Source organism: Streptomyces sp. NPDC048442, assembly GCF_040651475.1.
GTDB lineage: Bacteria > Actinomycetota > Actinomycetes > Streptomycetales > Streptomycetaceae > Streptomyces.
Window position 1 is genome coordinate 173,014 of record NZ_JBEZKB010000003.1, and the last position, 227,360, is coordinate 400,373.

At 70.8% G+C, this 227,360-nt stretch carries 186 protein-coding genes and 3 pseudogenes (2 of these 189 only partly in view); 82 read left to right on the forward strand and 107 right to left on the reverse strand.

The window, feature by feature from the left end; translation table 11 throughout:
* The 3 genes from AB0D18_RS06715 to AB0D18_RS06725 form a co-directional block, all read right to left on the reverse strand.
* Positions 1–974: the 5' portion of a ribonuclease D gene (locus AB0D18_RS06715; protein WP_362413653.1), read on the reverse strand. Its footprint begins 310 nt before the window's first position; only the first 974 of its 1,284 coding nucleotides appear in the window; it begins with the start codon at positions 972–974; the stop codon falls past the left edge of the window.
* Positions 975–1,280: 306 nt separating this feature from the next.
* Positions 1,281–1,946, reverse strand: coding sequence for a response regulator transcription factor (locus AB0D18_RS06720; protein WP_362413655.1), 666 nt, complete (start codon positions 1,944–1,946; stop codon positions 1,281–1,283).
* Between the two features lie 408 nt (positions 1,947–2,354).
* Positions 2,355–3,050: a DUF3000 domain-containing protein gene (locus tag AB0D18_RS06725; RefSeq protein WP_362413657.1), complete on the reverse strand. Its 696-nt coding sequence runs from the start codon at positions 3,048–3,050 to the stop codon at positions 2,355–2,357.
* A gap of 91 nt (positions 3,051–3,141) precedes the next feature.
* On the opposite strand from AB0D18_RS06725, the gene hemE reads away from it, so the two are divergent.
* Entirely contained in the window at positions 3,142–4,209 is a 1,068-nt protein-coding gene (gene hemE, locus AB0D18_RS06730; protein WP_362413659.1) for a uroporphyrinogen decarboxylase, read from the forward strand.
* A gap of 161 nt (positions 4,210–4,370) precedes the next feature.
* Here the strand turns inward: hemE and AB0D18_RS06735 are convergent, their stop codons facing one another.
* Positions 4,371–5,756: an FAD-dependent oxidoreductase gene (locus AB0D18_RS06735; RefSeq protein ID WP_362413661.1), complete on the reverse strand. Its 1,386-nt coding sequence runs from the start codon at positions 5,754–5,756 to the stop codon at positions 4,371–4,373.
* Positions 5,757–5,989: 233 nt separating this feature from the next.
* The gene (locus AB0D18_RS06740; RefSeq protein WP_362413663.1) at positions 5,990–7,063 is read right to left on the reverse strand and encodes a DUF4349 domain-containing protein; all 1,074 of its coding nucleotides are present in this window, start codon (positions 7,061–7,063) and stop codon (positions 5,990–5,992) included.
* A 190-nt stretch (positions 7,064–7,253) separates the two neighbouring features.
* Between AB0D18_RS06740 and hemG the strand changes: the two genes are divergently transcribed.
* Both hemG and hemQ read left to right on the forward strand, forming a co-directional pair.
* On the forward strand, positions 7,254–8,699 hold the full coding sequence (gene hemG / locus AB0D18_RS06745; RefSeq protein WP_362413665.1) for a protoporphyrinogen oxidase: 1,446 nt from the start codon (positions 7,254–7,256) through the stop codon (positions 8,697–8,699).
* A gap of 4 nt (positions 8,700–8,703) precedes the next feature.
* Positions 8,704–9,450: a hydrogen peroxide-dependent heme synthase gene (gene hemQ / locus AB0D18_RS06750; RefSeq protein ID WP_362413667.1), complete on the forward strand. Its 747-nt coding sequence runs from the start codon at positions 8,704–8,706 to the stop codon at positions 9,448–9,450.
* Positions 9,451–9,542: 92 nt separating this feature from the next.
* Here hemQ and AB0D18_RS06755 read toward each other — a convergent pair whose 3' ends face one another.
* The 6 genes from AB0D18_RS06755 to AB0D18_RS06780 all read right to left on the reverse strand — a co-directional run bounded on the left by AB0D18_RS06755 (position 9,543) and on the right by AB0D18_RS06780 (position 16,613).
* Positions 9,543–11,192, reverse strand: coding sequence for an alpha/beta hydrolase (locus AB0D18_RS06755; RefSeq protein WP_362413669.1), 1,650 nt, complete (start codon positions 11,190–11,192; stop codon positions 9,543–9,545).
* 110 nt (positions 11,193–11,302) lie between these two features.
* The gene (locus tag AB0D18_RS06760) at positions 11,303–12,100 is read right to left on the reverse strand and encodes a TIGR04222 domain-containing membrane protein (protein ID WP_362413671.1); all 798 of its coding nucleotides are present in this window, start codon (positions 12,098–12,100) and stop codon (positions 11,303–11,305) included.
* 118 nt (positions 12,101–12,218) lie between these two features.
* Positions 12,219–13,250, reverse strand: coding sequence for a TIGR04222 domain-containing membrane protein (locus tag AB0D18_RS06765; RefSeq protein ID WP_362413673.1), 1,032 nt, complete (start codon positions 13,248–13,250; stop codon positions 12,219–12,221).
* A 5-nt stretch (positions 13,251–13,255) separates the two neighbouring features.
* Positions 13,256–14,635 (reverse strand): DUF692 domain-containing protein, encoded by a 1,380-nt coding sequence (locus AB0D18_RS06770; RefSeq protein WP_362413675.1) that lies wholly within the window; start codon positions 14,633–14,635, stop codon positions 13,256–13,258.
* A 137-nt stretch (positions 14,636–14,772) separates the two neighbouring features.
* Positions 14,773–15,537, reverse strand: a complete 765-nt coding sequence (locus AB0D18_RS06775) for a DUF4142 domain-containing protein (RefSeq protein ID WP_362414064.1) — start codon at positions 15,535–15,537, stop codon at positions 14,773–14,775.
* A gap of 299 nt (positions 15,538–15,836) precedes the next feature.
* Positions 15,837–16,613 carry a peptidyl-tRNA hydrolase gene (locus AB0D18_RS06780; RefSeq protein WP_362413677.1) on the reverse strand — a complete coding sequence of 259 codons (777 nt, stop codon included), beginning with the start codon at positions 16,611–16,613 and terminating at the stop codon, positions 15,837–15,839.
* Positions 16,614–16,684: 71 nt separating this feature from the next.
* On the opposite strand from AB0D18_RS06780, the gene AB0D18_RS06785 reads away from it, so the two are divergent.
* From AB0D18_RS06785 to AB0D18_RS06795, 3 genes are read left to right on the forward strand one after another with little or no spacing between them, the layout of a single operon-like run.
* Complete coding sequence (locus AB0D18_RS06785) at positions 16,685–17,362, forward strand: AIM24 family protein (RefSeq protein ID WP_362413679.1); 678 nt, start codon at positions 16,685–16,687, stop codon at positions 17,360–17,362.
* A gap of 11 nt (positions 17,363–17,373) precedes the next feature.
* Complete coding sequence (locus AB0D18_RS06790) at positions 17,374–18,288, forward strand: ATP-binding cassette domain-containing protein (protein ID WP_362413681.1); 915 nt, start codon at positions 17,374–17,376, stop codon at positions 18,286–18,288.
* A complete protein-coding gene (locus AB0D18_RS06795; protein WP_362413683.1) occupies positions 18,285–18,953 on the forward strand; it encodes an ABC transporter in 669 nt (222 codons plus the stop codon). Before AB0D18_RS06790 ends, AB0D18_RS06795 begins: the two co-directional genes overlap by 4 nt.
* Positions 18,954–19,064: 111 nt before the next feature.
* Here AB0D18_RS06795 and AB0D18_RS06800 read toward each other — a convergent pair whose 3' ends face one another.
* Positions 19,065–19,970, reverse strand: coding sequence for a polysaccharide deacetylase family protein (locus AB0D18_RS06800; protein WP_362414066.1), 906 nt, complete (start codon positions 19,968–19,970; stop codon positions 19,065–19,067).
* A 96-nt stretch (positions 19,971–20,066) separates the two neighbouring features.
* Here AB0D18_RS06800 and AB0D18_RS06805 point away from each other — a divergent pair, with 96 nt between their 5' ends.
* Positions 20,067–20,534, forward strand: coding sequence for a GNAT family N-acetyltransferase (locus AB0D18_RS06805; RefSeq protein WP_362413685.1), 468 nt, complete (start codon positions 20,067–20,069; stop codon positions 20,532–20,534).
* Between the two features lie 9 nt (positions 20,535–20,543).
* Here the strand turns inward: AB0D18_RS06805 and AB0D18_RS06810 are convergent, their stop codons facing one another.
* The 4 genes from AB0D18_RS06810 to zapE all read right to left on the reverse strand — a co-directional run bounded on the left by AB0D18_RS06810 (position 20,544) and on the right by zapE (position 24,750).
* The gene (locus AB0D18_RS06810; RefSeq protein WP_362413687.1) at positions 20,544–21,416 is read right to left on the reverse strand and encodes a PPK2 family polyphosphate kinase; all 873 of its coding nucleotides are present in this window, start codon (positions 21,414–21,416) and stop codon (positions 20,544–20,546) included.
* Between the two features lie 207 nt (positions 21,417–21,623).
* Complete coding sequence (locus AB0D18_RS06815) at positions 21,624–23,030, reverse strand: alkaline phosphatase PhoX (RefSeq protein ID WP_362413689.1); 1,407 nt, start codon at positions 23,028–23,030, stop codon at positions 21,624–21,626.
* Between the two features lie 101 nt (positions 23,031–23,131).
* The gene (locus AB0D18_RS06820) at positions 23,132–23,557 is read right to left on the reverse strand and encodes an OsmC family protein (protein WP_362413691.1); all 426 of its coding nucleotides are present in this window, start codon (positions 23,555–23,557) and stop codon (positions 23,132–23,134) included.
* A 41-nt stretch (positions 23,558–23,598) separates the two neighbouring features.
* Positions 23,599–24,750: a cell division protein ZapE gene (gene zapE, locus AB0D18_RS06825; protein ID WP_362413693.1), complete on the reverse strand. Its 1,152-nt coding sequence runs from the start codon at positions 24,748–24,750 to the stop codon at positions 23,599–23,601.
* A 103-nt stretch (positions 24,751–24,853) separates the two neighbouring features.
* Here zapE and AB0D18_RS06830 point away from each other — a divergent pair, with 103 nt between their 5' ends.
* The 4 genes from AB0D18_RS06830 (at position 24,854) to msrB (ending at position 28,249) form a co-directional block, all read left to right on the forward strand.
* A complete protein-coding gene (locus AB0D18_RS06830; RefSeq protein WP_362413695.1) occupies positions 24,854–25,681 on the forward strand; it encodes a pyrimidine reductase family protein in 828 nt (275 codons plus the stop codon).
* A 171-nt stretch (positions 25,682–25,852) separates the two neighbouring features.
* Positions 25,853–26,323, forward strand: coding sequence for an indole-3-glycerol phosphate synthase (locus tag AB0D18_RS06835; RefSeq protein WP_362413697.1), 471 nt, complete (start codon positions 25,853–25,855; stop codon positions 26,321–26,323).
* A 51-nt stretch (positions 26,324–26,374) separates the two neighbouring features.
* A complete protein-coding gene (gene murC, locus AB0D18_RS06840; protein ID WP_362413699.1) occupies positions 26,375–27,784 on the forward strand; it encodes a UDP-N-acetylmuramate--L-alanine ligase in 1,410 nt (469 codons plus the stop codon).
* A 51-nt stretch (positions 27,785–27,835) separates the two neighbouring features.
* Positions 27,836–28,249: a peptide-methionine (R)-S-oxide reductase MsrB gene (gene msrB / locus AB0D18_RS06845; RefSeq protein WP_362413701.1), complete on the forward strand. Its 414-nt coding sequence runs from the start codon at positions 27,836–27,838 to the stop codon at positions 28,247–28,249.
* A 15-nt stretch (positions 28,250–28,264) separates the two neighbouring features.
* Here the strand turns inward: msrB and AB0D18_RS06850 are convergent, their stop codons facing one another.
* The 7 genes from AB0D18_RS06850 to AB0D18_RS06880 form a co-directional block, all read right to left on the reverse strand.
* A complete protein-coding gene (locus AB0D18_RS06850; protein WP_362413703.1) occupies positions 28,265–29,842 on the reverse strand; it encodes a serine/threonine-protein kinase in 1,578 nt (525 codons plus the stop codon).
* Positions 29,843–30,014: 172 nt separating this feature from the next.
* Positions 30,015–31,997 carry a PE-PGRS family protein gene (locus tag AB0D18_RS06855; protein ID WP_362413705.1) on the reverse strand — a complete coding sequence of 661 codons (1,983 nt, stop codon included), beginning with the start codon at positions 31,995–31,997 and terminating at the stop codon, positions 30,015–30,017.
* Positions 31,998–32,200: 203 nt separating this feature from the next.
* Positions 32,201–33,328, reverse strand: a complete 1,128-nt coding sequence (locus AB0D18_RS06860; RefSeq protein ID WP_362413706.1) for an endonuclease/exonuclease/phosphatase family protein — start codon at positions 33,326–33,328, stop codon at positions 32,201–32,203.
* A gap of 71 nt (positions 33,329–33,399) precedes the next feature.
* The gene (locus AB0D18_RS06865; protein ID WP_362413708.1) at positions 33,400–34,425 is read right to left on the reverse strand and encodes a DUF2891 domain-containing protein; all 1,026 of its coding nucleotides are present in this window, start codon (positions 34,423–34,425) and stop codon (positions 33,400–33,402) included.
* On the reverse strand, positions 34,422–35,093 hold the full coding sequence (gene pcp / locus AB0D18_RS06870; RefSeq protein WP_362413710.1) for a pyroglutamyl-peptidase I: 672 nt from the start codon (positions 35,091–35,093) through the stop codon (positions 34,422–34,424). The genes AB0D18_RS06865 and pcp overlap by 4 nt, the downstream gene beginning before the upstream one ends.
* Positions 35,094–35,117: 24 nt before the next feature.
* Entirely contained in the window at positions 35,118–36,086 is a 969-nt protein-coding gene (locus tag AB0D18_RS06875) for a DUF979 domain-containing protein (protein ID WP_362413712.1), read from the reverse strand.
* Positions 36,083–36,799 (reverse strand): DUF969 domain-containing protein, encoded by a 717-nt coding sequence (locus tag AB0D18_RS06880; protein ID WP_362413713.1) that lies wholly within the window; start codon positions 36,797–36,799, stop codon positions 36,083–36,085. Before AB0D18_RS06880 ends, AB0D18_RS06875 begins: the two co-directional genes overlap by 4 nt.
* Positions 36,800–37,183: 384 nt before the next feature.
* On the opposite strand from AB0D18_RS06880, the gene AB0D18_RS06885 reads away from it, so the two are divergent.
* The 4 genes from AB0D18_RS06885 (at position 37,184) to AB0D18_RS06900 (ending at position 40,449) form a co-directional block, all read left to right on the forward strand.
* Positions 37,184–37,831, forward strand: coding sequence for a GntR family transcriptional regulator (locus AB0D18_RS06885; protein ID WP_362413715.1), 648 nt, complete (start codon positions 37,184–37,186; stop codon positions 37,829–37,831).
* On the forward strand, positions 37,828–38,631 hold the full coding sequence (locus AB0D18_RS06890) for a 5-oxoprolinase subunit PxpA (RefSeq protein ID WP_362413717.1): 804 nt from the start codon (positions 37,828–37,830) through the stop codon (positions 38,629–38,631). Before AB0D18_RS06885 ends, AB0D18_RS06890 begins: the two co-directional genes overlap by 4 nt.
* A 298-nt stretch (positions 38,632–38,929) precedes the next feature.
* Positions 38,930–39,535, forward strand: coding sequence for an allophanate hydrolase subunit 1 (locus AB0D18_RS06895; protein WP_362414068.1), 606 nt, complete (start codon positions 38,930–38,932; stop codon positions 39,533–39,535).
* A 5-nt stretch (positions 39,536–39,540) separates the two neighbouring features.
* The gene (locus tag AB0D18_RS06900; RefSeq protein WP_362414070.1) at positions 39,541–40,449 is read left to right on the forward strand and encodes a biotin-dependent carboxyltransferase family protein; all 909 of its coding nucleotides are present in this window, start codon (positions 39,541–39,543) and stop codon (positions 40,447–40,449) included.
* A 46-nt stretch (positions 40,450–40,495) separates the two neighbouring features.
* Here AB0D18_RS06900 and AB0D18_RS06905 read toward each other — a convergent pair whose 3' ends face one another.
* From AB0D18_RS06905 to AB0D18_RS06955, 11 genes are all read right to left on the reverse strand, one after another.
* A complete protein-coding gene (locus tag AB0D18_RS06905) occupies positions 40,496–40,918 on the reverse strand; it encodes a hypothetical protein (protein ID WP_362413719.1) in 423 nt (140 codons plus the stop codon).
* Between the two features lie 526 nt (positions 40,919–41,444).
* Positions 41,445–41,822 (reverse strand): hypothetical protein, encoded by a 378-nt coding sequence (locus AB0D18_RS06910; RefSeq protein WP_362413720.1) that lies wholly within the window; start codon positions 41,820–41,822, stop codon positions 41,445–41,447.
* Between the two features lie 65 nt (positions 41,823–41,887).
* Positions 41,888–42,598, reverse strand: coding sequence for a vWA domain-containing protein (locus AB0D18_RS06915; RefSeq protein ID WP_362413722.1), 711 nt, complete (start codon positions 42,596–42,598; stop codon positions 41,888–41,890).
* A 55-nt stretch (positions 42,599–42,653) separates the two neighbouring features.
* On the reverse strand, positions 42,654–43,772 hold the full coding sequence (locus tag AB0D18_RS06920) for a protein kinase (RefSeq protein WP_362413724.1): 1,119 nt from the start codon (positions 43,770–43,772) through the stop codon (positions 42,654–42,656).
* Positions 43,769–44,734: a protein phosphatase 2C domain-containing protein gene (locus AB0D18_RS06925; protein WP_362413726.1), complete on the reverse strand. Its 966-nt coding sequence runs from the start codon at positions 44,732–44,734 to the stop codon at positions 43,769–43,771. Before AB0D18_RS06925 ends, AB0D18_RS06920 begins: the two co-directional genes overlap by 4 nt.
* Positions 44,735–44,931: 197 nt before the next feature.
* Positions 44,932–46,182, reverse strand: coding sequence for a hypothetical protein (locus tag AB0D18_RS06930; RefSeq protein WP_362413728.1), 1,251 nt, complete (start codon positions 46,180–46,182; stop codon positions 44,932–44,934).
* Positions 46,183–46,267: 85 nt separating this feature from the next.
* Positions 46,268–48,526 (reverse strand): hypothetical protein, encoded by a 2,259-nt coding sequence (locus tag AB0D18_RS06935; protein ID WP_362413730.1) that lies wholly within the window; start codon positions 48,524–48,526, stop codon positions 46,268–46,270.
* Between the two features lie 49 nt (positions 48,527–48,575).
* Complete coding sequence (locus AB0D18_RS06940) at positions 48,576–48,974, reverse strand: hypothetical protein (RefSeq protein WP_362413732.1); 399 nt, start codon at positions 48,972–48,974, stop codon at positions 48,576–48,578.
* Between the two features lie 149 nt (positions 48,975–49,123).
* Positions 49,124–51,283 carry a helicase-associated domain-containing protein gene (locus AB0D18_RS06945; RefSeq protein ID WP_362413733.1) on the reverse strand — a complete coding sequence of 720 codons (2,160 nt, stop codon included), beginning with the start codon at positions 51,281–51,283 and terminating at the stop codon, positions 49,124–49,126.
* Between the two features lie 297 nt (positions 51,284–51,580).
* On the reverse strand, positions 51,581–51,826 hold the full coding sequence (locus AB0D18_RS06950) for a DUF397 domain-containing protein (protein ID WP_362413735.1): 246 nt from the start codon (positions 51,824–51,826) through the stop codon (positions 51,581–51,583).
* Positions 51,823–52,674: a helix-turn-helix transcriptional regulator gene (locus AB0D18_RS06955; protein ID WP_362413737.1), complete on the reverse strand. Its 852-nt coding sequence runs from the start codon at positions 52,672–52,674 to the stop codon at positions 51,823–51,825. The genes AB0D18_RS06950 and AB0D18_RS06955 overlap by 4 nt, the downstream gene beginning before the upstream one ends.
* 157 nt (positions 52,675–52,831) lie before the next feature.
* Here AB0D18_RS06955 and AB0D18_RS06960 point away from each other — a divergent pair, with 157 nt between their 5' ends.
* Both AB0D18_RS06960 and AB0D18_RS06965 read left to right on the forward strand, forming a co-directional pair.
* Complete coding sequence (locus AB0D18_RS06960) at positions 52,832–53,302, forward strand: ATP-binding protein (RefSeq protein WP_362413739.1); 471 nt, start codon at positions 52,832–52,834, stop codon at positions 53,300–53,302.
* Positions 53,303–53,370: 68 nt separating this feature from the next.
* Positions 53,371–53,874, forward strand: a complete 504-nt coding sequence (locus tag AB0D18_RS06965; protein WP_362413741.1) for a lamin tail domain-containing protein — start codon at positions 53,371–53,373, stop codon at positions 53,872–53,874.
* Between the two features lie 83 nt (positions 53,875–53,957).
* Here AB0D18_RS06965 and AB0D18_RS06970 read toward each other — a convergent pair whose 3' ends face one another.
* Both AB0D18_RS06970 and AB0D18_RS06975 read right to left on the reverse strand, forming a co-directional pair.
* On the reverse strand, positions 53,958–54,335 hold the full coding sequence (locus AB0D18_RS06970) for a darcynin family protein (protein ID WP_362414072.1): 378 nt from the start codon (positions 54,333–54,335) through the stop codon (positions 53,958–53,960).
* A 56-nt stretch (positions 54,336–54,391) separates the two neighbouring features.
* Entirely contained in the window at positions 54,392–55,279 is an 888-nt protein-coding gene (locus tag AB0D18_RS06975) for an NAD(P)H-binding protein (protein ID WP_362413742.1), read from the reverse strand.
* 204 nt (positions 55,280–55,483) lie between these two features.
* Between AB0D18_RS06975 and AB0D18_RS06980 the strand changes: the two genes are divergently transcribed.
* A complete protein-coding gene (locus AB0D18_RS06980) occupies positions 55,484–56,431 on the forward strand; it encodes a LysR family transcriptional regulator (RefSeq protein WP_362413744.1) in 948 nt (315 codons plus the stop codon).
* Positions 56,432–56,492: 61 nt separating this feature from the next.
* On the opposite strand, the gene AB0D18_RS06985 is transcribed toward AB0D18_RS06980, so the two are convergent.
* On the reverse strand, positions 56,493–62,444 hold the full coding sequence (locus tag AB0D18_RS06985) for a DUF5979 domain-containing protein (protein ID WP_362413746.1): 5,952 nt from the start codon (positions 62,442–62,444) through the stop codon (positions 56,493–56,495).
* 178 nt (positions 62,445–62,622) lie between these two features.
* Positions 62,623–65,004, reverse strand: coding sequence for a GTPase-associated protein 1-related protein (locus AB0D18_RS06990; protein WP_362413748.1), 2,382 nt, complete (start codon positions 65,002–65,004; stop codon positions 62,623–62,625).
* 233 nt (positions 65,005–65,237) lie between these two features.
* Here AB0D18_RS06990 and AB0D18_RS06995 point away from each other — a divergent pair, with 233 nt between their 5' ends.
* Positions 65,238–65,975, forward strand: coding sequence for a 2-phosphosulfolactate phosphatase (locus AB0D18_RS06995; RefSeq protein WP_362413750.1), 738 nt, complete (start codon positions 65,238–65,240; stop codon positions 65,973–65,975).
* Positions 65,976–66,094: 119 nt separating this feature from the next.
* Here AB0D18_RS06995 and AB0D18_RS07000 read toward each other — a convergent pair whose 3' ends face one another.
* From AB0D18_RS07000 to AB0D18_RS07015, 4 genes are all read right to left on the reverse strand, one after another.
* Positions 66,095–67,396, reverse strand: a complete 1,302-nt coding sequence (locus tag AB0D18_RS07000; RefSeq protein WP_362413752.1) for an MFS transporter — start codon at positions 67,394–67,396, stop codon at positions 66,095–66,097.
* 96 nt (positions 67,397–67,492) lie between these two features.
* Positions 67,493–68,239: an arylmalonate decarboxylase gene (locus AB0D18_RS07005; RefSeq protein WP_362413754.1), complete on the reverse strand. Its 747-nt coding sequence runs from the start codon at positions 68,237–68,239 to the stop codon at positions 67,493–67,495.
* 201 nt (positions 68,240–68,440) lie between these two features.
* Complete coding sequence (locus tag AB0D18_RS07010; RefSeq protein ID WP_362413756.1) at positions 68,441–68,674, reverse strand: tautomerase family protein; 234 nt, start codon at positions 68,672–68,674, stop codon at positions 68,441–68,443.
* Positions 68,675–68,703: 29 nt separating this feature from the next.
* Complete coding sequence (locus tag AB0D18_RS07015) at positions 68,704–72,624, reverse strand: amino acid adenylation domain-containing protein (RefSeq protein ID WP_362414074.1); 3,921 nt, start codon at positions 72,622–72,624, stop codon at positions 68,704–68,706.
* 276 nt (positions 72,625–72,900) lie between these two features.
* Here AB0D18_RS07015 and AB0D18_RS07020 point away from each other — a divergent pair, with 276 nt between their 5' ends.
* Entirely contained in the window at positions 72,901–73,485 is a 585-nt protein-coding gene (locus tag AB0D18_RS07020) for a TetR/AcrR family transcriptional regulator (protein ID WP_362413757.1), read from the forward strand.
* On the opposite strand, the gene AB0D18_RS07025 is transcribed toward AB0D18_RS07020, so the two are convergent.
* Entirely contained in the window at positions 73,482–73,799 is a 318-nt protein-coding gene (locus AB0D18_RS07025; RefSeq protein ID WP_362413759.1) for a helix-turn-helix transcriptional regulator, read from the reverse strand. The genes AB0D18_RS07020 and AB0D18_RS07025 overlap by 4 nt on opposite strands.
* Positions 73,800–73,920: 121 nt before the next feature.
* Here AB0D18_RS07025 and AB0D18_RS07030 point away from each other — a divergent pair, with 121 nt between their 5' ends.
* From AB0D18_RS07030 to cpt, 3 genes are all read left to right on the forward strand, one after another.
* Positions 73,921–74,808 carry an NAD(P)-dependent oxidoreductase gene (locus AB0D18_RS07030; protein ID WP_362413761.1) on the forward strand — a complete coding sequence of 296 codons (888 nt, stop codon included), beginning with the start codon at positions 73,921–73,923 and terminating at the stop codon, positions 74,806–74,808.
* Between the two features lie 31 nt (positions 74,809–74,839).
* Complete coding sequence (locus AB0D18_RS07035) at positions 74,840–76,372, forward strand: FAD-dependent monooxygenase (RefSeq protein WP_362413763.1); 1,533 nt, start codon at positions 74,840–74,842, stop codon at positions 76,370–76,372.
* Positions 76,373–76,450: 78 nt separating this feature from the next.
* Complete coding sequence (gene cpt, locus AB0D18_RS07040; RefSeq protein WP_362414076.1) at positions 76,451–76,975, forward strand: chloramphenicol phosphotransferase CPT; 525 nt, start codon at positions 76,451–76,453, stop codon at positions 76,973–76,975.
* A gap of 15 nt (positions 76,976–76,990) precedes the next feature.
* On the opposite strand, the gene AB0D18_RS07045 is transcribed toward cpt, so the two are convergent.
* Positions 76,991–77,848 (reverse strand): PhzF family phenazine biosynthesis protein, encoded by an 858-nt coding sequence (locus AB0D18_RS07045; RefSeq protein WP_362413764.1) that lies wholly within the window; start codon positions 77,846–77,848, stop codon positions 76,991–76,993.
* A gap of 283 nt (positions 77,849–78,131) precedes the next feature.
* On the opposite strand from AB0D18_RS07045, the pseudogene AB0D18_RS07050 reads away from it, so the two are divergent.
* A pseudogene (locus AB0D18_RS07050) lies at positions 78,132–78,416 on the forward strand (LLM class flavin-dependent oxidoreductase); the annotation flags it as partial.
* A 104-nt stretch (positions 78,417–78,520) separates the two neighbouring features.
* Here AB0D18_RS07050 and dnaE read toward each other — a convergent pair.
* Positions 78,521–82,060 (reverse strand): DNA polymerase III subunit alpha, encoded by a 3,540-nt coding sequence (gene dnaE / locus AB0D18_RS07055; protein WP_362413766.1) that lies wholly within the window; start codon positions 82,058–82,060, stop codon positions 78,521–78,523.
* A gap of 264 nt (positions 82,061–82,324) precedes the next feature.
* Here dnaE and AB0D18_RS07060 point away from each other — a divergent pair, with 264 nt between their 5' ends.
* On the forward strand, positions 82,325–83,353 hold the full coding sequence (locus tag AB0D18_RS07060; RefSeq protein ID WP_362413768.1) for a membrane dipeptidase: 1,029 nt from the start codon (positions 82,325–82,327) through the stop codon (positions 83,351–83,353).
* A gap of 126 nt (positions 83,354–83,479) precedes the next feature.
* On the opposite strand, the gene AB0D18_RS07065 is transcribed toward AB0D18_RS07060, so the two are convergent.
* From AB0D18_RS07065 to AB0D18_RS07090, 6 genes are all read right to left on the reverse strand, one after another.
* Entirely contained in the window at positions 83,480–86,512 is a 3,033-nt protein-coding gene (locus AB0D18_RS07065; RefSeq protein ID WP_362413770.1) for a glycoside hydrolase family 38 C-terminal domain-containing protein, read from the reverse strand.
* A gap of 26 nt (positions 86,513–86,538) precedes the next feature.
* Positions 86,539–88,626 carry an endo-beta-N-acetylglucosaminidase gene (locus AB0D18_RS07070; RefSeq protein WP_362413772.1) on the reverse strand — a complete coding sequence of 696 codons (2,088 nt, stop codon included), beginning with the start codon at positions 88,624–88,626 and terminating at the stop codon, positions 86,539–86,541.
* A gap of 254 nt (positions 88,627–88,880) precedes the next feature.
* Positions 88,881–90,152: a glycosyl hydrolase gene (locus tag AB0D18_RS07075; protein WP_362413774.1), complete on the reverse strand. Its 1,272-nt coding sequence runs from the start codon at positions 90,150–90,152 to the stop codon at positions 88,881–88,883.
* Between the two features lie 15 nt (positions 90,153–90,167).
* Positions 90,168–91,037: a carbohydrate ABC transporter permease gene (locus AB0D18_RS07080; RefSeq protein WP_362413776.1), complete on the reverse strand. Its 870-nt coding sequence runs from the start codon at positions 91,035–91,037 to the stop codon at positions 90,168–90,170.
* Entirely contained in the window at positions 91,034–91,927 is an 894-nt protein-coding gene (locus tag AB0D18_RS07085) for a sugar ABC transporter permease (protein WP_362414078.1), read from the reverse strand. Before AB0D18_RS07085 ends, AB0D18_RS07080 begins: the two co-directional genes overlap by 4 nt.
* A 163-nt stretch (positions 91,928–92,090) precedes the next feature.
* On the reverse strand, positions 92,091–93,437 hold the full coding sequence (locus AB0D18_RS07090) for a sugar ABC transporter substrate-binding protein (protein WP_362413777.1): 1,347 nt from the start codon (positions 93,435–93,437) through the stop codon (positions 92,091–92,093).
* Positions 93,438–94,258: 821 nt separating this feature from the next.
* On the opposite strand from AB0D18_RS07090, the gene AB0D18_RS07095 reads away from it, so the two are divergent.
* Positions 94,259–95,353 (forward strand): LacI family DNA-binding transcriptional regulator, encoded by a 1,095-nt coding sequence (locus AB0D18_RS07095; RefSeq protein ID WP_362413779.1) that lies wholly within the window; start codon positions 94,259–94,261, stop codon positions 95,351–95,353.
* A gap of 86 nt (positions 95,354–95,439) precedes the next feature.
* Here the strand turns inward: AB0D18_RS07095 and treZ are convergent, their stop codons facing one another.
* Positions 95,440–97,203: a malto-oligosyltrehalose trehalohydrolase gene (treZ, locus tag AB0D18_RS07100; protein WP_362413781.1), complete on the reverse strand. Its 1,764-nt coding sequence runs from the start codon at positions 97,201–97,203 to the stop codon at positions 95,440–95,442.
* Positions 97,204–97,439: 236 nt separating this feature from the next.
* Between treZ and AB0D18_RS07105 the strand changes: the two genes are divergently transcribed.
* The 3 genes from AB0D18_RS07105 to AB0D18_RS07115 all read left to right on the forward strand — a co-directional run bounded on the left by AB0D18_RS07105 (position 97,440) and on the right by AB0D18_RS07115 (position 100,913).
* The gene (locus AB0D18_RS07105) at positions 97,440–97,988 is read left to right on the forward strand and encodes a DUF1707 and FHA domain-containing protein (protein WP_362413783.1); all 549 of its coding nucleotides are present in this window, start codon (positions 97,440–97,442) and stop codon (positions 97,986–97,988) included.
* Between the two features lie 118 nt (positions 97,989–98,106).
* Complete coding sequence (locus tag AB0D18_RS07110; protein ID WP_362413785.1) at positions 98,107–98,526, forward strand: SSI family serine proteinase inhibitor; 420 nt, start codon at positions 98,107–98,109, stop codon at positions 98,524–98,526.
* 173 nt (positions 98,527–98,699) lie between these two features.
* Positions 98,700–100,913: an MMPL family transporter gene (locus tag AB0D18_RS07115; protein ID WP_362413787.1), complete on the forward strand. Its 2,214-nt coding sequence runs from the start codon at positions 98,700–98,702 to the stop codon at positions 100,911–100,913.
* 148 nt (positions 100,914–101,061) lie between these two features.
* Here AB0D18_RS07115 and lpdA read toward each other — a convergent pair whose 3' ends face one another.
* Entirely contained in the window at positions 101,062–102,477 is a 1,416-nt protein-coding gene (lpdA, locus tag AB0D18_RS07120; protein WP_362413789.1) for a dihydrolipoyl dehydrogenase, read from the reverse strand.
* Between the two features lie 89 nt (positions 102,478–102,566).
* Here lpdA and AB0D18_RS07125 point away from each other — a divergent pair, with 89 nt between their 5' ends.
* Positions 102,567–103,574 (forward strand): LysR family transcriptional regulator, encoded by a 1,008-nt coding sequence (locus AB0D18_RS07125; RefSeq protein WP_362413791.1) that lies wholly within the window; start codon positions 102,567–102,569, stop codon positions 103,572–103,574.
* On the opposite strand, the gene treY is transcribed toward AB0D18_RS07125, so the two are convergent.
* Positions 103,469–105,889 carry a malto-oligosyltrehalose synthase gene (treY, locus tag AB0D18_RS07130; protein ID WP_362413793.1) on the reverse strand — a complete coding sequence of 807 codons (2,421 nt, stop codon included), beginning with the start codon at positions 105,887–105,889 and terminating at the stop codon, positions 103,469–103,471. The genes AB0D18_RS07125 and treY overlap by 106 nt on opposite strands.
* An 81-nt stretch (positions 105,890–105,970) precedes the next feature.
* Between treY and AB0D18_RS07135 the strand changes: the two genes are divergently transcribed.
* On the forward strand, positions 105,971–107,314 hold the full coding sequence (locus tag AB0D18_RS07135; protein WP_362413795.1) for an MFS transporter: 1,344 nt from the start codon (positions 105,971–105,973) through the stop codon (positions 107,312–107,314).
* Positions 107,315–107,348: 34 nt separating this feature from the next.
* Here AB0D18_RS07135 and glgX read toward each other — a convergent pair whose 3' ends face one another.
* Entirely contained in the window at positions 107,349–109,496 is a 2,148-nt protein-coding gene (gene glgX / locus AB0D18_RS07140) for a glycogen debranching protein GlgX (protein ID WP_362413796.1), read from the reverse strand.
* Positions 109,497–109,696: 200 nt separating this feature from the next.
* Between glgX and AB0D18_RS07145 the strand changes: the two genes are divergently transcribed.
* Positions 109,697–110,941, forward strand: a complete 1,245-nt coding sequence (locus AB0D18_RS07145) for an SAV2148 family HEPN domain-containing protein (protein WP_362413798.1) — start codon at positions 109,697–109,699, stop codon at positions 110,939–110,941.
* Between the two features lie 90 nt (positions 110,942–111,031).
* Positions 111,032–111,772 (forward strand): 3'-5' exonuclease, encoded by a 741-nt coding sequence (locus tag AB0D18_RS07150; protein WP_362413800.1) that lies wholly within the window; start codon positions 111,032–111,034, stop codon positions 111,770–111,772.
* Positions 111,773–111,865: 93 nt separating this feature from the next.
* Here the strand turns inward: AB0D18_RS07150 and AB0D18_RS07155 are convergent, their stop codons facing one another.
* The gene (locus AB0D18_RS07155; protein ID WP_362413802.1) at positions 111,866–112,744 is read right to left on the reverse strand and encodes an aminoglycoside phosphotransferase family protein; all 879 of its coding nucleotides are present in this window, start codon (positions 112,742–112,744) and stop codon (positions 111,866–111,868) included.
* Positions 112,745–112,916: 172 nt separating this feature from the next.
* Between AB0D18_RS07155 and AB0D18_RS07160 the strand changes: the two genes are divergently transcribed.
* The 6 genes from AB0D18_RS07160 to AB0D18_RS07185 all read left to right on the forward strand — a co-directional run bounded on the left by AB0D18_RS07160 (position 112,917) and on the right by AB0D18_RS07185 (position 119,692).
* Positions 112,917–113,870: a sugar ABC transporter permease gene (locus tag AB0D18_RS07160; protein WP_362413804.1), complete on the forward strand. Its 954-nt coding sequence runs from the start codon at positions 112,917–112,919 to the stop codon at positions 113,868–113,870.
* A 74-nt stretch (positions 113,871–113,944) separates the two neighbouring features.
* Positions 113,945–114,778, forward strand: coding sequence for a carbohydrate ABC transporter permease (locus tag AB0D18_RS07165; protein ID WP_362414080.1), 834 nt, complete (start codon positions 113,945–113,947; stop codon positions 114,776–114,778).
* Between the two features lie 41 nt (positions 114,779–114,819).
* Positions 114,820–116,118, forward strand: a complete 1,299-nt coding sequence (locus AB0D18_RS07170) for a sugar ABC transporter substrate-binding protein (RefSeq protein ID WP_362413806.1) — start codon at positions 114,820–114,822, stop codon at positions 116,116–116,118.
* Between the two features lie 73 nt (positions 116,119–116,191).
* Entirely contained in the window at positions 116,192–117,448 is a 1,257-nt protein-coding gene (mgt, locus tag AB0D18_RS07175; RefSeq protein ID WP_362413808.1) for a macrolide-inactivating glycosyltransferase, read from the forward strand.
* A gap of 327 nt (positions 117,449–117,775) precedes the next feature.
* Positions 117,776–118,960 carry a S8 family peptidase gene (locus AB0D18_RS07180; protein ID WP_362413810.1) on the forward strand — a complete coding sequence of 395 codons (1,185 nt, stop codon included), beginning with the start codon at positions 117,776–117,778 and terminating at the stop codon, positions 118,958–118,960.
* Positions 118,961–119,131: 171 nt separating this feature from the next.
* Positions 119,132–119,692, forward strand: coding sequence for a DUF1697 domain-containing protein (locus AB0D18_RS07185; RefSeq protein WP_362413812.1), 561 nt, complete (start codon positions 119,132–119,134; stop codon positions 119,690–119,692).
* A gap of 1 nt (position 119,693) precedes the next feature.
* On the opposite strand, the gene AB0D18_RS07190 is transcribed toward AB0D18_RS07185, so the two are convergent.
* Positions 119,694–120,566 carry a GyrI-like domain-containing protein gene (locus tag AB0D18_RS07190; RefSeq protein ID WP_362413814.1) on the reverse strand — a complete coding sequence of 291 codons (873 nt, stop codon included), beginning with the start codon at positions 120,564–120,566 and terminating at the stop codon, positions 119,694–119,696.
* A 154-nt stretch (positions 120,567–120,720) separates the two neighbouring features.
* Here AB0D18_RS07190 and AB0D18_RS07195 point away from each other — a divergent pair, with 154 nt between their 5' ends.
* Together AB0D18_RS07195 and AB0D18_RS07200 are read left to right on the forward strand one after the other, a co-directional pair.
* Positions 120,721–121,740, forward strand: a complete 1,020-nt coding sequence (locus tag AB0D18_RS07195) for a 2-dehydropantoate 2-reductase N-terminal domain-containing protein (protein WP_362413816.1) — start codon at positions 120,721–120,723, stop codon at positions 121,738–121,740.
* Positions 121,741–121,795: 55 nt separating this feature from the next.
* On the forward strand, positions 121,796–122,461 hold the full coding sequence (locus AB0D18_RS07200) for a DsbA family protein (RefSeq protein WP_362413818.1): 666 nt from the start codon (positions 121,796–121,798) through the stop codon (positions 122,459–122,461).
* 95 nt (positions 122,462–122,556) lie between these two features.
* On the opposite strand, the gene AB0D18_RS07205 is transcribed toward AB0D18_RS07200, so the two are convergent.
* The 14 genes from AB0D18_RS07205 to AB0D18_RS07270 form a co-directional block, all read right to left on the reverse strand.
* Positions 122,557–123,345: a sirohydrochlorin chelatase gene (locus AB0D18_RS07205; RefSeq protein WP_362413820.1), complete on the reverse strand. Its 789-nt coding sequence runs from the start codon at positions 123,343–123,345 to the stop codon at positions 122,557–122,559.
* Positions 123,346–123,350: 5 nt separating this feature from the next.
* Entirely contained in the window at positions 123,351–124,388 is a 1,038-nt protein-coding gene (locus AB0D18_RS07210) for an ABC transporter permease (RefSeq protein WP_362413822.1), read from the reverse strand.
* Entirely contained in the window at positions 124,375–125,184 is an 810-nt protein-coding gene (locus AB0D18_RS07215) for an ABC transporter ATP-binding protein (protein ID WP_362413824.1), read from the reverse strand. The genes AB0D18_RS07210 and AB0D18_RS07215 overlap by 14 nt, the downstream gene beginning before the upstream one ends.
* A 66-nt stretch (positions 125,185–125,250) precedes the next feature.
* Complete coding sequence (locus AB0D18_RS07220; protein WP_362413826.1) at positions 125,251–126,363, reverse strand: aliphatic sulfonate ABC transporter substrate-binding protein; 1,113 nt, start codon at positions 126,361–126,363, stop codon at positions 125,251–125,253.
* A gap of 64 nt (positions 126,364–126,427) precedes the next feature.
* The gene (locus AB0D18_RS07225) at positions 126,428–126,577 is read right to left on the reverse strand and encodes a hypothetical protein (protein WP_362414098.1); all 150 of its coding nucleotides are present in this window, start codon (positions 126,575–126,577) and stop codon (positions 126,428–126,430) included.
* Positions 126,577–127,926 (reverse strand): GTP-binding protein, encoded by a 1,350-nt coding sequence (locus AB0D18_RS07230; RefSeq protein ID WP_362413828.1) that lies wholly within the window; start codon positions 127,924–127,926, stop codon positions 126,577–126,579. Before AB0D18_RS07230 ends, AB0D18_RS07225 begins: the two co-directional genes overlap by 1 nt.
* 2 nt (positions 127,927–127,928) lie before the next feature.
* Entirely contained in the window at positions 127,929–128,864 is a 936-nt protein-coding gene (gene cysD, locus AB0D18_RS07235) for a sulfate adenylyltransferase subunit CysD (RefSeq protein WP_362413830.1), read from the reverse strand.
* Entirely contained in the window at positions 128,861–129,427 is a 567-nt protein-coding gene (cysC, locus tag AB0D18_RS07240) for an adenylyl-sulfate kinase (protein ID WP_362413832.1), read from the reverse strand. Before cysC ends, cysD begins: the two co-directional genes overlap by 4 nt.
* A complete protein-coding gene (locus tag AB0D18_RS07245) occupies positions 129,424–130,119 on the reverse strand; it encodes a phosphoadenylyl-sulfate reductase (RefSeq protein ID WP_362413834.1) in 696 nt (231 codons plus the stop codon). Before AB0D18_RS07245 ends, cysC begins: the two co-directional genes overlap by 4 nt.
* Positions 130,116–130,298: a hypothetical protein gene (locus AB0D18_RS07250; RefSeq protein ID WP_362413836.1), complete on the reverse strand. Its 183-nt coding sequence runs from the start codon at positions 130,296–130,298 to the stop codon at positions 130,116–130,118. The genes AB0D18_RS07245 and AB0D18_RS07250 overlap by 4 nt, the downstream gene beginning before the upstream one ends.
* Positions 130,295–132,001, reverse strand: coding sequence for a nitrite/sulfite reductase (locus AB0D18_RS07255; RefSeq protein WP_362413838.1), 1,707 nt, complete (start codon positions 131,999–132,001; stop codon positions 130,295–130,297). Before AB0D18_RS07255 ends, AB0D18_RS07250 begins: the two co-directional genes overlap by 4 nt.
* A 156-nt stretch (positions 132,002–132,157) precedes the next feature.
* The gene (locus AB0D18_RS07260) at positions 132,158–132,241 is read right to left on the reverse strand and encodes a putative leader peptide (protein WP_318299652.1); all 84 of its coding nucleotides are present in this window, start codon (positions 132,239–132,241) and stop codon (positions 132,158–132,160) included.
* Between the two features lie 122 nt (positions 132,242–132,363).
* Positions 132,364–132,939, reverse strand: a complete 576-nt coding sequence (locus AB0D18_RS07265; RefSeq protein WP_362413839.1) for a GNAT family N-acetyltransferase — start codon at positions 132,937–132,939, stop codon at positions 132,364–132,366.
* Positions 132,940–133,020: 81 nt separating this feature from the next.
* On the reverse strand, positions 133,021–134,661 hold the full coding sequence (locus AB0D18_RS07270; RefSeq protein WP_362413841.1) for an acyl-CoA dehydrogenase family protein: 1,641 nt from the start codon (positions 134,659–134,661) through the stop codon (positions 133,021–133,023).
* Positions 134,662–134,792: 131 nt separating this feature from the next.
* Between AB0D18_RS07270 and AB0D18_RS07275 the strand changes: the two genes are divergently transcribed.
* Positions 134,793–135,896 (forward strand): YihY/virulence factor BrkB family protein, encoded by a 1,104-nt coding sequence (locus tag AB0D18_RS07275; RefSeq protein WP_362414082.1) that lies wholly within the window; start codon positions 134,793–134,795, stop codon positions 135,894–135,896.
* A 180-nt stretch (positions 135,897–136,076) separates the two neighbouring features.
* Entirely contained in the window at positions 136,077–136,757 is a 681-nt protein-coding gene (locus tag AB0D18_RS07280) for a helix-turn-helix domain-containing protein (RefSeq protein WP_362413843.1), read from the forward strand.
* Here AB0D18_RS07280 and AB0D18_RS07285 read toward each other — a convergent pair.
* Entirely contained in the window at positions 136,694–137,113 is a 420-nt protein-coding gene (locus tag AB0D18_RS07285; protein WP_362413845.1) for a VOC family protein, read from the reverse strand. The two genes, AB0D18_RS07280 and AB0D18_RS07285, sit on opposite strands and share 64 nt — an antisense overlap.
* A 178-nt stretch (positions 137,114–137,291) precedes the next feature.
* On the opposite strand from AB0D18_RS07285, the gene AB0D18_RS07290 reads away from it, so the two are divergent.
* On the forward strand, positions 137,292–138,284 hold the full coding sequence (locus tag AB0D18_RS07290; protein ID WP_362413847.1) for an NAD-dependent epimerase/dehydratase family protein: 993 nt from the start codon (positions 137,292–137,294) through the stop codon (positions 138,282–138,284).
* Positions 138,285–138,328: 44 nt separating this feature from the next.
* Here AB0D18_RS07290 and AB0D18_RS07295 read toward each other — a convergent pair whose 3' ends face one another.
* Entirely contained in the window at positions 138,329–138,973 is a 645-nt protein-coding gene (locus AB0D18_RS07295; RefSeq protein ID WP_362413849.1) for a phosphotransferase, read from the reverse strand.
* 114 nt (positions 138,974–139,087) lie between these two features.
* Positions 139,088–139,789, reverse strand: a complete 702-nt coding sequence (locus tag AB0D18_RS07300; protein ID WP_362413851.1) for a class I SAM-dependent methyltransferase — start codon at positions 139,787–139,789, stop codon at positions 139,088–139,090.
* 169 nt (positions 139,790–139,958) lie between these two features.
* Between AB0D18_RS07300 and AB0D18_RS07305 the strand changes: the two genes are divergently transcribed.
* From AB0D18_RS07305 to AB0D18_RS07330, 6 genes are all read left to right on the forward strand, one after another.
* Positions 139,959–140,804: a 2,3-dihydro-2,3-dihydroxybenzoate dehydrogenase gene (locus AB0D18_RS07305; protein ID WP_362413853.1), complete on the forward strand. Its 846-nt coding sequence runs from the start codon at positions 139,959–139,961 to the stop codon at positions 140,802–140,804.
* 73 nt (positions 140,805–140,877) lie between these two features.
* Positions 140,878–142,110: an isochorismate synthase DhbC gene (gene dhbC / locus AB0D18_RS07310; RefSeq protein ID WP_362414084.1), complete on the forward strand. Its 1,233-nt coding sequence runs from the start codon at positions 140,878–140,880 to the stop codon at positions 142,108–142,110.
* Positions 142,111–142,303: 193 nt separating this feature from the next.
* Positions 142,304–143,050, forward strand: coding sequence for a hypothetical protein (locus AB0D18_RS07315; RefSeq protein WP_362413855.1), 747 nt, complete (start codon positions 142,304–142,306; stop codon positions 143,048–143,050).
* A 63-nt stretch (positions 143,051–143,113) separates the two neighbouring features.
* Entirely contained in the window at positions 143,114–143,560 is a 447-nt protein-coding gene (locus tag AB0D18_RS07320) for a hypothetical protein (protein ID WP_362413857.1), read from the forward strand.
* Positions 143,561–143,806: 246 nt separating this feature from the next.
* On the forward strand, positions 143,807–144,958 hold the full coding sequence (gene rsgA / locus AB0D18_RS07325; RefSeq protein WP_362413859.1) for a ribosome small subunit-dependent GTPase A: 1,152 nt from the start codon (positions 143,807–143,809) through the stop codon (positions 144,956–144,958).
* Between the two features lie 114 nt (positions 144,959–145,072).
* Positions 145,073–145,708 carry a TIGR03086 family metal-binding protein gene (locus tag AB0D18_RS07330; protein ID WP_362413861.1) on the forward strand — a complete coding sequence of 212 codons (636 nt, stop codon included), beginning with the start codon at positions 145,073–145,075 and terminating at the stop codon, positions 145,706–145,708.
* 7 nt (positions 145,709–145,715) lie between these two features.
* Here the strand turns inward: AB0D18_RS07330 and AB0D18_RS07335 are convergent, their stop codons facing one another.
* Positions 145,716–146,264, reverse strand: a complete 549-nt coding sequence (locus AB0D18_RS07335) for a cupin domain-containing protein (protein WP_362413863.1) — start codon at positions 146,262–146,264, stop codon at positions 145,716–145,718.
* A 61-nt stretch (positions 146,265–146,325) separates the two neighbouring features.
* On the opposite strand from AB0D18_RS07335, the gene AB0D18_RS07340 reads away from it, so the two are divergent.
* Positions 146,326–147,321, forward strand: a complete 996-nt coding sequence (locus AB0D18_RS07340; protein WP_362413865.1) for a LysR family transcriptional regulator — start codon at positions 146,326–146,328, stop codon at positions 147,319–147,321.
* A complete protein-coding gene (locus AB0D18_RS07345; RefSeq protein ID WP_362413867.1) occupies positions 147,318–148,796 on the forward strand; it encodes an AlkA N-terminal domain-containing protein in 1,479 nt (492 codons plus the stop codon). The genes AB0D18_RS07340 and AB0D18_RS07345 overlap by 4 nt, the downstream gene beginning before the upstream one ends.
* 49 nt (positions 148,797–148,845) lie before the next feature.
* Here the strand turns inward: AB0D18_RS07345 and AB0D18_RS07350 are convergent, their stop codons facing one another.
* Positions 148,846–149,838, reverse strand: a complete 993-nt coding sequence (locus tag AB0D18_RS07350; protein WP_362414086.1) for a helix-turn-helix domain-containing protein — start codon at positions 149,836–149,838, stop codon at positions 148,846–148,848.
* A gap of 218 nt (positions 149,839–150,056) precedes the next feature.
* Here AB0D18_RS07350 and AB0D18_RS07355 point away from each other — a divergent pair, with 218 nt between their 5' ends.
* The 4 genes from AB0D18_RS07355 to AB0D18_RS07370 all read left to right on the forward strand — a co-directional run bounded on the left by AB0D18_RS07355 (position 150,057) and on the right by AB0D18_RS07370 (position 158,701).
* Positions 150,057–153,842 carry a S8 family serine peptidase gene (locus AB0D18_RS07355; RefSeq protein ID WP_362413869.1) on the forward strand — a complete coding sequence of 1,262 codons (3,786 nt, stop codon included), beginning with the start codon at positions 150,057–150,059 and terminating at the stop codon, positions 153,840–153,842.
* Between the two features lie 132 nt (positions 153,843–153,974).
* Positions 153,975–156,116, forward strand: coding sequence for a protein phosphatase 2C domain-containing protein (locus AB0D18_RS07360; RefSeq protein WP_362413871.1), 2,142 nt, complete (start codon positions 153,975–153,977; stop codon positions 156,114–156,116).
* 89 nt (positions 156,117–156,205) lie between these two features.
* Entirely contained in the window at positions 156,206–157,948 is a 1,743-nt protein-coding gene (locus AB0D18_RS07365; protein ID WP_362413873.1) for a pyruvate dehydrogenase, read from the forward strand.
* Positions 157,949–158,311: 363 nt separating this feature from the next.
* Entirely contained in the window at positions 158,312–158,701 is a 390-nt protein-coding gene (locus tag AB0D18_RS07370; protein WP_362414088.1) for an ATP-binding protein, read from the forward strand.
* 58 nt (positions 158,702–158,759) lie between these two features.
* On the opposite strand, the gene AB0D18_RS07375 is transcribed toward AB0D18_RS07370, so the two are convergent.
* Together AB0D18_RS07375 and AB0D18_RS07380 are read right to left on the reverse strand one after the other, a co-directional pair.
* Positions 158,760–159,836, reverse strand: coding sequence for a DUF2637 domain-containing protein (locus tag AB0D18_RS07375; RefSeq protein ID WP_362413875.1), 1,077 nt, complete (start codon positions 159,834–159,836; stop codon positions 158,760–158,762).
* Positions 159,837–160,079: 243 nt separating this feature from the next.
* Positions 160,080–160,958: a (2Fe-2S)-binding protein gene (locus AB0D18_RS07380; protein ID WP_362413876.1), complete on the reverse strand. Its 879-nt coding sequence runs from the start codon at positions 160,956–160,958 to the stop codon at positions 160,080–160,082.
* 166 nt (positions 160,959–161,124) lie between these two features.
* On the opposite strand from AB0D18_RS07380, the gene AB0D18_RS07385 reads away from it, so the two are divergent.
* The gene (locus tag AB0D18_RS07385) at positions 161,125–161,790 is read left to right on the forward strand and encodes a GntR family transcriptional regulator (RefSeq protein WP_362413878.1); all 666 of its coding nucleotides are present in this window, start codon (positions 161,125–161,127) and stop codon (positions 161,788–161,790) included.
* 89 nt (positions 161,791–161,879) lie between these two features.
* On the opposite strand, the gene AB0D18_RS07390 is transcribed toward AB0D18_RS07385, so the two are convergent.
* Positions 161,880–162,683 carry a hypothetical protein gene (locus AB0D18_RS07390; protein ID WP_362414090.1) on the reverse strand — a complete coding sequence of 268 codons (804 nt, stop codon included), beginning with the start codon at positions 162,681–162,683 and terminating at the stop codon, positions 161,880–161,882.
* Positions 162,684–162,870: 187 nt separating this feature from the next.
* Entirely contained in the window at positions 162,871–164,577 is a 1,707-nt protein-coding gene (locus AB0D18_RS07395; RefSeq protein WP_362413880.1) for a PucR family transcriptional regulator ligand-binding domain-containing protein, read from the reverse strand.
* Positions 164,578–164,882: 305 nt separating this feature from the next.
* On the opposite strand from AB0D18_RS07395, the gene AB0D18_RS07400 reads away from it, so the two are divergent.
* The 5 genes from AB0D18_RS07400 to AB0D18_RS07420 all read left to right on the forward strand — a co-directional run bounded on the left by AB0D18_RS07400 (position 164,883) and on the right by AB0D18_RS07420 (position 171,307).
* A complete protein-coding gene (locus tag AB0D18_RS07400) occupies positions 164,883–165,776 on the forward strand; it encodes a xanthine dehydrogenase family protein subunit M (RefSeq protein ID WP_362413881.1) in 894 nt (297 codons plus the stop codon).
* A 2-nt stretch (positions 165,777–165,778) separates the two neighbouring features.
* Positions 165,779–166,411 (forward strand): (2Fe-2S)-binding protein, encoded by a 633-nt coding sequence (locus tag AB0D18_RS07405; protein WP_362413882.1) that lies wholly within the window; start codon positions 165,779–165,781, stop codon positions 166,409–166,411.
* Between the two features lie 361 nt (positions 166,412–166,772).
* On the forward strand, positions 166,773–168,230 hold the full coding sequence (locus AB0D18_RS07410; RefSeq protein ID WP_362413883.1) for an NCS2 family permease: 1,458 nt from the start codon (positions 166,773–166,775) through the stop codon (positions 168,228–168,230).
* A gap of 68 nt (positions 168,231–168,298) precedes the next feature.
* Complete coding sequence (locus AB0D18_RS07415; protein ID WP_362413885.1) at positions 168,299–169,465, forward strand: XdhC/CoxI family protein; 1,167 nt, start codon at positions 168,299–168,301, stop codon at positions 169,463–169,465.
* Positions 169,466–169,966: 501 nt separating this feature from the next.
* Positions 169,967–171,307, forward strand: coding sequence for a glycoside hydrolase family 6 protein (locus AB0D18_RS07420; protein WP_362413887.1), 1,341 nt, complete (start codon positions 169,967–169,969; stop codon positions 171,305–171,307).
* A gap of 30 nt (positions 171,308–171,337) precedes the next feature.
* On the opposite strand, the gene AB0D18_RS07425 is transcribed toward AB0D18_RS07420, so the two are convergent.
* Positions 171,338–173,695 carry a SpoIIE family protein phosphatase gene (locus AB0D18_RS07425; protein WP_362414092.1) on the reverse strand — a complete coding sequence of 786 codons (2,358 nt, stop codon included), beginning with the start codon at positions 173,693–173,695 and terminating at the stop codon, positions 171,338–171,340.
* 56 nt (positions 173,696–173,751) lie between these two features.
* Positions 173,752–178,119 (reverse strand): HAMP domain-containing protein, encoded by a 4,368-nt coding sequence (locus tag AB0D18_RS07430; RefSeq protein WP_362413889.1) that lies wholly within the window; start codon positions 178,117–178,119, stop codon positions 173,752–173,754.
* Between the two features lie 269 nt (positions 178,120–178,388).
* On the opposite strand from AB0D18_RS07430, the gene AB0D18_RS07435 reads away from it, so the two are divergent.
* Positions 178,389–178,982 carry a DUF6328 family protein gene (locus tag AB0D18_RS07435; protein ID WP_362413891.1) on the forward strand — a complete coding sequence of 198 codons (594 nt, stop codon included), beginning with the start codon at positions 178,389–178,391 and terminating at the stop codon, positions 178,980–178,982.
* A gap of 151 nt (positions 178,983–179,133) precedes the next feature.
* A complete protein-coding gene (locus AB0D18_RS07440; protein ID WP_362413892.1) occupies positions 179,134–180,156 on the forward strand; it encodes a L,D-transpeptidase family protein in 1,023 nt (340 codons plus the stop codon).
* A gap of 230 nt (positions 180,157–180,386) precedes the next feature.
* Here the strand turns inward: AB0D18_RS07440 and AB0D18_RS07445 are convergent, their stop codons facing one another.
* Positions 180,387–180,812, reverse strand: a complete 426-nt coding sequence (locus AB0D18_RS07445) for a hypothetical protein (protein ID WP_362413894.1) — start codon at positions 180,810–180,812, stop codon at positions 180,387–180,389.
* 583 nt (positions 180,813–181,395) lie between these two features.
* Positions 181,396–182,520: a magnesium and cobalt transport protein CorA gene (locus AB0D18_RS07450; protein ID WP_362413896.1), complete on the reverse strand. Its 1,125-nt coding sequence runs from the start codon at positions 182,518–182,520 to the stop codon at positions 181,396–181,398.
* 590 nt (positions 182,521–183,110) lie between these two features.
* Here AB0D18_RS07450 and AB0D18_RS07455 point away from each other — a divergent pair.
* Positions 183,111–184,172 carry a winged helix DNA-binding domain-containing protein gene (locus tag AB0D18_RS07455; RefSeq protein WP_362413898.1) on the forward strand — a complete coding sequence of 354 codons (1,062 nt, stop codon included), beginning with the start codon at positions 183,111–183,113 and terminating at the stop codon, positions 184,170–184,172.
* Positions 184,173–184,223: 51 nt separating this feature from the next.
* Here AB0D18_RS07455 and lysA read toward each other — a convergent pair whose 3' ends face one another.
* From lysA to AB0D18_RS07470, 3 genes are all read right to left on the reverse strand, one after another.
* A complete protein-coding gene (gene lysA, locus AB0D18_RS07460) occupies positions 184,224–185,564 on the reverse strand; it encodes a diaminopimelate decarboxylase (protein ID WP_362413900.1) in 1,341 nt (446 codons plus the stop codon).
* On the reverse strand, positions 185,554–185,934 hold the full coding sequence (locus AB0D18_RS07465) for an SAV_915 family protein (protein WP_362413902.1): 381 nt from the start codon (positions 185,932–185,934) through the stop codon (positions 185,554–185,556). The genes lysA and AB0D18_RS07465 overlap by 11 nt, the downstream gene beginning before the upstream one ends.
* 219 nt (positions 185,935–186,153) lie before the next feature.
* A complete protein-coding gene (locus tag AB0D18_RS07470; protein ID WP_362413903.1) occupies positions 186,154–186,963 on the reverse strand; it encodes a LuxR C-terminal-related transcriptional regulator in 810 nt (269 codons plus the stop codon).
* A 181-nt stretch (positions 186,964–187,144) separates the two neighbouring features.
* On the opposite strand from AB0D18_RS07470, the gene AB0D18_RS07475 reads away from it, so the two are divergent.
* Positions 187,145–188,686: an AMP-binding protein gene (locus tag AB0D18_RS07475; RefSeq protein WP_362413905.1), complete on the forward strand. Its 1,542-nt coding sequence runs from the start codon at positions 187,145–187,147 to the stop codon at positions 188,684–188,686.
* Positions 188,687–188,759: 73 nt separating this feature from the next.
* Complete coding sequence (locus tag AB0D18_RS07480) at positions 188,760–190,394, forward strand: AMP-binding protein (RefSeq protein ID WP_362413907.1); 1,635 nt, start codon at positions 188,760–188,762, stop codon at positions 190,392–190,394.
* Here the strand turns inward: AB0D18_RS07480 and AB0D18_RS07485 are convergent.
* Together AB0D18_RS07485 and AB0D18_RS07490 are read right to left on the reverse strand one after the other, a co-directional pair.
* Positions 190,345–190,893 (reverse strand): GNAT family N-acetyltransferase, encoded by a 549-nt coding sequence (locus AB0D18_RS07485; RefSeq protein WP_362413909.1) that lies wholly within the window; start codon positions 190,891–190,893, stop codon positions 190,345–190,347. The genes AB0D18_RS07480 and AB0D18_RS07485 overlap by 50 nt on opposite strands.
* 91 nt (positions 190,894–190,984) lie before the next feature.
* Entirely contained in the window at positions 190,985–191,905 is a 921-nt protein-coding gene (locus AB0D18_RS07490; RefSeq protein ID WP_362413911.1) for a hypothetical protein, read from the reverse strand.
* Between the two features lie 293 nt (positions 191,906–192,198).
* On the opposite strand from AB0D18_RS07490, the gene gcl reads away from it, so the two are divergent.
* The 3 genes and pseudogenes from gcl to AB0D18_RS07505 all read left to right on the forward strand — a co-directional run.
* Positions 192,199–193,983, forward strand: a complete 1,785-nt coding sequence (gcl, locus tag AB0D18_RS07495) for a glyoxylate carboligase (RefSeq protein ID WP_362413912.1) — start codon at positions 192,199–192,201, stop codon at positions 193,981–193,983.
* 264 nt (positions 193,984–194,247) lie between these two features.
* Positions 194,248–195,270 (forward strand): alpha/beta hydrolase, encoded by a 1,023-nt coding sequence (locus AB0D18_RS07500; RefSeq protein WP_362413914.1) that lies wholly within the window; start codon positions 194,248–194,250, stop codon positions 195,268–195,270.
* A 21-nt stretch (positions 195,271–195,291) separates the two neighbouring features.
* Positions 195,292–195,471: pseudogene (locus AB0D18_RS07505) on the forward strand (acyltransferase); the annotation flags it as partial.
* 440 nt (positions 195,472–195,911) lie between these two features.
* Here the strand turns inward: AB0D18_RS07505 and AB0D18_RS07510 are convergent.
* From AB0D18_RS07510 to AB0D18_RS07520, 3 genes are all read right to left on the reverse strand, one after another.
* Positions 195,912–197,372 carry a catalase gene (locus AB0D18_RS07510; protein ID WP_362413916.1) on the reverse strand — a complete coding sequence of 487 codons (1,461 nt, stop codon included), beginning with the start codon at positions 197,370–197,372 and terminating at the stop codon, positions 195,912–195,914.
* Between the two features lie 246 nt (positions 197,373–197,618).
* Positions 197,619–198,509 carry a 2-hydroxy-3-oxopropionate reductase gene (locus AB0D18_RS07515; protein WP_362413918.1) on the reverse strand — a complete coding sequence of 297 codons (891 nt, stop codon included), beginning with the start codon at positions 198,507–198,509 and terminating at the stop codon, positions 197,619–197,621.
* A 39-nt stretch (positions 198,510–198,548) separates the two neighbouring features.
* Positions 198,549–199,388 (reverse strand): TIM barrel protein, encoded by an 840-nt coding sequence (locus AB0D18_RS07520; protein WP_362413920.1) that lies wholly within the window; start codon positions 199,386–199,388, stop codon positions 198,549–198,551.
* A 125-nt stretch (positions 199,389–199,513) separates the two neighbouring features.
* On the opposite strand from AB0D18_RS07520, the gene AB0D18_RS07525 reads away from it, so the two are divergent.
* The 8 genes from AB0D18_RS07525 (at position 199,514) to AB0D18_RS07560 (ending at position 207,228) form a co-directional block, all read left to right on the forward strand.
* Positions 199,514–199,765: a hypothetical protein gene (locus AB0D18_RS07525; RefSeq protein WP_362413922.1), complete on the forward strand. Its 252-nt coding sequence runs from the start codon at positions 199,514–199,516 to the stop codon at positions 199,763–199,765.
* The gene (locus AB0D18_RS07530; RefSeq protein WP_362413924.1) at positions 199,762–200,160 is read left to right on the forward strand and encodes a helix-turn-helix domain-containing protein; all 399 of its coding nucleotides are present in this window, start codon (positions 199,762–199,764) and stop codon (positions 200,158–200,160) included. Before AB0D18_RS07525 ends, AB0D18_RS07530 begins: the two co-directional genes overlap by 4 nt.
* Positions 200,161–200,582: 422 nt before the next feature.
* On the forward strand, positions 200,583–201,110 hold the full coding sequence (gene uraD / locus AB0D18_RS07535) for a 2-oxo-4-hydroxy-4-carboxy-5-ureidoimidazoline decarboxylase (protein WP_362413925.1): 528 nt from the start codon (positions 200,583–200,585) through the stop codon (positions 201,108–201,110).
* 1 nt (position 201,111) lies between these two features.
* Positions 201,112–201,528, forward strand: coding sequence for a hydroxyisourate hydrolase (uraH, locus tag AB0D18_RS07540; RefSeq protein ID WP_362413927.1), 417 nt, complete (start codon positions 201,112–201,114; stop codon positions 201,526–201,528).
* 5 nt (positions 201,529–201,533) lie between these two features.
* On the forward strand, positions 201,534–202,457 hold the full coding sequence (gene pucL / locus AB0D18_RS07545; RefSeq protein ID WP_362413929.1) for a factor-independent urate hydroxylase: 924 nt from the start codon (positions 201,534–201,536) through the stop codon (positions 202,455–202,457).
* Between the two features lie 71 nt (positions 202,458–202,528).
* Positions 202,529–203,986 (forward strand): nucleobase:cation symporter-2 family protein, encoded by a 1,458-nt coding sequence (locus AB0D18_RS07550; RefSeq protein ID WP_362413931.1) that lies wholly within the window; start codon positions 202,529–202,531, stop codon positions 203,984–203,986.
* Between the two features lie 45 nt (positions 203,987–204,031).
* Positions 204,032–205,441 (forward strand): 8-oxoguanine deaminase, encoded by a 1,410-nt coding sequence (locus tag AB0D18_RS07555; RefSeq protein ID WP_362413933.1) that lies wholly within the window; start codon positions 204,032–204,034, stop codon positions 205,439–205,441.
* A 428-nt stretch (positions 205,442–205,869) separates the two neighbouring features.
* Positions 205,870–207,228 carry a nucleobase:cation symporter-2 family protein gene (locus tag AB0D18_RS07560; RefSeq protein ID WP_362414094.1) on the forward strand — a complete coding sequence of 453 codons (1,359 nt, stop codon included), beginning with the start codon at positions 205,870–205,872 and terminating at the stop codon, positions 207,226–207,228.
* 110 nt (positions 207,229–207,338) lie between these two features.
* Here the strand turns inward: AB0D18_RS07560 and AB0D18_RS07565 are convergent, their stop codons facing one another.
* Together AB0D18_RS07565 and AB0D18_RS07570 are read right to left on the reverse strand one after the other, a co-directional pair.
* A complete protein-coding gene (locus AB0D18_RS07565) occupies positions 207,339–208,166 on the reverse strand; it encodes a chitosanase (protein ID WP_362413935.1) in 828 nt (275 codons plus the stop codon).
* A gap of 140 nt (positions 208,167–208,306) precedes the next feature.
* A pseudogene (locus tag AB0D18_RS07570) lies at positions 208,307–209,020 on the reverse strand (chitosanase); the annotation flags it as partial.
* Between the two features lie 259 nt (positions 209,021–209,279).
* On the opposite strand from AB0D18_RS07570, the gene AB0D18_RS07575 reads away from it, so the two are divergent.
* Positions 209,280–209,960, forward strand: coding sequence for an alpha/beta hydrolase (locus tag AB0D18_RS07575; RefSeq protein WP_362413937.1), 681 nt, complete (start codon positions 209,280–209,282; stop codon positions 209,958–209,960).
* Positions 209,961–209,997: 37 nt separating this feature from the next.
* Here AB0D18_RS07575 and AB0D18_RS07580 read toward each other — a convergent pair whose 3' ends face one another.
* Together AB0D18_RS07580 and AB0D18_RS07585 are read right to left on the reverse strand one after the other, a co-directional pair.
* A complete protein-coding gene (locus AB0D18_RS07580; RefSeq protein ID WP_362413939.1) occupies positions 209,998–210,198 on the reverse strand; it encodes a DUF5708 family protein in 201 nt (66 codons plus the stop codon).
* 177 nt (positions 210,199–210,375) lie between these two features.
* Positions 210,376–211,089 carry a MerR family transcriptional regulator gene (locus tag AB0D18_RS07585; RefSeq protein ID WP_362413941.1) on the reverse strand — a complete coding sequence of 238 codons (714 nt, stop codon included), beginning with the start codon at positions 211,087–211,089 and terminating at the stop codon, positions 210,376–210,378.
* A gap of 41 nt (positions 211,090–211,130) precedes the next feature.
* Here AB0D18_RS07585 and AB0D18_RS07590 point away from each other — a divergent pair, with 41 nt between their 5' ends.
* On the forward strand, positions 211,131–211,607 hold the full coding sequence (locus AB0D18_RS07590; RefSeq protein WP_362413943.1) for a DUF6194 family protein: 477 nt from the start codon (positions 211,131–211,133) through the stop codon (positions 211,605–211,607).
* On the opposite strand, the gene AB0D18_RS07595 is transcribed toward AB0D18_RS07590, so the two are convergent.
* Complete coding sequence (locus AB0D18_RS07595; RefSeq protein ID WP_362413945.1) at positions 211,604–211,975, reverse strand: VOC family protein; 372 nt, start codon at positions 211,973–211,975, stop codon at positions 211,604–211,606. The two genes, AB0D18_RS07590 and AB0D18_RS07595, sit on opposite strands and share 4 nt — an antisense overlap.
* A 158-nt stretch (positions 211,976–212,133) precedes the next feature.
* On the opposite strand from AB0D18_RS07595, the gene AB0D18_RS07600 reads away from it, so the two are divergent.
* The gene (locus AB0D18_RS07600) at positions 212,134–213,654 is read left to right on the forward strand and encodes a YfcC family protein (RefSeq protein WP_362413947.1); all 1,521 of its coding nucleotides are present in this window, start codon (positions 212,134–212,136) and stop codon (positions 213,652–213,654) included.
* 126 nt (positions 213,655–213,780) lie between these two features.
* A complete protein-coding gene (locus AB0D18_RS07605; RefSeq protein WP_362413949.1) occupies positions 213,781–214,779 on the forward strand; it encodes a fibronectin type III domain-containing protein in 999 nt (332 codons plus the stop codon).
* A gap of 71 nt (positions 214,780–214,850) precedes the next feature.
* Here AB0D18_RS07605 and AB0D18_RS07610 read toward each other — a convergent pair whose 3' ends face one another.
* The 10 genes from AB0D18_RS07610 to AB0D18_RS07655 form a co-directional block, all read right to left on the reverse strand.
* Positions 214,851–215,429 (reverse strand): hypothetical protein, encoded by a 579-nt coding sequence (locus tag AB0D18_RS07610; protein WP_362413951.1) that lies wholly within the window; start codon positions 215,427–215,429, stop codon positions 214,851–214,853.
* 175 nt (positions 215,430–215,604) lie between these two features.
* Positions 215,605–216,792 carry an FAD-dependent monooxygenase gene (locus AB0D18_RS07615; RefSeq protein WP_362413953.1) on the reverse strand — a complete coding sequence of 396 codons (1,188 nt, stop codon included), beginning with the start codon at positions 216,790–216,792 and terminating at the stop codon, positions 215,605–215,607.
* A gap of 34 nt (positions 216,793–216,826) precedes the next feature.
* Positions 216,827–217,027 carry a Trm112 family protein gene (locus AB0D18_RS07620; protein ID WP_362413955.1) on the reverse strand — a complete coding sequence of 67 codons (201 nt, stop codon included), beginning with the start codon at positions 217,025–217,027 and terminating at the stop codon, positions 216,827–216,829.
* A complete protein-coding gene (locus tag AB0D18_RS07625; protein ID WP_362414096.1) occupies positions 217,014–218,012 on the reverse strand; it encodes a hypothetical protein in 999 nt (332 codons plus the stop codon). Before AB0D18_RS07625 ends, AB0D18_RS07620 begins: the two co-directional genes overlap by 14 nt.
* Before the next feature lie 2 nt (positions 218,013–218,014).
* A complete protein-coding gene (locus tag AB0D18_RS07630; RefSeq protein WP_362413957.1) occupies positions 218,015–218,827 on the reverse strand; it encodes a class I SAM-dependent methyltransferase in 813 nt (270 codons plus the stop codon).
* A complete protein-coding gene (locus AB0D18_RS07635) occupies positions 218,824–220,107 on the reverse strand; it encodes a condensation protein (RefSeq protein ID WP_362413959.1) in 1,284 nt (427 codons plus the stop codon). Before AB0D18_RS07635 ends, AB0D18_RS07630 begins: the two co-directional genes overlap by 4 nt.
* Positions 220,108–220,287: 180 nt before the next feature.
* Positions 220,288–224,469, reverse strand: coding sequence for an alpha-(1->3)-arabinofuranosyltransferase family protein (locus tag AB0D18_RS07640; protein ID WP_362413961.1), 4,182 nt, complete (start codon positions 224,467–224,469; stop codon positions 220,288–220,290).
* Positions 224,466–225,215 carry a class I SAM-dependent methyltransferase gene (locus tag AB0D18_RS07645; protein ID WP_362413963.1) on the reverse strand — a complete coding sequence of 250 codons (750 nt, stop codon included), beginning with the start codon at positions 225,213–225,215 and terminating at the stop codon, positions 224,466–224,468. Before AB0D18_RS07645 ends, AB0D18_RS07640 begins: the two co-directional genes overlap by 4 nt.
* Positions 225,212–226,450, reverse strand: coding sequence for a glycosyltransferase family 4 protein (locus AB0D18_RS07650; protein ID WP_362413965.1), 1,239 nt, complete (start codon positions 226,448–226,450; stop codon positions 225,212–225,214). The genes AB0D18_RS07645 and AB0D18_RS07650 overlap by 4 nt, the downstream gene beginning before the upstream one ends.
* Before the next feature lie 205 nt (positions 226,451–226,655).
* On the reverse strand, positions 226,656–227,360 hold the 3' portion of the coding sequence (locus tag AB0D18_RS07655; RefSeq protein WP_362413967.1) for a DUF3068 domain-containing protein. It continues 285 nt past the right edge of the window; only the last 705 of its 990 coding nucleotides appear in the window; its start codon lies off the right edge, out of view; its stop codon occupies positions 226,656–226,658.

The window sequence follows — 227,360 nt, forward strand, 5'->3', positions numbered from 1 at the left end:
AGCTCGATGTCCGGCAGGGCCTTGGCGCGGTCGACCGCCGCCTGCCACTGCTCCAGCTGACGGCGCCCCACCCGGTGCCCGAAGCCGGGCAGCGCGGCCAGCGCGGTCACGTTCAGCGGCACGGCGAGGGAGGCCTCGACGATGGCGGCATCGCTCAGGACCTTGCCGGGGGACACGTCGCGGCGCTGCGCGATGGCGTCCCTGGCGGTCCACAGTTCCCGTACGACCGCGAGCTTGCGACGGCCGCGCACCTTGTGCATCCCGGACGTACGCCGCCACGGGTCCTTGCGCGGCGGCGCGGGCGGGGCCTCGGCGATCGCGCGGAACTCCTGCAGCGCCCATTCGAGCTTGCCCTGCCGGTCCAGCTCCTTCTCCAGTGCGTCCCGCAGGTCCACGAGCAGCTCGACGTCGAGCGCCGCGTACCGCAGCCAGGGCTCGGGGAGCGGGCGGGTCGACCAGTCGACGGCGGAGTGCCCCTTCTCCAGGGCGTACCCGAGAAGGTTCTCGACGATGGCGCCGAGGCCGACGCGCGGGATGCCCGCGAGGCGTCCGGCCAGCTCCGTGTCGAAGATGCGGGTGGGGATCATGCCTATTTCACGCAGGCAGGGGAGGTCCTGGGTTGCCGCGTGCAGCACCCACTCCGCGTCCGCGATCGCGTCGCCCAGGCCGGAGAGGTCGGGACAGCCGACCGGGTCGATCAGCGCACTGCCGGCGCCCTCACGGCGCAGTTGTACGAGATAGGCCTTCTGTCCGTACCGGTAGCCGGACGCGCGCTCGGCGTCGACGGCCACGGGGCCGGTTCCGGCGGCGAATGCCGCGATCACTTCATCGAGGGCCTCCTGCGTCGCCACGACGGGCGGAATGCCCTCGCGTGGCTCCAACAGCGGGATCGGCGCCGGTTCGACGTCGTCCGGGGGGCCGCCCCCGGTGGTTCGCAGGTCTGCGTCTGCTGCGGTCTCTTGGGCGTCGGTCACGTGTCAAGGGTATCTGTGTATGACAGGGGCCCGACGACGGAGCGCGATACCGGGCCAGGGAAGAGGGCGGGGGACGGGCCCGGGGAGGCCGGCCGGGCCGTGGGGCGCACACAGGTGGGGCACACACAGGACTGCGGTCCGACAGCGGAACCTTCCGCTGTCGGACCGCAGTCCTGTGCCGGGTGCTGGAGGACACCCGGCGCGTGGCCGGGCGCCTGGAGGTTCACCCGGCCCGTGGCCCGCCTGGGATGTTCAGTGGATTCAGCGGCCTCAGAGGGTTCAGAGGGTTCAGCGGCCTCTGTCGACTCAGTGGATGATGCCGGTGCGCAGCGCGACCGCCACCATGCCGGCCCGGTCGCCCGTGCCGAGCTTGCGGGCGATGCGCGCCAGGTGGCTCTTGACGGTCAGGGCCGAGAGGCCCATCGAGACGCCGATGGCCTTGTTGGACTGGCCCTCCGCGACGAGCCGGAGAACTTCGACCTCACGGCCGGAGAGCTCGCGGTAGCCGCCCGGGTGGCTCGGGGAACCCGGGGGGCGGCGGTGCATGCGGGCGGCGGCTGCCCCGATGGGGGCCATGCCGGGGCGGCCGGGGTGCTGGCCGATGTTGTTGCGCGTACCGGTGACGACGTACCCCTTCACACCGCCCGCGAGGGCGTTGCGTACGGCACCGATGTCGTCGGCGGCGGACAGGGCCAGACCGTTGGGCCAGCCCGCCGCGCGGGTCTCGGAGAGGAGGGTCAGCCCGGAACCGTCGGGCAGGTGGACATCGGCGACGCAGATGTCGCGGGGGCTGCCGACCCGGGGCCGGGCCTCGGCGATGGAGGACGCCTCGATGACATCACGTACTCCGAGGGCCCACAGGTGGCGGGTGACGGTGGAGCGGACGCGCGGATCGGCCACGACGACCATGGCGGTCGGCTTGTTCGGCCGGTAGGCGCCCAGGCTTGCGGGCTGCTCGAGGAGAACGGACACCAGGCCTCCGAGGGAGTGACGGGAAGGCTCCGACTGATGGGGGTCAAGCCGGGGCGAACCGTGCTGGAAGGGTCAATGTCCTCTTCGGCAGCAACCCCGCCCGCCTTTAGAGAAAGATCACGAATTGATGAGTAACAATTCGGGCAATTCGGATAGACGATCGATGAAGTCCCTGATCAGAGCACCAGCTCGATTGTCCGTCAGGGAGCGTTCACGGAGCTTCCCACGGGCTTCCAGTGGACTTCCCACGGCTGTCCAGCGGGATTCCAGCGGGCTTCCCACGGCTCTCCAGCGGGGTTCCAGCGAGCTTCCCACGGCTCTCCAGCGGGATTCCAGGGAGCCCTCGGCGGGCATTCCGAGAGCCCTCGGCGGGCTTTCCGAGAGCGCCGAGAGCTCCCTGAAGATCCGTCAGAGGGGCTGCGGGCCGCGCCGCTGCGGCAGTGACACCACGCCCGACAGTCCCTGGAGTCCCGCCTCGGGTCCGCTCGCCGGAGCCGGGGGCAGCCCGGCGACCTGACACAGCAGGTCGCACCAGGCCGCCAGGTAGGACGCCGTGTCGGGGACACCGCCGAGTCCCTCGCGGGGGGTCCAGGACGCCCGGATCTCGATCTGGGTGGCGGGCCGCCGGTTGGAGAGCCCGCCGAAGTAGTGCGAACCGGCCCGGGTGACGGTGCCGCTCGCCTCCCCGTACGACAGTCCGCGTGCCTCCATCGCGCCGGTCAGCCACGACCAGCAGACCTCCGGCAGGAGCGGGTCGGCGGCCATCTCCGGCTCCAGTTCCGCCCGTACGAGCGTCACCAGGCGGAAGGTGCCCTGCCAGGCGTCGTGGCCCGCCGGGTCGTGGAGCAGTACGAGCCGGCCGTCGGCCAGGTCCTCGTCGCCGTCGACGGCCGCCGCCTCCAGCGCGTAGGCGAACGGCGCGAGCCGCTTGGGCGGCTTTGTCGGGTCGACCTCCACCTCGGGACGCAGCCGGGCGGCCCGCAGCGCGTCCACCGCCTGCCGGAAGGGGAGCGGGGCAGTGTTCTCCTCCGTACCGTCCCTGCCGTCCCTGCCATGTGGGTGACCGTGCGCGTCATCTGAAAATCGTCCCTGAGCCGGAGCCATGCGGGGAAGGGTAGGCGGAAGGGGGCCCGCACGGCGGGAGAGACACCCTGCCCGGGGCGAGTGCTTCCCCGCGCGTGCGAAGATTCTGGGCGTGAGTGCCAACGAAAGCCCGAAGGGCCGCCCGCAGAGCAAGACGTACGACTCCGCCTTCCTGAAGGCGTGCAGGCGTGAGGCGGTGCCGCACACGCCGGTGTGGTTCATGCGGCAGGCGGGGCGCTCGCTGCCGGAGTACCTGAAGGTGCGCGAAGGCATTCCGATGCTGGAGTCGTGCATGCGGCCCGAGTTGGTCAAGGAGATCACCCTCCAGCCGGTGCGCCGTCACAAGGTCGACGCGGCGATCTACTTCAGCGACATCGTCGTCCCGCTGAAGGCCATCGGCATCGACCTCGACATCAAGCCGGGCGTCGGCCCGGTCGTCGCCGACCCGATCCGCACCCGCGCCGACCTGGACCGTCTCCGCGACCTGACCCCCGAGGACGTCTGGTACGTCACCGAGGCGATGGGGATGCTGGTGGAGGAGCTCGGCGAGACCCCGCTCATCGGATTCGCGGGTGCGCCCTTCACTCTTGCGAGCTACCTCGTCGAGGGCGGTCCGTCCCGCAACCACGAGAACACCAAGGCCATGATGTACGGCGACCCGCAGCTGTGGGCCGACCTCGTGGACCGGCTCGCCTCCATCACCGGCGACTTCCTCAAGGTGCAGATCGAGGCCGGTGCCTCCGCCGTCCAGCTCTTCGACTCGTGGGTGGGCGCACTGGCCCCCGCCGACTACATCAGCTCCGTGCTGCCCGCGTCGTCGAAGGTCTTCGACGCGGTCGCCCCGTACGGCGTCCCGACCATCCACTTCGGTGTGGGTACGGGCGAACTGCTCGGGCTCATGGGCGAGGCCGGTGCCGACGTCGTCGGCGTCGACTGGCGGGTCCCGCTGGACGAGGCCGCCCGCCGGGTCGGCCCCGGCAAGGCGCTCCAGGGCAACCTCGACCCCGCCGTCCTCTTCGCGGGCCCGGAGGCCGTGATGGCGAAGACCGACGAGGTGCTGCAGGCCGCCAAGGGCCTGGAGGGGCACGTCTTCAACCTCGGGCACGGCGTACTGCCGTCGATGGACCCGGACGCGCTGTCGCGCCTGGTGGAGTACGTCCACACGCAGACCGCGAAGTAGCGGCTCTCAGCGGCACCTGGCCCGGCCGTCGTGCCGGACCGGGCACCGCTGTGCAGTAGTCACCGCGACACCCTGGCGTCCGACCCGTACCAGCTCGTCCCGCCACTGGTCACCGCCCCGCTACGGGCGTTGACCGGCCACCGGGTCGGCGGCACGGTGGGTCACGCCCCCGCCTTCCGGACCGCCGTCGCCGCCTTGCGGGCCGCGACCAGGACCGGGTCCCAGACCGGCGAGAACGGCGGGGCGTAACCCAGGTCCAGGGCGGTCATCGACTCGACCGTCATCTTCGCGGTGAGGGCGACCGCCGCGATGTCGACGCGCTTGGCGGCGCCCTCGCGGCCGACGATCTGGACGCCGAGGAGGCGGCCGGTGCGGCGTTCGGCGGTCATCTTGACCGTCATGAGGGAGGCGCCGGGGTAGTAGCCCGCGCGGCTCGTCGACTCGATGCGTACGGTGACGAACTGGAGCCCTTCGGCCTTGGCGTCCTTTTCGAGCAGGCCCGTGCGGGCGATCTCCAGGTCGCAGACCTTGCTGACGGCGGTGCCGACGACGCCGGGGAAGGTGGCGTAGTCGCCGCCGACGTTGGCGCCGATGATCTGGCCGTGCTTGTTGGCGTGCGTACCGAGGGCGATGTGGCGCGGGCGTCCCGAGACCAGGTCGAGGACCTCGACGCAGTCGCCGCCCGCCCAGATGTCGTCGTGGCCCCTGACCCGCATGGACAGGTCGGTGACCAGGCCGCCGGAAGCGCCGAGGGGGAGGCCCGCGGCCTTCGCGAGGGTGGTTTCCGGAGTGACGCCGATACCGAGGATCACGACGTCGGCGGGGTAGCTGGACTCTTCCGTGGCGACGCCGCTGACCCGGCCGTCCGAGTCCGTGAGGATCTTGGTGACCTCGGCGCCCGAGACGGTGGTGATGCCCATGCCGTTCATCGCCTCGTGGACGAGGGCGCCCATGTCCGGGTCGAGGGTGGCCATCGGCTGCTCGCCGCGGTTGAGGACGGTGACCTCGTAACCGCGCTTGATCATTGCCTCGGCCATCTCCACGCCGATGTAGCCCGCGCCGACGACGACCGCGCGGCGGCCCTTGGTCTCCTTGAGGGTGTCGAGGAGGGCCTGCCCGTCGTCGAGGTTCTGCACGCCGTGCACGCCCGGGGCGTCGATGCCGGGGATCCGCGGGCGGACCGGGCGGGCGCCGGTGGCGATGACGAGCTTGTCGTAGTGGGTCCAGACGTCGTTGCCGGTCTTGAGGTTGCGGGACTTCACCCGGCGGCCCTCGACGTCGATCTCGGTGACCTCGGTCCGCATGCGCAGGTCGATCTCGCGGGCGCGGTGCTCGTCGGGGGTGCGGGCGATGAGGTCGTCCGGGGACTTCACGTCGCCGCCGACCCAGTACGGGATTCCGCAGGCGGAGTACGAGGTGAAGTGGCCGCGCTCGAACGCGATGATCTTGAGCTCTTCGGGGCCCTTGAGCCTGCGGGCCTGCGAGGCGGCGGACATGCCGGCGGCGTCGCCGCCGATGACGATGAGGGTCTCGGGGGTGGTGGTCATGGGCACACGGTATGGGGTGGGGGGCGGCTGTCGCGTGGCGCGGGCCGAGGGTTGGTGGGCGTCGTGCGGGTGCGTTGTGGCTGGTCGCGCAGTTCCCCGCGCCCCTAACTGCTTGCCTCTTAGCCCCTAGCCCCTTTAAGCCCGCCAGCCCTCTTGGGCAGCGGGGCCGCCTCCCGGGGGCGGCCCTACGCGGAGCTCGCCCCCCGGCCGCAAGTTCCCCGCCCCCGCTGGGGCTACTCCGATGCAGGCCCCGGCTTCGGAGCGGGCTCTGGCTCCGGAGCCCGCTCCGGCTCTCGTGTCGGTGACTGTGTCTGCGGCTCCTCCGGCCTCCACGGCACCCGCCCGCCCGGTGCCGACGGGTACGACGGGAACACCGGGCCCGAGGCAGCACCCCGGGGGCGCCTCGGGGTGCGGCGTTCCCAGAGCGGGGCCAGTACCCGGCGCCACAGCAGATACAGCAGCACCAGCGTCACCGCGAACGGTGCCACCGCCCCCACCACCATCGCGATCCACCGCACCGTCGTGAGGAACGCCTGCCAGCCGCCGTCCAGCGCGTCGACGAATCCCGGTTCGTCGTCCGCCGGTGCCAACGGCTTCTTCTTCGGCGGGATTTCGGAGATGACCAGGGTGATCGTCGCCATGCCAGTGCTGTCCTTGAGGGAGGCCTGCTGGGCGATCAGGGACTCCAACTCGGCCTGGCGGGTGGAGAGTTCGGCCTCCAGTGAGACCACGTCCGAAAGTTTCGTCGCACGGTCCATGAACTGCTGGACCCTCGCCACGCTCACCCGCTGCGACTTGATCCGGCTGGTGATGTCCACCACCTGGTCGGTGACGTCCTTCGCCTCCGCCTTGCGGGCCAGCAGCTTGCCGCCGCTGTTCTCCAGCGCGGTCAGCGTCGCGGAGTACTCGTTCTGCGGGACGCGGAGCGAGATGCGCGAGGAGACGTGGCCCGAGGAGTCGCGTTCGGTCGATTCGTTGCCGACCAGGCCGCCCGCCGACTCGGCCGTCGTACGGGCCTTGGCCAGTGCCGCCGTCGCACTGGGCACCTGGATGTGGAGTTCGGCGGTACGGATGACGTGCGTCTGGGCGGCCGAAGGGGCCTTCGGCTGCCCGGCTCCGACGGCGGGCGAGCCGGGCTTCGCCTGGTCTTTGGCCGCGGAGCCCGCGCCCGTGCCCCGCTCCGCGGGCTTCTGATTCTGCGGTGCCGCCGCCGCGTCCGCCTTCTGGTTGCCCGCGTCGCTGCCGCCGCCCCCGCAGCCTCCGGCCGCGAGTGTTGCCGCGACCACCGCCGCTCCCACCCAGGACATGCGCCTTCGATGTCCTGCCGCACGAGCTGTCGTACGTACTGCTGCACGCATTCCGGTCCCCCCGAAGATGGTGATGGGTGTTGCCGGTTCGACGTACGGGACGGGGGCGGGGGTTGCCCATTTCCGGTTCCGAAGCGGCTCCGAACCGGTCACGGACGGGACTCGGCAGGGGGTTTGAGAGAGTGGGGGCATGAACGGTACGGATGGGCTCAAGGCACACGTGGTCGTCGTCGGCGGTGGTATCTCCGGGCTCGCCGCCGCCCACCGGCTGGTTGGTTCCGGCGCGCGGGTGACCGTGCTGGAGGCCACGGACCGGCTCGGCGGCAAGCTGGAGGCAGGGGAGATCGCGGGCGCCCCCGTCGACTTCGGCGCCGAATCGATGCTGGCCAGACGGCCCGAGGCCGTCGCACTCGCCCGTGCCGTCGGGCTCGGCGACCGGCTCCAGCCGCCGTCCACCGCCACCGCCTCCCTCTGGAACCGGGGTGTGCTGACCCCGATGCCCAAGGGGCATGTGATGGGCGTGCCGGGGGATCCGGCCGTGCTCACCGAGGTGCTGTCCGGCGAGGGGCTCGCGCGGATGGAGCAGGACCGCGACCTGCCCCGTACCGAGGTCGGCGACGACATGGCGATCGGCGAGTACGTCGCCGCCCGGCTCGGCCGCGAGGTCGTCGACCGGCTCGTCGAGCCGCTGCTCGGCGGCGTGTACGCCGGGGACGTCTACCGGACGTCGATGAGGGCCGCCGTACCGACGCTGTACGACGCGGCCACGTCGTACGACTCCCTGATGGAGGGCGTACGGGAGCTGCAGCGGCGTGCCGCGGCCAACCAGCAGACCGGGCCCGTCTTCATGGGGATCGACGGCGGCATCGGCACGCTTCCCGGCGCTGTCGCCGAAGCGGTACGGGCCGGGGGTGGCCGGATCCTCACCGAGACGCCCGTACTGGCGCTGACCCGCACGCAATCCCACTGGCTCGTCCGTACCGACAGCGGGACCATCGAGGCCGACGGCGTCGTCCTCGCCGCCCCCGCCTGGTCCGCCTCCGCGCTCCTCGCCGACGAGTCCCCGGCCGCGGCGGTCGAACTGTCGGCCGTCGAGTACGCGTCGATGGCGCTCGTCACCATGGCGTTCTCGCGCAAGGACGTCGACGCCGTGCTGCCCGCGGGGTCGGGGTTCCTGGTGCCGCCCGTCGACGGGCACACCATCAAGGCCTCCACCTTCTCCTCCCGCAAGTGGGGATGGGTGAGCGAGCACGCCCCCGACCTGTTCGTACTGCGGACCTCGGTGGGCCGGTACGGCGAGGAGGAACACCTGCACCGCGACGACTGCGACCTCGTCGACGTGTCGCTGAGCGACCTGGGCGCCGCCACCGGGCTCGCCGCGAAGCCCGTCGAGACCCGGGTCACCCGGTGGATCGGCGGCCTGCCCCAGTACCCCGTCGGCCATCTCTCCCGCGTCGCCCGCATCCGCGAGGCCGTCGCGAAGCTGCCCGGACTGCGGGTCTGCGGGGCCGCTTACGACGGCGTGGGAATCCCCGCGTGCGTGGGCAGCGGGCAGCGGGCGGCCGACGAGATCGCGGAAGAGATCTTGGCCACGCCCACCCTGGTGGAGGGCACGGCAGACGGCGCGGGACAATAGCCACATGACTGCTCAGGAGAACGCTGCGAACGAGGCCCCCGCCGCCACCGGCAAGGCCCCGAACGCCGGCAAGAAGGCCAAGGACCTCAACGAGGTCATCCGCTACACCCTGTGGTCCGTCTTCAAGCTGCGCGACGTGCTGCCGGAGGACCGCACCGGCTACGCCGACGAGGTCCAGGCGCTCTTCGACAAGCTCGCCGCCGAGGACGTCACCGTGCGCGGCACGTACGACGTCTCCGGGCTGCGCGCGGACGCCGACGTCATGATCTGGTGGCACGCGGAGACCTCCGACGAGCTCCAGAGCGCGTACAACCTCTTCCGCCGTACGAAGCTGGGCCGCGCCCTTGAGCCGGTGTGGTCGAACATGGCGCTGCACCGCCCCGCCGAGTTCAACAAGTCGCACGTGCCGGCCTTCATCGCGGACGAGACGGCGCGCGACTACGTCTCGGTCTACCCCTTCGTGCGGTCCTACGACTGGTACCTGCTGCCCGACGAGGACCGCCGCCGGATGCTCGCGGACCACGGCAAGATGGCCCGCGGCTTCCCCGACGTGCGTGCCAACACGGTCGCCTCGTTCTCGCTCGGCGACTACGAGTGGATCCTGGCCTTCGAGGCCGACGAGCTGCACCGCATCGTCGACCTGATGCGCCATCTGCGGGCCTCCGAGGCGCGCATGCACGTCCGCGAGGAGGTGCCCTTCTACACCGGGCGCCGCAAGGATGTCGCGGACCTGGTGGCAGGCCTCGCCTGACCCACTACGTACGGACAAGTCCCGTACGTGCATCATGACTTGGTGACGTTCCTGGCGCGTATTCGCCAGGAACGCCACCCCAGCCCGGAAGATCAGACGGCCGCCGGAATCCTCTTGGGGAGGGCGTGCCTGTCCAGCGACACCGGGTTCGGCTCCTGGTGCGGCGCGCATGCAGCGCGCCGCACCGGCGTCTTTCCGGTCAGCAGGTACGCCTCCATGTGCCTGTTGACGCAGGCGTTCGCGCCGCCGCCGATGCCGTGCGTACCGGCGTCCTTCTCGGTGACCAGCGCCGCGCCCGGCAGCCGCTTCTGCAGCTCCTGGGCGCCCTTGTACGGCGTCGCCGCGTCACGCTCGGCCGCCAGGATCAGCGTCGGCGGCAGCGCGCCCCTCGCGGCCCGTACGTCCACCGGCTGCTGCCGGGGCGCCGACCAGTACGCGCACGGCAGGTTCATCCACGCGTTGTCCCAGGTCTCGAACGGGGCGCGCTCCGCGAGCCGCGAGTTGTCGCGGTCCCAGGTCTCGAAGTCGGTCGGCCACGGTGCGTCGTTGCACTCGACGGCCGTGTAGACGGCATTGCCGTTCTCCTCGTCCTTCGCCGCCTCGGGGCGGGGTGCGGCCTGCTCGATCAGCGGCTTCGGATTGCCCTTCAGATACTGCGAGAGGGCCGTGGCGCGCATCGCCCACACGTCGTCGTAGTAGCCCGCCTGCAGATAGGCCCCCTGGAGCTGGCCGGGGCCGACCTTGCCGCCCGCGGGCTTGTGGGACAGCTCGGCGCGCACCTTCGCGTAGCTGTGCTGCACCGCCTCCGCGGTGTCGCCGAGGCCGTAGGTCTTGTGGTGCTTGGCGACCCAGGTGCGGAAGTCCTCCCAGCGGCTCTCGAAGGCGGCCGACTGGTCGAGGTTGTTGCGGTACCAGATCTGGCCAGGGTCGGGGTTGACCGCCGAGTCGAAGACCATCCGGCGTACGTGCGAGGGAAAGAGCGTCGCGTACACCGCGCCGAAGTAGGTGCCGTACGAGGCGCCCATGAAGTTGAGCTTCCGCTCGCCGAGGGCGGCGCGCAGCACGTCCAGGTCGCGGACGTTGTTGAGGGAGTGGTAGTGGCGGAGTGCGGCGCCCGCCTTGCGGGCACAGCCCTGCGCGTAGGTCTTCGCGCGGGCGATCCGCTCCTTCTTGTACGAGTCGGAGGGGTGGATTGGCGACTGGGTGGGCGCCGCGGTGAAGTCCTTGGGGTCCATGCAGGAGAGCGGGGCGGAGCGGGCCACGCCGCGCGGCGAGTAGCCCACCAGGTCGTACGCCGACGCGATCTTCTTCCACTCGGGCATCCCGGAGACCAGCGGGAAGTACATGCTGGAGGCGCCGGGGCCGCCGGGGTTGTAGAGCAGGGCGCCCTGGCGGGCGACGGGCTTCTTGGTCTTCGGGTCCTTGCCCGAGGCCTTCAGGCGGCTGACGGTCAGTTCGATCTGCCTGCCGTGCGGCGCGGCGTAGTCGAGCGGGACCTTGACCGTCCCGCACTGGATCGGTGCCGGCAGCTCCTCGGACGCCGGGCACTTGCCGAACTTCACGCCGGCGGCCAGGGCGCGCCCGGCGGCCAGCTCCGTGCCGTGCGCCTCGGGAGCCCCCTGGAAGGAGGGGAACGCGGAGGCCGCGGGCGCGGCGGCGCCGCCCGCCGGGGCCGCGGTGAGGGCGGTCAGGACCAGGGAACCGAGGGTGGTGGCGGCTCCGTACAGCGCTAGTGCTCTCATCGCGATCCCTTGTTCTGCGCCGATCTGTCGTGGCGCCGATTGCCATGGTGGACAAAAGGGATACTTGGCAAGGTAGTTGACGATGTAAAGCACCTGTGTGCGTGTCGGTGTCATTGACCCCGATGCGCGGGGCGCGGATGCGGCGCGGCCAGTGCGGTGCGCAGCTCCGGGTCGGGTATCGCACGGGTGCCGGAGAGGGCGACGGAGACGAGGAGTGCGTGCTCGTCGTGGAGGGGGTCCGTGTCGCGCGGCAGCTCCCGCAGCCGGGCGCGGCCCGTGGCGGTGGCCCACTGGGTGTACGGGTGGACCTCGATGCGGGCGACGGCGAGAGTGCCGAGGGTGAGCAGCAGCGGCAGCGAGAACCACAGCGCGGCCCGCCCGCGCTCCGCCGGATCCTGAGGCAGTACGCCCACCGACACCACGGCCAGTGCAAGGATCAGGACGGTCGCGCCGCGCAGCGTCCGCACCCCGGCGGCCACCGCGTGCCGGGCGTGCGCCGGTACGGCGAGGCCCGACGCGACCAGCCGCGCGGAGAGTTCCCGCACGGCGCCGGCCGCGGCCACCGCGTCCCGTACCGCTGTCGTACGGGACTGCCCGCCGGGCCCGGCGGCGTCGATCGCCGCACGCTCCAGGGCGTTCCTCCCCTGCGGGTCGACGACGGTCGTCCAGCCGGTGTGGGCGAGCAGCAGCCGGCCGCCGCTGTGCAGGGAGACCAGGGTGAGATCGGCGACCCGGTCCGGGCCGCCGCTGAGGAAGGCCGCCTCGGGAAGCGTCAACCCGGCCTCCAGGGGCGGGACATCGGGCACCGCCTGGTCGACGGCCGCGACCGCGGTAGCGGCGAGGCAGAGCCGGGCGCAGGCGGCGATGGCCGCGAGCCAGGAGACGAGGAGGAACAGGACCCAGAACATGGCGGATTTCTATGCGAGGCAAGGGCCCTGCGCCATGGTGTGCCCGTCATGTGAGCGGGGTGTTGTGAATCCGTTACCGAGAGTGGGGGAAGTGTGACCGGGTGGGTGTTTTGCCAGGTCAGGAGCTGCTGCTGCAACTGCTGCCACTGCTGCTCCCGCCACAACTGCTACTGCTGCTACAACTGCTGCCGCTCGAGCCGGACGAGCAGCTCGATCCGCCGCCCCAGCCGCCGTCTCCACCGGAACAACTGCTTCCGCCGCCGCAGCCGCCGCTTCCCCCGCAGGACGCGCCGGGACCGCTGCCCGGGATCGTTCCGGCACACCAGACGAGCACCGCGGGGGTCGACGTGCTCCCCTGGGACGAGGCGGGGACGGGGTGGGGCCGGGTGCGGATCGCCGCGTGGAGCTGGGCGCGCAGGCCGGCGTCGGTGAGCGTACGGATGCCTCCCACGGCCATCTGCTGCGAAGGGGACCAGAGGTTCGCCTGGTCGGAGTGGTACGCGAGCAGCGCCTTGCGGCCCGCGACGGTCAGCCGTCGCTTGGCGAACGACGCCATGACGAACCCGAGCACCGTGCCGACGAGGAGCGCGGGCAGGACCAGGACGAAGAAGGGGACCGTATCGGTGAACGGGAGCCGGGAATCGAGCTCCGTCAGCGTGACGTAGACCGTGTACACGCCGGCGACCGGGAGTCCGAGCAGGCACACCACGCCCTGGATCAGCCCCCAGCGCCGCCAGGTGCGGGTCTCCTGCGGGGCCAGCAGCAGCCCGCGCGCGGCGAGTTCGTCACCGATCTCCTGCACCGCGGGGTGGCGCATCGTCGCGGTCCGCAGAGTGTGCAGTGCCCCGTGGGGTGCGGCGTCGTACTCCTGGACCAGCGCGCGTTCCACCGTGTCGTGGGCCGTCCTGCCGTGCAGGACGACGATGCCCGGTCCGCCGACGGACAGCCGTCCGTCCGTGTGCAGGGCGGTCAGCGCGGTGTCCACGGCCCGCCCCGGGCCGCCGATCAGGAACGCGGCCTCGCAGGTGTCGTGCACGGTGGCGTCCCCGCAGCCGGGCCGTCTCCGGGCTGCCGCCAGGGTGACGATCAGGAGGACCGTGGAGACGGCGACGGCGAGAGTGACGAGGCCTGCCAGGGCGCTGTCGAACATGGCGGTCACCTTCGGACGAGGGCTGCGGCGGACCGCGCGAGGCGGGCGAGGCGGGTCGGCGGCCGGGCGTCGGTCCGGTCCTGCCACCAGTGGGTGAGGGCGCGGCGCGCGGCCGGGTCCAGTGTGGCGTGCACGAGGGCGTGCTCCGCGAAGTCGAGCGCGTCGCGGCGGTAGCCGGCCCGGAGCGGGCGGGTTTTCGCGTACGAGAAGAAGGCGGGCCGGTAGCCGGCGCCGGGCGCGGCGGCGAGTATCTGCGGCAGCTCGGGGGCGACCTTGGCGACGATGTCGGCACGCTTGGCGGTCAGGGCACGGGCCTGCACGCGCAGCCGCTGCCCGTCGAAGCCTTCGGGCACGGGCCCGGCGCCGACGAGGGCGTCGAGGAGGGCGGTCTGGGACAGGGCGAGACGCTGCCGGGCGGCTTCGGGGGCGGGTGCAGGTACGGGCGTGGGCGCGGATGCGGGTGCGGGTGTGGGTGTGGGTGTGGGTGCGGATGTGGGTGTGGATGCGGGCGTGGGCGGGGGCGTCGTGGAGGGGGTCTCCGTCCGCCGCCCGGTGGAGATCCGCGCGCTCTCGCGGATCAGCTCCAGCTCGGCCGCCAGCTCCTGAGGAGCCGGGAAGTTCTCGTCCCGTTCCAGCAGCACGCCCGGCGGTGCGACCCGCGAGCGCAACGCGTCGAGGACCTTCAGAACAGGTTCGGTCACCGGGTGGGCGTGCGTGTCGTGCCAGACGCCGTCGCGTTCCATGCCGCCCGCCACATGGACGTACGCGATCGACTCCAGCGGCAGCTCCTCCAGCGCGCGGGCCGGGTCCTCGCCCCGGTTGACGTGGTTCGTGTGCAGGTTGGCCACGTCGATGAGCAGGCCCACCCCCGTGCGCTCCACCAGCTCGGCCAGGAACTGCCCCTCCGTCAACTCCTCGTCGGGCCAGGCGATCAGGGCCGCGATGTTCTCCAGCGCGAGCGGCACCGGCAGCTGGTCCTGCGCGATGCGTACGTTCTCGCACAGCACGCGCAGGGCGTCCCTGGTGCGCGGTACGGGGAGGAGGTGGCCCGCCTCCAGGACCGGCGAGGCGGTCTGCGGGCCGCCCGCCCGTACGAACGCGATGTGCTCCGTCACCAGCGGCGCCCCCAGCGCCTGGGCGCGCGCCGCCAGGTCCGCCAGCCGTCCGGCGTCCGGCCGGTCCGCGCCGCCGATGCCGAGCGAGACGCCGTGCGGGATCACCCGTGTGCCCCGGGCGCGCAGCCGCTGCAGGGAGTCGGGGAGATGGCCGGGGCAGATGTTCTCTGCCACCACCTCCACCCAGTCGATGCCGGGCAGCGCCTCGATCGTGTCCGCGATCTCCGGACGCCAGCCGATACCGACCCCGAGGTGTGTCCGCCGGTCCATGTGTCCCCCTGTGTTCCTCCGTGCCGCGCCCTGCGTGCTGCGTGAAGGGGTCATGGCCCCGGCACGCGGCGCCGAACCCCGAGGAGTGGACGTTCAGAGGTTGATTTGAGGTTCCGACCCTGGCGTCGCGGGCGGGACTACTGCCGTGCCGCCGGGCTGCCGATCTCGCCCACCGGCGGCCCGGACGGCATCGAAGTGAAGGTCTGCGTGCCCGTCGGCGCCGCCGGGGCCGGGACCGGGACCTGCCCGCCGGGGGCCGGCGGGGGTGGTCCCGTGGGGCTGGCGGTCGCACCGTCCGCCGCCTCGTTGGCGAGGGCGTCGAAGTCGACCAGACCGGTCGCCTCCAGCATGGTGATGTGGTCGAGGACGGTCTGGTTGGAGGCGTCCGCGAGTTGCCGGATCAGGGCGTTGCGGGTGCTGTTGCGGACCTGGGCGATCACCGCGAAGACCTTGCCGTGGGCGCGTCGGAGCAGGTTGGCGAAGAGGCGTTCGTACGTCGTCCCGGTCGAGGCGGTCAGCTCGCGCAGCCAGCCCTGCTGCTCCGGGGTCGGCTGGTTCGGCAGCTCCACGCCGAGCTGGGAGGCCACCGAACGGGCTCGTGCGTCCAGGTCGGTGTGCCCGACGACCAGATGGTCCCCCGCCGCCTTGACCGACTGGCTGGGCGCCCGCTCGATCGCCTGCTGCCCGGCCGGCAGCTCCCACAGCCCGGCCAGCCGGACCTTCACCAGCAGGTCCCGGTCGACGGCCGACAGCGGCCCCCACTTGGTGCTCACGGTCGACGCCGCCAGGTCGGCCTGGCCGGTGCCGGTGCGGTCGGCGTACGACCAGAGGGGGAAGGCGAGCGCGGCGAGTGTGGCGAGCAGGGCGGCGACGACGAGCGCCGTGCCGTTGATGCGGCGCAACAGGGCGAAAACGGGCGTGGACAGGGCGGTGGACCTGGACAAGGCTGCTCCCGGGCGCGGTACGTGGTGCTTCGGTACGCGGTGCGTCATGCGCGGTACGTGGTGCTTCGGTACGCGGTGCGTCATGCGTGGTGTGCGGTGCTTCGGTACGCCGTCGAATCAATCGCCAAGTACCTTGATCCTTCAGGGACTTGGCGGCATTCATGGGTACGTGTGATGCACGCGACGCGTTCACGCGTGACGCGGGTGGCCCGGGAGGCGGGCGGGTCAGCTGTGGCGGGTGGGGTGCGGAAGACCGGTCACGGCCGGGGTGTGCGGCGGAGAAGGTCGAAGCGGCCGTTTCCGTCGGCGACCACGGTCGGCCCGGGGGCGATCTCCGTGAAGCCCGCGTCGCGCACCACCGGCAGGCCGGAGGTGGTCAGTTCCCGCCACCGTGCCTCCGATGCCGTACGCACGGACAGCGGGAAGCCCGCGTCGCGCCAGGCGGCCCGGTCCGCTCCGTCCAGGTCCCACCAGGCGAGCTGCGCACCGTGCCCGGCCTGCGCCATCGACTTGCCCGCCGACATGTCGAGATGCGGATTCATCCACAGCACCGGCACCCCGGGGTCCGGCTCGCCGGGCTCCTGGGGGTCGTCCAGATCGGTCCCCGACACCTGGAGCTTGGCCAGCTCCTTCGGCCAGCCGTCCAGCGGTACGGGCGGGAAGACCCGTACCTCGGCGGCCTTGCCATTGACCGTGATCCCCGGCAGCGCCGACGCCTTGCGCCACTCGGCGCCGCGCGCCCGCCGCACCACCTTGCGGATCCGGGCGTCCTGCCAGTCCCGCATCGCTCGGGCCCACTCGCCCGCGTCCTCGCCGTCCCCCTGTGACCGCTCGTCGGACAGGATCACCAGCACGGCTCGCGCCGCCGTCTCCAACGCGTCGGTGCGGGCCGGGGGATCGGCCTTCTCGATGTGCACGACGAGGGGGAGCACGTACTGGGGCGCATCGTCGCGCGGATCGGGAGTGGCGTGCGGATCGGGAGTGGCGCCGGGATCGGTGGAGGGGCGCGGATCAGGGGTGTCGTTGCTGGTCATTCGGCCAAGTTTGCCAGGGCATGACGCCGTGCTCCTTGTGGGACCAAAACCGGGCGCGCGAGGATGTGCCCATGAAGAGCGATCTTTTTGCGTCAGAGAACATGGCCCAGCCGGCGACCGTCGCCGGCATGACCCTGCAGAACGCCAAGTCGGTGAAGTACGTCGTCAACGGCGAGATGCACGCCCGGCAGGGCGCGATGATCGCCTACCGAGGCAACCTCCAGTTCGAGCGCAAGGGCCAGGGCATCGGCGGCATGCTCAAGCGGGCCGTCACGGGCGAGGGCCTGCCGCTGATGGCCGTGCGCGGCCAGGGCGAGGCGTGGTTCGCGCACGAGGCGCAGAACTGCTTCATCGTCGACATGGAGCAGGGCGACGCCCTCACCGTCAACGGCCGCAACGTGCTGTGCTTCGACGCCTCGCTCTCGTACGAGATCAAGATGGTGAAGGGTGCCGGCATGACCGGCGGCGGTCTCTTCAACAGCCTCTTCACCGGCTACGGCAAGCTCGCCGTCGTCTGCGACGGCAACCCGCTGGTCATCCCGGTCACCGGGCACCTGCCCGTGTACGTCGACACGGACGCGGTGGTCGGCTGGAGCGCCCAGCTCAACACCTCGCTGCACCGTTCGCAGTCGGTCGGTTCGATGATCCGCGGCGGCTCGGGCGAGGCGGTGCAACTCATGCTGCAGGGCGAGGGGTTCGTGATCGTACGTCCCAGTGAGCTCACCCAGCCGAAGGCGACGGCGAACTGAAGCACACAGGCGTGAAACTCCTCGACGCGGGGCGTCGCTACGGACTGGGCGGGGCATGGGTGCTCCGCGGGGTCCAACTGGAGCTGGCGCCCGGCACCCTGGTGCGTATCCAGGGTGCCAACGGCACAGGAAAGTCAACGCTGTTGAGGATGCTGGCCGGGATCGACGCACCCACCGAGGGCCGGGTCGAAGGCCGCCCCCGCACGGTCGGATACGTCCCTGAGCGTTTTCCCGCCGGCCTGCCCTTCACCGCGCTCGGCTACCTGGTCCACCTCGGCCGCATCCACGGACTTGGCCGGGCCGAGGCCGGAGACCGGGCGGGGGAGTGGCTGGAGAGATTCGGCGCGGCGGGCCACGCCCGTACCCCGGTTTCCGAACTCTCCAAGGGCACCGCCCAGAAGGTCGCCGTTGCCCAAGCCCTGCTTGCCGCACCGGAGTTGCTGGTGCTCGACGAGGCGTGGACCGGTCTGGACGAGACGGCGAGGGGAGAGCTGGACCGGGCGGTGGCGGAGCGCGTCGCGGCCGGGGCGACGGTCGCGTTCGTCGACCACGACCCGCGGCGGCTCGCGGGAGTCGTGGACGCGGCCTACCAGGTGGAGGGGCTGGGGCTGGCCCCGGTCAACTCCCTTGCTGCTGACGTCACTTCGGGGTCGTGGGTACGAATCCTGGCCGTCGGGCCGCAGGGATCCGCCGTGCCGGCGGGGCTGCCCGGTACGCCGTCGGCGACGCCGCGGCCCGACGGAAGTACGGCGCTGACCGTGGCGGCGGTGCACTCCGACGGGGTGCTGCGGGCGCTCCTCGGTGCCCGGCCGCCCTGGCACGTACAGGAGGTCGTGGCGCTGGACGACGCACCTGTGCGCAGTGCGTACCCGGACGACGTACCCGCGCACAGTGAGCACCACGAACCGGAACGGGAACAGGCGTGAACGCACTGCTGCGGTACCAACTGGCCCTGCTCGCAAGGTCACAGCGGTGGATCGCCCCCGTCCTCCTCTACGCGGCCTTCCTCGCCATCGGCGTCCAGGGCGGCCAGCCCGTCCTCGACTCGCTCGGCTACGGCGCCGCCGTCCTGCTGCCCGTCGCCGCCTGGCTCGTCCGGGTCTGCGTCACCAATGAACCCCCGGCCGCCCGGCACTGCGCCGCCGCGGCCACCACCCCGGCCCGCGTGCACCTCGCCTCGCTGCTCGCTGCCGCCGGCTGCACGGCGGTGCTCGGTGCGCTGGGCACCGTGTTCGTGGTGCTGATCAGCAAGTGGGCGGACACCGACGGCGGTGTCCGCGTCTCCCCGCTGACCGCCGCCGCGGCCGGACTGCTCGCCGCGTTCACCTGCGTGCTGCTCGGCACGGCAGTCGGCGCGCTGTGCAACTGGCCGCTGCTGCGCGGCACCGGCTGGAGCATCGCGCTCACCGCGCTCGGTGCGCTGCTGGTACTGGTCACCACCGGTTCGCCCGCCCGTGCGGCGGTGACCGGCCTGGTCAGCGGGTCGCACACCGCGACGGTGACGCTTCCACTGCTGCCGTTCGCCGTGGCGACACTGCTCGCGGCGGCGGCGGGAACGGTGGCCTGCCGCCTCTCCTCCCGACGCACCTAGTGTTGAGGGGCGCGGGGCTGTACTGGATCTGCGGCTCCGCCGCGTGGGCGCGACCAGCCACGACGGCGCCGCAGGTCAGCAACGACATCTCGCGGCAAATCCAGCTAAGCGCTACTGCTGCCCGATCAGAGAAGACACCTTCACGAACCGGTACCCCCTCTTCCGCAACTCCGGCACGACCCGCCGCAGTGCCTTCTCCGTCACCGGCGCCGCGCTGCGCGTGCAGTGCATCACCACCAGCGATCCCGGCTTCACCCCGGCCAGCACCTGCTCCGCCACCGCGTCCGCGTCCGTCGCGAACGCGTCACCGCTGACCACGTCCCACTGCACCGCCGTCACCTTGGCCGGCCCGAGAATGCGCAGCGCCCGGTCGTCGTAACACCCGCCCGGGAAGCGGAAGTACGGCACCACATTGCGCGCCCCCGCCTTCCGGAACGCCGCGAACGCCCGGTCCACGTCCGCCTTCATCGCGTCAGGGGCCACGGTCGGCAGCCCGTAGCAGGGCGACTTGAAGGCGTGGTGGCTGTACGAGTGGTTGGCGATCTCGAAGAGCGGGTCGGTGCCGATCGAGCGCGCCTGGGCCGGGTACTCCTCGGCCCACCGGCCCGTCATGAACACCGTCGACGGCACCTTCCACCGGCGCAGCGAGGCGATCAGCTCCGGATTGTCGAAGTGCTCGCCGCGCGCCGCGCGCGGGCCCTGATCCGCGGTCATGTCCGCGTCGAAGGTGAGCGCGACGACCTTTTCCTGACCGACGGCCTTGTTGCGGTGGTTGCGGGCCCGTTCGAAGACGGGCGTGAGACCGCCGGGCCCGGCGGCGACGGTGGGCGGCGCGGTCGGGGCAGGCGACGCAGGGGACGGAGACACGGGCGGAGATACGGGCGGAGATACGGGCGGAGATACGGACGCGGAGGGCGACCGGTGCGCCTCCGGTGCGCTGCTGCCGTCACCGGTCCCGTCGGACCCGTCAGTCCCGCACCCCGTGAGGACCGCACCCAGAACCGCCGCTGCGAGCATTCTTCGTACAAAAGTGGTCACTCACGGAAAGTAGCCGATCATTTCCCGCGTATACGGCTGCGGCACGGCGTGCCCCGCGCAGGTAATACTCTCGGAGTGACCTCAGACGTTACGTCGAACGACGCCATCCGCATCCGCCGGGCCACCGCCCGCGACGCCAAGCGCCTCACCCGCCTCGTCCGCACCTCCCGTGCCTACGAGGGCCCGTACGAGTCGATGATCGCGGGTTACCGGGTCGGCCCCGACTACATCGAGCACCACGAGGTGTACGCGGCCGAGTCCGGGGAGGGGCAGGTGCTGGGCTTCTACTCGCTGGTCCTCGACCCGCCCGAGCTGGACCTGATGTTCGTCGCCGACGCGGCCCAGGGCCTGGGCATCGGCCGCCGGCTGTTCGCCCACCTCACCGAGCGCGCCCGCGAGGCGGGTCTGACGGAGGTGCGGATCGTCTCGCACCCGCCGTCGGAGGGCTTCTACCGCAGCGTCGGCGCCGAACCGGTCGGCACTCTTGCGGCGAACCCGCCCGCCGTGCTCTGGGACCGCCCCGAGCTCGTCATCCGTTTCTGAACCCCCGGCTCACCCCACTTCGAGCAGTCGGTGACGGCACTGCGCCACGTCGAAGGCGGCCGTCGGGTACTGCGGATCCAGCGCCTCCAGGTGTTCCAGGAGCAGGTTGCTGATCGCCCAGTTCCGGTACCACTTGCGGTCGGAGGGGACCAGGTACCAGGGGGCCGCGTCCGTCGAGCACCGCCGGAGCGCGATCTCGTACGCCTGCTGGTAGGCGGGCCACAGGGCGCGCTCGTCGATGTCGCCCGGATTGAACTTCCAGTACTTCTCCGGATTGTCGAGCCGTTCGAGCAGCCGGCGCTTCTGCTGCTCGTAACTGATGTGCAGGAAGACCTTGACGAGGGTGATGCCACTGTCGGTCAGGGACTTCTCGAAGTTGTTGATCTGGTCGTAGCGGCGCTCGATCTCCTCGGGCGGGGCGAGCTCGCGGACCCGGCCGATCAGTACGTCCTCGTAGTGCGAGCGGTCGAAGATGCCGATCTCGCCCGCCGCGGGGAGCGCCTTGGCGACGCGCCAGAGGAAGGAGTGCGCGCGCTCCTCCTCGGTCGGCGCCTTGAACGCGCGGATCCGGCAGCCCGACGGGTTGAACTGGCCGATGACGTGCTTGACCGTGCCGCCCTTGCCGCTGGTGTCCATGCCCTGGAGTACCAGCAGGACCCGCCGGGGGTCCCCGGCGGTGCTCGACGCGTACAGACGCTCCTGGAGCACGCCGAGGCGTTCGCCCAGGAGAGCGGCGGCGGCCACCCCCGCAGCCTTGTCCTGCGGGCCGACCGGGGTGGCGTCCGCCGCGCGCACCGCGAGGGAGACGTGCGAGGCCGGAGGAATGCGCAGGGCGTCACGTACGGGACCGAGCTGGGCGCGCTGCTTGTGCTTCTTGGGCATGAGGGCAGTCCTCCGGCGTGGTCGTCGAGGCGGACCACTCGATCGTGCGCCGAATCGGGACCGTGCGCGAGTCGCTGGGCGCGTGAGGGGCGTCCCTTTGGGGGCGCGGGGCTGTGCCGGATCTGCGGCTCCGCCGCGCGGGCGCGACGAGCCACAGACGCGCCCGCACATGTCCCCCGCCCCCCGGGAGGCCCACTCACCAGGGCATCAGTCGTCCCAAGGCCCCGTCACCGCGAACGTCGTCCCCGGCGTGTAGCAGTTGACGTACATCGTCGACTCGTCCGGCGAGAACGTGACTCCCGCGAACTCGCCCCACTCCGGCTTCTCCGGCGTGCCGATGTTCTGCCGACCGCGGGCCATCGCGTACACCTGGCCCTTCCTGCTCAGCCCGTACACGTGCTGCGCCCCGTCCCCGTCCTCGCACACCATCAGCCCGCCGCTCGGCGCCAGACAGATGTTGTCGGGAGACTCGCCCGGCAGCTGGATGTCCGTCGAAGGGCCGAAGACCACGACCAGCGTGAGGCGGCGGCGCTTCGGCTCGTACTTCCAGATCTGGCCGAAGTGGTCGCGGGCCGAGCCCTCCTTCGTACGGGCGAAGCTGGAGACGAAGTAGACGACGCCGTCGCCCCAGTAGCAGCCCTCCAGCTTCTGGGCGTGCGTGATGCCCTTGGCGCCGAAGTCCTGGAAGCGGATGGGGGTCTCCTTGGCGAGCGGGTCGGGGACCGGCACCCACTCCACCCCGCCGAAGCTCTTCCCCGTCTCGTGGACGGCGGACAGGTCGGGGACGCCCGGGACTCGCATCGCCTCCAGGGTGCCGCCGGCCCGCAGCGAACCCACCCCGCCGCACGGCTTCTCGGGGAGGAAGCGGTAGAAGAGGCCGAAGGGGCGCTGGAAGGCGTCCTCGGTCTCGTACACGATGCCGGACTTCGGGTCGACGGCGATCGCCTCGTGCTGGAAGCGGCCCATCGCGGTCAGCGGGACCGCGCCGGTGCGGTGCGGGTCGGCCGGGTCGACCTCGAAGATGAAGCCGTGGTCCTTGGTGTAGCCGTTGGTGCCGGCCTTGTCCTCGGTCTCCTCGCAGGTGAGCCAGGTGCCCCAAGGGGTGTGCCCGCCCGCGCAGTTCACGGCCGTGCCGGCGATGCCGACGCGCTCGTCGAGGACGTTGTTCCGGCCGTCGAGGGTGAGGACCGTACAGCCGCCCTTGCCCATCGGGTCGTACGTCAGGCCCTCGACCGTGGGGACGGGGATCTTGGCGATGACCCGGTTCTCGTGGTTGCGCACCAGGTGGACCCGGCCGCGGTGGCCCCTGAAGGCCGACATGCCGTCGTGGTTGCTCGGCACCCGGCCCTCGCCCGAGCGGAGCGGATCGTCCTCGCGGGAGAGGACCTTGTAGCGGAAGCCCCGGGGAAGGTCGAGCAGGCCCTTCGGGTCGGGCACCAGCGGCCCGTACCCGGCGCGGCCGTGGCCCCCGCCGCGCGGTCCGGCCAGGGCCGTACCCGCGAAGACTTCGGAGAGTGCGCCGGTGAAGGCGATCCCGGCGCCCAACGCCCCTGTGCGGGCGAGGACCTGGCGTCTTGAAGAGCTGTTGACGAGTGATTCTGATGTTTCGGCCATGAGGCAACTCCCGCTGGCGGACAGGAATGTGACCCGCACGTGTGTACCACGCAACCGGTGGCACGTGAACAGTGCGGGACACAACGGCCTCAGTGGTTACGTCAGACGAGCGAAGCGCTCAGTGTGATCTTCGTACCCGAAAGCGCCTGGCTGACCGGGCAGTTGGCCTTCGCGTCCTCGGCGGCCTTCACGAAACCGGCCTCGTCCAGACCCGGCACCTCGCCCTCCACGGTGAGGTGGATGCCGGTGATGCCCTCGCCCGGCTGGAAGGTCACCGCGGCAGCGGTGTTGAGGCGGGTCGGGGTGTGACCCGCACCGGAGAGACCGTGTGAGAGGGCCATCGAGAAGCAGGAGGAGTGCGCGGCGGCGATGAGCTCCTCGGGGCTGGTCTTGCCGTTCGCCTCCTCGGCGCGCGACGGCCAGGACACGGCGTAGCTGCCAACCTTGGAGGAGTCGAGCGAGACGGTGCCCTCGCCCTCCATGAGGCTGCCGGTCCAGACGGTGTGCGCGTTACGGGTGGTGGCCATGGTGAATCCCTTCGGAAGCGGAAAAGGTGACGCCCCCGAACCTACTGCGCCACCAGTCCCTTTGCGTCCCGGGCCAGTGCCGTCAGCCGGGAGATCGCCCGGAAGTACTTCTTCCGGTAGCCGCCGTTCAGCATCTCGTCACTGAAGAGCCGGTCGAACGGCAGCCCGGAGGCGAGCACCGGCACCTCGCGGTCGTACAGCCGGTCCGCGAGGACCACGAGCCGCAGCGCCGTCGACTGGTCGGGCACCGGTGCGACCCCGGTCAGGCAGACCGCGCCGAGATCGTCCGTCAGCGCCCCGTACCGGCTCGGGTGCACCTTCGCGAGGTGGTCGAGCAGCGCGGGGAAGGCGTCCAGGCTGGCGCCCGGGGTCGCGTACGCCGCCTTGGTGACCTGCTCGTCGCTGTACGGAGCCGGCGCTTGTGGAAGTCCTCGGTGCCGGTAGTCCTCACCGTCGATGCGCAGCGGCCGGAAGTGCGCCGAGAGGCCCTGGATCTCGCGCAGGAAGTCGGCGGCCGCGAACCGGCCCTCGCCGAGCTTGCCGGGCAGCGTGTTGGAGGTCGCGGCCAGTGCCACGCCGGCCTCGACCAGCCTCCTGAGCAGCGAGGACACCAGCACCGTGTCGCCCGGGTCGTCCAGTTCGAACTCGTCGATGCAGAGCAGCCGGTGCCCGCTCAGGGTCGCCACGGTCTGCTGGAAGCCGAGCGCGCCGACCAGATTGGTCAGCTCCACGAACGTGCCGAAGGCCTTCAGCGACGGCTCGGCGGGCGTCGCGTGCCAGAGGGAGGCCAGCAGGTGCGTCTTGCCGACGCCGTACCCGCCGTCGAGGTACACCCCGCGCGGCCCGGCCGGCTTCGCCGCGGGCTTCTTCGCGAACCAGCGCCGCTTCCCGCTCTCCGGCGCCGCCCCGAGCCCCGCCGCGAAACCGCTCAGCACGGTGACCGCCTCGGTCTGGCTGGGCTGCTTCGGGTCGGGTACGTACGTGTCGAAACGCACGGAGTCGAACCGCGGCGGCGGCACCATCTCGGCCACGAGCCGGTCGGCGGGGACGCGGGGCTCGCGGGCGCACAGGGAGAGGGGGGCCGCGTCGGCTATGGGGCTGGAGCCCGGGGACGCGGACGACGACTTCGGCGGAGAGGACTGTGAGGACGACACAACGGCCCACTCTAAGCGCCGTGCCAGACTGCCCCCCATGCGACGCCTGTTCCCTGTGACCGACGAAACACCGCACGCAGTGACCGACGGATCACTGCACGTAGCACCGCACGCGGCACCGCGCCCAGCACCGCACGCGGCCATGCATGCGACACCGCACGAAGCTCCGGACGCGCCCGCGCGCGCCCCCGGCACGGAGCTCGGCGCAGAGCGCGGCCCGGAGCCCGGCGGGGAGGGGAACGGGGAGTGGAGCCTGGACGCGCTGGCCGACGCCTACGCGTACCCCCCGGACCGGGAGGTGTGGCTGCGCGCCAACATGGTCTCCTCGCTGGACGGCGCGGCCCAGCACGACGGCCGCTCCCATCCGATCTCCTCCGACACCGACATGCGGATCTTCGGCACCCTGCGCGGACTCGCCGACGTGATCGTGGTGGGCGCGGAAACCGTCCGGCTGGAGGGCTACCGGCCCGCCCGCGCCCGCGAGGCCTTCGCGGCGCGCCGGCAGGCGGCCGGGCAGGGCCCTGCCCCCGCGATCGCGGTCGTCAGCGCGAGCCTCGATCTGGACTTCTCGCTTCCGCTCTTCGTCTCCCCGCCCGTACCGACCCTGGTGCTGACTGGCGCGACGGCCCCCCTGGACCGCATCCGCGCGGCCCGCGAGGCCGGGGCCGAGGTGCTGATCGCCGGGGACGGCGGCCGGGTGGAGCCCGCGAAGGCGGTACGGGCCCTTGCCGAGCGCGGCCTGAAGAGGCAGCTCACCGAGGGCGGGCCGCGGCTGCTGGCCCAGTTCATCGCGGACGGCGTACTGGACGAGCTGTGCCTGACGGTGTCCCCGATGCTCACGGCGGGCCGCGCCCAGCGGATCGTGGACGGACCGGGGCTTGAGGTTCCGGATCGCTTCGTACTGGCGTCGATTCTGGAGGAGGCCGGGTTCCTATACACCCAGTACCGTCGGAATTCAGGCAAAAATTGATCATTGGTCTAGGGTCGGCAAATAGCGGAATTCACCGTTCCGGTTAGCTCTCGGTGGGCACACTTACTTCGCAGTCCCCGTGCGGGCACGGGGAAGGATGGTTTCCGCAAGGTTTCGCAGCGGCCCGTGCGCACAGGCGTACGGGCCAGAGAAGAAGAAAGGGCGCCCGACGTGTTCACGAGCGTATTGATGATCGAGAAGCCCCTCACTGCGGCCGACGTGGAGTTCGTGACGACCCTGCACGGGGACGAGGCCGTCTCGTTCGTGGTCCTGATGCAGCCACGCGGCGATCAGGCCGACGTACTGCTGAGAGCCATCGACGACGTCGCACTGGGCGAACTGGACGAGGCGGTCCGCGAGGGCGGCGAACCCGAGGGCGCGGACGCCAGGCCCCTCGCCGACCAGGCCCTGGCGGTGTCCCTCACGGCGCTGCGCCAGGCCGGCAGCGAAGCGGTGGGCCAGGTGGTGGAGGACCACCCGCTGGACGTGCTGAAGTCGGTGGTCGACGAGACCGGTGCGGACGAGGTGATCGTCCTGACGGCGCCGCACTACGTGGAGGAGTTCTTCCACCGCGACTGGGCCTCGCGGGCCCGCCACAAGGTCGGCGTACCGGTGCTCAAACTCTTCTCGCACAGCGAATAGGCTGGGGCCCTTCAGGACCCCCATCACCCGCACCACATGGGAGACACACGCATGGCACCCGGTATCCCCACCGCCCTGGACCGACCGCACTTCATCGGCATCGGCGGCGCCGGAATGTCGGGCATCGCCAAGATCCTCGCCCAGCGCGGAGCGAAGGTCGCGGGCAGCGACGCCAAGGAGTCCGCCACGGCCGAGGCCCTGCGCGCACTGGGCGCCACGGTCCACATCGGGCACGCCGCGGGGAACCTGGCGGACGACGCCACGAGCGTCGTGGTGTCGTCCGCGATCCGCGCCGACAATCCCGAGCTGGTCCGCGCCGCCGAACTGGACATCCCGGTGGTCCACCGCTCCGACGCGCTGGCCTCCCTGATGGACGGGCTGCGCTCGATCGCGGTCGCGGGCACCCACGGCAAGACCACGACGACCTCCATGCTCGCCGTCGCCCTCACCGAACTCGCCCTCGACCCCTCGTACGCCATCGGCGGCGACCTGGCGGGCCCCGGCACCAACGCCACGCACGGCGAGGGCGACATCTTCGTCGCCGAGGCGGACGAGAGCGACCGCAGCTTCCAGAAGTACGACCCCCAGGTCGCGATCGTCCTCAACGTCGAGCTGGACCACCACGCCAACTACGCCTCGATGGACGAGATCTACGACTCCTTCGAGACCTTCGTCGGCAAGGTCGTCCCCGGCGGCACGCTCGTCGTCAACGCCGACCAGCCGGGCGCCGTCGAGCTGACCTCCCGCCTCCGCGACCTGTCGATGCTCAACATCGTCACGTACGGCGACTCCGCCCAGGCGGACGTACGGGTCCACAAGATCACCCCGCGCGGCCTGACCAGCGAGGTGACCGTCCTCCTGAACGGCAAGTTCCTCACCTTCACGGTCTCGGTCCCCGGCGCCCACTACGCGCACAACGCCGTCGCCGCCCTCGCGGCGGGCGTCGCCCTCGGCCTCCCGGCCCACAACCTGGCCTCCGCCCTGGGCGCCTACACGGGCGTCAAGCGCCGCCTCCAGCTCAAGGGCGAGGAGCAGGGCGTCCAGGTCATCGACTCGTACGCGCACCACCCCACCGAGATGACCGCCGACCTGGAAGCGATGCGCGGCGCGACCGCCTCCGAGGCCTCCGCATCCCGCCTCCTGGTCGTCTTCCAGCCCCACCTCTTCTCCCGCACCCAGGAACTCGGCAAGGAGATGGGCGAGGCCCTCGCGCTCGCGGACGCCTCGGTGGTCCTCGACATCTACCCGGCCCGCGAGGACCCGATCCCCGGCATCACGAGCACCGTGATCGTCGACGCGGCGAAGGCGGCGGGCGCGGACGTGACGGCCGTCTCCGACAAGTCGGCGATCCCCGACGTGATCGCGGGAATGTCCCGCCCCGGCGACCTGGTTCTCACCATGGGCGCCGGCGACGTGACGGACCTGGGCCCGGAGATCCTGGCGCGACTCGCGCAGAAGTAGGGACGCGACTCGCGCAGAAGTTCGCGCAGCAGCAAGAAGGGGACGCACACCATGTCGTACGACATCGAGAAGCCCGACGAACAGTGGCGCGCGGAACTGACGCCCGCCGAGTACGCCGTCCTGCGCCAGGCCGGCACGGAACCCGCGTTCGTCGGTGAGTACACCGACACCAAGACGACCGGCGTCTACTCCTGCCGTGCCTGCGACGCCGAACTGTTCCGCTCGGACACCAAGTTCGAGTCGCACTGCGGCTGGCCGTCCTTCTACGACCCCAAGGACACCGACGCCGTCGAGCTGATCGAGGACACCTCGCACGGCATGCGCCGCGTCGAGGTCCGCTGCGCGAAGTGCGGCTCGCACCTGGGCCACGTCTTCGAGGGCGAGGGGTACCCGACGCCGACGGACCAGCGGTACTGCATCAACTCGATCTCGCTGCGGCTGACGCCGGAAGGCGACGGCAGCTGAGTCCGGCTGTCGTGCTCAGCCCCGCGGGAGCGAGTTGTCGGTGCGGGGGAGCAGCAGCGTGACCACGGGGGCGAGCAGCACCCAGGCCCCCGTGCCGCTCAGGATGGCCAGGAGGGCCGGAACGCCTTGGCCCGCGGCCAGCAGGCCGGCCAGTACGACCCCGTTGAGGAGGCCGGTCGCCGAGCCCATCGCGGTCTGCCACTTCGGCCGGGGGAGTACTGCCTGGACCAGGCGGCACACCCCCAGGCCGACGCCGTAGAGCGCCGGGCCGCCCGCGATGCTGAACAGCAGGGCGGTCCACCACGGGGACGGGGGCCAGACGATCAGGAACACGACGGCGCAGACCACGCAGAACAGTGCCATGCCGAGGAGGACGGCGTCCGCGCCGTAGGGATCGTCGTCGGGCGGACGCTTTGATTCTCCGATGCGGGCCCGGTCCGCCGGGGTCCCCATGGCGGAGACGAAGAAGACGGCGCAGAGGGACACCACGCACACCACCACGGTCCAGAGCACGGGCCAGCCGGTCAGCAGGGCGAACTGGGCGTAGAGCAGGCAGGCGGTGAGCAGCCCGTTCCAGAACGGCATCCCGACCCCCGGGACGGGTCCGGCGGGCGTGGCAGGGGACGGGGCAGCGGGCTGTGGTGCCGGGGCCTCTTGGAGGGTGCGGGGCGGGGGTGTTTCCCGGTGTGGTGAGCGGGGGCTCTCCGCCGTGGCGGACCGCGCGAAGTCCGCGGCGGCGGACGAGGCGCTGTCCAGCACGGCCAGTACGCCGAGCAGGGCCGTGGACACCTCCTCGGCGGTGGCCGGGCGCTGCCGGGGATCCTTGTGCAGCAGCCGCAGGACCAGCCGGTCCAGCTCCACCGGAACCTCGGTGCGCAGTGAACTCGCCGGCTTTGGCTCGCGGTTGAGGTGCTGGGCGAGTACGGACCAGCCCGCCCCGTCGAAGGGCGGGCGGCCGCAGAGGAGCACGTGCAGGAGGCAGCCCAGTGAGTACAGGTCGCTGCGTCCGTCGATGTCCTGCTCGCCGCGGGCCTGTTCCGGGGACATGAACGCCGGGGTGCCGACCGTCGCGCCGGTGCCGGTGAGTCCGGGGCCGGACGCCTCGATGAGCCGGGCGATCCCGAAGTCGCAGATCTTCAGGTCGGTCTCGTCCTCGCCGTACACCATGATGTTCGCGGGCTTGATGTCCCGGTGCACCACGCCGGCGCGGTGCGCGACGCCGAGTCCGGCGCAGATTTGCAGCCCCCAGAGCACCACGGCCCGGATGCTCAGTTCCTCCGTGGAGGGGAACGCCTCCATGGGGCGGCCCACGATGAGCTCCATGACCAGAAACAGGACGGGGCGGCCGTCGACCTCGGCCTCGCCGTGGTCGTGGACCGTCACGATGAAAGGACTCGTCAGGCGGGCGGTGGCTCGGGCCTCCTGACGGAAGCGGGCCACCAGCAGGGGGTCGGCGAGGTAGCTTCGGGCGATGACCTTGACCGCGACCTCCCGGTCGAGCCGGGCGTCGACGGCCCGCCACACCTCGCCCATCCCGCCGGCCCCCAGCAGCTCCACCAGTCGGTAGCGGCCTTCCAGCACCTCGCCACGCACCGTGTACCCCCGTCCTCTCCGGTCGCTCCGCGGGAGGCGTCCAGGGCGCGGTGGCGTCCTTTCCGTTTCCCCCGAAGCGGAAGCCTACGTAATCGCGGGCGCCGAGAGTGCCTTGTCGATGAGGTGGGGCTACGGCCTGCCTGGGGAGCAGGACCCCGACCGGGACGGTGGCCTACGGCGAATCCTGATCCCGCTCGGCCATCCTCCGGATGACGCCGGGCGGGATCGCCGTGTTCCGGGCGGCGTCCTCGGCGGTGTGGTGGTCGCGGAGCAGCGTGACCAGGACGCGGGCGGGGAGGCGGGGGCAGCGGGCGGCGGCCCGGCGGACGGAGGCGTCGGGGTCGTCGAGGAGACGGACCGCGCCCAGGCGGCTCAGGCGTGAGTCGCCGGCGGCGCGGTAGCGGACCTCGCGGTGCGGGTCGAGGGTGAAGCGTTCGACGAGTTCAGGGGTGGAGTCCGGGTCGTCCAGGGCGAGTTGGCGCAGCCGGGGGTTGGGGTTGTCGGCGTATCGCAGGAGGTCGGTGCGGGGGAAGTGGGGGTGGGTGCGGGGGCGGCCGGGGGAGGAGAGGCTGCCGTTCCACCAGTGCCAGACCTGGATCAGCATCCAGGCCGGGGCGTCGTCGCAGGACTCGGCGAGGAAGAGGTGGACGACGCGGTCCTCGTCGTGGGCGAGCCGGTCGACGACGTCCGGCGGGAGGTGGCGGGCGCGGGCGACGGAGCGGCGGATCAGGGGGTGGGGGGAGGCGGCGAGACGCCGCATGGCTTCGGGGTCGTCGTGGAGGGCGTGGACCCAGGGGAGGGTGGAGTGGTGGAGCGAGGGGTCGAAGTCGTAGGAGATGGAGCCCCGTTGGGCTTCGGTGAGGTCCGGGCGGAGCGCGATGGAGCTCCGGACGGAGGGATCGGGGTCCACGGCCAGGACGGCGATCAGGGCCGGGGGCAGGTGAGGGTTGTCGGCGAGGGCGCGGCGCAGAAGAGCGGCGTCCGGGTGCCGGGACAGATGGTCGGCCAGTTCCGGTTCCAGTACGGATTCGGTGACGACGTGGGTGGGGTCGCCGAGATCGCCGCTCTCGAAGACGGCGAGCGTGACCGGGTGTTCGCGGTGGTGCAGTCGGCGGGCGGTCGCGCGGACGCCGGGCGTGGGGTCGGCGAGGAGCGCACGGCGCTCGTCGGCGTCGAGGTCCGGCCAGGCGGCGGCGCACGCGGACTGCCGGACCCGGGGCTCGGGGTCGGCGAGGAGGGTGCGGGCCACGGCGGCCGGCAGGCCGGTCAGTGCGGCGGTCTCGGCGCGGATGCGCGGGACGGGATCGGCGGCGAGGCGCTCGTACGCGGCGGGGGTGAACGACGCGCGGTAGTCGACGGCGATGGTGACCACGGCCCAGCGGTGGCGATCGTCCTCCTCGGCGAGGACGAGACGGCTCCACTGGTCGGGCGTCAGCTGGTTGCAGCCGGTGTCCACGACGGCGCCGCGCACCTTCCAGTCCGGGTGGCCGATCAGCTGGTCGATCAGGTCGGCGGGCAGCTCGCGGCCGTAGAACCGCCGGGAGCGCACCAGGAGTTCGAGCCGGATGTCGTCGGGCAGGGAGGGGTGGGAGAGGAGCCCGACCGCCCACTGCTCGCGTGTCTGCGATGGAATCCGGAGCCTGCCGAACAGCCCGTCCCAGGCCGCTTCCCGCTCCTCCTCGCTCTCCTCCCGCGCCAGTTCCAGGGCGCGTTGTTCCTGGTGTGCGGGGACGTCGTCGACCACGATCAGCCAGATCTCGTACTCCTCGGTGGTCACGCCGATCAGCGTCCTCCCGTCCGGCGAGAGCGTCATGAACTCCGGGCAGCGGGGCTGACTGCGCAGGACGTCCGCGAGCCGCCATTCCTCCCCGAGCCTGACCCGGAACCAGCCGCCTTCCCCCAGCGTGACCAGGAAACCCCCGTCTGCGTCGAACAGCCCGTGCGCGGTGGCCAGTTGGAGCCATTGTGCGTCGGTGGCGGCGAACGGATCGGCGGCGTCCAGCCGTACGACAGAGGTCGGTACGGCGTCCATTGCCGCGATCGGCCGCAGCGCCGCACGGATGGGGAGCGCATTCTGGCCTGCGCCCCAGCCGCCCGCGTACTCCAGCCCCGCGTCGGCGAGTATCGCGTCGGCCCTCTCCCGTGGAGTGCTCATGCCGCCGCACCCTGCCCCTGGTCGAGGTCGAGGAGCAGCGGGGCGGGCCGGGGCGGCGTGGTGTCCATGGCCGGGATCCTGGCACAGTGCCACGATGCTGCGGTCAGTGGCTCTGCGGGTCCGCGGGTCTGCGGTCTGCGGGTCTGCGGGTCTGCGGGTCTGCGGTCAGTTGTGCGGTGTTCACCAGCCGATCCCGGCGGTGTTCACCAGCTGATGCCGGCCGCCACCGGCAGGTGGTCGCTGCCGGTCGCCGGCAGTACCCACGAGCTCGCCGGCTGCACGCCCCTGACCAGGATCTGGTCGATCCGTGCCACAGGGAAGGACGTCGGCCAGCTGAAGCCGAAGCCGTTCCCGGCCGCGTCCTGCGCCGAGTGCAGCTGCGAGGTGAGGCCGTTGAGCGCGCGGTCGTCCGTGGTGCCGTTCATGTCGCCGAGCACCACCACCCGCTCGACCCGCTCGACGGCGACGGCCTTGGCGAGTGCGACCGCGCCGAAGTCGCGCGAGTCCGTCCAGAAGCCGTTCCTGGGAAACACCCGCACGGATCCCAGGTGCACCACGTACACCGCCAGCGGCCCCCGCTTCGTGGCCACCGTGGTGCGCAGCGCCCGGGGCGTTTCCTCGGATTCGTCGGCCGGCCGGGTCTTTGCCAGCGGCCCGACATTGCCCCGTACGACGTTGACCGGCCGGGTGCCCGACAGCGGCAGCTTGCTCCACAGCCCGACGGTGCCCTTCAGCGTGCGGTACGGGTAGGCCTTCGCCAGCTCCTTCTCGTACGTGGCCGTGGCCTGCGGGGTCAACTCCTCCAGCGCCAGCAGGTCCGCCCCTGAGGCGGCCAGGTCGCGCGCGGTGCCGGCCGGATCAGGGTTGTCGGCGCCGACGTTGTGGCTGACCACGGTGAGGTCGCCGCCCGGCCGGGACTTGTCGAGGAGCAGTCCGCCGAAGAGGCTCAGCCACACCACGGCCGGCAGCAGCAGCGCGACCACCGCCGTGGCGGAGCGGCGCCACAGCGCCGCGGCGAGCAGCACCGGGACGAACAGACCGAACCACGGCAGGAACGTCTCCACCAGGCTGCCGAGGCCACCTCTGTCCGTGATCTCCGCGTGCAGCAGCATGAGCAGGCCGAGCAACAGTGCCGGCGCCGCGAGCACCCGGCCGCGCTTCCAGGGCCCCGGCCGGGAGAGGGCGCGGACCGCCCGAAGGACACGCGTGGGCCGGACACCCGAGCCGGCGCCCCCGGGGCCGGCGCCGCCCTGCCCGGTCTCCCCGGTGTCCTGCCCGGTCTCCCCGGTTTCCTGGGTCTCGGCGTGCTCCTCGGCGATCTGTACATGCATGGTCAGAGGCTAGGAGTCGGCACATATCGTCGACGTATCAAGGACCGCATACGACGGCATACGGGGATCGCTCAGCCCGGTGCTTCCAGCGCCAGCGCCGCGAACGTGGCCAGCCAGTGGTCCGTGGTGAAGTCTCCGGAGTCGGTGTGCGGGAGCGCCGCCGTCAGGTGGGCTTCCGCGGCTGTACGGAGGAGGGGCGCGCGGGGATCGGCCAAGGGCAGCGCGGCGGCGATGTTCCGCAGGGCGTACGCGCGGCTGAGCGAGAGCCCGATGAGGTGGCCGATCTGGGGGTCGGCCGGGTCCGCGACGACGGGTGGGGTGAGCAGGCGTGGGGAGCCGCTGCCCAGCGCGGGGAGGAAGTGGTCGAGCCAGGTGGCGAAGGCGTCGCCAGGCATGATCCGCCGTACCGCGTCGGCCTCCACGAGTGCGGGCGAGAGGAAGTCCTGGCCCGAGGGCTCCCAGTGGACCGGGGCGTCGTGGTCGTCCGCGAACCAGCGGGTGAGGGTGTCGCGCACCAGGGCGGCAAGGTCGGGGCGACCGCTCTCCAGCATCAGCCCGAGGGCGAAGGCGCTGTTGGCGTGCGTTCCGTGGCGTACCGGGTACGTGGCCTTCGGGAGCCAGTCGCGTACGAGAGCGGCGACGGCTTGCGTGGCGGGTACGAGGGCCTCGGCCCAGCGTGTGCCGGCCGGCCCCAGGGCGCGGCACTCCGCTTCGAGGAGCAGGAGCCAGGTCCAGCCGTAGGGGCGCTCGAAGGTGGGGTGGGCGGTCAAGTAGGCGGATTCGGCGGTCAGATGAGTGGGCGTCAGGTTCTTGTCCAGTACGGCGGTGACCGCTTCGGCGTCGATCTCGGCGGCGTACCGGCGCAGCAGTCGTACGAGCAGCCAGTGCATGTGCACCGACGAGTGCCAGTCGTACGCCCCGTAGAACGCGGGGTGTTGCTCGCGCGGGGCGTGCAGGTCGTCCGGTCCCGCGATCAGGTGCATCGGGGCATAGGGGTAGGGGCGGGTGACGTTGGCCGTCGCCACTTCGGCGAAGGTGCGGGCGTGGGGGGAGAGGGGCCCTGTGCTTCCCGTACGCCTCGTATCGCTCGTACTCAATGCGTTGCTCCTTCCGCGACGCGCAGGTCCTGCTCCGTCGTCAGCGCGGCCGTGATGATCGCGCGCAGGCCGTCCGCCATCGAGGGGACGGGGAGGGAGGGCAGTGCACGGGCCGTGACCTGTTCCGGGGCGTACGGGACGTGCACGAAACCGCCGCGCAGGGAAGGGAGTTCGGTGGCGGCGAGGTGGGCCAGGCCGTAGAAGACGTGGTTGCAGACGAAGGTTCCGGCGGTCTGGGAGACCGAGGCGGGCAGGCCCGCCTCGCGGACCGCGGCGACGCACGCTTTGACGGGGAGCGGGGCGAAGTACGCGGCGGGTCCTTCGGGTGCGATCGGCTCGTCGATGGGCTGGTTTCCCGCGTTGTCGGGGATGCGTGCGTCGTCGACGTTGACGGCGACGCGCTCCACGGTCAGGTCGGGGCGGCCTCCCGCCTGGCCGACGCACAGGACCAGGTCTGGGGTGAACTCGGCGACGGCGGCGCGGAGTTCGTCGTTGGCGCGGCCGAAGACGCAGCTGAGTTGTACGGCGTGGAGTTCGACGCCCTCGGGCGGGGCGTCCCGTACCAGGGAGACCGCCTGCCAGGACGGGTTGACGTCCTCGCCGCCGAAGGGCTCGAAGCCGGTGAGCAGGACGCGGGGGAGGGGGAGGGCGTGGGAGAGGGGAGACATGGTGGGTCCTTACGGGCGGCGGGGTCAGAAGGCGAAGAGGGAGATGACCGCGATGTTGCAGAGCAGCAGCGCGCCCGCCGTCGGGATCTGCGCCTTGATCGGCCCGTACTGGTCCTTCAGCTCCAACAGCGCCGCCGGCACCAGGTTGAAGTTGGCCGCCATCGGCGTGCACAGCGTGCCGCAGAAGCCCGACAGCATGCCGACCGCGAGTACCACCGCGGGATCGCCGCCGGCCGTCTGGACCAGGACCGGCCAGCCGATGGCCGCCGTCATCACGGGGAACGCGGCGAAGGCGTTGCCCATGATGATCGTGAAGAGCGCCATGCCCAGGCAGTAGACGAGGACCGAGACGTAGACCATGCCGCTCGGCAGCACCGCCTCGGTGATCTTTCCGACCTGCGCGCCGACGCCCGTCTTCTGGAAGATCGAGCCGAGTACGGCGAGGAGCTGGGGCAGCAGCATGGCCCAGCCCATGGCCTCGACCATGTTGCGGCCCGCGTGGATCGGAACGGTGATCTTCTTCTCGCGGAGCAGGAACATTCCGACGGCCAGCGCCACCAGCGCGCCGATGCCGAGCCCCAGGATGGTCTCGCTGCCCTCCTGAAAGATCGGCTCCCCACCGATGTGGATCTTCTTCACCAGCGTCGCGCACAGCATCGCCACGACCGGAATCGTCAGCGCCGGGATGAAGAGCCTGCTGCCGAAGCGAACGGCGGACGCCGTGCGCTGCTCCGGCGTGGTGGTGCTGACCTTGCCTCGCCCGGTGAAGCCGCAGCCCGCCAGGACGATCATGATCAGGACGAGGACGCCGAGGGGCTCCGCGGGTGCCGACTTGTCGACCACCCACGTGCTGTAGACGAAGCCGACACCGAGCAGGCCCCAGAAGGCGGCGGTGCCGAACCGCTTGGGATTCGTACGGTCGAGGAACATCTGCGCGGCCATGATGAGGAAGATCGCGCCGATGAGCCAGTAGAACCACTCTGCCTTGATCACTTGGCCGTCTCCTTCTCGGTCGCGGCGGCGTCGGTGGCGGGACCGGCCTTGAGCTCGCGGGCCATCTGGCGGTCGAGGCGCAGCAGGCGTGCGCCGTGGATGAAGAAGGCGCAGACGGCGGTCGGGATCGCCCACAGGGCCAGGTGCAGGGGTTCGAGGTGCTGGTTGTACGTGGTGTTGACGAAGCCGGTGATCAGCAGGATCGAGCCGATGGCGAGGAAGCAGTCCTCGCCGAAGAACAGGCCGACGGTGTCCGCACCGGAGGAGTGCGAGCGCACCTTCTCGCGCCACTTCTCGGGCAGCGGCCCGTACTTCTTCTCGGCCGCGGCCTCCGCCATCGGCGCGACCAGCGGGCGTACGGTCTGGGCCGGACCGCCGAGGCTGGTGAGGCCGAGTGCGGAGGTGAGCTGGCGCAGGCCGAGGTAGAGGGTGAGGAAGCGTCCGGTGGTGAGCTTGGTGAAGCGGGAGATGAGGCGGCGGGCCTGCTCCTGGAGGCCGTAGCGCTCCAGGAGGCCGATCACCGGCAGTGTGATCACGAAGATCGTCACGGACCGGCTGGAGGCGAAGCCCTCGCCGAACGAGGCGAGCACTTCACGCGGCGACAAGCCGCCGAGCAGGCCGGTGGCTATGCCGGCGACGCCGACCACCAGCAGGGGATTGCGTCGGGTGGCGAAACCTGCGATCACCACGACGACGCCGAGAAGGACGATCATTCGTCGCCCGCCTTCCAGTCAGTCGGTCTCGGTCCGCGCCGGACGACCAGCTGAGTGCAGCTGGGTGCAGCTGAGTGGCGGCGTGACGGACCAGCGGATTCCGGTGACAGTAAGGTATTGCTCAACAATCCCACAATGGTTTCCGCCATACGGACTTTCCCGGGTTTCCAGGTAACTTCCGGTGGCCGGGGGACGGCGAGTGATCGAGGAGGAGCCTTGAGGTTTGGTGAGGGCGCGGATTCCGGCGCCGACAGCGGCACGGGCACGGGCACCGGCAGTGGCAGGGGCACGGGCAGCGGCACCGGCAGTGGCAGCGGCACGGGCACCGGCACTGGCACTGGCACTGGCACTGGCACTGGCACCGGCACCGGTACTGCTCAGCGCGTGGCCTCGTCCCTGCGCGACCGCATCGCCGACGCCGGCCTGAAGCCCGGCGAGCAGTTGCCCGAGGCGGCGCTCGCCCAGGCGTACGGCGTCTCGCGCAACACAGTGCGCGAGGCGTTCCGGCTGCTGGTACACGAGCGGCTGGTGGTGCACGAGTTCAACCGGGGTGTCTTTGTACGGGTCCCGGGCCCGGCCGACATCACCGACATCTACGCGGTGCGGTTCGCGCTGGAGACCGCGGGCGTACGGGCCGCGGGTCCGGCAGCGCCACGGCTCGTCGCCGATGTGCTCCGCGCCGTGGAGGACGGCGAGAACGCCGCCGCGACCGGCGACTGGCCGCACGTCGCCGACGCGGGGATTCACTTCCACCGCGCCCTCGCCGCCCTCGCGGGCAGCCCGCGCACCGACTCCTACATGAGCGCGATCCTCGCCGAACTCCGCCTGGTCTTCCAGGCGATGCCCTCCCCGGCCCACCTCCACGAACCGTTCGTCGGCCGTAACCGGGTCATCGCCGAGCAGGTCCGTGACGGGGAACTGCTAGCGGCGGAAGCCGAGTTGAGGAGCTACCTCGCCGACTCGCGGCAGCTGATCCTCGACACGCTCGCGACCCAAGCGTCTCAAGTGTCCCCGACGGAGGTACGAGCATGACCACCACCGAGCCCCCCATCACTGAGCCGCCCACCACCGAGCCCCCCACCATCGACCTCAACGCCGACCTCGGCGAAGGCTTCGGCCGCTGGACGCTCACCGACGACGAGGCGCTGCTGTCCGTCGTCACCAGTGCCAACGTCGCCTGCGGCTTCCACGCGGGTGACCCCGTGACGATGCGCCGAGTGTGCGAGCTGGCCGCCGAGCGCGGGGTGCGGATCGGCGCCCAGGTCTCGTACCGCGACCTGGCGGGCTTCGGGCGGCGCGCGATGGACGTGCCCACGGACGAGCTTGCCGCCGAAGTCGCGTACCAGATCGGCGCGTTGGAGGTCTTTGCCCGTGCGGCGGGCTCCCGCGTCGCCTATGTGAAACCCCATGGCGCGCTCTACAACCGCACCGTCGACGACGTGGAGCAGGCCGCGGCCGTCGTCGCCGGTGTACGGATGGCGGGCGGCGACCTGCCCATCCTCGGCCTCTCCGGCTCGGAGCTGCTCGCGGAGGCCGAGGGTGCCCAACTCACCTGCATCACTGAGGCGTTCGCCGACCGCGCCTACACGGTGCACGGCACCCTGGTGTCCCGCCGCGAGCCAGGTGCGGTGATCCACGACCCGGACGCGGTGGTCGCCCGCTCGGTCGCGATCGCCACGGAGGGCCGGGTCACGGCGCTGTCCGGCGAAGAGATCCCGGTGGAAGCCCGCTCCCTGTGCCTGCACGGCGACACCCCGGGCGCGGCACAGCTTGCAGGGCGCGTACGGGCCGAACTGCTGCGAGCGGGAGTGAAGTTGGAGGCGTTCGCGTGAGCGCCCACATGCGTACGAGTGCGACAGCGCCAACCGGACGTGCGCCGGGCCGAGCCCCTGCGCGCGGACCTCATACGGGAGGCCCTCGGGTGAGCACGAGTATGCGTACGGTCGTGGGTGCGCGTACGACCGCGAGCACCGCCGCCGTCCCGACGGCCCCCTCGTGCGCTTGCCCCGCCCAACGGGAGGTTTTCGCATGAGTATCAGCGGTGCGTCCTCCTCCGCAGACACCCCGGCAGCCCCGGCCCCGGCTCCCACCCCGGCCCCGGTTCCGCTCTTTCCCCTGCGCATCCGCCCCATGGGCCCCCACGCCCTCCTCGTCGAGCTCGACGGTCTCCCCGAGGCCCAGGCCTTTCACGCCGAGCTCCTCCGGCGTCGCGCCGCCGACGCACTGCCTGCCGTTCGCGACATCGTCCCGGCGGCCAGGACCGTTCTCCTCGACGGGCTCGCCGACCCGCAGGCTCTCGCCGTCGCCCTCCGTACCTGGCACATTCCGCCGCTCGCAGCCGAGGAAGGGCCGCTGGTCGAGATTCCGGTGCGGTACGACGGGCCCGACCTCGACGACGTGGCAGGCCTCTGGGGCATGTCGGCCGACCGCGTCCCCGCGACCCTCGGCGCGCTCGAACTCCGGGTCGCCTTCTGTGGGTTCGCCCCCGGGTTCGGCTATCTGACCGGGCTGCCCACAGCCCTTCACCTGCCCCGCCGCGCCACCCCGCGCACTGCCGTACCTGCCGGATCGGTGGCCCTCGCGGGTGAGTACGCGGGCGTCTACCCCCGTTCGTCCCCCGGCGGCTGGCAACTCATCGGCACCACCGGCGCCGTTCTGTGGGACCCCCGCCGCGAACCGGCCGCACTGCTCGCCCCCGGCACCAGAGTGCGCTTCACCGAGGAGCCCCGTACGTGACGACCATGGACCGCGCGACGAACGTGGACACCTCGGCCGCCCTCGAAGTCGTACGCCCCGGAGCCCTCACCACCGTCCAGGACGAGGGCCGCCCCGGCCATGCCCACCTGGGCGTTCCCCGCTCGGGGGCCCTCGACGCACATGCCCACCGGCTGGCCAACCGCCTCGTGGGGAACCCCTGTGGCGCGGCCACCCTGGAGACCACCCTCGACGGTGTCTCCCTCCGCGCACTTGTGCCCGTGACGGTCGCCGTCACCGGCGCCCCGTGCCCGGTACGGGTCAACGGCCGGCCCGCCCCCTGGGGATCCCCGGTACGCGTACCCGTAGGCGCGCTCCTCGACATCGGCCGCCCAACTTCCGGTCTCCGTACGTACGTTGCCTTCGCCGGCGGCATCACTGTCGAGCCCGTCCTCGGCAGCCGCTCCACCGACCTCCTCTCCGGCCTCGGTCCCGACCCGCTCGCCCCCGGCGTCCTGCTCCCGGTGGGCGCCGCGCACCCGACGCCGCCCACCGTGGACGCGGTGCCCTGGCAGGCCCCGCCCTCCGAGCTGGTCCTGCCGCTGCTGCTCGGCCCCCGCCACGACTGGTTCACCGCTGAAGCGATCCGCGTGCTGGCCGCCCCCGGCTACCGCGTCTCCCCGGCCGCCAACCGCATCGGCCTGCGTACCGAGGGCCCGGCCCTCGCCCGTACCAAGGACGAGGAACTTCCCAGCGAGGGAATGGTGTTGGGCGCGGTCCAGGTTCCCCCGGACGGACTCCCGGTGGTCTTCCTCGCCGACCACCCGGTGACCGGCGGCTACCCGGTGATCGGCGTGGTCCCCGAAGAACACCTCCCGGCGGCGGCCCAGGCGGTCCCGGGCACGCCGATCCGGTTCGTGGTGCGGGGCTGGGCAGGGGCTGCCCCCACCGGGTGATGCGAGGGCCACCGCTACGTACTGCTGACGTCGAACCAGTGGCACTTCAAGAGGGCGACGGCTGCGGGCGAAGGGATTCGCGGCCGATCCGCTGACCGGACTCGTAGATGGTGACGGTCTGGTTCTTGACGTCGATGCGGTAGCGGTACGGGCCGTTGCTGGCCTCGTAGCCGTCCGCGGTCGTTCGCGCCGGCATGGCGATTCCGCCCTCCCGGCGATCACTGAACTCGCCGAAATAGAAGAGTTCCTCCTCCCCCGTACGGCACAGGACGATCTGCTTGTTCTGGGTGCTGAATGCGTCGACCAGTTCCGCGCCGGAACCGGTACCGGGCAGCTCCGCAGCGATCCTCGGCGGGCAGGAGGGCGGGGTGCTCGCAGTCGATTCCGGTTCCGGCGCACTCTTGTCGGAGCCGCTCAGACTGCTGCACGCCTGGAGCGCGAGGTAGAGGAAGACCCCTATGACGATCAAGCCCAGGCAACTCTGCCCGCAGCTGTTCTGCTTGGGCCTCGCAGGGGTGCGCGAGGGAGGAGCGTAGTACGTCGGTGAGGGTGCGGGCGTCCAGGCCGGGGTGGGATCGGGAGCCGGTGGTGGTGTGGGCGTCGGGGCAGGTGCAGGGGTATAGCCGGTCGTGCCGGCGCTGGGATAGAAGACTTCGGGGCGCCGGGGAGGCACGGTGCGGCTCGTGGTCCTACGAGGACCGGCCGACCGGGTGCCGGTCGGTGCAGGTTTGGCACTGGAGGCAGCAGTGCCCGAGCCGGGCGATGCTGTCCTCCGGGGCTCCGACCTGCTTGCCGACGGTTTTTTCGGCACCGACTTCTTGGCGGGATTCGGCACCGACTTCTTGGCGGTGGAAATCTTGGGAGCGACGCGGGGGCGCGGGGTCACGCATGCTACGCAACGCTTGTCCTGGGGGCCGTTGACGTTGTGGCATTCCCCGCACCGCCAGTTTGCTTCCGTCACCGTTCATCTCTTTCTGCTGCCCGCACAGGGGTCCTCAGGATTCCGATGAGCTGTCGATCCGTTCGAGAACTGCGGCATACAGCTCTTCCGAGGGCGCCGCTGCCGGAGCAGCGATCCACTCCTGGGAGTCACAGGTGACCCGGCGGAGAGGAAGCTGCTCCGCGGCGTTTTCCACCAGCTCCTTGATGCCGTGGTCGGCTGCCAACCGCTCCGCGAAACGGGCAGCTTGCGCGGCGTACTGACAGGGGACATCGACGCGCACGGTGATCAGATCCGACGGGAACACCGTGCCCTCCTGCCGGGACTGGGACTGGGACCGGAACCGGAAGAGGAGGCGGCGTCCGCCGTCCTGACCGTGCGCGCGGACGGCGAGGGAGACGCAGTGGCTTGCCAGCAGGTCGACGGTGCCCATGCCGCCCCACTGGAACTCGAGCCTGCCCTCTGTTTCCTCCAGTGTGAAACCGGGCCACTCCAGTCTCACAGGCTGTTCGCGATCGTCTCGATGATCTCGTCCATCTCGAACTCCTCCAGGCCTGCACCGGCCTTGGAAGGGAAGTGAAGAGTCAGGTCCCACTCCTCGGCAATGGGGTCGTCCCACGGAGCCTGATCCGGAGCGAAGAGCACCAGTCGCTTCGCGGACTGCTCCATCACCGCGCTCTGGCTTCGGGGATAGCCCCACTGCTCAAGAAGGTCGTCCATGTTCCGCGGAATTCCGGCCGGATACGTCTGGGCGGAGGCACCGACCGTTCCCAGCGCATGGGCCGGGGCGTCCGTGAACATGACGATGACGTGCCGCCTGCGGTCGAGTCCCCCTTCCCAGGGGGAGTTGATGGCGAGGGCAAGCGCTTCGAGCCCGGATTCGGGGATGTCGCCACCGCCACCGGCATCGATGTCAGCAACGAACTCTTCGAACTCTTTGGACTGGGAAGGGAGATGGAGGAAATCGGTCTGCTCAATGGCGTCGGCCGGGTTGTCTCCGAAGTCCCGGAAGGCGATCACCTTCAGCCGTAGCTGACTGATGGACTTCCCCTTCTTTGCCATGACGTCATCGAGGTGATCGTGAAATTTCACCGCGCTCGACTTGACGGTGTCGAGGACCGGGAACATGCTGCCGGTTGCATCAATGCAGAGCACGATGTCGACGGCGTACTGCAGGTTTCCTTGGTACTGGTTGTTTTCGGAAGTCATGTGTCGTCTCCGGTGGGCGTGGGAAAATGAATTAAAGGAAGGATGGTGTGCCGGGTCAGGGATTGCGCCGGTGCCCCAGGTTGATGCGTACCCGGGACTTCTTCGGTTCGGCGGACCGAACGGGATCGGCGCTCTCCGGAACATCGGAAGCGGCGGCTTCCGGGGGGTTCTCGGAGGCGGACGCGGTGCGACCCGTGAAATTGGTCCTGATACGGCTGGTGCGGGGCCCGGGGACAGTCGTGGACTCGGGCTCCGGCTCGGTTGTGCCCGGCCGCTTGTGGGTCAGCGCACATACCTCGGGATCTGTCAGTGCTTTGAGATATGTCCCCACGCGGGGCCGGGCCCTCGGTTCTCGCGCTGTCATGGCACGGAGCAGGCCCTGCACGGAGGCGGACAGCCGTACATCGAAGGTCAGGTCCTCGCCGGCGTTGACCGCGTCCGCCGGTGACGCGAATCGTTCGGCGTACCGGGGCGGAGCCCCGGTCAGATAGAGGTGCGTCATCAGGCCGAGGGCGAACACATCGACCGCGGTGGTCAGCTGGTCCGCCCGTACGGTTTCGTCCCCCTGTAGATATCTGCGCCACTCAGGGGCACCGTACAGGGAGTCACCGGCAATGTCCTCCGGGCCGGGAGGATTGCCGGAGGGGTAGGAGTCGTCGAAGTCGATCAGCTTCGCGGTGTGGAATGCCATGCCCTCCTGCTTCTGCACCAGCACATTGAGCGGTTTGAGATCGCCGTGCACGATCTGGATTTCGTGCAATTGCTGCAGGCTCAGGGCCAGGGTCCTCAAGAGCACTGCTTTGTGGCGCGGTTCGAGCGATTGAGGCTTTTCCAGGCTGGCCGTGTCGATGCGTTCCGTGACCTTGTAGTAGGTGCTGCCCTCGTGGAAGAAGTCGACGGCGAGAACGATGTTGCCGCTGCCCCGTGCATCCGGGCGCAGCCGCTCCATGATGGTCCGGTGCCGGAGCTCGAATTCTTCGCACACCTCCAACCGGATACGTTTACTCTTCGCGCTCGCCGTGGAGGCTTCGCGCGGACGTTTCGGTTCCAGGAACCGTTTCAGGAAGTACTCTTGACCGTTCTTCTCGGCGAAGGCCCAGATGCATTTGCCGCCATTGGCATTCGTCGGCTCGCTGATGATGCGGTATCCGGCGATCTCGTCACCCAGTTTCATGCCGAACCCTCCGGTAGTGACGGCAGATACGATTCGTAATCGCTGCGATATTCCTGCCAGGTGCGGTTCTGCCAGTCACGCAGGAGTTCAACCTGCTGGAAGTCCCTCGGCTTGGAACGCACATAGCGATCAACCACTTCCCGGTGGCGTTCCGTGAACGAGGATCGGAGTGCGTCGAAGCTGTCGTATCCGAGGGAGACAATGGCGAGAGAGGCGTCATCTGCGGTGTACTTCTGCACCGCGAGGCTCAGTTGGTCCGCCCAGTCCCGCTGGCTGTGAGAGGTCGTGAGCGTGTGCAGAAGCGCGCACTCGAACTCCGCGGGGGTAGTGAGGTAGCCGAAAAATCCGTCGGTTGCCGCGAGGAGTACGCAGGGCAGCCCCAGGGAAAGTTGCTGGGAATCGATGACGAAGTGCCGGTCCGCGGACACCACGTTGGTCATGGGCGGGTCGGAGCGGAGCAGTTCCAGCGTGTCGTCCTCGTCGGTGTGGTCGCGGGTCAGGACGCGCAGTCCGCCATCGGGGGAGAAGACATAGGCGCGTGAGTCTCCGGCCCAGAACGCCTCCAGATCGAGCTGCCCCTGACCCACCTTGTAGCGCACGGCAGCCAGAGTGGTGGGCAGCTGACGCCGCATCTTGCCCACGATCTTGCTGTGCCGCTTCGGCGCGTGGGCGAGGAAGTAGCCGAGGTATTCGTGGAACCGTTGCGCGGTCATCGGTTCCCCTGCTGCCACCGCGTCGTGAAACCAGTGGTCGAGGGCGAGCCGGGCGACCCGTGAGCCGACCCATGCTCCGGTGCGTGCCTCGCCGCCCGGGGATTGCCAGGCCGGGGACGAGCCGGATCCGCCCAAGCCGTCGAAGACCGCGATCAGACCCTGCTGCGTGCCGAGATGGTGTGCGGCGAATGGTTCGGCGTCCTCGCCCCGACCTGGGACGCGCTCTGTCCAGACGGTGGCGAGGTGCACGTTCGGCCGCTCCTGGTGCCACACCCTCGGCGCAGGAAGTGCACGGGCGGCACCGGTGTGCTGTGGAGGAGTCGCGGCCAGGGCGGGGTACGGCGGTACACGCGGGTCCGGGCGTGCCGGTGGGAGGCCGGGCCGTGCCTCCCGTACCCCCCGGGCTTCCTCTGCCGCTCCTGTTTCCCGCGCACCGTGGATGCCGCTCAACGTTGGCTCCCCTTGCTGTGTGGTCCGCGACCGTCCGCCGGACGCTTGGCCGTTCCCCGTACGCGGCTCACCCGCCGGGGTGGCTCCGTGGCAGGTACTTCCGGCGCAGGGGAGGCCGTGACCGCGGGGTCTGTTCGAGAGCCTGCGGAAGGAATCCGGGACCGGGCGGCCGACGGGGGCAGCGGCTCGTCCTCGGGCGGCAACCCGCCTCCCCGGTCCGGCTCCGGTCCAAGTCCGCCTCTCCGGTCCGGTTCCGGCGCGAGCCCGCTGCCCCGGTCCGGCTCCTTCCCGAGCCCGGCTTCCCGGTCCGCCAGTACCTCCCCCCGAAGGGCGGTCCTCCGCGGCCGTTCCGGGTCTCCGGCGCCAGGTGCCGGGGGCCGGTCAAAACCGAGTGATCCGCGCAGCCGGCCGCGTCGCGCATCGTCGAACAGGCTGCCGTTGTCGTGCAGAGCTTCCTCCACCACCGTGCGTTCGAGCTCCGCCTGCTCGAAGGGTTCACGATGCGCGTCACCGCGTTCCAGCACCAGACGCACCATCTCGCGCCGTGCCTCCCGCTTTTCCGCCTCGCCCTTCTCGATCCAGGCGAGAGCGGCCCGCGCTCCTTCCTTCTCCATGATCTCTGCGATCAGCCCCTCCACGCCTTCGTCGCGAAGCATGTCCAGATGCCGTTTGCGCCGCATTCCGTCCAGCCGGGTCTCCCGGACGACATCCCGGTACGCACGCCCGCTCGCCGCGATCTCGTCCTCGTCGACAAGCAACTCGATCTGGATGTTGCGCAGTTGTACGGCCGAGTCGCCGGTGAATTCCCGGACGGCTTCATTGAGGGCCTGCTCGGCTTCGTGGAACTCGGCGATGTCGAAGTTCCGCGAGACCTGTCGGAGCATGCGCCGGACGGGCCCGTACAAGGTGCCGCTCATATCCCGGATGCCGCGGCGAACGACTTCCGCGGGATCGGCGGCGCAGCACACCAGGACCACCCGGCCACGGAACGAGAAGGTGACGTCCCTGCTGAGCAATGGCATGTCGAGCACCAGCCGATGTTCCGTCATGTCGACGGTGAACACACTCTGATACGTCCCGAAGCGGGCGGCGGCAATCTCCTCGCCCGCACGGATGACGAGGGCGGACCCGTCGTCCGGAACCAGTACCAGGGCCTTCCCCGGTTCCGGAGGCCGTAGCGGGTTCATCAGCCGCCAGCGCGGCAGCGTCTGGCTGTCCAGCACCGGGTCGTACGTCAGTTGTTCCACTGTCTCTCCCTGTCGGCTGTCGATGCCCCGGCTGGGTGGCTGTGCTCGTGGAGGGCGGGCGGTTCTGTCCAAGGGGTCAGGAGGGTCAGGTCGACTGCTTGACGGCCAGCCACAGCTCCTGAGCGTGAGGCGTGGGCCGTTCGCGGTCGTGCGACCACTTCTCCAGCCACCAGAGGATGCGGCTGCGGTGCTTTCCCGGTTTGCAGGAGATGTCCAGCAGCAGTTCGCGGATGGAGTCCAGGGCGCCGGGACACAGATCGGCGTACTGGTCCAGCCACGTCCGTAGAGCGTCGAACGCCTGATCCTGTACGGGTTGGCGGGCCATCGCGCGTGCCCACAGCTCCGCGAGCTGTTCGGGGTGCCGGGAAACCTCGCTGAGCAGCATCGGGACGCCCGGCGTCGATCGCGGCGAGCTGCCGGCGGACTCCTCGTACGGCCTGGACACCGCGAAGACGAATACCGACAGGGCCTTCACCACCATCGGTGACAGGTCCTTGGGGGCGGACCAGCGGAGGAACGCATTGAGTACCTGGTCGACCCGGCCCTGGTGCAGCAGGTGCACGCTTCCCCAGGCAACCGGAGTCAGGGTGCCCCAGTCGTCTCCCCGGTCGAGCGCGCTGCCCAGCACGTCGAGCGCGCGCTCCGGCGAGTCCCGGCCCAGCAGTCCGCCCACCGCGTTCGCAGCCGTACCGGCCAGCCTTCTGTCGTACGCCGAGGTGCCGTTGCCCGCCCAGGCGCGCAACAGGTCCCACACCGGCTCCGTCGATTCCGGGCGGCTGCCCGCCACTCCGAGAGCGGTTGCCGCGGCCTGCCGCAGCGGCCAGGAGGTCGAGCCTGCCCAGGACTTGAGGAAGCGGTGCACCGCATAGTGGTGGTCGGCCCAGGCCAGCACCCCGGCGGCCACTGCGGCGCGGGCCCGCACTTCGAGGTCGGCATGGGTGAGGAGGCGGCGCAGCCAGGTCAGGACGGCGGCCCTGCACCCGTCGAGTGTGGTCCAGGCATAGACGAGTACCACTTGACGCAACAGGGTGCTGCGGAAGCGAACCGTGGGAGGCCCGCCTGCAGGGTGCAGCCTTCCGGATTCGGGGTGGGCCGGTTCGGGGTGGGCCAGTTCGATCCAGGGCTGTTCTTCGCTCAGCCGGTCCCGAAAACGGAGGTCGGGCGGCACCTCGGTTGCGCTCGAGGGGGCGAGAGCCGTACGCAGCGCCACGGCGGCGTCGGCGACCGTGAGATAGCTGCTGTCCTCCAGAACGGCGGCGGCGAGCGCGAAGGCGATGGCTTCGGGTGTCCGATGACGGCTGAACCAGGCGAAAACCTGCTCGCTCGGGTCGCGCAACGCGGCGACAGCGGCCGTCAGGTCACCGTCCGCGGCGATCGTCGAGGCCAGCCGGGCGGCATGCCCGGCCGAAGGTCGCTCGTAGAGGGCGGCGGCGGCACCGGACTCCGCCAATTGCGCGCGCAGTTGCTGGTGCAGCCCGGGTCCCGCACCGTGCCCCAGCACCCGGTGTTCCACCAGAGCCACCGGGTCCACCGCAGCGAGTTGATGACGGGCGAGCGCCTCGCCTCCGGGCTGGGCGGCCGCCAGCGCGAGCTGGTGTCCCCCGACGAGTACGAGATGGCTGTGGGCGGCCTTGAGGCTTGCCGCGGTTTCGGCCAGACCACGCAGGCCTGTCTCGCCCAGGGCCTCGACGCCCGAGGGGCCCTCGTCGAGGAGTACGAGATAGCCGCTGTTCCTGGACGGGGGCTCCCAGCCGGGAGCCGTGATCACGGAAGGGGTATGTATGCGGGCGCAGTTGCCGCCTTCGCCGCCGCTCAAGGCCATCGCTTCGGCGAGCAGGTTGACAGCCGCCGCCTCGCGGCCGGTGCCGGGCGGGGCGGTCAGGACCAGCAAATGGCAGCTGCGAAGGGAATCCAGCGCCTCGTGGTATCCGTCGGGATGGATGTACCGCTCGGTGAATTCCCCGAGTTCGTGTGCATCGAGCGGCACGGCAGCGGATCCGCCCGAAGCGCGGCTGCTCGGCCTGCCGCCGGTGTGGAATCCGCCGCCGAAGCTGACGGAGTCGTTGAAGAGCGCCAGGGTGCCGATCCGGGTGCCCGAGGCCTCGGAGTTGAGGCGCTGGGCGATGAGGTCGGCGATGGCGCCCGCCTGGACCGCTTCCGCCCGCTCCGCTTCGTCTGCCCCGCCACCACGGGCCAACGACAGCAGCGCGTCCGATTCGCTGACGGGGCCGTCGTTCTCCTGGCCGGATTCCGCCGACCCGGAGGCAGGCACACTGCTGACGGCCTCCGGTGGCGCCGCATCGTCACTTTCGGGAGACGGCTCCCCCGGGAATTCGTCGTTCATGGGCTCTCGGTCTTCAGTACCGGTCGATGGCCTGCGGAACGCCGTTGGGTCAGGAGATGTTCCAGTCGCCCTTGATCTCGACCTTCTCGTTGAAGACCTGGGCGTTCTTGATCAGAGCGGCGTTGACCTGAGCTCCGTCGCCTCCCCGTGCAGCCACGGCTTCGTCCACCAGCCGTCGTACATCGGTCTCGAATTCGTGGTCACGCAGCATATGTACCTGAAGCATCCTGCGCAGTTGCTCCTGCGCATCCTCGTCGTCAGGGCTCTGCTGCACGTGGACGAGTGCGTCCTCGGCTGCGTTGTCGCCCCGGAAACGGGCCCGGATCCGCTCGGCCAGACGTGTCCCGCCGGCCCATCCGGACCGGCCGGCCTCCTGTCCTGCGGACTCCAGCATGCCCTTGACGAGCAGCGCTACCCCAGCAGCAGCGGCAGCAGTGATCGGATCCATGCGTTCCCCCATCTCACCTACGGGTGTCTCACCATGCACGCTAAGCGATCACGTTACCCGGAGTCGCGGGGTGCCTGGAAATCACTCCGCTGTCGGCTGGAAATAGCCCAACCACCTTGCAAAATGGAAGAATTGTTCGCAACCGCGCACTACTCGGGCAGCACCGAGGTGATTCCCGACAGCGAGAAGACCCGGCCGGCGTCGCGCAGGTGGCAGTACGCCTCCAGGTACGGCGGATCGAAGGTGAGCGTGCTCAGGGTGCGGACCGTGCGGGCGCCGGAGGCGGCGGTGTAGTGGATGGCGATCGGGCGGTTCTCGTGGATGGCGTGGGCGAGCTGGCGGATGTCCGTCAGGGTCAGTGACGTCGCGTAGTACGCCAGGATTTCCTCGGTGGCCGTGTCGAACGGGATGCCGCTCTCAGGGTCGGGCACCGGATTGCGGTCCGGTGCGGTGCGCAGGCAGGACAGCAGGTCGGGGGTCGTCCGTGGCCCTGCGGGAACGGTGCGGGGCAGGAAGGGGAAGGTGGCGGCCAGGGTCGTGCCATCGGCCTTGCGTGTACGGGAGTGAGCGGATTTACGGGGCCGGGGCACGCCAAGCGTGCCGTCCGGGGATTCCGGGACCGGGGCGTAACCCTCGGCGCGCAGGGCTTCCAGGGCGGCTTCCGTCGACGCCGTGCCGATGAGGACGGTCGGGGCCAGGAGGCGCAGCCCGAGAGCGGGGGCGAGGGTCCGGTGGGCGGCGAGTTCGGCGAGCAGGGCCGTGTCCTCGGTGTGCAGGACGCAGGCCGCCGAAGCGACCCGGACGTGGCCGTGGCGTCGGGCCGTGTCGGCAATCAAGTAGGCGAGCGGCTGCGGGAGTTCGGCCTGCGCGGAGGCTTTGCGGAGGGCGGCGGAGATACGGTCGGGGGTCTCGCCCCCGTCCATGGCCCGGCGCAGTGAACCCGGGCTGATGCGCCACACCGCCGACGTCGCGGACGCCGCCCCCGGCTCACGGTCGGCGAGCCCGTCGAGGACGGCGGCGAGCTCCGCGCCAGGGGTACCGGTGGCGACGGCGGTGAGGTCCGCGCCGATGCGCACCCGGTCCACGGTTCCCGGCAACAGCCGCTGCGCGTAGGAGTGGAGGTCCTCGGGGTCGTTGGCGAGGAGGGCGGCCCCGAGCGTCGAGAGCGCACCCCTGGCCAGCACGCCGAGCGCCTCCGCCTCGGCAACGAGATGACTGAATGGTGCGGGGTGTGGCGTGAGTTGGCTGTCGTAGGGGCGCAACCAGGCCAACAGCTCGGTGAGTTGGGCGGAGGTGGACACCCCGCGCCCTTCGGGGAGTGCGGCCCCGGCCCTCAGCAGCTCCTCGCGGGCGGCCCGGCAACCCGGGCAGGTATCGCGCCAAAGCGCGGCCGGAAGCGGCTTCCCGTCCGTGTCGCGGGACAGCGTCGGAGTATGGCCGCACCGCCACCACACCCAGGCCAGCACGGCGTACCGGGCGGCAGGCTCCCGGCCGAGCCAGTTGTCGTACTGCGGTTGCATCGCCGACAGTTCCCCGTCGTGCCACTCCCCGAGCAGCCCCGCCTCAAGTCCGCAGCCCAGCACCAGCCGTACCACCGACTCCTGGCAGCCGGTCGCCCTGCCGAGCCGCGCGATCTCACGCGCGCCGACCCCGCCGGACTTCAACAGGGCCAACGGGCGCGCCGCGCACTGGGCGAGCACCGCTGCGGCCTGCCCGGCGAACGCGGTCGCGGCAGCCGCCGCCTCCCGCTCCACCTCGTCCGCCCCCACCGGTACGAGAGCGGGTGCGGGTGGCTGCGGATCGTACGGGGCCCGCCAGTTGGGGCCGCGCAGGGCCATGGTGACCTCGGACGGGATCACGTCGGGCCCCATCGAGAAATCGGTGCCGACGAGCAACGCCCGTTCGCGCAGCCACCGGCGTTCCGGGCTTTCCGTCACCTTGTACCGCTCGGGCCGGTCGGCCGCCAGGATCTTGTACGCTCCGGGCGGCGCGGTGCCGATCAGTTCGCGCAGCCGAACCTGATCGTCGTGGTGCGTCAGGAGTGCCGACACCCGCTGCTCGCGGCGGGTGCCGGGCGGCAGGCCGAGGGTCTTGAGGGTCCGGCCCAGGTGCTCGGAGGTGAATCGGCCGGTCAGGTCCACCAGGGAAGGCCCGAGCCCCAGTGGATGCGACCAGAATGCGGCCAGCGCGGGCGAGGAGTGCAGCAGCCCGTCCGGGCCCGGCCATGCGAGGGCGAGGTCGGCGAGCTGGTCGAGGGCGGGCGACAGGTCGTCGGAGCCCTTGCCGATGAGAGCACCAACTGTGCGCACATCCACGGGTGTTGACAACGCCGCCATCACTTCGGCGACCTGATGGCCGGGCAACGGCAGCAGAGCCATGGCTGCCGCGACGGACCCGGGGCGCTGCAACCGGTCGGCGATCTCCCCGAACGTCTGCGGCTCCGGGTCCCGTACGGCATCGGGGCGGGCGTCGAGGATGCGGCGGAGCTGCGTGTCGTCCAGGGAGCGCAGCCAGGGGGCGAGGGAGGCGGAGATGGGAGGTCACCTCTGGTTCTGGGTGCGCCCCGCGCGGATAAACACCCGGGCGGGGCACGGTGGTTCGGCGGTTCAGATGTGCGTGGTGTGCGCGAGGAAGTTGTTCCAGGCGGCGGGGGAGAGGGTGAGCTCGGGGCTGTCGGTGAGCTTGGAGTCACGGACGTGGACGGTGGTGGGGCAGGTGGCTACTTCGACGCAGTCGTCGCCCTGGCTGCTGCTGTAGCTGGACTTGTACCAGGAGAGGGCGACCTCGACGCAGCTGTCGCCCTGGCTGCTGCTGTAGCTGCTCTTGAACCATGCCAGTTCCGTCGTGCTCATGCTTCTCCTCGCATCATCCGCTGCATCAAGCTCAGGGAGTCCTTGGCACTTAGAGCCTGTGAGGTCATCCTGGCATACCGCAACTTCAGGGTGCTGACCACTTTTGGGTCAGTGAGCATGAGGCCGCTCGCTTGGCCTTCCACGTAGCCGAGCCACTTGTTTTCCGGTGTTTCCAGCAGATGCAGGGACCCCTGGAGACCTGCATGTTCGCCTTGCCTCAGCGGCATGATCTGGATCGTGATGTTCCGCTGCTGGACCAGCTCAATGAGATGCGCGAGAAGTTCCTGCCGGGCCTCCTCCCCGCCCAAACCTCGATGGAAGAGGTGCTCCTCCAGGATGAAGGCGAAGGTCGTGTTCGGCCTCTGATGGAGGAGTTGCTGACGCTCGGCGCGGGCCCTCTGCTGGTCTTCGATCTGCTCGTCGCTCAGCGGCGGCAGGTGCGCCGAGTGCAGTGCCGCGCTGTACTTCTCGGTCTGCAACAGGCCGGGGACCACCCGGCATTCGTACGTGTAGAGGGTGATCGCGCTCTTCTCGAGTTCGGCCCACTGCCGGAACCACCGCGCCAGCCCCGGCTTCCTCGAAAGATGCTTCGCCGCGCCCCGGATCGCCCCGAACGCGTCCAGCACCTCCTCCGCCCGCTCCACGAACGACGCCGACGGAAAGCGCCGCCCCTGCTCGATCGAGGCGACCGTCGGGAGTGAGTACCCGACCACGTGGGCGAACTCCTCCTGTGTCAGATTCGCCCGCCTGCGGAAGGCCTTGACGACCTCCCCGAAGCCCTTGAGGCTGTCCGTGACCTCCGGTTCCGCTCCGCCGTTGCCCGTCGCACCGTCCGTGTCGTACGTCATCCTGCTCACCTCTCGCGCCGTACGTCCCCGCGCACCACCAACACGCCCATCGTTACGGGCTGTTACCAGTCGTGTCTACGGTGCGTACCCGTACGCTGCCGCAGCGTACGGGTCGCTGATCTGTTGAACAGGCCCTGGCCAGCGCCACATTGGGCACATGACGCCACCCCCGCCCCAGCAGAGCGCGGTCACCGTACGTACGTTCGTGCAACTGCTCAGCCCGACCGAGCGCGGCGCCCGCCTCGCCCGGCAGCTCGCGCTCCACCAGTGTCACGAGTGGGGAATCCTGTACGGGAGCGAGATCTCCGACGCCGTCGCGCAGATCGTCGCGGAGCTGGCCGCGAATGCCGTGACTCATGGGCGGGTCAGAGGCCGGGACTTCGAGCTCCGCCTCGTACACCTTGACCACGAGGCAGACGCCCTCCTGCGCATCGAGGTCTCCGACGCACGTGGCGAGCGTCGGCTGCCGGAGCCGGGGGCCCTTCGCGAGCCCGCCCCCGGTGCGGACTCCGGGCGCGGGCTGCTTCTGGTCGAAGCATTGGCCGACCGGTGGTGCGTACGGGACCGGGAGTTCGGCGGGAAGACTGTTCGAGCTGAGATCGACATTGACCGAACGGGCCGCTGGTGAGGGCGGGTTGTGATGCCATGTGCTCCTGAAGTCCACATCCATGTGGATTCTGTGAGTGGGGGGTTTGCATGCTTCGTAGGAATGGCATTCGGGTAGCCGTGCCGGTCGCGGTCGGAGTGGTCGGGCTGCTCGCGTGTGCGGTGGCTCCGGCGCAGGCCGCGCCGAAGCACCAGGGGGGCGTCCACTTCGGCTGGATCCAGTACAACGGACCCGGTGCGGACAACGGCTCGAACGCCAGCCGGAACTCCGAGTACGTCCAGATCCACAATGCCGGCCGGTCAGCCGTGCAGCTCAATGGCTACAAGGTGCGGGACAAGAACGGCTGGACGTACACCTTCCGCGCGCTGAAGCTCGGCGCGGGGAAGACGGTGACCCTGCGGACCGGGGCCGGTCGCAACACGGCCGCGAACGTGTACTGGGATCACCGCTACCGGGGGCGCGCCGCGTACGTCTGGAACAACAGCGGCACGGAGACCGCCACCCTGCTCAACACCAAGGGCAAGAGCGTCGACTCCTGCACCTGGAAGGGCAAGGGCCAGCGCACCAAGGCCGAGAACGTGAACTGCCACTGAGGCTGATGCTGGGGTGTGGCCGGCCGCCCCCGGAAAGCCTTCTCGGCCTCCGGGGGCGGCTGTCTCACGGGCCTGAAGGTGCGTCAGGTGGTGATCGTGGCGACAGGGTCGACGCCGTACGTGCGGGCGTAGCCGTTCTCGGTGCCTACGAGCAGGTCGACGACCTCGAAATAGCGGTCCCAGAAGGGGGTTTCGCGCAGTACATCGATGAGGAGCTGGTAGGCGCCGTGGTCATCGGCCTCCCAGACCCAGACGTCGGTGACGCGGGTGGAGTAGAACTCCGTGTCGTAGAAGCGCGATCGGACTCCGGTGGTCCTGGCCTTGATCGCGGGGATGACTTGGGTGGCGAACGCGTTCACCCGCTCCTTCGGGGTCATGGCGAGCCATTCGGGCATGGTCTTGACGAGCATGAACGCGGTGACCGGAGGTGCGGTCGGTGTTTCGGTTGTCTCGGCGGGCATAACGGTGGACACGGAGGGCCTCCAAAGTAGTGAACAGATCTGCTGGGAAAGGGACTTCAGGAGAGAACGGCGGGCTTGAGTACCCGTGCGCACCACTGCTCGAAGCTGGTGGGGGACGCCGTCTCCGGGGTACGGGTGACGCCCGCGTCGAGGCCCTCGTCCTTGGCCCGCTTCATGTCGACGACGCCCCGCGCGAACTCCTCGTTGAGGCCGTAGCCGACGAGTTCCGCGTAGAGCGCGTCGAGTGACTGGCGTTCGTAACGGACGGGGCGGCCGAACTGCGCGGTCATGATGCGCGCCAGGTCGTTCGGGGACAGGTCCTGCGGCCCGAGAACCGGGACGCTGTCGCTGCCGGTCCACGAACGGTCCAGCAGCAGGCCCGCCGCGACGGCCGCGATGTCGGCGACGGCGACGCGGGGCACCTTGTGGTCGGCGTCCGCGGTGTCGGTGAAGACGCCCTTCTCGCGGATCGTGCCGGCCTCCTCCAGAAGGTTCTCGAAGAAGGACGGGTTGGCCAACGCCCGGTACGCCACGCCGGATTCGGCGATGAGGTCGTCCGCGGCGAGGGAGGCGGTGACCAGTCCCGCGCGGTTCGCGACCGCGGTGCCCCGACCGAGCGCGGAGATGCCGACGACGTGGCCGACTCCGTGAGCGGCGAGCGCCTTCGCGGCGGGGCGGGTGAAGCCGGGGAAGGCGTCCTCCGGGGTCAGGGAAGCGTCCGGAGGGGCGAGCCAGAAAACGGCGTCCGCACCCTCGAAGGCACGGTCGACGACCTCGGCGTCACCGTGCGAGCCAGCGATCACCTCGACGCGGTCGCGGATGTCGCCGGGCAGCCGGGCGGGGTCGCGTACGACCACGCGCAGCGTTTCTTCGTGGGTGGACTCCAGGAGCAGGGGCAGCAGTTGGCTGCCGATGTTCCCGGTCGGAGCAGTGACAACGATCATGAAAACCTCGTGGGTCGCGCCGGATGGGGTATGCCCCTCATCCTGCGGAGTGCCGCCGTGTTGCCACAATGGGAACTTCAGCACTGAATCATTGCCTGAAATGGAATTATGCCCATGACCAGCAGTCCAGTCAGCAGTAGCCCAGTCAGTAGTAGTCCAGTCAGCGGCAGCCCAGGCAGCAGTAGCCCAGTCGGCGGCAGCCCGGTGACCAGCAGTCGAGAGCCTGTCGTCGACGCCAATCTCGCCCTCGCCCTGAACGCTCTGCTGACCGAGCAGAGCGTCACCCGGGCCGCCGCCCGCCTGCACACGTCCCCCGCCGCGATGAGCCGCACGCTCGCCCGCCTCCGGCGCATCCTCCAGGACCCCCTCCTGGTCAGGGCCGGCCAGACGATGGTCCCCACCCCGCGCGCCCTGGCCCTGCGCGACGAGGCCGCCGCGGTGGTGCGCGACATCGGCGCGCTGCTCACTCCCGGCGCCGGTGTGGACCCCGCCGCACTGCGCGCCACCTTCACCCTTCAGGCGGCCGACCTGGTGGGCGCGGCGCTCGTCCCCGGGCTGCTGCGGCTGGTCCGGGAGGAGGCGCCGGGGGTCTCGCTCCGGTTCCTGGCGGAGGAGTGGGAGGACGGACCGGCGCTGCGCGAGGGCCGGGTCGCCCTGGAGGTCGGGTCCATCGACCACGTCGACCCCGAGACCCGGGTCGAAGAGCTGGCCACCTTCCGGATGGCGGCGGCCGTCAGGCAGGGGCACCCCCTTGCCGAAGGGCCCCTGACCCCGGAGCGGCTCGCCGCCGCCGAACACGTCGCGGTGAGCCGCCGCGGCCGGTTCGCCGGTCCCCTGGACACCGCGCTGGCCGAACGGAATCTCCAGCGGCGAGTCGCCGTCGTACTCCCCAGCCATATCGCCGCGATGGCGCTCGCCGCCCGCAGCGATGTGGTGTGCCTCGTCCCCGTCGTGCCTTCCGGCACGGCTCCCTCCTCCCTCACCGAGTCCGTGACCGCCCTTGGGCTGCGCCTCCTCGACATCCCGCTGCCCCTGCCGCCAGTGGTCCTCGGCATGGCATGGCACCCTCGCCACGCCGCGGACGGGGGCCACCACTGGCTCCGCGGCGCCGTGCGCCGGACCCTTCAGGCATCCGGGAGTCCGGCCACGTGACGCGGCCGGACTCCTCAGGCCCCTGGGAGCCCGGCCGTGCGAGGCGCCCCGTCGGTGCCCGTCAGCGCCCGCCGGGCTTCGTCGGCTTGACCGGCTTCGTCGGGAACGTGTTGGTGACCCGCACCCAGACGTCGCCCTTGGCCCGCACCACGCCGTCCGTCGCGCCGCCCGCAGTGGTCGGGTCCGAGTCGCGCACCGTCACCTTCGCGCCGCGCGGCACGCTCGTCTCCTTCGCCGAGCAGATCGACCCCACCGGCACCACGAAGGTCCGGCTGCGGCCGGCCTGGAGAGTGAACTCCTCCTTGAGGAAGGTCTGTTGGGCTCCAGGTGCCGTACACGTCGCGCGGAACACGAACGGGCCGGGGCCGTGGCCCACCACCTGCTTGGCAACCGTGAAGTGGACCTTGGCGGGCGGCGGAGTGGGATCGAAGGTGTTCGTGGCCGTGATCGTGAGCGGCTGCGAGTCCTTGCCGCCGATCGTGACCGCCTTCTCCGGGGTGCCGTGGTCGACCGTGCTCCTGGTCGCCCCGCCGTTGTCCGGCTCCGTCGCCCAGCAACGGGTGCCCCGGGGGAGCGGGAAGCCGAGGTCGTCGACCTCACGCGAACCGGCCGCCGTGAACGTGTAGCGGCGGCGGTCCACCAGGGTCAGCTCCTTGCCGTCCTTGGTGCGCAGGGTGCAGGAGAGCGCGAGGGTGAAGGGGCGGCCGGAAGCGGGGCCGACGACCTTCTTCGCGAGGCGCAGCCTGCCCGTCTCGTACGAGTTCTTCGCGGTGATCGTCACCTTCGGATCGTCCTTCGTGACGACGACCGCACTGCCGTGACTGCCGTGGTCGATGTCGGTGTGGCTCGCGCCGCCGTCGCTCATCTCCTCGGCCCAACAGCGCGCGCCGATGGGCAGTGCACCCGGCACGTTCAGCGTCTCGCCCGCCTCCAGCGTGAACCGCTTGCGGAGGACGAAGGCGACGACCGGGTCACCGTCGGGGCCCTCCGCCTCGCGGATGCAGGTGACGCGGAACTCGTAGTCCTTGGCGTACGGCGCGTCCGCCGGGGCGCCCTCGATCGCCTTGCGGAGGGTGAGGCTGCCGAGGGAGAAGGTGTTGGTGAAGTCCACCGCGACGGTCGGAGTCCCGCCGCCCTCGGTGATCGTCACCGGGCCGACCGGCGCCGGAGTCTCGTCGGCGCCCGCCGGGTCGATCTCCTCCACCATGCACTCCGCGCCCACCGGAATGCCGTCGACCTGGCCCGTGAGGGACGGTGCCCGTGCCGTCACCGTACGTACGACCGCGTCCTTGCGGCCGTTGAAGGAACACAGCACCCGGAAGCGGAACGTCCGGTCGGCGAATGCGGTACCCGGGCCACGGACCTGCTTCACGACCCGCAGCGAGCCGGTCGGGAAGTCGTTGGTGACGGTCAGGCCGGCCGTCCTGCCGGGCACCGAGCCGATGACGGCGACATCGGCGGAGGACGAGTCGGTCGCGGTGACCTCCACCGAAGCGGCGCCCCCCTGGTCCGGCTCGGTCGCCGTGCAGCGGGTGCCCTCCGGAAGGCCGTCGAGCGGGAGCTCGCCGTCACCGTGGAAGGTGAGGTCCTTGGGGAAGCCGGGCAGCGGGCTGCCCCGGAAGCGGCAGGCGACCCGGACCGTGAACGGCCCCTTGCCGAACTCCCCGGCGGCCGGACCTGTCGTCTTCTTACGGACCTTCAGCGCAGCGTCCACATAGGTGTTGGTGATCTCGATGTGCTCGCCGCGCTCGGCGGGGGTGGCCGGGGTGATGATGACGACCTGCGCGTTCTCCTCGCCGAGGTGTTCGCTGCGCAGGCCGTTCGAGTCGGTCTCCCAGACCGCACAGCGTGCTCCGGCGGGCACGCCCACCAGTGCCATCGGGGTGTACGGGGTGAACTCGAAGTCGCCCTCGAGGACGACCTGCGGGGTGCCGCCGGCTGGAGTGACCGTGCAGCGGTACCGGGCCTTGTACGAGCCGACTGCGACGCCCTCCGGCCTGTTCGCCTCGATCTTGTCGACGCGCAGATTGCCGAACCGCATCCCGACGCCCACCTTGGGCGGCTCTGTGGTCGGCAGGTCCTGCTTGCGGCCGTTCTGGATGACGGTCTCGGAGTGCGCGAAGGAGTTCCAGGCGACGGCCGGGTTGCCCGGCTGGTCCAGGTCGACGGGCGACGACATCGGCATCCGGACGAACACCTCGCCGCCGGGCGGCAGTTGGGTCTGGAAGGTGATGCGCATCTCGACGCCGGTGGCCTCGGTGGTGTGGCCCGGCTTCCAGTCGCCCTTGGCACAGTTGCGCCGGGGCGTGGCGATCAGGTCCGAGCAGGGGTTGGTGACAGTGGCGTACCTGGTCTCCAGGGTGCCGGGGCCGGTCAGCTCGGGTGCGCCGGTCAGACGGGGGCGCGGGGTCCACATGGTGTCGCGCTTCTGGTTGCCGAGGAGGACACCGGTGTCCCCCTGGTAGGGGAACACGTCCAGGAGCCGTACCTCGGTGGTCGGGTCGGTGCCGGAGTTGACGGCCCGCAGCAGGTACTCGAAGCGGTCGCCCGGCTGGACGAGGGCGATGCACGGGTACTGGGTGTAGGTGCGGCCCTCGTGCTTGAGGACCGGGCAGGACGGCGAATCCAGCGGTACGTAATTCTTCGTCACCGAGTTGTAGAAGCCGAGCTTCTCGTCGCCCGCGACCCACTTACTGGCCTCGAAGGCCGTGCCGGGCAGGGTGGTGATCTCGGCGCGGGAGGTGCAGAAGCGGCCCTCGCCGTAGTTCGGGTCGTCGGACTTCTCGCCGTCCCGGGGCGAGTTCTGCTTGCACTCCAGGTCCTTGTTGACCTCGGAGCCCGCACCGAACACGTTCTGCACGACCGAGTCGCCCGGCACTCCCGGGGCCAGCTTCACCTGGTACGTGACCTTGATCTCGGCGCCCGGCAGCAGCGCCCAGTCGGGGAAGCGCCACCGGATGTGCGTGACCCGGCCGTCCGGGCCGCGGGTGGGCTCGTACACGGGCTTCGGCGGTGCGGGCGTACCCGCGGGCACCCTGAACGTCACGCGGAACGGCAGCCCGCCGTCACCCGCGTACGTCTCGTCGAGGCGCAGCAGCTCCGGCATCGGGTCGGCCAGGACGAGGGAGTTGACCGGACCGGTGCCGCTGTTGCGGACGGTGAGAGTGAAGGGAGCCGTCTCACCGGGGCCGATGCGCGAGTCGGGGCCCTTCGAGACCTCCAGCCTGCCGCGCCCCTCCTCCACCTTCAGCGTCGCCGTACTGTCCCCGAACGGGAATGTGCCGTCCGGCGGCTGGAGCCGGCTGGAGCCCTCCGCGCCCGCCGTGTCGGAGACGGTCCCGGGGATCGGGGTGCCGGGAGCCGAGCGCAGGTTCTGCCGGGCCGCGACCTTGAAGCAGACGATTTTCGGGCAGGCACCGCGCCGGTCCGGGGCGCCCGGCGTCAGCACGTAACCGCCGCCCGAGTGCGAGAAGGTGAAGCGCAGTCCGCGCACATCGGCCGCGGCCACGCCGCTGGGAAGGCCCGGGGTGGTGGAGGTGGTGTACGTACCGGTGACGTACGTCGGCGTCGTCGTCGTGCAGCCGGTCGTACAGGCGTCGACCCGCACCCGGTCGGCGCCGGGCGGGAAGGTGACGCCGGTGATGCGGACGAAGTCGGCGGCGTCGAAGAAGTCCGCGTCGGCGTCCGTGACGACGAGTTCCCTGAGGTTGATGTTTCCGGTGTTGCGGGCCTCGATGCGTACGTCGGGTTCCTGGCGGGGGACGCCCGGGAGGGTTTTGGCGACCACTGACGGCGTGATCGACTTCTGGATGGAACCGCCGCTCCGGGCGGGCTTGGTGACGTTGCTTTCGCCGGTGCAGACGTCGTCCTTGACGACCCGGCTGCCCGAGGTGATCCGCGCGCAGTTGCGGAAGGTGACGTCGTCGGCGACGCCGTCCCTGCGCTGCACCACCACCTCGACCATGATCCGGCCGTTCGGCGGCAGGCTGCCGTCCGCGAGCCGGGCCCGCACGCCCTTCGCGCGGGTCAGCAGCGCGGTGTCCGCCGCGTCGTACGCCACCCACCGCGCGGCCGCCGGGTCGTACACCTCAAGGAGTACGGGCAGTCCGGACGGCTCGCGGTAGCGCACCCTCAGCTCGGTGAGGCGTACGACGTCGAAGGGGTTTTTGGCGGCGGTCGGGTCGGCAGGGTCGGTGATCGCCGGCTTGTCGAGGGGCGTCGTGCCCGCGTTGGCCAGGTCCAGGGTGAACGTCACCGGGGTGCCCGGCGGGATCTCGGTCTTGTCCGCCGACTTGGAGGTACGGATGTCGTCGCGCGGGTTCTGCGGGCGCAGGCTCGCGCAGGCGGTGCCGGAACCGGAACCCGAGCCGTCGACGGGGTTGGTGGCGGAGACGTCCGCACAGTTGGCGATACCGTCCGCCGCGTCCTGGGCGACGGCCTTGTCATTGAGGACGCCGTGCACGGAGAGTTGACCGATCGCGTTGGGGGCGATGCTGCCGCTGCCCTTGGCGTCGGTGCCGCGGAAGGTGACCGAGAGCTGCTTGGGTGGGCTTCCGGCCGGGCAGCCCGTGCTGGGCAGGCTCTGCCGGCCGGGGGCCGGGGTCAGCTGGAGCGGGGGCGGGGTGGAACCGTCGCGGCAGACCACGGTGAGGGTGCCCGAGGTTGCGCCCGCGGGGAACTCCACCGCCATCTTCGACGCGTCGAACTTGTCGAACTCGCTGACCGCCGTCGCCGAGGGCTCGGTGATGGTCAGGGTCGCGACCGGGAACGACGCCGTGTTGCGGGCGCCGACGACCATGCTGACGGGCGGCTTCGTGCCGATGATCGCGGTGCCGTCCTCCCGGTAGTTCCCGTCCGTGTCGGAGAAGAAGGACTTGGTGCCCTGCACCGTGGCGATGTTCGGGAGGATGTCGTACGTGGCGCAGGCCTCGGGCCCGTTGACCGTCCCGGCCGTGGTGTCGCGGGCGCTCACCGAGGCGCAGTTGCGCACCGTCTGACGAGATGTCGGATTCAGTGGTGCGCCGGTCGCGCGGACGGTGTCGCGCAGCTTCACGCCGAGGGCGACCTGGCCGCCGGTCGCGTCGTACGGCAGCTTCGCCCCGGAAGCGGCGGTGAACTCGAACTTCACGCCCGTGATCCGGTCCGGCGAGATCCCTGGCGGAAGGGCCACCCCGGGCCCGGCACCGACGGGCCCGGCCGTGAACTCGCCCGGTGCACAGGGGGTGCCGGTCGGCTTCGTACACACCAGGACGCGCACCCGGTCCGCTCCGGCGGGGAAGCGGGACACCGGGCCGACGCCCGTCACGTCGAAGTTCTCGTACAGGGCCGGGGTCGTGTCGCCGACCGTCAGCGCGGTGACGTCGGCGGAGGTGGAGGAGCCGTTCCGTGCGCCGAGGGTGAGGGTGGAGGTGCCCCCGGACTGGGCGACGGCCGAGGCGGACGACCACTTCTTGGTGGTGGCGGGCCGTACGACACGCGGGATGCGGACCGTCACGTCCGCGGTGGAGGACTCCGGATCGGCGTTGTCGGCGTCGATGGTCGCCGTGTTCGGAATCTTCGCGCCGTCGGTCAGCGCGGTCTCGGCGGGTACCCGCATCCCGATGGAGACGTCACGGCTGACACCTGCGGGCAGCCCGGCCGATCCGGCGGGCGCGGGTGGGCTCGGGAGCGGCTCGGCGAACCGGATCGTCAGCTTCCGGGTGGCCGGGTCGTACGTCACCGTGCGGGTGTCGGTCGACTTCGGCAGCGAGGTGATGTCGAAGCCGGCCGGCAGCACGTCCTCGACCACCGGGTTGACGCACGCCGTCGTCAGCGACGAGCAGGAGGAGGTCAGTGTGTACGAGAACACGCCCCCGGGCTCGATGGGCATCGCCGCACCGGTGACCCGCTTGGTGATCCCCACCTCGGCCTCCGCGGCCCGCGCGGCGGCCCCGGGCGCCGCGGCGAGGGTGCCCGCCACCGATGACAGCAGCACGGCCGTGGCCAGGCCGCTCCGCATGATCCGTTCCCGCACGATTCCGCTCCTTGGCCGCTTTGGCTCTTTGTGCCATTGCGCCTCAGAGTCACACTCCGTGTCCAGAAAGCTATCCACAAGGAGGGGTGTAAGTATGTTTTGTGCCCGAATAGCCCTAGTGGTCAGCCCTTGGTCGGCCCTCGGCCGGTCGTTGGCCCTCATCGGTGGTTACACTCGGTCACCTTCGTCCGAAGCGCCTCGCCAGCCGTCCCAGCGCACCGCCCGACGAGCGGTGCCAGGCGCGGAAGTCGGTCGCCTGGCTGCCACCGGAGCGGCTCAACTGATCGGTCACCGCCGACACTTCACGGCTCGTCAGATGCTGGAGCGCGGGGCGCAGGACCTCCTCCAGGAGGGTGCTGCGGGTCTCGTCCCACAGGGGGCTTGCGCCGGGGTGCGCGCTCCAGGCGGTGAAGCAGTCGGCGGCGTAGGAGGGCGAGGTGCGCAGCCGGTCCTGGAGCGGAGCCGTGTGGGCCGTCGCGGCGTACGCGCCCAGCAGGTCGGGGTCGCCGGAGCGGGCCAGGGCGGAGAGCTCGCCCAGCGGGCGCTGCTCGGAGAGCAGGTCGCGGGCGAGGAGCCCGAACACCCGCTGGAGCACCGGGGGTTCGACCGGCTGGGCCGCCGAGCGCAGCGTGAGTGCGGTGGCCACCGGGCCCGCCCCCGCACGCCCTTCCGCCAGCGACTCGGCGAACTCCAGCAGCCGCAGGGCGCCCAGCTGCCGGGCGTCGATCTCGTGCGGGAAACAGCGGATCAGGTCGGCGGCGAGCGGTGTGACGTCCGGGTCGTCTGCCGGGCCTTCGAGGGCGGCCCGGATCAGCTCCGGGTACGTGCCCGCCGTACGGTGCGCGTCCGAGCCCGTCTCGCCCAGGATCCAGCGGGCCTCCTGAGGGGTGGGCAGGAGCTCGCCGGGCCAGACCAGCCGGAAGCCGGTGCGCAGGACGAGCGGCTCGATCATGGGGGACACCCCGGCTGCGCGCAGCACGGTGTGCAGGGTGGAGTCACGGTCCCCCGTGCCTGACCCCGGCTCGGCGCCCGGCTCCGGGTAAGCCGCGCACATCCGCAGATGCGGCAGGCCCTCCGGTGTCCCGATCATCAGGTCCGCCGTGTGCAGGAGACGTACGAGCGAGAACGGATTGTCCGGCGCCAACTCGTCGAGCTGTACGAGGAGTTGGGCATGCAGTGCCGAGTGCCTGCTGAGGGCTTCGCGGACGGCCGCGCCGCGGGCCCGGTCCGGGTCGGCGAGCAGTTCGTGCGCCAGCCGGCGGGCCAGCTCGGGGACGGCGGCCGGATCGTCGTCCTCGGAGGCGAGGAGCGCGGACAGCGGGGCCGTCGCCTCGGCGGGCACCTTGCCGTCGATGCGCTCGGCGAGCTGCTCCAGCGCGTCCAGTTCGCTGTCGGGGCGGGAACCGGGGACGGGTGCGCAGAGCGCGCCGAGCAGGGCGGGCCAGTCCCCCGCGGACAGTGCGTCGGCGTGCTCCCGGGCCCAGGTGGCGGCTGCCGTACGCCCCAGGGAATCGAGCGGAACCCCGGCGCCGAGTGCGGTCGCGGCAAGTGGGCCCGCCTCGAACTCTCCGTCGTAGAGGGAGGGTTGGGCGGCGGCCCGCTTGAAGAGCTCGGGCCGCCCGGCCAGCCAGACCTGCGCGGCGACGGCGGCCCAGGGGTCGCTGCTGCGGGAGTCGGCTGTGGTCCGGACCGGTGAGGTACCGAGCTCCGCTCCCGTCCCGGATTCCGTGCCGACGCGCGGCGTGGCCCCGGTGTCCGGGCCCTCCCCGGGCCAGGCCCACGGCGGCGGTTCCGGCGCATCGACCGACGCCGCCTCGGCGCCGTCCTCCGCCGAGGGCTGTGACCAGGCGTCTGTCTCCGCCGAGGGCTGTGACCAGGCGTCCGTGTCCGACTCCGCCGTCCCGTCCCGCCCTTCGCCGTGCACCCGGAACCCCGCCGCCGGGAACACCACGTCGGGCGACGTCCCGACGATCTGCTGGAGCGCGTGCTCCGGGCGTTCCGCGTACGTGGTGAACGTCAGACCGTGCGCGTGCTCGCGCGGCAGCGCCGCACCCAGGACCGCCACCCAGCGCGCGATGTCCGCCGGCTCCTCCTCGACCAGCACCACCGGCTCCGCCCCCGGGTCCTCGCAGAGGCGGCGTACGTCCGCCAGTACGCCCGCCAGGCGTGGCCCGCGCCCGGTGGCGAAGTCCGCCAGGCCGTCCCGGTCGAAGAAGCCCGTGGCGGGGGTCAGCAGTTCCAGCGGTGCGGGAGAACTGCCGGGGGCGGGCGCGAGAGGGGCCCAGCGCGGCGAGTCCCACGCGGTGACGGGCAGCGCGCCGCCCGGCAGCCGTTCCCCGGCGGGCAGGTGCACGGCGTGAGTGTGCGCGGCGCCTGTCTCCGGGTCGGTCGTCGTACGGCTCAACAGGCGGCTGCCGTCGGAGAGTTGGGTCAAGGAGAACGCGGAGGCGGGGAACGCGGCCAGTACCTCCTCCGCCTCGTCGAGGAGCGTACGGGGAACTTCGGGGCTGACCGCCGTGAACCCGGCGGCCGAGGTGTAGTGAAGCTGGGCCAGGCTCATGCGGTCGCTCGCTCCCTTGGTGCGGTGGGTGGGACGACAGGGACGGAAGTGGCTGGCGTACCTCCAAGATCACTTTTCCCTGCGACGGACCCATACCAGCAGATCCCCGGGCTGCGTGCTGCGCTTTGCGGGATATTCATGCCCGTAAGGAGGGTGTCGCATCCTGAGGCCTTCGCCGTGATGCGCGTCACCCTCCGGGTGCCCCGGGCCGGGCATGCACGATCATGACCGGAATGGACGCTCGTTTTCTTGGCATCGCTGATCTGACCCAAGTCCCGTCCGTGGCGGTCGTCGTGGACGTCATGCGGGCTTTCACCGTGGCTGCCTGGGCCTTCGCTCAGGGTGCGGAGAAGATCGTTCTTGCTGAGTCGCTGGACGAAGCCCTGGCGCTCAAGGCTTCCCACCCGGAGTGGGCGGCGCTCAAGGACGGTCCGCCCGCGCCCGGGTTCGACATGGTCAACTCGCCGGGCCTGCTGCGGTCCTTCGACCTCGGCGGGCGGACAGTGGTGCAGAAGACCACGGCAGGCACGGTCGGCGCCCTCGCGGTCAAGGAGGCTTTACTGGTGCTGTGCGCCGGCTTCGTGGTGGCGGAGGCAACGGCCCGGCTCCTGAGGGCCCGCGAGAGTGACAGCGTCACGTTCGTGGTCACCGGCGAAGAGGGGCAGGCCGAGGAAGATCTGGCGTGCGCCCAGTACATCGCCCGGAGAGTCGCAGGGGCCGGGACGGATGCTGCTGAGTTCCTCCGCCGCGCTGCCGGGTCGCGCGCCGCCGCCGAGCTGGCGGAAGGGGTGCGACAAGGAGTCCATCCCGATGACGTCGCGCTCTGTCTTGAAGTCGACCGGTTCCCCTTTGCCATGGTGGCGTCCTTGGAGGACTCGCTCATGGTCCTGCGTCCGTGCTTCGATGCCGGCGCGGGGGATGCCGGTGCTGGGGAAGCCCGCGCGGGGGGTGCCGGTGCGGGGGAAGGCTGACGCCGCGCGCGGCCGCCGCCGGGGTCCGCTGCTCGTCGAGCGGCGGTACGGCCGATTCGGCCGTACCGCCCTGGTACGTACGACTGGTGCGTACGGCCTGGTGAGCCGTACGCACCGGGTCAGGCCGCGCCGCGGCGGCCCGCCTTGAACGCGTGGGACTTCGCCGCGCCGACGACCAGCAGTGCCACGACGCCCAGCGCCAGCAGCACCCACGGGAAGGTGCCCGCACCCGAGGACTCCAGGAGCAGACCGCCGACCAGGCCGCCGCCGGCGACCGCCAGGTTGAAGATCGTCACCAGCATCGACTGGGCGACGTCCGCCCCGTCACCGGCCGCGTCCGCGATGGCGGTCTGCAGCAGCGTGGGCGCGCCACCGAAGGTCAGGCCCCAGGCGACGACCCCGATGACGACGGCGACGGGGGAGTTCTGGCCGATGCCGAGGATCAGCGCGGCGGCGGCGAACCCGCCGAGGCTGGCCAGTGTCAGCACCCGCAGCTTGCGGTCCACGAACAGCCCGGTGAACCAGATGCCCGCGATCGCGGTCGCGCCGAAGACCAGCAGCATCACGTCGACGCGCTCGCCGAGACCGGCCTTCGCCATGAACGGGGCGATGTAGGTGTAGAGGATGTTGTGCGCCAGGATCCACAGGAAGATCACCGCGAGGATCGGGCGGATGCCCGGGGTGAGGAAGATCTTCCGGATCGGCAGGCGCTGTTCGGCGGCCTGGCCGGGGAAGTTCGGGACGAGGGTCCGGACCCAGACGACCAGCAGCAGGGCCACCGCCGACATGATCCAGAACACGCCCTGCCAGCCGAACAGCGAGCCGAGCAGGGTGCCCAGCGGTACGCCGAAGGTCAGCGCGATCGGCTGGCCGACGCCGACGACGGCCAGTGCCCGGCCCTGCAGGTGCTCGGGCACCAGGCGCCGTGAGTAGCCCGCGAGCAGGCCCCAGATGACGCCGGACGCCATGCCCGCGACGAAGCGCGCGCCGAGGGTGAGCGCGTAGTTGGTGGAGAGCGCGGTGACGGTGTTGAAGACGAAGAGCGATCCCACCGCGTAGAGGAGGAGTGGGCGGCGGGACATGGCGCGGGTCGCGGCGATCACCGGGATCGCGGCGACGACGGAGCCGATCGCGTACAGGGTGACGAGCTGGCCCGCGAGGCCCTCCGAAACGCCCAGGCCCTTGCTGATCTGCGGGAGCAGACCGGCCGGCATGGTCTCGGTCATGATCGCGAGGAAGCCCGCGGCGGTGAACGCGAGGAGCTTCAGGATGGGGAGCCGCTCCTTGGCGGGCGGCGGCTCGGCGGCGGTGAGCAGGGGGGCGTCGTTGCGGCCGGTGCCGGTGCCGGTGCCGGGGGCGCCGGTGCCGGGAGTGCTGGTATCGGGGGCGCCGGTGTCGGGGGTGCTGGCGGTGCTGGTCACGAGGGTCTCCAGTTCGCCGCGGGCGGCCGGTCCCGGGGGACGGCCGCGCCGCGGCTCGGCGGGGTGGGGCGGGTGAGCGGAAGGGGTGGGCCGGACTCAGTGCTCGGAGAGCAGGGAGCCGTGTCCGTGGACGTGGTCCGTGATGCCGAGGCGGCGCAGGGCGTGCCAGTAGAGGACGGTGTTGTTGGAGATGACCGGCTTGCCGAGCCAGGTCTCGGCGACCGCGGCGAGGCGCGTCATCGCGACGTTCGTGCCGACCTGGACGATGGCGTCGACGTCCGGCCCGTCGATCTCCCGCACGGTGTCCCGGAGTTGGGCCTCGGACACGTGCGAGATCTTCGCCGGGCTGGACACGCCGAGCCCCTGGATGCGGACGACGTCGTAGCCGCTGTCCTTGAAGAACCGGCTGACCGAGTCGTCGCCGACGGGCAGATACGGGGTGATCACCGCGACGCGGCGTGCCTCGTAGGTGTCGAGCGCGGCCTTGATGGCGTCGGGGCTCATGATCACGGGGAGGCCGTTGGCCGCCTCGCCGAGGGAGGCGAGGACCCGGGCGTGCGAGTCGGGGCCGTCCCAGTAGCTCTCGGGGGAGACGCCGATGATCACGCCGTCGGGGTTGCAGCTCACGACGCTCTCGATCGCCGGGACGGTGGACCTGCGGATGCTGTGCATCACGTGGTCAAAGCCCGGCTCGTCGACCATCGAGTCGTCGCCGATCAGCATCCGTCCGGTGTGGTTGGTGACCTGGTGCGGGCGGAGGGACTCCATTTCGGGCTGGGCGGAGGTGTTGGTGGAGGGGAGGACGACGCCGACCTTCAGTCGGGGGCCTAGGGAGTCGGTCATGGGGTGGGGCCTTTCGTACGGGGCGGGGCGGGGCTTTTCGGGGTGGGGCGGGCCTTCGGGGTGGGGCGGGGGCGAGGGGTGGGCGGAACAGGGGGTGCGGCTCCGCGCGGGGGCCGCCCCTGTGCCCACCCGTTCCGCCCCCAGGGGCGGGCGGCCTGATGCACCACAGGGGGCGGGGCGGCCTGCTGCCCGCAGGGCGGGTCAGTCGGTGCGGTAGGTGGGGGGTTTGAGGAGGTGGGATTCCTGGCCGGTGATGCGGGTGGCGACTATTTGGGTGGCCCAGTCCTCGGCCGGGATCGGGTGCAGGGCGATCGAGACGGCTCCCTCGTAGGTGCCGAAGTGCTCGACGACGACCGCCGTCAGGTCCTTGGCCAGCCGTTCCCTCTGGACGTCGGTGAGGTCGGCCGGGTAGTGGCTCAGGTCGATGTGGGGCATGGACTGCTCCAATTACCTTGTGGAAGTGGTCAGTTGGTGAGCAGTCGGGCGCGTACGGCGGTGACCAGCTCGCCGATTCCGTGCTGCTTGAGTACGTCGTAGTGGTCGCCCGCCAGGTCGATGACCGTCGCGGGGGCCGCGGAGTAGCCCGTGGCGTCCTCGATGAAGGAGTAGTCGTCACCGCTGGCCTTGAAGACGGTCACCGGAGCAAGCAGTTGACGCTCGGTCAGCTCGCGGAAGTGGTAGTCGAACTCATACGTCTCGGCGACGATCCGGGTGATCCGGCGGATCAACTCCTCGCCGAGGGTGGGTATTCGGCTGTGCACGAACCTCACGAAGCTGTCCTCGTCGTGCGTCGCCGCCAGGCAGTCACTGACCTCCGGGCCGGTGATCGACCCGGCGAAGACCGAGTGCAGGATCGTCACGTAGGCCGGGTTCGTGTACGAGGACTCCCGTCCGTGCTTCTCGCCCTCGGCGGCGCGCACCTTCGGGTTGCCGGGGCAGATCAGCAGCAGGTCCGACACCTTCTGGCCCGCCTGTTCCAGCTGCCAGGCCGCCTCGAAGGCGACGCGGGCCCCGAAGGAGTAGCCCCAGAGGAGATACGGGCCCTCGGGCTGGACGCGGCGGATCTCGGCGACGTCGGCGGCGGCCATCTCCTGCACGGTCGGGTACGGGGTCTCGCCCGCGTTGATGCCGTGCGCCTGGATTCCGTAGAACGGCCTGCCGAGTCCGGACTCCCGGCCGAGCAGCCGGAGGTTCATCGGGTAGCCGCCGAGGCCGGGCCAGCAGAACACCGGGGGAGTCGGGGACGCCGGGGACTTCGTAGCGCCCCCGCCCCCGCCCTCGCCACTGTCGCCGCCGCTGTCGCCGCCGCCGTCGTACAGGCGGATGAGCCGCGAGGACGTGGTGGCCGAAGTGCCCTCCGCGGTGACCGCGTCCTCGATGCGCGCCGCCAGGGCGACCAACTTCGGTGCCTCGAAGATGACTTGGAGCGGCAGCGCGATGTCGAACGCCCGGTTGATCCGGTTGACGAGTGCGACCGCGATCAGCGAGTTGCCGCCGGCCGTGAAGAAGTCGTCCGCCGTCGAGGGGTCCTCGTACTTCAGCGCCTTGCCCCACGCCTCGGCGAGCCACGTCTCGTGGGCGGTCGCCGGGGCGACGTACGGGGCGTCCCGGCCCGCCGCGCGCACCGTCTCGTCGGCGGCGAGCGCCTTGGCGTCGACCTTGCCGTTCGCGGTGAGCGGCAGGCTGTCGAGGACCAGCACCCGGTTGGGGATCATGTAGTCGGGCAGCAGGGTCGCCAGCTCGTCCTTGATGATCTCGGCGGGGCCCTTGGAGTGCACCGAGTCCTCGTACATGCCCTCGCTGCGGATCTGCTCCTCGCTGACCCTGCCGCCGAGGAAGAAGTACGAGGGCCCCCTCGGGATGTTCCGAGCACCGAGGATCTCGTCGATGCGGCGCGAGGCGGGCAGCGGGTTGCCGGACTCGGAGCTGTAGCCCGCGGACATGAAGCCGAGGGAGAGCCCGTTGCGCTGGAGGTGGTGGAGCTTCGTGCCCATGGCGATGTACGAGAGCCAGGGCTCGGCGGCGCGGCTGACGACGGTGATGCCGAACGAGGCCCGGTCGTACACGCCCTGGTTGATGGCGATGACGTGCTTGCGGTGCACGAGGCCGTCGGAGAACCGCACCAACTCGCCCTCTGCGTAACGATAATGACCGCCCGTCAGACCGCGGACAAGTCCGGGATGTGCCTGTACGTAGAGCTCGGTCGGGTCGGCGGCGGGCGCGTTGTCGTGCCGGATGATCTCGAAGGTGCCCAGGTAGTGGTCCTCCTCGGGGGCGCCGAGCAGGTCCCGTACCGCAGGCCGGTGGCCGACGGGCCGTACGGTCAGCCCGTACTCCGGCAGCACCTCTTCGAAGACGCCCAGCATGTGGCCGGTCTCGAACTCCAGGACCTCGCGAATGTTGTTGGCGTAGACCGGCTGGATCGCACTGTCCTTGCCCAGGAAGTGCAGCCGGAGCGAGGCCGGGCCGCCGTCCTGCGGGAAGAGGTCGGACGGCGGTGCGATCCGCACCAGGGTGTGGTCGACGGGGTGGTGGTAGTACACGCCGTCCTCGATGCCCGCGAGGCCGGTGGCCTCCAGGTAGAGCTGGGTCGCGTACAGCGCGCCGGGGGAGGCGTACGCGTACTTCGGCAGCAGCCGATCCTCGCTCCGGAACGGGCCGAACCACCGTAGGATCTCGCCCAGTTGGGTGTACGTCAGCTCGGCCAGGTCACGTCCCTCGGTGTCCGGGCTCCGGACGGCCAGCAGGTTCAGCAGGTCCTCCCCGCTCACCTCGCCGCCGTCGTAGAAGCGGTACGTCTTGCGGGCGAAGGTCTCCCTGCGCTGGCGCTCGGTGCCGTCGCGGCCCGGCAGCTCCAGCACGGGCCGGCCGAGCAGGTCCACGGCGTCGCGCACCCCGGCGTGCGAGAGCTGCGCCTTGACCTGGAGCTTGCTGGCCTTGGACTGGTGGTGGCCGCCGTGGTTGCCCTGGTCCATCAGGGCGGCCTCGCGCGGGTTCAGCTCGACGACGGCCACCAGGTTCTGGAAGCCGGTGCGGCCGTCGTCGGTGACCACGGCCGCCGCCCGGCGGACCCAGGTGTGCTCCTCGACGGCGAGTGCGATCTCGTCCAACTCGATGCGGTAGCCCCGCAGTTTGACCTGGTTGTCGGCCCGGCCGAGGCAGGTGATGGTGCCGTCCGGGTTCCAGTGGGCGAGGTCGCCGGTGCGGTAGAGGCGCTCGGTGGGGACGAAGGGCGAGGGGACGAAGCGTTCCTCGGTGAGGTCGGGGCGGTGCAGGTAGCCGCGCGCCAACTGGACGCCGCCTATGTAGAGTTCGCCGGTCGTACCGATGCCGACCGGGCGGCGCTCCTCGTCGAGGATGAAGCACTGGGTGTTGTCGACGGGCACCCCGATCGGGACGGACCCGTTTCCGGCCGTGCTGTCGGACGCGTCGTCCAGGGCGTCGGGGTGGACCAGGCAGGTCGTCGCGTTGATGGTGGTTTCGGTGGGCCCGTACAGATTGACCAGCGAGGTGCCGGGCAGCTCGGCCAGCAGTGCGCGCGCGAGCCGCCGCGAGAGTGCCTCGCCGCCGGAGAACACCCGGCGCAGCGACCGGCAGGAGCCGAACTGCTCGGTGTCCAGAAGGGCTTGGAGGAGAGTGGGCACGCCCTGAAGAGTCGTCACCCCGTACCGGTTGACCGCCGTGATCAGTGCCTCGGGGTCCCGGTAACTGCCCGGCGGGGCGACGACGACCCTTGCGCCGGTGGCGGGCGCCAGGATCTCCCACTGTGCGGCGTCGAAGCTCATCGGGGTCTTCTGCAACACCGTTACATGGCTGCCCAGGTGACCGAAGGTGTGCATCCAGCGCAGCTGTGAGGTGATGCTGCGGTGCTCGATCATCACGCCCTTCGGGCGGCCGGTGCTGCCCGAGGTGTAGATGACGTACGCGAGTGAGTCCGGCCGGGGGCCGGGCACCGTCACGCCCGCCCGCTGCGTCCGTGCGGCGGCGGTGCTCACCGTGCAGTGGTGCACATCGGCCGCCGGGACCTCGGCGGCCTCGTCGGGCGTGACGATGCGGGTGCCCTGCGGGACGAGGGCGGCGAGCCGCTCCCGCAGGTGCTCCTGGGTGACGACGACATTCGTACGGCTGTTCTCGATCATGTACCGCAGCCGGTCCTCCGGGTACTCCGGAGAGAGCGGCAGATAGGCCGCCCCGGCGAACAGGACGCCCCAGGCCCCGACCATCAGGTCGAGCGAGGGCTCCGTGAAGAGTCCGACGCAGTCGTCGGTGCCCACCCCCATCAGGTGCAGCTTCGCGGCCAGTCGGCCGCTCGCCAGACCCAATTCACGGTAGGTGAAGTGCTGTTCCCCGCTGACGACGGCCACTGCTTCGGGCCGCGCCGCGATCTGTTGCTCCAGGAGGCCGGGAAGGCAGGCGGCATGCTCCTGGTGGAGATCGCGTGCGGCACGCGCAGGTACGACGGGCTGGGCTCCGGACAAGGTATTCCCCCAGTGATGAAGCGCTCTCGGTGCCCGGTTCCGGGCTGTACCCCGCGCCCAAACCCCGGACCGAGTCCGGGTGGGCGGCGAGCTGCGGGACTGAGACAAGCACACTTCCCGCACCGATTGCGCTCCACGCAACGGAAGTTTAATAATCGTTCCAGAACCGCTAACCTGCGGGTTATGTCACCTCGCCCCCGGGGCTTCGACCTCGACACAGCGCTGGACGCCGCCATGACCACCTTCTGGGAGAAGGGTTATGCGGCCACTTCGGCCCAGGATCTGGTGGAGAGCACGGGTCTCGGCCGCGGCAGCCTCTACAACACGTTCGACAGCAAGTACGGCCTCTTCCAGGCGGCCCTGAAGCGCTACGACACCAAGCAGACGACCCGCCTGGTGGAGCTGCTGGAGGAGGGCGAGGGCCCTGCCCGCGACCGGATCCGTACCGTCCTGATGAGCGTGGTCGAAGAGGAGACCGCGGAGCATCCCGCACACCGGGGGTGTCTCGTGGTCAACTCCGCGATGGAGTTGGCCGGCCGTGACGCCCGGGTCACCCAGTACGTCCGGGACACCTTCGACCGCATGGTGGACGCGCTGACGGTCTGCGTGGAGCAGGGGGTGCGGGACGGGTCGCTGCGGGAGGTGGGGGAGCCCCGGGGGCAGGCGCTCTACCTGCTCAATTCGATGTACGGGCTGCGGGTGCTCGGCAAGGTCTCGGACCGGGAGGCGCTGGCCGCTCTGGTGGACCGGGTACTGCCGCCTGGCTAGTTCCGCGGGCGCTCAAGCCGCAGCAGATTGTCCAGCAGCCCCGGGAAACGTTCGTCGAAGTCGGGGCGGAGCCGCAGCAGCATCCCCGTGCCCGTACTGCGCTGGACGATCAGCCCCGCCTCGCGGAGGACCTTCCAGTGGTACGAGCGGGTGGACTTTGACCCCGGTACGTCCAGGGCGGTGCAGGGCACCTCGGCCTCGGGCGCGGAGGCCAGCACGACCACCACGAGCCGCCGGTGCCGGTCGGCCAACGCGGCGTACACCGCGTCGAGTTGGACCGTGTCGAGCGGCGGATGGGAGAGCTGGAGAGGCATCCGCAACCTTTCATGCAGTGGTCATACGGAGATCACAGTCGGGCGTTGCCAGCATAACCGCGGGGTGCCTAAGGTGAAGCGGTACGAAGATTTTCGAACCCCTTGACCTCTGGAGTCCGCCATGACCACCCCCCAGCCGGTCGTCGCAGTCCTCGGCACCGGAATCATCGGCGCCCCCGTGGCCCGCAACCTCGCCAAGGCCGGCTTCACCGTCCGCGCCTGGAACCGCACCCGGGCCAAGGCCGACGCCCTCGCCGCCGACGGAGTGCACGCCGCCGACACCCCGGCCGACGCGGTCGACGGCGCCGACGTCGTCCTGACCGTCCTCAACGACGGCCCCCGCGTCCTCGAAGCCGTCCGGGCCGCCGCCCCGAAGCTCGCCGCCGGAACGGTCTGGGTGCAGGTCAGCACCGTCGGCGAGGAGATCTACGAGATCGCCGCGTACGCCGCCGAGGCCGGGCTCGTCCTTGTCGACGCCCCCGTGCTGGGCACCCGCCAGCCCGCAGAACTGGGCAAGCTCACCGTCCTGGCAGCGGGCCCGCAGTCGGCGCGCGCCACCGTGCAGCCGCTCTTCGACACCATCGGCTCGCGCACCGTATGGATCGGCGAGGACCCCGCGACCGGTGCGGCCAGCCGCCTCAAGCTGGTCCTCAACACCTGGGTCGTCGCCCTCACCAACGGTGTCGGCGAAGCCCTCTCCCTCGCCAAGGGCCTCGGCGTGGACCCGCAGCACTTCGTCGACGCCGTCACCGGCGGCCCGCTCGACAGCGGCTACTTCCAGGGCAAGTCCGCGGCCGTCCTGGCCGAGGACTTCACCCCCAGCTTCACCGTCGACAACGCGGAGAAGGACGCCCGCCTCGCCGCGGAGGCGGCCCGGCGTGCGGGCCTGCGCCTGGACGGCACCGAGGCGGCCCGCGACCGCTTCGCCCGTGCGGCCGAGCAGGGCCACGGCGGCGAGGACATGGTGGCCGGCTACTTCGCGAGCTTCGACGCGAAGCCGCAGGACTGACCTCACCCACCGAGAGACAGCGGGAGCTCGCATGTTGACCGACCGATTCCCTGAACGCACACAAGTCCTGATCGCGGGCGGCGGCCCGGTCGGCATGCTGCTCGCCTGCGAACTCGCCCTGCAGAACGTCGAGACGATCGTCCTGGAACAGGACGTGCAGGTCAGGGACACCCCGCGGGCCGGAACCCTGCACGCCCGCAGCGTGCAGTCCCTGCTGCGCCGCGGTTTCCTGCGGCTCCCCGAGCCCGGACGCCTCGACCTCCACCACCGAACCGGCTTCCACTTCGCCGGACTGCCCCTGCTGGAGATCACCACGCCCACCGCCGAGGGCCCTCCGATCTTCAACCAGTCGCAGTCCGCCCTGGAAGAGGCCTTCGAAGCCAGGGCGCGCACCCTGGGCGCGGTGATCCGGCGCGGAGTACGGGTGAGGGGCCTGACCGAACACGCCGACCGCGTCGAGGCCGAGACCGTCGCCGAGGACGGCACCCGGGCCCGCATCGAGGCCGACTGGCTGATCGGGAGCGACGGCGCCCGCAGCACCGTCCGCGAGGCGGCCAAGATACCCGCGACGACCACCCCGCCGTCCTTCAGCGGGCTGGTCGGCCTCGTGGAACTCCTCGACCCGGCCGCCGCGCCGGGTGGCTGGGCGTACGGACCCGAAGGTGCGACGCTGATCAACGTCAACCCGTACGGACTCAGCCGGGTGGTCGTCCACGACTTCACGCACCCCTTCCCCGACCGCCAACAGCCGGTCACGTTCGAGGAGTTGACGGAGGCAACCGAACGCGTCCTCGGCCGGAGGATACCGATGCGAGGGGCGGCGTACCTCTCCCGGTTCAGCGACTTCACCCGCCTCGCCGACACCTACCGGACGCCGGGACCCGGCCGGGTCCTGCTGGCGGGCGACGCCGCGCACGTGCACGCCCCGCTCGGCGGACAGGGCCTCAACACCGGCCTGCAGGACGCGTTCAACCTGGGCTGGAAGCTGGGTGCGGTGGTACGGGGCGACGCACCCCCGGCGCTCCTCGACACGTACACCAGCGAACGCCATCCGGTCGGCCAGGAAGTCGTCGACAACACCCGCACCCAGGCCTCCGTCATGAACCCGCGCCCCGAACACGCCCGCCTGCGCGCCCACTTCACCCAGCTCCTCAGCGATCCGGCCCAGGTCAAGGAGATGGCCGACACGGTCAGCGGCCAGGGCATCCACTACCCGCAACCGCTCAGCGCGCCAGCCCTGGCGGGCAGCTTCCTCCCCAACCACACCTTCACCACCGACGAAGGCCCGACCACCGTCGCGGAACTCCTGCACGAGGCGCGGCCGTTGCTCCTGCTGACCGAGGGCGTCACCGCTCCCCGAGAGAGCCGGCCCTGGCTCCGTACGGTACGGGTAAGCAGCCGGGAACCCCTCAAATGGAGCGCACTCCTCTGCCGCCCGGACGGGTACGTCGCGTGGGCGTCCCCGGCAGGCACGGAACCGGACTCGGACGACCTCAGCGACGCCCTGACCCGCTGGCTCGGCCCGCCGAACCGTGCCCGGAAGGAGCAGGTCTCAGCAGCCTGAGCCCAGCCTCCTCGGTCGGGCCGGGCAACACCCGCCGCTCGTCCGGCCACCCTTTAATCTGGCCCCGTGAAGACTCAGATGATCGTTCTCAACGGTGGTTCCAGCTCGGGGAAGTCCAGCATCGTCCGGTGTCTGCAAGCGGTGCTGCCGGGGTCGTGGCTGTCGCTCAGCGTGGACACCTTCGTCGATGCGCTGCCCGCGTCCCTGCGTGAGGGGGACGCGGGGATCGAGTTCGCCCCGGACGGTGGGGTTGCCGTCGGGGGCGAGTTCCGGCGGCTGGAGGAAGCCTGGATCGCGGGGGTCGTCGCGATGGTGCGGGCCGGGGCGCGGGTCGTGGTGGACGAGGTGTTTCTCGGGGGCGCCGAGTCGCAGGCGCGGTGGGCGAAAGCGATCGGCGGTGATGTCGAGGTCTTGTGGGTCGGGGTGCGGTGCGAGGCCGGGGTGGCGGCGGAGCGGGAGGCCGCGCGGGGGGACCGGATCGGTGGAATGGCCGCTGCGCAGGCGGAGTTGGTGCACGACGGAGTGTCGTACGACTTCGAGGTGGATACCGCGCGCAGCGGGCCGCAGGAGTGTGCGCGGCGCATTGCCGCTCGGACGGAGTGACGGCTCGTTTGCGAACTAGCCGTGCAGGGTGCCCTCCAGAACCGTGACCGCGTCCCCGGTGAGGTGGACGCGGTCGCCGTGCACGGCGGTGCGGACCAGGCCGCTGCGCGGGGACGCCTGGAGGCCGGTGAGCCGATTGCGGCCGATCAGTGCAGACCAGTACGGGGCGAGCACGGTGTGCGCGCTGCCGGTGACCGGGTCCTCGGGGATTCCGCTGGCCGGTGCGAAGAACCGGGACACGAAGTCGTACCCCTGGCCGGGGTCGGCCGTACGTGCGGTGGCGATGAGACCGCGCAGACCCTCCCGGCGCGTCAGGGCCGCCACCGCGTCGAGGTCGGGGGCCAGGGATCGTACGGCGGCCTCGTCGGGCAGGACGACCAGCAGATCGCCGAGCGGGTCGGCCCGGAGGACGGCTTGGGGCTTGGTGGCGCCCAGGCTCTCCCGTGCCCTTTCCGGTGTAAGTGCTGCCAACAGTCCCTCAGGCACCGGGACGTCAAGCGCGGGAGAGGAAGGGAAGTCCAGCGTGATGCTGCCGTCCTCCTCGGTGTGCGCGAGGAGGACACCGTGCCGGCGGCTGCGGAAACGTGCGGTGCCGCGAAGTCCCCGCACGGTCCGCAGTACGTGTGCCGTGGCCAATGTGGCATGGCCGCACAGATTGGCCTCGACGAGCGGGGTGAACCAGCGGATCTCCCAGTCGGCCTCGGGGTCGTCGGCCAGAGGCAGTGCGAAGGCGGTCTCCGGGTGGTTCACCTCGGCTGCCACCAGCGACAGCCAGGCGTCTTCCGGCCAGTCCCCGGCGGGCAGGAGGCACACACCCGCCGGGTTTCCGGTGAAGGGGCGGTCGGTGAAGGCGTCTACTACGTGGAGCTGCATGCCACGACCGTAGGGGGGCCATTCAAGGTTCCGCCAAGTCCAATCCGGAACAAGTGGACTGGGTCGGAGCTGAGTTGCTGTCGCAACTGACTGACCCGCTGATGTGCCGGTCCCGCCCAGAGGTGTGGTGCATGCCGGGCGAAGCGCGTTACCGTCACCGCACTCCAGGAACCACGCTCTCTGGAACCGAAAGCCGCAGAGCGGGAGCAGGCTCGCGCGCCATCGCGCGGAGTCACGGAGGGGCGGCACCAGCTTTGGTGTGCCTTCCGGAGGATTGTTTTCCATGAAAATTGGCCTTGGCCTTCCCCTTGACGACCCCGCCGCGCTGTTGAGCTGGGCGCAGTGTGCCGACGCCGGTCCGTTCCGTACGATCGGCCTGCTCGACCGGCTCGTCTTCGACAACCCCGAGCCCCTCGTCACCCTCGCGGCTCTCGCCGGTGCCACGTCCCGCATTCGCGTCCAGACCGAGGTACTGATCGCCCCCGTGTACCAGACCGCGATGCTCGCCGAGCAGACGGCGACCCTCGACCGCCTGTCGGGCGGACGCTTCACGCTCGGCATCGGTGTCATGTTTTAACGAAGCGTTGTCCTGACGAAGCGTTGTTCTGATGCGGATCGGGGGTTGTCCCGCGGCGTGGTGGGCGCGGCGGGACGACCCCTTCGGGCCGGCCGTTACTGCAAGCAGCTCGGGCCGAGCAGCACCTTCAGGTCGCCGTAGAGTGCCGGGTCCGCCTTCACCCGGTGCCTGTCCAGGCGCAGCACCGTCGTCTTGCGCGGACCCTGGAGTTTGATGCGGACCTCCGTGTCGCCGCGGTGGTGGGAGAGGATCTCGCCCAGCTTGCCGACCATCGGCGGGGTGACCTTGACCGTGGGGATGGTGAGGACGACCGGTGCGTTCGTGCCGGCGTCGGAGATGTCGGGGACCTGGAGTTCCATCGCGACCAGGCGCGGGATGTCCTCGCGCTTGTCGAGGCGACCCTTGACGAACACCACGGTGTCTTCGGTGAGTTGGGTGGAGATGAGCTGGTACGTCGCCGGGAAGAACATGCACTCGATGGAGCCGGCCAGGTCCTCGACCGTCGCGATCGCCCATGCGTTGCCCTGCTTGGTCATCTTGCGCTGAAGGCCGGTGATCAGGCCGCCGATGGTGGTGACCGCACCGTCCGAGAAGTCACCGCTGGTGAGTGACGCGATCGCCGCGTCCGCCTTGTCGGAGAGGACGTGTTCCAGGCCGAAGAGCGGGTGGTCGGAGACGTACAGGCCGAGCATTTCGCGCTCTTGGGCCAGGAGGAAGGACTTGTCCCACTCGATGTCGCCGATGGGGGTGTCCAGGCCGAAGCCGGGGGAGTCGTCCGGGCCGTCCGTACCCATGTCGCCGAAGAGGTCGAACTGGCCTTCGGCTTCCTTTCGCTTTACCTGGACGACCGCGTCGACCATGTTCTCGAAGACGGCGGACAGACCCTTGCGGGTGTGGCCCATCGCGTCGAACGCGCCCGCCTTGATGAGGGATTCCGTCGTCCGCTTGTTGCAGACGACCGATTCGACCTTGTCGAGGTAGTCGGGGAAGGAGGAGTACTTGCCCTTTGCCTTGCGGCACTTGACGATCGAGTCGACGACGTTCTGGCCGACGTTGCGGACGGCGGTCAGGCCGAAGACGATCACGTCGTCGCCCTGCGGGGTGAAGTTGCCCGCCGACTCGTTCACGTCCGGCGGCAGCACCTTGATGCCCATGCGGCGGCACTCGTTGAGGTACAGGGCCATCTTGTCCTTGTCGTCCTTGACGGACGTGAGGAGGCCGGCCATGTATTCGGCGGGGTAGTTCGCCTTGAGATAGGCGGTCCAGTAGGAGACCAGGCCGTACGCGGCGGAGTGCGCCTTGTTGAACGCGTAACCCGCGAAGGGGACCAGGACGTCCCACACCGCCTGAATCGCCTCGTCCGAGTAGCCCCGTTCGCGGCAGCCCTTCTGGAAGGGGACGAATTCCTTGTCGAGGACTTCCTTCTTCTTCTTGCCCATTGCCCGGCGGAGCAGGTCGGCCTGGCCGAGGGAGTAGCCGGCGAGGACCTGGGCAGCCTTCTGCACCTGCTCCTGATACACCACCAGGCCGTAGGTGATGCCCAGGACTTCGGCGAGCGGCTCCTCCAACTCCGGGTGGATCGGGGTGATTTCCTGCTGCTTGTTCTTGCGCAGGGCGTAGTTCGTGTGGGAGTTCATTCCCATCGGGCCCGGCCGGTAGAGCGCCGACACGGCGGAAATGTCTTCGAAGTTGTCGGGCTTCATCAGGCGCAGGAGCGAGCGCATGGGGCCGCCGTCGAACTGGAACACGCCCAATGTGTCGCCGCGCGCCAGGAGTTCGTACGTAGGACCGTCGTCGAGCGGCAGCGAGAGCAGTTCGAGGTCGATGCCCTTGTTCGCCTTGATGGCCTTCTGGGCGTCCTGCATGATCGTCAGGTTTCGCAGGCCCAGGAAGTCCATCTTGAGGAGGCCGAGCGACTCGCAGCTCGGGTAGTCCCACTGGGTGACGACCACGCCGTCGTTCTTCGGCGAGAAGACCGGTGCGTGGTCGATGACCGGCTCGCTCGACATGATGACGCCGGCCGCGTGCACGCCCATCTGGCGGACCAGGCCCTCGATGCCGCGCGCCGTGTCGATGACCTTCTTGACGTCGGGCTCGTTCTCGTACATCCCGCGCACCTCGCCCGCCTCGCTGTAGCGGGGGTGCTTGGGGTCCGTGATGCCGTTGAGGTCGATGCCCTTGCCCATGACGTCGGCGGGCATCGCCTTCGTAATACGGTCGCCCATCGCGTACGGGTAGCCGAGGACGCGGGCCGAGTCCTTGATCGCGTTCTTGGCCTTGATGGTGCCGTACGTGCCGATCATGGCGACCTTGTCGGCGCCGTACTTCTCGGTGACGTACCGGATCACCTCACCGCGCCTGCGCTCGTCGAAGTCGATGTCGACATCGGGCATGGAGACGCGCTCGGGGTTGAGGAACCGCTCGAAGATCAGGCCGTGCGGGACGGGGTCGAGGTCGGTGATGCCCATGGCGTACGCGACGATCGAACCGGCCGCCGAACCGCGTCCCGGGCCCACCGCGATGCCGTTGTTCTTGGCCCACATGATGAAGTCGGCGACCACGAGGAAGTACCCCGGGAAGCCCATCTCGATGATGATGCCCATCTCGTAGTCGGCGAGCTCCTGGCGGTCCTGCGGGACGCTGCCGTTGAAGCGCCGGTTCATGCCGATGCGCACTTCCTCGCGGAACCACGACACCTCGTCGTACCCGTCGGGCACCTCGAACTTCGGCATCAGGTTCTTCGGCTCGAACATGCCCGAGGTGTCGACCCGGTCCGCGATGAGGAGCTGGGTGTTCCGGCAGCCCTCCAGCCAGGCGTCCGACGAGTCGATCGCGTACATCTCGGCGGCCGTCTTCAGGTGGTAGCCCGAGCCGTCGAAGCGGAAACGGTCCGTGTCGGAGATGTTCGAGCCGGTCTGGATGCAGAGCAGGGTGTCGTGGGCCGCCGCCTCGGACGCGTACGTGTAGTGCGAGTCGTTCGTGACGACGAAGGGCGCCTGGATCTTCTTCGCGACCTCCAGGAGGCCCGAGCGGGCCCGCCGGTCGATGTCGATGTCGTGGTCCATCAGCTCGACGAAGAAGTTCTCCTTGCCGAAGATGTCCTGGAACTCTCCGGCCGCCTTGATCGCCTCGTCGAGCTGGCCGAGGCGGATCTTGGTGGAGATCTCGCCCGACGGACAGCCCGTCGTCGCCATCAGGCCCTCGCCGTACTCCTGCAGCAGCTCGCGGTCCATGCGCGGCTTGCGGAAGAAGCCCTCCAGGCTGGCGCGGGACTGGGCGCGGAAGAGGTTGTGCAGGCCGGTGTTGTTCCGCGCCCACATCGTCATGTGCGTGTACGCGCCCGCACCCGCGACGTCGTCGCCCTTCTGGTGCGGGGCGCCCCACTTCACCGGCTTGTTGTGGCGGCGGGACTCCGGGGCGAGGTACGCCTCGATGCCGATGATCGGCGTGATCTCCGCCTTCTTCGCCTGGTGGAAGAAGTCGTACGCCCCGTGCAGATTGCCGTGGTCGGTCATGGCGATGTGCGTCATGTCCATCTCGCCGCACGCCTTGAACATGTCCTTGAGCCGGGCCGCGCCGTCCAGGAGCGAGTACTGGGTGTGAACGTGCAGGTGCGTGAACGGCTGATCGGCCACGGGTCAAGTGCCTTCCGGGGGAGGGGCGGCTGAGGTACGGCACGCCGAAACGGCCTGGGGCACAGAGCTGCCCCGGGGAGGCGTACGAGGTGTCGGAGACCCCCGAGCCTACCTCTCCCAAGGGGCTGATCAAGGCCGCTCGCAGGACTGCCCGAGTCGGTGTCTGTGCAGGTCAGAGCCACTATTTCGGGAAGAAGGCGAGGTCAGAGAGATGTGAGAAATACCTGTGGATCCGGAGGGCCGGCGCGCCTAGGGTGAGGCCCCGTGTCCCTCGAACTGCACCGCCACGCCGTCGTAGCCGACGCCCACAACGACCTCCTCATAGCCGTCACCGCCCGGCCTCCCCGGCGCTGGGCGGGCTTCTTCCGGGAGCGGTGGCTGCCGCAGCTCCAGGAGGGCGGAGTCGATCTTCAGGTCCTCCCGGTCTTCATCGGCGACGCGTACCGCCCCGAGGGTGCCCTCCGCCAGACCCTCCGCATGATCGAGTGTGCGCACGTCCTGGCCGAGGGCAATCAGGACTCCGTGCAGCTGTGTCTCGACGGCGACGACATCGACGCCGCCCACGGGGCCGGAAAGATCGCGCTCGTCCTGGCGCTGGAGAGCGCACCGGGCGTGGACGCGTCCGTGGAGCTGTTCCCGACGCTGTTCCGGCTGGGCGTACGAGTCGCCTCCCTCGCGCACTGGAGGCGTACGCCGCTCGCGGACGGCAGCGGCGAGGACGCCACCGGCAGCAGGCTCACCGAGGCGGGCGTCGAAGCCCTCTCGATCATGGAGAGCCTCGGCATGATCTACGACGTGTCGCACCTGAACGCCGCCGGCGTCGCCCACGTCCTGGAACTGGCCACCCGCCCCGTGATGGCCACCCACTCCTCGGCCCGCGCCCTGCGTGACCACCACCGCAACCTCACCGACGACCAACTGCGGGGCATCGCCGCCACCGGCGGCACGGTCTGCGTGAACTTCCTCCCGGAGTTCCTGGCGGCCGACCCCGCCGACTGCACCCTGGACCGGCTGGCCGACCACTTCCTGCACGTACTGGACGTGGTGGGCCCCGATCACGTGGGCATCGGCGCCGACTTCATCGAAGAGGTCGACCATGACACGATGCCGCGCTGCTGCGAGGAGGAGCCCTACGGCTACCCCGCGTCACTGCCCGGCCTGTCGGGACCGCGCGGGCTGCCCCTGGTGACGGAGGCGCTGCTGGGACGGGGCGTGCCGGAGGACGTACTGCGCAAGGTGCTCGGCGGGAACGTAACGGAGCTGTTCCGCAAGGAACTGGGGCGCGCGAGGTGAGGCACCGGGCCCCTCCTTCGTACGGGGAGGGGGCCCGGTACCTCGTACGGGGCCCCTCCCCGCGCCTCGTGCGGGGAGGGGGCCCGGTCTGCGCGCCTCCGTGCGGGGAGGGGCCGGGCTGTGCGGCTACGCCCGCGCCACCCGCAGCGTCAGGATCTGGAACGGACGCAGCGACACCGCCACACCACCCTCCGCATCCCATGTGTACGAGGGCGCCTCGGCGTACGGACGCTCCAGGAGGTCCGTCTCCACGACCGACGCCGCCGGGAAGCCCAGGGTCAGCGTGCCCGCAGCCCGGCCGCCTGCCGACTCGTACAGCCGGACGACCACGTCGCCGCTGCCGTCCTCCGCCAGCTTGACCGCCTCCACCACGATGCGGTCGTCGTCCATCGCGAACAGCGGCTCGACCACCGTGCCGGGCGCGCCCGTGACCGTACGCTCCGGGAGGTTGATCCAGTGGCCCTCGCGGACGGCGTCCGTGACCGTGGCGCCCGGCGCGAGCGCGAAGCGCAACCGGTGCGTGCCCTGGTCGGTCTCCGGGTCCGGGTAGCGCGGGGCGCGGAGCAGGGAGAGGCGGACCGTGGTGGTCTGGCCGCCGTCGGCGCGCATGTCGCGGGTGACGTCGTGGCCGTACGTGGAGTCGTTGACGACGGCCGTGCCCCAGCCGGGCTCCTCGACCTGGATCCAGCGGTGCGCGCAGATCTCGAACTTGGCAGCCTCCCACGAGGTGTTGGTGTGCGTGGCGCGGAAGACGTGCCCGAACTGGGTCTCGGCGGCGGACCGTTCCGCCTTCACGTCCAGCGGGAAGGACGCCTTCAGGAACTTCTCCGTCTCCCGCCAGTCGACGTCCGTCTCGATGTCGAGGACCTTCGCACCGGAGCGGAGGGTGAGGCGCTGGGTGACGGTCGAGTCCCCGAAGGACCGGATGACGCTGACGGTTGCCAACTCATCGGTCGATGCCGTCAGTTCAAGGGAATCGACCCCGTCCAGATCCGTCACGTTGTGCCGGTAGAACTCGTCGATGTCCCAGGCGTCCCACATGTTCGGGAAGTCGGGGTGGATCTGGAGGAGGTTGGCAGCGAGGCCCGGGACGACGGCCTCCCGGCGGGCCCCGATGTCGTACGCGGAGACGACCAGGCCGCGGCTGTCGACGGTGATGCGGAGGAGACCGTTGGTGAGCTCGAAGCCGCCGTCGCGCGCCGATGCGACGACCGCTTCCGTCGTACGTACGGCAATGGCCGACGCACCACCCGCGCGGACCGAACGGCGTTCGTGCGGAGCCGAGTTGAAGACCAGAGCCTCCTCACCCTGCCCCGCGAGCGCCGTCTGCGCGCCGACCGTGATCGACTCCAGCTCGCCCCGGATCCGCGCGTACGTCTCGCGCGCCTCGCGGTGCACCCAGGCGATCGACGAACCGGGCAGGATGTCGTGGAACTGGTGCAGCAGCACCGTCTTCCAGATCCGCTCCAAGTCGGCCTGGGGATAGGCGTATCCGGGCGCCCGGACCGCCGCCGTCGACGCCCACAGCTCGGCCTCGCGCAGCAGCGACTCGCTGTGCCGGTTGCCCTGCTTGGTCTTCGCCTGCGAGGTGTACGTGCCCCGGTGCAGCTCCAGATACAGCTCGCCCGCCCATACCGGGGCGTCCGGGTACTCGGCCTCCGCCTTCGCGAAGAAGGCCGACGGCTTCTCGACCGTGACCTTCGGCGAACCCTCCAGATCGCGCAGCCGCTCCGCCCGCGCCAGCATCTCGCGGGTAGGACCGCCACCGCCGTCACCCCACCCGAAGGGAGCCAGCGAGCGTGAACCCCGCCCCTTCTCGCGGTAGTTGCCGGCCGCGTGCGCCATCTGCTCGCCGCCCAGGTCCGAGTTGTACGTGTCGACCGGCGGGAAGTGCGTAAAGACGCGAGTGCCGTCGATGCCCTCCCACCAGAAGGTGTGGTGCGGGAACTTGTTCACCTGCGACCACGAGATCTTCTGCGTCAGGAACCACTTCGAGCCGGACAGCTTCACGAGCTGCGGCATCGCCGCCGTGTACCCGAAGGAGTCCGGCAGCCAGACCTCGTTCGTCTCGATCCCGAACTCGTCCATGAAGAACTTCTTGCCGTAGAGGAACTGACGCGCCATCGCCTCACCTCCCACCATGTTGGTGTCCGACTCCACCCACATGCCGCCGACCGGCACGAACTGCCCGTCCGCGATCTTCTTCTTGACCTTGGCGAACACCTCAGGACGGTGCTCCTTGATCCAGGCCAGCTGCTGTGCCTGCGACATCGCGAAGACGAACTCCGGGTGGTCGTCCATGAGGTTGACCATGTTGGACGAGGTCCTGGCCACCTTCCGCACCGTCTCGCGCAGCGGCCACAGCCACGCCGAGTCGATGTGGGCGTGCCCGACCGCGCTGATCCGGTGCGCGGACCGGACGGCGGGGGAGGCGAGGACTTCGGCGAGTTCGCCACGGGCGCGGGCTGCCGACCCCGCGACGTCCGTGAGGTCGACCGCGTCGAGGCAGCGCTCGATGGCCCGCAGGATCTCCCAGCGGCGCGCGTCCTCCTTGGGCAGGTGGTGCATCAGCGAGCCGAGCACCTCCAAGTCCTGTACCAGCTCCCAGACTTCGGTCTCGAAGACGGTCAGGTCCATCCGCTCGATGCGGTAGAGCGGGTCCTGCCGTGCGGTCAGCCGATCGCCCTCGTACGTCGGGGCGTGGTCGACCAGGATCGGGTTCGACGAGGCCTCGACGTAGAGGAGGACCTCCTCGCCGCCGGCCACCCGGTCGCCGCCGATCCGCACCCAGTCGTTGCGCGGATTGAGCGCCTTCACCGCCTCGCCGTCGGGCCGGTAGACCAGGCCCTCGCACTGGAAGCCCGGCATCTGCCGGTCGAAGCCGAGGTCGATGACCGCCTCGACGGTCCTCCCCGCCCACTCGGCGGGCACCCGGCCCGTGACGCGGAACCAGGTGGTGCCCCAGGCGGGACCCCACGGCTCGCCGGCCGTCGCCGGCTCGTACCCGGCGGCCAGACCTTCGTCGACCGGAACCGGCTCGCCGGGCGCTTCCCAGCGTTCGATGGCGAGGGGGACGGAGTGGGAGCGGACGGCGGGCTGGATCCGCTCCTGGAGCACTCGCCGGAGGCGGTGCTCCACGATGCTGCGGTCGTCGTGCATGAGGGTGGCTCCGAGTGTGTGTGGGGTTACCAGGCGAGGGAGGTGGTGGTGGGGCGCGAGGAGCTCAACAGCGGCCCCACCGCGCGGACTTCGAGGACGGCTCGCTTCTCGGTGTCCGAGGTGCGGTGCAGGGACGGGACGTAGTAGGCGCTGCCCGCCGTGCCGCCGAGGAAACGCCGTGCGCCGTCCGGAAGCACCTGGTGCACCTCGTAGTGCCGGGCCCCGCACACCGGCTGCCACCGCAGGCGCAGCTCGGCGGTGGTGGGGGTGGTGGGGGTGGTGGAAGAGGTGGGGGAGGTGGGGGAGGTGACCCGGTGGTCGGTGATGCGTACGGCGGCGGGCCGGTCCGGGGCGTCGGCCTCGCGCTCGTACACGGAGAGCGCACCGAGCCGCCAGGCGGTGGCCGCCCCGGTGAGCCGTACGCCGATGGCGTCGACGCGACCGGGGGTGCGGCTTCGGCCTCGGGGCAGGCGGGCGACGGAGACGGTCCATCCGTTGACGGTACGGACGCGGGTGGTCGCAAGCCGGCGGACGCGGCCGTCCGAGCCGGTGACGGTCACCTCGACGGCGGCGTTGCCCTGAGGGGTCTGATGGATCAACTCGACGGTACCGCCGCCCACTTCGAGCCTCGTACGGTAGAGATCCAGCTCGACCGGGTTCGCCGCGAAGCCTCCCGCCCCTTGGACGAGGAGGCTGCTGCCACCCCGCCAGGCCGCGTCGAAGTCGAAGCCGACCTGCGGGCGTCTGCCGGAGGTACGGACGGTCCAGCGGCGGGACGGGAGCAGGTCCTGGAGCCCGAGGTGGTTCCACCCGGTGTCGCCGGTCCGGCGGCCGTCCTCGTACCAGCCGGTGCCGTGGCCGGTGTTGAAGGAGGTGGCGAAGGGGAGGGCGGAGACGGTGGAACGGTCGGCGGCGTACTGGGCGGCGGGCCGCCAGGTGCCGGGACCGTTCGGGGCGGTGGGGTCGGTGTGCTCGCCGGTCCAGAACTGGTCGTCGCGGGCGTGGAACTGGGCGGGGGTACGGGTCGCGGACGGGAGCGAGTGCAGCGTCCACTCCGGCCGGTACAGACCGAGGCCGGTGACGTGGTCGCGAGTGGCGGGGACGATGGCGTCCCAGTCCTCACGGGTGTTCCAGCCGTTCGCCTCGACGTCGACACCGGTCATGAGGTCGTACGGGGAGCGGCCCATGCTCTTCGCGTACGCGGCGGATTCGGCGAGCTTGGCCGGGGACCAGCGGAAGTCGACGAACATCGTGCGGGAGTGCTGGAAGAAGGCGGCGTTCTTGTCGTTGAGCGCACCCTGCCAGCCGACGCGGCCCTCGATGTTGAAGGCGTCGTACCAGGTGAGGGAGAGATCGGGGGCGGAGCGGCGGAGTGCCTTGACGAACTCGACGAAATCGGCGGCGAGTTGGGTGTCGCCGCCCGCGTCGGTCTCGCCGTTGATGAACCAGCCGTCGAAGCCGTACGTCCGTGCGACCTCGATCAGCTGGGCGACGAGCGGGAACCGGCCGAACGCGTCGCGCTGGACGAGGTCGCGGGTCCACCGGAGGCTGCCGCCGTAGGCGACGGGCGGGAGGAAGACATTACCGAGGACGCGGACGCCGTTGCGGTGGGCGGCGTCGACGACGGGGGCGTTGGGCGCGAGGATGATGCCTTCGCCGGAGGAACCGCCCCAGAAGACGAGCTCTTCGAGGTAGGCCCAGTGGGTGAGGGCGTAGTAGTCGGCGGCGCCGGGTCCTGTGGAGCCCTGGGAAGGGTTGCGGGTGGTGGGGCCAAAGGAGACGAGGGCGGAGATTTTGGCCTGGTCGGGGCGGGCGGTGGGGTTGGCCGGGCGCGGGGTGAAGCGGCGCTTGGTGGCGAGGGGGACGGTGGAGGTGTTGAAGGCGAGGTCGGGGTCGTCGGCGGCCCGCCAGGCTTTGAGGCTGCGCCAGGTGGCACCGGGGTCGGGGTTTCTTCCCTCAGGGAAGGTGTCGGGGAACCAGTAACTGGCGTAGGGCTGGAGGGATTTTGGGGGTTGCGGGGCAAGGGGTTTCGCCTGGGCGGGAGTGACGCCGAGGAACGGGACGGCGCCGAGGGCGGTGGTGGCGGTGAGGAGGGCGCGGCGGGAGAGGGGCATGGGTGTCTCCGGGGGAGTGGGGTGGGAGGGGCGGTGATGGGGGCGTGCGGTCGGGGGGCGGGGCTCCGCGTGGGGGCCGCCCCGCTGCCCAAGGAGGCGGCGGTATCGCGCAAGAGGGCTTGCGGGCTTAAGAGGCTAGGGGCTAAGGGGCAGGCTTTTAGGGGCGCGGGGAACTGCGCGACCAGCCACGACGCACCCGCACGACGCCCACCGCCCACCGCCGCCCACGCTCCCGCTCCCGCTCCCCGCCCCCCTCAGCCCCCCACCCCCACCACCTCCTCAATCCCCCGCCCCGCCAGGTACCCCGTATCCGAAGCCCGTGAAGCAAGCACGACACCCGCCCGCACCCCGTCCCCCGCCAGCCCCGCCCACGCCTCGTAGAACTCCCCGCCCGGCGCGCAAGTCGCCCGCCCCGGCGCAGTCAGGGGGTCTCCGACATCAAGGACGAGCGCCGTCCGCCGCCGCACAGGCTCCGGCGCCGAACCGGCCCGTACCCGCGCGATCATCTCGGCCACCGCCTTCCCCTGCGGCTTCAACTCCCGTTCGGAGGTGAGCAGTCCGAGGCTGTACTCCAGCTCGGGGAAGTCCGCCAGGTCGCGCGACACGTCGTGCGAGCACCACCACGTCACCCCGTACAGGTCCTCACAGGTGAGCGCGTTCTCCACGGTCGCCGTCACGAACTCCGCCGCGTGCTCTGCGGGGATGAGGGGCGCGGGAGCGCCCACTTCCTGCAGCCACACCGGCCGACCCGGCAACTCGGCCCACGCCCGCGACAGCTCCATCAGGTACTCCGCGTGGTGGACCGTCGCCGCACCCGCCCGCCCGTGCCGCTGCGCCGTCCCGTTGAACACCCACGCGTGGATGGTCGTCGCACCGCCGAGCTGCGAAGCGTGCGCCGGGGTGAAGGGGTGTCCGGGCTGGAACCACACCGCGTCGTACTCCGAGTGCACGTGGAGCTTGCCCGGCGCACCCCGCTCGCAGGCGGCCAGCAGCCGTTCCAGCCACAGCCCCGCCTGGTCGTACGTACACGGATCGGGGTCCGGGTGGGGCCGGTCGGAGAACTGGTTGACCTCGTTGCCGAGCGTCATCCCGATGAAGTTCGGCCGCTCGGCGAGAGAGGCGGCCAGCGTCTCCACGTACCGCGCCTCGGCCTCCACCACGTCCGGGTCCGTGAACATGTTCCGCCGGTGCCACGTCGTGAGCCACGCCGGTACGAAGTCGAAGCTCGACAGGTGCCCCTGCAGCGCGTCCACCGCCACGTCGAGCCCGCGTTCGCCCGCCGCGTCGACCAGCTGCCCCAGCTGCTCCACCGCCCGGCCCCGGATCATCGTCCGGTTGGGCTGGAAGAGGGGCCACAGCGGGAAGACCCGCACATGGTCGAGGCCGAGGGCGGCCAGCGAGTCGAAGTCCCTTCGCACCTCGTCGAGTTCAAAGTCCAGCCAGTGGTGGAACCACCCCACGGAAGGCGTGTAGTTGGCCCCGAAGCGCGGTTGCGGACGTACGGGGCTTACGCGTGCTGCGGACATCGGCCATTCCTCGGGTCAGGTCTTGATGGCGCCCTCGCCGACGCCCTTGAAGAAGTACCGCTGCAACGCGAAGAACAGCAGCATCATCGGCAGCAGCGCCGCCATCGCCCCGGCCGCGATCAGCCGCTGGTCGTTGACGGTCGTCGCGCCGGCCAGGGTTTTCAGTCCCAGCTGAAGCGTGTAGTTCTCGCTGTTGGTCAGCACGATCAGCGGCCACAGGAAGTCGTCCCAGGCCCCCATGAAGCTGGTGATGCAGACAACTGCCAGCGCTCCTTTGGCACTTGGCAGGAAGACCCGCAGGAACCGCTGCCACTCGTTTGCGCCGTCGAGGACCGCCGCCTCCTCGACCTCCTTCGGTACGGCGAGGAACGACGCGCGCATGATCAACAGGTTGATGACCGATACGGCGCCCGGCAGCCACACCCCGGCCAGGGTGTCGACCAGGCCCATCTCACGTACCGTCAGGAACATCGAGATCATCACGGACTCGAACGGGAACATCAGCGTCGCGACCAGCACCGTGAAGACCGACTTGCGGCCCCGCCACCCGGCCCGCGACAACGCGTATCCGCCCATCGCCGCGAACAGGCAGTTCGAGACGATCGCGAGCACCGCCACGGTCAGCGTGTTGCCGACGTACTGGAAGAGCGGGAAGGCCTCCGAGACCCGGGAATAGTTGTCGAGCGTGGGATCGCTGGGCAGGACGCCCTCGTAGACGTTCTCGCCACGGCCCTTCAGCGAGGTCAGGAACTGCCAGGCGATCGGGCCGACGAGTACGACCAGCATCAGACAGAGAGTCAGATACCGTCCGGACAGGCCGATCAGCACCCGCCGGCTGTAACGCTTCGGCTTGTCGGCAACGCGGGAAACAGCGCTTGTGCTCAACTCTCGTCCCCCTTCGAGAGACGGTGCCCCAGCAGGCTGAACACCAGCGTGAGCAGGAACAGCAGGATGGATATGGCCGCCGCGTAACCCGTCTCGCCGGCGAACCCGAGACCCACCTGACGTATCAGGAACGGCAGCGTCCGGGAGTCGCCGCCAGGACCGCCGCTCTCGCCGCCCAGGATGTAGATCTCGGTGAAGACGCGCAGTGCCGAGATCGCCGACAACGTCCCGACCAGCAGCATCATCGGTTTCACGCTCGGCACGGTGATGCTGAAGAAGCGCCGCAGCGTCCCCGCGCCGTCGATGGCCGCGGCCTCGTACAGCGACGTCGGTACGTTCCCCAGCGCGGCCAGGTAGAAGACCATGTAGTAGCCCAGGCCCTTCCACACCGTCACGATCATCGCCGAGACCAGCAGCATCGTGGAGTCGGTGAGGAACGGGATCGGCTCGCTGATCAGGCTCAGCTTCTCGAAGACCGTGTTCACCAGCCCGTCGCTGCGCAGGATCCACTGCCACATCAGGCCGACGACGACCGCCGACGCGATGACCGGCGTGTAGAAGGCGGACCTGAAGAAGCCGATGCCGGGGATCTTCTTCTGTACGAGCACGGCCAGCGCCAGCGGCAGGAACACCAGGCACGGCACGACCACGACCGTGTACAGCACGCTGTTGAACAGGGCGAGCCAGAAGGTGTCGTCCGCCACCGCCCGTGCGTAGTTGTCGAACCCCACGAAGCCGCCGCCGCGCAGGATTTGAGCATCCGTCAGAGAGAGGATGACGGTGTTGACGAACGGCCAGAGGCTGAACGTCAGCACCAGGGCGAGCCCCGGCAGCAGGAACAGGTACGGCGTCCACCAGCGGCGGTGCACCAGGCCCGTCTCCATGCCCATGGCCTTCTTGAGGCGGCGGGCCTCGCGCTTGCCCCCGGGGAGGGCGGGGCCGCTGCCCCGCGCGGTCGGCTCCGCGCGGGGCCCGGTGTCCGTACCGGTACCGGTCAGCTGTGGCACGACGTACTCGCTTCCGGCGTGAGGGGTGACATGAGGTACCTGCCGCCTACTTCTTCTTCAACTTGGCCTGCTGGGCCAGGATCTTGTTCGCCTCGTCCTGCGCCTTCGTCAGCGCGGTCTTCGCGTCGACCTCGCCCTTGATCGCCTTCTGCATCTCGCGGACCACCGCGTCACCGATCTGGCTGGTCCACTCCACGGGCGTGTTCGCGTCGAGCTGGGCCTCCTTCAGCTCCTCCGCGCCGAGCGCCCGCGCCAGGGTCTCCGGGTCCTTGCCGTCGCCCTTGTCGGAGAAGTACGGGTCGGCGAGGCCCTTCGCGTTCGACGGGTAGATCGCGACCTCCTTGGAGAAGGCGACCTGGTTCGGCCCGTTCGTCACCCACTTCGCGAACTCGGCGGCGGCGTCGGGGGACTTGGTGTCCTTACGGACGCCGAGCGACTGCGTGTAGATGCCGATGTGGCCGAGGACCCCGGTGACCGCCTTCGCCACCTGCGTCTTGGCGTACACCTTCGGTGCGTTCGCCTTCACGTCCCGGATGAAGCCGGGCGAGCCGGGGCCGAAGACCAGCTTGTCCGCGCCGTACAGCTGGCTCGTGTCGTCGGACTTGGTGAGCGACTCCTTGGGCATGGCGCCCATCGCGTACAGCTTCTTCATCCGCTCGACCCACTCCACGGCCTTCGGCGTGTGGAAGCTGAAGGCGTCCTTCTTGGCGTTGAGGACCGGGATGCCCATCTTCTGCCAGTCACCGGGCAGCCGCGACTTCGGATCGGCCATGAACGCCGAGTACTTGCCGCCGGACTTCTCGGTGATCTTCTCCGAGTAGTCGAAGAACTGCTCGACGGTCGTCGGCGGCTTGTTGACGTCCAGGCCCGACTTCGCGAAGAGGTCCTTGTTGTACGTGAGGATCTCCGGCGTCACGTACCAGGGGTAGGCGAACACGCCCTGTTTGGCGGGGAGTTTGTACTGGTCCCAGGCGCCGGGGACGAAGTCCTTCTGCACAGCCGGGTCCAGCTTGGCGACGTCCGCCAACATGCCTCGGTCCGCAAGGAGTTGGAAGGAGTCGGTGTTGAGGTTGACGACGTCCGGCAGAGCGCCGGCCTGTGCGTCCGCGACGAGCTTCTCGTTGTAGCCGTCGCCCGGCACGTCCTCCCACTTCACCTTGACGTCCGGGTACTTCTTCTCGAACGCGTCGATCACGCCCTGGACGTACGTGGTGAAGGTCGGCTTGAGCTGCAGTGTGCGGAAGCTGATCTCGCCGGACACCTTGCCCGACTTCTCGGGCTGCTTGGCATCGTTGTCATTGCCGCCGCCGCCCATGCCGCAGGCGGCTGTCGACAGCAGGGTTGCCGCCATGGCGGTGGCGATGGAGATGCGGGACAGGCGCCCACGGGACATCGTCGTTCCTCCTCTTCGCACCGGCCGCGCTGCCGGATTGCGAAACACACGATGGACGGGCGGTGTGCGTGACGTCAACAGGTCTGCCACGGTTGGTTTTTGTGCGTCTGTGAGCTGGACTAATGCGGTTGAGTGGGGAGTTGACACGGAGTGTGGGGCGCGGTAATGCTTCTGTGTACTAATGCGGTTTAGCCTGCACCCTTGGCTGTGCCTTAGCCTGCGGTTCCGTTGAGCCTCTCCGCAGGAAGCGCTAATGCGGTTTAGCTCACTACTCGGTATTCTGCGGCCGGAGTTGGGGGATCGGTTGGACGACGTGCATGCCGGGGTCGCGGTGCTGGAGGTCGGGACGCCGCACCCGAGGTGGCTGCGGGAGGACTCTGTGGAAGTCGCTGTGGCGGTCCACGTGCCGACCGGCTGGATGCCTTTCCGGAGGGCGCGGACGGTGGTACTGGAGCCCGGTCGGCACGCCCGTCTCCCGCTCGTCGCGAGGCCACCCTGGTTTCCCCGTACGGTGGTGGGGAGCCGGCAGGGCCCCGGGCGTGCGTCGTGGACGTCCCGGCCGGAGGCGGGGCCGAAGCCCGCTTCACCCGGCACCCGCCCGTCGGCACCCTGCCCGCCAGCACCCCGCCCGGAAAGTACTCGGTGCTGGCCAAGGCGGTCGGCCAGGGCCGCGTCGCCTACAGCACGGCCGTCGCCGTACGGGTGGAAGCACCGCCTCCGGCATCCGAACCGCCGCGCGTATCCGCTCAGCCACCTGCATCTGCACCCGTACCCGCACCCGTACCCGCACCCGCACCCGCACCTGAGAGGAACCCCGCCCCATGACCGCTGCTGCCGCGTCAGGCGACGGCATCCGGCCCCGGCCGGCGCGCAGGCCCACCATGAAGGACATCGCCCGCCGCGCCGGTGTCTCCGAGAGCGCGGTCTCCTTCGCGCTCAACGACCGCCCCGGGGTCTCGCCCGGCACACGCGCGCGCGTGCGCCGGGTCGCCGAGGAACTCGGCTGGCAGGCCAACAGTGCCGCCCGCGCCCTCTCCGGCGAACGCGCCGGCTGCGCGGGCCTGGTGCTCGCCCGTCCCGCCCGGACCCTGGGGGTCGAGTCCTTCTTCCTCCAGCTCGTCTCCGGCATCCAGGAGGCGCTCTCCGCACGTCAAGTGGCGCTGCTCTTCCAGGTGGTGGAGGATCTCGACACCGAACTGGCCGTACTGCGCCGCTGGTGGGCGGAGCGCCGCGTGGACGGCGTCCTGGTCGTGGACCCCAGGGTGGACGACCCGCGCCCCGCCCTGCTCGCCTCGCTGGGCCTGCCCGCCGTCGTCATCGGCGGCCTGGAGGCCGACGCGCACCACGCCCAGATCCCGCTGCCCCTCTCCAATGTGTGGGCCGACGACGCGGGCGCGATGGCCTCCGTACTGGACCACCTGCACTCCCTCGGCCACCGGCGCATCGTGCACGTCGCCGGAATGCGCGGCCTGGCCCACACCGAGCGGCGCATTGTCTCCCTGCGCGCGGAGGCGGCCCGGCGCGGCCTCAAAGAGGACGAGGTGCGTTCAGTGGCCACCGACTACTCGGACGCGGAGGGCGCCGAAGCCACCCGCCGCATTCTCGACGAGCCGCCGCACACCCGCCCGACGGCGATCGTCTACGACAACGACGTGATGGCGGTCGCGGGCACCTCGGTGGCCGCCGGACGCGGTGTCTCCGTGCCCGGCGACCTGTCGATAGTCGCCTGGGACGACTCGGCCCTCTGCCGGGTCACCCACCCCCGGCTGACCGCCCTGGTGCGCGACACCCCCGCCTTCGGCCGGCTGGCCGCCCAGGAACTCCTGGCCGTCGTCGATGGCTCTCCGGTACGCAGCCTCCAAGGCGAACTCCCGCACCTGGAACCGAGGGAGAGCACCGGGCCGCCGCCACAGTGAGCAAAAGCCGCCTCAGTGAGCACAAGCCGCCCCGGTGAGCCCAAGCCGCACCAGTGAGCCCAAGCCGCCTCCGTGAGCACCAGCGGTCAGCTGCCCAGCACCACGCAGGACTCCGGCGGCAGCACCAGCACCCCGTCCCGCCCCGGCGCCTCCACCGGCTCCCACGCCGCCAGCACACTGCTGCGCCCGTTGCGGCCGAGACCGATGGTCGCCGGGGCGTCGGAGAGGTTCACCGCGACCCTGATGTCGCCCCTGCGGTACGCGATCCAGCGCCCCGCCCCGTCCGTCGCGTGGGCGGCGCGCACCGAGGCCAGGTCCGGGTCGACCAGGTCCGGATGCGTGCGGCGCAGCGCGATCAGCTCGCGGTACCAGGCCAGCAGACGGGCGTGCGGCTCGCGGTCCGGCTCCGACCAGTCCAGGCAGGACCGCTCCCTGGTGCGCGGATCCTGCGGGTCCGGAATGTCGTCGGCCGCCCACCCGTGCGCCTCGAACTCCCGCCGGCGCCCGCTCCGTACGGCCTCGGCAAGCTCCGGATCGGTGTGGTCGGTGAAGAACTGCCAGGGCGTGCGCGCCCCCCACTCCTCGCCCATGAACAGCATCGGCGTGAACGGACCCGTGAGGACGACCGCCGCCGCGCAGGCCAGCAGCCCGGGGGAGAGCGACGCCGACAGCCGGTCCCCGAGCGCACGGTTGCCGACCTGGTCGTGGGTCTGCGCGTACCCGAGGAACCGGTGCGCGGGGGTCCTCGTACGATCGACGGGCCTGCCGTGCTTCCGGCCCCGGAACGACGAGTACGTGCCGTCGTGGAAGAAGGCCCGGGTGAGTGTCTTCGCCAGCGCCTCAAGAGGTGCGCGCGCGAAGTCCGCGTAGTAGCCCTGGGACTCGCCGGTGAGGGCGGTGTGCAGGGCGTGGTGGAAGTCGTCGTTCCACTGGGCGTGCAGACCGAGGCCGCCCGCCTCGCGCGCGGTGGTGGTGCGCGGATCCCCCAGGTCGGACTCGGCGATCAGGAACAACGGCCTGCCCAGCTCGGCCGCCAGGGCGTCGACACCGGCCGACAGCTCCTCCAGGAAGGGCAGCGCCCGCGTGTCCGCGAGGGCGTGCACGGCGTCCAGGCGCAACCCGTCGAGCCGGTAGTCCCGCAGCCAGGACCGCGCGCTCCCGCCCAGATACGCCCGCACCTCGTCCGAGCCGGGCGCGTCCAGGTTGACCGCCGCACCCCAGGGAGTGTGGTGCGTCTCCGTGAAGTACGGGCCGAACAGGGGGAGGTGGTTGCCGGACGGGCCGAGGTGGTTGTGCACCACGTCGAGGACCACGCCGAGCCCGACGGCGTGCGCCGCGTCGACGAACCGTTTCAGTCCGTCGGGCCCGCCGTACGGCTCGTGCACCGCCCAGAGGGACACCCCCTCGTACCCCCAGCCGTGCGTCCCGGGGAACGGGCACACCGGCATCAGCTCGACATGGGTGATGCCCAGCTCCACCAGGTGCCCGAGCCTCTTTGAGGCGGCGTCGAAGGTGCCCTCACGGGTGTACGTGCCGATGTGCAGCTCGTACAGCACCGCCCCCGTCAGCGGTCGGCCCGCCCAGTCGTCCCGCCAGACGAACGCGTCGTGGTCCACGACGGCGCTGAGCCCGTCGGGCCCGTCCGGCTGGCGGCGGGAGCGCGGATCGGGGCGGACCGGGCCGCCGTCCAGGGAAAAGCCGTAGCGGCTGCCGTCCGCAGCCTCGGCCCGTACCGTCCACCAGCCGTCACGGTCCGGATCGCGCTCCATGTCATGGGTGGCGGTGGCCCCGCCCGGCAGGTGGAGCGTGACCCGGTCCACGGCTTCTGGTGCCCACACCTCGAACAGCACTGGCGGCCCCTCTTCGTCGGAGAGCTCTGTCGTCCCGAGCAGTTGTGTCGTTCCCGGTAGTTCTGTCGTCCCGGGCCATTCTGTCGTCCCGGGGCGGGCCGGCGGCCCGAGTCGCAGTGGAGTGCCCGTCCGGAGTCCGTCGAAGCCGCCTCGATGCGTGTTCCCGTGCTGGTCAGCTCGGGCGAGAACACCCGGTCTGCTGGACACCTCAGCCATGTCGGCCCGACAATCTTCCTGTGACGCCCTCTTACGAGCCCCACACGTACCCGGCGCGGCTCTCCGACGCCGAGCGGGACCGTGCGCTCGCCGTACTGCGAGAAGGTGCGGCGCAGGGCAAGCTGTCGCACGAAACCTTCCTGCACCGGATGGAACTCGCCCTCGCCGCACGGCAGTCCGCCGACCTGGTCGTTCTCACCTCGGACCTGGACACCGACGGCCGCTGGTCCCGCCGGATGTTCGCCGCGGTCGGCCGGGCCTCCGCGTTCACCGTTCGGCTGCGCAGGGCATGGACGACGGAGCGGCTGCCGAAGCTGCTGTTCCCCGCACCGGGGCCGGCGCCGCTGCGCATCGGCCGCGACACGGGCAACGGGCTGCGGCTCAGCCACGAGACCGTCTCGCGCCGGCACGCGGAACTGGTCCAGCAGGGCGGCATCTGGATCCTCCGCGACCTCGGCTCCACCAACGGCACCTGTGTGAACGGGCGCCGGGTCACCGGGACCGCCGTGGTCAACGACGGGGACCAGGTCAGCTTCGGCCGGATGTCCTTCCGGCTGTCGGCGAACTGAGGGATTCCCGTTGGGCTGTTCGGCCCATCGCCGGTCAACACCGGTCCGCCCCGTGCCGATGCATGCACCGGCGCGGGCGTCCGTTCGCGTCCACCCCGCGCAAGGAACGGTGACAGCCATGTCGGCAGTACGTACAGCAGCGCGCAAGGCCCTCGTCGCGGCGGCCGCGACCGCGGCACTCTTCGCCGGAGCGGGCAGTGCGACCGCGTCCACCACGGTCCCCGAAGCCCCCTCGGGCAACTGGCTGTACACCGTGGTCATCGAGGGCCAGGACGTGATCGGTCCCATGAAGGGCAAGCTGCTGCGCTGCCCGCCGCCCAGGGGCAGCCGCCCGGTGGCCTCCGTTGCCTGCAGGCAGCTCAACGCGGTCGACGGCGACATCTCGAAGATCAAGCGCGCGGACGTCGTCTGCCCGATGATCTACAAGCCGGTCACCGCCATGTCGTACGGCATGTGGGACGGCCGCCGGATGGTGTTCGCGAAGAACTACCCCAACGCCTGCGTGATGCACGCGTCGACGGGTTCGGTCTTCAAGTAGGCCCGGCTGCCTTCAAGTACACCTGACCAACCGGCCGTTGAGGACTGCGGTTGACCGCAGTACGGCCCTGGGGAAAACCCCAGGGCGACTGTACGGCTGGTGTCAGTGACGTAGGTACACCCCCCGAAGGAAGCTGATCTCCCGGACAGCACGCTTCCACGGGAGGAGCCCTCATGCAGGGCAGCAAGAGCCAGCCGATCACCGTCAGAACAGCACGGTGGTGCGCCACCCACCCGTGGCGCGCCATCGTCGGCTGGGTCCTCCTCGTCGTCCTGTGCGTCGGTGCCGGAGCCGCGATCGGCACCAACAAGGGCACCTTCTCCGACTTCTGGGTCGGCGAGGCCGGCCGCGCCGAAGCGCTCGCCGTCGAGGGGCACCTGACCCCGGCCCCGGTCGAGAAGCTCCTGATCACCGGCGCCAAGGGCAAGCCCGACCCGGCCGCAGCCCGCTCTGCCGCCGCCGACCTGGAACGCCGGATGCGGACCCTGCCGTCCGTCACCGACGTCGACGGGCCGATCCGGTCCGGGGACGGCGGCGCTCTCCTGGTCACCGTCACCCTGCGCGGCGACAAGGAAACCGCCAAGAAGGACGTCGACGCGCTGCTCGCCAGGACCGCCGAGACACAGAAGGCGCACCCGGACCTGCGCGTCGAGGAAACCGGCAGCGCCTCCATCTCCACCGCCGTCAACGACCAGCAGGCCAAGGACCTCCAGCGGACCGAGATGATCAGTCTCCCGGTCACCTTCCTCATCCTGCTCGTCGTCTTCGGCGCGGTCCTCGCCGCCGGAATCCCCGTACTGCTCGCTCTGCTGGCCTTCGCCGGGGCGGTCGGTCTCTACGGTCCCGCCTCCTGGCTCTTCCCCGACGCGGGCGGCGCGGCCCTCAGCGTGATCTTCATGCTGGGCATGGCCGTCGGCGTCGACTACTCGCTCTTCTACCTCAAGAGGGCGCGGGAGGAACGGGAACGCTCGGGCGGCACCCTCAGTCATACGGCAGCGGTCGAGCTGGCCGCCGCCACCTCGGGACGCGCGGTCGTCGAGTCCGGACTCGCCGTCGCCCTCTCCCTCGGCGGCCTCTATCTGATGGACGACGTGATCTTCTCGTCCATCGCCACCGGCGCCATCCTCGTCACCCTGGTCGCCGTCGGCAGCTCGCTGACCATCCTGCCCGCGCTGCTCGCGAAGCTCGGCCCCCGAGTGGACGGCCGCCGGGGCCGCGCGAACCGCCGCCGCTCGGGCAACAGCAGGGCCTGGACCGCCCTGTTGCGTCCCGTGATGCGGCGTCCTCTCGCCACCCTGCTCGTCGGCCTCGCGGCGACCGCCGCCCTGGCCCTGCCCGCCCTGAACATGAAGCTCGGCACCGAGGGCAAGGAGACCTTCCCCGACAGCGTGGCCACCGTCGCCGCGTACGACAGACTGACGGCCGCCTTCCCCGACCAGGGCGCCGCGCACCTCGTCCTCGTACGGTCCGACACGGCACACACCGCGGCGGTGGCGGACGCCCTGAAGCGGCTCTCCGACCGTACGAAGGGCGACCCCCTGTTCGCGGGGACCGGTGCTCCGCACCTGCGGACCTCGGCGGACGGCCGGACCACCCTGCTGGAGCTGCCCGTTCCGCACTCCCAGAACTCTCCGGAGGCGACCCGCTCGCTGGAGCGGCTGCGCGCCGGGCTGATACCGGAGACCGTCGGTGCGGTGCCCGGGGTGGAGGTCGCCGTCAGCGGTGAGATCGCCGGCGGATTCGACTACGCCGCGCACCAGTCGGACCGCCTGCCCTGGGTGATCGTCTTCGTCTCGCTGGCCTGCTTCGCCGTGATGTACGCGGCATTCCGCTCGGTCGTACTCGCCGTGCTGGGCGTGCTGCTCAACCTGGCGGCGGTGATGGTCTCCTGGGGCGTCCTGACGCTCGTCTTCCAGGGCACCTGGGCGCAGGGGCTGCTCGGCTTCGAGTCGCTCGGGTTCGTCGGGTCGCGTACACCGCTGATGGTGTTCGCCATCCTGGTGGGGCTCTCCACGGACTACCAGATCTTCGTGGTCAGCCGGATCCGCGAGGCAGTTCTGCGCGGGGTGCCGACCCGGCAGGCGGTGGTGGACGGCATCGCCGGCTCCGCCGGAGTGGTCACCAGCGCCGCCGTGATCATGGTGTCGGTGTTCGTCAGCTTCCTGTTCATCGACCGCATCGAGATGAAGCAGCTGGCCGTCGGACTCACTGTGGCCGTGCTGTTCGACGCGGTGGTGCTGCGGGCCCTGATCCTGCCGTCGGCGCTGGCCCTGCTGGGGGAGCGGACCTGGTGGCCGGTGCGGCCTGCCGGGCGGCTCGACACCGCAGGGGGTCCGCAGCCCGTACGTACGGACTCCGCCGGGCACCCGGAGGCGGTGCGGAGCTGACCGACCGCCCCGTCCGGACGGGCGGCGGGGCCGGGGTGGACACGCCCCCGGCCCCGCCGCCTCTATGAGGTGAAAACGCCCTCGGTCCGGCCGCCTCTATGAGGTGAAAACGCCCTCGGTCCGGCCGCCGGTCGTGAGGCGGCCGCCGCTACTGCTGGTGCAGACCCCGCCCGGCGAGCGTCAGGAACGTCTCGCCGACAGCCTCCGAGAGCGTCGGGTGGGCGTGGATGTGGCGGGCGACGTCCGAGGGTTCCGCGTCCCAGCCGACGATCAGCTGGCTCTCGGCGATCATCTCCGAGACGTTCGGCCCGACCAGGTGAACCCCGAGCACCCGGCCGTCGCGCTCGGCGACCACCTTCACCACGCCGCCCTGCCCGTGCACCATGCCCTTGGCCACGGCGGTCAGGGGCATCGTGTTCACCACCACGTCCAGGTCACGGGCGCGCGCCTCGCCCTCGCTCAGGCCGACGGCGGCCGTCTGCGGCGAGGAGTACGTGACCCTGGGCACCGCCGCGTAGTCGACCGGCGGCGAAGGAACCCCGGCCAGGGTCTCGGCGACCAGCAGCCCCTCCGCGAACGAGGCGTGCGCCAGGCCCAGCGAGGGCGGCGGCAGCAGGTCGCCGACCACATGGATGCCCGGCACCGCGGTCTCCAGCCGGGACCAGTCCGCCGGAGCCACGAACCCCCGCTCGTCGGTGGCGAGACCGGCCGCGGCGAGCCCCAGCCCGTCGGTCACCGGCACCCGCCCGACCGCCACCAGCAGCCGGTCCGCCGCCACGGTGCGGGTCTCGCCGCGCGCGGTGCGCACCGTCGCCCGCACCGCGTCCGGCAGGACCTCCGCGTCCAGCAGCCGCGCCCCGGTCTGCACGTCGATGCCGCGCTTCTTCAGCCCTCGCGTCAAGTGACGGCTCACATCGGTGTCTTCGAGCGGCACGAGCCGGTCCGCCGCCTCTATGAGGGTGACGTCGGCACCCATGGAACGGTGGAAGGAGGCGTACTCCACCCCGATCGCGCCCCCGCCGAGCACGAGGACGGAAGCGGGCAGGCCGGGTGCGAAGAGCGCGTCGTCACTGGTGACGACCCGCTGCCCGTCCGGGTCGAGCCCCGGCAGCGTACGAGGGCGGGACCCGGTGGCCAGGACGACACCGCGGCGTGCGGTGAACTCCCCGTGCCCCTCGACCCGTACCGTACGGGCCCCGGTCAACTCGGCGCTGCCGCGCACCACGTGAACCCCCGCACGGGACAGGTGCCCCTCCACGCCCTTGTGGTTGCGCGACACGATGTCGTCCCGGGTCGCCACCAGCGCCGGCCAGTCCACCGAGTCCAGGGTCGCCTTCACGCCCCAGCGCTCCCGGGCCTCCGCGATGCCGTCGACGAGTTCCGCCGCGTGCAGCATCGCCTTGGAGGGGATGCAGCCCCGGTGCAGACAGGTCCCGCCCACCTTGTCGCGCTCGGCGAGCACCACCGTCAGGCCCAGGGCGGCGGCCCGCAGGGCGGTACTGTAGCCGCCGGTGCCACCGCCGATCACGATCACATCGGTCTCAAAGGCTTCGCTGTTCGTCATGGGCCAAGCCTCCGCCCACCAGCGATGATGCGTCCAAGGCAATAATATTGTCGCTGCGATGCACCGCGTTCATGGGGGACGGGAGAGTCATGAGCCTTCGACAGATGGAGTACTTCCTCACGGTCGTCGAGGAGGGGTCCTTCACCCGGGCCGCCGAGCTGCTGCACGTCACCCAGCCCGCGCTCTCGCACCAGATCAAGGCCCTGGAGAAGTCGGTGGGCGGCGCCCTCCTGGAGCGCAGAGCGCGCGGGGTCGGCCTCACCGTCATGGGCCGCGCCTACCTCCCGCACGCCGAACGTGCCGTGCGCAGCGCCGTACAGGCCCAGCGGGCGGCCCGTGCGGCCGCCGGGGCCGAGGGTGGCGAACTGCATGTCGCCGCCCTGCACTCGGTCGCCGTCGGCATCCTCCCGGACGTCTTCGCCCAGTGGCGCCGCGCACACCCGGGCGTCGCCCTGCACCTCCACGAGTACGCCACCACCGACGCCCTGGAGGACCACGTGGAACGCGGCGTCGCCGACCTCGCCGTAGGACCGGAGCCCAAGCACTGGGCAGGCCCCGTCGTTCACTTCGGGCGGGAGGACATCGTGCTCGTCGTGGCCTTCGACGACCCCCTCGCGGGCCGCACCTCGGTCCGCCTGGAGGAGTTGTCGGAGCACCTGTGGGTGCGGTGCGCGATGGAGGCGGTGGTCGAGGGCCAGGCCTTCCTCGACTGGGCCTGCGCGGGGGCCGGCTTCGTACCGCGCACGGCGGTCCGTACCGAGCACACCTCCACCGCCGTACGGATGGCCGCCGCCGGTGTCGGTGTGGCGACGTCACCGTCCCATGTCGTACGGGGTGCGGTCGGCGAGGACTGTGCGGTGCTGTCGGTGGACCCGCCGTGGCGGCGCGCCCTCACCGTGTACTCGCGGGTCGAACTGACCGGCGCGGCAGCCAAGTTCGCCGACCTGCTGCGCCGGTCCTCGCCGTACGGAGACGGCGGCGGCACCCCACCTCAAGAGGGTGCGGCCTGCGACCTCACCAACAGTGCCACCGGCCGGTCCGCGAACAGTGCCGACAGCGGCACCGCACCCGCGAACTCCCGCCCCGCCGCCAGCTGATCCGCCCACAGCCCCTCGGGCAGTTCCAGCTCCGTCCCCTGCCAGCCGCCCGCCTCTGCCAGCCGCATCGACAGCCGGGTGACCGCCGTGACGGTCTCTCCCGCCCTGCTGAACGCCAGGCAGTGCCGCGCCGCCGGGCCGCGCGCGGCGAGCGGGGCGTACGGCGCGCTCTCGCCGAACAGCTCCGGGTGGTCGCGGCGCAGCCGCAGCGCCGTCGTCGTCAGGGCCAGCTTCTCCTCCGACAGGGTGCTCCTGTCGGTCCTGCCGTGCACACGCACCAGAGCGGCCCTCTCGTACGCGACGGGCCGCCGGTTGTCCGGATCGACCAGCGCCAGGTACTCGCGCTCCGTCCCCTGGTACAGCTCCGGCACTCCCGGCATCGTCAGCTGCACCAGCGTCGCCCCCAGAGTGTTCGCCCGGACGTACGGTGCCAACTCGCGGGCGAAGAGCGAGACCTCGTAGTGCGCGGGCCCGCCGGGACCCGACCGTACGAAGTCCTCCAGGGCCTGCTCGTAGGCCGCGTCCTGCTCCGTCCAGCTCGTGTGCAGCCCCGCCTCCCGTGCCGCCTTGAGGAGGGCGGGGGCCAGCCGCCCCGCCCCCGCCTCCGGGAGGGCGACGGCGGTCTGCCACGCCGTCCACGCCGCGTGCGGGTCGGGGGCGGGCGCTGCCTGGGCCCACCGGCGCAGCAGCCCCGCCCACCGCTGCGGGCACTCCGTCAGCACCGACAGCCGCGCCCGTACGTCCGCGCTGCGCTTGGTGTCGTGCGTGGACAGCACGGTTCCGGTGGCCGGCCAGTCGCGGGCGAGGCGCGCGCAGAACGCGTGGAACTCGTCGGGCGACACGGCGGGCCGCCCCGGATCCCCGCCGACCTCCGCCGCCGACAGCAGCGGTGCGTACCGGTAGAACGCGGTGTCCTCCACCGACTTGGCCCGCAGCGCCGAAGCGGTCTGCGCGAACCTGGTGCAGAACGCCGCCTGGTCGGGCCCTGCCCCAAGCCGTCCGAGCGCCAGCTCCCGCACCACGTCCACCGCCGCCGCCTCCTCCGGTACGGAGAACGCCGCCTTCGCCTCCCGTACGGCCTCCGGCGGAAGCGTCGCCTCCGCCTCCTCCGGCGTGGGGCCGCCCGCCGCCACGTACGGCCGGTACACCGGCATCCGTACGAGCAGCTCGCGCAGCGCGGTGCGCAGCGCCCACGGAGCGTGGTCGCGCAGCGCCGGGTCGGCGGCGCAGATCCGCTCGGCGGTACGCACCAGGAAGCCCGTCTCGGCGGCCAGTTCGTGGGTGAGGACGCGGTACGCGGCCCGGCGCGTGGTCGCCGCCCAGTAGCCGCCGCGGTCGCCGGGCGGGTCGGCGAACGTCCGGTACAGCTCGGTGAGCTCGTCGGCGCCGGTGGGATCGTTGAACAGTCCGTCGATCCGGTGCAGCGCGTCGTAGCCCGTGGTGCCCGCGACCGGCCAGTCGGCGGGCAGCCGCTCCTCGCCGGTGAGGATCTTCTCCACGACGGTCCACACCGTGCGGCCCGAACCGTCCACCGCCTCGGTGGTGGCGTCGGCCAGCTGCCGCAGGTAGTCGCCCGGTGCGGCGAGTCCGTCCGGGTGGTCGATCCGCAGCCCCTCGACGACCCCGTCCCGTACCAGCTGAAGGATCTTCGCGTGCGAGGCGGCGAACACCTCCGGGTCCTCCACCCGCACCCCGATCAGGTCCGAAATGGTGAAGAAGCGCCGGTAGTTGAGCTCGGTGCGGGCCAGGCGCCACCAGGCGAGCCGGTACCACTGGGCGTCCAGCAGCTCCGGCAGCGGCAGCTTCTCGGTGCCCTCGCGCAGCGGGAAGGCATGGTCGAAGTAGCGCAGCACCCCGTCCTGGGCGGAGACGGACAGGTGCGCCAGCTCCTCGCCGATCCGCCCGCCGAGCACCGGCAGCAGCACCTTGCCGCCGCCCGCCTCCCAGTCCAGGTCGAACCAGCCGGCGTACGGCGAGGCGGGGCCCTCCCGCAGCACCTCCCACAGAGGGGCGTTGAGGTGCTCGGGCGCGGGGACGGCCATGTGGTTGGGGACGATGTCCAGGACCAGGCCCAGACCGTGCGCACGGGCCCTGCGGGAGAGTGCCCGCAGACCCTCCTCACCGCCCAGCTCCGCACGTACGCGCGCGTGGTCCACGACGTCGTACCCGTGCGTCGAGCCCGGCACGGCTTCCAGCACGGGCGACAGGTGCAGGTGCGAGACCCCGAGAGCGGCCAGGTACGGCACCGCTTTCTCGGCGGCCGCGAAGGGGAAGTCGGGCTGCAGCTGGAGGCGGTAGGTGGAGGTCGGCGTCATGCGAACGTACGTACCCGGATTCGGGGCTTCTGTGTCATCAGCCCATGCACCGTCTCGTACGCGCGGCGTTAATTTCACCTGATGGCTGGAGAACGCACGGAACTGAAGAAGACTGGAGAAGGCACGGGACCGGGGAAGAGTGGTGGGGGCGCCCTGCGCGCGTACCGGCAGAGCTATCAAGAGGCGATCGCGCTCACCGGGCCGCTCCTGCCCCTTGTCTCCTTCCTCGGCAGGCTCCCCCTCGCGATGTGCCAGCTCGGCACTTTGCTGCTGGTCGCCGAGACCAGTGGCAGCCTCGCCACCGCAGGGCTCGTGGGCGGCGCCCTGGCGGCCGGGCAGACCGTCGGCGGTCCCCTGTTGGGCCGGATCGCCGACAGGCGCGGGCAGCGCCTCGTGGTGCTTTCGGCGACGCTCGTCAACGCCGTCGCGGTGACCGCCCTCGTCCTCGCCGCCCTCGCCCGCACCGACACCCTGCCGCTCGCGCTGATCGCCGTCGTCGCCGGTGCCTCCGTGCCGCAGATCGGCCCGATGTCCCGCACCCGCACCCTGGCGCTGGCCCGCCGCAAGGACGCCGACGAACACCTCATCGGCACCGTCCTGTCCTTCGAAGGCACCCTGGACGAGGTCACGTTCGTCCTCGGCCCCGCCCTCGTCGGCCTCGCGGTCGCCGTCGCGCACCCCGCCGCCGCACTGCTCGTCGCCGCCGGACTCCTCGCCGTGTGCGGTACCTGGTTCGCCCTCCATCCGACGGCGTCCCTGCTACGCCCGGCCGCGCGCACCGCATCCGCCGAACGTACGAGGCTGACCGGTTCGGTGTACGCGCTGCGCGTCGCGATGGGCCTCCAGGGCGCCATGTTCGGCGCCTCCCAGGCGGGCATCACGGCCCTCACCGGGAACCTCGGCCTCCCGCAGCAGGCCGGGCTCGTCTACGCCGCCATGGGAGTGATGAGCGCCGTCGCAGGCTTCTCGATGGCCGCCGTCCCCGCCCGCATCGGGCTGAGCACCCGCTGGCGCGCCGCCACCGTGGCCCTGGTGGTGTTGTCGGTGCCGCTGGTGTTCGTCTCGCAGCTGTGGGCGCTGTACGTCGTCGTCATCGTCCTCGGTGTCGCCTTCGCTCCGCACATGATCACGCTCTTCGGGCTCACCGAACGCATCGTCCCCGCGAGCAGGCTGGCCGAGTCGATGGCCTTCCTGATGAGCGGCATCGTCGGCGGCCAGGCCCTCGCCCTCGCCCTCTCGGGCCGCCTCGCCGAGAGCAGCGGCCCGCCCGCCGCCTTCTCCGTGGCGATCGGCGCGGCGGTGCTGTGCGCCGGACTGTCCTGGGCGGTACGCCCCCACGCGGGCAGGGCCCCTGCCGCCGCAGTAAGTACTGCGGCGGCAGAGACGGCCGGCCGGGACAGCGACGACGCACACGCGGGCCGCTGAAGAGGCGACGCTCGCGCGGGCCGCTGAACGACGCTCACGCAGGCCGCTGAAGCACCGTCAGGCTCCGGCCGATCAGAGTGAGGTGCTCGCCCGCGTCGTGCTTGCCGCCCGTGCCCGGCGGGACCCCGTCCTCGCGGGCGGTGTCCACGACCACTTCCCACTGCTCCCCGTGGTCCTCCGGAACCATGAACTCCAGCGTCCGGGCGCTCGCGTTGAACATCAGCAGGAACGAGTCGTCCGCGATGCGCTCCCCGCGCGGGCCCGGCTCCGAGATCGCCTCCCCGTTGAGGAACACCGTCAGCGCCTTGGCCTGCGCGGCCTCCCAGTCGTCCTGGGTCATCGGCTCGCCCTCCGGCGTGAACCACGCGATGTCGGAGAGCTCGTCCTGCGTGCCCCGCACCGGCCGGCCGTGGAAGAAGCGCCGCCGCCGGAACACCGGGTGGTCGCGCCGCAGCGCCACCATCGCGCGTGTGAACTCCAGCAGCGTGCCGCCCTCGGCCCTGCCGCCGTCCGCCTTGTTGCCCTCCGGGTCCGGACCGGGCCAGGGCACCCAGGCCAGCTCGTTGTCCTGACAGTAGGCGTTGTTGTTCCCGCCCTGGGTGCGGGCGAACTCGTCGCCGTGGCTCAGCATCGGCACGCCTTGCGACAGCATCAGCGTCGCCATGAAGTTGCGCATCTGCCGCTGCCGCAGGGCCAGGATCTCGGGGTCGTCGGTGGGGCCCTCCGCACCGCAGTTCCACGACCGGTTGTGGCTCTCGCCGTCCCGGTTGCCCTCGCCGTTGGCGTTGTTGTGCTTGTCGTTGTACGCGACCAGGTCGTGCAGCGTGAATCCGTCGTGGCAGGTGGTGAAGTTGATCGAGGCGAGCGGGCGCCGCCCATCGTCCTGGTAGAGGTCCGAGGACCCCGTCAGCCGCCCCGCGAATTCCGCGATCGTCTGCGGCTCACCGCGCCACATGTCGCGCACGGTGTCCCGGTACTTGCCGTTCCACTCCGTCCACAGTGGCGGGAAGTTGCCCACCTGGTAGCCGCCCTCGCCGACGTCCCACGGCTCGGCGATCAGCTTCACCTGGCTGACGACCGGGTCCTGCTGCACCAGGTCGAAGAACGACGACAGCCGGTCCACCTCGTGGAACTGCCGCGCCAGGGTGGCCGCGAGATCGAAGCGGAACCCGTCCACCCGCATCTCGGTCACCCAGTACCGCAGCGAGTCCATGATCAGCTGGAGCACGTGCGGGGACCGCATCAGCAGGGAATTGCCGGTTCCGGTCGTGTCCGTGTAGTACTTCGGGTCGTCCGCCAGGCGGTAGTACGAGGGGTTGTCCAGCCCCCGGAACGACAGCGTCGGCCCCAGATGGTTGCCCTCGGCCGTGTGGTTGTAGACCACGTCCAGGATGACCTCGATGCCCGCCGCGTGCAGCGCCTTCACCGCCGTCTTGAACTCCAGCACCTGCTCGCCCCGGTCGCCCCACGAGGCGAAGGCGTTGTGCGGGGCGAAGAAGCCGATGGTGTTGTAGCCCCAGTAGTTGCTCATCCCCGCGTCGACCAGCCGGTGGTCGTTCACGAACTGGTGCACCGGCATCAACTCCAGAGCCGTGACACCCAGTTCCACCAAATGGCCGATGATCGCCGGATGCGCGAGCGCCGCGTACGAACCGCGCAGCTCGTCGGGGACGTCCGGGTGCAGCATCGTGAGGCCCTTGACGTGCGCCTCATAGAGGATGGTGTGGTGGTACGCCGTACGGGGAGGGCGGTCGTCGCCCCAGTCGAAGTACGGATTGACCACCACCGACGTCATCGTGTGCGGCGCCGAGTCCTGGTCGTTGCGGGAGTCCGGTCTGCCGAAGTGGTAGCCGTACACCGACTCGCCCCAGTCGATCTGCCCGCTGATCGCCTTCGCGTACGGGTCGAGCAGCAGCTTCGCCGAGTTGGACCGCAGCCCCCGGGAGGGCTCGTACGGGCCGTGGACGCGGTAGCCGTACCGCTGGCCCGGCATGATGCCGGGCAGGTAGGCGTGCCGTACGAAAGCGTCGGTCTCCCGCAGCTCGACGGCGGTCTCCGAGCCGTCCTCGTACAGCAGGCACAGCTCGATCCGCTCGGCGGCCTCCGAGAAGACCGCGAAATTGGTACCGGCGCCGTCGTACGTGGCGCCCAGGGGATATGCATCTCCCGGCCAGACCTGCATCGAATCGACTCTTCCACTTCTGATCCGGGTGGTACGGAGCAACGGGGTGGCGCGTCTTCCTCCGCATCTTCCCCCAAAGCGGGCCGCGCACCCAGCGGTTCCGGCCGTCTCGGGGAACGGCTGCACCGGCCGCCCCGCGCGGAGTACCCTTCCTTGATCGTTGGCGGTGGGCGGACAAGAGTTCAGAAGGCGGTGCGTGGGTGAGCTCGGGAGGGCTGGAGCTACCCCCGGGGGACACGGGGCACGAGGGCGGCCCGGGCGACGGCCCGCCCGGTGCGGTCTCCCTCGCACGGCCGATGGAGATCGGTGCCGAACTGGACTGGGGCACGGACGCCTGGAGCGAGGTGCGTACGCGCGCCCAGCGGGCCGGCCGCGCCTACATCTGGCTCAACCTGGTCGAGCAGCGGATGCGGGCCGTCGTCGCCGCCGTGCTGCGCCCGGTGTACGAACCGGTGCACGGCGAGGAGTGGGTGGTGGCCGCCGCCGGGCCCGCCGGACAGGAGTGGGTGCAGCGCGCCGTCGCCGTGCGCGAGGTGAGCCGCCGCAAGGGGTACCTCCTCGACCCGGCCGACGACAACGTGCTGAGCTTCCTGACGCTGCCGCAGCTGCGCGAGCTGATGGTGCAGCACTGGCCGTGCTTCGAGCCGTACTACGACGACCGGCGCGACGTCGAGCTGGCGCTGGACGAGCTTGAGGTCACCCGCAACGTCGTCTCCCGCAACCGGGCCCTGTCCGTGACCGTCCTCGCGCAGGCGGAGAGGGCGTCCGCCCGGCTCCTGGAGATTCTCGGCGCGGGCTCGGGCGCGCCGTCCGCGGACCGGCTGCCCGTCGACGCCGTCGAGGACCTCGTCGGCGACCGCTACGCGGACGTGGTGTCCGTCCACCCCGACCGGGTGCGCCTCCAGCGGCAGCTGCCCGCCGAGGACCTCTTCGGCGGCGCCCGCCGCGTCGACGCCATCGGGATAGGCCTGAACCTCCTCGTGCAGAACTTCTCCGGCCGGCGCCTGGTCCGCCTCGCCGAGGCAGGCTGCCGGGTCCGGCTGCTCTTCCTCAACCCGGCGAGCAGCTCCGTGAAGCGGCGCGAACGCGAACTGGGCCTGCGTAAGGGTGAGTTGAGCCGGTCGGTGGAGATGAACATCCTGCACATGCGCCGGGTGCGGGCCAGCCTCCGCGATCCGGGCGCCTTCCAGATCCAGGTCTTCGACGAGACGCCGCGCTTCACCGCGTACCTCGTCGACGGCGACGGGCCCGGCGGGCTCGCCGTCGTCCAGTCGTATCTGCGCAGGGCGCGCGGCATGGAGGCGCCGGTGCTGGTGCTGCGCGGCGGCGGGCGGGGCGGGCGCGGTGGGGTGGTGCGGCACGGCGAGGAGACCGAGCACGGACTCTTCGAGACGTACCGGGAGGAATTCGAATCGGTGTGGACGGACTCCCGGCCGGTCTCGTAGCCCCCGTGCGGACGGCCTTCGAGAGGGATTGTCAGTGCTGCGTGCGAGGGTGGTTCTCCGTTGGGGGAGAAGACTCAAGGAGGCCCAGGGATGGGATGGCACGGGGAATCGCTGATCGGCTTCGACCTGGAGACCACGGGTACGGAGCCGTTGGAGTCGCGCATCGTGACGGCGGCGGTCGTCGAGGTGCGGGGCGGGGCGGTGGCCGCACAGCGGCTGTGGCTGGCCGACCCGGGAATCAGGATTCCGGAGCAGGCCTCGGCGATACACGGCATCTCCAATGAGCGCGCCGCGACGGAGGGGCGGCCGGTGCGCGAGGTGGCAGACGAGGTCGCGCAGGTCCTCGTCGAGCACTGGGCGCGGGGGGTTCCGGTGGTCGCCTACAACGCGGCGTTCGATCTGACGCTGCTCTCCGCCGAGCTCGCGAGGCACGGACTGCCCGCGCTCGGCGACCGGCTCGCGGAGCTCACCGGGGAGCCGGGCATCGGCCCCGTCGTCGACCCGCTCACCATCGACCGGGCGGTCGACCGCTACCGGCGCGGCAAGCGCACCCTGGAAGCGGTCTGCGTCGAGTACTCGGTGGTGCTGGGCGAGGCGCACGAGGCGTCGGCGGACGCACTGGCCGCGGTCCGGGTCGCGATCGCGATAGCGGAGCGGCACCCCACGATCGCGAGCCTCGGACTGCCCGAGCTGCACCAGGAGCAGGTGCGGTGGTACGCGGACTGGGCGGGCGGCTTCCAGGAGTTCCTCCGCAAGAAGGGCACTCCGGACGCGGTCATCGACCCGGCCTGGCCGCTGCGCGCCCCGAGCCAGGTGACCACGACGGGCTGACCGGGGCCATGACTCCGGCAGTCGGCGCACCCCTCGGCCGGGGCCATGGGCACGGCGGCCGGCGCACCCCTCCCCTCGGACGTGGCGCACCCCTCAGAACGGGTACCAGCGCACCCCGGGGTCGTTGTCCCGCAGTGAGGCCACCCGCCGCCGGAATTCCGCCAGCGCCTTCGGGTTCGTCGGCGCGTGCTGGGCCACCCAGGCACAGCTCGCGGTCTCCCGGGCGCCGCGCAGCACCGTACAGCCGTCCCACTCGCGGACGTCCCAGCCGTACGTGGCGGTGAACGCGTCGTAGGCGTCGTCCGGCAGGCCGTACCGGTCCCGGGACAGGGCCATGACGACGAGGTCGTGCTCGCGGAAGTCGGTGGAGAAGGTCTCCAGGTCGACCAGGACGGGCCCGTCAGGACCGACCATGACGTTGCGGGGCAGCGCGTCCCCGTGGATCGGGCCTGGCGTCAGTCGCGGGTTCAGCGCGGCAGCGGCGGCGGCGAACCCGTCGCGGCGGCCCCGCAGATAGACCGCGTCCTCGGCGTCGATCGCGTCGCCCGCCAGCCGCAGCCACCGCTCGACCCCGGCCAGCAGGTCCCGCGGCGGCAGTGCGAACGGCGGGGCGGGCAGGGCGTGCACCAGGTTCAGCAGCTCGGCGACGTCCCGCGGCTGCGAGGGGCGTACGGCATCGGGCAGTCGGTGCCAGAGCGTCACCGGGTGCCCGTCCACCAGCCAGGGCTTGTCGGTGGCAGGGCGTACGGCAGGGACCCCGGCGGTCGCCAGCCACTCGCCGACGGCCAGTTCGCGCTCCGCGCGGGCGGCCAGGTCCGGGGAGCTGCGCCCGACCTTGGCCACGAACGAACCGTCCGCGCTCTCCACCGCGAAAACCGCGTTCTCGCCCAGGGACACCAGCTCGGCCCCGGCTGCGAGCCCGGCCGCGAGTCCGGTCGCCTCCAGCACCTCGCGTGCGCGCGTCTCGTCCATCGTCGTGCTTCTCCTGTGGGCCGGTGGGTGTGCTTTCCGCAGTGAATCCGACAAAGTCTCGCATCCGTGCAGGTTGGCTTGACGAACTCACGGACCGTCAGCACGATGACGGGGATCGCCAGGGCGGCCAGACCGGTAGAAGTCGCCCGAACTGCCCGAAGGAGCCCAATTCGTGTCATTGGCTACCGAAAAGGGGCGGCCCGGGAAGCCGAAACCGGCCCGCACGGGCAGAGCGCGCGGGCCGGAGTCGGGGCGGAGAGCCGATCTCGGGACCTGGTTCCTGATCCTCCCCGCCCTGATCCCGATCCTGATCCTCAGCGTGGGCCCGCTGCTGTACGGCGTCGTCCTCGCGTTCACCGACTCCCAGTCGGGCCGCACCGCACCCACCCAGTGGGTCGGCGCCCTCAACTTCCAGGACCTGCTGCACGACACCCTCTTCTGGGACTCGTTCCGGATCGGTCTGCTCTGGGCGGTCGGCGTCACCGTTCCGCAGTTCCTGCTGGCCATGGGCCTGGCCCTGCTGCTCAACCAGAACCTTCGGTTCCGCTGGCTGGCGCGGGCCCTGGCGATCGTCCCGTGGGCGATGCCCGAGGTCGTCGTCGGCATCATGTGGCGCCTCGTCTACAACCCCGACGCGGGCATCCTGAACGAGACGCTCCGCAACCTCGGGCTCGGTGAGGGCCGCGACTGGCTCACCGGCCTCGCCACCGCCCTGCCCGCCGTGATCCTCGTCGGCATCTGGGCGGGCATGCCGCAGACCACCGTCGCCCTCCTCGCCGGCCTCCAGAACACCCCGCACGAACTGCACGAGGCAGCGGCCCTGGACGGCGCCGGTGCCTGGCGCCGCTTCCGTGCGGTGACCTGGCCGGCGCTCAAGCCGATCGCACTGTCGATCACCGCGCTCAACTTCATCTGGAACTTCAATTCCTTCGCTCTGGTCTACGTCCTGACCAACGGCGGTCCCGGCGGCCGCACCCGGCTCCCGATGCTCTTCGCGTACGAAGAGGCCTTCCGCTACGGGCAGTTCGGCTACGCCGCAGCGATGGGCTGCGTCATGGTCGCGGTCATCTCCGTACTCCTCGCCGTGTTCCTGGCGGGCCGTCTCAAGGGAGGCGACGACAAGTGAGCCTCCGCACCGCAGGGCCCCGCCGCACCACAGGCTTCCTCCGCACCGCAGGCCCCCGCCGCAGCTCCAGTCCCATGCGGACCAGCAGACCCGCTCGGGCCGGCCAGTACCTTGCACTGCTCGCGTACCTGGGATTCCTCGCGTTCCCGTTCCTCTGGCTGATCTCCACGGCCTTCAAGTCCCCGCGCGAGCTGGGCGACCTGCACCCCACCTGGATCCCCAAGGACCCCAGCTTCGACAACTTCCGGCAAGCCTTCGACGAGCAGCCGCTCCTGGAAGCCGCAGGGAACAGCCTGATCGCCGCGCTCGCCGCCGCCCTGATCGCCGTCCTCATCGCGACCCCGATGGCCTTCGTGATGGCCCGCCACCGCTCCAGGCTCACCACCATGGCGACCGGCTGGGTCGTGGTCAGCCAGGCGTTCCCGTTCGTCCTGGTGATCATCCCGCTGTTCCTGATCCTCAAGAACCTGCACCTGATCAACTCGCTGCCCGGCCTGATCATGGTGTACGTCGTCTGGTCGCTGCCCTTCGCGCTCTGGATGCTCGTCGGATACGTGCGCGCGGTCCCGCCCGAGCTGGAGGAGGCGGCAGCGGTCGACGGCGCGAGCAAACTCCGTACGCTCGTCTCGGTCACCGCACCGCTGCTCGCACCCGGTCTTGTCGCCACCGCGCTGTTCGCGTTCATCACCGCATGGAACGAGTTCTTCTTCGCGCTCGTCCTGCTCAAGTCCCCGGAGAAGCAGACCTTGCCGGTCGTCCTCACCCACTTCATCGGCGACGAGGGCGCGGCCGATCTCGGGCCGCTCGCCGCCGCCGCGTTCCTCGCCACGCTCCCCTCCCTGGTGATCTTCGCGATCATCCAGAAGCGGATCACCGGCGGCATGCTGGCCGGGGCGGTGAAGAGCTGATGCGCACACCTCGGCTCCTGGTGCGTACGCCCCGACACCTGATGCGCACACCCCGATTCCTGGTGGCAGCCGCAGCGGCCGCCCTGCTGCTCACCGGCTGTTCGGCCACCGGGCGCGGCCCCGACGAGAACGGCGTGATCACCCTCCGCTTCCAGTCGCTGGCCTGGCAGAAGGAGTCCGTCGACATCAACAAACAGCTCGTGAAGGAGTGGAACGCGGCCCATCCCAAGGTCCAGGTCGAGTACGTCCAGGGCAGTTGGGACAGCATCCACGATCAGCTCCTCACCTCCTTCGAGGGCGGTGAGGCACCGGACATCATCCACGACGCATCCGACGACCTCGCCGACTTCTCGTACGGCGGCTACCTCGCCGACCTGACGAAGCTCCTCCCTGCCCGTCTCAAGTCCGAGATCCCGCAGCGGAGCTGGGACGCCGCCACCTTCGACAAGAAGGTCTACGGCGTCCCCTTCCTCCAGGAACCGCGCGTCCTGATTGCCAACGAGAAGCTGCTCAAGACCTCGGGCGTACGCATCCCCACCCCGGAAAAGCCGTGGAGCTGGGAGGAGTTCCGGCAGGTGACGAAGAAGCTGACGACGGACATGGGTGCCAAGAAGTACGGCGTCGCCTGGCCCCTGAAGGAACCGGTCTCCGCCACCCTCAACCTGGGCCTGTCGGCAGGCGGCGAGCTGTTCCAGCAGGGCGACGACGGCAAGGTCACCGTCCGCTTCACCGACGCCGACGAGGTCGTCCCCGGCACCGTCCACGACCAGGTCAACACCGATGGTTCCGCTTCCGCCGCCACCCTCGGCATGGGCGGCGCGGACACCCTCCCGGGCTTCTTCGGCGGCAAGTACGCGATGGTCCCGCTGGGCTTCTCGTACCGCCAGCAGATCTCGCAGCAGGCACCCGAGGGCTTCCCGTGGACGGTGCTGCCCGCCCCGGCGGGCAAGGACGGGCTCACCCAGGGCGTCAGCCCGCAGACCCTGTCGGTGGCGGAGGACAGCCCGTACAAGAAGGAGGCGGTCGAGTTCATCGACTTCTTCCTCCGGCCGGTCAACATGGTGCGCCTCGCCAAGGGCGACTGGATGCTTCCCACCGGCACCGAGGCCCTCAAGGACCCCTCCCTGCGCATCGCCAAGGACGGCTGGGCCACCGGCACCGCCCTCGCCGGTCACCTGCGTCCGGCCCCCGCGCAGTCGGTGCGTGGCTACCCGGAGTGGAAGGACAAGGTGGCCACGCCCGCGTACCAGGAGTACTACAGCGGAGCGATCGACGAGCGGCAGCTGCGTCAACGCCTTCAGGAGGACGGCAACTTGGTGCTCGCCCGGTATCAGCGCTGAGGGAGCGGCCGAAGTACACACGCCCGGGGGAATGAGCTTGCACGAGACGTATCGTCTCGCTTACGGTACGGGCATGAACGCCACCCCTCGCGCAGCCATGTCCACCGCCCCCGCGCACATCTTCATGTTCTCCGTCGCCTTTCCCGGCCACGTCAACCCGAGCCTCGAAGTCATCCGTGAACTGGTCGCCCGCGGCCACCGCGTGAGCTATGCGATCCCGGGGGCGTACGCCGAGAAGATCGCCGCGACCGGTGCGGAGCCGGTGATCTACACCTCGGACCTGCCGGACGAGGACGCCGACCCGGAGGCCTGGGGCACCGAACTCGTCGAAAACCTCGAACCGTTCCTGCACAACGGCATCCAGGCGCTGCCGCAGCTCATCGAGGTCTTCGAAGGTGACGAGCCCGACCTCGTCATCCACGACATCACCGGCTACCCGGCCCCGATCCTCGCCCACCGGTGGGGCGTCCCCGTCATCTCCCTGTCGCCGAACATGGTCGCGTGGGAGGGGTACGACGAAGAGGTCGCCGAGCCGCTGCACGCCGAACTCATGAAGACCGAGCGGGGGCAGGCGTACATCACCCGCTTCGGTGACTGGCTGCGGGAGAACGACATGCCGGCGGACGACTTCTTCAAGTTCATCGCCCCCAGCCGCTCTCTCGTGCTCATCCCCAAGGCGCTCCAGCCGAACGCCGACCGTGTCGACGAGACCATCCACACCTTCGTCGGCGCCTGTCAGGGCGAGCGCGCGGACCAGGGGGAGTGGCACCGCCCGGCCGGCGCGGAGCAGGTCGCGCTGGTGTCCCTCGGCTCGTCCTTCACCAAGCAGCCCGCCTTCTACCGCGAGTGCATCAAGGCCTTCGGTGACCTGCCCGGCTGGCACCTGGTGCTCCAGATCGGCAGGTTCGTCGAGGAGTCCGAGCTCGGTGAGATCCCGGCCAACGTCGAAGTCACGCGCTGGGCACCGCAGTTGGCCATCCTCAAGCAGGCCGACCTGTTCATCACGCACGCGGGTGCGGGTGGCAGTCAGGAGGGTCTCGCCACCGGCACCCCGATGATCGCCGTCCCGCAGGCCGTCGACCAGTTCGGCAACGCCGACATGCTCCAGGGGCTGGGAGTCGCCCGCCGCATCGACACGGAGGACGCCACCGCCGAACTCCTGAGGGAGACCGCCCAACTGCTGACCGCAGACCCCGAAGTGGCGCGCCGGCTGGACGAGATCGCGCGCGACATGGCAGCGGAGGGCGGCACCCGGCGGGCGGCCGACCTCATCGAGGCCGAACTCCCCGCGTCCCCACTCCCCGCATCCCAACTCCCCAAGGGGTCTTGATTTGCCGTGGTCTTCACTGCTCCGCAATTGAGGAGATGAAGAGAAGAAGTGAAGGAGCCCGGTCCTTGCGATATTCGCAAGGACCGGCTTTTTTGTGCAGGAGTGAACTGACTTATAAGTAAGTCCAGTTGACGAAGTGCCCGACTCGGCCTGCCCTGTCCCCATTTTTGATTACGGATTTTTGTTTAATGGATTACGGCCGTATGGAGGTCTTGATCTGTCGCCGTCAATCGGTCAGTGTTTCGACCCAACCCCCGGAGGACTTCCGGTCGCTGGGGGCCACCCCCACATTCCCCCCACATAAGAATGGCGAGGAGATCCCTCTTCATGGCCATACACAAGACCAAGCTGATCGCGGCGATAACGACGGTGGCCGCCGTGGCAGGCATGACCGCTCTCACCGCCCCCACGGCGGGTGCCGCTCCCGCCGAAGGCGTCATCTACGGTGCGAACGCCCAGGGCGCGGTGGCCGGCAGCTACATCGTGCTGCTCGACCAGAAGGCCGACAAGAAGTCCCTCGCCGAGAACTACGGCGGCACACTGGGGCGCAACTACAGCTCGGCCGTCAACGGGTTCTCCGCCAGCGGTCTCACCGAGACCGAGGCCAAGCGGCTGGCCGCCGACCCGGCGGTCGCCAAGGTCGTGCAGAACAAGAAGTTCCACGCCGACGCCACCCAGGACAACCCGCCGTCCTGGGGCATCGACCGCATCGACCAGGCCGACACGGCCGGTGACAAGAAGTACACCTACCCGGACAGTGCGGGCGAGGGCGTCACCGCGTACGTCGTCGACACCGGGGTCCGCATCACCCACAAGGACTTCGGCGGACGCGCCGTCTCCGGCTTCGACGCCATCGACAACGACGACAACGCGGACGACGGCAACGGTCACGGCACGCACGTCGCCGGCACCATCGCGGGCACCGCGCACGGCGTCGCCAAGAAGGCGAAGATCGTCGCCGTCCGCGTCCTGGACGACGCGGGCTCCGGCACCACCGAGCAGGTCGTCGCGGGCATCGACTGGGTCACCAAGAACCACAAGGGCCCCTCCGTCGCCAACATGAGCCTCGGCGGCGGCGCCGACCCGGCCCTCGACGAGGCCGTCAAGAAGGCCATCGCCTCCGGTGTCACCTTCGCGGTCGCCGCCGGAAACGACGCCAGCGACGCCAAGGACCACTCCCCGGCCCGCGTCCCGGAGGCCATCACGGTCGCCTCCTCCACGAACGAGGACGCCCAGTCCGACTTCTCCAACTTCGGTTCGCTCGTGGACATCTACGCCCCCGGCTCGGACATCACCTCGTCCTGGAACGACAGCGACGAGGGTACGAAGACCATCTCCGGCACGTCGATGGCGACCCCGCACGTGGTCGGCGCGGCGGCGATCTACCTGGCGGGACACCAGGACGCCACCCCGGCCCAGGTCGCTCAGGCCCTGACCGGCGGAGCCACCCCGGACAAGATCACGAACCCGTCCGCGGGAACCCCGAACAAGCTCCTGAAGGTCGTCGAGTAACTCCGTGACCTCCTCCTGAAACGGTCGGCCGCCGTGCTCTCCCCCCACGGGGCACGGCGGCCGATTTTCGTTGCTCCGGCCGGTCCCTGGTGGCGGCGGCCGATTTTCGTTGCTCCGGCCAGTCCACGGTGGCGGCGGCCGATTGTCGGTGCCACCGCCTATCGTCGGACCATGACGACGAAGACGTACGCCGCACTCCTCCGGGGCATCAACGTGAGCGGCCACAAGAAGGTCCCCATGGCGGAACTGCGCACGCTGATCGAGGGTTTGGGCCACGGCGCGGTCCGTACTCACCTCAACAGCGGTAACGCCGTCTTCAGCACCGAATCGGCCGCATCCGATGACTCGCTCGCCCACGACCTGCAAGCCGCGATCTCGAAGCACTTCGGTTTCACCGTCGACTGTCTGGTCCGGGACGGCGCCTATCTGCGGGCCGTCGCCGAGGCCTGCCCCTTCCCGGCCGCCGAGCTCGAAGGCAAGCAGCTGCACGCCAACTTCTACTCCGGCTCCTTCGACGAGGCCCGGTTCGCCGGGCTCGATCGGGCGTCGTACCTCCCGGAGGAATTCCGCCTCGGCGACCGGGTCCTCTACCTCTACGCCCCCGACGGCCTGGGCCGCTCCAAACTGGGCGAGGCCCTCTCCAGGCCCGCCCTCAACAAGGGCCTGACCGTGACGGGCCGCAACTGGAACACGGTGGTGAAACTGGTGGAACTCACCGCAGCCACCGCCTGAGTCACCTGTCCCGCTCCACCGGAATCCACAGCTCCGCCTCCGCCTGCGAAGCGTCCGCGTTCAGCTGCGTACGGAGGATTTCCGGCCCCGGCCTGCTCCGGTACGGATTCGACGGGAACCACTCCGTGAAGACGTCCCGCCACAGGAACTGGAGCGCCTGAGGGAACGCCCCCGAACTGGCGAAGACCGCCCACGTTCCGGCCCGCACGTCGAGTGCGTCCAGATCGTCCGGCACTGCGGCGGCGGCGCTCACCACCGCGTGGTAGTAGTCGAGTTCGGTCCCCTCGGCCCGGCTGCCGGCCAGATCGTCGCTGACGCCGACGATCCCTTCCGGCTGCTGGTCGGAGAGCTGCCGGATGCGCTCCACCGTGTCCTTGCCGATGCTCCTGATGAACTCGGCGATGGCGGGGTTGACCCCCTCGTGGACCAGCGGCACCCGCGCCTTCTTCCCGATCACCCGGAAGGCGTCCTTCTCCACGACTCGGTACTCCATGCTGCTGTTCCCTTCGACGACGAGACGGAAGGACATCCGGGGCTGTGAGCGCAGAACCGCACCGGCCCGCCGGGCCTCGCCGGGACCGACCCCGTGCATGGCACGGAACGCCCGCGCGAAGGCCTCGCCCGACCCGTAGCCGTACCGCACGGCGATCTCCAGCAGGGTCCGCCGGTCGTCCAGCACCTCGGCCCCCGCGAGGGTCAGCCGCCTGCGCCGTACGTACTCCGACAGCGGAATCCCCGCCAGCGCGGAGAACATCCGCCGGAAGTGGTACTCCGACGTCACCGCGATCCGCGCCAGCTCGGCGACATCGATCTCCTGCTCAGGACCGAGCCGGCCCTCGATGTGCTCCATGGCCTGGTTCAGCCGCTCCAGCACCCCGGACCTCCTTCCCTTGTGCTTCTCACGTTAGGAAGGGACCACCCTGGCGCACCCGACATTCCGTGCCCGCAAAGGTCGGGGCATGATCGGGGACGGACAGACCGGTCAAGAGCGTGCAGCGCACTGCACGCGAAGGGGAGGGCAGAGCCTCATGCGGTACGTCATCATCGGCGCGGGAGCGATCGGCGGAGTGGTCGGCGGGCGGCTGGCCGAGGCCGGGCACGAGGTGGTGCTCGTCGCCCGTGGCACGCACCTCGCGGCCCTGCGCGAGAGGGGCCTGAGACTCACCACGCCCGAAGGCACCCGGACCCTCCGACTGCCGTGCGCGGCAGGCCCGGAGGAGGTGGAACTGCGCGTGGACGACGTGCTCGTACTGGCCGTGAAGACGCAGGACAGCATCGCCGCCCTGGATGCCTGGAGCGGACGCCCCGTCAAGGGCGGCAGCGGTACGGCGGGGGAGGTGCTGCCGCTCGTCTGCGCACAGAACGGCGTCGAGAACGAACGCCTCGCCCTGCGCCGCTTCCGGCACGTCTACGCGATGTGCGTGTACCTCCCCGCGACCTTCGTCGAGCCCGGCGCGGTCTCGGCGGCGGGCGAACCCGTGACCGGCAGCCTGCACCTCGGCCGCTACCCGCGCGGTGTGGACGAGACGGCCCGGCGGATCTCCTGCGACCTGGAGAAGTCGCACTTCCTGGCACCTGCCGTGCCGGACGCCATGCGCTGGAAGTACGGCAAGCTGCTGAACAACCTCGCCAACTCCCTGGACGCGGTGTCGGGCACCGAAGCCCTCGCCACTCCGGCGGGCCGCGACCTCGTCGCCCGTACGGTCGAGGAAGGCCGGGCCGCCCTGGAGGCCGCGGGCATCGCGGTGGCGAGCGCGGCGGAGCGGGCCGAGGCGTGGAGCAGCCGGATCTCCATGATCGAACTGGAGGGGAAGGCGCCGGGCGGCGGCTCGTCCTGGCAGAGCCTGGTGCGCGGCACCGGCAGCATCGAGGCCGACTACCTCAACGGAGAGATCTCCCTCCTTGGCGGGCTGCACGGCGTACCGACGCCGGTGAACGACCTGCTCGGCCGGCTGGCGAACGAGTTCGCGCGGGAGCGGCGGGCGGCGGGCTCGATGCCGGTCGAGGACGTTGCGGCACTGCTGGCAGCGTGCGAAGTGGCCCACTGAGACACGGGCAGAATGGCCCGGTGGGCAGGGGTATTCGGTGGATAGTGTCCCTGCCATGACGACGACACGGACGACCGCCCCTGACCCGGTGAAGCCCGCAGAGGTGGACTTCTACTTCGACCCCGCCTGCCCCTTCGCCTGGATCACCTCCCGCTGGATGCTGGAGGTGGAGAAGCAGCGCGACATCGTGCTGCGGTTCCGCCCGATGAGCCTGTACCTCCACAACGAGGGCAACGAACTGCCCGAGTGGTACCGGGAGTTGGTCGACAAGTCGATCGGACCGGTACGGGTGGCCGTCGCGGCCGCCGAGCAGGAGGGCGAGCGGGACGGGGGCGGGGACGAGGACCGGGTGCTGCGCGACCTCTACACCGCGCTCGGCACCCGTATCCACCAGGAGCGGAACAAGGACTTCGACGAGGTGATCGTCCAGGCCCTCGCCGAGCTGGGGCTGCCCGCCAAACTGGCCGGGGCGGCGCACTCGGCGGAGTACGACGAGGCGGTGCGAAGGAGCCATGAGGCGGGGCAGGACCCGGATGCGGGCGGGTACGTCGGCACGCCGACGATCCATGTGGACGGAACGGTGTGGTTCGGGCCCGTGCTGAACTCGATCCCGAGGGGCGAGGAGGCGGGCCGGCTCTTCGACAGCTTCCGGGTGCTGGCCAAGCACGGCGACTTCTTCGAGCTGAAGCGGACCCGGACGGGCAAGCTCAACTTCGACTAGGCAGAAGTCCGGGCGGGCGGCGGGCCTGCAGCAGGCAGTGGGCCGGCAGCAGGCGGTGGGCCAGTAGCAGGCAGTGGGCAGCGCGCGGGGTGTCGCTACGCCGCCGCGCCCACCAGTGCCGTCCGCCCCACTTCCTCGTACCTGGCCACCGTCAGCTCTGCCAGTTCCGGGCAGGACCCCAGTACGTCCGCCACCACCTCGGCGCCGGCTTCTCCCGCCCCCCGTACGATCCGGTCCGGCAGGAAGCCGGGGGCCAGGACGTACGGGGCGACGGCCACCCGGGTGACGCTGGGGTCCGTGCGCAGGGCGCGTACCGCGTCCTGTGTGCGGGGCAGTGCCGCGGAGGCGAACGCAGGTCGCACGGCACACCAACCGGTGTGCCGCAGCTCCCGCGCGATTTCAGCGATCACTGCGATCGCCTCCGGGTCCGTGGAGCCCGCCGAGGCCAGGACGACCCCGGTCGAGCTCTTGTCGCCGGGCCGGAGCCCGGTCTCGTACAGCCGCCGCTCGACAGCGGCGAGCAGGAGAGGCGAGGGGCCCAGCACCTCCGCCTGGGTGATGCGCAGCCGGGGATGCCGTACCGACGCCGCATGCAGTACGGCGGGGAGGTCCGCCTTCGCATGGAAGGCGCGGGTCAGCAGGAGCGGCAGGGCGACCACGTCACGGGCGCCCTCCGCTGCCAGGTGGTTCAACTGCTCCGATACGGAAGGGGTGTTGAAGTCCAGGAAGGACACCTCCACCCGGGTCCACGGCCGCAGCTCCCGCACCCGCGCCGCCAGCGCCCGCACCGTTTCCGCGTGGCGCGGGTCACGGCTGCCGTGGGCGACGAGGAGAAGGGTGGGGGAGGGGTGTGCGGGCAGGTGGTCCACGGGGGAGGAGGCCACGGGGATCAGCTCCTGACGAGGAGGCCGCGGCTGCGCAGCACGCGGCGTTCCAGGGGGGAGAAGAACAGCAGGTCGATGCCGATGCCGACGATCAGGATCAGGATGATCGTAGCCAGCACGCCCGACATGTCGCTGTTGATACGGAAGTTCTCCATCAGCTGGCCGAGCCCGGTGCCGAGGTCGGGGGAGTTCGCGATCAGTTCGGCGGCCATGAGGGAGCGCCAGGAGAACGCCCAGCCCTGCTTGAGTCCGGAGAGGTAGCCGGGCAGCGCGGCGGGCAGCAGGATGTGCCGGACGCTGTTGAGGCCGCTCGCGCCGAGAGTGCGGCCGGCCCGCAGGTGGAGCGGCGGGATCTGGTCGACGCCGGAGACCAGGCCGTTGGCGATGGACGGGACGGCGCCGAGGAGCACCACCGCGTAGATCGTCGCGTCGGTCAGGCCGAACCAGATGATCGCGGCCGGCACCCAGGCCACCGAGGGCAGGGACTGGAGACCGGAGAGGATCGGGCCGATCGCCGCCCGGACCACCTTCACCCGGGCCACCAGCAGACCCAGCGGCGTCCCGATCGCGACGGAGACCACGAAGCCGAGGGCGCCGCGCGAGACGCTCGTCCAGATGTAGCCGAGGAGGGTCCCGTCGAGCCACATCGACCGGACGGACTTCGCCACGTCGAGCGGGCCGGGCAGTACGTAGTCCGGCTTGAGGTCGGAGGCCGCGGCGAGCTGCCAGAGGGTGATGACCAGGGCGACGGCGACGAGCGGGGGGACCACCTTGGCGAGGAGGATCCGGCCGAGGCCGACGCGCTCGCGGGCGGGCCCCGTCTCCAGGGCGTCGAGGCCCGCTTCGAGCCCGGCCAGGCTCGTGGCGGGCGAGGTCTCCCGTGCCGGACCGGACTTCGAAGCCTTGTCGGGCTTCTCGGCCTTCGGGACGTTGCCGGCCCCGGCGACCGGAGCGGTGTCGGCGGCCTCGGTGGCTTCGGTGGCTTCGGCGGCTTCGGTGGTCTCAGCGGCCTTGGTGGCCTCGGTGGTGTCAGTGCTGGCCATGTCGGCGGATCTCCCCACGCAGCTGTTCGGTGATCTCTACGGACAGGTCGGCCACCGCGGAATCCTCGATCCGGCGCGGCTGCGGAATGCCGACCTGCCATTCGCGGGCGATCCGCCCCGGACGCGACGAAAGCAGGACGACACGCTCCGCGAGCCGCACTGCCTCGCGCACGTTGTGCGTGACGAACAGGACCGAGACCGAAGTCTCCGCCCAGATCCGCGTCAGCTCCTCGTGCAGCACGTCCCGCGTGATGGCGTCCAGCGCCGCGAACGGCTCGTCCATCAGCAGGAGTTGACTGTCCTGGGCGAGTGCGCGGGCGAGCGCGACGCGCTGGCGCATGCCCCCCGAGAGCTCGTGCACCCGCTTCCCGTACGCGCCCTTGAGTCGTACGAGTTCGAGGAGGCGCTCCGCCTCGGGCCTGCGGTCCGCCTTCGGGACGCCCCGCAGCTTCAGCGCCAGCTCGATGTTCTTGCCCGCCGTCAGCCACGGGAACAGCGCGTGCTCCTGGAACATCAGCGCCGGGCGCCCGCCCGGCACGTCGATGCTCCCGGCCGTCGGCCTGTCGAGCCCGGCGACCAGATTGAGCAGCGTCGACTTGCCGCAGCCCGACGCCCCCAGGAGGGTCACGAACTCGCCCGGTGCGACATCGATGCTGATGTCGTCCAGTACGAGCTGCCGGCCCGAGCCGGGCCGGCCGAACGACTTCGAGACATGGTCGATGCGCGCGGCGTACGTCGACGCCTGATCCGCGACCGGCGCGGCGGCCGATTCCTGGTTCACGAGTGCGGTGGCCATGGGTCTCACCTCCTGGGGACTGAGCTGGGGGGCTTGGCTGAGGGCTGAACTACCTGACGTACGGGGCTACTTGACGCCGAGGCCGGCGTCGTCGACGGCAGGCTTGCCCTCCGCCTTGAGGACCTTGTTCAGCGGGCGCAGGTCGTAGATGCCCTCCAGCAGCGGGTCCTTCAGCAGACCGGCCTTCACCGCGTGCTGCGCCTCGTCGCGCAGGGTCGAGGCCAGCGGGTCGTCGAGGACGTCGACGTTCTTGAACGCCTGGTCCAGGACCTTCGCGGGCAGTTCCTTGCCGGAGTCCGTCTTCAGCTTCGCGTTGATGCTCGCCTTGGCCTTGTCGGGGTTGGCCGTGATCCATGCGTTGGTCTTGAACGAGCCGCGCAGCACCGCCTCGACGACGTCCGGGTGCTCCTTCAGGAAGTCCTGCCGGACGATGATGTTCGTGATGACGAACTTGTCGTCCTTCCACAGCTTCTTCTCGTCGAGCAGCACCTTCCCGCCCGCCTCGACCAGCCGGGCGGCCGTCGGCTCCGGCACCCAAGCGCCGTCGATCGCACCGGACTTGAAGGAGTTCGGGATCTCCTTGTTGTCCTGCCGGACCACCGTCACATCGCCCTTTCCGGTGGCGGCGTCGACTTTGTGGCCCTTCTCGGACAGGTAGTTGAGGAGTGCGACGTCCTGGGTGTTGCCGAGCTGTGGGGTTGCGATGCGCTTGCCCTTGAGGTCGTCCAGCGACTTGATCTTGTCGGCCTTGACGACGAGAGAGACTCCGCCGGAGGCCGAACCGCCGACGATGCGCAGGTTCTGGCCCTTTGACTTGGTGTAGCCGTTGATGGAGGGGGAGGGGCCGATCCAGCCGATGTCGATGGCCTTGGCGTTGAGCGCCTCGATCTCGGAGGGGCCCGCGTTGAAGACCTGCGACTTGATCCTCGTGCCGCCCAACTCCTTCTGGAACAGGCCCTCTTGGAGGCCCGCCAGTGCGGTGGCGTGCGTGACGTTGGCGAAGTAGCCGATCTTCACCTCGTCGAGACCGCCGACCTTCTCGCCCTTGGCGACGGGGACGGTCTTGTCCTCGGTCTTGGCCTGGGAGCCGTAGCCGCAGGCGCCGAGCACCGCGATCAGCAGGGGCAGTGCGGCGGCAGCGGCCAGGGAACGGCGCAGGGTGGTGCGGGGGACAGACATGGCAGGCAGTCCTCGGGTCTTCGTCTGTGAACGCGGAAGGATGTACGGGCGCTGGGGACGTACGTCATCGCACACATCGCCCGACCCCGCCCTGTCCGCTGCCGAGGGTCCCGCTGCCGATCCGGCCGCCCTCCTTCGCGAAGGACGCGTACACGTCGACCATCGTCATCTGAAGCGTCGTCACCTGAAGTGTCGTCATCTGGAGCGTCGCCATCAGAAGTCCCAACCCTCTTCGTCCGGAACGGAGTTGGTGATCGCATTCGTCGCGAAGGACTCGCCCGCCATCCCCGCGGCGAGCGTCGTCCCGTCCGCCGGGTCGATCAGGAGGAACGAGCCCGTGCGCCGGGAGTCCGCGTACGCGTCCAGCGCGAGCGGCTCCGCGGTCCGTACGACGACCCGGCCGATGTCGTTGGCGACGAGCTGTCCGGGGGCGGGGTGTTGGGAGAGGTCGTCCAGGGTGAGCCGGGACGGGATGTCCTTGACGATCGCCTTGACCGTACGGGTGGTGTGCTTGAGCAGTACCCGCTGGCCGACGGAGAGCGGCTGGTCGGCGACGTGGCACACCGTGGCCTCGACGTCCTGCGTCGGCGCCGGGGCGTCCCCGACCGGGGCGATCAGATCGCCTCGCGAGACGTCGATGTCGTCGGAGAGGCGCAGCGTCACCGACTGCGGCGCCCACGCGATGTCGACGGCCTGGCCGAGCGCGTCGATCCCCTCGATGGTGCTGGTACGCCCCGAAGGCAGCACGGTCACCCGCTCGCCCACCCGGAACGCACCGGCCGCGATCTGCCCGGCGTAGCCACGGTAGTCGGGGTGTTCGGCGGACTGCGGGCGGATCACGTACTGGACGGGGAAACGGGCGTGGCAGGCGGTCAGGTCGTGGGCGACCGGGACCGTCTCCAGGTGCTCAAGGACGGTCGGTCCGCCGTACCAGTCCATGTGCGCGGACGGCTCGACGACGTTGTCCCCGGCGAGCGCCGAGATCGGGATCGCGGTGATCTCCGGGACGCCCAACTCGCTTGCGTACGCGGTGAATTCCTTCGCGATTTCCGCGAAGACGGGTTCGGCGTAGTCGACGAGGTCCATTTTGTTCACGGCGAGGACGACGTGGGGGACGCGGAGGAGTGCGGCGACGGCGGCGTGTCGGCGGGTCTGTTCGACGACTCCGTTGCGGGCGTCGACGAGGACGACGGCGAGTTCGGCGGTGGAGGCGCCGGTGACCATGTTGCGGGTGTACTGCACGTGTCCGGGGGTGTCGGCGAGGATGAACCGGCGCCGGGGGGTGGCGAAGTAGCGGTAGGCGACGTCGATGGTGATGCCCTGTTCGCGTTCGGCGCGCAGGCCGTCGGTGAGCAGTGCGAGGTCGGGGGTTTCCTGGCCACGGTTGCGGGAGGCGTGTTCGACGGCTTCCAGCTGGTCGGTCAGTACGGACTTGGAGTCGTGCAGGAGCCGTCCGACCAGGGTGGACTTGCCGTCGTCGACGGACCCGGCGGTCGCGAAGCGAAGGAGGGTGGTGGTGCTCAACTGCTCCACTGCGGTGGCAGCGGTGTTCACGGTGGTCATGGTTAGAAGTACCCCTCGCGCTTGCGGTCTTCCATCGCGGCCTCGGACATCTTGTCGTCGGCCCTGGTGGCGCCCCGTTCGGTGAGCCGGGACGCGGCGATCTCGGTGATGACCTGCTCCAGCGTCACCGCGTCGGAGTCGACGGCGCCGGTGCAGGACATGTCGCCGACGGTGCGGTAGCGGATCAGCCGGGTCTGGGTCGTCTCGGATTCCTTGGGGCCGCCCCATTCGCCGGCGGTGAGCCACATGCCGTTGCGGGCGAAGACTTCGCGTTGGTGGGCGTAGTAGATCTGGGGGAGTTCGATCTTTTCGCGGGCGATGTACTGCCAGACGTCGAGTTCGGTCCAGTTGGAGAGCGGGAAGACCCGGACGTGCTCGCCGGGGGCGTGGCGGCCGTTGTAGAGCTGCCACAGCTCGGGGCGCTGGCGGCGGGGGTCCCACTGGGAGAACTCGTCCCGCAGGGAGAAGACCCGCTCCTTCGCCCGGGCTTTCTCTTCGTCGCGGCGTCCGCCGCCGAAGACGGCGTCGAAGCGCTCCGCCTGGATCTTCTCTGTCAGGGGGAGGGTCTGGAGCGGGTTGCGGGTCCCGTCGGGGCGCTCGCGCAGGACTCCGCGGTCGATGTAGTCCTGTACGGAGGCGATGTGCAGTCGCAGTCCGTGGCGTGTGACGGCCTGGTCGCGGTATTCCAGGACTTCGGGGAAGTTGTGTCCGGTGTCCACGTGCAGCAGCGAGAAGGGAATGGGTGCGGGGGCGAAGGCTTTGAGGGCCAGGTGGAGCATGACGATGGAGTCCTTGCCGCCGGAGAAGAGGATCACCGGCCGTTCGAACTCGCCCGCGACCTCGCGGAAGATGTGGACGGCCTCGGACTCCAGGGAGTCGAGGTGGCTGAGGGCGAAGGGGCTGTCGACGCCCTCGCCGGTGGTGGTGGCGGTCGTCATGCCAGACCCCTCTCGGTGAGCAGCGTGTGCAGGGCTGCTGCGGATTCCTGGACGGACTGGGTGTGCGACTCGATGCGCAGGTCCGGGTCGGTGGGGGCCTCGTAGGGGTCGTCGACCCCGGTCAGCCCGGAGATTTCCCCGGCCGCCTGCTTCGCGTACAGGCCCTTCACATCGCGTACGGAGCACACCTCGACCGGCGTCGCCACATGCACCTCCAGATACGGGGTGCCCTCGGACTGGTGCCGCTTGCGGACCGCCTCGCGGCTTTCGGCGTACGGGGCGATGACGGGAGCGAGAGCCAACACGCCGTTACGGGCCAGGAGTTCGGCGACGTAACCGATTCGCTGGACGTTGGTGTGCCGGTCCTCGCGGCTGAAGCCGAGCCCGGCCGAGAGGAACTCGCGGATCTCGTCGCCGTCCAGGACCTCCACACGGCGGCCGTCGCCGCGCAGCCGCTCGGCAAGTGCGTACGCGAGGGTGGTCTTGCCCGCACTGGGCAGGCCGGTGAGCCAGACGGTGGCGCCCGTCACTGATTCCTCCAGGTCTCTCTGACGATTCGTCATCCGTGCAGCCCGCATTCGGTCTTGTTGCGTCCGGCCCAGCGTCCGGCGCGTGCGTCCTCGCCCTCCACGACCCTGCGCGTGCAAGGGGCGCAGCCCACGGACGCGTAACCGTCCATGAGGAGGGGGTTGGTGAGGACGCCGTTCTCGGCGACGTACGCCTCGACGTCGTCCTGCGTCCAGCGGGCGATCGGCGACACCTTGACCTTGCGGCGCTTCTCGTCCCAGCCGACGACCGGGGTGTTCGCCCGCGTCGGGGACTCGTCGCGGCGCAGTCCGGTGGCCCACGCGTCGTACGAACTCAGGCCGTCCTCAAGGGGCTTGACCTTGCGCAGGGCGCAGCACAGGTCGGGGTCGCGGTCGTGCAGTTTCGGCCCGTGCTCGGCGTCCTGCTCGGCGACGGTCTGCCGCGGGGTGAGCGTGATGACGTTGACGTCCATCACGGCGTCGACCGCGTCCCGGGTGCCGATGGTCTCGGGGAAGTGGTAGCCGGTGTCGAGGAACACGACGTCGACACCGGGGAAGGCGCGGGAGGCGAGGTGGGCGACGACCGCGTCCTCCATGGAGGAGGTGACGCAGAACCGGCTGCCGAAGGTGGTGGTCGCCCACTTCAGGATGTCGAGCGGGGACGCGTCTTCGAGGTCGCACCCGGCCTGCTCGGCCAGTGCCCGCAGATCTTCCTGAATGGCTGTCATATCCCTTCTCCTTCAGTCGATTCGGTCCTCGCCACGCCCCGGGACAGCAGGCCGAGGAACTTCAGCTGGAACGCCCGGTTGCAGGCCGCGCACTCCCACGCGCCGTGTCCGGTCTCGTTGGGCCGCAGGTCCTCGTCGCCGCAGTACGGGCAGTGGAACGGGGCAGCGCGCTCGCTCACGACAGGTCTCCGTCCGCCGCGCGCGCCGCCCAGGTCGCGAAGCGCTCGCCGTCCTCGCGCTGGTCCTGGAAGCGGGTCAGTACGCGTTCCACGTAGTCGGGCAGCTCAGCCGAGGTGACCTTCAGGCCGCGGACCTTGCGGCCGAAGCCGGCCTCCAGGCCGAGCGCGCCGCCCAGGTGCACCTGGAAGCCCTCCACCTGGTTGCCTTCGGCATCGAGGACCAACTGGCCCTTGAGGCCGATGTCGGCGACCTGGATACGGGCGCAGGCGTTCGGGCAGCCGTTCAGGTTGATGGTGATCGGCTCGTCGAACTCCGGGATGCGGCGCTCCAGTTCGTCGATCAGCGAGGCGCCGCGCGCCTTCGTCTCGACGATCGCCAGCTTGCAGAACTCGATGCCGGTGCAGGCCATCGTGCCCCGCCGGAACGGAGAGGGTGTGACCCGCAGGTCCAGCGACTCAAGGCCGGACACCAGCGACTCGACCTGGTCCTCGGTCACGTCGAGCACGATCATCTTCTGCTCGGCGGTGGTACGCAGCCGGCCCGAGCCGTGTGCACCGGCCAGCTCGGCGATCTTCGTCAGCGTGGAGCCGTCGACGCGGCCGACGCGCGGCGCGAAGCCGACGTAGAAGCGGCCGTCCTGCTGCTTGTGCACACCGAGGTGGTCGCGCCAGACGCCCTTCGGCTGCTCCGGCGCAGGACCGTCGGTCAGCTTGCGCTTGAGGTACTCGTCCTCAAGCACCTGCCGGAACTTTTCCGGGCCCCAGTCCGCGACCAGGAACTTCAGCCGGGCGCGGTTGCGCAGCCGCCGGTAGCCGTAGTCGCGGAAGATGCCGATGACGCCGCCGTACACGTCAGGGACGTCCTCCAGGGAGACCCAAGTGCCCAGCCGCACACCCAGCTTGGGGTTGGTGGAGAGCCCGCCGCCGACCCACAGGTCGAAGCCGGGGCCGTGCTCGGGGTGCTCCACGCCGACGAACGCGATGTCGTTGATCTCGTGCGCCACGTCCAGCTGCGGGGACCCGGAGACCGCCGACTTGAACTTGCGGGGCAGGTTGGAGAAGTCCGGGTTGCCGATGAAGCGGCGGTAGATCTCCTCGATGGCGGGCGTGCCGTCGATAATCTCGTCGACCGCGATCCCGGCGACCGGCGAGCCGAGGATGACGCGCGGGGTGTCGCCGCACGCCTCGGTCGTCGAGAGGCCGACGGCCTCAAGACGGCGCCAGATCTCCGGGACGTCCTCGATGCGGATCCAGTGGTACTGGACGTTCTGCCGGTCGGTGAGGTCGGCGGTGCCCCGCGCGAACTCCTGCGAGATCTCGCCGATGACCCTCAGCTGCTCGGTGGTCAGCCGCCCGCCGTCGATCCGCACCCGCAGCATGAAGTACTCGTCGTCCAGCTCCTCCGGCTCCAGGATCGCGGTCTTGCCGCCGTCGATCCCGGGCTTGCGCTGGGTGTACAGACCCCACCAACGCATGCGCCCGCGCAGGTCGTTGGGGTCGATCGAGTCGAAACCGCGCTTGGAGTAGATCGTCTCAATGCGTGTCCGCACATTGAGACCGTCGTCGTCCTTCTTGAACTGCTCGTTGCCGTTGAGGGGGGTGTGGTGCCCTACGGCCCACTGGCCTTCGCCGCGGTGGCGTCCGGCCTTGCGGCGGGCAGTGACGGCAGCACCCGCGGCGGGCTTCTCTGGGGTGGCAGACATGGCGGTACGTCCTTCGGGACTGCGGAGAACTGCGGGCAGACGGCTCTGACCTGCACACTCGCGTAAAAGGGGCGCGGGGGCGTGCAGACATGCGGGTCGGGCAGTACGAAGCGGAGAAAGATCAGATGTGCGGCAGTGCTGGGCCGTCGGGGGCCGTCAGCAGGCCGGACAGATGGCGCTGGACATGCGGCCGAGGTCGACGTGACGCCGACTGATCAAGGCAACTCCAGCTGTAGACATGACGGAAGCGTGGCACGAGGGTCTCGGGCCAGTCCACCACTATCCATTATGTGGACCACATCGTCCCGAATGATGGGACGATGTGGTCTGGGTCACGCTGTGGTCCGTCGGTTCCGACGGGTTCAGGCGGGGTGTGCCCCCGGCCACGGGCCCGGATTGGCGACCTCCGGCTCCTCCTCCACCTTGGTGTCGAAGAGCCGGAACCCGCGCCGCTCGTAGTTGGCCATCGCGTGCGGCCCGTCCTTGGAGCAGGTGTGCAGCCACACCCGCTTCGTGACGCCCCGGCCGGGGTGCCGCTCCGCCAGGTCCCAGGCGCGCTGGATCCCGTACGAGAGGAGGTGACCGCCGATGCGCCGGCCGCGGAAGGCGGGGATCAGTCCGAAGTAGACGATCTCTACGGCACCCTCGTCCTGTGCGTCCAGTTCGACGTACCCGGCCGGAGTGCCGTTCTCGTACGCCACCCACGTCTCGACGCCGGGCCGGTCCACCGCCTGCTGCCACTGCTCGTACGACCAGGGCAGCCGGTCCGTCCAGCGGATGTCGCCGCCGACCGAGGTGTAGAGGAAGCGGCTGAACTCCGGCGAAGGGACCTCGGCCCGTACGATCCGCAGCCGGTCGCCCGCGGGGGGAGCGACGGGTACGAGATCGTCGGGGGAGGTCTGTTCGAGGGACCAGGTCGTCACGTTGATGGTGCTCATGCCGGTCAGGGAATCACGCGACCGGCAGGGGGAAGAAGCGGGGGCCAGTCCTCCGCACGGCCCCCGGTTCTGAAGCGTGGGCTAGACCTCGGCCCGCGCTCGCTCCACCACCGCCCCCAGGTCCAGACTGCTCGGCAGCGTGCCGAATGCCGACCCCCAGTCCCCGCCGAGCCGCGAGGCGCAGAACGCGTCCGACACCTCCGGCGGCGCCCACCGCACCAGCAGGGAGCCCTGCAGGATCAGGGCCATCCGCTCGACCAGCCGCCGGGCCCGGCCCTCGATGCCGTCCAGGTCGGCCAGGTCCGTCAGCAGGCCCTTGATCGCACCGTCCAGGCGGTGGTCGGCGCCGCGGGCCAGGCCGACCTCGGTGAGGTAGGCGTTCAGTGCCATCGGCTCGCGCTGGAGCGCCCGCAGCACGTCCAGGGCCTGGACGTTGCCCGAGCCCTCCCAGATCGAGTTGAGCGGGGACTCGCGCAGCAGCCGCGGCATGCCGGACTCCTCGACGTAACCGTTGCCACCCAGGCACTCCAGGGCCTCCGCCGCGACCGGTGTGCACCGCTTCGTCACCCAGTACTTGGCCGCCGGGACCGCGAGGCGCAGCAGTGCCCGGTCCTGCTCGGTGTCGCTGTCGTACGCGGCCGCCAGGCGCAGCGCGAGGGTGGTCGCGGCCTCCGACTCCAGTGCCAGGTCCGCCAGCACGTTGCGCATCAGCGGCTTGTCGATCAGCTCGCCGCCGAACGCCTTCCGGTGCGCGGCATGGTGCGTGGCCTGCGCGACCGCCTGCCGCATCAGCGCCGCCGAACCGATCACGCAGTCCAGCCGGGTCGCCGCCACCATCCCGATGATGGTGCGCACCCCGCGCCCCTCCTCGCCGACCAGCCGGCCCCAGGTCCCCTCGAACTCGACCTCGCTGGAGGCGTTCGACCGGTTGCCGAGCTTGTCCTTGAGGCGCTGGATGCGGAAGGTGTTGCGGGTCCCGTCCTCAAGTACCCGTGGTACGAGGAAGCAGCTCAGCCCGCCCGGCGCCTGGGCGAGGACCAGGAAGCCGTCGCACATCGGAGCCGAGCAGAACCACTTGTGCCCGGTGAGTGAGTACTCACCACTCGTGGCGCCGTTGATCGGAACGGCCTCGGTCGTATTGGCCCGTACGTCGCTGCCGCCCTGCTTCTCCGTCATGCCCATGCCGAACAGCGCGCCGGGCTTCTGCGCCGCGGGCAGCAGCTCCTGCCCGTACACCGGCGAAGTGAGCCGCGGCTCCCAGACGGCGGCGAGCGACGGATCGGCGCGCAGGGCCGGGACGGCCGCGTGCGTCATCGACACCGGGCAGCCGTGGCCGCCCTCCGCCTGCGTCCACACCAGGAACCCGGCGGCCCGGCGGACGTGCCCGGCCGGCCGGCCCCAGGCGTTCGTCAGCCCGGACGAGACGGCGCGGCCGAGCAGCCGGTGCCAGGACGGATGGAACTCGACCTCGTCGATCCGGTTCCCGTACCGGTCGTGGGTGCGCAGCTTCGGCGGATTCTCGTTCGCCTGCACACCCCACTCCTGCACCTGGGCGGACCCGGCGGCCCGTCCGAGCACCGTCAGTTCCTCCTCTACGCCCGCCAGGAGGGCGGGGTCGGTGTGCCGGGTCACGGCCTCGGTGAGGGCCTTGTCCGCGCCGAACACGTCGTACTCCACCAGGGGCGGGGCCTGGTTGGTCACTGTGTGGGTGGTGGCTGCCATGCCGATACGGTAAGGAGGTGCAGGCAGCAAAAGAAACACCCGGACGGCCGCGGAAACACCGCAAGGAGAAACCGCGGGAAAATCGGCTCCACCGGGCCCGGGTCCTCTACCGCCACGTATCCAAGCGCAAGCTGGTCTGGCTGCTGCTCAAGGACACCGTCAACTCGTGCGTCGAGTACCGCATCCTCGGTCTCGCCGCGGAGGCCGCGTTCTTCACCCTGCTGTCCCTGCCGCCCCTCCTCCTCGGCCTGATCGGCCTGCTCGGCTACATCGACGACTGGACGGCGACCGAGACGGTCAAGTCCATCGAGGAGAACATCCTCAACGCCTCGCAGGCGGTCCTCTCCGGCCGGGGCGTCAACGAGTTCGCCAAGCCGCTCCTGGAGGACGTCACGCGGGAGGGCCGCCCCGACGTCATCTCCATCGGCTTCGCCATCGCGCTGTGGTCCGGCTCGCGCGCGGTCAACGTCTTCATCGACACCATCACCGTGATGTACGGACTCGACGGCCACCGCGGCATCGTCAAGACCCGGCTGCTGGCCTTCCTGCTGTACGTGGTGGCCCTGCTCATCGGCGCGGTCGTGCTGCCGCTGATGGTGGTCGGCCCCGACCGGATGGTGGCGCTGGTGCCGTTCGGCACGGAAGTCATCAGCGTCCTGTACTGGCCGGTGGTGATAGTGCTGTCGGTGGTCTTCCTGACGACGCTCTACCACGTGTCCGTGCCGGTGCGCTCCCCGTGGGTGGAGGACGTACCGGGCGCGCTGATCGCCCTGGGCATGTGGGTGCTCGGCAGCTTCCTGCTCCGCATCTACGTCACGAACACCGTCGAGGGCGGCACGATCTACGGGTCCCTGGCCGCCCCCATCGCCGTGCTCCTGTGGATCGGCGTCTCGGCCTTCGCGGTACTGGTGGGCGCCGCCGTGAACGCCGCCATCGACCGCGTCTGGCCGTCCGTCGCGACGGCCGCCGCCCGCGCCGACAACGACCGGCTGCGGACCGAGCAGGCGGCAGCGGTGGTAGCGCGCGCGAGGGCGGCGGAACTGGACCGGAGCGCGACCTGGGACGTCGACGAGGAGGACGACGGCGAGGGGGAGTGGACGGGCACCAACCCGGACATGCCGTCGGAGTTCCCGGAGCGGTGGTCGCGGTTCCTGCCGCCGGACGACGTGAAGTCGCGGCTGCACGCGGGGCGGGAGAAGGAGACGGGGGCGGGGGAGGAAAAGCAGAAGGGCTAGCCTGGCAGCATGCCCGGCAGGTACCAGGAACGGCCCTCCCGGCTGGACGGCGCGGTCGTCTGGCGGCGGGATGCGTCTCAGGTTCCGGCTCAGGCTCCGGCTCCGGCTTCGGCTTCGGTTCGGACCTCGGTTCCGGCTTCGGTTCCGGCTCCGGATTCCGCTTCTGCCCCCGCGGATTCCGTGCAACCGGATCCGGCGCCGCCCTACCCGGTCCTGCCCGACGGCTGCATGGACCTGCTGTGGATCGACGGGCGGCTGATCGTCGCGGGTCCCGACACCCGTGCCCACGACGCCTCGTGCGGTCCCGGCAGTCGGTTCGCGGGGGTGCGGTTCGCGCCCGGGACGGGGGCCGTGTTCCTCGGCGTACCGGCGCACGAGCTGCGGGACCTGCGGGTGCCGCTGGCTGATGTGTGGTCGGGCGTACGGGAATGGGAGGAGCGGATCACGGAGGCTCCCGACCAGGCCCTCGCCCTGGAGGAGCTGGCGCTGCGCCGGGCCGCCGACACCGGGCCGCCCGACCCGCTGATGCGCGCGGTCGCTGCCGGGCTCGGTGCGGGGCGCACGGTCGCGGGGACCGCGGAGGCCGTCGGGCTCGGTCAGCGGCAGTTGCGCCGGCGCTCCCTCGACGCCTTCGGGTACGGGCCCAAGACGCTGGCCCGGGTGCTGCGCCTGCAGCGCGCCCTGGCGCTCGTACGGGACGGAATCCCGTACGCGGCGGCGGCGCACGCGTCCGGCTGTGCGGACCAGGCACACCTGGCCCGCGAGACGAGGGAGCTGGCCGGGATGACGCTGACCGCCTACGCGTCGCTGGCGGCGAAGAGGGACACTCCGCAGCCGTCCGGGTCGAGCACGACGGCATAGCGCTGGCCCCACGCCGCGTTCCACGGCTTGAGGTGTCCGGTGTATCCGGCGGAGACCAGTTCGTCGTACGTGGCGTCCACCCCGGCGGCGCCGTCGCAGAGGAACGCGAGGCCGAGCCGGTCGCCGCCCTGCGGCTTCTTCCAGTCCGGGTCGAAGGAGCGCATCACGTCCTCCGTGTCCCAGAGGAGGCGCAGCCCGCCGGGCAGGACGGCTTCGACGTGCGGCTGGGCGTCGGCGCCTTCGGGCACGGGGACGCCGAGACGGCGGTAGAAGTCGAGGGAGGCGGTCATGTCGGCGGTGACAATGCTGAGGGCGTCGAGTCGAGGAGCCGGTCGAGGAGTCGGTCGAGGAGTCATGGGGGAAACGTAGCCCGGCCGTCCCGCCAGGATCTTGAAGAAAACGGACCTCTTGTGCGGTGGGGCCTGTTGGCGGACTTCCTGGGCGGCCGCGGGTCCTGTCGGACGGGGCGTTTTCCGCCCAGGGCGCAGCAGCGGCCGGGGACTTGGGGTGGGGGGCTCGGGCATGATCGGGGCCATGAAGCTACTGATACTCGGCGGTACCGAGTTCGTTGGGCGAGCGGCCACGGAGGAAGCCCTCGCCCGCGGCTGGGACGTGACCGTCTTTCATCGCGGCAACCACGCCCCGCCGCCCGGCGTCACCGCCCTGCACGGCGACCGCCTCGACGACCTGTCCGCGCTCACCGAAGCCGTACGGGACGGAGCGGCCTGGGACGCGGTGCTCGACACCTGGTCCGGCCACCCCCGCGCCGTGCGGCAGGCGGCCGACCTGCTGGCCGATCACGCCGGACGGTACGTGTATGTGTCCTCCCGGTCGGTGTACGCCGTCTCCCCGCCCGACCAGGCGGAGGACGGCCCCCTGGTCGAGCCGGGCGACGAGGGTTACGCACACGTCAAGCGCGCCGGTGAGCTGGCCGCCGAGGCGGCCTTCGGAGCGGACCGTACGGTACTGGTCAGGGCGGGCCTGATCCTCGGCCCCGGCGAGAACATCGGCCGCCTCCCCTGGTGGCTGAACCGCGTCGCCCGCGGCGGCCCGGTCCTGGCCCCTGGACCGTACGACCTGCCCCTCCAGTACATCGACGCACGCGACATGGCGGTGTGGATGCTCGACGCGGTGGAGGCGGGCCTGGCCGGTCCGTACCACCTGGTGTCCCCCCAGGGGCACACCACCATGGGGGAGCTGCTGGAGTCCTGCGTACGTACGATCGGGTCGACGACCGCCGAACTTCGGTGGGTGGAGCCCGAGTTGATCCTGTCCCATGGCGTCGAGCCCTGGCTGCACCTTCCGGTGTGGGTCCCGCCGGGCGAGGTCCACGACATGGTCCACCGTGTCGACGTCTCCAAAGCCCTTGCGACGGGCCTGAGTTGCCGTCCGGTGGCGGACACGGTGGCGGACACCTGGGCGTGGCTGAACACGCTGGGCGGGGTCGCCCCGCAGCGCAGTGACCGTCCGGTGGTGGGGCTCGATCCCGAGATCGAGGCCAAGGTGCTTGCCGCGCAAGGTGGTTGACGGGCTGCTCCTTCTTTTCCTTTTCCCTTCCGCCTCGACGGATCTCACTCCGTCCAGCCCTCCGTAGCGATCAGCAGCCCCACCCGGGTGGGCTGGAAGTCGACGAGCTCGCGGCACCGGTCGATCATTGCCTGGTGCCGCGCCTGCCAGTCGGGCCGGTACCCGTACGCGTCGAAGAACCCGTCGAGCGCGGGGAGATGCTCGGGGTGGTGCGTACGGACGATCCACTCGCACCACGCCAGGTCCTCCACGGGGTCGCCCGCGTGCGACCATTCCCAGTCGAGCAGTGCGGTGACCCGGGAGGCGTCGTCGGTGAGCAGCAAGTTGTTCGGTCCGAAGTCCCCGTGCACGATCACCGAACCTTTCCTGGCCCGGGGGAACACGTCGGTGACGTCCACCGAGTGCACCGCCCGCAGCGCCCCGCCGCAGGCGGTCAGTACCTCCTCCGCCCACCCCGCGTCGATCATGTCCTGGCCGTGCAGGCCCGACAGGAAGGTCATGCTCAGACTCTCGCCCGTGCAGCCGATCAGCTGGGGCACGGGCAGAAGCGTCCCCCATGTCCCAAGTCCGCCCAGAGCGGCGGCCTCCCGCTCCATTCTGCGCTGAGCATCCCGGCCCCGGTACGTCTTGGTGACGACGCCGGCGTGATGGGTGGTGTGGTTGGTGTAGCCGTGCGGCAGCAGTTCCATGGAGCCAGCTTTGCTCATGTACGCCGCCGGAGGCGCGCCGTACCGGCTCAAGGTTGACGTCTGCCGACGGGAAGGGTAGTGGGGCCGGGGTGCTTACGGCCCTGCCCGCGGTCGTTACGGCAGGCGGCGCGCCATCACCGTGTTGTCGGTGCGGGTTCCGGGGGTGCCGTCCGGGGCGTTCTGGATCCGCTCCTGCTCGGCGGTGATCAGCAACTCCCACCCTCCGTCGCCCAGTTCGAGGGCGGTCACGAGCTCGTCCGGGGTGTCGAAGTGAACGTCTGCGAGCGGCGGGTTCTCCTGCTGCCAGGATGCCCATCCGGCGTGCCCGACGATCAGCAGCGTTCCGCCCGGGGCGACCGCGGCGGCAGCCGTCCGCAGGATCTCCCTGCGCGGCAGATCGGCCTCGGAATGCAGGAACTGGGCCGAGACCAGGTCGAAGGTGCCTGCCGGGAACGAATCCCCGAGCCGGTGCCACTGGAAGTCGGTGCGCTCGGCGACCCCTGCCTCGGCGGCGTGCTCCGCCGCCCGGCCGAGTGCCACCCGGGAGATGTCCGTGGCGGTGACCTGCCAGCCCTGCCGGGCCAGCCAGACGGTGTCGGCGCCCTCGCCGCAGCCGAGGTCGAGCGCCCGGCCGGGGGCGAGGTCCGTGACCTCGCGGACCAGCACGGGGTTGGGATTGCCGCTCCAGATGCGGTCGCTCTCGGAGTAGCGGTTGTCCCAGAACTCCGCGTCGGTGGTGGCGGTGTGGGCGTGGCCGGGTGTGCCGGTTGTCTCTGCCGTGGCGGTGGTCTCTGTCTTGCCGGTTGTCTCTGTCATGGGGACAGCATCCGCACGGGGCCGCTTCGGCAGCAAAGCTTGTTGCCGGAACGGCAAGACCGGAACGGCAAGACCTCGGCAGTTCCGGAATGGCAAGGAGGGCGGGGCCCTCTCGATCTCCGATATGCGTTAGGTTAGGCTCACCTAAGAAGTCGAGGGAGGGTCCTGCATGCCTGAGCACATACCGTCGCGTACACCGTCCGAAACGCCCCGTACGGCAGGTGAATTCGCCGGCCGTGTCGCACTCGTCACCGGTGCGGGCCAGGGCATCGGCGAGGCGGTCGTACGCGCACTGGTGGCCCGGGGCGCGACCGTCGCCGCCACCGACCGGATGTCCGAAGGCATCGAGGTTCTCGCCAAGGACCTCACCGGAACCCCCGGCGAGCAGGAGGGTGCGGGCAGGGCCGTCGCGTACCCCCTCGACGTCACCGACGGCTCCGCCGTGAACGAGACGATCGCCCGCGTCGAGTCCGAACTCGGCCCGCTGGACCTGCTGGTGAACGTCGCCGGAATCCTGCGTACCGCCCCGGCCACCGAGCTCACCGACCAGGACTGGGCCGACACCTTCGCCGTCAACTCCACCGGCGTCTTCCACACCTCCCGCGCTGCCGCCGCCCGGATGACCGAGCGCCGCAAGGGCTGCATCGTCACCGTCGCCTCCAACGCGGCCGGGATACCGCGCACCGGCATGGCCGCGTACGCCGCCTCCAAGGCAGCCGCCGCCATGTTCACCAAGTGCCTCGGCCTGGAGGTCGCCCGCAGCGGCGTCCGCTGCAACGTCGTCGCCCCCGGATCCACCGACACCCCCATGCAGCGCAGCATGTGGGAGGGCAACCCGGATGCCGAACGGGGCGTGATCGAGGGCGACTTGGCGTCCTACAAGACCGGCATACCGCTCGGCCGCATCGCCCGGCCCGAGGACATCGCGGACGCCGTCCTCTTCCTCGCGTCCGACCGCGCACGCCACATCACCATGCAGGACATCTACGTCGACGGCGGCGCCACCCTCCGCTGACCGTCCCGCCCGGCCCCGCTCACCTCTCTCGCCGCCCCACATCCTCACGAGCATTGGAGACCCCGTGGACACCGTGTCGACGGCATCCGTAGTCGCCACCGCCGCCCCCGCCGTCCCCACCCCGCGCGGCAGTCGCTCCGCCGAGGCGGCGCACCCCGCCGTGGGCGCGGCCACCGGCCTGCTGGACGCCTACACCGAAGGCGCCCGCTTCCTCGCGACGCCCACCCGCACCCTGCTGGCCGACGGCCCGGCACGTGAAGTCCCGCACGGGGAGAGCCCGTTGGCGCAGCGCGTCACCGAGACCCTCGCCGCCGCCCGGCGCGACGGACAGAGCAACCCCGTCGTCATCGGCGCCGTACCGTTCGACCAGAGCGCGCCCGCGGCCCTCGCCGTACCCGAGTTCGTCCAGGGCGGGCCGCCGCTCGCCAACGACCCGCTGATCGCGCTGCCGGCCGACCTGCCCGCCGCGACCGAGTGGGACGTGCACCCGGTGCCCTCGCCCGAGGTGTACGGGGCCGGGGTCGCCGCCGTCGTGGAGCGCATGTGGCGCGGCGAGTTCAGCAAGGTCGTCCTCGCACGCACCCTCGAACTCACCGCCGACGCACCCCTCGACCTGCCGGTGATGCTCCAGCGCCTCGCCCGCCGCGACCCGTCCGGCTATACGTTCGCGCTGCCCACGGGACCGAGCAGCAACCTCATCGGCGCCAGCCCTGAACTCCTCGTCTCCCGGCGTGGGAACAAGGTCGTCGCCAACCCGCTCGCCGGGTCCACGCCGCGCAGCGAGGACCTCGCCGAGGACGTCCGCAGGGCCGCCGCCCTGCTCGCGTCCGCCAAGGACCTGCACGAGCACGCCGTCGTCGTCGACGCCGTGCACGGGGCGCTCGCGCCGTACTGCACGACGCTCGACGTGCCCGCCAAGCCGACCCTGATCCGTACCGCCACCATGTGGCACCTCTCCACCACGGTCACCGGCACCCTCCCCGAGGGCAGCGCCGCCTCCGCGCTCGAACTCGCCTCGGCGCTCCACCCGACGCCCGCCGTCTGCGGCACCCCGACCCTGACGGCACGTCAAGTGATAGCGGAGACCGAGCCGTTCGACCGCGGCTTCTTTACCGGCATGATCGGCTGGGGCAACGCGGACGGCGACGGCGAGTGGGTCGTCACCATCCGCTGCGCCGAGGCCAGGGAGCGCACGCTGCGGCTGTACGCGGGCGCCGGCGTGGTCGCCGCGTCCGAGCCGGAGTCGGAGACGGCGGAGACGGCCGCCAAGTTCCGTACGTTCCTGCACGCGGTGGGCGCCGAATAGCCCGTCGCCGAGGCTTGGGGCCAGGGGCCAGGGGCCAGGGGCCAGGGGCCAGGGCCCTGGGCTTTGGGCCCTGGGCTTTGGAGGTCGGGGGCGCCCAGCCACGCCGTGCCGTACGCCCGCCACGTGGGCGGTGCGGCACGGTGCGGCGCGGTGGTGCCGGGCCCGGCGGCCGATCCGACCTACGGTGACCGCTATGAACGCATCTGACATGGATTCGTCCCGGCTGACCGCGCTCACCGCTCTCAGCGAGAGCACCGAGGCCCACCGCGCCGAGCTCATCGAAGCCGCCTGGCGCTCCGGCGTCCGCAACCCCACCGAGCTCGCCTCGGTCGCGGGCACCGGCCGGGACGCCGTGTACGCCGACCTCAAGGCGCGGGGCGTCGACTGGCAGGACCGGGACGCGGCGCCCGCACCCCGCCCGGACGCCGTCACCGCCGACGCCGTGCGCACGGTGGCCCGCCAGGCCGAGGAAACGTTCGGCCCGCTGGTCCACGACACGCACGACCCCGGCCCGCTCACCACCGTGACCTGGCAGCTGGCCATCGCGTACCGCGCCATCGCCGCCCTGCTGCTCGACGAACTCCCGGACGCCGAGCGGGAGGAGACCGCCGAGGAACTGTCCGACCGGCTCCAGATCGCCCTGCACCAGTCACACCTCTACCGGGCGTCGCGCAGCACCCAGCGCCGGCTCGGCGCACAGACCCGCCGCACCGACGCCGAGATCGCCTTCCTCCAGCCGTTGCCCACCGCCGCGACGGTCACCCTCACTCTCCGCTCCGGCGAAACCCTCACCGCCACCCTCGGATCCGAGGAAGCCACCGGATTCACCACCCTCACCTCCGACAGCCCACTCCTGGACACCACCCTCGAAGCCCACGACCACCTGGAACTGCACACGGCACTCGACACGGTGGCACAGGTCCTCACACGGCACCTCTGACGTCTCACCGGTAGCCTGCTCCCTCTTGAATTCCTCGCGGAGCAACGGTAAGTGTGAGAAGAAATGACCACGATTGAACGCCTGTGGGAAGGATTTGAATTTCCCCTCACGGACGCACTCCACTACGCCGACGGGCACTCGTACGATGCCGTCCTCGACCCCGCCGCGCCGGGTGGTTTCACGGTGCTCGCCCCCTTTGACCTGGAGGAGATGCTGGAAGGCGATCCGTCCTGGGTGTCCGAGGTCGACGGACTGGCCGTCATGGACCTCGGAGAGAAGGGGCTGCTCTGGGGCGGCGAGGGTTCGTACGGATCGGAGGGATTCATCGCACGTCTGACTGTTGACCGTGCGTTGATCTGGGGAATGTTCTTCATGGAATCCAATCCATTCGACCGGATTCGGATTTCGGGGAACGTCGCTACCTTCAGCTCGACCGCAGGGTTCGAGCTCGCAGTCGACATCGACGATCCGCGAACCCCCGTTCGCTTCACCACACAGGACGCGGTTTAAACCGGTGGCGCGGTGCCGGGGGTCGCGGTTATGGTTCATCTCGTTCCTCCGGCGGCCGTTGTGCTGTCGGATTCAGTCGTAGCAAGGCAGGAGGTGGGCCCGGTGGCTGTCGTCATCGTCATGAGTGCTGCACGCACTCGCAAGCTCGTCCACTCCACCTCCGTGGTCTCCGGCTGACCTCTCCTCTCAGGAACTTCCCGCGCCTGTGCGCGCGGTGCCGGGGCCATCCCTGTGAAGGGTCCCACCTTGTCTTTTTCTTCTTTTCCGCAGGCTTCCTCCGCTTTTCCGCAGGCTTCCTCCGCTTTTCCGCAGGCTTCCTGCGCGCACCCGCTCTCGCCGTACGGCTGGGACGCGGACTGGGAAGCCGAGTTCTCCCCGTACGCCGAGCAGGGTCTGCTGCCCGGTCGGGTCGTGCGGGTCGACCGTGGCCAGGCAGATGTCTTCACCGCTGACGGGCTGATCCGCGCCGACACCGCGCTGGTCACCCCGCACGACCCGCTGCGTGTCATCTGCACCGGCGACTGGGCGGCGGTCGAGCCCGCCGGTGACCCCCAGTTGATCCGGGCGCTGCTGCCGCGTCGTACCGCTTTCGTACGTTCCACCTCCTCCCAGCGGTCGGAGGGGCAGATCCTCGCAGCCAACGTCGACCACGCGGTCATCGCGGTCTCGCTCGCCGTCGAGCTGGACCTCGGCCGGATCGAGCGGTTCCTGGCCCTGGCCTGGGAATCGGGGGCCCAGCCCCTCGTCGTCCTCACCAAGGCCGACCTCGTGCCGGACTCCACCGGGCTCGCGTACCTCGTCGAGGACGTCGAGACGACCGCGCCCGGCGTTCAGGTGCTGGCGGTGAGTTCGCAGACCGGCGAGGGGCTCGATGTGCTCGCGGCGCTCGTCACCGGCGGCACCAGTGTGCTGCTCGGTGTGTCGGGCGCAGGGAAGTCGACCCTCGCCAACACCCTTCTGGGGGCTGACGTGATGGAGGTGCAGGCCGCCCGCGACGTCGACGGCAAGGGCCGGCACACCACCACGACCCGCAACCTGCTCGCGCTGCCCGGCGGGGGAGTGCTCATCGACACCCCCGGGCTGCGGGGCGTCGGACTGTGGGACTCCGAGGCCGGGGTCGGCCAAGTCTTCTCGGAAATCGCCGAGTTGGCCCAGCAGTGCCGCTTCCACGACTGCGGGCACGGGTCCGAGCCGGGCTGCGCCGTACTCGCGGCGATCGAGGACGGTTCGCTGCCCGAGCGACGGCTGGAGAGCTGGCGCAAGCTGATGCGCGAGAACCAGCGCATCGTCGCCAAGACCGACGCCCGGCTGCGCCAGGAGATGCTGCGCGGCTGGAAGCAGATGAGCGCGGAGGGCCGGGTCAACGGCGCGGCCAAGCGCGGGGGCCGGGTGCGGTAGGAGGAGTGTGGGGGACGTGCGTCGTTATGTGCGTCCCCCACACTCCCTGCGGGATCCGTGTCGAGGTCCGATTCCCGCCGGAAGCGGCAGCGCGCCATGGCCAGACTCGGCACCATGAATGACACGGACAGCACCTTGCTCAGCTACTTCGACACCGCGGCTGAAGGATTCGGCGATCGGCTGTGGGCGGTGCCGGACACCAGCTGGGAGAACCCCACGCCGTGCACCGAATGGAACGTGCGCCAACTGGTCCATCACATGATCCAGGGAAGCCGCATCTACACCTCCCTCCTGCACGGCGGCAGCAGCGCGGACTTCATGGCGAACCTCGGCCAAGGGGCGCTCGACGGTGACCTGGTGACCACCTACCGGGATGCGGTGGCCGAGTGCCGGGCGGCGTTTCACGTCGCCGGCGCGCTCGACCGGATCGTCGACTACCCCTTCGGTCCCGTTCCCGGCCGGCAGTTGCTCGGCCTGTACGTCGTGGACGCGATCACCCACACCTGGGATCTCGCCCGCGCGGTACGGCTCGACGAACGGCTCGACGCGCGCACGGTGAGCTGGATCCTGCACAATTTCGGATGGATCTATCAGGGCGTGAGTGAGAGTCCGATCGCGGACAGCAGGCGCTACTACGGACCCGCCACGGAGACGTCGACGCCGGATGCGTCCGAGCAGGAGCGGCTCCTCCATGCGATGGGGCGCGACCTGCAGGCCGTGCGCCACAGCAGATCAACTGCCCATGCGTAGAGGCGCGTCACCCGGTTCGGGCCGACTGCCAGGCCGAGGCGTCGAGGAAGTGAACGTCGTAGCGTTCTTGCCCGGCCGCGAGGCTGTCGAAGGAGTCCAGGCCGTGCGCCACGCGCCCCAGCGCGCGGAAGTAACCGAACCGGTCGATGCCCGGTGTCAGCACCGCGAGGAGGTCGGCGGTGGAACCCGGAGCGGCGCCGAAGGCGTGCGGCATCCCGGGCGGGACGACTACCAGCCCGCCCGGCCCCACGGCCGTCATCTTGTCGTCCAGGAAGAACTCCACCGTGCCGCCGAGCACGTAGAACAGCTCTGACGACAGGGTGTGACAGTGCGGCCTGGCACCGTCGGCACCCTCGCCGAGGGTCAGGCGGTTCGCGCCCAGCGCGCCGCCGGTCTCGCCGGAGTCGGCCAGCAACAGGAAGCCTCCGCCGTGCGGCAGCGGTACGTGCTCGGCCTCCTCGGGCCGCACGATCAGGGCTTCTCCGGTGGTGCTGGTGGTGTTGCCGGTGCCGGTGCCGGGGTTGTCGGTGCCGGTGTTGTCGGTTTCCCGAACCATCTTCGTGGCCCTTCTCGTAAATCCTCTGCGACCGGGTTCCATTGCAACTCCCGAAGAAGCCGTGAACCAGCAGCAGTTGGCGTCTGCAGAAATCACCGACCGCGATCAATCGGAGGGGCCTGTGGAGCTGCGGCAGTTGCAGTACTTCGTGGCCGTCGCCGAGGAGGGCGGCTTCGGCCGGGCCGCCGAGCGGATCGGCATCGTTCAGTCGGCCGTGAGCCAGCAGGTCCGCCGCCTCGAACGGGAGCTGGGGGTGGTGCTGTTCGAGCGCTCCACCCGCCATGTGCATCTGTCCGGCGCCGGCGAGCGGCTGCTGCCCGAGGCGCATGCCGTGCTCGCGGCCGCGCACCGCACCCGGCGGGTGGCCGCCGACCTCCTGTCCGGCGACGCCGGCCTGCTGCGGCTGGGCGGCGTCCAGGGCCCCGGCGACCGGATCTACCGCCTGCTGAACGAACTGTCGGCCGCCGCCCCCCACCTCCAGGTCCGGCTGCGCCGGCTGGCCCTCGCCGACCGGCTGGCCGCCGTACGCTCAGGTCGGCTGGACGCCGCACTCGTACGGGCCCTGCACTCGGCGCCGGGGCTGGAGCTCCTGCCGGTGTGGAACGATCCGCTGTACGTCGCCCTGCCGCACAGCCATCCACTGGCGGCCCAGCCGATTCTGCGCCCGGAGCACCTGGAACAACTGGCCGAGCTCCCGCTGCGGCTCGCGCCGCGGGAGAACAATCCGCCGTTCCACGATCTGATCACCGGCGCCCTCCGGGCAGCAGGGGCAGAACCGATCCCCGGGCAGCCGTTCACCAGCTTCCAGGAGACACTCACCGCGATCGGTACCAGCGCACCCTCCTGGACCGTCTTCTACGACGTGGTGGGCCTGCCGCCGTTCCCACAGGTGGCCCTGCGCCCGCTGGCCGAGCCCGCCCTCACCACCTCGCTGGCCGTACGACCGGGACCGCCCGGCCCTCCCCTGCGGCACCTGCTGCGGGCCGTCGCCCGTCCGGACTCGATGTCCGAATCCCGCGAGTCCGGGGCCGGCCGCAGGCGCACACTGGAGGCATGACCGTGCCCGAGGACGCCAGTGTGGAAACCCCGGACGATACCGCAGAGGACACCCAGTACGAGGCTGTGAGCAGCCGTGATGCCCGTTTCGACGGGGTTTTCTTCTTTGCGGTGAAGACCACCGGCATCTACTGCCGTCCGAGCTGCCCCGCGGTCACCCCCAAGCGCCGCAACGTCCGCTTCTACCCGACGGCGGCAGCGGCCCAGGGCAACGGTTTCCGGGCCTGCCGGCGCTGCCGCCCGGACGCGGTGCCGGGTTCCGCCGAGTGGAACGTGCGCGCCGACGCCGTCGGCCGGGCCATGCGGCTGATCGGCGACGGGGTGGTGGACCGAGAGGGCGTCCCGGGACTGGCCGGCCGGCTCGGCTACAGCGCCCGCCAGGTCCAGCGCCAGCTGACCGCCGAACTGGGGGCGGGTCCTGTGGCCCTCGCTCGGGCCCAACGCGCCCACACCGCACGGCTGTTGCTCCAGACGACCGCCCTGCCCATCACCGAGATCGCCTTCGCCTCCGGCTTCGCCAGCGTCCGCCAGTTCAACGACACGGTGCGCCAGATCTACGCCCGTACCCCCACCGAGCTGAGGTCCGAAACGGGGACCCGGCTCGCCCCCGGCACCTCGGCCCGTCCCGGCCGCCCCGCCGCCGGCATCCCTCTCCGCCTCGCATACCGGGGCCCCTACGCCGCCCGCGAGGTCTTCGACCTCCTCGCCCGCGAAGCCGTCCCCCGCGTCGAGGAAGTGCTGGGCGATGCGGGGGAGCGCACCTACCGGCGTACTCTCCGCCTCCCGCACGGCACCGCGATCGCCTCCGTCGACGAGGCCCCGCATCCCGGCTGGCTGGAGGCCCGGCTCACCCTCTCCGACCTCCGCGACCTCACCACCGCCGTGCACCGGCTGCGCCGCCTCTTCGACCTGGACGCCGACCCGTACGCGGTCGACGAGCGCCTCGGCGCCGACCCCCTCCTCGCCCCGCTGGTCGAGGCCCGCCCCGGTCTGCGCTCCCCGGGCGCCGCCGATCCGGACGAGCTGGCGGTACGTGCCCGGGTGGGCCGGGAGCGGGCTGCTGTGCTGGTCGAGGCGTACGGGGAACCTGTGGCTGAGCCCTGCGGAACTCTCGACCGCCTCTTCCCGGTCCCCGACGTCCTCATCGGCGACCCCGCCGCCGGGGCCCTTGCCGGCGCCCTCGCCGACGGCACTGTACGCCTCGATCCGGGAGCGGACCGGGAGGAGGCCGTCAGGTCCTTGGCGGCCGTTCCTGGGCTGGACGCGTACGCCGTCGGGTTGATCCGGATGCGGGCGCTCGGGGATCCGGATGTGGCGCTTCCGGGCGGGGGAGAGCGAGAGGGGTGGCGGCCTTGGCGTTCGTACGCCACCAGGCATTTGATGCTTGACGGGGTGCGTACGGGGGTGGGTGTGGGCGTTGCGGGCCGCGCCCGGTGCACGGCTGCGCCGCGCGTCCTCAAACGCCGGACGGGCTGAAGTGGCTGGACCGGGCTGAAGATGCCCGGACTGGCTGTGCGGGGTGTGATTACCGCCCCACCCAGCCCCTCTCGTACGCATGCCATCCCAGCTGCAGCCGTGTCGTGACCCCCGCCGCCTCCATCAGGCCCTTTACCCTCCGCTGCACCGTCCGCAGCCCCACCTCCAGCTGCTTCGCCACGCTCGCGTCCGTCATTCCCGCCAGCAGCAGCGACAGGATCTGCAGGTCCATTCCGTCAGGGCCCAGGTCCGGCAGCTCCACCGCGGTGCCGGTGCCCGGTCCCTCCCAGCCCAGCCGGACCGGCCGTGCCTCCCGCCACACCGCCTCGAACAATCCCATCAGCGACTCCAGCAGCCCGCTCGCATGCACCACCAGCGCGGCCGGTTCCGCGTCCCGGCCGGTCAGCGGGACCATCGCCAGTGACCGGTCGGCGACGACCAGTTTGGTCGGGACGCGGTCGACCACCCGGACCTTCTCGTCCCGGCCGAGGGCCGCCGTCAGCTCCAGCACGCCCCGCGGCAGCGTCAGCACCTCCCGTTCGAGGACCACGCGGTACGTCACCCCGCGCGCCGTCGCCCGCTCCTCCGCCGCGTTGTCGTAACCGGTGACGGCCACCGGATGCCCGGTGACCAGGGCGCACACCTCCTCCACCGCCCCCAGCTGCAGCTGGGCGAACCGGTGCGCCACCGCGCTCGCCCCCGTCACGATCTCCACCAGGTCGTGCACCGACGGCTCCGAGGCCTCCGCCCGGTACTCCTCCGCAAGAAGGACCGCCGCCAGCTCCGCCTGCTCCAGTTCGTGCCGCTGCTGGGTGAGCAGTGCGCCCAGTGCCACGCCGGGGGGTGCGGCCACCCACCGTTCCGTACCCGAGGTGGACTGTGCGGCCAGGCCCTGGCGTTCCAGGCGGCGCAGGGCCCGCTCCGTCTCCGGCTCCGTGGACCCCAGCCGGTGTGCCAGGTCGGACATTTCGGCCGCACCGACCGCGACCAGCGTCCGATACGTCGCCTCCTGGGCCTCGTCGAGCCCTATCGCACTCAGCACCTCAGTACTCACCTCTCCGCACACACCGCGCATCAAGCACGGCTCACGTCACTCGCAGCACACGTCACTCGCGGCACCCGGTTGGCGGGAATGAGCCACGGCACAAACCCGCCTCGCCACATCATCCCTGCATCACCTGCACCTCTGCCAACCTGTCGCCACCGGTCACCAGCCCATGGACCGGGCCGACTTGGCATGATTTGACCGACTTGGGGAGCATGATGCGTATATCGCGTACGGCGCTGGGAGCGGCCACCGCCGCAGTCCTCGCCGTCACCGCGGTCGCCCCGTCCGTGGCCGCCCCCGCGCCCACGGCCCCGGCGGCCGGGAAGAGACCGATCACCGGCAGTGCGAAGGCGGGTGACCAGCAGGCCAAGGTCCTCCTCGTCACCCTGGTGACCGGGGACAAGATCCAGGTCCTGCACGGGAGTTCGGGGCCGGAGGCCGCCACCGCGCTGCCCCGCCCTGACGGCACGCTGCCCGTCCTCCAGACCCGTACTTCCGGCCGTAACAAGGACCTGTACGTCTTCCCCGAGTCCGCGTCCGGCGCCCTCGCCTCGGGCCGCGTCGACCGGGAGCTCTTCAACGTCTCCGGACTGATCCGGCAGGGTTACGACGACGCGCACGCCAAGTCGCTGCCGCTGATCGCCGTTTATGACAAGTCCGTGAACGTCGCCCGCGGCCTGCCCCCGACCCCGCGCGCGGCCACCCCCGGCCCGGTCCTCGCGCCCGTCGGCGGCGTCGCCCTCAAGGCGGACAAGGCGAAGGCCGCCGACTTCTGGGCGGACGTCACCAACACCCGCTCACGGTCCGGTTCCGACCTGGCGAAGCTGTGGCTCGACCGCAAGGTCGACGCCACCCTCGACCGGTCGACGAAGCAGGTCGGCGCGCAGGCCGCGTGGGCCGCCGGATTCGACGGCAAGGGCACCAAGGTCGCCGTCCTCGACACCGGCGCCGACGCCGAGCACCCGGACCTCAAGGGCCGTATCGCCGCCGCCGAGAACTTCACCGACTCCGTCGGCACCCACGACGCCCAGGGTCACGGCACCCACACCAGCTCCACCGTGGGCGGCTCGGGTGCGGCGAGCGACGGGAAGAAGAAGGGCGTCGCCCCGGGCACCCAGCTCCTCAACGGCAAGGTACTCAACGACGGCGGCTCCGGGGCCGAGTCGTGGATCATCGCGGGCATGCAGTGGGCCGTCGACCAGAAGGCCGACGTCGTCTCCATGAGCCTCGGCACCCCCGAACCCACCGACTGCACCGACCCGTTGAGCCTCGCGGCCGAGACGCTGGCCAAGAGCAGGAACACGCTGTTCGTGGTCGCCGCCGGGAACTCCGGGCCGCGCGCGAACTCCGTCTCCTCGCCCGGCTGCGCCGCCGGCGTCCTCACCGTCGGCGCCGTCGACCGCGACGACAGCACGGCCCAGTTCTCCAGCCGCGGCCCCTCGATCGTCAACCACCACCTCAAGCCGGAGATCGCCGCCCCGGGCGTCGCCATCTCCGCCGCGGCGGCGGGCGGCCGGGGCGTGTACGCGTACCAGGCCATGTCCGGTACGTCGATGGCCGCCCCGCACGTCGCGGGCGCCGCCGCGATCGTCAAGCAGGCCCACCCCGACTGGTCCGCCCAGCAGATCAAGGCGGCCCTGGTCTCCTCCGCGAAGGTCGTCCCCGGCGACGTGAAGGAGACCGGCGGCGGCCGCCTCGACATCAAGGCAGCGATCGCCGCCAAGGTCACCGGCGCACCCGCCGCCCAGGGCGGTACGTTCAACTGGCCGCAGCACAGCAGCGACCGCACCACCGTCGACCTGCCGTACACGAACACCTCCGACCGGCCCCTCACCCTGGACCTCACCGTCCAGCAGCCCACCGGCAACGACGGCTCCCGCATCCGCTCCCGGATCGCCGGGCTCGGCAAGGACCGTGTGACCGTCCCGGCCGGCGCCACCGTCAAGGTGCCGCTGACCCTCGATCCGGCCACGCGCCTGGAGCGCGCCCAGTACGGCGACGTCACCGGCCGCGTCCTGGCCACCGGGCGCGGCGGCATCACCGTCTCGACGCCGTTCTCCCTGTACGTACAGCCGGAGACGGTCACCCTGCGGGTCAAGCTCGTCGACCGTGACGGGAAGCCCGCCGCCGGGCCCAGCACCCTCGACGTTATCGGCACCGACGACGAGAGCGGCGAGATACGCGCCAACGACGGTCGGACGGAGCAGCGTTACGAGGTCAGGCCCGGCTCGTACTTCCTCTCCTCCTTCGTCGCCACCCCGGACGCCGGGGACCTCACCGGCCGGGGCGTCGGCTCGCTGAGCTACCTCGCCCACCCGCAGCTGGAGGTCAAGAAGGACACCACGGTCGTCCTCGACGCCCGCAAGGCACACCGACTGAGCGTCGACACGGACCGCCCCACCGAGCAGCGCACCACCACCTTCGCCTTCGACCGCTCCTGGAAGAACACCTGGCGGCACTCCGGCACCGTCAGCGCGGGCCGGGGCGTCGCCGGCTACTACGCCGACATCCAGGGCCGCGCGAGCAAGGGCGACTTCGAGTTCGGCAGCTACTGGCGGCTGAACGCCCCGCTGCTCAGCAGCCTCAAGGTCAAGGGCGGCCCCGCCCTGCACGCCGTCGTGGGCGGACTCGGCTCCGTGAACCTCGACGGCAAGGGCAGCGCCGCACTCGTCGACGCGGGCAAGGGAAGCCCCGCGGAACTGAAGGCGGCGGGCGTCAAGGGCCGTATCGCCCTGGTCGAAGTACCCGACGACGACACCTACTTGGGTACGGTCGCGGCGTCGGCCAAGGCCGAGGGCGCCGTCGCCGTCCTGGCGCACCGCCCGTCGACCGGCACCTGGTACCCGACCTTCGGCTTCGGCAGCGGAGTCCTCCCCGTCCTCGCCGTCCCGGCCGTCGAGGCCAAGGACCTCAAGGCCCGGCTGTCCGACGGCGCGGTCACGCTCGACTGGCAGGCCACCGCCCGCAGCCCGTACGTCTACCACCTCGCCTTCCAGGAGGAAGGGCCGCTCAACTCGGCCAGGAAGTACCGCACTTCGGACCGGAAGCTGGCCGTGGTGGAGTCCACCCACCGCGCCATGGGCGTCGCCACCGACTTCGTCGGCTCCGTCGACGCGGTCCGCCCGAACGGCTCCCGCATCTTCACCTCCTCGCTCGTCGACCTGCTGCCCGTTCCCGGCACCCGCACCGAGCTGTACTCCGCCGACGGATCGGCCTGGGGTGGAACCCTCGCCAGCAGCTTCCCGTTCGGCGAGTACATGGTCTCGCCGAACCGGGTGCTGCGCCCGGGACAGAAGCTCACCGAGACCTGGTACGGCGGCGTGATCGTCCCGACCGCACCGCGCGACGGCCAGGGCAAGCCGGTGCTGGTCTCCGAACGCCAGGGCGGCCTCATCGGATTCGCGTCCGCCATGTGGGGCGACGGCGAACACGCGGCGGTCCAGGGCAGCTTCGGCGACATCGGCTCGCTGGAGCTGAAGCGCGACGGAGTGTCGCTCGGCAGGAACGGCTGGCCCTACGGCGTCTTCGAGGTCCCGGCACAGCGGGGTGCGTACGAGCTCACCCAGAGCATCACCAAGATCGGCGGCCCGGCCCAGTACTGGAAGCGCTCCGAGGCGGTCGACACCACCTGGAAGTTCACCTCCGAGCTGGACGAGAACGCCTACTCCGTGCCGATCCCGATCCTCTTCCCCGGCTACGCGCTCCCCGAGGACGGCCTGAAGACGCTCGCCGCGAAGGACGGCCAGAAGATCGGCCTCTCCGTCTCGGGCCACGCGGGCTACACCCCGGGTGCGCTCAAGTCGGCCAAGCTGTCCTACTCGTACGACCGGGGCAAGACCTGGACCGAGGCGAAGACGGCCTCCTCCGGCGGTAGTTGGACGGCCACCGTCGACCACGCCGGAGCCACCGGCAAACAGGTCACCCTGAAAACCGAACTGACGGACGCACACGGCAACTCCGTCACCCAGCTCGTGGCCCGCGCGTACGACGTACGTTGATCGTGCACCGATCGCGCGTCGGCCACTGAGGGACCGCCGGGCAGCCTTTCCCGTGGGGGGTGAGGTCGCCCGGCGGACCATTTTTTCGGCTTGCCCCGTTTCCGAATCGCCTCAGCGGTGGACAATAGGGGCATGAGTCAGCAGGGGGAGCGGCGCACGCACGCCGAGGATGACTGGTGGGACAGGCTGTACGACGAGGCCACCCCGGGAACCGACCCGACGACGGGCACGGGCCACACCGTGGACGACCACTTCGACTCGACACAGGGCATGATCTCCGACCGGAGGCCGGACGGGACACCCGACCCGCCCCTACCGGCCGCACCGCCCGTGCCGTCCGCGCCGCCGCCGGAACCGACGCGCGGGGACCCGGAGTTGACCGGCCTCCCCGAACGCGGCGGCCCCTTCGAGGCGCCGCGGACCCGGGCCCCTTGGGAGCCCCTGGAGCTCGTGGATCCGCCCGCCACGCCCGCCCGGCCCGCCACGCCCCGCACGCCCGGCACCCTCGGGCCCGACCCGCGTGCTTCCGCGTCCGGATGGGAGGAGCCGTGGGAGGACGAGTCGCAGGAGGAGGGCCAGGAGTCGACCGGGGCATGGGACGCCTGGCTGCCGACACCTCGTAGGAGGACGGGGGCCGAGAGCGCAGGGCCGGGACGGGACAGCCGGGGCGCGGACGCCGAAGCGGAGTCGGAGGCCGTTGCGGAATCCGCGGCGGACGTCTCCACGTTCCCGTTCACGCGGGTGGATGACGCCCCGTCGGCCTCCTCGACCTGGGGCCCGCCCCCTTCGCCGCCAGGGCCGCCCGGTGCTCCCGGCCCCCGTCCGGACCGCCACAGGACCCGCCGTCTGTGGGACGAACCGGGACCCCACGGGACGCCATCGCCGGACCCCGACCCGGACGCGACCACCGTGACGAGCCCGGCCCTGGGCGCCACGGCAGGGCGGCCACCCGCCCCGGAAGCGGACACCGGCGCCGACGGCGGCCCGGCTGCGCCGACGGAGCCCGCCCCCGGCGCCCGGCGCACCGAAACCCGCGCCGAGGGCCACCTCCGCGACATTCCGCCCCTGCCCACCTCCTTCCCCCGGTGGTACGGGGGCCAGGATCGAGACGAGGACCGCGACCGCGGCCAGGACCCGGGCCGCGACCGCAACCGCGGCCAGGACCCCGGCACCGCCGCCGAGTGGGAAGCGCCCCCGGTGCCGCCCGCCGCCCCCCTCGTACCCCCGGCAGCACCACCACCCCCGGCCACCTCTGAACCCGCACTCGCCCCCGCCCCGCGCCCCGTCCTCGCCCACGTGGGCGACGGGCCGCCCACCTACGACGCCGAGCCGACCGCGCTCGCCGCCGCCGACCCGCAGGATCTGGACGGGCTCGTCGCGGACACCGTGCTCGACGGCGCGCAGTACGGCTCGTACACCCTGCGGGCGGCCTCCGTGCGCGGGGACTCCGCCAGGTACCGCGGCGAGCCCCGCCGGGACACCCTGCTCACCGCCCGCTTCGGCAATGGCCCCGGCGGCCTCGTCCTGGTCGCCGTCGCCAGCGGTGCCCGCGCCGCCGAGGGCGCGCACCTCGCCGCCGCCGACGCCTGCCGGTGGATCGCCGGATCGGTCGGCCGCAGCCACGCCAGGCTGGCCGAGGACATAAGGGTCGGCCGGCGCGGCGACCTCAAGTCGGGGCTGCACCGGCTCACCGACCGCAGCTACGGCAAACTCCGCGCCCACGCCGCCGAGCGCGGCCTGGAACCGGGGGAGTACACCGCCGACCTGCGCTGCCTGCTGCTCTCCGCCGACCCGGACTGCCGCACCCGGATCTACTTCGGTGTCGGCGACGGCGGCCTGTTCCGGCTGCGCGACGGGGTCTGGCAGGACATCGAGCCCCCGGCGCCCCGCCCGGACGCCCTCGCCGGTGAACCGGTGGTCGGCTTCGGCTCCGTACCGGCGGAGGAGGAAATGTCAGAGGAGGACCCGGACGGCGACCGGCTCACCATGGACCTCGGCATCACCACGCCGCCGTCCCCGCACGTGGACAGCGTGCCGCCCACCTCGCCGTTCCGGTTCCGGGCCTCGGTGGCCCGGCCGGGTGACGTGCTGCTGCTGAGCAGCGCGGGCCTCGCCGAACCGGTGCGCGGCGAGCCCGCCCTCGCCAGGGAACTGGCCGAACGCTGGGCCGGGCAGCAGTCCCCGCCCGGCCTCGCCACCTTCCTCGCGGACGTCACGCTGAGGGCGAAGGGGTACGCGGACGACCGCACCGCGGTAGCGGTCTGGGAGGCATAACCGCATATTTCGTGGGTTCATGGACAGGCGAGAAGAGATCACCGATCACCGATCGTCATTCAGTCCGACCGAGAGGGTGTGCCCACGTCATGGCGAAGCAGAAGGTGGCCGAGCAGTTCGTCGACATCCTCGTACAGGCGGGGGTCCAGCGCCTGTACGGGGTCGTCGGCGACAGTCTGAACCCGGTCGTGGACGCCATCCGCCGCAACGACGCCATCGACTGGGTGCACGTCCGGCACGAGGAGACCGCCGCCTTCGCGGCCGGTGCCGAGGCCCAGATCACCGGGAAGCTCGCCGCCTGCGCGGGCTCCTGCGGGCCCGGCAACCTCCACCTCATCAACGGCCTCTTCGACGCACACCGCTCGATGGCCCCGGTCCTCGCCCTCGCCTCGCACATCCCGGCCGGCGAGATCGGCCTGAACTTCTTCCAGGCCACCCACCCCGACAAGCTCTTCGACGAGTGCAGCCACTACAACGAGCTGATCTCCACCCCCAAGCAGATGCCCCGGGTCGTCCAGTCCGCGATTCAGCACGCGGTCGGCCGCGGCGGCGTCGGCGTGGTCTCGCTGCCGGGTGACGTGGCGGGCGAGCCGGTCTCCGACGAACCCTCCGAGCAGGCGCTGGTCACCTCGCGGCCGACGGTGCGTCCGGGAGACGCCGACCTCGCGAAGCTGACCGCGCTGATCGACGACGCCGAGAAGATCACCCTGTTCTGCGGCAGCGGCACCGCCGGTGCGCACGCCGAGGTGATGGAGTTCGCCGAGCGGATCAAGTCCCCGGTCGGGCACGCGCTGCGCGGCAAGGAGTTCATCCAGTACGACAACCCGTACGACGTCGGCATGAGCGGCCTGCTCGGCTACGGCGCCGCCTACGAGGCCATGCACGAGTGCGACCTGCTGATCCTGCTCGGCACCGACTTCCCGTACAACGACTTCCTCCCCAAGGACGTGCGGATCGTCCAGGTGGACGTACGGCCGGAGAACCTCGGCCGGCGCTGCAAGCTGGACCTCGGGGTGTGCGGCGACGTGCGCGAGACGCTGCGCTGTCTGACCCCCCGGGTGCGGGCCAAGAGCAACCGCCGCTTCCTCGACAAGATGCTCAAGAAGCACGCCGACGCGCTGGAGGGCGTCATCAAGGCGTACACCCGCAAGGTGGAGAAGCACACCCCGATCCACCCCGAGTACGTGGCGTCCGTACTGGACGAACTCGCCGACGACGACGCGGTGTTCACCGTCGACACCGGCATGTGCAACGTCTGGGCGGCCCGCTACCTCACGCCCAACGGGCGCCGCCGCGTCATCGGCTCCTTCTCGCACGGCTCGATGGCCAACGCGCTGCCGCAGGCCATCGGGGCGCAGTTCGTCGACCGCGACCGTCAGGTCGTGTCCATGTCCGGCGACGGCGGCTTCTCGATGCTGATGGGCGACTTCCTCACCCTGGTGCAGTACGACCTGCCGGTGAAGGTTGTCCTGTTCAACAACTCCTCGCTCGGCATGGTCGAGCTGGAGATGCTGGTCGACGGACTGCCGTCGTACGGCACCACGAACCAGAACCCGGACTTCTCGGCGGTGGCCCGTGCCTGCGGTGCGTACGGAGTCCGGGTCGAGAAGCCCAAGCAGCTCGCCGGAGCCCTGAAGGACGCGTTCCGGCACCGTGGCCCGGCTCTGGTCGAGGTCGTCACCGATCCGAACGCCCTGTCCATCCCGCCGCGCATCAAGGCCCAGCAGGTGAAGGGCTTCGCCCTGTCCGCCGGAAAGGTCGTGCTGGACGGCGGCGTGGGCCGCATGGTCCAGATGGCACGCTCCAACCTGCGGAACGTCCCGCGCCCCTAGGACCTACAAAGGGCGTGCTCGGGTACGCCCGGAACGACAGCCGCGTATCGGGCGATGGGGCGAACCGTCGCACTCGGTCTTCACTCAGGTCCTACCGGACATGAGTGCCGCTCCCGGAGCGGGGAATCCCTTCCGTGAGGGTGTTCGAGGAGAAAGGGCCGAACCGGGGTGTGGGTGGGGGTTATGACGAGGCAACAGCCGGGTCGGGCCGGGCCGGTTCCGTACGGTCGCTCGGTGTCGGAGGGCATACGGACGGTGCCGGAGGACGTACGGGCGGTTCCGGAGGGCCTGCGAGCGGTGTCGGGGGACACCCGGGCGGGCGAGGCGGCCGAGACGGCCGACAGGGAACGGGGGGCGGTCGATCTGCGGTGCCGACTCGACCGGGCGGATCTGACCGCCGTACCCGAAGTACGCCGCGCACTGCGCGAGTTGCTGCGGCACTGGGGGCACCCGGACTGCGCGGACGTCGCGGAACTGCTCACCAGCGAGCTGGTGACCAATGCGCTGATACACACCGAGAGCGACGCGGAACTCCACGCGACCCTGGCCGCGTCCAAGCTGCGGGTCGAGGTGCACGACCACCTGTCCCGCCTCCCGGAGCCCAGGCCGGCGGCGGGCTGCGACGAGAACACGCACGGCCGGGGACTGCTCCTGGTACAGGCCCTCGCGGACTCCTGGGGCGTACGGATGCAGGGGCACGGGCCGGGCAAGGTGGTGTGGTTCGAACTGGACGGGGGCCCGGCCGGTACTTGACCGGACCGGGCCCCCGTCCCGTGACAGTGACCTGACGGGGCGTCAATCACGGTGGCAGCTACCCGAATTGCTGCTCAAGGTCCTTGAGTTTCTGCTCAAGGGAGTCGAGCCGGGGCAGTGCCTGGGTGTCGTCCTCGGCGGTCAGGTCGACCGTCCGTGGATCACCTCCCTTGGTCCCAGCGCCTTTCACGGCCTGGAGGGAGGGCCGGTTGCGAAGCGGCAGTTGTCCTGGTTCTGGTATGGCGGGCTCCGCGACGGCGTGCGGCGCGGAGCCCGATCCGGCGGATCCCAGTGACTGCACGTCCACCTGACGGCCGATCCGGCTGCGCCCCCAGGCGCGGTGCTGCCGGTTGATGGCCTTCAGCTGCGCCCGCTCCAGCTTCTCGTGCTCCCGCCTGCGCAGCCGGCTCTGCGCCTTCTGCCGTTGGTCCTCACGGACCTCGTCGACCGCCTCGTCCAGCGTCCGTACGTTCTCCAGCAGCATCAGCGACCAGGCCCCGAAGGTCTCCCTGGGTGCCCGCAGCCACCGGACGATCCGGATCTGCGGGAGCGGCCGCGGTACCAGTCCCTGCTCGCGCAGTGCCGCCCGGCGGGTCTGTTTGAGCGCCCGGTCGAAGAGCACCGCGGCCGAGAGCGACATGCCGGCGAAGAAGTGCGGTGCGCCCGCATGCCCCAACCCCCTGGGCGCGTGTACCCAGTTGAACCAGGCGGCGGCCCCGGCGAAGGTCCACACCAGCAGCCGCGAACCGAGCGCCGCGTCTCCGTGGCTGGCCTCCCGCACCGCGAGCACGGAGCAGAACATGGCCGCCCCGTCGAGCCCGAACGGCACCAGGTACTCCCAGCCGCCGGACAGGCTCAGGTTCTGCTGCCCGAAGCCGACCAGCCCGTGGAAGGAGAGCGCGGCGGCGACGGCCGCGCAGCAGAACAGCAGGACGTAGGAAGCGCTCCCGTAGAAGGCTTCCTTCCTTCTGCGCCGCTCCTCGCTGCGTTCCCACGAATCCTCGCTGCTGCCGGCGGCGGCCGCCTTCTCGCCCGCGCGCTTGCCACGTGCGACCACTGCGACCGCCGCCAGAACACCCGCGATCATCACGACGCCAGGAAGCAGCCAGTCCAGCGATATGTCGGTCATTCTCATGCGGAGTCCCTTTGCGTCAGCGCAGCGGCGACCGCGTCCGTGGAGACGGATCGCGGACCGCGGATCGCGCTCAGTGCGTTTCGGCGACATATTGGCCCACGTCGCGAGGTGCACAAGGGGTTTCGGTGCAAGAGGACTCCATGGGGAGTCCGCACCATGCGGATAGGTGGCAATAACTCGAACCACCGCTCTATCGGGTCGAGTTGGGTTCGAATAGCGCCACCCGCACGGGTGGCGTGGCGATCAGGCGGAGGTAACGGCCTCCGCGCTCAGCTTCTTCACCCGGTCCGCGTCGCAGGTCCGGGGGCAGGTGGTGCAGGTGTCCTCGGGGCGCAGCGTGTAGAAGAGGCAGCAGGTGGCGCGGTCGCGGGTGGGCAGCGACTCGCCGTTCGGACCGGTCAGCTCACGGAAGCCCGCGGAGGCGCGGTAGGGGGCCGTCGCGCCGGGCAGCAGCAGTTCGAGCTCGGCCATCGCGCGCTGCTCGTCGCCCAGCAGATGGGCGATGTACCAGAGGCCCTCGACGATCTCGTCCGTCGCCATGCCCCACAGTGCGTGCTTGCGGCGCCGCATACGGGGCCCGAAGCCTTCGAGCACCGGCTCCAGCTGCTCCGCGAGCGCGGCCCGCGCCTCGCTGCGCAGTGCCTCCTCGTCCGGTACGACGCGGGCGCCGGGCAGTGCCGCCGCCGGGTCGCCGGGCAGGCACGCGAAACTCTCCACCCGTACGGCCATCCGGCCCAGCACCCGCTGGAAGGCGATGTCCCCGACCTTGATCCGGGGCACCCGGCGGTGCAGGAACCAGGGGACCGTCACGAGCAGGCAGGCGGGCCACGCGTACCGGTGCAGGGCGAAGCTGGCGATCACGTCGGGGCGGGCCTGCTGTCCGTAGTCGCGCAGCACCTGTGCGTTGTCCCAGGCCAGGAACGCGTCGAGGGCGGGTCCCGCCTCGGCCAGCTCGTCCGCGCCGACCCAGCCGCCGCCGCGCGGCGCCCGCTCGGCCGGGTCCGTCAGCTCTCGTACGACCAGCGAGGGGAAGACCTCGGTGAGGCGCGCGTACGAATCCGCGACGGCAGAGGCGGCGGCGGGTCGCGCGGCGGGGGACGGCAGGAGGGCGGGGACGGTCATGCGGGGGACCACCGAATCGCATCGCGGGGGCATGGCAGCACGGACGAACAGCGCACGTGCACACGCGGGCTGTGCAGGTAAGCCTTACCTTACCCGATCACGGCTGTGTTTGAACTGTCGGACGGGCCACCTAGGCTGCACACGGACATACGTACGCACAACGGAGGTGGACCAGGTGGAGCAGGACCGGGGGCGTCCGCCCGCAGCGCCCCGACTGGTCCGGCACTCCGTGCGCGGGCAGATCCTCGACGCGCTGCGCGCCGCCCTGGTCAGCGGTGAACTGGCCCCCGGCGAGGTCTACTCGGGCCCGGTGCTCGGTGCCCGCTTCGGAGTATCGGCGACCCCGGTCCGCGAGGCGATGCAGCAACTCGCCCTGGAAGGAGCCGTGGAGGTCGTCCCGAACCGGGGCTTCCGGGTCACCGAACGCGCCGAGTCCGACCTCTCCGACCTGGCCGAGGTGCGCGCCCTGATCGAGGTGCCGACCATGCTCAGGCTCGCCCGCACCGTCGAACCCGGCCGCTGGCGCGCCCTGCGCCCCCTCGCCGAGGCGGCCACGGCTGCGGCGGCGAGGGGGGACAGGACCGCGTACGCGGAGGCCGACCGGGCCTTCCACAGCGCGGTGCTCGCCCTGGCGGGCAACGCCCAACTGGTGGACGTCGCCGCAGGGCTGCACCGGCGGGCACAGTGGCCACCGGCGGGCGCTCCGGTGCCACGGCAGGCGGACCTGGTGGCGGATGCGGCCGAACACATGGCCCTGCTGGAGGCCCTGATTGCTCAGGACCTCCCCGTCGTGCAATCACTCGTACGAGAACACTTCACAGGGGCGCATTGAGGGGCGCCCTGCAGGGGCGCGGGGCTGTGCTGGATTTGCGGCTCCGCCGCGTGGGCGCGACCAGCCCCACCGACCCGCGGATGAAGAATTCAGGCGGTAGCGGCTGGCGGCGAAAGCTGGGCGGCCAGCCAAGTCGGAACCCCGTCCAACAAGTGAAAGAGCCGCGCCGCCTCCGCCCGCAGCCGACTCGCCTCCGGCTCCGGCTCCGCGTCCGCCAGCGCGGCCAGCGCAGGCGCGGTGCCGACCAGGTAACCCAGCTCCTCCCTTATCCGCAGCGACTCCGCGAACCCGTGCCGCGCCTCCGCCAACTCCCCGTCACGCAGGGCGAGTCCGGCGAGGTGGCGCCACGTGAAGGAGAGCAGCAGCGCTTTGTGATGGGTGGTCGCACCCGCGTGCGCCCTGCGGTACGCGGCCCGCGCCGACTGCGGGGAGTCCGAGAGGTGTTCGGCGATCAGGCCCCGGCGGAAGTCCAGGAGCGGGCGGTTGGGGGAGTTGGGGTGCAGCAGGGCCGCCGCCCTGCCGAGCGCGGAGCGGGCCTCGTCGGCCCGGTCCTGCACGCCCAACACCGTTGACGCGTAAGCGAGATGACCGCGCTCGCAGGCGGCGCTGCCGCGCTCGTCGTCGTCCTTGGCGAGGGCCTCCGCGCCGCGCAGGGCCTCCTCGGCCGCGGGCCAGCCGTTTTCCGTGAACAGACAGCGCTCCACGAGGAGCGAGGCCCGCTGGAGGGCTGCGGCAGCGCCCGGTCGCGTTTCCAGCAGGGCTGCCGCGTCGGCCCAGCAGCCACGGGAACGCAGCCGCCACACCGCCGTCTGGAGTGGCCCCCCGCCTCCCTCGAACCCCTCGAAGAACCTCTTTGCTCCGGCTCCTCCTGTGTCAGAAGTGGAACCCGACATGGCGGTGTCCGCCACATTGCCCTCCCCGAGCGCGCCATTGAGCTGTGAAGTCCGACCGGTCGACGTGCGGTCGTGCGCGCATCACAGCATGAAATGACGCATGGGGCCAAGGGTCCGGGTGAATGTTTTCACAAAGGGCGGTCCCGGCTCGGCAGTGGGGACCCGGTAAATTCCCGGTGACTTTTCGTCAGCTCATGCGCAGGGCCAGGAAGAAGTCCAGTTTGTCTTCGAGCCGGGAGAGGTCGCGGCCCGTCAACTGCTCGATCCGGCCCACCCGGTAGCGCAGCGTGTTGACGTGCAGGTGGAGCCGGGTCGCGCAGCGCGTCCAGGAGCCGTCGCTGTCGAGGAACGCCTCCAGGGTCGCAATGAGCTCCGCGCGGTGGCGCCGGTCGTAGTCGCGCAGCGGGTCGAGCAGCCGGGCGGTGAAGGCGCGGCGCACATCGTCCGGGACGAAGGGGAGCAGCAGGACGTGCGAAGCGAGCTCGTGGTGTCCGGCCGCCGCGACCCGGCCGGGGCGTGCGGCGGCGACCCGGCGGGCGTGCCTGGCCTCCTCCAGCGCCCCGCGCAGGCCCTCGGCCGAATGCACCGGGGCGCTGACGCCCAGCGTCAGCCGGCCGTCGTCGGCGAGGCCGCCCGAGAGCGGCGCCTGGACGGCGGCCAGCAGGGTCTCCGCGTGCAGCCCCGGGCTCTCGGCCCCCTCCGACTGGTCGGCGGCGACGGCGGGGAGCGGGACGAGCGCGATGGCCTCCTCGCCGCTGTGGGCCACGGCGATACGGTCGGCGGGCTCGGCCGCCGCAGCCATCGAATCCGCCGGGACCGTGGGGTCGACCAGGATCTCCTCCAGCAGCGCCTGCGCCACAGGGCCGCTCTCCACGGCGCCGCCGTCCCACTCGACGCGGGCCACCACCACCTGCCAGTGCGGGGCCGCACCGAGCCCCGGCAGCAGGACGGGGGCCGCGACGCGCAGCCTCGCGGCGATCTCCGAGGGGGCCGCGCCCGTCTGGACCAGCTCCAGCACCTCCTGCGCGAGCCTGCGCCGTACCGTACGGGCCGTGTCGCGGCGGTCGCGCTCCACGGCGATCAGCTGCGTGACGCCCTGGAGCAGGTCGAGCCGGGCCGCCGGCCAGTCGCCCGCGTCGGCCTCGACGGCCAGCAGCCAGTCGGACAGGACGTTCTCCCGGACGTCGCGGGAGGCGGCCGTCCCGGCGATCCGGTCGGCCCCCCTGCCCGCCGTACGGATGGGGAAGAGCGAGTACGCGGTGGAGCCCAGGGTCACCCGGTGCGGGCTGCGCCGTCCGGTGCGGCAGGCCGCCAGGTGCTCGGCGGCGAGCGCGGGGCCGACGCCGGCCGGCAGCGGGGTGTCGGAACCGGCGACCTGACGGCCGACCGGGGAGAGCACCCAGGCGTGCAGGTCCAGGTCGGAGGTGAGCAGGTCGAGGACGACCTCGGGGCCGCCGCCGGTCGGGCCTGACGTCATCAGGCGGCGGTGCCGGTCGACGACCGTCGCCAGGTCCCCTGCACGCTCGCCCGACACCTGGCGCACGACGTGCTCGGTGATCGTCGCGAAGGCGACCGACTCGGCGACCGAGAAGAGCGGCAGCCGGTGCCGGGTGCACGCCTCGATCAGGTCCTGCGGGACGCTGCCCAGCTCCGCCTCGCCCGCCGCGAGACCGACGACGCCTGCCGAGGCGAGCAGCCGTACGAAGGGCTCGGAGTCCTCGGGGGAGTGCCGCCAGGCCAGGCCGGTCAGCACCAGCTCGCCGCCGGAGAGGTAGCGGCTGGGGTCGCGGAGATCCGTGGTCATGACGCCGCGCACGGTGCGGTCGAGCTCGTCCTCGCCGCCCAGTAGGCGCAGGCCGAGCGCATCGGTTTCCAGCAGGGCGCGCAGCCGCATCGTCGTGTCGCCGCCGTTTCTGTGTAGAGAGTGTTTCGGGTGGCCGGTAGTGAGTGGGTCGATGACTGTGTCATTTGGGACGCATGTGAATTGCGGAGAGGTTGCTGATCCCCGTCTTTCGTTCGAATCTACAAGACGTGATGGGCGACCAGCCAACTCCTTCATGGTTTCGGTGACTGCACCGGGCCCCCCGCGGCTTGTGTACTTGGGCCACCCCCGCATGAACAGGACATGAACCAGGTGTCCGAAATCTTGCGGAGGCCGGCACCTGCACAGTCGCCCCCCGATCGAAGAGAGAGCCACTCATGGACTTCCTTCGCCCCGCCAGTTGGGAGGAGGCGCTCGCCGCCAAGGCCGAGCACTCCACCGCTGTCCCCATCGCGGGTGGCACCGATGTCATGGTCGAGATCAACTTCGACCGCCGCCGTCCCGAGTACCTGCTGGACCTGGGCCGCATCGGTGAGCTGCGGGAGTGGGAGGTGCGCCAGGACCACGTCGTTCTCGGCGCCTCCGTTCCGTACACCCGGATCATGAAGCACTTGCGCGCCGAGCTGCCAGGGCTCGCACTCGCGTCCCACACTGTGGGATCGCCGCAGATCCGCAACCGCGGATCCGTCGGCGGCAACCTCGGCGCCGCATCTCCCGCCGGCGACTCGCACCCGGCCCTGCTGTCCGCGGGCGCCGAGGTCGAGGCCGTGTCGGTCCGCGGTACGCGGCTGATCCCCGTCGAGGAGTTCTACACGGGCGTGAAGCGCAACGCGCTGGAGCCCGACGAGCTGATCAGGGCCGTGCACATCAGGAAGGCGGAAGGACCGCAGCAGTTCTCCAAGGTCGGCACGCGCAACGCGATGGTCATCGCCGTGTGTGCGTTCGCCGTCGCGCTGCACCCGCGGAGCCGGACGGTGAGGACCGGCATCGGCTCCGCCGCCCCCACGCCCGTACGGGCGAGGGCCGCCGAGGACTTCCTCGGCGCCGCGCTCGAAGAGGGCGGTTTCTGGGAGAACGGCAAGATCATCCCGCCGTCCGTCGCCAAGCGCTTCGCCGAGCTGGCCTCCGCCGCGTGCAGCCCGATCGACGACGTGCGCGGCACCGCTCAGTACCGCCGCCACGCGGTCTCCGTCATGGCCCGGCGCACGCTCGGCTGGACCTGGGAGCAGTACCGCGGCAACGCCGTCGCCACCCTGGAAGGAGCTGCCTGATCATGCGCGTCAACTTCACGGTCAACGGCCGGCCGCAGGAGGCCGACAACGTCTGGGAGGGCGAGAGCCTCCTGTACGTCCTTCGTGAGCGGATGGGTCTCCCCGGCTCGAAGAACGCCTGCGAGCAGGGTGAATGCGGGTCGTGCACGGTACGGCTCGACGGCCTGCCGGTGTGTGCCTGCCTGGTCGCGGCCGGACAGGTCGAGGGCCGCGAGGTCGTCACCGTCGAGGGCCTCGCCGACTACTCCAGGCACCGCGCGCAAGCCCACCCGGGCGGAGCATGCGGGTCCGGGGCCGGGTCGGGGTCCGGGGCCTGCGGCACGTCCCTGGACTCCGCCAAGGGTTGGCAGGCGCGTCCGCAGGGTGGCGAGGGTGGCGAGGAGAGCGCTCCGGATGCCGCGCTCTCGCCGATCCAGCAGGCGTTCATCGACGCCGGCGCCGTGCAGTGCGGCTTCTGCACCCCTGGCCTCCTGGTCGCCGCCGACGAAATGCTGGAGCGCAACCCCTCCCCGTCCGACGGGGACATCAGGGAAGCGCTCTCCGGCAACCTCTGCCGCTGCACCGGCTACGAGAAGATCCTCGACGCGGTGCGCCTCGCGGCCGCCCGTCAGGAACGCCAGGAAGAGCCGGTCTAGCGCCATGGACGTCACCACCGGCGCCCGTGCCCGCGCCGGGCCGGCCCCGACCGGCCAACACTCGGCTCCGGCCTTACGGGTCCACCTCAACGTGGCCTGACCAACCGTCGGGTCCGCTCGATTCTCCCCGGGTGGCGCTGCCTCCAGGAACCTCACACTTCCGTCCGCCCGTCACCCGGGGCCCCCAACGTCCGCATCGCTAGCGGCAGCTCCATCGCACCATCCGCCCTATCCGAACCATCCGCACCATGTGCTCACCTCGGACCGTCCTCCGGGTCGTGCAGCCCTCGAATCGTCCCCGAATTCCCCTGCCGTACGCGGCACTGGGGATGCCCCTTTGAACCTTGGGAGACAAGGCACCATGACCCAGCAGTTCACTGAGCCGAAGGCCACGGCGGAGGACGCCGGCGCGGGCACGCGCCAGCCCGCCGGCCGCTCTTGGCTCGACAGGTACTTCCACATAACGAAGAGAGGGTCCACCGTCGCCCGGGAGGTGCGCGGCGGCATCACCACCTTCATGGCGATGGCGTACATCCTCCTGCTCAACCCGCTGATCCTGGGCGGCAAGGACGTCGACGGGGGCGTCCTCAGCCAGCCCGCGCTGATCACCGCGACGGCCCTCGCCGCGGCCGTCACCACCCTGCTGATGGGGTTCGTCGGCAAGGTCCCGCTGGCCCTCGCCGCAGGACTCAGCGTTTCGGGCGTACTCGCCTCGCAGGTCGCACCCCAGATGACCTGGGGCCAGGCCATGGCGATGTGCGTCGCGTACGGCGTCGTGATCATGCTGCTGGTCGTCACCGGCCTGCGCGAAATGATCATGAATGCGATCCCGCTCGCCCTCAAGCACGGCATCACCATGGGCATCGGCCTCTTCATCGCCCTGATCGGGCTGGTGAAGGCCGGATTCGTCCACCCCGGCAAGGCGACGCCGCTCGCGCTCGGCCCGACCGGTGAACTCGCCGGCTGGCCCGTGCTGCTCTTCGCGGTCACCCTGCTGCTGATCTTCATGCTGCAGGCCCGCAACGTCCCCGGCGCGATCCTGATCGGCATCGTCACCGGCACCGTCCTGGCGATCATCCTCAACGCGATCATCGACATCGACCCCAAGAGCTGGACCGGCGGCGCCCCCGAGCTCAAGGGCAGCGCGGTCTCGATGCCGGACTTCTCGCTCTTGGGCCAGGTGCAGTTCACCGGCTGGGGCGACGTCGGCGCACTCACCGTCGGAATGATCGTCTTCACCCTGGTGCTGGCCGGCTTCTTCGACGCGATGGCCACCATCATCGGCGTCGGTACGGAAGCCAAACTCGCCGACGACAAGGGCCGCATGCCGGGCCTGTCCAAGGCGCTGTTCATCGACGGCGCCGGCGGTGCCATCGGCGGTGTCGCGGGCGGTTCGGGACAGACCGTCTTCGTGGAGTCCGCGACCGGCGTCGGCGAAGGCGCCCGTACGGGTCTGTCGGCCGTCGTCACGGGCCTCTTCTTCGCGGCCTGTCTCTTCTTCACCCCGCTCACCGCGATCGTCCCGGCCGAGGTGGCCTCCGCGGCCCTGGTCGTGATCGGCGCGATGATGATGCAGAACGCGCGGCACGTGGACTGGAGCGACCGGGCGACCGCGATCCCGGTCTTCCTGACCGTCGTGCTGATGCCGTTCACGTACACCATCACCACCGGTGTCGCCGCGGGCGTCATCGCCTGGACCGTCATCAAGGTGGCCCAGGGCAAGGCGCGTGAACTGGGCGCCTTCATGTGGGCACTGACAGCGATCTTCGTCGTGTACTTTGCCCTGCACCCGATCGAGAGCTGGCTCGGCGTCGGGTAGAGGTCCCTGGGCGAACTGCTGCGGCCCTCCACGCACCCGTTCCCCGATTCCCCAAGGAGACCGCCGCCATGCTGGACATCGCCGAAGAGCTGCACCGGTGGGCCCGGCAGGGAAGGGAGTTCGCCGTTGCCACGGTCGTGGCAACGGACGGGAGCTCGCCCCGGCCGCCCGGTGCCGCCCTCGCCGTCGACAGCGACGGCGAGGCGCTCGGGTCGGTCTCCGGCGGATGTGTGGAGGGCGCGGTCTACGCACTCTGCCAGCAGGCCCTGGCCGACGGCGAGAGCGTGGTCGAGCGCTTCGGCTACAGCGACGAGGACGCCTTCGCCACCGGTCTGACCTGCGGCGGCGTCATCGACATACTCGTCACACCGGTACGGGGCGACTCGCCTGCCCGAGAGGTCTTCGGGTCCGCGCTCGCCGCCGCCGCCGACGCCGGGCAGGGGACGGCGGTGGCCCTCGCCCGGGTCGCCGTCGGCCCGCCGGAACTCGTCGGGCGCGCCCTGCTCGTCCACCCCGACGGTACGTACGAGGGAGGGCTCGGCGGACACCCCGAACTGGATCGCACAGCGGCGGCGGAGGGCCGCGCGATGCTCGACGCGGGGCGCACGGGCACCCTCGTGATCGGTGCGGACGGCTCGCGCTGCGGACAGCCGCTGACGCTGCTCGTGGAGTCGAGCGTGCCGGCCCCGCGCATGATCGTCTTCGGGGCGATCGACTTCGCGTCGGCGCTTGCACGGGTGGGGAAGTTCCTGGGCTACCGCGTGACGGTGTGCGACGCGCGGCCCGTCTTCGCGACGGAAACACGCTTTCCGGAGGCGGACGAGGTGGTGGTGGACTGGCCCCACCGCTACCTGAACTCCGTCTCGGCGGACCTGGACGGGCGGACGGTGCTGTGCGTCCTCACCCACGACGCGAAGTTCGACGTGCCGCTGCTGGAACTGGCCCTGCGGCTGCCGGTCGCGTACGTGGGCGCGATGGGTTCGCGCCGCACCCATCTGGACCGCAATGAACGACTTCGCGAAGTCGGCGTCACCGAGAGCGAGTTGGCACGGCTGCGCTCGCCGATCGGGCTCGACCTGGGGGCGCGGACGCCGGAGGAGACGGCGCTGTCGATCGGCGCGGAGATTGTGGCGGCGCGGAGGGGCGGGACGGGAGTTTCGCTCACCGGGGCGCATACGCCGATCCACCATGACGGGTCGAGGATGCCGGTGAGCGGCACGGGGGTCAACGGCTGACCGGGCCAGGTCCGGTCCGGCCCACGGGCGTGGCCGCATTGCATGGCAGAGCTGGGGCAGTGCCCACCTTCACGCGCCGGGTTCTCCGTGCGGGTGCGCGGTGGCTGGTGGCGCAGTTCCCCGCGCCCCTGAAGGGGCGCCCGTCCGGCTGGTGTCGCGTGCATGGCGCGGGTGTCCAGCCCGGGGCGGGGTTCTCCGTGCGGGTGTGCGGTGGCTGGTGGCGCAGTTCCCCGCGCCCCTGAGAGGCACCCCTGAAGGGGCGGCCCTGAAGGGGGCCGTGGGCGGGGTGGGGCTCACCCGTCCGCTCTTCCCGGATCGCACCTCCCCTTCCCCTGATGCACCGTTAATTCGCGGCCCGCGCGTATCAGTAGCCACCTCACCCTTGACGCGGACATTGCCCTGGGCAACTCTCGTGCGGAACCGCTCCCGCACGTCCTTGCGACCCAGGAGTGACCCATGCGACCCATGCGGCCCACGGATCCCGTGCCGACCCTGAGCCCGGTGAAACACACCCACCGCTCAAGCTCCAAGCGCCCCTTCCGTCCCAGGAACCTCGCCCTCGCCGCGCTGCCCCCGCTCGCCGCCGGCGTCGTCTGGGCCATGACCTCCGTCACCGCCTCGGGCGCACCCGATCCCGTGGGCGGCGCCCCGGCCGCCGCCGGGCCGCCCGCTCCCGCCCTCGTCGGCAGCCCCCGCCTGTACACACCGCTCGCCAACCCCGATGCGTACAAACAGGCCCTCCGGCTCGCCGGCAGCGGCCGCACCCTCAAAGAGGCTGCGGCCGTCGTCCGTATGGTGCGTACGCCGCACGCGGTCTGGTACGGGGACCAGAAGCCGGACGTCGTCGAGAAGGACGCGCGGGCCATCGCCAGGGATGCCGACATCGACGGTTCGATCCCCGTCTTCGCGCTCTACAACATCCCCGGCCGCGACTGCTCCCACTACTCCGCCGGCGGCGCGAGCACCACCGCCGAGTACAAGGAGTGGATCGACGCCGTCGCCCGCGGCATCGGCAAACGGGACGCGATCGTCGTGCTGGAGCCCGACGCGCTCGCGCTCCTCCCCTCCGACTGCGGGCAGGACGACGCGCAGGGCACGAAGACCGCCGCCCGGTACGAAGAGGTCAACCACGCCGTCGGCACCCTTGCCGCGCTCCGCCACACCCGCGTCTACCTCGACACCGGCCACGCCGCCTGGCACGACGTCGCAGGCATCGTCCCGCGCCTCGTCAAGGGCGGCATCAAGTCCGCGACCGGCTTCTACACGAACGCCTCCAACTACCAGACCGACGAGGCCAACTCCTGGTACGGGAAGCTGATTTCGAGCTGTCTCGCGTACGTCGAGGCCGGCGGCAAGGCCGAGGCCTGCCCCTCCCAGAAGGGCCCGCGCGCCGCGGCCCAGGCCTGGCTCGACAAGAACGTGACGACGCCGCCCTCCAAGATGAAGCACTTCGTCACCGACAGCAGCCGCAACGGGAAAGGCGCCTGGACGCCGCCCGCCGGGAAGTACACCGATCCGCAGGACTGGTGCAATCCGCCGGGGCGCGGGCTCGGCGTCCGGCCCACCACCCGCACCGGCGACCCGCTGCACGACGCCAAGCTGTGGATCAAGACGCCGGGCGAGTCCGACGGGCTGTGCCTGCGCGGTACGGCAGGTCCCAAGGACCCGGAGCGCGGCACCGTCGACCCCAAGGCGGGCGACTGGTTCCCTGACCAGGCCCTGGAGCTCGTACGACTGGCGAACCCGCCGATCCTGCCGGGAGGAGCGGGAGGAGCGGGAGGAGCGGGAGGAGCGGGAGGCGGGGAAGGGGTGGCCGAAGGGGAGCCCGACCCCGGGCAGTGACGGCCGTCCGTGGCGGCAGGCCCGGCGCGTTCATCGCACCTCGATGCCGATCAGGCACGTGTCGTCGTCGGTGTCGGAGCGGCTGTGCGTCAGCAGCCGGTCCAGGTGCTTCTCCAGCTCGGGCGGCGCCGTGCCCGCCAGCGCCAGGAGTTGCTCCAGGGATTCCTCCACGGTGCGGTCGCGCCGTTCGATCAGCCCGTCCGTGTACATGAGCAGCCGGTCGCCGGGCTCCAGCGTCAACTCGTTCTCGGTGTACGGGGCTTCGCCGACCGCGCCGAGCAGTATCCCCGGCGGCATCGGCAGCGCCGCCGCGGCTCCGTCGCGTACCAGCACCGGCGGCGGATGGCCCGCACGGGCCCAGCTCAGCAGCCGGGTCCGCGGGTCGTAGACGCCGCAGATCGCGGTGGCGGTGACCTGCTCGGTGAGATGGTGGGCCACCGAGTTCAGCCAGCTCAGGAGCTGGGCGGGGCCCGCGCCTGTGGTGGCCAGGCCGCGCAGCGCGTTGCGTAGGACGACCATGCCGGTCGCGGCGTGGATGCCGTGCCCGGCGACGTCGCCGACCGCGAGGAGGACCTTGCCGTCGGGCAGGGCCACTGCGTCGTACCAGTCGCCGCCGACCAGGTGCTCCTCCTCGGCGGGCCGGTAGCGCACCGCCACCAGCAGCCCGGAGGTGTCCACCGCGTCCCGGGCGGGCGGCATGATCGCCTGCTGGAGCTGGAGGGCGAGCTTGTTGCGGGCCGCCGACTGCTCCTCGGAGTCCGCGAGCCGGTCGCGGGTCGCGGCGAGCGCCACCTCGGTCCAGTGCTGGGACGACACGTCCTGGTAGGCGCCGCGCACGGACAGGATGTTCCCGGCCGGGTCGGTGACCGGCTCCGCGACGATCCGGATGTGCCGCATCACCCCGTCCGCGCGCCGCAGCCTGAAGGCCGTGGACGCCGAGTGGCGGTGGTGCAGCAGGGTGCGCAGGAAGCGGCCGATGGCCACCGAGTCGTCGTCGTGCGCATGGCGGTGGAGGCGGTCCAGCGGTACGGGGGAGGAGCTGGGCGGCAGCCCGAACAGGGTGAACAGCTGGTTGTTCCACAGCACCTCGCCGGTGACGGTGTTCTCCTCGAACCCGCCGATGCGGCCCAGGCGCTGGGCGTGCTGGAGCAGTGAGGCGAGCCGCGACGCCTCGTCCTCAAGGCGCCAGCTCAGCAGCAGGTTGTCGCCGTACCGGCCCACCCCGACCGACGCCACCGACACCAACGGCACTTCGTCGACCTGGGAGTTGAGCGTCATCCTTCCGGCCCGGAACGGTTCACCGGTCGCGTGCACCCTCAACAGGTGTTCGTACAGGCCGCCCTGATGGGCACTCAGCGGATAAGCCTCCAGCCACCGCATCCCCGTCAGTACGGATCGGGAGCGGCCCGCGAGGTCGAGGAAGCGCTCGTTGGCGTACGCGATGTGGAAGTCCACGACACCGTCGCGGTCGTCGAGCAGCGGCAGCAGCACGAGCGCCGGGTCGAGCAGCCCGTCCGCGAGGTCTGCCAGCGGGCCCGCCTTCTCGTCGGCCGGGCTGCCGGCCGCCGCGGCGGACACGTCGGTGCCCGGCAGGGTGTGTGCACACAGGTCGGCGAGCGCGTCCAGCTGCCGGGTCGCGGCGGTCGTGAGCGGCGGCTGAGGCTGCGGCCAGCACACCTCCAGCACGCCGAGGATGCGGCCGCCCACCTCGGCGGGCAGGATGCTGCGCGCACCGTCGGTGCCGTGCCGCAGACCGATGCCGGGGGCGCCGGCGGGCAGCGTCCCGTACCAGCGGGGGCGGCGCTCGGTCAGTACCTGCTGCGCCCAGGTCGCCACGCCCGGCGGTACGTACCGCCAGCGTTCGGCCTCGCCGCGCGAGAAGCCCGCGTGCCCGGCCAGTATCAGCGCACCGTCTCGCCCGGCCGCCCACAGCGCCAGCGCACTCGCGCCCAGCGGTGCGAGCGCCCGCTCGAAGAGCGACTGGGCGGCGGTCTGCGCGTCACCCGTCATCGACCCGGTCTCGGCGGTCCGCAGCCGCAGTATGGTGCCGGGCCCCGCCCCGGCGTCGTGCGCGGACGACGAGGAGGGGGCGGACGTGGGCAGCGCGTCGGCCATGTGGTCGCCCGCCGCGCCGTTGACGATGTCGGCGGCCAGTTCGAGCAGCGGCACCCGCGCCGACTCGGCGAGGCGCTCCAGCCGCAGCGCGGCCTCGGCGGGCCCGCCCTGCCCGCGCTCCACGAGGATGCCGGTGGCGATCCCGATGAGCGCGCGGGCGTCGGCGGACTCCTGGGAGAGGGTCAGATCCCGGCGCAGCTGCTCAATGGTGGAGGCCAGCGCGTCCAGCGGGCGAGGTACGCAGTTCTGCGGACCTTCGCCCCCCTCCGCCAGGCCCGCCCCGGCCACCGCGCTCTCTCCGTCTTCTCCGTACGGTGTCGGTTCTGCGTTCACCGGGCGAGCCACATGCGCATACGGTCCACGAGGTCGCCCGCGTCGACGGGCTTGGTGATGTAGTCGCTGGCACCGGCGGTCAGGCACTTGTCCCGGTCGCCCTCCATCGCCTTCGCCGTCACCGCGATGATCGGCAGATCGGCGTGCTCGGGCATGGCGCGGATCGCGGCGGTCGCGGCGTACCCGTCCATCTCGGGCATCATCAAGTCCATCAGGATCAGCTCGACCCCGCCGTGCAGGGCGAGCACTTCGAGACCCTTGCGGCCGTTGTCGGCGTGCAGGACGCGCATGCCGTGCAGTTCGAGGATGCCGGTCAGCGCGTACACGTTGCGCGCGTCGTCGTCGACGACCAGCACCACCCGCCCGGTCAGGTCCAGCGACCCGTCGGGTGTGGGATCCACCGCGCGCTCCACCTCCACCACGGGCCCGATGGGACGCGCCAAGGGCAGTACGTCGGCGGGCCGTTCGGCCGTCAGGTGCAGGGCGATCCGCTCCCGCAACTCGTCCAGGCTCGGCAGCAGTTCGAGGGGCTTGGACTTCGACCAGTCCAGGATCTGCCGCTCGTGCACCGCCTCCAGAGGCCGGGTGTGATGGGCCAGCACCGGCACCTGGCGCAGCGCCGGATCGCCGTCCAGCGCCTGCAGGAGCCGCATCGCCGACCCGTCGGGCATGTCGAGCCCAATGACGACGCAGTGGCACGGCTCCGAGGCCAGCGCCGCGGCCGCCTCCTCGGGACCCACCGCGGTCCGTACGTGCACGGGGCCCCGGGTGTCGGGCATCGTCCCGTCCGCCAGCTCCGCCACCGCGCTCTCCGCGATCAGCGAAAGGAGTCCGCGCGGCCGGTCCTCTATCACCAGCAGCCTGCGCTGCTGTGCCGGCACGACGCCGGAGGGCAGGCCGAGCCCCGAAGCGTCGCCGACCCGGTGGGAGGCCGGATCCGCGTACGCGGCGGGGGACTCGAAGCGGGCCACCGGGATGTACAGCGTGAAGGTGCTCCCCTCGCCGGGAGCGCTGGTCACCTGGATCGCACCGCCGAGCAGGTGCGCCATCTCGCGGCTGATCGAAAGCCCCAGGCCCGTACCGCCGTACTTGCGGCTGGTCGTGCCGTCGGCCTGCTGGAACGCCCCGAAGATCGCTTCGAGCTGCTGCTCGGCGATGCCGATGCCGGTGTCCATGACGCGGAAGGCGACCGCCGGGCCGTGCGGGCGCACCAGCGGCGGCAGGTCGGCGCCGATCGCCGGGTCGATGCGCAGCTCCACCGCGCCCGCCTCGGTGAACTTCACCGCGTTCGAGAGCAGGTTGCGCAGCACCTGCCGCAGCCGGGAGTCGTCCGTCACGAGCTCGGCGGGGGCGCCGGGCGCCACGCTGATCCGGAAGTCCAGACCCTTCTGCGCGGTCATCGGCCGGAAGGTCGCCTCCACGTAGTCGAGCAGCTTGCGCAGCCCCACCGGCTCCGGGTTGACGTCCATCTTTCCGGCCTCGACCTTCGACAGGTCGAGGATGTCGTTGATCAGCTGGAGCAGGTCGGAGCCGGCCGAGTGGATGACGCCCGCGTACTCGACCTGCTTGGGCGAGAGGTTGCGGGTCGGGTTCTGGGCGAGCAACTGGGCAAGGATCAGCAGGGAGTTGAGCGGGGTACGCAGCTCGTGGCTCATGTTCGCCAGGAACTCCGACTTGTACTTCGATGCGATGGAGAGCTGCCGCGCGCGGTCCTCCAGCTCCTGCCGGGCCTGCTCGATCTCCAGGTTCTTCGCCTCGATGTCCCGGTTCTGCGACGCCAGCAGGGCTGCCTTCTCCTCCAGTTCGGCGTTGGAGTGCTGCAACTCCTCCTGCTGCGACTGCAGTTCCTCGGACCGCGACTGCAACTCGGAGGCCAGTCGCTGAGATTCGCCCAGCAGCTCGTCGGTGCGGGCGTTGGCGACGATCGTGTTGACGTTGACGCCGACCGTCTCCATCAGCTGCTCCAGGAAGTCCCGGTGCACCGGGGTGAAGCCGCCCACCGAAGCCAGCTCGATCACGCCGAGGATCTGCCCCTCGACCGAGATCGGCAGTACCAGCAGGCTGCGGGCGTCCGCCGAGCCGAGGCCCGACGACACGGTGACGTACCCCGGCGGCAGGTCGTCGACGGCGATCGTACGGCGGCTGCGGGCCACCTGGCCGACCAGCGACTGACCGGGCTCGAAGCGGACCGGGCGGTCCTCGGCGGCCATGAAGTGCCCGTACCAGCCGATGAGTTCGAGCTCGGCGTGGTGCGCGGCGTCGTGCGCGAGGTAGAAGGCGCCGTACTGCGCACCGACCAGCGGCGTCAGCTCGTCCATGATCAGCTCGGCGACGACGGTCAGGTCGCGCTGGCCCTGCATCAGGCCCGAGATGCGGGCCAGATTGGTCTTGAGCCAGTCCTGCTCCTGGTTGGCGCGGGTGGTCTCGCGCAGGGACTCCACCATGGAGTTGATGTTGTCCTTGAGCTCGGACACCTCGCCCGACGCGTCCACCGTGATCGACAGCGTGAGGTCGCCCTCGGCGACCGCGCTGGTCACCTCGGCGATGGCACGGACCTGCCGGGTGAGGTTCCCGGCCAGCTCGTTCACGTTCTCGGTGAGCCGCTTCCAGGTGCCGGAGACGCCCTCGACCTCGGCCTGCCCGCCGAGCCGCCCCTCGGAGCCGACCTCGCGGGCCACCCGGGTGACCTCGGCGGCGAACGACGACAGCTGGTCGACCATCGTGTTGATGGTGGTCTTGAGCTCCAGGATCTCGCCGCGCGCGTCGACGTCGATCTTGCGGGTCAGGTCGCCCTTGGCGACGGCGGTGGTCACCTGGGCGATGTTGCGGACCTGCCCGGTGAGGTTGTTCGCCATCGAGTTGACGTTGTCGGTCAGGTCCTTCCAGGTGCCCGCCACGTGCGGCACATGGGCCTGACCGCCGAGAATGCCCTCGGTGCCGACCTCGCGGGCCACCCGGGTCACCTCGTCGGCGAACGCGGACAGCGTCGTCACCATCGTGTTGATCACGCCGGCGAGGGCCGCGACCTCGCCCTTCGCCTCGACGTTGATCTTCTGCGACAGGTCGCCCTTGGCGACGGCCGTCGCGACCTGGGCGATGGAGCGGACCTGCCCGGTCAGGTTCGACGCCATCACGTTGACGTTGTCGGTGAGGTCCTTCCAGGTGCCCGAGACGCCGCGCACGGTGGCCTGGCCGCCCAGATTGCCCTCGGTGCCGACCTCGCGGGCCACTCGCGTGACCTCGTCGGCGAAGGCGGAGAGCTGGTCGACCATCGTGTTGATGGTCTCCTTCAGTTCCAGGATCTCGCCGCGCGCGTCCACCCGGATCTTCTGCGAGAGGTCGCCCTTGGCGACGGCGGTGGTGACCTGGGCGATGGAACGTACCTGGGCGGTGAGGTTGTCACCCATGACGTTGACGGACTCGGTGAGGTCCTTCCACGTACCGGAGACGCCCTGTACGTCGGCCTGGCCGCCGAGCCGGCCCTCGGTGCCGACCTCGCGGGCGACCCGGGTCACCTCATCGGCGAACGACGACAGCTGGTCGACCATCGTGTTGATCGTGTTCTTCAGCTCGTGGATCTCGCCCTGGGCGTCCACGTCGATCTTGCGCGTGAGGTCGCCCTTGGCGACCGCGGTGGCCACCTGGGCGATGTCGCGCACCTGGGTGGTCAGGTTCCCCGCCATCGCGTTGACGGAGTCGGTGAGATCCTTCCAGGTGCCGTCCACGCCCGGCACCTCGGCCTGGCCGCCGAGCCGTCCGTCGGTGCCGACCTCGCGGGCGACGCGGGTGACTTCGGAGGTGAAGAGCGACAACTGGTCGACCATGCCGTTGAAGACGAGCGCGATCTCGCCGAGCAGCCCGTCGCGGTCGTCGGGCAGCCGGGTGCCGAAGTCCCCGTCCCGTACGGCGGTCAGACCGGCGAGGAGCTGGCGCAGCTCGGGCTCGCCGACGGAACCGACGGAGCCGACCGAGGTGGAGAAAGGGAGGGAACCGGTGGGCGTCAGGGCCGCGGCGGTGCCGCCGTTGGGCTTGGCGGTCCTGGCGGCCCTTGCGGTCCTTGCCGGGGTACGGCGGGCGGGGCGGGCCTTCGGGGCCGGTGCGGTGCCTGCTCCGGGGGCGGGCGCGACCGTGGCCGTGGTGGAGGTCGTGGTGGTGCTCGTGGCCGTGTCCGTAACCGTGTCGCCGGTGGCGGCTGCCGTCGGCCGCTCGGTTGTCCTGCCTGCCGACTTTGCGGCCGCCGCAGTGGTCTTCGTACCCGCGTCCTTCGTACCGGCGTCCTTCGTACCGACAGCCTTCGCACCGGTGCTTTTCGTGCCGACACGGGCTGTCGCGCGCCCACCCGCTTCGGAACCCGTAGTTCCCATGGTCTGCCCCACCTCTTTGCGACTTGCTCGAAACCGGCCCGCGCAGGGGGCGGTAACCAGTACGACCAGCTCACTTCCGAACGGGCGTTCCGTGGGTCATGGTGCCACAGTTGTCGTACGGCAATTTATTGCTGTGCGCCGCCCGTTCGCCACGCTCCCGCTGGTGTCGGGCAGGGAAGAGGGCTGTTCCCGGCGTTCATGGCTGTCCCCCGAAAGGGTATGCGTTCGAGTGCGTGCTCGGAACTGATGCGTGCGAGGAGGAACGGCCCATGACGGAGACCGAGACGGGGGCGGGGGAGGCCGCGGACGGGTCCCAAGGCCGGGACGAGGGCCGCGCCGAGAGCCGGGACGAGAGCCGCGCCACGAGCCGCGCCACGAGCCGGGACGAGAGCCGGGACGAGCGGGCGGACCGTCAGTGGGCCGAACTGGTCCAGGAGATCCGGGTGGCGCAGACCGGTGTGCAGATCCTCTTCGGCTTCCTGCTCACCGTCGTCTTCACCACGCACTTCCAGGCCCTCGGCCAGACCGACAAGAACATCTACATCAGCACCGTCATCCTCGGATCCCTCGCCACGGGCGCCCTCATCGGCCCGGTCTCCTTCCACCGGATCGTCTCCGGCCGCCGCATCAAGCCGCAGGCGGTGTCCTGGGCGTCCCGGCTGACCTTCCTCGGGCTGGTCCTGCTGCTCGCCACGCTGTCGGCTGCGCTGCTCCTCGTGATGAGAGTGGCCACGCACGACGCCTACGCGCCGTGGCTCGTCGCCGGAGTGGTCGCCTGGTACCTGCTGTGCTGGTTCGTGCTGCCCTTCTGGGCCCGCTGGAAGCACACCACCGAGGACACCGACCGACCGGACACCGACTGACCGGACACAGGCCGACCGGGCACAGGCTGACCGGACGCTGGGAAGCAGGGGGCTTTCGGCGCGGAATTCGGGACCTTCGGCCCCCGGGGGCGCGACGGCGCACTCCCTACCCTGAAAGATCAACAAACACCCCCCAGAAGCACGAGGAAGCATGCGCCGCTCCGTCACCTCCGCCGTACGCATACCCGTCGCGGTGACCGCGTTCGCCCTCGCCGCGACGGCCTGCGGAGGCGAGGGAGTCCGCGCGCTGACCCCGGCCGAAAACGCAGCGGCTGCCGAAGTCGAGCCCAAGGCCCCGGCCGTGCCCGCTGCGGCCAAGCCCGCCCCGCCCGCCGTACGGATCACCGGCACGCCCCGCCGTACGGTCGCCCCGCAGGCGGCCCCGCTGAACGGCAGTACGGTCGGTGTCGGCCAGCCCCTCGCCCTGGTCCTCAAGGGCCAGAAGGTCGACAAGTCGCTGCGCGCCGGCATCGAGGGCGCACTCAAGGTCACCACCTCCACCCCGCTGACCGGCGCCTGGCACTGGACCGAGAACAAGGGCGACACCCTGATCCACTTCCGCCCGGAGCACTACTGGCCGGCCGGGACGGAGGTCACCCTCGACGCCCGCCTGGCCAAGGTGAAGCTGGCCGACGGCACGGCCGTGGACCGCGACCGGAAGATCTCCTTCACCGTCGGCGACTCGATGATCAGCAAGGTCGACCTGGCCGCCCACACCATGACCGTCGTACGCAACGGCGAGGTCGCGAGGGTGATCCCGGTCAGCGGCGGCGAGAAGCGCTTCAAGACCCGCGAGGGCATCAAGACCGTGCTCTCCAAGGACGGCCGCGTGATCATGGACTCCCGCACCATCGGCATCCCCCGCAACAGTCCCGACGGCTACTACGACCCGTACGACTGGAGCATGCGCGAGACGGTCAGCGGCGAGTACATCCACGCGGCCCCCGACAACGCCGATGCCTTCGGCAAGGAGAACGTCAGCCACGGCTGCATCGGCATGTCCGAGTCCGACGCCAAGTGGCTCTACGGCCTGAGCCACGTCGGCGACGTCATCGAGGTCACCGGCACCACCGGCAAACCGATGGACCACTTCGGCAACGGCTACGGCGACTGGAACCTGACCTGGAACCAGTGGCTGACAGGCAGCGAACTGGGCGAACAGCCGACGGGCTGAGGCAGGTTGAGGCCTCGTGAGGGTGGCGGGATCGTGGGTTGCGCGGACGTCTCCTTCGGGTCGAGGTCCGCGAGTGCGGCTCCCAGCCGGCGTGCGGCATCCGTCAGTTCGGCGTGATCGGCGCTCGTGGCGAATCCGATCCGCAGGTGGGCCGCCGTGTGTCCCTTGGCCCGTTTCCTGACCCAGGCGTGCCGGGGCGGCAAGGTTTTCCGGCCATGGCCGGGCGCCCTCTATCCGCCCGGACCCTCCTGCCGGGCACTGCGGAACCAGCGCCGCAGTTCCACCGCCCGACTCCGTACACCGGGGTGCAGGAACCCGTCGCAGGTCATCGGCAGGAGCAGCCGGTCGGCGCGCTCGGCCGCCGCCGGGTCCGTCCCGAGGACGGCGACCGCCGGCAGTTCGATCCGGTGCTCCGCCGCCACGGCGTCGGCCGCCATCAGTGCCAGCGCGGCGGCGTCGGGCGCGTGCAGCGTCCCGCCGAGCCACCGGGCGGACACGACGCGTTCCGCGGCCGGGACGCTCCGGTCCCGCAGCACCGCCCGCAGCAGGTCCGCCGTCTCGTCCGCCAGACCCTGGTCGCACAGGGCCCCCAGGGCCACCGACCTTTCCTGGAGCGGGTTCCGCGACCGCAGCAGCACGGAGCGGAGCGCCGCCACCGCTTCCGCGGTGTGGCGCGGCGAGGATTCCCCAGAACGTGGCGTCGGGGGCGGCACTGGTGACCAGCTCGGCGAGCGCTGCCGCTTCGCGTCCGCAGAAGCGGGGGTCGGACGTACGGACGATGGGCATGCGGGATGCGGCCGTATGCGTTCCCGGCGCACGGAATCCAGGTGCGTCGAAGCCGGGCGTGTGGACGCCGGACGCATCGCTGCCGGCCTCGCCCGTACCGGACGCGCCCCGTCCGCCCGCCTCGGCTGCGTGCTCCTCGTCGTCCGGGACGAGCGCCGCGATGACACGCGCCACCCTCTTCCCGTCCAGGTGGAACCCGGAAGGCGGCCCCGCGTGCAGCTCGCGCAGGATGCGTAGGGCCTCGTCCCGGTGGCCCAGTGATGCCAGCGCCTCCGCGACGGCGCAACCGGTGCGCACATCCGTGCCCGCGGCCCAGACCTCCCGCAGGACGCGCGCCGCTTCCACCGGCGTGCAGACGGCCGTCAACGACTTGACGGCGTGTTCCCCCTCGAAGCCGTACACGACCTCGCGCAACCGGTGCTCGGCCGCGGCATGAGCGGGATCGATCGCTTCCTAGAGCCAGTCCCGCCGCTTGAAAATCACGTACAAACCGGTGCAGACAACCGCCATCAAGCCGATTGCGAAAGGGTAGCCGAGAGTCCAGTGCAGCTCCGGCATGGTGTCGAAGTTCATGCCGTAGATGGTGCCTACCAGCGTCGGGGCGAAGAGGATCGCTGCCCACGCCGAGATTTTCTTGATCTCTTCGTTCTGCTCGAAGCCGGCGACCGCCAACGCCCGCATTTCCGCGTTCTGTTGCTGGGTGACGAGGGTCGCGTTGACGGTGAGGATGTCGGTGAGGGCCTGTCGGAAGGTGTCCACGCGCTCGCTGGTGTGGGTGACGTGGTCGGCGACGTCGCGCAGATAGCGCTGGAGTTCCTCGTCCGTACGGTACTTGGTGAAGCCCGCCATCAGTCCGTTCAGCATGCCGATCAGCGGGCGGGTGGCACGCTGGAACTCCACCACCTCGCGGGAGAGTTCGTAGATGCGGCGGGAGACTTCGGGGTCGCCGCGGAAGACCTCGGTCTCGATCTCGTCGATGTCGGTCTGTACGCCGGAGACGACGGGGACGTACCCGTCGACCACCGCGTCCAGGATCGCGTACAGCACCGCCTCCGGGCCCAGGGCGAGGAGCTCCGGGGCCTCCTCCATCCGGCGCCGTACGGCGGACAGGTCGGGGGCCGCGCCGTGCCGGACGGTGATGACGAAGTCGTGGCCGAGGAAGATGTGCAGTTCGCCGAAGTCGACCTCCTCGGAGGCGTCGAGGTAGCGCGCCGCGCGCAGGACGACGAAGAGGGTCTCGCCGTAGCGCTCCAGCTTCGGCCGCTGATGGGCTTCGAGCGCGTCCTCGACGGCGAGCGGATGCAGGTCGAACTCCTCGGCCAGGGAGTGGAGTTCGGGCTCGGTCGGCCGGTGCAGGCCGATCCAGGCCATGCCGTCCGGATGCTCGCGCAGCTGGCGGAACGTCTCGGCGAGGGAGTCCGGGGTGGCGACGCGGACGCCGTCGCGGTAGAGCGCGGCATTGACCACGCTCGCGTGGTCGTGCGGATCGGGCTGCCGGCGCGCGGCCGGCTTGGGGGCGAGCGGGGAAGGGGCGGGGGTGAGAGCGGGCTGCCTGCGCCAGGTGCGCTTCTTCGCCATGGAGTGGCTCGCCTCCCTCGTCGGCCCGGGGCTGTACGGATGTCCACGACCAGCGGATCACGAAGCAGGATATACGGGCCATAACGCACCGGCACGATGAATCGGCAACCTGGGCGAGCTCCGCTCCTTGCGGACCAAACCTGTCCGCAAGGAGCGCTAACGTGCGCAGCATGACGACGCCCGACGCCCCCCGCAGCACGTCTACCCCGGCTCCCACTCACGCGTCCGCCCCGGCTCCGCCCGCTCCCACTCGTGCCGCCGCCCCAGCTCCGTCCGCCCCGGCTCGCGCCGCCGCCTCGGCTCGCGCCGCCGCCCAGGCTTCGTCCGCCCCGGTTCGCGCCGCCGTCCCGGTTCCGTCCGCCCCGGCTCGTGCCGCCGCCGTCCCGGCTTGCGCGGCCGTCCCGGCTCCGCCTGCCCCGGCTCGCGCCGCCGCCCCGGCTCACGCTTGCGCCTCCGGCTCTGCTCGCGTCTCCGCCTCGGCTTCCGCTCGCGTCTCCGCCTCCGCCTCTAGCCCTGCCCCCGCCCCCCTCCTCGGCCCCCGTGACCTCAACCGGGCCACCCTTGCCTGGCAGCTCCTGCTTGCCCGTGCTGTGCTGGATGCCAAGGATGCCGTCCGTCACCTCGTCGGGCTTCAGGCGCAGAACACCAGGCCGCCGTACTACTCCCTCGCGGCCCGCCTCGAAGGCTTCGACCCCCTTGAGCTGTCCCGTCTGATGGCCTCCCGCGAGGTGGCCCGCATCGTCACCATGCGTTCCACCATTCACACCCTCACCGCCGACGACTGTCTCGCCCTGCGCCCGCTGGTTCAGCCGGTGATCGACCGCGAGCTGCGTCTCTTTCTCAAGCGGCTGCCGGGGGTGGACGCGGCCAGGGTCGCGGAGTTGGCGCGGGTGTTTGTGGCGGAGCGTCCCCGTCCGCTCAAGGAACTGCGCGAGCTGCTGCTGAAGGAGTGGCCGGACGCCGACCCGCAGGCCCTGGCGACCGTCGCCCGCTGCGCGCTGCCGCTCCTCCAGGCGACCCCGCGCGGGCTGTGGGGGGAGAGCGGCCAGGTCGCGCTGACCAGCTCCGGGGCCTGGTTCGACCGGCCCGAGCCCGTGTTTTCGCCCGAGGAGGCGGGGGAGGTGCTGGATGCGACCGTGCTCCGCTATCTGGGCGCCTTCGGCCCCGCCTCCGTCAAGGACATGCAGACCTGGTGCGGACTGACCCGGCTGCGTACCGCCTTCGAGCGGCTCCGTCCCCGGCTCCTCACCTTCCGCGACGAGCACGGCACCGAGCTCTTCGACCTCTCCGACGCACCCCGCCCCGAGGCGGACACGCCCGCTCCGCCCCGCTTCCTCCCCGAGTACGACAACCTGCTGCTCTCGCACGCCGACCGGACCCGGCTCGTTCCGCCCGAGTACAAGATGCGCACCTGGTGCGGCAACTACGCGTACTGCACCCTCCTCGTCGACGGGCTCGTCGCCGGGATCTGGCGGCTGGAGGAGTCGAAGAAGGCCGATGCGGCGACCCTCACCATCGAGCCCTTCGGCCGGCTCACCCGCGCCCAGCGCGCCGAAGTGACCGAGGAGGGGGCGAGGACGCTCGCCACCCTGACCTCGGCCGCCGCGCAGGACGTACGGTTCGGCGAGTTCTACGGCACGCAGGGGCGGTAGGCTCCCGGGCCGGCGCCCCCCGGCCCCGGCTGCGGCCCCACGGCCGCCCGGCTACAGCCCCACATCCCTCCGCCGGTGGTCCTCGAACGTCTCGCGCCGCACCAGCAGCCGCGCCCGCCCCTCGCGCACCGCCGTCACCGGCGGCCGGCCGACCAGGTTGTAGCCCGACGCCATGGAGAGGTGATACGCGCCGGAGGCGGGCACCGCGAGCACGTCCCCGGGCCGTACGTCCTCCGGCAGCTCGACGTCCTCGGCCAGGACGTCGCCCGCTTCGCAGTGCCGGCCGACCACCGTCGTCGTACGCATCGGGGCGGACACCGGGCGGCCGACGAGCCGGACGGTGTACCGGGCGCCGTACAGCGCCGGGCGGGGGTTGTCGCTCATGCCGCCGTCGACGGCGACGAAGACCTGCCCGCCGGACCGCTTCACGGCCAGTACCCGGTAGAGGGCGACGCCCGCCGGTGCGAGCAGGGACCTCCCGGGCTCGACGGTCAGCCGGGGTGTCGGATATCGGAATTCGGCGCAGGAGGTGGTGAGTTGACGGCTGATCAGTTGGCCGTACGCGGCCGCGGTGGGTGCCGGGTCGCCCGGCCGGTACGCGACGGCGAAGCCGCCGCCGATGTCCAGCTCGGGAAGGGTGACGCCGTACCGCTCGCGCAGCCGCGCAAGGAAGGCGATCAGCCGGTGCACGGCCGCACCGTACGGCTCGGGGGTGGCGATTTGTGAGCCCAAGTGGCAGTGGATGCCGACCAGTTGGAGGTGTGGCTGGCCGAGTGTCCGCGCCACCGCGTCCTCGGCGTCGCCCGCCGCGATGGACAGCCCGAACTTCTGGCCCTCCGCCCCGGTCCTTATCTTCTTGTGCGCTCCCGCCTCGATCCCGGGCAGTACGCGCACCATCACCCGCTGCGGCTTTGGGCCTGTGACCTGGGCGGCCAGCCGGGCGATCTCGCAGTCCGAGTCGATGACGATCCGCCCGACCCCGAATCGAAGGGCGGCCCGCAGGTCTTCCGGCGACTTCGCGTTGCCGTGCAGCACGATCCGGTCGGCGTCAAAGCCGTGCGTGACTGCCAGCTCCAGCTCCCCGGCCGAGCACACGTCGAGCCCGAGCCCCTCCTCGCGTATCCAGTCCACGACGGCCCGGCACAGGAACGCCTTTGCCGCGTACGCCACTTCGGCGTCCGGCAGCGCGCGCCGCCAGGCCCGTGCGCGGTCCCGTACCTCCTGCTCGTCGAGTACGTACACGGGCGTGCCGAACCGGTCGGCGAGAGCGGACAGGGACACGCCGCCGATGGTGAGGTCACCGCCGGGGGCGACGGTGGCGGACGCGGGCCACACGGGCGGCGCGCCGAGCAGGTCCGTACCCGCTCCTTCGACCCTCGCCTCAGTCGACATAGCTGCGGATTCCGGTGACGGCGAACCAGGGGGCGGGCACCGGTCGCGTTGCCGGTTGGGGTCCGGACTGCGCGGCGGGTGCGGTGAGTTGGGGGTCGACGGTCAGGACCGTCACCCCGAGCGGCGCGGCCAGTGCCCGCAGGGCGGGCTCCCCGAGCCGCACCCAGGGCTGCTGGGCGCCCAGTACGTCACCGAGCCGCGCGGCACTGCTGAAACCGACGGCGGTGCGGTGTCCGAGCGGAGTCCGCAGGAAGCGGAGATGCCGCCCGCCGGCGGACCCGAGCCGCACCGGCACGTAGAGGGCGCCGCCGCCGGCAGCCGGACCGGGTTCGTCGGGGTCCGCGTCGACGGGGGAGTGGAGGTCGTCCATGGGTGCTCTCCTTGAAGGGGAGTTCGTACGGGGCGCGGGCGGTGTGCGTCTGCCCGCGTGGTGCTTCCGTACGAAGCTATGCCCGGCGGGGCGGAGGAGGGCGTGCCCTGACGCGGCGTTGACCGTGCGGAGGCAGAACTTGACGCGCCGCTGACGTGTACGCGAGTGCACGCATATACGAGTGCACGCATACACGAGTGCACTCATACGCGGGTGCACTCAGGGGAGGAGTCCTGCTCGCCGGGCCGCCACCACCGCCTCCAGCCTGGTGTGCGCGCCCAGTTTGCGCATCGCCGCGCGCAGGTATCCCTTCACCGTTTCCGGCCGCAGCCCCAGCCGCTCGCCCGCCGTCGCGTTCGTCGCGCCCGAGGCGACGCAGCCCAGGACGTCCGTCTCCCGTGGGGTCAGCACCACCTGGTGCTCCCGCTCGGGCGGCCCTTCGGACTGCCAGGAGGAGGCCAACTTGCCGCACACCGCGAGGAGTTCGCCCCGCAGGAGCGGGTCCGTGACGCGCGGGGCCAGGGCGCGCAGCTCGGCGTGCGCCTCGCGGACCTCCTCCCACGCGCCGGGGCCGAGGCCCGGTTCCCGGGTCACCTCCAGCAGCCGCCGGACCTCGTCCCGTACGGCAAGGGCCTGCTCCACCTCGCGGGCCGCGTCCAGGACCGCCGCGGCCATGCGGTCGCCGAGCGGCTGCGGCGTGCGCAGGGCGCCGTACAGTACGCCGCGCACCCGGCGCCGTACGATCACCGGCACCGCGAGCACCGAGCGCAGGCCCTCGGCGGTGACGGCCGCGTCGTACTCGTGGCTGATGTGGCGTGAAGAGAGGTACTCGGTGACCGCGCAGGGCCTGGACAGGGCGATGGATTTTCCGCCGAGCCCGATCCCCGCCGAGACGCGCAGCCCCTGCAGCGCCTGGGTGGACGCGCCGCTCAGTACGCCGATACGGACGTCGCGCACCCCGGTGAGCAGCCCGCCGAAGGCGACCTGCAGCCCAGTGGTGCGCCGCAGCCGCAGCAGTGCGGACCGCATTTCCGCCGCGTGCGCAGACGCGGGTGGAGATGCAGGTGGAGATGCAGGCGGCGATGCGTGCCCAGCGGGCGGCACGGAGTCGGACACGTGATCCACCTTTCCACCCCCGTCCGGGGGTAGTGAGATCCAGGTGACTGGAACAGGATGTTAAAACCACAGCCGGTACCAGGGAGAGTGCACGATGCGGACGCCCATGACCATCTCCGATTTCCTCGATCGTGCGGAGCTGGGCTTCGGATCGCGCCCCGGCGTGATCGACGAGCCGGTCCAGCCCGCCGTGCCGGTGCCGGACTCCACGTACGGACAGCTCGGTGTGCGGGTCCGTGCCTGGCAGGCCGGGTTCGACGCGCTGGGTGTGGGAGAGGGCGAGCGGGTGGCCGTCGTCAGCCACAACTCCGCCCGGCTGCTTGAGCTGTTGTTCGCGGTGACGATGAGCGGCCGGATCTGCGTACCGGTCAACTTCCGTCTCAAGCCGGACGAGATCGACTACATGGTGCGCCAGAGCGGCGCGACGGTGCTGCTGGTCGACCCGGAGCTGGACGACGCCCTGTCGGGGGTCAAGGCCCGGCACCGGTTCGTGCTCGGGGAGCAGACCGACACCGAGCTGATGCGGTACGGGGTGGAGCCACGCCCGTGGTCGAACCCGGACGAGGACGCCACCGCGACGATCAACTACACCTCGGGCACCACCGCACGCCCCAAGGGCGTCCAGCTCACCCACCGCAACATCTGGACCAACGGCCTCACCTTCGGCCTGCACACCCGCGTCTGGGAGCGCGACGTCTACATGCACACCCTCCCGATGTTCCACTGCAACGGGTGGGGAATGCCCTTCGTGATGGCGGGACTCGGGGTCAAGCAGGTGGTGCTTCGGAAGGTGGACGGCGCCGAGATCCTGCGCCGTGTCGACGAGCACGGGGTGACGCTGATGTGCGGCGCCCCCGCCGTCTGGAACGCGGTGCTCGACGCCGCCGCCAGCTGGGAAGGGCCCGTTCCCGGCCGTGACCGGGTCCGGGTGGTCTGCGCAGGCGCCCCGCCGCCCTCCCGCATGATCCAGCGCATGGACGAGGAGCTGGGGTGGGAGTTCACCCAGATCTACGGCCTGACCGAGACGTCCCCGCTGCTCACGTTCAACCGCACCCAGCCGCAGGACGCGGGCCTTCCGGCCGAGGAGCGCGCCCGGAAGCTCTCCAGGGCCGGAATCCCCGCCCTGGGCGTCAAGTTGAAGGTTGCCGGTTCCGGGGAGGTGCTGGCGCGTTCGAATGTCGTACTCGACGCGTACTGGGAGAAGCCGCAGGAGACGGCCGACGCGCTGGAGGGCGGCTGGTTCCACACAGGGGACGGCGGCACGCTCGACGAGGCGGACGGCCATCTCACCATCTCCGACCGCAAGAAGGACGTCATCATCACCGGCGGCGAGAACGTCTCCTCGATCGAGGTCGAGGACACGATCTTCAGCCACCCGGCGGTCGCCGAGGTCGCCGTCATCGGCGTCCCGCACGAGAAGTGGGGGGAGACCATCAAGGCCCTCGTCGTCCTCGCCGAAGGCGCGACGGCCGAGGAGGCCGACATCATCGCCCACTGCAAGCAGCGCATGGCGGGCTACAAGGCCCCCACGTCGGTCGAGTTCCGCGCCGCGATCCCGCGCACCGCCACCGGCAAGATCCAGAAGTTCAAACTGCGTGAGCCCTACTGGGCGGGCCTGGACCGGGAAATCAGCTGATCAACGAACGGACAAGTCCGGACAACTCACAGGTCACATCAGGCCTCACCGCCGCACTGAGGGAGAACTTCCGGTGAACGAGATCTCGCAGCCGTCCCCGGCTCCGCAGCCGTCCCTGTCCTACGCACACGGCACCGGCACGGTCCCGCTGCTCGGCGACACCATCGGCGACAACCTGCGGCGTGCGGTGGATACGTACCCGGAGCGGGAGGCGCTGGTCGACATGGGGTCAGGGAGGCGCTGGACGTACGCCCAACTCGGCACGGACGTCGACGAGTTGGCGCGCGGACTGCTGGCCATGGGCGTCGCCAAGGGCGACCGGGTGGGGATCTGGGCGGTGAACTGCCCGGAATGGGTGCTCGTGCAGTACGCCACCGCACGCATCGGCGCCATCATGGTCAACATCAACCCCGCATACCGCGCGCACGAGTTGGCGTACGTCCTCCAGCAGGCCGGGGTCGCCGTACTGGTGGCCTCCCTCGCGCACAAGGGGAGCGACTACCGGGCGCTCGTGGCGGAGGTGCGCGAGCAGTGTCCGCAGCTGCGGTCCGTACACCACATCGGCGACCCGAGCTGGGGCGAGCTGACCGCGAGACTCGCACCGGAGGAGCAACTCGCCACCCGTGCATCCGAGTTGACCTGCGACGACCCGATCAACATCCAGTACACCTCGGGGACGACCGGCTTCGCGAAGGGCGCCACGCTCTCCCACCACAACATCCTCAACAACGGCTACTTCGTGGGCGAGACGGTGGGGTACGCGGAGCAGGACCGGATCTGTCTGCCCGTCCCGTTCTACCACTGCTTCGGCATGGTCATGGGAAACCTGGCCGCCACCTCGCACGGGGCGTGCGTCGTCATCCCCGCACCGTCCTTCGAGCCGGCCGCCACTCTGCACGCGGTCGAGCAGGAGCGGTGCACCTCGCTGTACGGCGTACCGACCATGTTCATCGCCGAGCTGGGCCTGCCGGACTTCGCCTCGTACGACCTCTCCAGCCTCCGCACCGGCATCATGGCCGGGTCCCCGTGCCCGGTGGAGGTCATGAAGCGGGTCGTCGCCGAGATGCACATGGCGCAGGTGTCCATCTGCTACGGCATGACGGAGACGTCGCCCGTCTCCACCCAGACCCGGCGCGACGACGACCTGGAACGGCGTACCGGAACCGTCGGCCGCGTCCTGCCGCACCTGGAGGTCAAGGTCGTCGACCCGGCGACCGGCGGCACCGTCCCGCGCGGCGAACCCGGCGAGCTCTGCACCCGCGGCTACAGCGTGATGCTCGGCTACTGGAACGAGCCGGATAAGACCGCCGAGGTCGTCGACCGGGGCCGGTGGATGCACACCGGCGACCTCGGGGTGATGCGCGAGGACGGATACGTACAGATCGTCGGCCGGATCAAGGACATGATCATCCGGGGTGGTGAGAACGTCTACCCGCGCGAGATCGAGGAGTTCCTGTACGGGCACCCGAAGATCGCCGACGTACAGGTCGTCGGCATCCCCGACGCGCGCTACGGCGAGGAGATCCTGGCCTGCGTCGTACCGCGCGACCCGGCCGACCCGCCGACGTACGACGAGGTCGCCGAGTACTGCCGGGGCAGGCTGGCGCACTACAAGGTGCCCCGCCGGGTGGAGGTCGTGGCCGGCTTCCCGATGACGGTCAGCGGCAAGGTCCGGAAGATCGAACTCCGGGAGCGGTACGGGAGCTGAGGCGCGCCGCACGGCGCATGCACACCCGCGGCCACCGGTCCAGGCCCAGCGCCGCCTCCTCGGCGACGATCTCCCGCAGCCCGTCGGTGAGTTCGGCGTCGGGGAGGATGCGGAAGCCCAGGCGGGCGTAGTACGGCGCGTTCCACGGCACCTTCGCGAAGGTGGTCAGGGTCAGTGAGGCGGGCCCGGCCGCCTTCGCCAGGTGCTCTATGAGGGCGCGGCCCGCTCCCCGGCGGGCGATGCGCGGGTGCACCGACACCTGGTCGATGTGCGCGGCGCCGTCCACGTCCTGCCAGATCAGATACCCGTCCGGGCAGCCCCCGGACTCCTCGAACACCCAGGCGCGGCCGTCCTGTTGGTACGGGGCGAGCAGGTCGAGCGGCGGCGGGTCGTCGTCCGCGATCTCGGTCATGCCGAGTGCCCGGAAGGGCTCACCGGCTGCGCGCTCGATCTCCTGGAGCAGCGGAAGGTCGGCGAGGGTGGCGGGGCGGATGGGCATGCGGCCAGTATCCCGCCCCGCGGTCGAGCGAGACATGACCGGACCGGACCGGACCTGATCTGTCCCGGTCCGGTCCGCGCCCGGCTCCGGCTCAGCCGTCCGAGCCCACCAGCTCGTCCGCCGCCCCGTTGGCGGGCTGCGGAGTGCCGGTGAGGTCCATGACGAACAGCGGGACGCCGAGGTCCTCCGCGCGGGCCCGCGCCTCAGGGACGTACCCCGTGAGGGAGAAGAAGACCGAAAGGGACGACGAATTGAGCCCGTGCAGCCAGAGGCACTCCACGTCGCGGAGGGTGGACGGCTCGGTGCGCGGGTCGACCTGGGCGACCAGCCCGCGGGCGCGCAGGTCGATGCCGGAGGCGGGGTGCTCGGGCGACTGGAGGATGTCGCGGAAGCCGAGCCACTTGAGATAGAGCGCCGCGGCGGTGACGGCGTCCCGGGCGGTACGGATGGTGAGCGGGCGGAACGGCGGCCTGGGGCGGGGAGGCGGAGCGGGAGAGCCGCCTTCGGTCCGGCCCCCGGCGGGGGAGTCCCCGTCGGCCCGGCCGCCGGCAGGGGAGTCCTCGTTCGCCCGCCCGCGCCCGCTCTCGCCGTGGGCGGGTGCGGTACGGGCGGCGGCAGCCGGTTCGGCATCGAGGCCGGTGCCGAGGTCAGCACGGGCACTGGCGCGGGCGCCGGCATCGGCGTCGTAGTCGGAGCCAGGGGCGTCCCCGCCCGCGCCCCCGCCGCCGAAATGCCGGGTGTGCACCGTCGGGGCCGGACGTACGGGAATGCGCAGGACCGTGCCGCATCCGCAGCCCAGCTCCGGCTGGGGCCACTGGTCCTGCCTGCCGCAGGACGGGCAGCGGACCGTCACCCACGAGTCCGTCCAGGTGCGGTGCGTGATCGGCTGCGGCGGGGCGCCGCGCAGCAGTGGCGGGGCCAGCGGGGCACCGCACGCGCAGGGGAAGACGGGCGGTACGTACGCGTGATCACGACGGCAGGCGGGGCACCGCACCGGCACGCTGCTTCCCATGGTGCGACCTCCGGCACTGGATCCCGGCGCAATGGCCCGGCGAGGAGCGGCCGGGCCGTGAACGCGTGAACGACTGATGCGCTGTGTCGCCCATGGTCACACCAAGTGTGAGGAGTTGGCAGGCACTTCGGCTCTTTTCTGTCCACTTGATGCGGCGGCCCGCAGTGCCGCCCCCGGCGCCCGAACCGTGGACTCCTCTCTTGACGCCGTGACCCTCACATTCTATGTTGCTTCCACATAGCAGAACAGTACTTCCGCATTATGGAAAACCGGCCTGAAGCAGGAGTGACCCGATGCCCCGTATGACCGCTGCACTCGCAGCTGTTGAGATCCTCAAGCGCGAAGGCGTGAGCCACGCGTTCGGCGTGCCCGGCGCGGCGATCAACCCCTTCTACAAGGCCCTCCAGGCCGGTGGCGGGATCAAGCACACGCTGGCCCGCCACGTCGAGGGCGCGTCCCACATGGCCGAGGGCTACACCCGCAGCAACGCCGGCAACATCGGCGTCTGCATCGGTACGTCGGGCCCCGCGGGCACCGACATGATCACCGGGCTGTACTCGGCCATCGCCGACTCGATCCCGATCCTCTGCATCACCGGCCAGGCCCCGGTCGCGAAGCTCCACAAGGAGGACTTCCAGGCCGTCGACATCGCGTCGATCGCCAAGCCGGTCACCAAGAAGGCCACCACGGTGCTGGAGGCCGCGCAGGTCCCCGGCGTCTTCCAGGAGGCCTTCCACCTGATGCGCTCCGGCCGTCCGGGCCCGGTCCTCATCGACCTGCCGATCGACGTGCAGCTCACCGAGATCGAGTTCGACCCCGAGACGTACACCCCGCTGCCGGTCTACAAGCCCGTCGCGAGCCGTGCGCAGATCGAGAAGGCCATCTCCTTCCTCCTCGCCTCGGAGCGCCCGCTGATCGTCGCGGGCGGCGGCATCATCAACGCCGACGCCACCGACCTCCTCGTCGAGTTCGCCGAGCTGACCGGCACGCCGGTCATCCCGACCCTGATGGGCTGGGGCATCCTCGCCGACGACCACGAGCTGAACGCCGGCATGGTCGGCCTGCAGACCTCGCACCGCTACGGCAACGCGAACTTCCTGGAGTCCGACTTCGTCCTGGGCATCGGCAACCGGTGGGCCAACCGCCACACCGGCGACCTCGCCGTCTACACCGAGGGCCGCAAGTTCGTCCACGTCGACATCGAGCCCACCCAGCTCGGCAAGATCTTCGCGCCGGACTACGGGATCGCCTCCGACGCCAAGGCAGCCCTGGAGCTCTTCGTCGAGGTGGCCAAGGAGCTCAAGGCGGCCGGCAAGCTGCCCGACCGCAGCGCCTGGGCCGCCTCCACCCAGGAGCGCAAGGCCCAGCTGCAGCGCCGTACCCACTTCGACAACGTGCCGATCAAGCCGCAGCGCGTGTACGAGGAGATGAACAGGGCCTTCGGCCCGGAGACCCGGTACGTCACCACCATCGGCCTCTCCCAGATCGCCGGCGCGCAGATGCTGCACGTCTACAAGCCGCGCCACTGGATCAACTGCGGCCAGGCGGGCCCGCTCGGCTGGACCATCCCGGCCGCGCTCGGTGTCGCCACCGCCGACCCCGAGGGCCAGGTCGTCGCCCTCTCCGGCGACTACGACTTCCAGTTCATGCTGGAGGAACTGGCCGTCGGCGCCCAGCACAACATCCCGTACATCCACGTCCTGGTGAACAACTCCTACCTGGGCCTCATCCGCCAGGCCCAGCGCAACCTGGACATCAACTTCCAGGTCAACCTGGAGTTCGAGAACATCAACTCCCCGGAGCTGGGTGTCTACGGCGTCGACCACGTCAAGGTCGTCGAGGGCCTCGGCTGCAAGGCCATCCGCGTCACCGAGCCCGACCAGCTCCTGCCCGCCTTCGAGGAGGCCAAGAAGCTGGCCGCCGAGTTCCGGGTGCCGGTCGTCGTCGAGGCGATCCTGGAGCGCATCACCAACATCTCGATGAGCGGCGCCGGCATCGACGCCGTCAACGAGTGGGAGGACATCGTGACCGAGCCCGGCCACGCGCCGACCGCGATCCGCCCGTTCGTCGGAAAGTAGCGGGACACCCGCAGGTTGGATGTGTCCCCGCTCGGCGGACCGGGGAAGCAGCCGTAGGGAGTAGGGGAAGGGCCGGTCACCGCAGCAGGTGGGAGCCGGCCCTTCCGGCGTGCCCTTCCCGGTGTGACCTGACGCGTAGCCCTCGTCATCCCTGAGGGGGACGCGGCAGGTGCATTCCTGCGCCGGACGCGGACGACGCCCGGTGATCCATAACTTCGGTACCGGCAGCGCACGTTGCCAGGTACGGAAGGACCACCCGACGCCATGACGCCCCGCCCCAGTTCCCGCACCCGCGCCCGAGCGCCGCGCGCCTCCCGCCGGGGACGGCTGCGTCGTACGCTGCTCGCCGCTTTCGCCGCCGGGTCGGTGGCCGTACCGGTGGCGGGTGCGGCAGGGGCGAGCGAGGCGCCCGCACCGGCTCCTGCCGTCCTCGCGCTGCCGGACTCCGCGACGTCCGGTGAGCTGGCCGTACGGTACGCCGCCGGGCGCGGCGACATACGTGCCGCCGCCCGTGCCGCCGAGGCGCACGGCGCGCACAAGAGGGCCGCCGCGCTGCGCGAACTCGCCGCACCCGAAAGGCAGTTCCTCTCCTTCGACGGCCGTGACGGCGGACGCACGGTCGAGATCTTCGGCGACCTCGCCCAGGCCCGGCGGGTCGCGGTCCTGGTTCCCGGGGCCGACACCTCCGTGGACCGCTACGACCGACTGCGCAACAGCGCCGAGGCACTGCTCGGCGAGCTGGGGGAGGGGAGTGCGGTCGCCGCCTGGGTCGGCTACCGCACCCCCGCCACCATCAGCACGGACGCCGTGACCCCGGACCGCGCGGACACCGGAGCCGCCGAACTCGTCGCATTCTCCGCCCGGTTGGCGAAAATCCGGCCCGCCGCGCATACCACCTACCTCTGCCACTCCTACGGCAGCGTCGTCTGCGCCCGTGCCGCCCGTGCTCTCACGGCCGACAACCTCGTCCTGTACGGCAGTCCCGGAACCGGCGTGCCGAACGCCGGCGCACTCGGCACCCGCGCCACCGTGTGGGCCGGTCGCGGCAGCGCCGACTGGATCGCCGACGTCCCGCACGTCTCGCTCGAACTCCCTCTGTTCACCGTCGGGTTCGGCGAGGACCCGACGAACCCGTCATACGGCGCGCGGCAGTTCGACGCGGGTGACAGCGACCACAGCGGCTACCTGAAACCGGGATCCGTCTCCCTGCGGAGCCTCGCCCGCATCGTCGACGGGGCCGACGAGGCCGACCAGCCCCACCACGCCAAGGCGGCCGGCCGTGCGTGACGCCGCATCGGCTGGCCGGCCGCCCGGCTGCTCCGGCTGTCCCGGTCGATCGCCGCGGTCATCCTCACCTGGTCCTTCGCCGCGCTGACCGCCGCCACTCCACTGGTCGCAGGACTGCACCCGCTCTGGCCGCTCGCCGTCGTCCTGCACGTCGACCTGATCCGCTTCGGCCTCGGGGGCCCCGACCGGCTCGGCCGGCTGCCGGTGTTCGGGTGCGCGCTGCTGATCTGCTGTGCGGCCTTCCGGAGTGACGAGAAAGGGGGGCCGCACGCCAAAAGGGGCGCGGAGTACGGGACCGTCCGTACTCCGCGCCCCTGGCGCAGCGTGCACATCAAGCTGGATACCGCCCGGCGGCGCAAGCTGGGCGCGACAGGACTTTCGCGCCGCCGGGCGGAGTTCAAGGGGGAGGTGGCCCCGAAAGAGGGGAGGTGAATGAGGCCGCGGTGGCGGCGATGAGCCGCCGGAGCACGCCTTCGCTCAGGTCGAGAAGGAGTGTCCGGTGGCCTTGACCACCGCACTGGCTCGCCGGCCACCGCGGGCCTCGTTCGTGTCCGTACCGCCGGCCACCCCTCATTCGGGCCGGCGGTACGGACAGCGGCTGGGTCCTGACCTCCCGTCAGGTCCCGGCCGCAGTCGGGGAGTTACTTGTCGTCGCGCAGTTCGCGGACGGCCTCTTCGACGCGCTTGCCGTACTCCGTGTCGGCGGCGTGGAAGTGAGCGAGGTTCTTCTCGATCACGTCGTCGCGGGTGACCTGCGAAAGGCCGCCGGCGATGTTGGCGATCAGGCGGGCCTGCTCCTCGGACGACATCAGGCGGTACAGCTCACCGGCCTGGAAGAAGTGGTCGTCCTTGACGTGCTGGGCGGCGGTGTAGGTGCCCGTCCAGCCGGTCAGCTCGGCCGGGGCGCCCAGCGGGGCGTCCGTCTGCGCGGGACCCTCGTACGAGTTGGGCTCGTAGTTCTTGTCGTGGCGCGTGCCGTAGCGGGTGGCGTAGGAGCCGTCCCGGCCGTAGTTGTCGGCGGGCGCGTTCTTCGGCGCGTTCACCGGCAGCTGGGTGTGGTTGACGCCCAGGCGGTAGCGGTGTGCGTCCGCGTAGGCGAACATGCGGCCCTGGAGCATCTTGTCCGGGGACGCGGTGATGCCCGGGACGAAGTTGTTCGGGGAGAACGCGGCCTGCTCGACCTCGGCGAAGACGTTGTCCGGGTTGCGGTCGAGGACCAGCCGGCCCACGCGCTGCAGCGGGTAGTCCGCGTGCGGCCACACCTTCGTCACGTCGAACGGGTTGAAGCGGTAGTCGGCCGCCTCCGCCGCCGGCATGACCTGGACGTAGAGGGTCCAGGACGGGTTCACACCGCGCTCGATGGCCTGCAGCAGGTCCGTCTGGTGCGAGTTGGCGTCCTTGCCGACGATCTCCGCGGCCTGGTCGGACGAGAGCGAGCGGATGCCCTGGTTCGTCTTGAAGTGGTACTTGACGAAGAAGGCCTCGCCCTCGGCGTTCGTCCACTGGTACGTGTGCGAGCCGTAGCCGTTCATGTGACGGTACGAGGCGGGGATGCCGCGGTCACCCATCAGCCAGGTGATCTGGTGCGTCGCCTCGGGGGCGTACGCCCAGAAGTCCCAGACGTTGTCCGGCTCCTGCTTGCCCGTGAAGGGGTCGCGCTTCTGGGAGTGGATGAAGTCGGGGAACTTGATCGGGTCCTTGATGAAGAACACCGGGGTGTTGTTGCCGACGAGGTCGTAGTTGCCCTCTTCGGTGTAGAACTTCAGCGCGAAGCCGCGCGGGTCGCGGACCGCGTCGCTGCCGCCGAGGTTGTCCGCGACGGTGGAGAAGCGGATGAACGTCTCGGTGCGCTTGCCGACCTCGGAGAGGAAGTTCGCGCGGGTGAAGCCGGTGACGTCGTCGGTGACCTCGAAGTAGCCGTAGGCGCCGGAGCCGCGGGCGTGCACGACACGCTCCGGGATGCGCTCACGGTTGAACCGGGCGAGCTTCTCAAGGAGGTGCTGGTCCTGGAGGAGGAGCGGGCCACCGATACCGGCGGAGGCGGAATTCTGGTTGTCGGCGACCGGGGCGCCTGACTCGGTCGTGAGCACACGCTTCGACATGGTGACCTTGGGACCTTCCTGCGGGAGCTGCTGGCGGCGTGAGGAGCGTAAGTACGCACCGAACGAAACGTCAACAGTTTGTTGAAGTTGATGTGACGATTGATGTGTCGAGAAGTCTGGGTGGAACCCGGGCTGCGGTGGCGCCTGGGCGCGACAGGACAGGTGTCAGCGCCACCGCAGCCCGGAGATCAAGTGGCCCTAAGAAGTAAGGGCGTTGGGGTCTGACCCGTAGGCCGGACCGAGGGGTCAGACCTGCGAGCCGGACAGCCGCTCGACCGCGCGCAGCAGCGCCGAGTGGTCCAGGCCGCCGTCGCCCTGGGCGCGCAGCGAGGCGACCAGCTGGGCGACGACCGCGCCGACGGGGAGCGCCGCACCGACATTGCGGGCGGCGTCGGTGACGATGCCCATGTCCTTGTGGTGCAGGTCGATCCGGAAACCGGGCGCGAAGTCGCGGTTGAGGAAGTTGTCCTTCTTGCGGGTCAGGACCGTGGAGCCGGCCAGACCGCCGTTGAGGACGTCCAGGGCCGCGGCGAGGTCCACGCCGGACTTCTCCAGGAAGACCACGGCCTCGGCGCACGCCTGGATGTTGACCGCGACGATCAGCTGGTTGGCGGCCTTCACCGTCTGGCCGGAGCCGTGCGGGCCGCACAGCACGATGGTCTTGCCGAGGGCGTCCAGGAGCGGCTTGGCGGCGTCGAAGTCCGCCTGCTCGCCACCGACCATGATCGACAGTACGGCCTCGATCGCACCGGCCTCGCCGCCGGACACCGGGGCGTCCAGGACGCGGATGCCCTTGTCCTTGGCGGCCTTCGCGAGGTCGATCGAGGTCTGCGGGGTGATCGAGGACATGTCGATCAGCAGGGCGCCCGACTTCGCGTTCTCCAGGATGCCGTCCTCGCCGTAGGCGATGGCCTCGACCTGGGGGGACGCGGGCACCATCGTGACGATGACGTCGGCGTCCCTGACGGCGTCGGCGATGGAGGACGCACCCTTGCCGCCTGCGGCGACGAGGCGGTCGATCTTCGCCTGCTCCAGGGTGAAGCCGGTGACGTCGTATCCGGCCTTCAGGAGGTTCTCGGACATGGGGGAGCCCATGATGCCGAGACCGATGAATCCGACCTTGGGAAGCGTGCTCATGAGGGTGCTGCCTCTCTCAGAAAACCGTGTCAAAAAGTTTCAGTTGGCGGCGCGGAGCGGCTGGGGCAGCCACTCGAAGGCGTCCGCACTGGGCCGGTCGCCCGGCTTGTACTCCAGGCCGATCCAGCCCTCGTAACCGGCCTTCTCCAGGCGGCTCAGCAGATCGGTGAAGTCCAGGCCTCCGGTGCCCGGCGCGCCGCGGCCCGGGTTGTCGGCGATCTGCACGTGGCCGGCCTTGTCGGCGTACGCCTCGATGACCTGGTGCAGGTCCTCGCCGTTCATCGACAGGTGGTAGAGGTCGAGCAGGAACTTGGCGTTGCCGAGTCCCGTCGCCTCGTTGACCTTGTCGACGACCTCGACCGCGGACGGTGCGCTCACCAGCGGGTAGAGCGGCGACTCCGGCTTGTTCAGGGCCTCGATCAGCAGGATCGCCCCGACCCGGTCGGCCGCGCGGGCCGCCGTGACGAGGTTCTCCAGGGCCAGGTCGTCCTGGATCTGCGGGTCGACGCCCTCGACGCGGTTGCCGTAGAGCGCGTTGAGCGCCTTGCAGCCGACCGAGGCGGCGAAGTCGGCCGCCACGTCGATGTTGGCCTGGAAGCGCCTCGACTCCTCGCCGGGGAGCGAGAGTGCTCCGCGGTCCGGGCCCGGAAGCTGTCCGGCGTAGAAGTTCAGGCCCACGAGCCGGGTGCCGGCGTCGCCGAGCGCCTTCCTGAGGGCGTCGAGCTCCGACTGCTCGGGGGTCGGTGCGTCGATCCAGGGCCACCACAGCTCGACCGCCGTGAAGCCGGCCGCGGCTGCTGCCGCAGGTCGCTCCAAGAGCGGGAGTTCCGTGAAGAGGATCGAGAGGTTCACATTGAAGCGGTGGTCCGAGTAGCCCATGGGGTTTCGGCGCTCCTTCCGTATTGCGGAAGTTGTTTTCTGCTTGATGGAAGGTTGCATGCAGGTCGGGAGGGCTGTCAAGAGGGGCTCCCGGATTTCGTCGTACGCGCAGTAGGTTTGTGCGCGTGCGATTGAGAGTGGAGTTCACGACCGAGCCCTTCGATCTCGACGAGGCGCCGCCGCATGCGGTGGCGGCCCGAGAGGTGATCCAGGCGGCCGAGCTGGACGCCGTCGACGTGGGCCCCTTCGGCAATACGGCGGAAGGCGGCGGCGACGCGGTGCTCACGGCCGTCGACGCGCTGTTGCGCAAGGCCCTCGCAGCCGGAGCCACCCGCGTCTCGTTGCAGGTCAATGTGATCGGGGAGGGCGAGAAATGACGGAACCCGGAGACCACCCACTGGTCACGGCGGTCAAACCGCTCGTCGACGCCATGGGCGCCGAAATGCTGGAGCCCGCGCGGGCCGGCCGGGACGACGTGGTCCTCGCCTGGGAGGGCGAGGACGTCGTGGCGATACGGCTTCCGCAGCTCTCGGACTCGCTCGACCACATCCTGGCCGCGCTGGAACGGCGGCACGGGATGCCGCTGGCCGACCTCGACCGCAAGACCAAGCAGTCGGTCGTACGGACCCTGGAGGCACGCGGTGCCTTTTCTGTGCGGCACGGTGTGGAAACGGTGGCGGGTGCGCTCGGCGTGTCCCGCTTCACCGTCTACAACTACATTAACTCTCAAGAAGAGAAACGGGCCCAGGGAAGCGGCAAGCCGAAGCGCTGACCTGCGGAAACGTGCCGTGCGGGCTTGCGGCGTGCCCTGTGTAATTGGGCTAGTTCTCGGTTGCGTGCTCGGGTGGCTCAGGGGTGGCCTCGTCTGCACGCTGGGGGCGCCGACCGCGTCTCTGGTGTAGTCGGTGTAGTTGTGGGTCTACAACTACCTGAACAGGGAAAACGCCGCCAAGACGGACTAGTCGACCGTCCCGGGAGTGCCCCAGGGCCGGATGTGGGCCGGATTTGAACCGGTTTTGATCTGGATTTGAGCCCTTCCAGGACCCCCATTTGATCGATCATTTTCAGTCGCCGCCGCCCCCGCTTGGGGGCGGCGGCTTTTGTCTTCGCGAACTTTCAACAAACTGTTGACGTCCAGTTGTTGAGGGCGTTAGCTATGCCCAGCCCGTCCAGCACAAGGCCACGGAGGCTCCCGTGACTTCGGTCCAGACACCGGGCCTTACCCGGTTCAACACCCTCCCCGAGAGCGCGGCCCAGGCCGAACTCCACGAGGTGTGTGCCAGTACTGCGTGGGGGAGCAAGCTCATTGCTCAGCGCCCGTACGCCACCGCGGAAGAGCTGTTTCTCGCCAGTGACGCCGCCCTCGCGGAACTCACCCACGAGGACCTCTCCGAAGCAATGGCGGGGCACCCGCCGATCGGCCGCCCGAAGCCCGGGGATCCGACCTCCTCCCGCGAGCAGCGCGGAATGGCCGGCGCCTCGGAAGAACTCAAGGCCGAGATGCTCGAACTGAACCTGGCGTACCAGGAGAAGTTCGGACATGTCTTCCTGATCTGCGCCACCGGCGCCACCGGTGAGCAGATGCGCGACGCGGTGCGTGAGCGGAGCGGGAACTCGCCCGAGTCGGAGCGGGAAATCGTCCGCACCGAACTGGGCAAGATCAACCGCATCCGGCTGACCCGCCTCGTGGAATCCCCCGCGGATTCAGGAGAAGAGAACTGAGATGAGTACCGCAACCACCGCCTCGGTGTCCACGCACATCCTGGACACCAGCATCGGCCGCCCCGCCGAGGGCGTCGCCATTTCGCTCACCGCCCGCAGCGGCAGTGACGCCGAGTGGGTGCCGCTCGGCGGTTCGAAGACCGACCCGGACGGGCGCTGCAAGGACCTCCCGGCCCTGCCGGAAGGAACGACCCACGTCCGGCTCGACTTCGAGACCGAGACCTACTTCTTGAACAAACACAGCGCAAGCAAGAAGAGCGAGACCGAAGCCGAGGCTCAGCAGGACGCCCCCCGCGTAAGGGACAGCGGCGCGTTCTTCCCGGAAGTGGCGATCACCTTCGCCGTCGTACCGGGCGAACACTTCCACGTACCGCTGCTGCTCAACCCGTTCGGCTACTCCGTATACCGAGGGAGCTAGCACCGATGCCCACCATTCTCGGCCAGAACCAGTACGGCAAAGCAGAGAACCGCGTCGTCAAGATCACGCGGGACGGCGACACCCACCACATCAAGGACCTGAACGTCTCGGTCGCCCTCTCCGGCGACATGGCGGACGTCCACCTCTCCGGCTCCAACGCGAACGTCCTGCCGACGGACACCACCAAGAACACGGTGTACGCCTTCGCCAAGGAGTACGGAATCGAGTCCGCCGAGCAGTTCGGCATCCACCTCGCCCGTCACTTCGTGACGTCGCAGGAGCCGATCAAGCGCGCCCGGATCCGCATTGAGGAGTACTCCTGGGAGCGCATCGCGACCTCGGACAACAACTCAAAGTTCATCGGCTCCGACGAGGTGAACCACTCCTTCGCCCGCAAGGGCCAGGAGCTGCGCACCACCCAGATCACCTACGACGGCGAGAACTGGGAGATCATCTCGGGCCTCAAGGACCTCACGGTCATGAACTCCACCAACTCGGAGTTCTGGGGCTACGTCAAGGACAAGTACACGACGCTGAAGGAGGCGTACGACCGCATCCTGTGCACCGACGTCTCCGCCGCCTGGCGCTACAACTGGACCAGCGACGACGACCGCATGCCCAACTGGGAGAAGTCGTACGAGCAGGCCAAGAAGCACATCCTGCAGGCCTTCGCCGAGACGTACTCGCTCTCGCTGCAGCAGACGCTCTACCAAATGGGTTCGCGGGTCATCAACAGCCGGAGCGAGATCGACGAGATCCGCTTCTCGCTGCCCAACAACCACCACTTCCTGGTCGACCTCGAACCGTTCGGTCTGAAGAACGACAACGAGGTGTACTTCGCCGCCGACCGCCCGTACGGCCTCATCGAGGCCACCATCCTGCGGGACGGAGTCGAGCCACAGATCCCGGTCGACATGACCAACCTCTGACGCGGTCAGGCCGGGGCCGTGCTTTACGGCGGTAAAGCACGGCCCCGGCCAACCGGAGGGAACGAACATTCATGGCACAGCCTGCAAAGGGGTCGGCAACAGAAGGCCCGTGTTTGACCCAGCAAGGTGATCAGGTCTCGCTCGGGAAGCCGGTCGATCTCCTCGATCCCGTCCACCCCGTGTCCGTCCACCCGGTGGACGAGAAGCTCCCCGCCAAGCGGCTCGTCCCCGCCGCGCTCCAGCACATCGCCGCCATGTACGCCGGCGTCGTCACCCCTCCGCTCATCATCGGCCAGGCCTGCGGCCTGGACACCGCCGGAATGACCCGGCTGATCGCCGCCAGCCTGCTGATCGCAGGACTCGCCACGATCCTCCAGACCATCGGCCTCACGAAGTTCGCCGGGAACCGGCTGCCCTTCGTCAACGCCGCGTCGTCCGCCGGCATCGCGCCCATGCTCGCGATCGCCGAGACCAGCGCCCCGGGCCACCAACTCCCCGCCATCTACGGTGCGGTGATGGTCGCCGGAGTCTTCTGTCTCGCCGTCGGCCCCTTCTTCGGGAAGCTGCTCCGCTTCTTCCCGCCGCTCGTCACCGGCGTCGTCATCACCCTCATCGGCGTCACGCTGATGCCGGTCCCCGTCGCCTGGGCCCAGGGCGGCAACAAGGAAGCCGCCGACTTCGGCGCCATGAAGTACCTGGCACTGGCCGCCTTCACCCTTGGCGTCATCCTGATCATCCAGCGCTTCGGCAAGGGCTTCGTCAAGCAAGTCGCCCTGCTGCTGGGCATGTTGATCGGCACGCTCGCCGCGATCCCGTTCGGCATGGCCGACTTCAGCGGACTGCGCGACGCCCCGGTCGCCGCGCTCCCCACGCCCTTCGCCTTCGGCGCCCCCGAGTTCCAGCCCGCCGCGATCCTCTCGCTGTGCATCGTGATGCTGGTCCTGATGACCGAGTCCTCGGCCGGGATGCTCGCCCTCGGCAAGATCTGCGAACGCGACTGCGACGGCAGGACCATCACCCGCGGTCTGCGCACCGACGGCATCGCCACGCTCATCGGCCCTGTCTTCGGCGGCTTCCCGACCAGTGCCTTCGCACAGAACGTCGGCGTCGTGACGCTGACTCGGGTACGCAGCAGGTATGTTGTCGCCGTCGCCGGCGGTGCGCTGCTCTTCCTCGGGGTGTTCCCGGTGCTCGGCGCGGTCGTCTCCATGGTGCCGATGCCCGTACTCGGCGGCGCCGGAATCGTCCTCTTCGGCTCGATCGCCGTGAGCGGAATCCGTACCCTCTCCGAGGCCGGACTCGACGACAGCTCGAACATCATCCTCGTGGCGGTGGCTCTCGGCGCGGGCATCATTCCGCTCGCGGCACCCACCTTCTACGCGGACTTCCCCGCCTGGGCACAGACCGTCCTCGGCTCCGGCATCAGCGCCGGCGCACTCGTCGCGGTCCTGCTCAACCTCTTCTTCCACCATCTCGGCACCCGCGACCGCCGCACTCCAGCGGCGGCCGTGGCACTCAAATCCTCCTAGGGCCCTGCCGTGCCCGATCAATACAGAGGTAAAGGAAGCAGCCCCATGGCAGCACCGGCAGCACAAGCTTCGCCAGACGTCTCTCGGATCGTCATCGAGAACTGCGCGATCGCGACCGTCGACGCCAACGACACGGAATACGCGTCGGGTCACGTCGTCGTCGCGGGCAACCGGATCGAGTCCATCGGCGCGGGCACGGCGCCCGCAGGCCTGGAAAACGTGGTCCGCCGCATCGACGGCACCGGCCACCTCGTCACTCCCGGCCTGATCAACACGCACCACCACTTCTACCAGTGGATCACCCGGGGCATGGCCACCGACCACAACCTCTTCGACTGGCTCGTCGCCCTGTACCCGACCTGGGCGCGGATCGACGAGCAGATGGTGACGGCGGCAGCCCGGGGCTCCCTGGCGATGATGGCCCGCGGCGGTGTCACCACCGCCATGGACCACCACTACGTCTTCCCGCGCGGATCCGGCGACCTGTCGTCGGCGATCATCGGTGCGGCCAAGGACATGGGCGTACGGTTCACCCTCGCGCGAGGCTCCATGGACCGCGGCGAGTCCGACGGCGGCCTGCCGCCGGACTTCGCGGTGGAGACCCTGGAGGGCGCGCTGGCCGCCACCGAGGCGACGGTCGACCAGCACCACGACGCGTCCTTCGGCTCCATGACCCAGATCGCCGTCGCACCCTGCTCACCGTTCTCCGTATCGACCGAACTCATGCGCCAGGGCGCCGAGTTGGCCCGCCGCAAGGGGGTCAGGCTGCACACCCACGGCAGCGAGACGGTCGAGGAGGAGAAGTTCTGCCACGAGCTGTTCGGCATGGGACCCACCGACTACTTCGAGTCGACGGGCTGGCTCGGCAGCGACGTGTGGATGGCGCACTGCGTCCACATGAACGACTCCGACATCGCCGCCTTCGCCCGGACGGGAACCGGCGTCGCCCACTGCCCCTCCTCCAACGCCCGCCTCGCCGCAGGCATCGCCAGGGTCCCCGACATGCTCAAGTCGGGCGTCCCGGTCGGCCTCGGCGTCGACGGCACCGCCTCCAACGAGTCCGGCGAACTCCACACCGAGCTGCGCAACGCGCTGCTCATCAACCGCCTCCACGCCGAGCACCGCGAGCGGGCCCTGGGCGCCCGCCAGGCGCTCCGCCTCGGTACCTACGGAGGCGCCCAAGTCCTGGGCCGCGCAGCGGAGATCGGCTCACTCGAAGCCGGCAAGCTCGCGGACCTGGTGATGTGGAAGACCGACGGCCTCGGCCACTCCACCATCGCCGACCCGGTCACCGCCATCGTCTTCGGCGCGGCGGCACCGGTCACCCTGTCCCTGGTCAACGGCAACCCCGTCGTCGAGGACAACCACCTGATCACGGTGGACGAGGACGCCATCGCCCGCAGCGCGCGGGACGAGGCGCAGCGACTCGCGCGGGTTGCCGCGCAGCACCGCTGACGCCGATCACCTCGTACCACTCACACCCGGTCTCTGGACCGGGCAAGGAATTCCGGCCGGGAGGGACGGCTCCCGGCCGGGACTGAGCAGCCGAGCGGGCTGCTCAGGAGCCGTTCCCGGGGGCGTGGCCCAATACTTCACGCCCCCGGGGCGGTCCGGCGTACCCGGGCGAACGGCACCAACAGCACTTCCGCACCCCCCCCTGAGCACCACCAGCACCTTGCACATACGCACCACCTCCCTGAAGCACGTGCCAACTTCGGCACTGGAAACGACAGGAGGACGCTGTGGCCAAGACGCCCAGGTTCACCGCGCAAGACTCTTCGACGGACGGCACCGCCGAGGAGAACACATCCCCCGAGAGGACCTCTCCCCAGAGCACCTCTCCCCAGCGCACCACCCTTGAGAAGCACCCGGTCGACCAGGGAATGCCTCCCCTGAAGCTCGCCACGACCGGTCTCCAGCACGTCGCCGCCATGTACGCGGGCGTCGTCGCACCTCCGCTCATCGTCGGCGCCGCCGTAGGCCTCTCCGGCAAGGAACTCACCTTCCTCACCGGTGCGAGCCTCTTCATGGCCGGCCTCGCCACCCTCCTCCAGACCCTCGGCGTCTGGAAGATCGGCGCCCGCCTCCCCTTCGTCAACGGCGTCACCTTCGCCGGAGTCGCCCCGATGCTCGCCATCGCGGACGGCCAGAGCAAGGAGGACGCGCTCCCGGTCATCTTCGGCGCGATCATCGTCGCGGGCGCGATCGGCTTCATAGGCGCCCCGTTCTTCTCCAAGCTGGTCCGCTTCTTCCCGCCGGTCGTCACCGGCACCGTCATCACCCTGATCGGTGTCTCGCTGCTCCCGGTGGCCTTCGGCTGGGCCCAGGGCCCCAACCCCAAGGCGGCGGACTACGGTTCGACGACCTTCCTCGGCCTGGCGGGCATCACCCTGGTGATCGTCCTTCTCCTCCGCCGCTTCACCCGCGGCTTCGTGAAGCAGATCGCGGTACTCCTCGGCCTGGTCATCGGCACGGTCATCGCGATCCCCTTCGGCGCGACCGACTTCACGCCCATCACCGAGGCGTCCGTCGTCGGCTTCCCGACGCCGTTCCACTTCGGTGCCCCGCAGTTCGTGGCCGCCGCGATCATCTCGATGTGCGTGGTCATGCTGGTCTCGATGACCGAGTCGACGGCCGACATGCTGGCCCTCGGTGAGATCGTCGAGCGCCCTGCCGACGAGAAGACCATCGCCGCAGGACTGCGTGCCGACGCCCTCGGCTCTGCCGTCAGCCCGCTCTTCAACGGCTTCATGTGCAGCGCCTTCGCCCAGAACATCGGCCTGGTCGCCATGACCAGGATCCGCAGCCGGTTCGTGGTCGCGGCGGGCGGCGGCTTCCTGATCCTGATGGGCCTCTGTCCGGTCGCCGCCTCGCTCATCGCGGTCGTCCCGCGCCCGGTGCTCGGCGGCGCGGGCATCGTGCTCTTCGGCTCGGTCGCGGCAAGCGGCATCCAGACCCTCGTCAAGGCGGGCCTGGAGAAGGACAACAACGTCCTGATCGTCGCCGTGTCCCTCGCGGTCGGCATCATCCCGATCGCGGCCCCGACCTTCTACCACCACTTCCCGGAGACCGCGAAGATCATCCTGGATTCCGGCATCTCCACCGGCTGCCTCGCGGCAGTCGTCCTCAACCTCGTCTTCAACCACATCGGCAAGCGCGCCGACGACGACGAGGTGACGGCGCCCATGGAGCCGGGCGGGGAGATCTCCCACCGCGAGAAGCCGGTCGCGGCTGCTCACTGATTCAGGCCTCACGATTCAGGGCCTCACGATTCAGGGCCTCGACGATTCAGAGCTTCAACAGGCGGCGGCCGTGCGGAAGTCCCGTACGGCCACCGCCTGTTGAGGCCCCATCAGGCGATCCGATACGTGTCCCCGTACACCTTCCACGCCAGCGGCGTGCGCAGCGAGAAGTTCCCCTTGTTCACGAAGACCCGCTGCGCCGTGTCTATCCGGCTGGTGTCCTCGTGCGCGGCCTCCCGCTTCATCGTGCTCTTCCGCACGTCCAGGAAGGCGTTCAGATACGCACCCTGGTCACCGCCCCGCGAAGGCGGCGCCGCCTTCGCCAGCGCACTGCGCCTGATCATGTCGAAGCCGTCGCGCCCGCCCTCGCCATGCATCACCATCGCGTCGTAGTAGACGAACTGCCCGAGCGTCCCGAGACCGTCCTGCTGCGCACGCCGCACGGCCGGCTCGAAGTACACCCGGTCCCGCTCCTCGTTCTGCGCCCTCTCGAACTCCCCGTCGCGCGCGGCCCTGTGCCAGTCCCGTACGAAGCGGGAGCCGAGCCCGTCGTGCGAGTTCGACCCGTTCACCTCCCGCAGGGCGGGCAGGTACTTCTCCAGTACGTTGCCGGGCACGGCGGCGCTGTAGCGCTCGACCAGCTCCAGCATGTCGCCGGTCCCGGAGCAGAACCCGATGATCCCCGCCGTGTAGCCGCGCCCGTCCCCGATGTCCTCGATGTACGCGTACTGCTTCTTCCACTCCAGGGACGAGTTCTCCGCGCTCGACACGAGCCGCATCGCTATCTCCTTCTTCCCGGGATCTCGCAGCCCCGACGAGGCGGAGGTCCTGGCCTCGTCGTCCACCGGCGCCGCGGCGGCGTTGGTGGCCGGTACGGCCGCGAGCGTGAGCCCCAGCAGGGCGCGGGCGGCGTACTGGGCGCGACGGGTGAGTTGCATGAGACCTCCGGGGCCGGTCATGGGTGCTGGCGTCATGGGTGCTGGACCACCCTTCGACGGGGGCCCGGCCGGAACAGTTCCTTCAAGAACGGTACGAAACAGCTCAGGCAAGGGTCGCAGGAGCATCAGGAACATTTCCCTCACCTCGTCAGGAAGGTGTCCCCGTACACCTTCCACCGCAGCGGAGTGCGCAGCGCCAGGTTCCCCTCCCGCAGGAAGACCCGCTGGGCCGTCTCGACGCGGCTGGTGTCCCGGTGCGCGGGCTCCTGCTTCATCGAGGCCACCCGTGCATCCAGGAAGGCGTGCAGATACGCCCGCTCGTCGCCGCCGTCGACGGGCAGCGCGGCCCGCTTCCTGGCCCGCTCCCGCAGCGTAAGGAACCCGGTGGACCCCTGGGTGTCCCCGGCCCCGTGCATCACATACGCATCGAAGTACATGAACTGCCCCAGCACCCCCACCCCGTCCGCCTTCCCCTGCCGTACCGCCGGATCGAAGTAGTTCCGGTCCCGCTCGGCGTCCTGGGCGGCCCGGAACGCCGGATCGGTTTCGGCGGCCCGCCGCCACGCCTCGACGAACGGCTCCCCGAGGCCCTCGTGCGAAGCGCTCCCCCTCACCTTCCGCAGCGCGGGCAGGAACCGCTCCAGCGCGTTCCCGGGCCGCGCGGCGCCGTACCGCTCGACCACCTTCGCCATGTCCCCGGTCCCGGAACAGAACCCCACGATCCCGCCCGTGTACCCGCGCCCGTCCCCGATGTCCTGGACGTACCGGTACTGCTTCCTCCACTCCAGCGAGGAGTTCTCCGCGCTCGACACGAGCCGCATCGCCAGCTCCTTCTTCGCCGGATCCGCCAGCCCGGGCCCACTTTCCGGCCGCCCCCGCCCACCTTCCGTCGGGCCCCGCCCACCTTCCGTGGGGCCCCGTCCACTTTCCGCCGGCCGCACGGACGGCGACCCACCTCTGGGCAGCGGCCCCGGAGGCGCCCCGTCACCCCCGCCCACGCCCACGCATCCCACCAGCACCATTGCCAGGACCAGCACAGCCAGCCCCGCCCCACGCATAACGGACTTCACCCGACGACCCTGGCACCCGGGCCGCCCCTGTAACGTCGGAGTCATGGAAGATCACTCCGTCGTCGATGTGGGCGACGTACGCATGGCGTACCGCTCCTGGGGCGACCAGCACGGCAACCCGGTAATCCTGCTGCACGGAATCGGCGGTTCGGCCGCGAGCTGGGAGAAGGTCGGGCAGGCGCTCGGCGAGGAATGGCGGGTGCACGCACTCGATCTGCGCGGCCACGGCGAGAGCGACTGGCCCGACGAGTACGACCTTGAGCTCATGCGGGACGACGTGCTCGAATTCATCGAGGAGGCGAAGATCGACCGCGCGGGGGTGGTCGGCCACGGCATGGGCGGCGTCGTCGCGTACCTCCTGGCGCAGGAGCACCCGGACCGGGTGGAGCGTCTCGTACTGGAGGAGACCCCGCCCCCTTACGCGGGAGCGGACGATCCGCTTCCGAAGGACGGGCCGGTCGACTACGACGAGAACGCGATCGGCGAGATCCAGGCCCAGCTGTCCGACCCGCCCGCCGAATGGCTGGAGCGCCTCGGCGAGATCGTCGCACCGACGCTGATGATCACCGGTGGCGCGGAGAGCGAGATGTCCCAGGAGGACCTCCCGGAGATGGCCGACCGCATCCCGGACTGCGCACAGATCACGCTCCCCGGCGGTCACCACATCCATGAGCGTCAGCCGCAGCAGTTCGCGGACAAGGTGAGCGACTTCTTCACCAGCTGAGGGACTGCTCGCGAGCCGAGGCGGCTCGCGTCGCCGGTCAGTTCTCGGGAACACCGGCCCCGCGTGCCGCCTGGAACAGCCCCGCGACGACCAGAACGCCGCCGATGACCATCAGCACCACTCCGGCCTTCGGCAGCGTCACCACCGGAATCTCCACCCCACCCGCGAACAGCTTCAGGGCCAGGCCGACAAGGAAGGTCACGATTCCTTCGACCAGGTTCTTCTGCGCGCGATTCATGGCGGGACTCCTTGCGTCGGGGCATCGGGGCATCGGGGCGTCGGGGCGTCGGGGCGTCGGGGCGTCGGGGCATCGGGGGACGCTCCCAGCCTAGGAATGCCGGGCAGCGGGATCGTCGTCCGCCGGGACGAACCCGTACTGCATCGTTCGACGGATCTCCCCGGCCGGGACCCCGGGCTACCGCGCATCGATCACGGCAGCCAGGTCCGCGCCGGCCCGGAGCAGGGTCACCGTCCGGGCGGCGATCCGGTCGAGGCGGTTGCGCAGGACGCGCGAGGTCTCTTCGAGGCCGTTGTCCTGCGGGAGGGAGGCCAGGGCCTCTCGTACCGCGGGAATGCCGTAACCGGCACTGCGCAGAGCCACCACGATGCGGGCCGTCCCGACGGCGGACGGACCGTAGCGGCGGGCGCGCAGTGAGGTCACCCGCTCGGGGGTGAGCAGGCCCTCCTCCTCCCAGAACCGCAGGGTGGAGGTGCGTACGCCGAGTGCCCCGGCCAGTTCCGTGATCGTCATGGTGTCGTCGTCGTGCCCGGCGCCCTTCTCGGCCTCGATCGCACGCAGCGCCTGCTGGGCGCGCAACGCCTCCTCGCGCTCCCGGGCGAGGCGGACATGGACCGCGTTGACCGCCGAGGCCGCGTCGGTGGGCGTCGCGGTGCGGAGTTCTGTGAGCAGCCGGCGGGCCTCGAAGGGGCCGGTGGCCTCTGCCAGCCCCCGGTAGGCGCGCAGGGCCCGGACATGGAGCGGTGTGTACGAGCGGTAGGAGTTGGCCGACCGTACGGCAGGCGGGATGACCCCCAGCCGCTCCAGATCGCGCACCTGCTGCACCGAGTAACCGGACTCCCGGGCCACGTCGACGGTACGGAGTGGTGCCGGCTGCGTTTCCTCGAGCATTGGTCAACCCCACATAAGCACTTGAAGGTGATGCTTGAACCATGAGTATCGACCCGAGTAGGGAACAAATCATCACGGCGGTGCGAGGCCTGGACGGTGCGCTCGTCGTCACTCCGCAGCAGGGCGACGATTTCCCCGAGCTGGTGTGGGGGGACGCGTTCTTCTTCTACGCGCCGGACGGCCGGATGCCGAAGAACGTCCAGCCCTACGCGACGATCGTCACCAAGAACTACCCCGACGACACCGCGTCCGACCTCGACCCCGCAGACCGCTGGCGGGTGAACGTCCACGTCGACCGCGCGACGTTTTGGGAACTCACCGGGGAGGAGCCGGGCGCTCTCGCCCGGCCCCGCGACCACGCGGCCGCCGACACCGTGCTGCCGCACCCGGTGTACGGGGCGCTCGGCTGGGTCTGCGTCGTCAACCCGGCAGAGGTGGCGACCGACACGGTCGTACGGCTCCTGCGCGGCGCCCATGACGCCGCCCGCACCAGGTTCGCGCGACGCCACAATCACTAGCCGATGAGGGTCGCCTTCGGGCGGACCACGCAGAACTCGTTTCCCTCCGGATCTGCCAGCACCGTCCAGGACTCGTCACCGCTCTGACCCACGTCCGCCCTGCGGGCTCCGAGCGCGAGGACGCGGTCGATCTCCGCCTCGCGGTCCTCCGCTGCAGACGTCAGGTCGAGGTGCAGACGGTTCTTGACGACCTTGCGGTCCGTCGCCGGCATGAAGCAGATGCCCACGGGGGCGCTCTCGTCCGGCCCGATCACGACTTCCCGCTCTCGCTCGGACAGGATTCGCCAGCGCAGCACCTCGGCCCAGAACCGGGCCAGGGCGGGCAGATCGTGGGCGTCGATGACGAGGTGATGCAGCGAGACGGGCATGCCCGCCAGTGTGCCCGGTGCTCGTCCCGGACCGGCCCCTGCCGGATGGATTCGCTGTCATGCCGAGCAGATCGGCCAGAAGTGGGGTGCGGATGCGGGTCCGGCGCCCCTGTGGTCCATTGATCCCAAAGATCAAGGACGAGTCCAGGGGCTGAGTGATGAGTACGGAGACCGCTCCGGAGACCGGCACGGGGCCCAAGCGGAAGTTCACCTTCCCCAGCGCCCTCACCATCCTGGTCATCGTCACGCTCGGCGTCTGGCTGCTCGCCTTCCTGATCCCCTCCGGTGCGTACGACCGTGACAAGAACGGCTCGCCGGTCCAGGGCTCGTACCACCGGGTCCCCTCCGACCAGAGCTTCACCGATCGGCTGGGCGACCTCTTCCTTTCGCCGGTCAACGGTCTGTACGGCGTACAGGACGAGAAGTCGGGGCAGGTCGGGCCGGACCTGGCGGGTGAGCTGTACGGCAGTGCGGGGGTCTTTCTCTTCGTGCTCGCCATCGGCGCGTTCATCACGGTCGTCTTCGCGACCGGCGCCCTCGACCGGGGCATCGGCCGCCTCGCCCACCGGCTCCGCGCGCGAGGGGCGCTGCTGATCGCGGGCGTGATGCTGGTCTTCGCGCTGCTGGGCACGGTGGAGGGCTTCGCCGAGGAGACCCTCGGCTTCTACGGGCTGATCGTGCCGCTGATGCTGGCCCTCGGGTACGACCGGATGGTGGCGACCGGCACGATCATCCTCGGCGCGGGAGTCGGGGTGCTGTGCTCCACCGTGAACCCGTTCGCGACCGGAGTCGCCTCCTCCGCCGCCGGGATCTCGCTCGGCGACGGCATCGTGCTGCGTGCGCTGATGTGGGTGGTACTGACGGCCGTCACGGTCGGATACGTCATCCGGTACGCGAAACGCGTCCGGCGCGATCCGAGCCGCTCGCTCTCCGGCTTCCTGCCGGGGGACCACGAGCAGTCGGCGGCCGAGACCGCCGAACCGCCGCCGCTGACCGCACTGCACAAGGTGCTGCTCGTCCTGGTCGCGGTCACCTTCGCCTTCATGATCTTCTCGGTCGTGCCGTGGTCGAGCGCACTGACCGGCGACGCCGACGCGACCCCTTACGGCTTCGAACTCGGCTGGTCCTTCCCGCAGTTGGCGGCGCTCTTCCTGGTGGCGGCGGTCCTGGTCGGCCTCGTCGCACGCTTCGGCGAGCAGAAGCTGAGCGCGACGGTGGCGCAGGGCGCGGCGGACTTCATCTCCCCGGCGCTGGTGATCGTGCTCGCGCGCGGAGTCACCGTCATCATGAACAACTCCCGCATCACCGACACGGTGCTGAACGCCGTGGAGGGCGTCGTCACCGGCACCTCCTCCGCGCTCTTCGCTGTGATCGTCTTCATCGTGAACCTGCCGCTTGCCTTCCTGATCCCCTCCACCTCCGGCCACGCGACACTCGCGATGCCGATCCTCGCGCCGCTCGCCGACTTCGCCGGCGTACCGCGCGCCGTGGTCGTCACGGCGTGGCAGTCCGCGAGCGGGCTGATGAACATGTGGGTGCCGACCACCGCCGTGACGATCGGCGGGGTGGCGCTCGCCAAGGTCGGCTACGACAAGTACCTGCGGTTCGTGTGGCCGCTGCTGGTGATCCTTTCCGTCCTGATCGGCGGCTTTGTGGCGGTGGGCGCGGTCATGACGTAACGGCCGATCCCCTGCGCGAGCCGTGTGCGACCCGTGCGCGACCCCTTGTCCGGGGCGGCCAACCATGGCATACAGGTCTGGACCATTGTCTCCGTCCTCCCCACGGGCCCACCCGGGCCCCTACGGATGAGAGGTCCAGCTGTGCAACGCCCCACCGTCTGCGCCGTGTTGGCCTGTTCCCTGCTGCTGTTCGCGACGACCGCCTGCGGCGGCGGGTCGCACGCGGCGCCGCCCGCCGACCGTTCCCGACCGTCCACGCCCGCCGGGGTGACCGCCCAGGCAGGCAGCGCCACCTCCGTCCACGTCATGTGGAGCCCGTCGACCGATGACCGGGGAGTGGCGGGCTACGAGGTCTACGAGAAGGGGAAGAAGGTCAGGGCGGTCGCGGCGGAGACCACCATGGTCGACGTCGACCGCCTCGCACCGTCGCACGCGTACGCCTTCACCGTCCGCGCCCGGGACTCCGCAGGGAACCTCTCCGCCCCGAGCGCCGCCGTCTCCGCGAGGACCCCGGCCCCCACGCCGGACGACCGCACGCCACCGACCAGTCCAACCGCCTTGCGGGGCAAGGTGGTCGGGGCCCGGTCGGTAACGCTCTCCTGGGCGCGCGCGAAGGATGCCGTCGGCGTCACCTCGTACGACATCTACCAGGAGGACTCCCGCATCCACAGCGTGCGCGGCAGCGAGACCGGCACCCGGATCGACGGGCTGCGCCCGGGTACGGTCTACACCTTCACGGTGCGGGCGCGGGACGCCGGCGAGAACTCTTCGAAGGACAGCAACTCCCTCGATCTGACGACGGCTTCGGTGCCGGGTTCCGGTCCGTCCACCGCCCCGACCGGACTGACCGCGACCGCACGGGCCCAGGGAGGGGAGCGCACCCTCGAACTCCGCTGGACCCAGCCCCGTACCGGCGGCGAGGTCAAGGAGTACCAGCTGTACTTGAACGGCAGGTTCGCCACCACGATCGCGTGGGGCGCACCCCCGCCGCCGGGCCCGGTGACGTACACCCTCACCGTCACCGAACCGCCCGGCACGCGCTACACCGTCAAACTGCGCGCCAAGCTGCCGGACGGGAAGTGGGGCGACTTCTCGGCACAGCGGACGGTGGTGGGCGTCGGCTAGGGCCTGTCCGGCGAGGAGGTGGTGGGATCCGGGAGGTTCTGGACCGTGCCTGGCTGTCACCCCCTGGGTGGTCACAGGTGGGTGGATTGCCGTGTGCGGCGGCGGTGGTCGAGCGTGACCGCGACCAGCAGGGGCGCCCAGAGCACCAGTGGGAGGTAGACGAAGCCGACCCAGAAGTGCCCGGCCGCGGTCATGTCGGTGTGCGGCATCGACCACCAGGCGACGAACGGGGTCCAGAGGACGGCCAGGACGGCAGCCCCCGTCAGCGCCGCCCCCACGGCGAAGCCCGGCCGGACGGTCCGGCCGCCCATGAACGGCACCCGGCGGGGCAGGACCTCGCCCCACCGGCTCACCAGGCCGAGCGTCAGCAGCGCCGCGACCTCGCACAGCACGGTGAGGGCCACCAGCCAGGCCTGGGCGAGCGGTGACCGGAAGGACTCGAAGCCCGCTTCGATGTATCCGGCCGGGAGGCCGAGGGCCAGTGCGAGGCGCCACAGGCCGGAGGGGAGGACGAGGAGCGGCATGAGGTGCGCGACCCACACCGCCCAACGGGCGGGCGGGGGGAGGGGTTCGGCCGGACGGGCCGCGCGGGGGAAGGTGGCGGGCGCAGTCGCCGTCACGGTCGCAGTCGCAGTCGCGTGAGTGGTCATGGGAACGATGCTGCCGGGCCGGCGAGCGGCCGGCGTCGCCCCGTACGGCCGGGGTGATGGCCGTACGGCGGAGGCCGGGAGGGCCGGCATCAGCCTCGGGGACGAGTGCGTCGCAGCCCCTGCTCTCTCCCCCGCCGCCCGCGCCGCCCCTGCTCCTCCCCCCCGCCGCCCCCGCTCAGCCGCGCTTCAGTGACCCGCCGCCGAACGCCCCGCTCCCGTCCGCCTGTTGCCAGAACGCGTCGAGGTCGGCCCCGTCCATACCGCCCCAGTCAGGAGTGGCCTGTACCAGTGCCCGGCCCAGGTTTCGCCCCAGGTCGACCATGGTGCGGCCCGCGGGCGTGCGGTCGGCGTCGTACGTGGCGAGGGCCTCGGCCGGGGTGGCGGCGGCGATCAGGGCCGACTGGAGGGCGGTGACGTCCTGGAGGGCCTTCACCGCTCCCGCCCCGGTGTGCGGTCGGGCGACCGTGGCGGCGTCGCCCACCAGGGCGAGGCGGTCGGTGGCGTAGTGGGGCGCGGTGAAGTCGTACAGGGGCTGGACGAAGCGCTCGTCCTGAGGTGTCGCCTCTATCAACGAGGCGAAGAAGGGCGGCAGTTGGTGCGCCGTGATGTCGGAGAGCCGGGCGGCGAGTTCGGCGGTGAGGGTGCGCTGTCCGTCGGCAGGGAGGGTGTAGCCGGGCGGCGGTGCGGTGTAGAAGACCCAGTTCACGCGGGGGCCGCCCGCGTCGTCGGGGATGCGGTAGATGACGATGTGACCGCCGTCGAAGACCACGTACGCGCACTCGTCCGTCGGCCACAGGTGTGCGTCGGGCAGGTCCGACTCCGGGTAGGAGCCGCGCCAGGCGAGATATCCCGCGTACTGAGGGACGGTGGCAGGGCAGGCCGCCGTACGGACCAGGGAGCGGAGGCCGTCCGCGCCGACGGCGACGTCGTAGAGCTCGCCGTCCACCTCGACCCCGCGCGAGGTGAGCCGGAGCTCCTTCACCGCGTTGCCGGTACGGAAGTCCACCGAGCCGGGGACCCGGGCGCGCAGCTCGCGCCAGAGCGGCCCCCAGTTGTACGTGCGGAACGCGAACGGCATCTCGGTGAGAGGGCGGCCCAGCGGCGACGGTGCGGCGTCGTCCCGTACGTACCAGGTGCGGTGGGTCATCCCGATCCACGGGATGTCCGCGTCCATGAACCCGGCCGCCTCCAGCTCCGCGTACCGGATGCCGTGCATGGCCAACCCGACGCCGCGCTCGGCCAGTCGGCCCCCCGCACGCTCGTACACGGTGATTTCGTCCGCGCCGCCCCGGTGTGCGGCCAGTGCTGTCGCGCAGCCCGCGATGCTGCCGCCGACGACGGCGACCCTGCTTCCCCTGATCATGTGTTCATTGTGGCAGGGGAGTTCGAGGTGTGGATCAGCACGAGGTGAGGCGGTGGTGCTCCGCGTCGTCGACCTGTTCACCGGAGGACGGCAGGAGTTGGGGGATGCCGTCGACGATCGGGTAACGCCGGTGCAGGCGCGGGTTGTAGAGGGCGTCCTCGGCGGGGAGCAGGGTGAGGGGACCCTTGTCGAGGGGGCAGGCGAGGATCTTGAGGAGCGGGTCAGCGGGGTTCATGGCTCACTTCCTTTTCGGGCGAGGAGTCTTCGGGTCCCGGCTCTTCGGGTCCCGGCTCTTCGGGTCCCGGCTCTTCGGGTCCCGGCTTTTCGGGGGAGGGCTTTTCGGCGAGGGGCTGTTCGGAGGAGGGAAGGGCGAGGAGGACCGCCACCGCCAGCAGGGCTCCCGCGACCCGCAGGGCCAGCCGCAGCGGGTCGTCCGGGAGGGACTCGCCGAAGGCGAGAGTGCCGAGGGTGGCGGTGTACAGACAGGAGGTGGTGGTGCAGACGGGGACGACGAGCGAGGCGCGGCAGCGCTGCAGCGCGGTCTGGGACAGGACCAGGCCGGTCGCACCCGTGACCAGGAGGAGGTAGGGATACGGGGAGGTGAGGATCGCGGCGGCGGTGCCGGGCACGTCGTGGAAGTCCAGGTGGGCGGAGACGCCCTTGATGGCGAGGGAGCTGACCCCGTAGACGAGGCCGACGGCCACACCGTACGGAACGCCGCTGGTGGGAGCCGCGTGGGCGCCGCCCTTGCGGTCCGCGGCGATGTACACCCACACCCCCGCACCGATGCTCGCACCGCTGAGCAGCAGGATCAGCGGCGCGGGGGAGTCCGCGCCGATCACCTCGCTGCTCTCGTCGAGGGAGAGCACCACCATCAGCAGGGCCGCCACGATCGCCGCCATCGCGTACCGCTCGCGGCCAGAAGTGCGTTCGCCGAGCGTGCGCGAGGACATCAGCAGGAGCAGTACCAGGCCGGAGATGAAGAGCGCCTGGGCGACGGCGATCGGCAGCGTGCGGTAGACCACGAGCTGCGCGCCGAACCCGCCCGCCAGCGCGAGCGAACCGCCGATCCACGGCAGACTGCCGAGCAGCAGGCGGACGGCGCGCGCAGGGCGCCGGATGTCGAGCCCGGGCAGATTGCCCAGCGCCCGCTTCTGGAGTACGAACCCGCCGCTGTAGAGGACGTTCGCGAACAGCGCGGCTGCCACGCCCCACCACATCATCAGCGGCCCCGCTCTCCCGGGGAGTCGTCTCCCTGTGGGGAGTCGTCCGGCCGCCGGCGGGCGTGCACCAGCAGGATCGACGCGGCGGACGGAGCGGCGCAGACCAGCCGGTCCAGCGGCCGCAGCGGACGCGGCACCCCATGGAAGGGCGCGCCCGCGATCCGTACGACGTCGAAACCGGACGCGGTCAGGAACTCGCGCAGGGCGCGCGCCGTGTAGAGCCGCAGATGCCCGACGACTTCGCGGCCCGGCCGCCCGTGGATGCCGCGCAGACTGACCTCGGAGAACACCGGCTGCACCCCGGCCAGCAGAAGAGCCCGGTTGTACCAGGCGGCCAGATTCGGTGTGGACAGCATCAGATGCCCCCCGGGTGCGAGCACGCGACGTATCTCGTCCAGTGCGCTGTCCGGGTCGACGAGGTGCTCGATCACCTCGCTGAACAGCACCGCGTCGGCCGTCCCCGACGCGAACGGCAGCCCGCCGTCGGTGAGTTCACCCCGTACGGCCATGAGGTCGTGCGGTACGGCCGCGAACCGTGCGGACGCGCGGCGCAGCGCGTCCTGCGACCAGTCGACGCCGACGATCCGGTGGCCGGAGAGCAGGGGGGCGGCGGTCACGGCGGCGGTGCCGTCGCCGCAGCCGATGTCGAGGACGGTGGCGCCGGACGTACCGGCCAGGGCCCCGGCGAGCATGCGCGCTTGGCGCAGGCTCCGGGCGTCGCCCGAGGCGACGGGCACGGCAGGGTTCTCGTAGAAGTCACGCAGGTGCGGGACAGGAGTGTCGGAGCCGGTGTCGTTGAGGGAAGTCGTCATGGTGAACTACCTTCCTCGGCAGTGGAATTGAGGTGCTTCTCGAAGAGTTCGCGCAGGTGGTCTCCGTCCTGCGGGCCGAGGAGTACGCCCGACCAGCGCAGGGCGAGGTGCAGCCGCCCGTTGGTGCTGGCGGTGGTCACGGTCAGCCCGCGCGGCATCCGGGCCGGCGCCGAGAACCACACGGCGGTGGCCCGCCCCACCCCTTCGCCGAAGTCCAGCGGATACGGCACCCGCCCGATGTTGCTGAGCAGCGTCGTCGACGTCCACGGCGCGACCGCGCGCCGCAACTGCCGTGTGAGAGCGGCCCGTACGGTCACGGGGACGACCGGAGCGGTGAGCAGCGCCGCACCGTGGCCGAGCTGGGGGCGGGGCAGCGACTTCAGCGCGCGGGTGCGGTCGGCGGTCCGCCGCAGCAGCTCGCCGGTTTCCTCCCTCAACTCTTCTTCCCTGAAGGGGACTTCAACGAGCCGGGTGCCGTTCCCGATGGGCATGTCCAGCCCTCTGGGGCGGTCGTCCACCGGCATGGTGATGCGCAGGGGGCGCGGCGGGGCGCCCCGCTCGTGGTTCCACTCGGCGATCATGCGCGCGGTGGCGACCATCAGCTGGTCGTTGACGGTGTACGGGGCGGAGGGCGGCCGGCGCGGAACGGGCAGGTCGGCGACGAGCATGCCGTTGCCCGGCGCACCGGGGGTGCCGTGCGCGACACGGGCCACCGGGGCGACCCCGACGCTCGGGGGCTGGAGTTGGGGGTGACTCTCCGGGCGGGCGGGGGCGCCGGCGGCGGCGGGGGAGTTGTCCCGGCCGCCGTAGAGCTCGGCGGCGGTCGCCAGGATACGGAGGCAGGCGGGGCCGTCGAGGGCGGTGTGGTTGACGGTCAGGACGAGAACGTTGCCGATGGCTTCGACCCGGATGGGCGGAGAGAGGGAGAGAGGAGGGGCCTGGGCGAGGGCCCGTTGCCGGGCACGGGCGAGGGCGTCGGGCCCCGGCTCGTGGAAGGTGACGACGTGGTCGGTGTCGGGATGCGGGGTGAGCTCCCACTCGTAGCGCCGCCGGTACCAAGGGCGGGGGGCCTCGCGCATCAGGATGCGGGGGTGACGGCCGAACGCTTCGAGGAAGGCGGCGCGGAGGCGGGCGGGGTGCGGGGGTGCGGGGAGGTGCACTTCGATATGAACGGTTTCGGGCTCGGAGGGGTCCAGGCAGTGGCGGGTGATTTCGTCTACGACGGAGAAGGGGAGGCGGGTGGGAGGTGGGGAGTGGGTGTGATGCTGCACGGTGGTCATCGTCCGATCTCCTTGGGTAGGGCGGCCCCGCTGCCCAAGAGGGCTAGGGGGTAAGGGGCAGGCTCTTAGGGGCGCGGGGAACTGCGCGTCCAGCCACGCCGCACCCGCACAATGCCCACCGCCCCGTGTCCAGCCATGCCGCACCCGCACGATGCCCACCGCCCCGCACCGCCCCCCACCTCACTCCCGCTCCCGCCTCCGGCCCCTGCCCCACCCGTCCCCGACCGTCACCACCGCCGCGACCACCGCCACCAGCGCCAGCGCCTGGGCCACCGGCCCGAACGCTCCCGTTTCCGCGGACGCCGGTGACCCCGCGCCCCAGGCGGCAGCCACCCCCGCACCCGCCATCGCCACCAGCGCGATCGGCGGCAGCAAGGTGTGCCGGAAGTGGGCGACCGCCGCCAGGGCGGGCACCAGCAGGGCCAGCGGCCCGGCGATCAGGACCATGACCACGGTCAGCACGCCCAGTCCCAGCACCACCCCGGGCGCCGGGGGCGAGACCTCCGCGGCCGGTGCGACCTCCGGGTCCCGCCTGCACCACACCACCAGCCCGATCAGCGCAAGAACCGCAACCCCACCGCCGATCAGTCCGCCCACGTACCATCCCGCCGGCGTGAACTCCAGCTCTACCGTGCCGCCTTCGCCTTCCGGGACCAGCCAGCCCTGCTGCCAGCCGTCCAGGCGGACCGGGGTGAGTTCCTTGCCGTTGAGGGTGGCCTGCCAGCCCGGGTTGGAGTTCTCGTACATCTGAAGGTACGAGGCCTGGCCCGCGCCGACCTTCACCGTCCGGTCGTCACCCGACCAGTCGTTTACCTTCAACTCGCGTACCGCGGAAGAGGGCTGGGGTACGTCGCCCCGCTGCAGCGTGATGTCCGTGATCGCGAGCGGACCCACGTCTCCCGCCTCCACCCGGTGTGTACCCGGACTCAACTGGGCTTTGCCGCCCCGCTGTTCACCGGCGCACAACGACACCTCGATCGGCCGCCGCTCCGTCAGGTCACGGAGACTGCCACGCGCACTCGTCGCGTGCAGGGTGCCGTCGATGGAGAGGATCGGACCCTGCCCGCACGGCAGTGCGAAGGTGCGGGACGGATCCGGCTGCGGCACCCGGAAGTCGTCCAGCGCCGGCACGTACACCTCGCTCAGACCGACCGGCAGCTGCAACTCGCCTTCCGCCACCGGGTTGTGGATGGTCAGAGGTGCGACCTTGGTGATGGTGATGTCGAGCCGGTCGGTGGTGATCGGCGCGAAGCGGGCGAGACCGTTCTGGTCGACGGAGGACGTCGCCGCCCCGTCGGGCGAGCTGATCTCGACCTGCTCGGGCCGCGTCGAAAGCCCGCCCGCCGCCGCGAACACGATCTCCCCGACCGGCCGCTTCTCCGGCCAGCGCAGATGCAGTACGGACTTGTTGCCGGAGATCCAGGAGGTGGTCAGGTCGCCGTCGACCAGGTTGCGGGGCGTCAGCGACGAACCGAGCCTGGCCGTCGAGTCGGCGGTCGCCGTCAACTGTCGCCGCTGGTCGGGCGCGATGCCGTACAGCAGCCGGTCGAGTGCGTCGCCCGGCACCGGCAGCGCCGTCGCCCGCAGCGCGTACGCCCCGTCCGCGCGTGTGGTGAACTGCCGGTGCAGTCCCACCTCCGCCGACACGGGTGACAGCCCGCCGGGGTCGCTGCCCCGGTGCAGGGAGATCACATTGGGGTCGGCCCCCGAGCCGCGTGAATCCCCCGAGCCACCGCCGGCGGCACCCGAGTCCTCCGGAAGCGCGAGCAGCTTCGTCACCTGGACACCGGGAATCTCCACGGCGGTGAAGCCCGCACCCATCAGCCCCGGCCGCCCCTGCTGTGCCTCCTCGATGGTGATGCGCAGCCAACTCGCCTCACCCTGAGGAGCATTGACCATTTGCGGCAGCCCGTTCGGCTGGAGAGGGCTCGTCGCGCTACCCCGGTCCGTCTCCACCCGTACCACCGTCGGAGCCGCCCGTACCCCGTCCGAAGGCAGGGGTGTCACCCGTATCGACGACGGGACGGCGACCCGGTTCGTGAAGTCGACGCGCAGCCACTGGCCCGCAGGTTCTGCCGGGCTGCCCTCGGCCCACGCCGTGTCCGGGTTGCCGTCGAAGGCGTTCACCGGGTCGTACTGCGGCAGATGGAACAGCCAGTTGCCGCTGCTGGACGCCGTCACCGACTTCGCGCCGCGCAATACCGCCGTCGTCTGGTGCCTGACACCCTCCGTCGGCAGGATCTGGCGCGGCTCCCGCCCAGGGTCCTGGACGTTGCCGGAGAGATTGCGTTCCGTCGCGGTGTAGGTGTACGAGGTGTTGGTGTTGACCAGCCCGAACCTGGTGTCCGCGCGTCGCAGACCGTCCCCGGCCGCGAGCACCGGAGGGGCCCCGAGACCGGGGGAGTTGTCCCCGGCGAGCACGGCGGGCCGATTGCGCATCCCCTTGTCCGCCGACAGCTGCAGCAGCGACTCGGGGCCGCCGCTCACCACCGCGGTGTCCGCCACCGGCTTCAGCCCGGCCCGTCCTGGCGCCCGGGTGCCGGCAGGCGGCTCGTACACCTCCACCGCCTGCTGCCTCGGATAGAGGCCCTCAACCTGTACGGGAGTGTCGTCGGGGATGCGTCCGCCGGTCAGCACCGGGCCGAATCCGGTGACCCGGGTGTACCCGGACGACTCCAGCGTCCGCTTCACCGTCTGCGGGGGAACGTAGCCGATCTGGTCGGGGTCCAGGTCGTTGCGTACGACGACGTAGTGGAGTCCGGCGCGGCCCAAGTAGTCGGACAGGCCGGGTACTTCACTGCCCGACATCAGTGCCTGCTCGACCGCGTCGAGGGCACGCCGGTTGCCCGGCGCTCCGAACGGTACGAAGTCCCGCTGCGCCCACGGCGATTCGGCGAGCACGTCCAGCGGCTGGTCGATCGTCGAACCCCAGGTCTGGATGCCGTGCGCGGTCGCGGGGACCACCAGGGCCCGGGTTTCAGGGGAGTACTTCTTCAGCCAACTCGCGGTCTCCTCCCAGTGGTTGGGGAGCTTGGTGAAGGCGCCCGACTGGAGGATGCTGCCGTTGACGTACGGCAGCAGCAGGCCGGGCAGGACGAACAGTGCCGCCAGCACCGGTGCGAACCTGCGGCCCGGGAGCCGGCGCGCGCCCCGCCGCTCCGTGGCCACCGCCACCGCGTGCATCAGCCCGAGCACCAGCACCAGGGCCAGACCCGACTGGAACTTGTAGATGTTGCGGAACGGGACCAGCCACCCGTTCAGCCAGTCCTGCACCGTCCCCGGGAAGAGCGCACCCAGCGAACCCCCGTACCCGGCAAGGGTGACGAGCACCACGGACAGCACCACGAGCAGCAGCCAGCGCCGCTCCGGCACGTCCCGCCTGGCCAGGCCCGCGAGTCCGATCGCCGCCGCGCACGCCGAACCGAGGACCGCGAGCGCCGACGCGGCGACCGTCCACCCGGCCGGCAGCCAGGAGTCCCCGAAGTGCAGATACGCCGTCCAGTTGCCCGCACCGCGCAGCAGCTCCGTCGCGGACATGGTGGCGGTGGTGGTCCCGGCCTGCTCCACGTACGGCATGAAGTTCTCGCCGTGGATGCCCAGCATGAGCAGCGGAACCACCCACCACAGGGTGGCGAGGAGCACCCCCGGCACCCACCAGGTGATCTGTGCGCGCCTGCGCGGGCCGGCGGGGCGGCTCAGCAGATACAGCACCACGGGCAGCAGGGCGGCGAGCGTGGACGCCGCGTTCACTCCGCCCATGAAGGGAATGACGAGCGCCGATCGAAGGGCCGAACTGCGGGCTGAGAGACGCGAGTTCACCAGGGGCAGCAGAACCCACGGCAGCAGTGCGCCGGGAAGTGCCGCCGCCGACGTCGAACCGATGACGATCGTGTACGTCGGCCACAGCGCGTACGCCGCCGCACCGAGCAGCCGGGCCGGCGACGAGCCGACCCCGAGGCGCTCGGCGAGCCGCAGTGCACCCCAGAACGCCACGGTCACCACGAGCGACAGCCAGAGCCGCTCGGCCAGCCACACCGGCAGCTGCACCAGGTCGGACAGGGCGTAGTACGGCAGCATCGGGAAGGCGTAGCCCACGTACTGGTCGAAGATTCCGCCGAACCCGGCCCGCGAATGCCACAACTCACCCAGGTCCGCAAGGAACTTGAACGGGTCGGCGGCAACCCCGAGCTTCGTCTCGAAGCTCATCTTCCCCGGCGACACCGCCAGGAACGCGACGAGTACGGCCGCCCAGAACCCGAACAGCCACTTTCGCGACCGGGGCCCGTCACCGGGGCCGCGGCCGCCGGGCCCCGGGGCCGCGTGCGACGGCGGGAGGGGCGGAGCCTGGAGCGTGCTGGTCATGGGCACCGCCGGAGGATGAGGAGGAGGTTCCAGGTGGTGAACTCGCGCAGCACCGGCACCTTGGGGGCGAGCGTCGGCAGCAGCGGCCAGTAGCGGCCCCGCGCCGACACGACCGACACGTCGCTGCGCGCCCTGACCGCGCGCAGCGTCGTACCGACATGGATCGGGAAGAGGTTCTCGCCGACGGTGTGCTTGGCGGGTCTGCCGGTGCGCCGCTCGTAGCGGCGGCGGGCCCGGTCGGCGCCCAGATAGTGCCAGGGCGCCCACTCATGGCCGCCCCACGGCGAGTACCAGTTGGTGAACGCGACGTAGATCAGCCCCCCGGGCCGGGTCACCCGCACCATCTCACTCAGGAAGGTCTGCGGATCGGCCACGTGCTCAAGGACGTTGGAGGAGAAGCACACATCGGCCGCCCCGTCGGCGAGCGGCAGCAGATAGCCGTCCGCGACCACCGCGCCCTCCGGCGGCTTGCGCCCGTGGGCCGTCAGCTCCCGCAGGTCCGGCTCGAAGAGGTAGCTGTGCGCGCCGCGCCGCCGGAACTCCTCGGCGAAGTGCCCGCTGCCGCCGCCGACGTCCACCACCACCCGGCCCTCCAGAGGGACGTACCGCTGCACCTGGTCGGCGGCGTCCCTGGCGAGCAGCGCATAGCAGTGGTCGGGGTCGTGCTGCTCGCGCATGAAGGCCCGGAAGAGGGCGGCGGAGCGGCGGAAGGAGGGGTCCTTGAGGGTGCGGCCGGTGCTTCTCATCGCAGCGCGACCGCCCCCGCCGCGGCGACGGCCGCTGTCGTCCCGACCGTTTCGGGGGTGTCCGGTGCGCCGGCTGCCGGTGCTTCGGCGGCGGGCGCTGCGACCGCTTCCGCGGCGACCGTACGAAACTGGCTGACCGTGCTCGACCAGCGGTAGCGCTCCGCACGGACGGCCGCGGCCCGGCCCATCGCCTCGCGCCGCTCCCTGCCGAGGGCCAGCGCGCACCACGCGGCGGCGAACGAACTCTCACCGCGCGCCAGCACGCCCGTGACGCCGTCCTCGATCGAGTCCCGCAGCCCCGGTACGTCGAAACCGATCGACGGGGTGCCTCTGGTCGCCGCCTCGGTGACCACGAGACCCCAGCCTTCGACTGCGGAGGGATGTAACAACAGCCACGAGGCACAGAGGAGTTGGTGCTTCTCGGCCTCCGAGACGTACCCCTTGAACTCGACGCCGGGGCCGGCCATGGCCTCCAGCCGCTGCCGCTCCGGGCCGTCGCCGACGATCACCAGCCGGCCGCCCGTCACCGGGCGGACCCGCTCCCAGAGCCGCAGCAGCAGGTCGATGCGCTTGTACTCGACGAGCCGGCCCATCGCCAGGAACACCGGCTCGGGCGAGCGCGGCGACCGTGCGCCGGGGTCCTCGACCCCGTTGTGGACGACGCGGATGCGACTGCGGTCCACACCGAGCGCACCGAGCGCGTCGGCCGTCGACGCGGACACCGCGACCAGCAGGTTGTTGCGCTGGGCGGCGGACAGCGCCCAGTGCTCCAGGCGGCGGCCGAGCCCGGCGGCGGGGCCGGGGAAGCGCATGCCCCAGAGCTCGGTGTGGACGTGGTTGACCAGACAGAGGGTGGGTCCCCGGTGCCAGAGCGGGGTCAGATAGGGCAGCCCGTTGCAGACCTCGACCATCAGGTCGCAGCCGCCGACCTGCCGGTCGAAGGCGCGGCGGGCCTTCAGGAAGTGCCCCAGGTCGCCGCCCGCCGACACGACCCGGTAGTTGCGGTACGCGGCCGGGCCGCCGCACAGCAGCGTCACCTGGTGGCCGAGCGCCGTGAGCCCGTCCGCCAGCCGGTCGACGAGGAGTTCGGAGCCGCCGGCGGCCGGATTGCCCAGGTCGCGGCGGGACAGGAAGACGATTCTGCGCGGACGGACGGGCGGCTCTTGAGGTTGTGGGGACCTCAGAACCTGAAGGGGTTTCGCATTGTTCAGGGTGGGGGGTACGTGCTGGGGCATCCGAGCTCCAACTCGTTCGGGGTGCGGAACCAGTGGGTGGGAGTGCGTCTTGTGCTCTGTGTGCCTGCTGTGCAGTACTCCGTGTGGGGTGGGTAGGTAGTTTTCGCCACGCCGTTCGAGGCGGCTACTCACCTGGGTGACAATTTCGGCACCGATATCAGCTGATGCCTCATCACAAAGTGAATCCGGTAAGTGAGTTGGGCAATTACGGTGCTGTCCCCGCACCCTGGGCGGCTCCTGGACCCGCTCCCCGGACCGGTGTCCGCCGACCCCGTACGACGAAGACCAGACCCGTCGCCGCCAGCACCGCACCCGCCGCTCCGCCGCCCATCGGCAGTGTCTCGCTCACCAGCCGCAGCTTGTCGCTGTCCGCACCGGCCAGCTCCACCTGCGTCCGCTGGGTGGCCTCGGTGAACTCCAGCCGGCGGCTGTCGAGCAGCACCATCGAGTCCTTCTTCGAGCCCGGCGCCCGCACGGTCTTGCGCGGGCCGATCGCCGCGTTCACGATCCGCCCGGTCCGCCGGTCGACGACCAGCTCGATGGCGTGGTTGGCGTACCACTCCTCGGCCAGCACCTGACCCCGATCCGGCAGCCCGACCAGGCGCCCCGGCACCATCCGGGTGCCGGTCTTGGTCGGCGGCACCGTGCCGGTGAAGCGGTAGCCCTCGTACCCCTGGATCTTCTTCGTACCGGCGAAGCGGAGGGTGACGGTGGAGCCGAGCGTGCCGTCCCACCAGCGGTAGGAGCGCTTCTCGACGTCGAAGGGGAACTTCAGGTACGCCTCGCCGTCGAAGACCGGCTGCTCCTTGCAGCAGTGCACCGGCTCGTTGGTGCGGCGGTCGGTGACCCAGCGCTCCAGGGTCCACTGCAGCGAGTCCGTGGTGTCGGCGGCGGGCAGCGTGTCCTCGGT

What these genes read in the sequence shown, in the direction of transcription:
- AB0D18_RS06960 (WP_362413739.1), top strand. Translation starts at nt 52,832, where the DNA reads ATGACGCCACCCCCGCCCCAGCAGAGCGCGGTCACCGTACGTACGTTC.
- AB0D18_RS07390 (WP_362414090.1), bottom strand. Translation starts at nt 162,683, where the DNA reads ATGTCGGGTTCCACTTCTGACACAGGAGGAGCCGGAGCAAAGAGGTTC.
- AB0D18_RS06935 (WP_362413730.1), bottom strand. Translation starts at nt 48,526, where the DNA reads ATGAACGACGAATTCCCGGGGGAGCCGTCTCCCGAAAGTGACGATGCG.
- AB0D18_RS07345 (WP_362413867.1), top strand. Translation starts at nt 147,318, where the DNA reads ATGACCGTGCCCGAGGACGCCAGTGTGGAAACCCCGGACGATACCGCA.
- AB0D18_RS06910 (WP_362413720.1), bottom strand. Translation starts at nt 41,822, where the DNA reads ATGGGCACCGTCGACCTGCTGGCAAGCCACTGCGTCTCCCTCGCCGTC.
- AB0D18_RS07295 (WP_362413849.1), bottom strand. Translation starts at nt 138,973, where the DNA reads ATGGAACTGCTGCCGCACGGCTACACCAACCACACCACCCATCACGCC.
- AB0D18_RS07575 (WP_362413937.1), top strand. Translation starts at nt 209,280, where the DNA reads ATGGAAGATCACTCCGTCGTCGATGTGGGCGACGTACGCATGGCGTAC.
- AB0D18_RS06940 (WP_362413732.1), bottom strand. Translation starts at nt 48,974, where the DNA reads ATGGATCCGATCACTGCTGCCGCTGCTGCTGGGGTAGCGCTGCTCGTC.
- AB0D18_RS07650 (WP_362413965.1), bottom strand. Translation starts at nt 226,450, where the DNA reads ATGCCCCAGCACGTACCCCCCACCCTGAACAATGCGAAACCCCTTCAG.
- AB0D18_RS07415 (WP_362413885.1), top strand. Translation starts at nt 168,299, where the DNA reads ATGCTGGACATCGCCGAAGAGCTGCACCGGTGGGCCCGGCAGGGAAGG.
- treY (WP_362413793.1), bottom strand. Translation starts at nt 105,889, where the DNA reads ATGACGCCGACCTCCACCTACCGCCTCCAGCTGCAGCCCGACTTCCCC.
- AB0D18_RS07365 (WP_362413873.1), top strand. Translation starts at nt 156,206, where the DNA reads ATGGCGAAGCAGAAGGTGGCCGAGCAGTTCGTCGACATCCTCGTACAG.
- AB0D18_RS07620 (WP_362413955.1), bottom strand. Translation starts at nt 217,027, where the DNA reads ATGAACCCCGCTGACCCGCTCCTCAAGATCCTCGCCTGCCCCCTCGAC.
- AB0D18_RS07515 (WP_362413918.1), bottom strand. Translation starts at nt 198,509, where the DNA reads ATGAGCACGCTTCCCAAGGTCGGATTCATCGGTCTCGGCATCATGGGC.
- AB0D18_RS07180 (WP_362413810.1), top strand. Translation starts at nt 117,776, where the DNA reads ATGGCCATACACAAGACCAAGCTGATCGCGGCGATAACGACGGTGGCC.
- AB0D18_RS07210 (WP_362413822.1), bottom strand. Translation starts at nt 124,388, where the DNA reads ATGGCCAGCACTGACACCACCGAGGCCACCAAGGCCGCTGAGACCACC.
- AB0D18_RS06725 (WP_362413657.1), bottom strand. Translation starts at nt 3,050, where the DNA reads ATGGCTCCGGCTCAGGGACGATTTTCAGATGACGCGCACGGTCACCCA.
- AB0D18_RS06950 (WP_362413735.1), bottom strand. Translation starts at nt 51,826, where the DNA reads ATGAGCACGACGGAACTGGCATGGTTCAAGAGCAGCTACAGCAGCAGC.
- AB0D18_RS06995 (WP_362413750.1), top strand. Translation starts at nt 65,238, where the DNA reads ATGGACGCTCGTTTTCTTGGCATCGCTGATCTGACCCAAGTCCCGTCC.
- AB0D18_RS07265 (WP_362413839.1), bottom strand. Translation starts at nt 132,939, where the DNA reads ATGAGCACCATCAACGTGACGACCTGGTCCCTCGAACAGACCTCCCCC.
- AB0D18_RS07405 (WP_362413882.1), top strand. Translation starts at nt 165,779, where the DNA reads ATGCGCGTCAACTTCACGGTCAACGGCCGGCCGCAGGAGGCCGACAAC.
- AB0D18_RS07300 (WP_362413851.1), bottom strand. Translation starts at nt 139,789, where the DNA reads ATGACAGAGACAACCGGCAAGACAGAGACCACCGCCACGGCAGAGACA.
- AB0D18_RS07430 (WP_362413889.1), bottom strand. Translation starts at nt 178,119, where the DNA reads ATGGGAACTACGGGTTCCGAAGCGGGTGGGCGCGCGACAGCCCGTGTC.
- AB0D18_RS06735 (WP_362413661.1), bottom strand. Translation starts at nt 5,756, where the DNA reads ATGACCACCACCCCCGAGACCCTCATCGTCATCGGCGGCGACGCCGCC.
- AB0D18_RS07355 (WP_362413869.1), top strand. Translation starts at nt 150,057, where the DNA reads ATGATGCGTATATCGCGTACGGCGCTGGGAGCGGCCACCGCCGCAGTC.
- AB0D18_RS07580 (WP_362413939.1), bottom strand. Translation starts at nt 210,198, where the DNA reads ATGAATCGCGCGCAGAAGAACCTGGTCGAAGGAATCGTGACCTTCCTT.
- AB0D18_RS07065 (WP_362413770.1), bottom strand. Translation starts at nt 86,512, where the DNA reads ATGCACGACGACCGCAGCATCGTGGAGCACCGCCTCCGGCGAGTGCTC.
- hemQ (WP_362413667.1), top strand. Translation starts at nt 8,704, where the DNA reads ATGACTGCTCAGGAGAACGCTGCGAACGAGGCCCCCGCCGCCACCGGC.
- AB0D18_RS07170 (WP_362413806.1), top strand. Translation starts at nt 114,820, where the DNA reads ATGCGCACACCCCGATTCCTGGTGGCAGCCGCAGCGGCCGCCCTGCTG.
- AB0D18_RS07600 (WP_362413947.1), top strand. Translation starts at nt 212,134, where the DNA reads ATGAGTACGGAGACCGCTCCGGAGACCGGCACGGGGCCCAAGCGGAAG.
- AB0D18_RS07095 (WP_362413779.1), top strand. Translation starts at nt 94,259, where the DNA reads ATGACCGCTGCTGCCGCGTCAGGCGACGGCATCCGGCCCCGGCCGGCG.
- AB0D18_RS07010 (WP_362413756.1), bottom strand. Translation starts at nt 68,674, where the DNA reads ATGCCCCACATCGACCTGAGCCACTACCCGGCCGACCTCACCGACGTC.
- AB0D18_RS07125 (WP_362413791.1), top strand. Translation starts at nt 102,567, where the DNA reads ATGAGCCTTCGACAGATGGAGTACTTCCTCACGGTCGTCGAGGAGGGG.
- AB0D18_RS06860 (WP_362413706.1), bottom strand. Translation starts at nt 33,328, where the DNA reads ATGCATGTACAGATCGCCGAGGAGCACGCCGAGACCCAGGAAACCGGG.
- AB0D18_RS07020 (WP_362413757.1), top strand. Translation starts at nt 72,901, where the DNA reads ATGTCACCTCGCCCCCGGGGCTTCGACCTCGACACAGCGCTGGACGCC.
- AB0D18_RS07230 (WP_362413828.1), bottom strand. Translation starts at nt 127,926, where the DNA reads ATGACCACCGTGAACACCGCTGCCACCGCAGTGGAGCAGTTGAGCACC.
- AB0D18_RS07485 (WP_362413909.1), bottom strand. Translation starts at nt 190,893, where the DNA reads ATGCCCATCCGCCCCGCCACCCTCGCCGACCTTCCGCTGCTCCAGGAG.
- cysD (WP_362413830.1), bottom strand. Translation starts at nt 128,864, where the DNA reads ATGACGACCGCCACCACCACCGGCGAGGGCGTCGACAGCCCCTTCGCC.
- AB0D18_RS07110 (WP_362413785.1), top strand. Translation starts at nt 98,107, where the DNA reads ATGTCGGCAGTACGTACAGCAGCGCGCAAGGCCCTCGTCGCGGCGGCC.
- AB0D18_RS07585 (WP_362413941.1), bottom strand. Translation starts at nt 211,089, where the DNA reads ATGCTCGAGGAAACGCAGCCGGCACCACTCCGTACCGTCGACGTGGCC.
- AB0D18_RS06970 (WP_362414072.1), bottom strand. Translation starts at nt 54,335, where the DNA reads ATGCCCGCCGAGACAACCGAAACACCGACCGCACCTCCGGTCACCGCG.
- AB0D18_RS07565 (WP_362413935.1), bottom strand. Translation starts at nt 208,166, where the DNA reads ATGCAACTCACCCGTCGCGCCCAGTACGCCGCCCGCGCCCTGCTGGGG.
- AB0D18_RS07500 (WP_362413914.1), top strand. Translation starts at nt 194,248, where the DNA reads ATGACGCCCCGCCCCAGTTCCCGCACCCGCGCCCGAGCGCCGCGCGCC.
- AB0D18_RS06855 (WP_362413705.1), bottom strand. Translation starts at nt 31,997, where the DNA reads ATGAGCACTCCACGGGAGAGGGCCGACGCGATACTCGCCGACGCGGGG.
- AB0D18_RS06740 (WP_362413663.1), bottom strand. Translation starts at nt 7,063, where the DNA reads ATGTCCTGGGTGGGAGCGGCGGTGGTCGCGGCAACACTCGCGGCCGGA.
- AB0D18_RS07150 (WP_362413800.1), top strand. Translation starts at nt 111,032, where the DNA reads ATGGGATGGCACGGGGAATCGCTGATCGGCTTCGACCTGGAGACCACG.
- pcp (WP_362413710.1), bottom strand. Translation starts at nt 35,093, where the DNA reads ATGTCTCCCCTCTCCCACGCCCTCCCCCTCCCCCGCGTCCTGCTCACC.
- gcl (WP_362413912.1), top strand. Translation starts at nt 192,199, where the DNA reads ATGCCCCGTATGACCGCTGCACTCGCAGCTGTTGAGATCCTCAAGCGC.
- glgX (WP_362413796.1), bottom strand. Translation starts at nt 109,496, where the DNA reads ATGCAGGTCTGGCCGGGAGATGCATATCCCCTGGGCGCCACGTACGAC.
- AB0D18_RS07435 (WP_362413891.1), top strand. Translation starts at nt 178,389, where the DNA reads ATGACGGAGACCGAGACGGGGGCGGGGGAGGCCGCGGACGGGTCCCAA.
- AB0D18_RS06760 (WP_362413671.1), bottom strand. Translation starts at nt 12,100, where the DNA reads ATGTTCTGGGTCCTGTTCCTCCTCGTCTCCTGGCTCGCGGCCATCGCC.
- AB0D18_RS07595 (WP_362413945.1), bottom strand. Translation starts at nt 211,975, where the DNA reads ATGCCCGTCTCGCTGCATCACCTCGTCATCGACGCCCACGATCTGCCC.
- murC (WP_362413699.1), top strand. Translation starts at nt 26,375, where the DNA reads ATGGCACCCGGTATCCCCACCGCCCTGGACCGACCGCACTTCATCGGC.
- AB0D18_RS06880 (WP_362413713.1), bottom strand. Translation starts at nt 36,799, where the DNA reads ATGATCGTCCTTCTCGGCGTCGTCGTGGTGATCGCAGGTTTCGCCACC.
- AB0D18_RS07330 (WP_362413861.1), top strand. Translation starts at nt 145,073, where the DNA reads ATGAATGACACGGACAGCACCTTGCTCAGCTACTTCGACACCGCGGCT.
- AB0D18_RS06965 (WP_362413741.1), top strand. Translation starts at nt 53,371, where the DNA reads ATGCTTCGTAGGAATGGCATTCGGGTAGCCGTGCCGGTCGCGGTCGGA.
- uraH (WP_362413927.1), top strand. Translation starts at nt 201,112, where the DNA reads ATGAGTACCGCAACCACCGCCTCGGTGTCCACGCACATCCTGGACACC.
- AB0D18_RS07030 (WP_362413761.1), top strand. Translation starts at nt 73,921, where the DNA reads ATGACCACCCCCCAGCCGGTCGTCGCAGTCCTCGGCACCGGAATCATC.
- AB0D18_RS07115 (WP_362413787.1), top strand. Translation starts at nt 98,700, where the DNA reads ATGCAGGGCAGCAAGAGCCAGCCGATCACCGTCAGAACAGCACGGTGG.
- AB0D18_RS07290 (WP_362413847.1), top strand. Translation starts at nt 137,292, where the DNA reads ATGAAGCTACTGATACTCGGCGGTACCGAGTTCGTTGGGCGAGCGGCC.
- AB0D18_RS07590 (WP_362413943.1), top strand. Translation starts at nt 211,131, where the DNA reads ATGAGTATCGACCCGAGTAGGGAACAAATCATCACGGCGGTGCGAGGC.
- AB0D18_RS06765 (WP_362413673.1), bottom strand. Translation starts at nt 13,250, where the DNA reads ATGTTCGACAGCGCCCTGGCAGGCCTCGTCACTCTCGCCGTCGCCGTC.
- AB0D18_RS07035 (WP_362413763.1), top strand. Translation starts at nt 74,840, where the DNA reads ATGTTGACCGACCGATTCCCTGAACGCACACAAGTCCTGATCGCGGGC.
- mgt (WP_362413808.1), top strand. Translation starts at nt 116,192, where the DNA reads ATGAACGCCACCCCTCGCGCAGCCATGTCCACCGCCCCCGCGCACATC.
- AB0D18_RS07410 (WP_362413883.1), top strand. Translation starts at nt 166,773, where the DNA reads ATGACCCAGCAGTTCACTGAGCCGAAGGCCACGGCGGAGGACGCCGGC.
- zapE (WP_362413693.1), bottom strand. Translation starts at nt 24,750, where the DNA reads ATGGGGGGCAGTCTGGCACGGCGCTTAGAGTGGGCCGTTGTGTCGTCC.
- AB0D18_RS07305 (WP_362413853.1), top strand. Translation starts at nt 139,959, where the DNA reads ATGCCTGAGCACATACCGTCGCGTACACCGTCCGAAACGCCCCGTACG.
- AB0D18_RS07025 (WP_362413759.1), bottom strand. Translation starts at nt 73,799, where the DNA reads ATGCCTCTCCAGCTCTCCCATCCGCCGCTCGACACGGTCCAACTCGAC.
- AB0D18_RS07360 (WP_362413871.1), top strand. Translation starts at nt 153,975, where the DNA reads ATGAGTCAGCAGGGGGAGCGGCGCACGCACGCCGAGGATGACTGGTGG.
- AB0D18_RS06955 (WP_362413737.1), bottom strand. Translation starts at nt 52,674, where the DNA reads ATGACGTACGACACGGACGGTGCGACGGGCAACGGCGGAGCGGAACCG.
- AB0D18_RS07070 (WP_362413772.1), bottom strand. Translation starts at nt 88,626, where the DNA reads ATGCCCCTCTCCCGCCGCGCCCTCCTCACCGCCACCACCGCCCTCGGC.
- AB0D18_RS07335 (WP_362413863.1), bottom strand. Translation starts at nt 146,264, where the DNA reads ATGGTTCGGGAAACCGACAACACCGGCACCGACAACCCCGGCACCGGC.
- AB0D18_RS06755 (WP_362413669.1), bottom strand. Translation starts at nt 11,192, where the DNA reads ATGAGAGCACTAGCGCTGTACGGAGCCGCCACCACCCTCGGTTCCCTG.
- AB0D18_RS06920 (WP_362413724.1), bottom strand. Translation starts at nt 43,772, where the DNA reads ATGAAACTGGGTGACGAGATCGCCGGATACCGCATCATCAGCGAGCCG.
- AB0D18_RS07520 (WP_362413920.1), bottom strand. Translation starts at nt 199,388, where the DNA reads ATGGGCTACTCGGACCACCGCTTCAATGTGAACCTCTCGATCCTCTTC.
- lysA (WP_362413900.1), bottom strand. Translation starts at nt 185,564, where the DNA reads ATGTCGACTGAGGCGAGGGTCGAAGGAGCGGGTACGGACCTGCTCGGC.
- AB0D18_RS06900 (WP_362414070.1), top strand. Translation starts at nt 39,541, where the DNA reads ATGGACCGCGCGACGAACGTGGACACCTCGGCCGCCCTCGAAGTCGTA.
- AB0D18_RS07645 (WP_362413963.1), bottom strand. Translation starts at nt 225,215, where the DNA reads ATGAGAAGCACCGGCCGCACCCTCAAGGACCCCTCCTTCCGCCGCTCC.
- AB0D18_RS07605 (WP_362413949.1), top strand. Translation starts at nt 213,781, where the DNA reads ATGAGAGGTCCAGCTGTGCAACGCCCCACCGTCTGCGCCGTGTTGGCC.
- AB0D18_RS07255 (WP_362413838.1), bottom strand. Translation starts at nt 132,001, where the DNA reads ATGTCTGCCACCCCAGAGAAGCCCGCCGCGGGTGCTGCCGTCACTGCC.
- AB0D18_RS06990 (WP_362413748.1), bottom strand. Translation starts at nt 65,004, where the DNA reads ATGAGCCTGGCCCAGCTTCACTACACCTCGGCCGCCGGGTTCACGGCG.
- AB0D18_RS06915 (WP_362413722.1), bottom strand. Translation starts at nt 42,598, where the DNA reads ATGACTTCCGAAAACAACCAGTACCAAGGAAACCTGCAGTACGCCGTC.
- AB0D18_RS06820 (WP_362413691.1), bottom strand. Translation starts at nt 23,557, where the DNA reads ATGGCCACCACCCGTAACGCGCACACCGTCTGGACCGGCAGCCTCATG.
- AB0D18_RS07465 (WP_362413902.1), bottom strand. Translation starts at nt 185,934, where the DNA reads ATGGACGACCTCCACTCCCCCGTCGACGCGGACCCCGACGAACCCGGT.
- AB0D18_RS07530 (WP_362413924.1), top strand. Translation starts at nt 199,762, where the DNA reads ATGACGGAACCCGGAGACCACCCACTGGTCACGGCGGTCAAACCGCTC.
- AB0D18_RS07225 (WP_362414098.1), bottom strand. Translation starts at nt 126,577, where the DNA reads ATGGCGACGCTCCAGATGACGACACTTCAGGTGACGACGCTTCAGATG.
- AB0D18_RS06890 (WP_362413717.1), top strand. Translation starts at nt 37,828, where the DNA reads ATGACCACCACCGAGCCCCCCATCACTGAGCCGCCCACCACCGAGCCC.
- AB0D18_RS07640 (WP_362413961.1), bottom strand. Translation starts at nt 224,469, where the DNA reads ATGACCAGCACGCTCCAGGCTCCGCCCCTCCCGCCGTCGCACGCGGCC.
- AB0D18_RS07380 (WP_362413876.1), bottom strand. Translation starts at nt 160,958, where the DNA reads ATGACCGTCCCCGCCCTCCTGCCGTCCCCCGCCGCGCGACCCGCCGCC.
- AB0D18_RS07165 (WP_362414080.1), top strand. Translation starts at nt 113,945, where the DNA reads ATGCGGACCAGCAGACCCGCTCGGGCCGGCCAGTACCTTGCACTGCTC.
- AB0D18_RS07395 (WP_362413880.1), bottom strand. Translation starts at nt 164,577, where the DNA reads ATGCGGCTGCGCGCCCTGCTGGAAACCGATGCGCTCGGCCTGCGCCTA.
- AB0D18_RS07560 (WP_362414094.1), top strand. Translation starts at nt 205,870, where the DNA reads ATGCCTCCCCTGAAGCTCGCCACGACCGGTCTCCAGCACGTCGCCGCC.
- AB0D18_RS07245 (WP_362413834.1), bottom strand. Translation starts at nt 130,119, where the DNA reads ATGACAGCCATTCAGGAAGATCTGCGGGCACTGGCCGAGCAGGCCGGG.
- AB0D18_RS07075 (WP_362413774.1), bottom strand. Translation starts at nt 90,152, where the DNA reads ATGTCCGCAGCACGCGTAAGCCCCGTACGTCCGCAACCGCGCTTCGGG.
- cpt (WP_362414076.1), top strand. Translation starts at nt 76,451, where the DNA reads ATGATCGTTCTCAACGGTGGTTCCAGCTCGGGGAAGTCCAGCATCGTC.
- AB0D18_RS07005 (WP_362413754.1), bottom strand. Translation starts at nt 68,239, where the DNA reads ATGACCGACTCCCTAGGCCCCCGACTGAAGGTCGGCGTCGTCCTCCCC.
- hemG (WP_362413665.1), top strand. Translation starts at nt 7,254, where the DNA reads ATGAACGGTACGGATGGGCTCAAGGCACACGTGGTCGTCGTCGGCGGT.
- AB0D18_RS07200 (WP_362413818.1), top strand. Translation starts at nt 121,796, where the DNA reads ATGACGACGACACGGACGACCGCCCCTGACCCGGTGAAGCCCGCAGAG.
- AB0D18_RS06785 (WP_362413679.1), top strand. Translation starts at nt 16,685, where the DNA reads ATGAAGAGCGATCTTTTTGCGTCAGAGAACATGGCCCAGCCGGCGACC.
- AB0D18_RS07450 (WP_362413896.1), bottom strand. Translation starts at nt 182,520, where the DNA reads ATGGCGAAGAAGCGCACCTGGCGCAGGCAGCCCGCTCTCACCCCCGCC.
- lpdA (WP_362413789.1), bottom strand. Translation starts at nt 102,477, where the DNA reads ATGACGAACAGCGAAGCCTTTGAGACCGATGTGATCGTGATCGGCGGT.
- AB0D18_RS06800 (WP_362414066.1), bottom strand. Translation starts at nt 19,970, where the DNA reads ATGCTCGCAGCGGCGGTTCTGGGTGCGGTCCTCACGGGGTGCGGGACT.
- AB0D18_RS07195 (WP_362413816.1), top strand. Translation starts at nt 120,721, where the DNA reads ATGCGGTACGTCATCATCGGCGCGGGAGCGATCGGCGGAGTGGTCGGC.
- cysC (WP_362413832.1), bottom strand. Translation starts at nt 129,427, where the DNA reads ATGACGAATCGTCAGAGAGACCTGGAGGAATCAGTGACGGGCGCCACC.
- AB0D18_RS07625 (WP_362414096.1), bottom strand. Translation starts at nt 218,012, where the DNA reads ATGTGGTGGGGCGTGGCAGCCGCGCTGTTCGCGAACGTCCTCTACAGC.
- AB0D18_RS06780 (WP_362413677.1), bottom strand. Translation starts at nt 16,613, where the DNA reads ATGACCAGCAACGACACCCCTGATCCGCGCCCCTCCACCGATCCCGGC.
- AB0D18_RS07375 (WP_362413875.1), bottom strand. Translation starts at nt 159,836, where the DNA reads ATGAGAATGACCGACATATCGCTGGACTGGCTGCTTCCTGGCGTCGTG.
- AB0D18_RS07270 (WP_362413841.1), bottom strand. Translation starts at nt 134,661, where the DNA reads ATGGCAGCCACCACCCACACAGTGACCAACCAGGCCCCGCCCCTGGTG.
- AB0D18_RS07135 (WP_362413795.1), top strand. Translation starts at nt 105,971, where the DNA reads ATGGCTGGAGAACGCACGGAACTGAAGAAGACTGGAGAAGGCACGGGA.
- AB0D18_RS07550 (WP_362413931.1), top strand. Translation starts at nt 202,529, where the DNA reads ATGGCACAGCCTGCAAAGGGGTCGGCAACAGAAGGCCCGTGTTTGACC.
- AB0D18_RS07220 (WP_362413826.1), bottom strand. Translation starts at nt 126,363, where the DNA reads ATGTCTGTCCCCCGCACCACCCTGCGCCGTTCCCTGGCCGCTGCCGCC.
- AB0D18_RS07285 (WP_362413845.1), bottom strand. Translation starts at nt 137,113, where the DNA reads ATGACTCCTCGACCGACTCCTCGACCGGCTCCTCGACTCGACGCCCTC.
- AB0D18_RS07185 (WP_362413812.1), top strand. Translation starts at nt 119,132, where the DNA reads ATGACGACGAAGACGTACGCCGCACTCCTCCGGGGCATCAACGTGAGC.
- AB0D18_RS07400 (WP_362413881.1), top strand. Translation starts at nt 164,883, where the DNA reads ATGGACTTCCTTCGCCCCGCCAGTTGGGAGGAGGCGCTCGCCGCCAAG.
- AB0D18_RS07510 (WP_362413916.1), bottom strand. Translation starts at nt 197,372, where the DNA reads ATGTCGAAGCGTGTGCTCACGACCGAGTCAGGCGCCCCGGTCGCCGAC.
- AB0D18_RS07260 (WP_318299652.1), bottom strand. Translation starts at nt 132,241, where the DNA reads ATGTCTACAGCTGGAGTTGCCTTGATCAGTCGGCGTCACGTCGACCTC.
- AB0D18_RS07470 (WP_362413903.1), bottom strand. Translation starts at nt 186,963, where the DNA reads ATGCGGTCCGCACTGCTGCGGCTGCGGCGCACCACTGGGCTGCAGGTC.
- AB0D18_RS07610 (WP_362413951.1), bottom strand. Translation starts at nt 215,429, where the DNA reads ATGACCACTCACGCGACTGCGACTGCGACCGTGACGGCGACTGCGCCC.
- AB0D18_RS07320 (WP_362413857.1), top strand. Translation starts at nt 143,114, where the DNA reads ATGACCACGATTGAACGCCTGTGGGAAGGATTTGAATTTCCCCTCACG.
- AB0D18_RS07045 (WP_362413764.1), bottom strand. Translation starts at nt 77,848, where the DNA reads ATGCAGCTCCACGTAGTAGACGCCTTCACCGACCGCCCCTTCACCGGA.
- AB0D18_RS07155 (WP_362413802.1), bottom strand. Translation starts at nt 112,744, where the DNA reads ATGGACGAGACGCGCGCACGCGAGGTGCTGGAGGCGACCGGACTCGCG.
- AB0D18_RS06815 (WP_362413689.1), bottom strand. Translation starts at nt 23,030, where the DNA reads ATGGCCGAAACATCAGAATCACTCGTCAACAGCTCTTCAAGACGCCAG.
- AB0D18_RS07215 (WP_362413824.1), bottom strand. Translation starts at nt 125,184, where the DNA reads ATGGCCACCGCACTCGTGAACCAGGAATCGGCCGCCGCGCCGGTCGCG.
- AB0D18_RS07630 (WP_362413957.1), bottom strand. Translation starts at nt 218,827, where the DNA reads ATGACGACTTCCCTCAACGACACCGGCTCCGACACTCCTGTCCCGCAC.
- AB0D18_RS07085 (WP_362414078.1), bottom strand. Translation starts at nt 91,927, where the DNA reads ATGGGCATGGAGACGGGCCTGGTGCACCGCCGCTGGTGGACGCCGTAC.
- AB0D18_RS07475 (WP_362413905.1), top strand. Translation starts at nt 187,145, where the DNA reads ATGCGGACGCCCATGACCATCTCCGATTTCCTCGATCGTGCGGAGCTG.
- pucL (WP_362413929.1), top strand. Translation starts at nt 201,534, where the DNA reads ATGCCCACCATTCTCGGCCAGAACCAGTACGGCAAAGCAGAGAACCGC.
- AB0D18_RS06810 (WP_362413687.1), bottom strand. Translation starts at nt 21,416, where the DNA reads ATGCCCAAGAAGCACAAGCAGCGCGCCCAGCTCGGTCCCGTACGTGAC.
- AB0D18_RS06975 (WP_362413742.1), bottom strand. Translation starts at nt 55,279, where the DNA reads ATGATCGTTGTCACTGCTCCGACCGGGAACATCGGCAGCCAACTGCTG.
- AB0D18_RS07315 (WP_362413855.1), top strand. Translation starts at nt 142,304, where the DNA reads ATGAACGCATCTGACATGGATTCGTCCCGGCTGACCGCGCTCACCGCT.
- AB0D18_RS07555 (WP_362413933.1), top strand. Translation starts at nt 204,032, where the DNA reads ATGGCAGCACCGGCAGCACAAGCTTCGCCAGACGTCTCTCGGATCGTC.
- AB0D18_RS07615 (WP_362413953.1), bottom strand. Translation starts at nt 216,792, where the DNA reads ATGATCAGGGGAAGCAGGGTCGCCGTCGTCGGCGGCAGCATCGCGGGC.
- AB0D18_RS07090 (WP_362413777.1), bottom strand. Translation starts at nt 93,437, where the DNA reads ATGTCCCGTGGGCGCCTGTCCCGCATCTCCATCGCCACCGCCATGGCG.
- AB0D18_RS06830 (WP_362413695.1), top strand. Translation starts at nt 24,854, where the DNA reads ATGCATGCGACACCGCACGAAGCTCCGGACGCGCCCGCGCGCGCCCCC.
- AB0D18_RS07490 (WP_362413911.1), bottom strand. Translation starts at nt 191,905, where the DNA reads ATGGGAAGCAGCGTGCCGGTGCGGTGCCCCGCCTGCCGTCGTGATCAC.
- msrB (WP_362413701.1), top strand. Translation starts at nt 27,836, where the DNA reads ATGTCGTACGACATCGAGAAGCCCGACGAACAGTGGCGCGCGGAACTG.
- AB0D18_RS06770 (WP_362413675.1), bottom strand. Translation starts at nt 14,635, where the DNA reads ATGGACCGGCGGACACACCTCGGGGTCGGTATCGGCTGGCGTCCGGAG.
- AB0D18_RS07440 (WP_362413892.1), top strand. Translation starts at nt 179,134, where the DNA reads ATGCGCCGCTCCGTCACCTCCGCCGTACGCATACCCGTCGCGGTGACC.
- AB0D18_RS06895 (WP_362414068.1), top strand. Translation starts at nt 38,930, where the DNA reads ATGGGCCCCCACGCCCTCCTCGTCGAGCTCGACGGTCTCCCCGAGGCC.
- AB0D18_RS07635 (WP_362413959.1), bottom strand. Translation starts at nt 220,107, where the DNA reads ATGACCACCGTGCAGCATCACACCCACTCCCCACCTCCCACCCGCCTC.